The sequence below is a fragment of the Trichococcus ilyis genome (assembly GCF_900109135.1).
Taxonomy (GTDB): domain Bacteria; phylum Bacillota; class Bacilli; order Lactobacillales; family Aerococcaceae; genus Trichococcus; species Trichococcus ilyis.
This window is the reverse complement of record NZ_FNYT01000001.1, coordinates 115343-307325: the sequence shown is the minus strand read 5'-3', so window position 1 is coordinate 307325 and position 191983 is coordinate 115343. Positions and strand designations below refer to the sequence as shown.

163 protein-coding genes (1 of these 163 only partly in view) are annotated in these 191983 nt (G+C 49.2%); 78 read left to right on the top strand and 85 right to left on the bottom strand.

From position 1 onward, the window contains the following. The 14 genes from BMX58_RS01330 to BMX58_RS01265 all read left to right on the top strand — a co-directional run. Positions 1 to 309 (top strand): transposase (locus BMX58_RS01330; protein WP_165605746.1); only part of this gene is annotated, 309 nt, incomplete at its 5' end. Positions 310 to 465: 156 nt separating this feature from the next. Further along, positions 466 to 1413, top strand: coding sequence for a PhoH family protein (locus BMX58_RS01325; protein WP_068620762.1), 948 nt, complete (start codon positions 466 to 468; stop codon positions 1411 to 1413). Positions 1414 to 1421: 8 nt separating this feature from the next. Next, positions 1422 to 1904, top strand: a complete 483-nt coding sequence (gene ybeY / locus BMX58_RS01320; RefSeq protein ID WP_068620296.1) for an rRNA maturation RNase YbeY — start codon at positions 1422 to 1424, stop codon at positions 1902 to 1904. Next, a complete protein-coding gene (locus BMX58_RS01315; RefSeq protein ID WP_068620298.1) occupies positions 1876 to 2301 on the top strand; it encodes a diacylglycerol kinase family protein in 426 nt (141 codons plus the stop codon). The genes ybeY and BMX58_RS01315 overlap by 29 nt, the downstream gene beginning before the upstream one ends. Positions 2302 to 2311: 10 nt before the next feature. Next, positions 2312 to 3223, top strand: a complete 912-nt coding sequence (era, locus tag BMX58_RS01310; protein ID WP_068620299.1) for a GTPase Era — start codon at positions 2312 to 2314, stop codon at positions 3221 to 3223. Positions 3224 to 3313: 90 nt separating this feature from the next. Beyond that, a complete protein-coding gene (gene recO, locus BMX58_RS01305) occupies positions 3314 to 4144 on the top strand; it encodes a DNA repair protein RecO (protein ID WP_068620300.1) in 831 nt (276 codons plus the stop codon). Between the two features lie 284 nt (positions 4145 to 4428). Continuing rightward, positions 4429 to 5340 (top strand): glycine--tRNA ligase subunit alpha, encoded by a 912-nt coding sequence (glyQ, locus tag BMX58_RS01300; protein ID WP_068620764.1) that lies wholly within the window; start codon positions 4429 to 4431, stop codon positions 5338 to 5340. Between the two features lie 4 nt (positions 5341 to 5344). After that, the gene (glyS, locus tag BMX58_RS01295) at positions 5345 to 7408 is read left to right on the top strand and encodes a glycine--tRNA ligase subunit beta (protein ID WP_068620301.1); all 2064 of its coding nucleotides are present in this window, start codon (positions 5345 to 5347) and stop codon (positions 7406 to 7408) included. Positions 7409 to 7696: 288 nt separating this feature from the next. Continuing rightward, positions 7697 to 9004, top strand: a complete 1308-nt coding sequence (gene obgE, locus BMX58_RS01290) for a GTPase ObgE (protein ID WP_068620303.1) — start codon at positions 7697 to 7699, stop codon at positions 9002 to 9004. Positions 9005 to 9042: 38 nt separating this feature from the next. Continuing rightward, positions 9043 to 10902: an acyltransferase family protein gene (locus BMX58_RS01285; protein ID WP_068620306.1), complete on the top strand. Its 1860-nt coding sequence runs from the start codon at positions 9043 to 9045 to the stop codon at positions 10900 to 10902. A gap of 2 nt (positions 10903 to 10904) precedes the next feature. Beyond that, the gene (gene rnz, locus BMX58_RS01280) at positions 10905 to 11840 is read left to right on the top strand and encodes a ribonuclease Z (RefSeq protein ID WP_068620308.1); all 936 of its coding nucleotides are present in this window, start codon (positions 10905 to 10907) and stop codon (positions 11838 to 11840) included. 112 nt (positions 11841 to 11952) lie between these two features. Beyond that, on the top strand, positions 11953 to 12363 hold the full coding sequence (locus BMX58_RS01275) for a LapA family protein (RefSeq protein ID WP_068620310.1): 411 nt from the start codon (positions 11953 to 11955) through the stop codon (positions 12361 to 12363). A gap of 142 nt (positions 12364 to 12505) precedes the next feature. Then, positions 12506 to 14836 carry a single-stranded-DNA-specific exonuclease RecJ gene (gene recJ / locus BMX58_RS01270; protein WP_068620312.1) on the top strand — a complete coding sequence of 777 codons (2331 nt, stop codon included), beginning with the start codon at positions 12506 to 12508 and terminating at the stop codon, positions 14834 to 14836. Positions 14837 to 14852: 16 nt separating this feature from the next. Continuing rightward, a complete protein-coding gene (locus BMX58_RS01265; protein WP_068620314.1) occupies positions 14853 to 15365 on the top strand; it encodes an adenine phosphoribosyltransferase in 513 nt (170 codons plus the stop codon). Positions 15366 to 15451: 86 nt separating this feature from the next. On the opposite strand, the gene lexA is transcribed toward BMX58_RS01265, so the two are convergent. After that, entirely contained in the window at positions 15452 to 16075 is a 624-nt protein-coding gene (lexA, locus tag BMX58_RS01260; RefSeq protein ID WP_068620315.1) for a transcriptional repressor LexA, read from the bottom strand. Positions 16076 to 16317: 242 nt separating this feature from the next. Between lexA and BMX58_RS01255 the strand changes: the two genes are divergently transcribed. The 3 genes from BMX58_RS01255 to BMX58_RS01245 all read left to right on the top strand — a co-directional run bounded on the left by BMX58_RS01255 (position 16318) and on the right by BMX58_RS01245 (position 20161). After that, the gene (locus BMX58_RS01255) at positions 16318 to 16548 is read left to right on the top strand and encodes a YneF family protein (RefSeq protein WP_204243731.1); all 231 of its coding nucleotides are present in this window, start codon (positions 16318 to 16320) and stop codon (positions 16546 to 16548) included. Between the two features lie 86 nt (positions 16549 to 16634). Beyond that, complete coding sequence (locus BMX58_RS01250; RefSeq protein WP_068620319.1) at positions 16635 to 18389, top strand: ABC transporter ATP-binding protein; 1755 nt, start codon at positions 16635 to 16637, stop codon at positions 18387 to 18389. After that, positions 18386 to 20161, top strand: coding sequence for an ABC transporter ATP-binding protein (locus BMX58_RS01245; protein WP_068620321.1), 1776 nt, complete (start codon positions 18386 to 18388; stop codon positions 20159 to 20161). Before BMX58_RS01250 ends, BMX58_RS01245 begins: the two co-directional genes overlap by 4 nt. Before the next feature lie 95 nt (positions 20162 to 20256). On the opposite strand, the gene BMX58_RS01240 is transcribed toward BMX58_RS01245, so the two are convergent. Beyond that, the gene (locus BMX58_RS01240) at positions 20257 to 20874 is read right to left on the bottom strand and encodes a lysophospholipid acyltransferase family protein (RefSeq protein ID WP_068620322.1); all 618 of its coding nucleotides are present in this window, start codon (positions 20872 to 20874) and stop codon (positions 20257 to 20259) included. Between the two features lie 171 nt (positions 20875 to 21045). Between BMX58_RS01240 and BMX58_RS01235 the strand changes: the two genes are divergently transcribed. The 16 genes from BMX58_RS01235 to BMX58_RS01160 all read left to right on the top strand — a co-directional run bounded on the left by BMX58_RS01235 (position 21046) and on the right by BMX58_RS01160 (position 41356). Beyond that, entirely contained in the window at positions 21046 to 24270 is a 3225-nt protein-coding gene (locus BMX58_RS01235; protein ID WP_068620323.1) for a DEAD/DEAH box helicase, read from the top strand. A gap of 200 nt (positions 24271 to 24470) precedes the next feature. After that, positions 24471 to 25256, top strand: a complete 786-nt coding sequence (rpsB, locus tag BMX58_RS01230; protein WP_068620324.1) for a 30S ribosomal protein S2 — start codon at positions 24471 to 24473, stop codon at positions 25254 to 25256. 135 nt (positions 25257 to 25391) lie between these two features. Beyond that, on the top strand, positions 25392 to 26273 hold the full coding sequence (tsf, locus tag BMX58_RS01225; protein ID WP_068620325.1) for a translation elongation factor Ts: 882 nt from the start codon (positions 25392 to 25394) through the stop codon (positions 26271 to 26273). Between the two features lie 86 nt (positions 26274 to 26359). Further along, a complete protein-coding gene (gene pyrH / locus BMX58_RS01220) occupies positions 26360 to 27082 on the top strand; it encodes a UMP kinase (protein ID WP_068620327.1) in 723 nt (240 codons plus the stop codon). 2 nt (positions 27083 to 27084) lie between these two features. Further along, complete coding sequence (gene frr, locus BMX58_RS01215; protein ID WP_068620329.1) at positions 27085 to 27642, top strand: ribosome recycling factor; 558 nt, start codon at positions 27085 to 27087, stop codon at positions 27640 to 27642. A gap of 173 nt (positions 27643 to 27815) precedes the next feature. Continuing rightward, positions 27816 to 28577 carry an isoprenyl transferase gene (locus tag BMX58_RS01210; protein ID WP_068620330.1) on the top strand — a complete coding sequence of 254 codons (762 nt, stop codon included), beginning with the start codon at positions 27816 to 27818 and terminating at the stop codon, positions 28575 to 28577. 10 nt (positions 28578 to 28587) lie between these two features. Further along, positions 28588 to 29382 (top strand): phosphatidate cytidylyltransferase, encoded by a 795-nt coding sequence (locus BMX58_RS01205; RefSeq protein WP_068620332.1) that lies wholly within the window; start codon positions 28588 to 28590, stop codon positions 29380 to 29382. Between the two features lie 35 nt (positions 29383 to 29417). Further along, positions 29418 to 30692 carry an RIP metalloprotease RseP gene (rseP, locus tag BMX58_RS01200; protein ID WP_068620334.1) on the top strand — a complete coding sequence of 425 codons (1275 nt, stop codon included), beginning with the start codon at positions 29418 to 29420 and terminating at the stop codon, positions 30690 to 30692. Between the two features lie 82 nt (positions 30693 to 30774). After that, positions 30775 to 35112 carry a PolC-type DNA polymerase III gene (locus tag BMX58_RS01195; RefSeq protein ID WP_068620335.1) on the top strand — a complete coding sequence of 1446 codons (4338 nt, stop codon included), beginning with the start codon at positions 30775 to 30777 and terminating at the stop codon, positions 35110 to 35112. Between the two features lie 167 nt (positions 35113 to 35279). Next, positions 35280 to 35753, top strand: a complete 474-nt coding sequence (gene rimP / locus BMX58_RS01190; protein ID WP_068620336.1) for a ribosome maturation factor RimP — start codon at positions 35280 to 35282, stop codon at positions 35751 to 35753. A 30-nt stretch (positions 35754 to 35783) separates the two neighbouring features. Next, on the top strand, positions 35784 to 37085 hold the full coding sequence (nusA, locus tag BMX58_RS01185; protein ID WP_084253718.1) for a transcription termination factor NusA: 1302 nt from the start codon (positions 35784 to 35786) through the stop codon (positions 37083 to 37085). An 18-nt stretch (positions 37086 to 37103) separates the two neighbouring features. Further along, complete coding sequence (gene rnpM, locus BMX58_RS01180) at positions 37104 to 37388, top strand: RNase P modulator RnpM (protein WP_068620340.1); 285 nt, start codon at positions 37104 to 37106, stop codon at positions 37386 to 37388. Beyond that, positions 37385 to 37693, top strand: coding sequence for a L7Ae/L30e/S12e/Gadd45 family ribosomal protein (locus BMX58_RS01175; RefSeq protein WP_068620342.1), 309 nt, complete (start codon positions 37385 to 37387; stop codon positions 37691 to 37693). The genes rnpM and BMX58_RS01175 overlap by 4 nt, the downstream gene beginning before the upstream one ends. A gap of 22 nt (positions 37694 to 37715) precedes the next feature. After that, positions 37716 to 40157, top strand: a complete 2442-nt coding sequence (infB, locus tag BMX58_RS01170) for a translation initiation factor IF-2 (protein ID WP_068620344.1) — start codon at positions 37716 to 37718, stop codon at positions 40155 to 40157. Between the two features lie 38 nt (positions 40158 to 40195). Then, a complete protein-coding gene (gene rbfA / locus BMX58_RS01165) occupies positions 40196 to 40552 on the top strand; it encodes a 30S ribosome-binding factor RbfA (protein WP_068620346.1) in 357 nt (118 codons plus the stop codon). Between the two features lie 426 nt (positions 40553 to 40978). Further along, positions 40979 to 41356: an ABC transporter permease subunit gene (locus BMX58_RS01160; protein ID WP_275425205.1), complete on the top strand. Its 378-nt coding sequence runs from the start codon at positions 40979 to 40981 to the stop codon at positions 41354 to 41356. 53 nt (positions 41357 to 41409) lie between these two features. Here BMX58_RS01160 and BMX58_RS01155 read toward each other — a convergent pair whose 3' ends face one another. Beyond that, positions 41410 to 42177: a C39 family peptidase gene (locus tag BMX58_RS01155; protein WP_068620352.1), complete on the bottom strand. Its 768-nt coding sequence runs from the start codon at positions 42175 to 42177 to the stop codon at positions 41410 to 41412. Between the two features lie 233 nt (positions 42178 to 42410). Here BMX58_RS01155 and BMX58_RS01150 point away from each other — a divergent pair, with 233 nt between their 5' ends. Further along, on the top strand, positions 42411 to 42980 hold the full coding sequence (locus BMX58_RS01150) for an SF0329 family protein (RefSeq protein ID WP_068620357.1): 570 nt from the start codon (positions 42411 to 42413) through the stop codon (positions 42978 to 42980). 94 nt (positions 42981 to 43074) lie between these two features. On the opposite strand, the gene BMX58_RS01145 is transcribed toward BMX58_RS01150, so the two are convergent. Continuing rightward, entirely contained in the window at positions 43075 to 44583 is a 1509-nt protein-coding gene (locus tag BMX58_RS01145; RefSeq protein ID WP_068620358.1) for an amino acid permease, read from the bottom strand. A gap of 120 nt (positions 44584 to 44703) precedes the next feature. Between BMX58_RS01145 and BMX58_RS01140 the strand changes: the two genes are divergently transcribed. From BMX58_RS01140 to BMX58_RS01070, 15 genes are all read left to right on the top strand, one after another. Continuing rightward, positions 44704 to 45150 carry a GAF domain-containing protein gene (locus BMX58_RS01140; RefSeq protein WP_068620359.1) on the top strand — a complete coding sequence of 149 codons (447 nt, stop codon included), beginning with the start codon at positions 44704 to 44706 and terminating at the stop codon, positions 45148 to 45150. Then, positions 45143 to 46135, top strand: coding sequence for a sensor histidine kinase (locus BMX58_RS01135; protein ID WP_068620360.1), 993 nt, complete (start codon positions 45143 to 45145; stop codon positions 46133 to 46135). The genes BMX58_RS01140 and BMX58_RS01135 overlap by 8 nt, the downstream gene beginning before the upstream one ends. Then, positions 46132 to 46764 (top strand): response regulator, encoded by a 633-nt coding sequence (locus tag BMX58_RS01130; RefSeq protein ID WP_068620365.1) that lies wholly within the window; start codon positions 46132 to 46134, stop codon positions 46762 to 46764. The genes BMX58_RS01135 and BMX58_RS01130 overlap by 4 nt, the downstream gene beginning before the upstream one ends. Positions 46765 to 46774: 10 nt before the next feature. Further along, complete coding sequence (locus tag BMX58_RS01125; protein ID WP_068620366.1) at positions 46775 to 47464, top strand: sirohydrochlorin chelatase; 690 nt, start codon at positions 46775 to 46777, stop codon at positions 47462 to 47464. Continuing rightward, a complete protein-coding gene (locus BMX58_RS01120) occupies positions 47452 to 47895 on the top strand; it encodes a precorrin-2 dehydrogenase/sirohydrochlorin ferrochelatase family protein (protein ID WP_068620368.1) in 444 nt (147 codons plus the stop codon). The genes BMX58_RS01125 and BMX58_RS01120 overlap by 13 nt, the downstream gene beginning before the upstream one ends. A 136-nt stretch (positions 47896 to 48031) precedes the next feature. Then, positions 48032 to 50455: a nitrite reductase large subunit NirB gene (gene nirB, locus BMX58_RS01115; RefSeq protein WP_068620369.1), complete on the top strand. Its 2424-nt coding sequence runs from the start codon at positions 48032 to 48034 to the stop codon at positions 50453 to 50455. A 1-nt stretch (position 50456) separates the two neighbouring features. After that, on the top strand, positions 50457 to 50774 hold the full coding sequence (locus BMX58_RS01110; RefSeq protein ID WP_068620370.1) for a nitrite reductase (NAD(P)H) small subunit: 318 nt from the start codon (positions 50457 to 50459) through the stop codon (positions 50772 to 50774). Beyond that, complete coding sequence (gene cobA, locus BMX58_RS01105; RefSeq protein ID WP_068620371.1) at positions 50771 to 51742, top strand: uroporphyrinogen-III C-methyltransferase; 972 nt, start codon at positions 50771 to 50773, stop codon at positions 51740 to 51742. Before BMX58_RS01110 ends, cobA begins: the two co-directional genes overlap by 4 nt. Continuing rightward, positions 51730 to 52503 carry a formate/nitrite transporter family protein gene (locus tag BMX58_RS01100; RefSeq protein WP_068620372.1) on the top strand — a complete coding sequence of 258 codons (774 nt, stop codon included), beginning with the start codon at positions 51730 to 51732 and terminating at the stop codon, positions 52501 to 52503. Before cobA ends, BMX58_RS01100 begins: the two co-directional genes overlap by 13 nt. 61 nt (positions 52504 to 52564) lie before the next feature. Next, complete coding sequence (gene hemC, locus BMX58_RS01095; RefSeq protein ID WP_068620373.1) at positions 52565 to 53449, top strand: hydroxymethylbilane synthase; 885 nt, start codon at positions 52565 to 52567, stop codon at positions 53447 to 53449. A 32-nt stretch (positions 53450 to 53481) separates the two neighbouring features. Then, entirely contained in the window at positions 53482 to 54117 is a 636-nt protein-coding gene (locus BMX58_RS01090; RefSeq protein WP_162268590.1) for a uroporphyrinogen-III synthase, read from the top strand. A 185-nt stretch (positions 54118 to 54302) separates the two neighbouring features. Then, a complete protein-coding gene (locus BMX58_RS01085) occupies positions 54303 to 55436 on the top strand; it encodes an AAA family ATPase (protein ID WP_068620376.1) in 1134 nt (377 codons plus the stop codon). 182 nt (positions 55437 to 55618) lie between these two features. After that, positions 55619 to 56542 (top strand): cysteine synthase A, encoded by a 924-nt coding sequence (cysK, locus tag BMX58_RS01080; protein ID WP_068620378.1) that lies wholly within the window; start codon positions 55619 to 55621, stop codon positions 56540 to 56542. A gap of 251 nt (positions 56543 to 56793) precedes the next feature. After that, positions 56794 to 57717 carry a metallophosphoesterase gene (locus BMX58_RS01075; RefSeq protein ID WP_068620380.1) on the top strand — a complete coding sequence of 308 codons (924 nt, stop codon included), beginning with the start codon at positions 56794 to 56796 and terminating at the stop codon, positions 57715 to 57717. A 141-nt stretch (positions 57718 to 57858) separates the two neighbouring features. Beyond that, positions 57859 to 58557, top strand: coding sequence for a DNA/RNA non-specific endonuclease (locus tag BMX58_RS01070; protein ID WP_068620382.1), 699 nt, complete (start codon positions 57859 to 57861; stop codon positions 58555 to 58557). Positions 58558 to 58618: 61 nt separating this feature from the next. On the opposite strand, the gene BMX58_RS01065 is transcribed toward BMX58_RS01070, so the two are convergent. Beyond that, the gene (locus BMX58_RS01065; protein WP_068620384.1) at positions 58619 to 59077 is read right to left on the bottom strand and encodes a VanZ family protein; all 459 of its coding nucleotides are present in this window, start codon (positions 59075 to 59077) and stop codon (positions 58619 to 58621) included. A gap of 251 nt (positions 59078 to 59328) precedes the next feature. Here BMX58_RS01065 and BMX58_RS01060 point away from each other — a divergent pair, with 251 nt between their 5' ends. The 6 genes from BMX58_RS01060 to BMX58_RS01035 all read left to right on the top strand — a co-directional run bounded on the left by BMX58_RS01060 (position 59329) and on the right by BMX58_RS01035 (position 70869). After that, positions 59329 to 61776 (top strand): ATP-binding protein, encoded by a 2448-nt coding sequence (locus tag BMX58_RS01060; RefSeq protein ID WP_068620386.1) that lies wholly within the window; start codon positions 59329 to 59331, stop codon positions 61774 to 61776. 273 nt (positions 61777 to 62049) lie between these two features. Further along, the gene (locus BMX58_RS01055) at positions 62050 to 64452 is read left to right on the top strand and encodes a L,D-transpeptidase family protein (protein WP_068620388.1); all 2403 of its coding nucleotides are present in this window, start codon (positions 62050 to 62052) and stop codon (positions 64450 to 64452) included. Between the two features lie 100 nt (positions 64453 to 64552). Continuing rightward, entirely contained in the window at positions 64553 to 65347 is a 795-nt protein-coding gene (locus tag BMX58_RS01050) for a carbon-nitrogen hydrolase family protein (RefSeq protein ID WP_204243732.1), read from the top strand. A gap of 251 nt (positions 65348 to 65598) precedes the next feature. Continuing rightward, complete coding sequence (gene nifJ, locus BMX58_RS01045) at positions 65599 to 69123, top strand: pyruvate:ferredoxin (flavodoxin) oxidoreductase (RefSeq protein ID WP_204243736.1); 3525 nt, start codon at positions 65599 to 65601, stop codon at positions 69121 to 69123. Positions 69124 to 69303: 180 nt separating this feature from the next. Beyond that, entirely contained in the window at positions 69304 to 70560 is a 1257-nt protein-coding gene (locus BMX58_RS01040; RefSeq protein ID WP_131814017.1) for a hypothetical protein, read from the top strand. A 78-nt stretch (positions 70561 to 70638) separates the two neighbouring features. Further along, complete coding sequence (locus BMX58_RS01035) at positions 70639 to 70869, top strand: excisionase family DNA-binding protein (protein ID WP_068620393.1); 231 nt, start codon at positions 70639 to 70641, stop codon at positions 70867 to 70869. Between the two features lie 55 nt (positions 70870 to 70924). Here BMX58_RS01035 and BMX58_RS01030 read toward each other — a convergent pair whose 3' ends face one another. Beyond that, positions 70925 to 71893 carry a hypothetical protein gene (locus BMX58_RS01030; RefSeq protein WP_068620395.1) on the bottom strand — a complete coding sequence of 323 codons (969 nt, stop codon included), beginning with the start codon at positions 71891 to 71893 and terminating at the stop codon, positions 70925 to 70927. 234 nt (positions 71894 to 72127) lie between these two features. Next, the gene (locus BMX58_RS01025) at positions 72128 to 72847 is read right to left on the bottom strand and encodes an IS1096 element passenger TnpR family protein (protein ID WP_068620397.1); all 720 of its coding nucleotides are present in this window, start codon (positions 72845 to 72847) and stop codon (positions 72128 to 72130) included. Between the two features lie 168 nt (positions 72848 to 73015). Here BMX58_RS01025 and BMX58_RS01020 point away from each other — a divergent pair, with 168 nt between their 5' ends. The 5 genes from BMX58_RS01020 to BMX58_RS01000 all read left to right on the top strand — a co-directional run bounded on the left by BMX58_RS01020 (position 73016) and on the right by BMX58_RS01000 (position 77358). Beyond that, the gene (locus BMX58_RS01020; RefSeq protein ID WP_068620399.1) at positions 73016 to 73954 is read left to right on the top strand and encodes an AEC family transporter; all 939 of its coding nucleotides are present in this window, start codon (positions 73016 to 73018) and stop codon (positions 73952 to 73954) included. Positions 73955 to 74100: 146 nt separating this feature from the next. Further along, the gene (udk, locus tag BMX58_RS01015; protein WP_068620400.1) at positions 74101 to 74718 is read left to right on the top strand and encodes a uridine kinase; all 618 of its coding nucleotides are present in this window, start codon (positions 74101 to 74103) and stop codon (positions 74716 to 74718) included. Positions 74719 to 74875: 157 nt separating this feature from the next. Next, positions 74876 to 75580 (top strand): TrmB family transcriptional regulator, encoded by a 705-nt coding sequence (locus BMX58_RS01010; protein ID WP_068620402.1) that lies wholly within the window; start codon positions 74876 to 74878, stop codon positions 75578 to 75580. Beyond that, entirely contained in the window at positions 75577 to 76842 is a 1266-nt protein-coding gene (locus BMX58_RS01005) for a diaminopimelate decarboxylase family protein (RefSeq protein WP_068620406.1), read from the top strand. The genes BMX58_RS01010 and BMX58_RS01005 overlap by 4 nt, the downstream gene beginning before the upstream one ends. Before the next feature lie 135 nt (positions 76843 to 76977). Further along, a complete protein-coding gene (locus BMX58_RS01000; protein WP_068620408.1) occupies positions 76978 to 77358 on the top strand; it encodes a hypothetical protein in 381 nt (126 codons plus the stop codon). A gap of 68 nt (positions 77359 to 77426) precedes the next feature. Here BMX58_RS01000 and BMX58_RS00995 read toward each other — a convergent pair whose 3' ends face one another. Continuing rightward, the gene (locus BMX58_RS00995) at positions 77427 to 78143 is read right to left on the bottom strand and encodes a M50 family metallopeptidase (RefSeq protein ID WP_068620410.1); all 717 of its coding nucleotides are present in this window, start codon (positions 78141 to 78143) and stop codon (positions 77427 to 77429) included. Between the two features lie 184 nt (positions 78144 to 78327). Continuing rightward, entirely contained in the window at positions 78328 to 79296 is a 969-nt protein-coding gene (locus BMX58_RS00990) for a DUF1002 domain-containing protein (protein ID WP_068620415.1), read from the bottom strand. Positions 79297 to 79663: 367 nt separating this feature from the next. Between BMX58_RS00990 and BMX58_RS00985 the strand changes: the two genes are divergently transcribed. Next, positions 79664 to 80215 (top strand): tyrosine-type recombinase/integrase, encoded by a 552-nt coding sequence (locus tag BMX58_RS00985; protein ID WP_084253722.1) that lies wholly within the window; start codon positions 79664 to 79666, stop codon positions 80213 to 80215. Positions 80216 to 80368: 153 nt separating this feature from the next. Here the strand turns inward: BMX58_RS00985 and BMX58_RS00980 are convergent, their stop codons facing one another. Together BMX58_RS00980 and BMX58_RS00975 are read right to left on the bottom strand one after the other, a co-directional pair. Beyond that, positions 80369 to 81046, bottom strand: a complete 678-nt coding sequence (locus BMX58_RS00980) for a PspA/IM30 family protein (RefSeq protein ID WP_068620417.1) — start codon at positions 81044 to 81046, stop codon at positions 80369 to 80371. A gap of 13 nt (positions 81047 to 81059) precedes the next feature. Then, a complete protein-coding gene (locus BMX58_RS00975) occupies positions 81060 to 82214 on the bottom strand; it encodes a hypothetical protein (RefSeq protein WP_204243733.1) in 1155 nt (384 codons plus the stop codon). Between the two features lie 271 nt (positions 82215 to 82485). Between BMX58_RS00975 and BMX58_RS00970 the strand changes: the two genes are divergently transcribed. The 4 genes from BMX58_RS00970 to BMX58_RS00955 all read left to right on the top strand — a co-directional run bounded on the left by BMX58_RS00970 (position 82486) and on the right by BMX58_RS00955 (position 84323). Beyond that, positions 82486 to 83040 (top strand): redoxin domain-containing protein, encoded by a 555-nt coding sequence (locus tag BMX58_RS00970; protein WP_068620428.1) that lies wholly within the window; start codon positions 82486 to 82488, stop codon positions 83038 to 83040. A 170-nt stretch (positions 83041 to 83210) separates the two neighbouring features. Further along, positions 83211 to 83594: a hypothetical protein gene (locus BMX58_RS00965; protein ID WP_068620430.1), complete on the top strand. Its 384-nt coding sequence runs from the start codon at positions 83211 to 83213 to the stop codon at positions 83592 to 83594. Between the two features lie 79 nt (positions 83595 to 83673). After that, a complete protein-coding gene (locus BMX58_RS00960; protein ID WP_068620432.1) occupies positions 83674 to 83928 on the top strand; it encodes an AbrB/MazE/SpoVT family DNA-binding domain-containing protein in 255 nt (84 codons plus the stop codon). Continuing rightward, the gene (locus tag BMX58_RS00955) at positions 83925 to 84323 is read left to right on the top strand and encodes a type II toxin-antitoxin system death-on-curing family toxin (RefSeq protein ID WP_084253723.1); all 399 of its coding nucleotides are present in this window, start codon (positions 83925 to 83927) and stop codon (positions 84321 to 84323) included. The genes BMX58_RS00960 and BMX58_RS00955 overlap by 4 nt, the downstream gene beginning before the upstream one ends. A 452-nt stretch (positions 84324 to 84775) precedes the next feature. On the opposite strand, the gene coaBC is transcribed toward BMX58_RS00955, so the two are convergent. From coaBC to trpX, 11 genes are all read right to left on the bottom strand, one after another. Next, the gene (gene coaBC / locus BMX58_RS00950) at positions 84776 to 85996 is read right to left on the bottom strand and encodes a bifunctional phosphopantothenoylcysteine decarboxylase/phosphopantothenate--cysteine ligase CoaBC (RefSeq protein WP_068620434.1); all 1221 of its coding nucleotides are present in this window, start codon (positions 85994 to 85996) and stop codon (positions 84776 to 84778) included. A 24-nt stretch (positions 85997 to 86020) separates the two neighbouring features. After that, on the bottom strand, positions 86021 to 87499 hold the full coding sequence (locus BMX58_RS00945) for a phosphate:AMP phosphotransferase (RefSeq protein ID WP_068620436.1): 1479 nt from the start codon (positions 87497 to 87499) through the stop codon (positions 86021 to 86023). Positions 87500 to 87599: 100 nt separating this feature from the next. Continuing rightward, on the bottom strand, positions 87600 to 88016 hold the full coding sequence (locus BMX58_RS00940; protein ID WP_068620438.1) for an OsmC family protein: 417 nt from the start codon (positions 88014 to 88016) through the stop codon (positions 87600 to 87602). 136 nt (positions 88017 to 88152) lie between these two features. Next, a complete protein-coding gene (gene nrdH, locus BMX58_RS00935) occupies positions 88153 to 88392 on the bottom strand; it encodes a glutaredoxin-like protein NrdH (protein ID WP_068620439.1) in 240 nt (79 codons plus the stop codon). A 120-nt stretch (positions 88393 to 88512) separates the two neighbouring features. Next, positions 88513 to 89166, bottom strand: coding sequence for a YczE/YyaS/YitT family protein (locus tag BMX58_RS00930; RefSeq protein WP_068620441.1), 654 nt, complete (start codon positions 89164 to 89166; stop codon positions 88513 to 88515). Positions 89167 to 89255: 89 nt separating this feature from the next. Next, positions 89256 to 90533 carry a dihydroorotase gene (locus tag BMX58_RS00925; RefSeq protein ID WP_068620443.1) on the bottom strand — a complete coding sequence of 426 codons (1278 nt, stop codon included), beginning with the start codon at positions 90531 to 90533 and terminating at the stop codon, positions 89256 to 89258. A 29-nt stretch (positions 90534 to 90562) separates the two neighbouring features. Further along, positions 90563 to 91507, bottom strand: a complete 945-nt coding sequence (locus BMX58_RS00920) for an aspartate carbamoyltransferase catalytic subunit (RefSeq protein WP_068620444.1) — start codon at positions 91505 to 91507, stop codon at positions 90563 to 90565. Positions 91508 to 91912: 405 nt separating this feature from the next. Next, entirely contained in the window at positions 91913 to 92767 is an 855-nt protein-coding gene (locus BMX58_RS00915; RefSeq protein ID WP_068620445.1) for an LD-carboxypeptidase, read from the bottom strand. A 17-nt stretch (positions 92768 to 92784) separates the two neighbouring features. Continuing rightward, positions 92785 to 93579, bottom strand: a complete 795-nt coding sequence (locus BMX58_RS00910; RefSeq protein ID WP_068620447.1) for an ABC transporter ATP-binding protein — start codon at positions 93577 to 93579, stop codon at positions 92785 to 92787. After that, positions 93572 to 94468: an ABC transporter permease gene (locus BMX58_RS00905; RefSeq protein WP_068620449.1), complete on the bottom strand. Its 897-nt coding sequence runs from the start codon at positions 94466 to 94468 to the stop codon at positions 93572 to 93574. The genes BMX58_RS00910 and BMX58_RS00905 overlap by 8 nt, the downstream gene beginning before the upstream one ends. Before the next feature lie 6 nt (positions 94469 to 94474). Then, positions 94475 to 95518: a tryptophan ABC transporter substrate-binding protein gene (trpX, locus tag BMX58_RS00900; RefSeq protein WP_068620451.1), complete on the bottom strand. Its 1044-nt coding sequence runs from the start codon at positions 95516 to 95518 to the stop codon at positions 94475 to 94477. 1388 nt (positions 95519 to 96906) lie between these two features. Between trpX and BMX58_RS00895 the strand changes: the two genes are divergently transcribed. After that, positions 96907 to 98610 (top strand): NFACT RNA binding domain-containing protein, encoded by a 1704-nt coding sequence (locus tag BMX58_RS00895; protein ID WP_068620453.1) that lies wholly within the window; start codon positions 96907 to 96909, stop codon positions 98608 to 98610. 107 nt (positions 98611 to 98717) lie between these two features. Here BMX58_RS00895 and pyrE read toward each other — a convergent pair whose 3' ends face one another. The 7 genes from pyrE to lspA all read right to left on the bottom strand — a co-directional run bounded on the left by pyrE (position 98718) and on the right by lspA (position 103995). After that, on the bottom strand, positions 98718 to 99350 hold the full coding sequence (pyrE, locus tag BMX58_RS00890; protein WP_068620455.1) for an orotate phosphoribosyltransferase: 633 nt from the start codon (positions 99348 to 99350) through the stop codon (positions 98718 to 98720). Between the two features lies 1 nt (position 99351). Continuing rightward, positions 99352 to 100065 (bottom strand): orotidine-5'-phosphate decarboxylase, encoded by a 714-nt coding sequence (gene pyrF, locus BMX58_RS00885; RefSeq protein WP_068620457.1) that lies wholly within the window; start codon positions 100063 to 100065, stop codon positions 99352 to 99354. Further along, a complete protein-coding gene (locus BMX58_RS00880; protein ID WP_068620460.1) occupies positions 100055 to 100984 on the bottom strand; it encodes a dihydroorotate dehydrogenase in 930 nt (309 codons plus the stop codon). Before BMX58_RS00880 ends, pyrF begins: the two co-directional genes overlap by 11 nt. Beyond that, positions 100981 to 101757 carry a dihydroorotate dehydrogenase electron transfer subunit gene (locus BMX58_RS00875; protein WP_068620462.1) on the bottom strand — a complete coding sequence of 259 codons (777 nt, stop codon included), beginning with the start codon at positions 101755 to 101757 and terminating at the stop codon, positions 100981 to 100983. The genes BMX58_RS00880 and BMX58_RS00875 overlap by 4 nt, the downstream gene beginning before the upstream one ends. 119 nt (positions 101758 to 101876) lie before the next feature. Further along, entirely contained in the window at positions 101877 to 102416 is a 540-nt protein-coding gene (gene pyrR / locus BMX58_RS00870; protein WP_068620464.1) for a bifunctional pyr operon transcriptional regulator/uracil phosphoribosyltransferase PyrR, read from the bottom strand. A 171-nt stretch (positions 102417 to 102587) separates the two neighbouring features. Further along, positions 102588 to 103493, bottom strand: a complete 906-nt coding sequence (locus BMX58_RS00865) for an RluA family pseudouridine synthase (protein WP_084253725.1) — start codon at positions 103491 to 103493, stop codon at positions 102588 to 102590. A 22-nt stretch (positions 103494 to 103515) separates the two neighbouring features. Continuing rightward, positions 103516 to 103995, bottom strand: a complete 480-nt coding sequence (gene lspA, locus BMX58_RS00860; protein WP_068620470.1) for a signal peptidase II — start codon at positions 103993 to 103995, stop codon at positions 103516 to 103518. A 252-nt stretch (positions 103996 to 104247) separates the two neighbouring features. Here lspA and BMX58_RS00855 point away from each other — a divergent pair, with 252 nt between their 5' ends. Together BMX58_RS00855 and BMX58_RS00850 are read left to right on the top strand one after the other, a co-directional pair. Further along, entirely contained in the window at positions 104248 to 105627 is a 1380-nt protein-coding gene (locus BMX58_RS00855; RefSeq protein WP_068620471.1) for a polysaccharide deacetylase family protein, read from the top strand. Then, positions 105627 to 106856 carry a putative glycoside hydrolase gene (locus BMX58_RS00850; RefSeq protein ID WP_068620474.1) on the top strand — a complete coding sequence of 410 codons (1230 nt, stop codon included), beginning with the start codon at positions 105627 to 105629 and terminating at the stop codon, positions 106854 to 106856. The genes BMX58_RS00855 and BMX58_RS00850 overlap by 1 nt, the downstream gene beginning before the upstream one ends. Before the next feature lie 230 nt (positions 106857 to 107086). On the opposite strand, the gene BMX58_RS00845 is transcribed toward BMX58_RS00850, so the two are convergent. The 12 genes from BMX58_RS00845 to BMX58_RS00790 form a co-directional block, all read right to left on the bottom strand. After that, positions 107087 to 107719, bottom strand: coding sequence for a copper homeostasis protein CutC (locus tag BMX58_RS00845; RefSeq protein ID WP_068620476.1), 633 nt, complete (start codon positions 107717 to 107719; stop codon positions 107087 to 107089). 53 nt (positions 107720 to 107772) lie between these two features. Next, a complete protein-coding gene (locus BMX58_RS00840) occupies positions 107773 to 108270 on the bottom strand; it encodes a mannose/fructose/sorbose PTS transporter subunit IIB (RefSeq protein WP_068620478.1) in 498 nt (165 codons plus the stop codon). Between the two features lie 68 nt (positions 108271 to 108338). Next, positions 108339 to 108719, bottom strand: a complete 381-nt coding sequence (locus tag BMX58_RS00835) for a DUF956 family protein (protein WP_068620480.1) — start codon at positions 108717 to 108719, stop codon at positions 108339 to 108341. Positions 108720 to 108850: 131 nt separating this feature from the next. After that, positions 108851 to 109777, bottom strand: coding sequence for a PTS system mannose/fructose/sorbose family transporter subunit IID (locus BMX58_RS00830; RefSeq protein WP_068620483.1), 927 nt, complete (start codon positions 109775 to 109777; stop codon positions 108851 to 108853). A gap of 17 nt (positions 109778 to 109794) precedes the next feature. Continuing rightward, the gene (locus tag BMX58_RS00825) at positions 109795 to 110595 is read right to left on the bottom strand and encodes a PTS mannose/fructose/sorbose transporter subunit IIC (protein ID WP_068620485.1); all 801 of its coding nucleotides are present in this window, start codon (positions 110593 to 110595) and stop codon (positions 109795 to 109797) included. 21 nt (positions 110596 to 110616) lie between these two features. After that, positions 110617 to 111603 carry a mannose/fructose/sorbose PTS transporter subunit IIA gene (locus BMX58_RS00820; RefSeq protein WP_068620487.1) on the bottom strand — a complete coding sequence of 329 codons (987 nt, stop codon included), beginning with the start codon at positions 111601 to 111603 and terminating at the stop codon, positions 110617 to 110619. A gap of 209 nt (positions 111604 to 111812) precedes the next feature. Next, positions 111813 to 114689, bottom strand: a complete 2877-nt coding sequence (locus BMX58_RS00815; RefSeq protein WP_068620489.1) for a sigma-54-dependent transcriptional regulator — start codon at positions 114687 to 114689, stop codon at positions 111813 to 111815. A gap of 222 nt (positions 114690 to 114911) precedes the next feature. After that, positions 114912 to 118721: a helicase-exonuclease AddAB subunit AddA gene (gene addA / locus BMX58_RS00810; protein ID WP_068620491.1), complete on the bottom strand. Its 3810-nt coding sequence runs from the start codon at positions 118719 to 118721 to the stop codon at positions 114912 to 114914. Beyond that, complete coding sequence (locus BMX58_RS00805; protein WP_068620492.1) at positions 118721 to 122350, bottom strand: PD-(D/E)XK nuclease family protein; 3630 nt, start codon at positions 122348 to 122350, stop codon at positions 118721 to 118723. The genes addA and BMX58_RS00805 overlap by 1 nt, the downstream gene beginning before the upstream one ends. A 143-nt stretch (positions 122351 to 122493) precedes the next feature. Continuing rightward, positions 122494 to 122988: a DNA cytosine methyltransferase gene (locus tag BMX58_RS00800; protein ID WP_068620495.1), complete on the bottom strand. Its 495-nt coding sequence runs from the start codon at positions 122986 to 122988 to the stop codon at positions 122494 to 122496. 215 nt (positions 122989 to 123203) lie between these two features. After that, entirely contained in the window at positions 123204 to 124523 is a 1320-nt protein-coding gene (locus BMX58_RS00795; RefSeq protein ID WP_068620497.1) for an IS1380 family transposase, read from the bottom strand. A 646-nt stretch (positions 124524 to 125169) separates the two neighbouring features. After that, a complete protein-coding gene (locus BMX58_RS00790; protein ID WP_068620498.1) occupies positions 125170 to 127038 on the bottom strand; it encodes a S8 family serine peptidase in 1869 nt (622 codons plus the stop codon). 397 nt (positions 127039 to 127435) lie between these two features. Between BMX58_RS00790 and BMX58_RS00785 the strand changes: the two genes are divergently transcribed. After that, positions 127436 to 127711, top strand: a complete 276-nt coding sequence (locus tag BMX58_RS00785; RefSeq protein ID WP_068620502.1) for a GNAT family N-acetyltransferase — start codon at positions 127436 to 127438, stop codon at positions 127709 to 127711. 440 nt (positions 127712 to 128151) lie between these two features. Here BMX58_RS00785 and BMX58_RS00780 read toward each other — a convergent pair whose 3' ends face one another. The 5 genes from BMX58_RS00780 to BMX58_RS00760 all read right to left on the bottom strand — a co-directional run bounded on the left by BMX58_RS00780 (position 128152) and on the right by BMX58_RS00760 (position 133119). Continuing rightward, positions 128152 to 128937, bottom strand: a complete 786-nt coding sequence (locus BMX58_RS00780; RefSeq protein ID WP_068620504.1) for a SagB/ThcOx family dehydrogenase — start codon at positions 128935 to 128937, stop codon at positions 128152 to 128154. A gap of 122 nt (positions 128938 to 129059) precedes the next feature. Continuing rightward, positions 129060 to 129272 carry a helix-turn-helix domain-containing protein gene (locus BMX58_RS00775; RefSeq protein WP_068620506.1) on the bottom strand — a complete coding sequence of 71 codons (213 nt, stop codon included), beginning with the start codon at positions 129270 to 129272 and terminating at the stop codon, positions 129060 to 129062. A 10-nt stretch (positions 129273 to 129282) separates the two neighbouring features. Continuing rightward, positions 129283 to 129762, bottom strand: a complete 480-nt coding sequence (locus tag BMX58_RS00770; protein ID WP_068620507.1) for a DUF2975 domain-containing protein — start codon at positions 129760 to 129762, stop codon at positions 129283 to 129285. A 383-nt stretch (positions 129763 to 130145) separates the two neighbouring features. Next, the gene (locus BMX58_RS00765; protein WP_068620508.1) at positions 130146 to 130529 is read right to left on the bottom strand and encodes a VOC family protein; all 384 of its coding nucleotides are present in this window, start codon (positions 130527 to 130529) and stop codon (positions 130146 to 130148) included. Between the two features lie 634 nt (positions 130530 to 131163). After that, positions 131164 to 133119 carry an NAD(+) synthase gene (locus BMX58_RS00760; RefSeq protein WP_093088756.1) on the bottom strand — a complete coding sequence of 652 codons (1956 nt, stop codon included), beginning with the start codon at positions 133117 to 133119 and terminating at the stop codon, positions 131164 to 131166. A gap of 392 nt (positions 133120 to 133511) precedes the next feature. On the opposite strand from BMX58_RS00760, the gene BMX58_RS00755 reads away from it, so the two are divergent. Further along, positions 133512 to 135230, top strand: coding sequence for an ABC transporter ATP-binding protein (locus tag BMX58_RS00755; protein ID WP_068620510.1), 1719 nt, complete (start codon positions 133512 to 133514; stop codon positions 135228 to 135230). 360 nt (positions 135231 to 135590) lie between these two features. On the opposite strand, the gene BMX58_RS00750 is transcribed toward BMX58_RS00755, so the two are convergent. After that, positions 135591 to 137129, bottom strand: coding sequence for a flavocytochrome c (locus BMX58_RS00750; RefSeq protein WP_068620512.1), 1539 nt, complete (start codon positions 137127 to 137129; stop codon positions 135591 to 135593). A 191-nt stretch (positions 137130 to 137320) separates the two neighbouring features. After that, positions 137321 to 138094: an ABC transporter ATP-binding protein gene (locus BMX58_RS00745; RefSeq protein ID WP_068620772.1), complete on the bottom strand. Its 774-nt coding sequence runs from the start codon at positions 138092 to 138094 to the stop codon at positions 137321 to 137323. A gap of 172 nt (positions 138095 to 138266) precedes the next feature. On the opposite strand from BMX58_RS00745, the gene BMX58_RS00740 reads away from it, so the two are divergent. The 5 genes from BMX58_RS00740 (at position 138267) to ilvA (ending at position 143889) form a co-directional block, all read left to right on the top strand. After that, a complete protein-coding gene (locus BMX58_RS00740; protein ID WP_068620514.1) occupies positions 138267 to 139136 on the top strand; it encodes a patatin-like phospholipase family protein in 870 nt (289 codons plus the stop codon). Between the two features lie 370 nt (positions 139137 to 139506). Next, entirely contained in the window at positions 139507 to 141195 is a 1689-nt protein-coding gene (gene ilvB, locus BMX58_RS00735) for a biosynthetic-type acetolactate synthase large subunit (RefSeq protein WP_239420491.1), read from the top strand. 4 nt (positions 141196 to 141199) lie between these two features. Then, positions 141200 to 141460, top strand: coding sequence for an acetolactate synthase small subunit (gene ilvN, locus BMX58_RS00730; protein ID WP_068620518.1), 261 nt, complete (start codon positions 141200 to 141202; stop codon positions 141458 to 141460). 87 nt (positions 141461 to 141547) lie between these two features. Further along, complete coding sequence (ilvC, locus tag BMX58_RS00725; protein ID WP_068620520.1) at positions 141548 to 142543, top strand: ketol-acid reductoisomerase; 996 nt, start codon at positions 141548 to 141550, stop codon at positions 142541 to 142543. Positions 142544 to 142626: 83 nt separating this feature from the next. Continuing rightward, on the top strand, positions 142627 to 143889 hold the full coding sequence (ilvA, locus tag BMX58_RS00720) for a threonine ammonia-lyase IlvA (RefSeq protein ID WP_068620522.1): 1263 nt from the start codon (positions 142627 to 142629) through the stop codon (positions 143887 to 143889). Positions 143890 to 144109: 220 nt separating this feature from the next. Here ilvA and BMX58_RS00715 read toward each other — a convergent pair whose 3' ends face one another. From BMX58_RS00715 to opp3b, 5 genes are all read right to left on the bottom strand, one after another. Then, positions 144110 to 145759, bottom strand: coding sequence for a peptide ABC transporter substrate-binding protein (locus BMX58_RS00715; protein WP_068620525.1), 1650 nt, complete (start codon positions 145757 to 145759; stop codon positions 144110 to 144112). A gap of 161 nt (positions 145760 to 145920) precedes the next feature. After that, complete coding sequence (locus tag BMX58_RS00710; protein WP_068620527.1) at positions 145921 to 146865, bottom strand: ABC transporter ATP-binding protein; 945 nt, start codon at positions 146863 to 146865, stop codon at positions 145921 to 145923. Further along, the gene (locus BMX58_RS00705) at positions 146865 to 148010 is read right to left on the bottom strand and encodes an ABC transporter ATP-binding protein (protein ID WP_084253727.1); all 1146 of its coding nucleotides are present in this window, start codon (positions 148008 to 148010) and stop codon (positions 146865 to 146867) included. The genes BMX58_RS00710 and BMX58_RS00705 overlap by 1 nt, the downstream gene beginning before the upstream one ends. Before the next feature lie 11 nt (positions 148011 to 148021). Then, complete coding sequence (gene opp3C, locus BMX58_RS00700; RefSeq protein WP_068620530.1) at positions 148022 to 149068, bottom strand: oligopeptide ABC transporter permease; 1047 nt, start codon at positions 149066 to 149068, stop codon at positions 148022 to 148024. A 2-nt stretch (positions 149069 to 149070) separates the two neighbouring features. Further along, positions 149071 to 150015, bottom strand: a complete 945-nt coding sequence (gene opp3b, locus BMX58_RS00695; protein ID WP_068620532.1) for an oligopeptide ABC transporter permease — start codon at positions 150013 to 150015, stop codon at positions 149071 to 149073. Positions 150016 to 150184: 169 nt separating this feature from the next. Here opp3b and BMX58_RS00690 point away from each other — a divergent pair, with 169 nt between their 5' ends. After that, positions 150185 to 150547, top strand: coding sequence for a DUF3899 domain-containing protein (locus BMX58_RS00690; RefSeq protein WP_068620534.1), 363 nt, complete (start codon positions 150185 to 150187; stop codon positions 150545 to 150547). A gap of 58 nt (positions 150548 to 150605) precedes the next feature. Here the strand turns inward: BMX58_RS00690 and BMX58_RS00685 are convergent, their stop codons facing one another. From BMX58_RS00685 to parE, 9 genes are all read right to left on the bottom strand, one after another. Continuing rightward, complete coding sequence (locus tag BMX58_RS00685) at positions 150606 to 152282, bottom strand: peptide ABC transporter substrate-binding protein (RefSeq protein WP_068620536.1); 1677 nt, start codon at positions 152280 to 152282, stop codon at positions 150606 to 150608. A 323-nt stretch (positions 152283 to 152605) separates the two neighbouring features. Continuing rightward, positions 152606 to 154597 (bottom strand): type I pullulanase, encoded by a 1992-nt coding sequence (gene pulA / locus BMX58_RS00680; protein WP_068620538.1) that lies wholly within the window; start codon positions 154595 to 154597, stop codon positions 152606 to 152608. A 181-nt stretch (positions 154598 to 154778) separates the two neighbouring features. Continuing rightward, on the bottom strand, positions 154779 to 155729 hold the full coding sequence (locus BMX58_RS00675) for a magnesium transporter CorA family protein (protein ID WP_068620541.1): 951 nt from the start codon (positions 155727 to 155729) through the stop codon (positions 154779 to 154781). Positions 155730 to 155813: 84 nt separating this feature from the next. Beyond that, positions 155814 to 156638, bottom strand: a complete 825-nt coding sequence (locus BMX58_RS00670) for a metallophosphoesterase (RefSeq protein WP_068620543.1) — start codon at positions 156636 to 156638, stop codon at positions 155814 to 155816. Positions 156639 to 156741: 103 nt separating this feature from the next. Further along, positions 156742 to 157671 (bottom strand): manganese-dependent inorganic pyrophosphatase, encoded by a 930-nt coding sequence (locus BMX58_RS00665; protein ID WP_068620545.1) that lies wholly within the window; start codon positions 157669 to 157671, stop codon positions 156742 to 156744. 96 nt (positions 157672 to 157767) lie between these two features. Then, positions 157768 to 158529 (bottom strand): pyruvate formate-lyase-activating protein, encoded by a 762-nt coding sequence (gene pflA / locus BMX58_RS00660; RefSeq protein WP_068620546.1) that lies wholly within the window; start codon positions 158527 to 158529, stop codon positions 157768 to 157770. A gap of 162 nt (positions 158530 to 158691) precedes the next feature. After that, positions 158692 to 160920, bottom strand: coding sequence for a formate C-acetyltransferase (gene pflB, locus BMX58_RS00655; RefSeq protein ID WP_068620548.1), 2229 nt, complete (start codon positions 160918 to 160920; stop codon positions 158692 to 158694). Between the two features lie 299 nt (positions 160921 to 161219). Then, a complete protein-coding gene (gene parC / locus BMX58_RS00650; protein WP_068620774.1) occupies positions 161220 to 163655 on the bottom strand; it encodes a DNA topoisomerase IV subunit A in 2436 nt (811 codons plus the stop codon). 26 nt (positions 163656 to 163681) lie between these two features. Then, entirely contained in the window at positions 163682 to 165751 is a 2070-nt protein-coding gene (gene parE / locus BMX58_RS00645) for a DNA topoisomerase IV subunit B (protein WP_068620550.1), read from the bottom strand. A gap of 183 nt (positions 165752 to 165934) precedes the next feature. Here parE and plsY point away from each other — a divergent pair, with 183 nt between their 5' ends. Then, positions 165935 to 166537 (top strand): glycerol-3-phosphate 1-O-acyltransferase PlsY, encoded by a 603-nt coding sequence (gene plsY, locus BMX58_RS00640; protein ID WP_068620553.1) that lies wholly within the window; start codon positions 165935 to 165937, stop codon positions 166535 to 166537. A 97-nt stretch (positions 166538 to 166634) separates the two neighbouring features. On the opposite strand, the gene BMX58_RS00635 is transcribed toward plsY, so the two are convergent. The 16 genes from BMX58_RS00635 to BMX58_RS00560 all read right to left on the bottom strand — a co-directional run bounded on the left by BMX58_RS00635 (position 166635) and on the right by BMX58_RS00560 (position 182192). After that, a complete protein-coding gene (locus BMX58_RS00635) occupies positions 166635 to 167507 on the bottom strand; it encodes an aldose 1-epimerase family protein (protein WP_068620556.1) in 873 nt (290 codons plus the stop codon). 36 nt (positions 167508 to 167543) lie between these two features. Next, complete coding sequence (codY, locus tag BMX58_RS00630) at positions 167544 to 168362, bottom strand: GTP-sensing pleiotropic transcriptional regulator CodY (RefSeq protein ID WP_068620776.1); 819 nt, start codon at positions 168360 to 168362, stop codon at positions 167544 to 167546. Between the two features lie 92 nt (positions 168363 to 168454). Then, the gene (gene hslU / locus BMX58_RS00625) at positions 168455 to 169864 is read right to left on the bottom strand and encodes an ATP-dependent protease ATPase subunit HslU (protein ID WP_068620557.1); all 1410 of its coding nucleotides are present in this window, start codon (positions 169862 to 169864) and stop codon (positions 168455 to 168457) included. Positions 169865 to 169880: 16 nt separating this feature from the next. After that, positions 169881 to 170405: an HslVU peptidase proteolytic subunit gene (gene hslV / locus BMX58_RS00620; protein ID WP_068620558.1), complete on the bottom strand. Its 525-nt coding sequence runs from the start codon at positions 170403 to 170405 to the stop codon at positions 169881 to 169883. Further along, positions 170402 to 171334: a tyrosine recombinase XerC gene (gene xerC / locus BMX58_RS00615; RefSeq protein WP_068620559.1), complete on the bottom strand. Its 933-nt coding sequence runs from the start codon at positions 171332 to 171334 to the stop codon at positions 170402 to 170404. The genes hslV and xerC overlap by 4 nt, the downstream gene beginning before the upstream one ends. 71 nt (positions 171335 to 171405) lie before the next feature. Next, positions 171406 to 172716 (bottom strand): methylenetetrahydrofolate--tRNA-(uracil(54)-C(5))-methyltransferase (FADH(2)-oxidizing) TrmFO, encoded by a 1311-nt coding sequence (gene trmFO / locus BMX58_RS00610; RefSeq protein ID WP_068620560.1) that lies wholly within the window; start codon positions 172714 to 172716, stop codon positions 171406 to 171408. A gap of 17 nt (positions 172717 to 172733) precedes the next feature. After that, positions 172734 to 174803: a type I DNA topoisomerase gene (gene topA, locus BMX58_RS00605; RefSeq protein WP_068620561.1), complete on the bottom strand. Its 2070-nt coding sequence runs from the start codon at positions 174801 to 174803 to the stop codon at positions 172734 to 172736. Between the two features lie 115 nt (positions 174804 to 174918). Continuing rightward, positions 174919 to 175827 carry a DNA-processing protein DprA gene (dprA, locus tag BMX58_RS00600; RefSeq protein WP_068620563.1) on the bottom strand — a complete coding sequence of 303 codons (909 nt, stop codon included), beginning with the start codon at positions 175825 to 175827 and terminating at the stop codon, positions 174919 to 174921. Positions 175828 to 175960: 133 nt separating this feature from the next. Then, positions 175961 to 176737 (bottom strand): ribonuclease HII, encoded by a 777-nt coding sequence (locus BMX58_RS00595; RefSeq protein ID WP_068620565.1) that lies wholly within the window; start codon positions 176735 to 176737, stop codon positions 175961 to 175963. Next, a complete protein-coding gene (gene ylqF, locus BMX58_RS00590) occupies positions 176734 to 177612 on the bottom strand; it encodes a ribosome biogenesis GTPase YlqF (RefSeq protein ID WP_068620567.1) in 879 nt (292 codons plus the stop codon). Before ylqF ends, BMX58_RS00595 begins: the two co-directional genes overlap by 4 nt. 87 nt (positions 177613 to 177699) lie before the next feature. After that, positions 177700 to 178362 (bottom strand): signal peptidase I, encoded by a 663-nt coding sequence (gene lepB, locus BMX58_RS00585; protein ID WP_068620569.1) that lies wholly within the window; start codon positions 178360 to 178362, stop codon positions 177700 to 177702. A gap of 33 nt (positions 178363 to 178395) precedes the next feature. Then, positions 178396 to 178944 carry a signal peptidase I gene (lepB, locus tag BMX58_RS00580; protein ID WP_068620571.1) on the bottom strand — a complete coding sequence of 183 codons (549 nt, stop codon included), beginning with the start codon at positions 178942 to 178944 and terminating at the stop codon, positions 178396 to 178398. A gap of 156 nt (positions 178945 to 179100) precedes the next feature. Next, entirely contained in the window at positions 179101 to 180582 is a 1482-nt protein-coding gene (locus BMX58_RS00575; protein WP_068620573.1) for a S41 family peptidase, read from the bottom strand. A 22-nt stretch (positions 180583 to 180604) separates the two neighbouring features. Further along, positions 180605 to 181306 (bottom strand): purine-nucleoside phosphorylase, encoded by a 702-nt coding sequence (deoD, locus tag BMX58_RS00570; RefSeq protein ID WP_068620575.1) that lies wholly within the window; start codon positions 181304 to 181306, stop codon positions 180605 to 180607. Positions 181307 to 181327: 21 nt separating this feature from the next. Then, positions 181328 to 181552 (bottom strand): YozE family protein, encoded by a 225-nt coding sequence (locus tag BMX58_RS00565; protein ID WP_068620576.1) that lies wholly within the window; start codon positions 181550 to 181552, stop codon positions 181328 to 181330. 16 nt (positions 181553 to 181568) lie between these two features. Then, positions 181569 to 182192, bottom strand: a complete 624-nt coding sequence (locus BMX58_RS00560; RefSeq protein ID WP_068620578.1) for a YpmS family protein — start codon at positions 182190 to 182192, stop codon at positions 181569 to 181571. A gap of 139 nt (positions 182193 to 182331) precedes the next feature. Here BMX58_RS00560 and trhA point away from each other — a divergent pair, with 139 nt between their 5' ends. Next, on the top strand, positions 182332 to 182982 hold the full coding sequence (gene trhA / locus BMX58_RS00555; protein WP_068620580.1) for a PAQR family membrane homeostasis protein TrhA: 651 nt from the start codon (positions 182332 to 182334) through the stop codon (positions 182980 to 182982). Between the two features lie 207 nt (positions 182983 to 183189). Here the strand turns inward: trhA and BMX58_RS00550 are convergent, their stop codons facing one another. From BMX58_RS00550 to lepA, 7 genes are all read right to left on the bottom strand, one after another. Next, a complete protein-coding gene (locus tag BMX58_RS00550; protein ID WP_068620582.1) occupies positions 183190 to 183678 on the bottom strand; it encodes a dihydrofolate reductase in 489 nt (162 codons plus the stop codon). A gap of 100 nt (positions 183679 to 183778) precedes the next feature. Further along, a complete protein-coding gene (locus tag BMX58_RS00545; RefSeq protein WP_068620584.1) occupies positions 183779 to 184726 on the bottom strand; it encodes a thymidylate synthase in 948 nt (315 codons plus the stop codon). A 22-nt stretch (positions 184727 to 184748) separates the two neighbouring features. Beyond that, on the bottom strand, positions 184749 to 186644 hold the full coding sequence (locus BMX58_RS00540) for an ABC-F family ATP-binding cassette domain-containing protein (protein ID WP_068620586.1): 1896 nt from the start codon (positions 186642 to 186644) through the stop codon (positions 184749 to 184751). A 144-nt stretch (positions 186645 to 186788) separates the two neighbouring features. Beyond that, entirely contained in the window at positions 186789 to 188465 is a 1677-nt protein-coding gene (locus BMX58_RS00535) for a formate--tetrahydrofolate ligase (RefSeq protein ID WP_068620588.1), read from the bottom strand. 162 nt (positions 188466 to 188627) lie between these two features. Beyond that, on the bottom strand, positions 188628 to 190160 hold the full coding sequence (gene ahpF, locus BMX58_RS00530) for an alkyl hydroperoxide reductase subunit F (RefSeq protein ID WP_068620590.1): 1533 nt from the start codon (positions 190158 to 190160) through the stop codon (positions 188628 to 188630). Positions 190161 to 190171: 11 nt separating this feature from the next. Next, positions 190172 to 190732, bottom strand: a complete 561-nt coding sequence (gene ahpC, locus BMX58_RS00525; protein WP_068620592.1) for an alkyl hydroperoxide reductase subunit C — start codon at positions 190730 to 190732, stop codon at positions 190172 to 190174. Positions 190733 to 191265: 533 nt separating this feature from the next. Beyond that, positions 191266 to 191983, bottom strand: the 3' end of a protein-coding gene (gene lepA, locus BMX58_RS00520; RefSeq protein WP_068620594.1) for a translation elongation factor 4. It continues 1106 nt past the right edge of the window; 718 of the gene's 1824 nt are visible here — the last part of the coding sequence; the start codon falls outside the window, past its right edge; the stop codon is at positions 191266 to 191268.

The window sequence follows — 191983 nt, the reverse complement described above, 5'->3', positions numbered from 1 at the left end:
AGCTACTGCAAACAATTAGGCATTCGCTTATCTGGACCGTCGCTCGGCAGGCCCAAGAAGGATCAAAAAGTAGACAAAAAACAAGAATACATCGATAACTGCAATCGAGTGGAGGTCGAAAGAGGCTTCAGCCTGGCGAAAAGAAAGTACGGGCTCAGGCTTATTCGAACACGCCTTGAAGAGACCAGTCTATGTGTGATTGCTTTATCCATCCTTACAATGAACCTGTCCAAGGTTTCATTGCGCATTTTTTTGACTATCATCCGATGGATGAGATTACCAAGAATGGAACCCTTGGTAATCCCGTAAGCTAACAATTAGGGATTTATTCAGCAGACATTAAATATTTTCAAATGCCTTCCGGCTTTGTGTTATACTATAAGCAATCGATAATGAAAAAATCCCTAATAGAGGAGTGTAGCTTGTTTGACCGATAAAGTGAATAAAACAGAGAAGATTGAAGTGATGGATGCATCCGTTTTGCCTCAATTATTTGGATCGCAAGATAAACATTTGAAGATGCTCGAAGAGGCTTTGCATGTGACCATTACGAGCCGCGGCATGAAAATCGAAATCAGCGGGGAAGAGCCGGCTGTCGATAAGGCCCGGTCCCTGGTGAAGCAGCTATTGGAATTGTTATCGCGCGGCATCCCTATTTCACAAACAGATATCGTCACAGCTATAAAAATGTCGGAACGCGGCAGTCTCGACTTCTTCATCAACCTCTATGAAGAGGAAATCGGCAGGACATACGCGGGCAAGCCGATCCGGGCGAAAAATTTCGGTCAAAGGCAGTATGTGCAAGCCGTCAAGAAAAAGGATGTCGTATTCGGGATTGGCCCGGCCGGAACCGGGAAAACCTTTTTGGCCGTAGTGATGGCGGTAGAAGCACTTAAAAACGGCAAGGTAAAAAAGATCATCCTGACCCGTCCGGCGGTTGAAGCCGGTGAAAATCTCGGATTCCTGCCCGGGGATTTGAAGGAAAAAGTGGATCCGTATCTGCGACCCGTGTATGATGCGCTTTATGCCATCTACGGAGTCGAGCACACGACCCGTTTGATGGACAGAGGGGTCATCGAAATCGCGCCGCTCGCTTATATGCGCGGACGGACCCTGGAAGACGCGTTCATCATCCTGGATGAAGCGCAGAATACAACGGTCGCGCAGATGAAGATGTTTCTGACCAGACTCGGTTTCGGTTCGAAAATGATCGTCAACGGCGACAAGACTCAAATCGATTTGCCGAAAGGAGTCGTTTCCGGCTTGAACGATGCTGAAAAAAAACTAAGAGGCATCCAAGATATCACCTTTGTCACTTTTGATACGTATGATGTCGTCCGCCATCCGGTCGTTGCGAGCATCATCAAAGCATACGACGTCAAAGAAGAAAACAAACACAACATAGAAAAGTGAGCGATTATATGGAAATAGATATTTTTGACGAAACCGAATCCGTACAGAAAGAGCACAGCGAATTGGTGCATTCCTTGATTTCTTTTGCGGGGGATTATCTGGGCTTGGCTCCGGACACAGAACTGTCCATCACTTTTGTGGGCAATGACCGCATCAGGGAAATCAATCGTGAATACCGCAATAAAGATCAGGCCACGGATGTCATCAGCTTCGCCCTGAATGATGACATGGAGGATGACTTTCCGATCAATCTGGAAACCATAAGCGGCGCATTTCCGGCCAATATCGGCGACATCATCATCTCGACAGACAAAACGGCTGAACAAGCCCAGTCCTATGGCCACAGTTTTGAAAGGGAATTGGGTTTCTTGGCCTTGCACGGTTTCCTGCATTTGAATGGTTACGATCACATGACGGAAGAAGACGAGAAGGAAATGTTCAGTCTTCAGAAAGAGATACTGGATGCTTATGGACTTAAAAGAGACGAGTAAAGAGAAAATAGAAAAAATCGGCAAGAATCCGAATTTCGTGGCGTCGGTGAGGCATGCCTTGGATGGCATCCGGATCATCCTGAAAGAGGAAAAAAACATGCGGAGTCATGCCTTGCTGGGCTTGATTCCGCTTATGTTCGCGTGGTTTTTTGAATCGAGCGCGCTGGAATGGATCGTCATCATCTTCTGTATTTTTTTGGTCATCATCATGGAATTCTTGAATACGATATTCGAGAATGTCGTCGACCTGGTCACCGATTATGAATACCATCCTTTGGCGAAGAAGGCAAAGGATATTGCTGCCGGAGCGGTCCTCGTGACGGTATTCTTTACGATCCTGATTGCTGCCATCCTTTTCTTGCCCAAGTTAGTGGAGCTACACTATAAGTTAAATTGAGGAGTTTTGTATGAATAAAAAAGAAAGTTTCAAATCAGGCTTTGTCTCGATCATCGGCAGGCCGAACGTAGGCAAATCAACGCTGTTGAACCGCATCGTCGGTCAAAAGGTTGCCATCATGAGTGATGTTCCGCAGACGACCCGCAACAAAATCCAAGGAGTGGTCACATCCGATGATTCCCAGATCGTCTTCATCGACACGCCCGGCATCCATAAGCCGCAGACGCGGCTGAATGATTTCATGCTGAAGAGCGCCTACAGTACCTTCAATGAAGTGGATTTGGTTTTGTTTATGGTGAATGCGACTGAAAAAAGGGGCGCCGGCGACAATTTTATCCTTGAAAAACTCAAGAATTTGCGCACGCCGAAGTTTCTGATCATCAACAAAATCGATCAGATCAGCCCGGAAGAAGTGCTTAAAATCATCATGGATTATACTTCCGATAACGAATTCAACGAAGTGATCCCGATTTCAGCCATCCAAGGGAACAATGTGGACGAAATGATGCTCACGATCAAAAAATATATGCCTGAGGGACCGCAGTACTATCCGGCCGATCAAGTGACGGATCACCCGGAATATTTTGTCGTTTCCGAATTCATCCGCGAAAAAATCCTTCAGCTTACCAAAGAAGAGGTGCCGCATTCCGTGGCGGTCGTGGTGGAGTCGATGCAGCGCAACGAGGACAATAAAGTCCATGTCCACGCTACCATCATCGTCGATCGTGCCAGCCAAAAAGGCATCATCATCGGCAAAGGCGGGAAAATGCTGAAGGAAATCGGTGTCCGGTCACGCCGGGATATCGAAGCGATGCTCGGTGATAAAATTTATCTGGAGCTGTGGGTCAAGGTCCAAAAAGATTGGCGCGACAAGCAGAGTTACCTGCAGGACTACGGCTACCGCCAAAAAGACTACGATTGATCCAGTCTCCGCAACAGCCAAATCAGAAGTAAGCTTTGAGAGTTTGGGAGTTTGCGTCCCGGACTCTTATCTTTTCGAAAAGGAGCGGACATGGAGAACTATCAGGAGTTTGAGGGTATCGTTTTATCCATCAGAAAGCACAGAGAAAAGGACGCTCTGGTCAAAATATTCACGCGTAATCACGGGAAAAGGATGTTTTTCGTGAAAAACATTAAAAACCCCAACCATTCCCTGAAGGCCGCTCTGCTGCCATTCACAAAAGCGACCTATCTTGGCCGCATCAAGGATGATGGACTCAGCTTCCTGCAGGACAGCCGTGAAATCACGCACTTTTCCAAAATGCAGACGGACATCCATCTGAATGCCTACGCAACCTATCTGAACAATCTTGCTGATGCGGCCATCAATGACGCCATCCAGGCAGTGGACCTTTACGACCTATTGGAAGAATCGTTGGTCGCTATGCAGAACGGCCTGGATCCGGAAGTGATCGTGAACATATTCGAGATGAGGGCATTGCAATATTTTGGGGCCGCTCCGCAATTGCAGTCGTGCGTCATCTGCCGCAGTCAGCAAGAACCTTTTGATTTTTCAGTCAAATATTCCGGCGTCCTTTGCCAAAGGCATTTTGGGGAAGACCCAAGAAGGTCGCATGCCAACCCCGCGGCTGTGCATTTTGCGCGGATCTTTCAGTTGGTGACGCCAAAACAAGTGGGGAATATCCGGATCAAACCCGAGACAAAAAAAGCGATCAGGACCTTCATCGACGAATTGTACGAAGAATACGTCGGGATCCGCCTGAAAAGCAAAAGTTTCATCGATCAGATGTACGCGTGGGAGACGAAGGTTGAGATTCCGCGCCGTTCCGCTGCCGCACCGTATCCGAAAGAAAGCGGACCATCCGATCCAAGTAGGTCTTGACATTAAGCGGCAACAACGATACTATTGTATAGAATTGAATACTGGACAGTGACGATAAAAGTACCTCTAGTCGGTACCGAGAAGCGAATTTGGGATAGTGCGAGCCAAAGCGGGAGACTATTGCGGAAAGGCATATCCGAGTCCTGTAACGAAGTGCCGGTACATGCCGGAATTAGGGTGGAACCGCGAAAATATTCGTCCCTATGTTTCAAGGAGACTTGATGCATAGGGACTTTTTTTGATGCATTCGCATGGTTGAACATTTCAAGTGGAGGAGATTTATGATGGAAAACAAATTAACAGTGCAAAGAATGATACAATCGCTGCAAAATTTCTGGGCAGACCAAGGCTGCCTTCTGATGCAGGCTTATGATACTGAAAAGGGCGCAGGAACAATGAACCCTTACACGTTTCTGCGTGCGATCGGGCCGGAACCGTGGAACGCTGCCTATGTGGAGCCTTCCCGCCGCCCGGCTGACGGCCGTTACGGCGAAAATCCGAACCGCCTGTACCAACATCACCAATTCCAGGTGGTCATGAAACCATCGCCGGACAATATTCAGGAACTTTATTTGGAAAGTCTGAAGGTTTTGGGCATCAATCCGATTGAACATGATATCCGTTTTGTCGAAGATAACTGGGAGAACCCTTCTCTGGGTTGTGCCGGTCTGGGCTGGGAAGTCTGGTTGGACGGGATGGAAGTTACCCAGTTCACTTATTTCCAGCAAGTAGGCGGCTTGGAATGCAGCCCTGTGACAAGTGAAATCACTTATGGGTTGGAGCGATTAGCTTCTTATATCCAAGATGTGAACAGTGTCTATGACCTGGAATGGACCGAGGGCGTGAAATACGGCGAAATTTTCGGACAACCCGAATATGAACATTCCAAATACTCCTTTGAAGAAAGCAATGTGGACCTGCTGTTCCAACTCTTTGATTCATTTGAGGCGGAAGCCACCAAGCAAATCGAGAACGGTCTTGTCCACCCCGCCTATGATTATGTCCTGAAGAGCTCGCATGCATTCAACTTGCTGGATGCAAGAGGGGTCATTTCGGCCACCGACCGTGCGGGATATCTGGCGCGTATCCGCAATATGGCGCGCCAATTGGCGAAAGCTTTTGTCCAAAAGAGAAAAGAGCTGGGATTCCCGCTGCTTTCGGATGATCAAAAAGAACTTGCCCTGAAGGAGGATTAATGAGATGACTCATACTGTATTATTAGAAATCGGGCTTGAAGAAATGCCCGCCAAATACGTGCGCACCAGCAGCATCCAATTGAAAGAGAAAATGACCGCATTTTTGGAGGAAAACCGCATCGGTTTCGAAGAAATCGAAATGTATGCGACGCCGAGACGTCTGGCGGTCATCGCCAACGGAGTGAGCGACAGACAAGCGGATTTGGCCGAAGTCGTCAAGGGGCCGGCAAAAAAAATCGCTTTGCAGGAGGACGGCAGCTGGTCAAAAGCGGCACTGGGCTTTGTCCGCGGCCAAGGATTGACCCCCGAAGACATCTTCTTTGAGGAACTGAAGGGTGTCGAGTATGTTTTCGTCAAGAAAGAAACCAGCGGAAAAGCTACGTCGGAAGTCCTGAAGGAACTGAACACGGTCGTGGAGTCGCTGACTTTCCCTGTTTCGATGCACTGGGGCAACCATCACTTCAAATACATCCGCCCGATCCATTGGATTGCGGCTTTGTCCGATGATGAGATCATCCCGTTCCAGGTGTTGGATGTCGCTTCCGGCCGGACTACGCGCGGACACCGTTTCTTGGGCAAAGAAGTCTCGCTCGCAAACGCGGGCGAATATGCAGAAAAGTTGGCCCAACAGCATGTCATCGCTGATCAGGACAAAAGAAAAAACATGATCCGGGCACAGTTCCAAAAAATCGAAGCTGAAAACGGCTGGATCATCCCCAATGATGAGACCCTGTTGGAAGAAGTCACCTCATTGGTCGAATATCCGACCGCCTTCTTTGGCGAGTACGACAACAAATATCTGGCATTGCCTGCCGATGTGTTGATCACTTCGATGAAGGACCACCAGCGTTATTTTGAAGTGAAGGACAAATCCGGCAAGCTGTTGCCGTACTTCGTATCCGTACGCAACGGGAACGGTTCATTCATCGAGAATGTGAAAAGAGGCAATGAGAAAGTCCTGACGGCAAGGCTTGAGGATGGTCTGTTCTTCTTCAATGAAGATCAACGCATCACTATCGCGCAATCAGTCGAAAAATTGAAAAAAGTGACCTTCCATTCGAAAATCGGTTCCATTCATGATAAGATGGAGAATACAGCGAAAATTGCTGCCCGCCTTTGCGACTTGTTCGACTTAGGGGAAGATGAAACCACGCAAGTGCTGCGGGCGGCATCGATCTATAAATTCGATTTGGTTACCAATATGGTTTCCGAATTCACCGAACTGCAGGGAATCATGGGTGAAGTCTATGCCCTGCAGCAAGGAGAGACTGCGGCGGTAGCCACAGCGATCCGCGAACATTACCTGCCTGTTTCCAGCGAAGGCGAGTTGCCGGAAACCCAGGTCGGAGCAGTCCTGGCGATGGCGGACAAATTGGACAGCATCATCAGTTTCTTCCTGCAGGACATGGTTCCGACAGGTTCGAACGACCCTTATGCCTTGCGCCGTCAGATGATCGGGGTCATCCAGATCATCGAGAAGTACCAATGGGCTTTCTCTTTGGAGGCATTGCTCTCGGACTTGCTTGCTGAGGTTTACGAGGTAGAAGATGCGGATTTGTCCGATAAAACGATGAAAGAACTTGCCGTCTTCGCAGGCGGCCGGATCCAACAGAAACTTCAAACTTATGGCATCCGTTATGACATTGTGGAGGCTGTACTGCAATCAAGCGAACAAGACGTCAACACCTTATTCGCAAACGCGCAAGTACTGCAAGCGCACTGCGAAGAGGAATCATTCAAGACGGTCATGGAAGCTCTTGCCCGGGTCGTGAACATCTCCGGAAATCCGGATGAATCGATCCCAGTCCAGAAAGAACTGCTTGAAACTGCCAGCGAAAAAAATCTCTATGTGCAGATCAATCATCTCGATTTGGCTCTGTCACACGGCGATCCGGAAGCGGACTACGCTGCATTGGCTGCGATTGCGCCATACATCGAAGCATATTTCGATGAAAATATGGTCATGGTCGAGGATATCGCCATCCGCAGCAATCGCCTGAACACACTCGGCAACTTGACGCTTAGCATCCTGCAGTTTGCTGACGTAAGAAAATTGATCCTTAAATAGTGAAGTGATGGAGGCGGGGCTAACATTGTTTACTCCCGGCTCCATCATTTTGTCTATCTCTGGACAGGGCGGGGGTCAGAGCCTGCGCTGTATTTTCTTTCCGTTTTTTGGTTAATATGGTAAATTAAGAGGGAAGAATGGGCGGTTCAGCAGAACGAAACGCAAATTATTTGTTAAAGATAACTGTCCGAATTGTTGATTGTGGAAGCATAATGGAAATAATTGGACCAATCGAATCATTTTGTTTGGCACATAGAGTGCCGGACATTTTTCCAAGGGGGAAAAAAGATGTCAATGTTTTTGGATCATGCAACAGTGCATGTAAAAGCCGGTAAAGGCGGCGATGGGATGGTAGCATTCCGTCGCGAAAAGTATGTACCTGACGGAGGCCCTGCCGGTGGCGACGGCGGTCGCGGGGGAAGCATCATTTTTGAAGTGGACCCAGGTCTGCGCACGTTGCTGGATTTCCGCTATAACCGGAACTTCAGAGGAAAACCTGGCGAAAACGGAATGAGCAAGAGCATGTTCGGCCGCGGAGCAAAGGATACAATTGTGAAAGTTCCGCCCGGTACGATTGTGCGCAATGCGGAAACGAAAGAAGTGATCGCTGATCTGACGGAATCCGGCCAACAGGCTGTTGTCGCAAAAGGCGGACGTGGGGGCCGCGGGAATAACCGTTTTGCAACCGCAAGGAATCCGGCGCCTGAAATCGCCGAAAACGGGGAACCAGGTCAGGAGCTGGAATTGGAACTGGAATTGAAAGTCATCGCCGACGTTGGTTTGGTGGGCTTCCCTTCAGTAGGTAAATCGACTCTGCTGTCGATCGTGTCCAAAGCTAAGCCAAAAATTGCCGCTTATCACTTCACTACCCTGGTTCCAAATCTGGGTATGGTGCAGACGCGCAGCGGTGAAGAGTTTGTCATGGCCGATTTGCCGGGATTGATCGAAGGCGCATCACAAGGCATCGGACTGGGCATCCAGTTCTTGCGTCATATCGAGCGCACACGAGTCATTCTGCATGTCATCGATATGGGCGGCACGGAAGGCAGAGATCCTTTCGATGATTACGAAAAAATCAACAAGGAACTGGAAAGCTACCAATTGCGTTTGCTCGAGAGACCGACTATCATTGTTGCGAACAAAATGGACGTGGCGGAAGCGGAAGAAAATCTAGAAACCTTCAAGCAGAAACTGTCCGAAAAATTCGGCGCTGAAGAAGCGCCGCGTGTCTTCCCGATTTCTGCCTGGTCAACAACCGGTGTCGCCGAATTATTGGACTACACTGCTGAAGTCCTGAAGGAAACGCCGGAATTCCCGTTGTTCGAAGAAGAAGAGGTCGAATCCTCCGTCCTTTATAAATTTGAGGAAAATCAACAGCAATTCAACATCGGTCGCGATCCTGATTCCACATGGGTACTGGGCGGCGAAAAATTGGAAAAATTATTCAACATGACCAATTTTGCGCATGACGAAAGCATCATGCGTTTCGCCCGTCAGCTGCGCTCCATGGGCGTGGATGAGCAATTGCGGGCTCGGGGAGCGAAAGATGGCGATATGGTCCGCATCATGAGCTACCACTTTGAGTTCGTCGATTAAATGGCAATAACAGTAACGATAAACGGGGGAGAAACATCGTGACATTACAAAAACGCTCGGTTCCATTGGACGGGATGCGGGCGCTTGCGATTGTTGCCACCATTTTCTATCATTTGATGCCTCACATTTTGCCGGGCGGCTACTTGGCAGTAAATATCTTTTTCGTCCTGACGGGCTATTTCATCACCGCATCGGTGATCGAAGAGTACGGGCAAAAACACAAATTGGCTTATAAACAATACTTATCCCGTCGATTCCAGAAGATATACCTCCCGCTAGTCTGGATGTTGGTGACTGTGACCGCCTATCTGACTGTATTCCAGAGGGATTTGTTGCTGAATTTACGTCCATGGATCCTCTCGTCACTAGGAATGTACAACAACTGGTGGCAGATCTGGGTGGGCGGGTCATATTTTGAACAATTCTATGTGCAATCACCATTCACGCATCTTTGGTTCCTGTCGGTAATGAGCCAGTTCTATATTGTCTGGCCGCTGTTTGCGCTGTTGTTGCTGGCCCTTTTCAAGGACAAACGCATCATCCTTTTTACTGCAGTCGGACTTTCCTTATTTTCTGCCGTGCTGATGGCAGGCTTGTACGAACCCGGGCAAGATGCTTCACGCGTCTATTACGGAACGGATACGCGCCTGTTTTCGTTCATGGTAGGCAGCAGCTTTGCTGTTGTCTGGCCTATTGGGGAGCTGGATCAAAGCCTGCCGAAGGGCAAAAGACGTCTGTTGGCCGCGGCCGGACTGCTCAGCTATGCTGTTCTGGGGATCATGTTCAGGTGCCTGTCGGATAGCCAGACACTCACCTATCGGGGCGGGATGTACTTGAACAGTCTTATCATAGGCATTGCGGTTGCCGCTACAGCGCATCCGGCGATGGGGCCAGCCAAAATTTTGCGGTTCAAACCGATTCAGTGGATCGGCAGGCGAAGTTTTCTGCTTTATCTCTGGTATTACCCTGTCATTTCCCTTTATCAGGCCAAAGTGGTGGACACGAGCACTATGCCTGGCCGCCATCTTTTGGTCCAGGCTTTGTTCATCCTGCTGCTCGCCGAGTTGGGGTATCAATTATTCGAAAAGGAACGTTGGAAGGTGCCGTTTCTGCAAAATTGGCGTCTTGGCGACAATCTTTCCGCCATGAAGGCAACCTGGTCCCGGAGCGCAACCCGGCATTGGCCGGAAAAAATCGCTTCGCTCATCAGTCTGAGCGTCCTTGCGGCAGCTCTGACGGGAATTCTGCAAGCGAGTTCCGGCGAGAACGTTGCTGTGCAGGAATTGCGCGATCAGATTGCGCTAAGCCAGAAAAAGATGGAAGTAATAAACCAGGACGAGTCCATCCGCAGCAGGGCCATCAACAATATCGAAGGGCTCGAACGGGAAGCGGTCCTGTTTGCGCATGATATGGATATCACTTTCATCGGCGATTCCGTGTTGCTGTCAGCGGCAGATCAATTGCTGTCTGTGTTCGGGCAAGCTGTTGTGGAGGGAGCTGTCAGCCGGCAACTCTACCAGACCGCCGGAGTGATCGACTCGCTGAAAGAGCGGGGGCAGCTGCACGAGACGGTCGTAGTCATCCTGGGGTCCAATGGCACTTTCACGCAGTCGCAAATGGAAGCTTTCATCAAGAGGATCGGTCCGTCCAGGGAGCTGTTTTTCCTCACGACGAATGTTCCGAGAATCTGGAAAGACAGCGTGAATGCGCAGTTGGCGCTTGCCGAAAGCAACCATTCCAATGTCCATATTCTGGACTGGGACGGCCACAGCGATGGGCACGATGATTGGCTTCTGGCGGACAAAGTGCACCCGAATCCAACCGGTGCGCATCAACTGGCCATCTTTATGGCAGAGCAAATCTATCGAGAATCAAATGAAGAAAATGGGAGCAACTGATTATGAAAATACAATTTTTAGGCACCGGGGCAGGTGTTCCTTCCACCAGCAGAAATCTTTCCAGTATTGCATTGAAGCTGTTGGACGAACGCAATGCCATTTGGCTTTTTGACTGCGGGGAAGGGACCCAGCAACGTGTGCTGAAGACAACTATCCGACCAAGGAAAGTTGAAAAAATCTTCATCACCCACCTGCACGGAGATCACATTTTCGGATTGCCCGGTTTTTTGAGCAGCAGGGCTTTTCAGGGCGGGAATACCCCCTTGAACATATATGGACCAGTCGGAATCAAGGAATTTGTGCTGACCAGCCTGCGCATTTCCCAGTCCCACCTGCGCTATCCGATTTTCTTCCACGAAATAACCGAAGACGGCGTTGTCTTTGAAGACGAACAGTTCCGGGTGGTTTGCGCAAAGCTGAACCACGGCATCGTTTCTTACGGCTATCGTGTCGAAGAAGCGGATTATCCAGGCGAGCTGCAGGCCGAAAAACTGAAGGAAATGGCTGTTCCCGCTGGGCCGCTTTACGGAAAGCTGAAGAATGGGGAAACTGTTGTTTTGCCTGACGGCAGAACAATCAACGGCTTGGATTTTATCGGCAAAACGACTAAAGGCCGTGTCATCACGATTCTGGGCGACACAAGGAGAACGAAAAATACGGTTGTTTTAGCCAAAAATGCCGATGTATTGGTTCATGAAAGTACTTTCGGCAAGGAAGACCAGGCGATCGCTTCAGATTATTTCCACTCAACCTGTATAGATGCAGCCAACGTGGCAAAGGAAGCGGACGTCAAGCAACTTTATTTGACCCACATCAGCGCACGTTATCTGAACGGAAACGCAAACCAGCTGCAGAGGGATGCCCGCAAAGTCTTTCCCGACACGAAACTTGTCAACGACTACGATGAGTTTGAAATCGCCCTGACGAAGCTCCCCTGAAAGCTGGATAACCGGAAAATCACAAAGCAGCCAAGTGCTGCAGGTTGACTAGGGATCCCCAAAAAGCTGATAATAAGAGTAGGCAAATATCAAAAAGAGTGGGGCGCTGAGCATGAAAAACCAATGGAGATTAGTTGCGGGCATCATTTTGATCATCATTATTGTGTTGTTTGCCGTTTTCAATGTCGATCCTGTACCGGTCAATTTCGGTTTTGTTGTTTTTGATGGGCCGCTTATCATCGTCATACTTGTCTCCCTCCTGATGGGATCGTTGATCACCTTATTGGTCGCAACAGGCAGTGCAACGAAAAAGAACAAAGAATTCAAACGATTGCGCGCCGAGGTCGACACAAAAGGCAAAGAGATCCAGAAGGCGATTGATGCGACAAAGGCTGGTTACGAACAGCAACTCGTCGATTTGCGCGCACAATTGGCGCACAAAGACAGCAAAATCAATTCGCTGGAAGAGGAATTGATCAAAAAATTTACCTTGGACAACCCGAATCAACCAACCCAATTGTGATGGATGGGGGACCGGGAATTCCAGTATGTTCGGCCGCTTCGGGCGGCGGGAAAAAGACTAGGACTGTTTAGCCGCTAGTCTTTTTTCAATTACCGGGCGCAGCGATGCCCCTTAACAGTCCATAAAGTTAGGAGTCGTTATATTGTTATCGTCAAAAATGAATTGGAAAATCCGCAAATCGGAAACGGATGCAGCTGTCCGCAAGGGAATAAGTCAGGCTACTGGCTTATCGGAGGTGTTTGTTGGACTTTGCTTGCAGCGCGGGCTGGACACAAAAGAGCTAATCACATCTTTCATCGATGGCGCCAAAATGGAGTTCCATGACCCTTATTTGCTGCATGATATGGAAAAGGCAATCCGTCGCTTGACCGATGCTATCGAAAGCGGTGAGGAAATCGTCGTTTATGGGGATTATGACGCGGATGGCATCACCAGTACCAGCATCCTCGTCGAGACGATCGAAGTTTTGGGAGGCAATGTGGGATATTATTTGCCGAACCGCTTCTCGGACGGGTATGGGCCAAATGCGGCCGCCTTCAAAAAACTGATCGAAAACGGAGCGCAACTCATTTTGACCTGCGATAACGGGGTTTCCGGCCATGAACCGATCGCGATGGCGAAAAAAATGGGTGTGGACGTTATTGTTTCCGATCATCACGAACTGCCCGACGTTTTGCCGGATGCCTATGCAATCATCCATCCGAAGCATCCGGCCGGTGCCTATCCTTTTCCGGACCTTTCCGGAGCGGGTGTCGCCCTGAAAATAGCGGCAGCCCTGCTAGGCGAATTGCCTTATGAATCGCTCGATTTGGCCGCCATCGGCACTGTGGCCGACTTGGTGAGTCTGACTGGCGAAAACCGTTGGATCGTGAAGCAGGGATTGCAGATCATGAAACAGGCACACCGTCTTGGGTTGGCCGCTTTGATGGAAGCGGCGGGGCTGGATACCGCGAATTTGGACGAAGAGAGCATCGGGTTCATCATCGGGCCGCGTCTGAATGCCGTCGGCCGATTGGAGGATGCTGGTCCAGGCGCTGAGCTGATGTTGTCGTTCGACGAAGAAAAAATAGCCGCACTGGTTGACCATGTCCAGGAAAAAAACGTTGAGCGGCAAGGCATTGTCCAAGCTATCCATGCAGAAGCCGCCGCTGAGTTGGCCAAGCAAGAAAGTTTGCCGGATGTTGTCGTGCTTGGAAACAAAGGCTGGCACGAGGGCGTCCTTGGGATTGTCGCAAGCAAGTTGGTCGAGGAATTCGGGCGTCCGACTATCCTGTTCCGCATCGATGAAAAAACCGGCATCGCGAAAGGGTCGGCCCGCAGCACGGAAGCCTTGGACATCTATGCTGCCCTGACAGATGCAAAAGATTTGCTGACGAAATTCGGGGGCCACAAAATGGCTGCGGGCATGAGCCTGCCCGCCGTCGATCTGTCCGCATTTGCAGAAAAAATCAACAGTTATGCCGAGCACTACCATGAGGCCATCATACTCGGCGAATCCATTTACATTGACGCGATTCTGCCTCTCGCCGAAGTCACCTTGCCGTTCCTGAAGGAATTGGAATTGCTGAAGCCCTATGGTACCGACAATCCGAAACCGATATTCGGCTTTCAAAACGTACCGCTGACGGACATCAGGCAGATCGGTGCGGACAATAAGCATCTGAAATTCAAGCTCAAAGACAAGGACCTTTATCTGGACGTGATCGGCTTCAACAAAGGCAGCATCAGCAATCATCTGAATGAAGAGGATGTCGTCTCACTGATCGGTGAGCTGTCGATTAATGTCTGGCGGGACAGTGCCAAACCGCAGCTGCAAATGAAGGATATCAAAAACAAGCATATCCAGTATTTCGACAGAAGAAGTTCCGTCATCCAGGAATCGGTATTGGGCATAGAGGATGCTTTGTATCTGTTTTCGACTGCCGCCGTCATGAAAAGGTTCTATGAGCGCATCCCGAACAGCTCAAATGCTGCCTTGCTTACAGCGAACACAGCGGACGCCCTCAGAGACATCAGCGCCAGCAATCTGGTGCTTTTCGAATGTCCTTTGAATATGGAGCTGCTGGCGAAGCTGCTCAGAAGCAATCAGTTCGAGAATGTCCACATCCTGTCATATGAAGCCAACGGCATCTATCCGGAGGGGATTCCGCCCAAAGAGCAGTTTGCGAAGGTTTATCAATATATCCGCTCGCACAAGGACATCGATGTTAGAAATCGGTTAGAGGCGTTGGCAGATTACTTAAAAATCAAAAAAAATCTTGTCATTTTTATGATTCAAGTGTTTTTGGAAGCGGGATTTGTTACAATAAACAATGGTTTCGTCAACGAGGTCAAGAATCCCGTCAAAAGGGCATTGGCCGATACGCGAGTGTACAAGGACCGCGTGGAGAAAATGGAAGCTGAAAAATTATTCATCTACAGCCCGTTTTCGCAGTTGTCGAATTGGTTGAGTGAACAGATGATGGTACATTAATTAGGAGGAACATAAAATGGATTTGAAACAATATATTGCTGATGTCAAGGATTTCCCTGAGAAAGGCATCATTTTCCGCGATATTTCACCTTTGATGGCAGATGGTGCAGCTTACCGCTATGCGATCAAAGAAATCGTGAAATATGCCGAAAACTTGAACGTCGATAAAGTAGTCGGACCGGAAGCTCGCGGGTTTATGGTCGGTTGTCCGGTTGCTGTTGAGCTAGGTTGCGGATTCGCAATGGCCCGCAAAAAGGGCAAGCTGCCGCGCGAGACGGTTGAGGTTTCCTACGGTTTGGAGTACGGGAAAGCAACGCTGCAATTGCACCAGGATGCCATCCAGCCAGGGGATAAAGTACTGGTGTGCGATGATTTGTTGGCCACGGGGGGCACAACCGCCGCAACCATAGAATTGATTGAAAAGTTGGGCGGAGAAGTTGTCGGGTTGGCGTTCCTGATCGAACTGTTGGACTTGAAGGGCCGGGAATTGATCGAGGGCTACGATATCTTCACCCTGATGGAATACTGATTTGGAATAACTTTTCCGAACATCACGCTGGACGCAAAAAGGCTGCCAATTATGGCAGCCTTTTTGCGTCAGGAGAGGACTGTGCCTCAAATGATGTGGTTCCGATAAAGACCAACTACCTTGCCCAGTATGAGGACAGAATCCAGGATGATGGGATCCATGGTCGGGTTTTCAGGTTGCAGGCGGTAAAAGTTGTCTTCCTTGTAGAATCGCTTGCAGGTAGCTTCATCGTCGTCCGTCATGGCGATGACGATATCCCCGTTCTCGGCAGTGCTTTGTTTTCTGACGATGACAGAATCGCCATCGAAAATGCCGGCGTCAATCATGCTGTCACCGCGGATTTTCAGCATAAACAAGCTTCCGGAACCCGACTTCAGATCCGGCGGAACCGGAAAATAATCCGTTGCTTCTTCAACAGCCAGAATAGGGGCTCCTGCAGTGACGGTACCCAACAAAGGCATTTTGTCCGCCATGATCCCTAATTTGTCCAAACCTGCCGGCGTCAATTCGATCGCACGCGGCTTGGTCGGATCCCGCTGAATGAAGCCGTTTTTCTCAAGGCGCGACAAATGGCCGTGGACAGTGGATGTAGAGGACAGCTTGACTGCATTGCCGATTTCCCTGACGGTAGGCGGGTAGCCTTTTTCTTGTACTTCTTCGTAAATGTACTGGAGCACTTCCAGTTGGCGTGAATCTTTATTTTTAACCATGAGATCATCATCTCCGTAATCCTTTATTTATAAGTTCAGGATACCATTAATCACCCAACAAATCAAACGGATGTTCGCATTTTCTTTCGTTTGAAGCCAGAACAGCCCCGCAAATGCTCCGTTCCGGCTCAAGCCGGGCCGATTTATGAAAAATTGCTAAATTAATCCGTGATTGCTATTTCTTTTTTTTATTGTTTTTAGTACAATTAATGAATGAATGCTTTGGAAAGGGGGATGAATACGTGTCAACAACAGCATGGGTAATGATAGTGATTTTAGGTGTAGCGGCAGGCGCGGTTGGCGGATTTTTCCTTGCAAGACGTTATATGGTAAAATATTTTGAAGAAAATCCACCGATCAACGAAGAGATGTTGCGCTCTATGATGATGCAGATGGGTCAAAAACCGTCCGAAAGAAAAGTAAAACAAATCATGGCTTCTATGAAAGCACAATCAACAAAGAAAAAGAAATAAACTAATGAAATAATATACAAAATGTGGATCTCTACGGTTCCACATTTTTATTTTGTCTGAATACACGCAAGAAAGGAGAACAATATATGAGCATCTTCAAAAAATTGAGTTGGTTTTTCCGTCAGGAATGGAGATCTTACTTTGTCGGTGTCTTTTTCCTGATTATTGTCGCAATTCTTCAGGTCGTTTCGCCGCGGGTCGTCGGAATCATCATCGATGAAATTGCTCTCGGAACCTTGACCATGGCTTCCTTATGGATGTGGTCGGCGACCATCTTGCTGGCGGGCATCCTGCAGTATCTCTTCCGCTATATCTGGCGGATGAAAATTTGGGGGACTTCAGCGGAACTGGAAAAGATCCTTCGTTCACGACTGTTCAAGCATTTCACCGAAATGGATGCGGTTTTTTTCCAGAAGTACCGGACCGGCGATCTGATGGCCCATGCGACGAACGACTTGAATGCAATCAGGATGGTGGCAGGGGCAGGGATCCTGACGCTGGCTGATTCGATTTCTTCTGGCGGGATCACGCTGTTCACTATGTTTTTTCTGATCGATTGGCGTCTCACGCTCATCGCGATGATCCCGTTGCCTGCCCTGACGCTTGTGTCAAGGATCCTCGGGCAAAAGATGCATAAACGGTTCCGCAAAGCCCAGGCAGCTTTCTCCAGCCTGAACGACAAAACTCAGGAAAGCGTATCGGGCGTCAAGGTCATCAAGACATTTGGTGAGGAAGAAGAGGATATCCATGATTTCGAAGGGATGACAAAAGAGGTTGTTGTGAAAAACCAAGCCGTCTACAGGGTTGATGCCTTGTTTGATCCGGCGATTCAGTTGATTCTGGGGCTTTCGTACGCCCTGACGATCATTTTTGGGGGACGTTTGGTGGCGGAAGGCAGCATCAGCATCGGCCAGCTGGTTTCGTTCTTCAGCTATATCGGCATGATGGCCTGGCCGATGTTGGCGGTAGGCAGATTGTTCAATGTACTGGAGAGAGGGAGCGCCAGTTACAGCCGGATCGACGAGCTTCTGAAAGAAAAATCAATGATCCAGGAGCAGAAGGATGCGATCCGCACCCCTATCAGCGGCGATCTGGATTTCCAAGTGGATGCATTCAGTTATCCGAACAGCGAAGAAGCCAGCCTGAAGGACGTCAGCTTCCATTTGGAGCGTGGCCAAACCTTGGGGATCGTGGGCAGGACCGGATCCGGCAAAAGCACGATCTTCAGGTTGCTGCTGCGCGAATACGATCACTATGACGGCAGCATAAATTACAACGGGATCGACATCCGCAATTATTCGTTGGATGCATTGCTGAGCGGAATCGGATACGTGCCTCAGGATAATTTTTTGTTTTCCACAGACGTCAGGGAAAACATCCGCTTCGCAGACCCCGCCATCAGCCAACAAAAGGTTGAAGAGGCTGCGCGCTTGACCGCAATCCATCATGATATCCTGGGTTTCCCCGATGGTTACGGAACGATGGTCGGCGAAAGGGGCGTTTCCTTATCCGGCGGACAGAAACAGCGCATTGCGATTGCTCGGGCTTTGGTGACGGAGCCGGAGCTGCTCATTCTGGATGATTCCTTATCGGCAGTGGATGCGAAGACAGAAGAGGCGATCCTGACGGCACTGAAAGAAAAAAGAGCCGGCCAGACAACGATCATCGCAGCCCATCGGATCAGCAGCGTCATGCACGCGAATGAGATCGTCGTTCTTGATGGCGGGCGCATCGTCGAGCGGGGTACCCATCATGAGTTGATGGAACTGAACGGCTGGTACCGCAGGATGTATGAAAAGCAACAACTCGAAACAAAACTGGAAGGGAAGGATGACGTATGAGCGGATCAGCATGGTCCAAGACAATTCCGTTGAAGGAACAACTGCGGATTACCAAGAGAATTTTCCGATTTTCCCATCCTTTCCGCCATCAATTTTTGGTCGCTTTACTTTTCAGCATCTTGCTGTCGCTCGTGAATGTTGTGGCGCCGCGCATCATCCAGATTTTTATGGATAAGTATCTGGCGGTCGGCAATGTCACGACCAGCATCAGCCTCCTGTTCGCGCTGGCTTATCTGGGGTCAGTGGTTTTGAAAATGGTGGTCACTTATCTGCAGCGCTACATATTCAGCATGGCTTCAGAGAGGACAGTCGAAAATATCCGCAACACCATCTTCCGCAAGATCAATCAACTGGGGATGCGATACTATGATACGACCCCGGCCGGATCGATCGTTTCCCGCGTCACCAACGACACTGAAACGATCAAGGAATTCTGGAATGTGTTTTTGGCTTTGGCGGAAGGCATCTTCAGCATCGTGACCGTATTCATCGCGATGTGGACATTGGACAAACAGATTTCCTTGCTGTTCCTCCTTTTTGTTCCGATCATGGGCGGACTGATTTGGTACTATCAAAAATACAGCACACGCGTTTACCGTACGATGCGCGAAAGGCTGAGCCAGCTGAACACGAAACTGAACGAATCGATTTCCGGAATGGCGATCATACAGCAGTTCCGTCAGGAAAAGAGGCTGCGCGCGGAGTTCGACGAAATCAATGCCGACTACAGCAAAGGCCGTGTGGCGATGGTCCGGATGAACGCTTTGATGCTGATGCCGATCGTCAATCTGCTTCAGGCCATTGCATTAGCGATCGTGCTTTGGCTGTTCGGCTACCATACATTGAACGGTGTTGTGGAGTTGGGCGTCATCTATGCGTTCACAACCTACATCCAAAATTTCTTCCGTCCGATGGGAATGATGATGGATAACCTGAGCGCTCTTCAGGACGGCATCGTCTCCAGTTCCCGGGTCCTGAACGTCCTGGACAATACCGAGCTGGCGCCGGCACAACCCGAGGATTCGAACCTGGAGATTTCGCAGGGAAGGATCGAATTCAAAGATGTTTCCTTCTCTTATGACGGGAAGCAGGATGTGCTGAAAAACATCAGTTTCACTGCCAATCCAGGTGAGACTGTCGCTCTCGTAGGTCATACCGGCAGCGGCAAAAGCTCCATCATCAACGTTTTGTTGCGTTTTTATGAGTTCGGGAAAGGTGATGTTCTGATAGACGGGAAATCAATCAAGTCCTATCCGATCGGCGAGTTGCGTTCCAAGATAGGATTGGTCCTGCAGGATTCATTCCTGTTCTACGGTGATATTGCCCGTAATATCCGACTGATGAACAAGGATTACACCGACCCTGACATAGAAAGGGCGGCTGCGTTTGTGCATGCCGATTCGTTCATCGAATCATTGCCGGGAGGCTACCATGCAAAAGTGATCGAACGCGGGGCAAGCTACTCGAGCGGGGAGCGCCAACTGATTTCTTTTGCCCGTACGATCTTAAGGGATCCGAAAGTGCTGATTCTGGATGAGGCAACGGCCAATATCGACACGGAAACGGAACTCCTGATCCAGGAAAGCATGCGGAAAATGCGGGAAGGCCGAACAACGATCGCGATCGCACATAGATTGTCCACCATCCGTGATGCGCACTTGATCCTCGTGTTGGACAAAGGACGCGTCATCGAAAGAGGCACCCACGAAGAACTGATCGCCGAACGCGGGACGTATTACGACATGTACATGCTCCAGTCGATGAATGACTGATGGGCGGAAATGCACAAAAAACAGCGTCAGGATTCCCTGAACGCTGTTTTTTGTGTTTTATGATCGCCCCGGCGCTGCCGAGTGGGTCCTTGCCATCATTGTGCAATGTAGACAAAATCAGGATCGATTTCTTGATCCAACTGGCGGAATGTTGTTCCAAGCAATTCATCATAGGCAGCCAACTCTTCCCGTGAAATCCGTTTATCCTTCGGCAGATAGATCGGTTTGCCGAAACGCACAGTCGCCTTTTTGCGTTTGATCAGATCTTTGAAGGTGAGCGGTCCCTGATAGACTACCGGAAGAATCGGAACGCCGGCCAGCTTGGCGATGGAGGAGGTTCCGCCTTTGATTTCTGCTGAGTGTCTGGATCCGGTCGGGAAAATCAGCAAACTGGTTTTGCCTTCCTTCAGGATCGAAACAGGCTGCTTGAGAGCGCTCGGGCCAGGATTTTCACGATTGACGGGGAAAGCCTTCATGTGGAAAAGCAGCCATTTCATGAATCTGCCTTTGAACAGTTCCTGCTTCGCCATGGATGAGAAGACATGCGGATACACGCCAAATGAAATAAATACGGGATCCAGCAAGCTTCGGTGGGGTGCCGCAATGATGTAGACCGTGTCTTGAGGAATATACTCTCTGTTTTGGATTTCCGTTTTGCCGTTCAGAATACGGACCAGAAATCTGACGATGACAACGACTGTTTTGAAAAACATTTCATTACTCCTTTTGCTTTGGGGTTATGCTAATCAGTATGGGATAGTTTGCCGAATATTTCAAGCTAAATATTCGGTTCCGCCAATCGCGAATGGGGAAGAAGCTATATTTTTACGCGAAATTACAGTACAATGAAAGAATGGACAGCAAGAAGCAGAGGAAGTGATAGCGTGAAATGGAGTATGCCGGACAAGTTGATACAAGAGGGACGCGAATATGTGAATGAGGATCGCGTACTGTCCGTTCAACCGGATTTCCACAGCCAAGTTTGGCATTGTGAGGTGCTGGGCAGCAAGATGTACCACGTCACCTTGGATGGGACCGCAAGAGAACAGGATGTCTGTCAATGTAAATACTGGAAAACGCATCAGTATTGTAAGCACACAATTGCTGTTGAATTGTTCCTGAAGGAAAAAAGCGGCACCCGGATTCTGTCGGAAAGCAGCGCTGAACAATTTCAGGTCGATGCGGAAACCGCCGGGCAAGAATTCGTGAATGACTTGACGCAGATTTTCTTTCAGGAAAACTGCGGCAACCAGAACCTGAACCCCCAATCGGATTTTTTTGTGCAGTATAGCCTGCAGATTTTGCGCATGAAACAGAACAACCTGATGCAGAACACCGGTGAGTATGTATTGGCCCTATCCTTGCGCGCAGGGATCGATAAGGCATACATGGTCACCAATATCGAACAGTTCGCGGAACAATTCATCAAAAAGGAAAAGTGGGAATACCGCATCGGCGATGCCATCGATTTTCGGACAGTCCATATCGAGGATTCGGACTATCCGATCATCTATCGGCTGCACAAATTGCTGGAGGAACAGCCGGCTGCTTTGAACAAACAGTTATTGAACGTCACTGCCAGAAAATTGGATTCCTACCTGGTGTTGCCGCCGAGTGCAGCCCGGTCCATTTTGACGGAATTGGCCCAAACCGAGCGGGTCGAATGGGTTTTTGGCGATCAAACGTATTCGGAAGTGCGGCTCAGTCAGGAAAAACCTGGCTACCGCTTCCTGTTGGGCAAAAAGGGCAAGGGCATTGAACTCCGTATTGAGCAGGAGAACATCATCCATTTGCTGGACTACGATTGGCTGATAGACGGCAACACAATCCATTCGTTGACAGTGCGGCAACAGAAGTTATTGGGATATCTCGCCTTTTTTGAAAAACGTTTTGCCGAAGCGAATGTGATTGCGATAGAAGAAACGGAAGTATCGGATTTACTGACTTACGTTATCCCGCTGCTGAAACAAATCGGATCGGTGCAATTCAGTGAAGAGTTGGAGCGCACGATCATTGATGAGCCACTGGCAGTCTCGATCCGTTTCCAGGGTCCGCCCCAACGCATTAAAGGGGAAGTTCTCTTCAAATATGGCGATACAGTCCTGCGCCAGAACCGCGGATCGGATGAGGAAGGGCAATTCCTGATCAGGGACACGGTCGCTGAAGAGCGGGTCCTGCAGGTGCTGGAAAATCTGGAATTCAACATAATCGAAAACCAGTTAGCCTTCCCCGCCTCGAAGGATGTCGATCTCTTCAGCTTTCTGTACCGAAAAGTTCCTGTATTGAGACGGTATGCGGAGGTTGAATTGAGTCCGGATCTGCAAAATCTGATTGTCGAAAACCCAGCGGTGGCGACATCGGTCAAACGCAGAAGCAGGGATTCCTTTTTGGATATCCGTTTTGACGTGGGCGGCATTTCCGAAAACGAAATCGACCGGCTATTGAGCAGCCTCAGAAAGAACGATCCTTTCTACAAAACCGAGGATGGACGCATGTTGTCTCTTGAGACCGAAACAATGAAAGAGATGAACCGCTTTCTCGCATTGATCAAAGAGGAGTCCCAGATCCATGACGGAACCCTTTCCATGCCGGTGATAAAGAGCATGACGCTTGAAAAAGAGATCAATCATCTGAATCCTGAAATCGAAAGCCAAGAATTCCTCAACCGGCTCTATCATTACATCAAGAATCCGAACGACTTTCCGGCAGAACTGCCGAAATCGCTGCGGGCAGAATTGCGGCCTTACCAAGTGACAGGCTTCAAATGGTTGAAATTTCTGGCCAGTTACGGATTGGGCGGTATTTTGGCGGATGAAATGGGACTGGGGAAGACACTCCAGCTCATCACGTTTCTGCTCAGCGAAATGGAGGAAGGGAACAATGCAACCAAGCCCGCATTGGTCATCGCTCCCGCCTCATTGATCTACAATTGGAAATATGAATTCCAGAAATTTGCGCCGTCACTTGCCATCCGCGTCATCAGCGGCGTGAAGAAAGAACGGGACGAACAATTGGCGCAACTGCCGGAGAACGGCATTGCGATCACATCCTATCAAAGCTTCCGCCAGGACGTCGAAGCCTACCAGAAATGCGAATTTTACGCGATGATTTTGGACGAATCCCAATACGTCAATAATTACAACACAAAAACGTTCCGGGCCATAGCCAAAATGAATGCCAGCGTCAATATCGCACTGAGCGGCACGCCGATCGAGAACAGCGTGACCGAATTTTGGGCGATTTTCCAGTTGATTTTGCCGGGCCTGTTCCCCAAATTGCAGGAATTCAAAAAAATGCCGCTCAGCAGCATCTCAAAAACGGCCAAACCGTTCATGTTGCGCAGGCTGAAGGCGGATGTCCTGGGCGATCTCCCCGAAAAATCGGAGGCGGACATCTACAGCAGCCTGAACCGGGACCAGAAAATCATGTATTTAGCTTATCTGCAGCAACTCCAGGAAAAGGTATCCGACTATGACAGTGAAGATTTCCAACGCAACCGCATGGAAATACTGGCCGGATTGACTCGCTTGCGCCAAATCTGCTGCGATCCCCGTTTGGTGGACGCAGCCTACGAAGGTGGTTCGGGCAAATTGGAGCAGCTGGTCGAGATACTGAAGAATGCCCAGGAAAATAACCAGCATGTTTTGGTTTTCTCGCAGTTCACTTCCATGCTGAAGCTGATCGAAGCGGAGTTGGCCAAGGAGAACCTCAGTCATCTGTACCTGAGCGGGAAAACCCCTCCCGCCGAAAGGATCGGGTTGGTCAACGAATTCAACAAGGGGCAAACCGACGTCTTCTTGATTTCCCTGAAAGCGGGCGGAACTGGCTTGAACCTGACCGGTGCGGATACGGTGATCCTTTTCGACCTTTGGTGGAATCCGGCTGTCGAAGAACAGGCAGCGGGCCGGGCGCACCGCATCGGCCAAAAGAAAAATGTGCAGGTCTATCGTTTCATTGCGGAAGGGACGATCGAAGAGAAAATCAATCAACTGCAGCAAGACAAAAAGATGCTCTTTGATCAATTGGTCGTATCGGAGGGCGAAGAAGCGCTCAGTAGGCAGCGGCTGACGAATGATGACATCAAGCAGATATTGGGAATCCAGTCCTGAGCTAGCGGCTGGATGCAGGCAGAAAACCATTTTGGGAAAAAATGCTTGCTTCTTCCGGTGTAATTCAGTATAATTATCAACGGTGCAAAACCACATTTCACACCTTGATCGATGCGGCGGACGTTGCTTGTCGCCAGACGAGTTTCTGCTGCAGAAGAAATCAGGGGAGGAAAATAAAAACAAACTTGGAGGAAATAAACATGGCAGTAATTTCAATGAAACAATTATTGGAAGCAGGCGTACACTTCGGTCACCAGACTCGTCGTTGGAACCCAAAAATGAAGAGATACATCTTCACAGAAAGAAACGGTATCTACATCATCGACTTGCAAAAAACGGTGAAATTAGTAGACGAAGCATACAAATACATGCTTAACGTTGCTGAAGAAGGCGGCGTCGCTTTATTCGTAGGTACTAAAAAACAAGCGCAAGATTCAATCAAAGACGAAGCGATCCGTTCAGGGCAATTCTTCGTAAATCACCGTTGGTTGGGTGGTACTTTGACAAACTGGGATACTATCCAAAAACGTATCAAACGTTTGAAAGCAATCGAAGCTATGGCTGAAGATGGTACTTTTGAAGTACTTCCTAAAAAAGAAGTTTCTATCTTGAAAAAAGAACAAGAACGTTTGGAAAAATTCTTGGGCGGTATCAAAGATATGCCTAGAATCCCGGATGTAATGTTCATCGTTGACCCAAGAAAAGAAAGAATCGCTGTTCAAGAAGCTCAAAAATTGAACATTCCTATCGTCGCTATGGTTGACACAAACTGTGATCCAGATGAAATCGACGTAGTAATCCCTTCAAATGACGATGCTATCCGCGCTGTCAAATTGATCACTGCTAAAATGGCTGATGCTTTCATCGAAGGAAACCAAGGAAATGACCAAGCTGAAATTTCTGTTGAAGAAACTTTCGCAGCTGAAGCTGATGAAGCAACTTCATTAGAAGAAATCGTTGAAGTCGTTGAAGGCGACAACGAATAATATTTCCTATTTAGTTTGAAGCAACGAGCTGTCTCAGAAAAGAAGAAAGATATAGCCAATTAGGTAGCCGACATCTTTTCTATCTCTTTGGGACAGTTTTTTTTATGAAAAAGAATATTCAGGAGGAATCATAGAATGGCACAAGTAACAGCAAAAATGGTTAAAGAATTGCGCGACATGACAGGCGTAGGCATGATGGATGCTAAAAGAGCTCTAGTGGAAGTCGATGGCGACATGGACAAAGCGGTTGACTACCTGAGAGAAAAAGGCATGGCGAAAGCAGCCAAAAAAGCTGACCGCATCGCTGCCGAAGGTCTTGCAAACGTGTATGTCGAAGGAAATACGGCTGTTATCGCTGAAATCAACGCTGAAACAGACTTTGTTGCGAAAAACGACAAATTCCAGGACTTAGTGGCTGATATCACAGCAACGATCGCTAAACACAAACCAGAATCTTTGGAAGCTGCTTTGGCAATCGAAACTGCTGAAGGCACTCTGAATGACGTCATCCTGAACGCAACTACAGTAATCGGCGAAAAAATCACTTTGCGTCGTTTCGCAATCGTTGAGAAAACGGATGCCGATGCTTTTGGTGCGTACCTGCACCAAGGCGGACGTATTGCTGTGTTGACAGTACTGGAAGGATCAACTGATGCTGAAGCTGCTAAAGATATCTCTATGCACGTAGCGGCAATCAATCCTAAATACGTTTCACGCGACGAAGTTTCTGCAGAAGAAATCGAGCACGAAAAGAAAGTCCTTACTGAACAAGCATTGAACGAAGGCAAACCAGCCAACATCGTCGAAAAAATGATCGTCGGCCGTCTGAACAAGTTCTTGAGCGAAATTTCATTGAACGATCAGCCTTTCGTAAAAGATCCTGATCAAACTGTTTCACAATTTGCAGCTTCCAAAGGTGGCGTTGTGAAGGCATTCATCCGCTACGCTGTCGGCGAAGGTATCGAAAAACGCTCTGTTGATTTTGCAGAAGAAGTTATGAGCCAAGTCAAAAAATAATGAAAATTGCCCCTTAATCGGGGCTTTTTTATCATAGTCAAATGCCTGATTGTTCAGGGTTCAGCTAATTACGGAGGGAATATAGAATGAGTGATCCAAAATACAAACGCGTGGTTTTAAAATTAAGTGGTGAAGCTTTAGCGGGCGACACCGGTTTCGGAATCAATCCACCGACGATTGAAGAAATCGTAAAAGAAATCAAAGAAGTGCATGACTTGGGCGTTGAAATCGCAATCGTAGTGGGTGGAGGCAACATTTGGCGCGGCACGACCGGCGCTGAAATGGGCATGGAAAGGGCACAAGCCGATTACATGGGCATGCTGGCGACAGTAATGAACTCTCTGGCTTTGCAGGATGCACTGGAAAACGAAGGCGTTCCGACGCGTGTGCAGACTTCCATCGAAATGAGACAGATTGCCGAACCGTATATCCGCAGAAGAGCTGTCCGTCACCTTGAAAAAGGGCGCGTTGTCATCTTTGCTGCCGGAACAGGCAATCCTTACTTCTCGACTGATACGACAGCAGCCCTTCGTGCCGCTGAAATTGATGCTGACGTTATTTTGATGGCTAAGAACAATGTCGACGGAGTCTATTCATCCGATCCGATGAAAGATTTGAACGCAACCAAATTCTCTGAATTGACTCATTTGGATGTCATTTCAAAAGGGCTGCAAGTAATGGACACAACAGCAAGCTCATTGAGCATGGACAATGATATCCCGCTGGTTGTATTCAACCTGAATAAGCAAGGGAATATCCGCCGTGTCATCATGGGCGAAGATATCGGAACGACTGTTAGGGGGAAATAATCATGGTTAAAGCAATCCTGGACAACGCTACAGAGAGAATGAAAAAAACGGAAGCGGCACTGATCCGTGAACTGGGTTCGATTCGGGCAGGACGCGCAAACGCAAGTCTGCTGGATCGTATCGAAGTGGAGTATTACGGAACAAGCACGCCGGTGAATCAGTTGGCTTCCATCACGATTCCCGAAGCGCGCATGCTGATGGTCACGCCTTACGACAAATCCAGCATCGGCGATATCGAACGCGCGATTTACCAAAGCGATTTGGGCATCAGTCCGGCAAATGACGGTAGCGTGATCCGATTGGTGATCCCGCCACTGACAGCTGAACGACGCAAAGAATTGGCGAAGATTGTCGGCAAAGAAAACGAAGCCGCAAAAGTCTCAATCCGGAATATCCGCCGTGATGCCATCGAGGCCTTGAAAAAAGCCGAAAAGAACAAAGAAATCACTGAAGATGAGTTGCGCACATACGAAAAGAAAGTGCAAGAGTTGACCGACAAGTCTTCCAAAGAAATCGACAAGATAACTGCGGCCAAAGAAAAAGAAATTTTGGACGTATAAAAGCGACCATCGCAAGGAGCCAGGGCACAAATCATCCGATATGATTTGCGCCCTGGCTTTTCCTTTCGGACCGCCCGTCATCCTTAAAAATATGATAATTTCCGGTTAATCATAGGAATTCCGGCGGGTTTTTGTTAAAATAAGAAGAGTTATGGAAAAGTGAGGGATAAAGCATGGCTCTATTCAAGAGTGAGAATCCAAAATCAGAAGTGCCGTTTGATGAGGCAGGCATTGTTCCGGCCCATGTCGCCATCATCATGGACGGGAACGGCCGTTGGGCCAAGAAAAAAATGATGCCGCGGGTCTATGGGCATAAGGAAGGCATGAACACCGTCAAAAGGATTGCCGTGGAGGCAAGCCGTTTGAACATAAAGGTTCTGACACTGTACGCCTTTTCGACAGAAAATTGGAAGCGTCCTTCCGATGAAGTCAATTTTCTGATGGGATTGCCCATCGATTTTTTTGACGTGTTCATGCCGGAATTGATGGAAAACAACATCAAAGTGACGACTATCGGGTGGATCGATCAGCTGCCGGAAAAGACGTTGAAGGTCGTCCGAAATGCAATCGAAAAAACGAAAGACAATACCGGCCTCGTTTTGAATTTCGCTTTGAATTATGGGTCACGGGCGGAAATCATCGCAGCGACGAAAAAAATAGCAGTAGATGTGGCATCAGGGCAACTATCAGCCGATGCGATCACTGATGAAGTGTTCGAATCCTACCTTTTTACAAAGACGCTTGGCGAGTGGCAAGATCCTGACTTGTTGATCCGCACCAGCGGGGAAATCCGTTTGAGCAATTTTCTGCTGTGGCAGGCTGCCTACAGCGAAATGTACTTCACGGAAGAATTTTGGCCTGATTTTTCAACAGCCAGCTTACAGGCTGCGTTGGCAGAATATCAGCATCGTAATCGCCGCTTCGGCGGCATCTAGGGAGGATACCATGAAGGAAAGAGTAATCACAGGTTTGGTGGCTGGCGCCGTTTTTATCCCATTCTTATGGATTGGCGGACTGCCCTTGCAACTGTTGATGACAGCAATCGGATTGATTGCTGTCCAAGAATTATTGAAGATGAAAAAACTATCCATTTTCAGTCTGGAAGGGGGCATCACCGCTTTGGCGACAGTGCTTCTGATGCTGCCGGAATCCTATTTGCATTTTATTCCGGCCGGCATCGATGCGATGTTGTTGATCTACTTGGAGGCGTTGATCCTGTTCGTGTTCACAGTGTTCTCAAAAAATGATTTCACGTTCGACGATGCAGCGGCTTCAGTTCTGACTTCCCTGTATGTCGGAAGAGGATTTTTTTATTTCATGCAGACAAGGGAAATCGGTTTTTGGATGGTGCTTCTGGTGATGTTCATCATCTGGGGAACGGATATCGGCGCTTACATGATCGGAAGGAAAATCGGCAAGAATAAATTGGCTCCGGCAATCAGCCCGAACAAAACGATCGAAGGGTCCGTCGGTGGATCGATCGCTGCTGTCTTGATCGCCATCGTGTTCTTCCATTACTATAATCCGTTGGGGTTATCGATGGGACTCCAAGTCATGCTGACTGTGTTGCTTTCCGTCTGCGGACAGATGGGCGACTTGGTCGAATCGGCATTCAAACGCTATTTCGGCGTGAAGGATGCCGGGAAAATTTTACCCGGGCATGGCGGAATGCTCGATCGTTTCGACAGCACACTTTTTGTGATGCCGGTATTCCATATTTTCCTGCAGTTCATTTTATAACCGGATAAGCTTAGAAACAAAACGGGAGGGATCAGATGTTTCAGACAATCATAACATTCATTATCGTGTTCAGCATATTGGTGATCATTCATGAATTCGGCCATTTCTATTTCGCAAAAAAAGCCGGTATTTTGGTTCGTGAGTTCGCAATCGGTATGGGACCAAAAATCTTCTCTCATCGTAAAAACGGAACGACCTATACAATCCGGATGCTGCCCATCGGCGGTTATGTACGGATGGCTGGCATCGGGGATGAAGACCCTGAGCTGAAACCGGGAATGCCGCTTAACATAACCTTGGATGAGGCGCAACAGGTCGCTCAAATAGATTTAAGCAACAAGCAGCATTTGCGTGCGGTTCCGATCGAATTGCTGGAAGCGGATCTGGAACAGGCGCTCTTCATCAAGGGCATCATTCCGGGAAGTTCGGAAGCTGTAACCTATGAAGTCAAGCGCGATGCGACGATCATCGAAGCGGACGGCACGGAGGTTCAGATCGCTCCCATCGATGTGCAGTACCAATCGGCACCTTTGCTGAAACGGATGATGACCAATTTTGCGGGTCCGATGAATAATTTCATTTTGGGAATCGCTGTTTTCATCACGATTGCGTTTGTGCAGGGCGGCGTTACGGTCAATGACAACAGGCTGGGGGATATCCAGCCCGACAGCCCTGCGGAGGCAGCCGGTTTACGGGCGGATGATGAGGTCTTGGCTATCGAAGGCCAAGAAATTACTGATTGGACGCAGCTGGTTGCCTCCATCCAAGCAAACCCGGGCAAAGAAATCACGCTTTCCGTAGTGACTAAGGGCCAGGAAGCGCGCGATGTTCTCGTCACGCCCGACACGAAAACCGATGAACAAGGCAATGACTATGGGCTGATCGGTGTCGCTCCCCCGATGGATCGCACTTTGATGGCCAAAATCAGATACGGGTTCGACGAATTTTGGTTGATCGCCACTTCCATCTTCGGGTTGGTCTTCTCCATGTTCAGGACCGGGTTCCAACCGGATTCATTCGGTGGCCCTGTCGCCATCTACGCCGCCACCGAACAGGTAGTCGATTATGGTTTTCTGAGCGTCCTCAGTTTCTTGGCTTATTTGAGCATCAATCTTGGCGTCGTGAACCTTTTGCCGGTGCCTGCATTGGATGGCGGGAAGCTTCTGCTTAATATCGTTGAAGGGGTCAGAGGAAAACCGCTGGATCCGGAAAAAGAGGGCATCATCACAGCCGTCGGAATGGGGCTGCTGCTCCTGCTGATGGTCATCGTCACTTGGAATGACATCCAAAGATTTTTCTTTGGTCAATGATTAGGAAAATACAAGAAGATTCAAAGAAAGGAAAGCTCATTCTTTGGGTCTTTTTGTTTGTTAGTTGAGAAGGAGCGATCAAATGGCATTATCGAAACATGAATTGTTCCAGCAGCTGCTGGAACAGATAAATCTGCATCACCAACCGGAGTATCTGCCGTATTTTGAAAACGGGGAAATCGAGCGGGTCATCGTGCACAAGAAATCAAAGTTATGGTCGTTTCAGCTTGCTTTTGATAACGTGCTACCTTTCGAAGTGTTCCACGCTTTAATGAACCATATGAAAATAAAATTCCACTCCATCGCCGCGATTGACCTGCGGATCAAGACAAGGAACCCGGTCTTGACGAACGAAAGCATTCTGGATTATTGGGAGACGGTCGTACAGCGCAGCAACATCTCTTCCCCTTTGGTTCAGAGCCTTTTTGCCAAGCACACGCCGGTCGTATCGGAGAATAAAGTGGTGATCAGCGTCGAAAACGAGATCACGAAAAACCATTTGGCCGATAATTATCTGGCCGTGATCCAACAAAACTATCAAGTATTGGGCTTTCCGGCTTTCCAGATTACGATAGAAGTGGACGAGGAAGCATCGGAAGCGAGAATGGCACAGTATCTTGCCAGAAAACAAGAACAGGATGAAATGCTGGTCAAACAAGCAGAAGAGGCCATCAAACAAAACCAACAGGAACGGCAGCGCAGCGACGGGGGCCAATCGAAAGCGAGTTCAAATGGTCCCTTGTTGATCGGCAGACAAATTTCCGCCAAAGAAGAGATCAAACAAATGGCGTCGATCACTGAAGAAGAGCGTTCCGTCGTCATCGAAGGCTACATCTTCGACAGCGAAATCCGGGAATTGCGTTCCGGCAGAAAACTGCTGGTGTTCAAGCTGACGGATTACACGTCCTCCTTTTCGGTGAAATTGTTCTCTTCGAATGAAACGGACGAACAGAACTTCGAACTGGTGAAAAAAGGCATCTGGGTGCGTGTGCGCGGCAGCGTCCAGGAAGATACATTCATGCGCGACTTGGTGGTGAATGCCCGCGACGTCAACGAAGTAGCGCATGCGGAGCGGAAAGACCGTGCGCCCGAAGACGAAAAAAGGGTGGAATTGCATCTGCATTCGAACATGAGCCAGATGGATGCCACGAACAGCATTGCTGATTTTGTCAAACAAGCCGCGAAGTGGGGACACAAAGCGATAGCGCTGACCGATCACGCGGCTGCACAAGGTTATCCCGACGCCCATGCAGCCGGAAAAGCGAACAATGTGAAAATACTGTACGGAATCGAAGCATACGTGGTTGACGATGGTGTGCCGATAGCCTACAATCCTGTCCACGAGGATCTCAGCGAAGCAACCTATGTCGTTTTCGACGTGGAAACAACGGGCCTGTCCGCGGTGTATGACACGATCATCGAATTGGCCGCAGTAAAAATGTACAAAGGCAATGTCATCGCGACCTTCGAAGAATTCATCAATCCCGGTCACCCTCTATCGCAGACGACCATCCAACTGACAGGCATCACTGATGAGATGGTGCGCGATTCCAAGCCGGAAAAGACAGTGTTGGAGGAGTTTGCAGCCTTCACCGAAGGCACCATTCTGGTGGCCCACAACGCCAGTTTCGATATGGGGTTCCTGAACAACAGCTATGAACGCAACGGTATGCCTGAGGCAGTGAATCCGGTGATCGATACGCTGGAGATGTCCCGATTCCTGCATCCGCAATTGAAATCCCATCGTCTGAATACGTTGGCGAAGCGTTACGGGGTCAGCTTGGAACAGCATCACCGTGCCGTCTACGATTCGGAGACGACCGGCTCGCTCTGCTGGATATTCCTGAAAGAAGCACGTGAGGAACACAATATCCTGTTCCATGACGAACTGAACAAATATATAGGCGGCGGAGATTCCTACAAACGGGCGCGCCCTTTCCACGCCACGATATTGGCGAAAAATCAGGACGGGCTCAAAGACCTGTTCAAAATCATTTCGGCTTCCAACATCGATTATTATTACCGTACGCCGCGCCTTCCCCGGAGTGTGTTGCAGTCGGCCCGGGAAAATCTGTTGATCGGATCTGCCTGCAGCGAGGGGGAGATATTCGAGGCGATGATGCAAAAGGGGGCGGAAGCGGCGAAAGCAAAAGCCAAGTTCTATGACTATATCGAAGTCATGCCCAAGGAGGTTTATGCTCCACTCATCACGAAGGAACTGGTCAAGAATGAAAGCGACCTGGAAGAAATCATCACCCAAATCGTTGCCATCGGCGATGAATTGGGGAAAACGGTCGTCGCAACCGGGAATGTGCATTACCTGAACAAAGAGGACGCCATCTATCGCGAGATACTGGTCGGTTCACTGAAGGCAAACCAAGGAAAAGAGTTGCATATGCCGGAAGCCCATTTCCGGACGACCGACGAGATGCTGGACTGTTTTTCCTTCCTCGGCAAAGAAAAAGCGAAAGAAATCGTCGTCGCGAATTCCCAAAAAATAGCCGACAGCATCGATGCGATCATTCCGATCAAGGACCAACTGTACACGCCGAACATGGAAGGCGCAAACGAGGAAATCACCAAGCTTTCCTATGATGAGGCAAAGCGACTGTATGGCGAAGATCTTCCGGAGTTGGTCGAAAAAAGACTGGAGAAAGAACTCAACTCGATCATTGGCAATGGCTTCTCGGTCATCTATCTGATTTCGCAAAAATTGGTGCTGAAAAGCAATCAGGACGGCTATCTGGTCGGTTCCCGGGGATCGGTCGGTTCAAGCTTCGTGGCAACGATGACCGGGATAACGGAAGTCAACCCCTTGCCGCCCCATTACCGCTGTCCGGAATGCAAGTACTCCCATTTCTATGAAGACGGATCGATCGGTTCCGGATACGATCTGGAAGAAAAAGACTGTCCGAAGTGCGCAGCGAAGATGGACCGCGACGGGCATGATATCCCGTTCGAAACATTTTTGGGTTTCTACGGCGATAAAGTTCCCGATATCGATTTGAACTTTTCCGGTGAATACCAAGCCCATGCGCACGCCTATACGAAAGATCTCTTCGGAGAGGATTATGTCTACCGTGCCGGAACAATCGGAACCGTCGCGGACAAGACAGCCTATGGGTATGTGAAAGCCTATGAGCGGGACCACAATTTCAGATTCTCTTCAGCGGAAATCGACCGGTTGGCGAAGGGCTGTACGGGCGTAAAACGCACAACCGGCCAACATCCCGGCGGCATCATCGTCATTCCCGACTACATGGATGTCTATGATTTCACGCCGATCCAGTACCCGGCTGACGCCCAGGATTCCGAATGGAAAACGACCCACTTCGACTTTCACTCGATCCATGACAATGTCCTCAAGCTGGATATCCTTGGGCACGATGATCCGACCGTTATCCGGATGCTGCAGGATCTGTCCGGCATCGATCCGCAGACGATTCCGCCGAACGATCCGGATGTCATGAAAATTTTCGGCGGCACCGAGGTTTTGGGCGTCACACCGGAACAGATATTCAGTAAAACCGGAACGCTGGGAATACCTGAATTCGGGACGCGTTTTGTGCGGGGGATGCTGGAGCAGACCAGCCCGAACACGTTTGCAGAATTGCTGCAGATTTCAGGACTTTCCCACGGGACGGACGTCTATCTGGGCAATGCCGAAACGCTTATCCGCGAGAACAACATCCCGCTGGCGGACGTCATCGGCTGTCGTGACGACATCATGGTTTATCTGATCCATCATGGCATGGATGACGGACTTGCCTTCAAAATCATGGAAAGCGTCCGGAAAGGTAAAGGGATTCCTGATGATTGGCAGGCGGAGATGCGGGCCAAAGAGATTCCCGAATGGTATATCCAATCCTGCCTGAAGATCAAGTATATGTTCCCGAAAGCCCATGCCGCGGCCTATGTATTGATGGCCTTGCGGGTCGCTTACTTCAAAGTGCATCAGCCGATCCGATATTATTGTGCGTTCTTTTCGGTCCGGGCGCAGGATTTTGACTTGGTAGCGATGACGCAAGGCAAGGAAATGATCAAATCCCGCATGAAGGAAATCATGGATAAAGGCTTGGAGGCATCGGTCAAGGAGAAAAGTTTGCTGACCGTTCTCGAGCTGGCCAACGAAATGGTGGAGCGCGGCTTCAGTTTCAAGATGGTCGATCTCGATAAATCGCATGCCAATAATTTCGTGATCGAAGGAGACACACTGATTGCGCCATTCCGGGCCATTCCGGGATTGGGCGGCAACGTGGCGAATCAGATCGTCCAGGCGAGGGAAAGCCAACCGTTCCTTTCAAAGGAGGACTTGGCGACACGCGGAAAGGTTTCGAAGACGATCATCGATTACATGAATGAAAATGGAGTGTTGAAAAACTTACCTGATGAAAATCAACTTTCTTTATTTGATTTTTAGGATAAGGCTATTCCATAGCCTTTGGATTGGGAAGTCCTTGCATTTGCTGACACAATGGTGTATGATTATTGAAGAATAAGTCGTCGGATGGAGTGAGCGGAAACGCTCACTCTTTTTACGCAGTCAGCCAGAGTATGACGGTATGGGATTGAAAAAGGGGGATATCTGTGAGTCGTGTAGTAGATGAAGTTCGAGTAGTGGTTCAGCCAATAGTTGATGAACAGAATTTGGAATTAGTGGATATGGAGTTCTTGAAGGAAGGCAAAAATTGGTTCCTCAGGATCTACATAGACAAGCCAGGCGGCATCGATATCGAAGAATGCGCTCTGGTCAGCGAGAAAGTCAGTGAAGCTTTAGATAACATTGATCCGGATCCGATTCCTCAGGCGTATTTTCTTGAAGTGTCCTCGCCAGGCGCGGAACGGCTATTGAAGACGGAAGCGGATATGCAGAAGGCAATCGGAAAATATGTGCATCTGTCATTTTATCAGGCAATCGATGGCGAAAAATTCTACGAGGGCACGCTGAAGGAAGTCAACGACGAGACTATCATCTTGACGGTAAGGATCAAAACCAGAACAAAAGATATCGAAATCCAAAGAAAACAAATCGCAAACGCAAGATTGGCTATCCAATTTTAATCATTTTTGAGATAGGAGTGAATGAGTAATATGAGCAAGGAAATGTTGAATGCTCTCGAGGTATTGGAAAAAGACAAAGGGATCTCAAAAGAGATTGTCATCAGTGCATTGGAAGCTGCGCTAGTGTCTGCCTACAAGCGCAATTATGGACAGGCACAGAACGTAGAAGTGGAATTTGATACAAAAAAAGGGGACATTCATGTCTATGCTGTCAAAGAAGTCGTCGACATGGTCTTCGATTCGACGCTGGAAGTGAGCCTAGAGGATGCTTTGCAGATCAATAAAGCGTACGAACTAGGCGACAAGATCCGTTTTGAGGTTACCCCGAAAGATTTTGGACGGATCGCCGCCCAGACCGCTAAGCAAGTGATCATGCAACGGATCCGTGAAGCGGAACGCAGCATCGTCTACAACCAATTCATCGCGTACGAGAACGACATTTTGACCGGCGTTGTCGAAAGAATGGACAGCCGTTACATCTATGTGAGTCTCGGCAAAATTGAAGCGGTCTTGTCCAAACAGGAACAGATACCGAATGAGACGTTCCAGCCGCACGACCGCATCAAAGTGTACGTCACCAAAGTCGAAAACACATCCAAAGGACCGCAAGTTTTTGTCAGCCGAAGCCATCCTGATTTGCTGAAGCGTTTGTTCGAACAAGAAGTTCCGGAAATCTTCGATGGTGTAGTCGAAATCGTTTCGATCGCCCGCGAAGCCGGCGACCGTTCCAAGGTAGCTGTTCGTTCGCGCGACAAAAATGTCGATCCTGTCGGAACCTGCGTAGGACCGAGAGGCCAGCGCGTGCAAGCGATCGTCAACGAATTGCGCGGAGAAAATATGGATATCGTCGAATGGAATGAAGATCCGTCGATCTACATCGGCAACGCACTGAACCCGGCGCAAGTCGTGAATGTCGATTTCCATCCGGCAGACGGCAGTTGCACGGTCATCGTGCCCGACTACCAATTGTCCTTGGCAATCGGGAAAAAAGGGCAAAACGCCCGCTTAGCGGCCAAATTGACAGGCTATAAAATCGATATCAAGTCCGAAACGGAGTATAATAAGTTATTGATGGAAGCTGGCGCCCATAAAGTCGGTTCCGAGGAAGAGGATCCGGATACGCTGCGTTCCTTCGCAGGCTTGGACAAAATCTTTACGGCTGAGGAAGTTGCCGATGATATCGCAGTTCCAGCTGAGGATACGGACTATACGGAAGAATATGAAAATGATGAAAAAATCCTTGATCCTGAAGATGTGGAGCAGCTGATCTCGGAAGTCGAGACGGATCCGGAACAGAGCTATGACGAACTGGCAGAGGACTATCAAGACTAATCAGTGAGGTGAAGCTTTATGAAGACAAGAAAAGTTCCGATGCGGAAATGTGTCGTCTCCAACGAGATGAAACCCAAAAAAGAATTGGTCCGCATCGTGAAAAATCAGGCAGGCGAAATCGCCATCGACCCTACCGGCCGCAAGAATGGCCGCGGAGCCTATATTTCGCTGGAGCCCACCTTGGTGCAGAAGGCCTGGAAGCAGCACATTTTGGACAAGCACCTTGAGACCGCAATCAGCGACGCGTTCTATCAGGAACTATACGACTATGTGGAACATCAAAAAGCCAGGAGTTTGCTATGACACCCGAGAACAAGATGCTGAATCTGTTGGGCTTGGCATTGCGCGCCGGCAAATTGATCACTGGTGAAGAAATGACCATCAAGTCCATCCAGAAAAACGAAGCGGTTTTTGTGGTGTGCGCAATCGACTGCAGCGATAACACCAAAGAAAAATTAGAAAACAAATGCCGCTACTATGAAGTCCCGTTCCTGGTGCATTTCACTTCGGAACAAATCAGTCAGGCAATAGGCAAGTCACGTTCCATTTGCGCCCTGACCGACAGAGGATTCGCCAAAAGTTTCTTGCGGCTGAAAGGAACAAAGTAATGAGATAAGGGAAGGTGATGACATGGAAAAAAAACGTGTCTACGAATATGCAAAAGAACACAAAGTATCAAGCAAAACGGTGTTGGATAAAGCAAAACAATTGGGGATCGATTATCATAGCCATATGTCAACCATGGAGGATGGAGACATCAAAAAGTTGAACCAAGCCATCGCCTCCGGAAATCAGGATGCCGCACCAAGTGCACCGCAAGCCAATGCGCCACAGAAAAAGCGACCAGCAGAATCAAAAAAGGCCCCTGCAGCCGGGACGCACAAACCTACTGATAAAAGTGAACCGAGGAAAAACAAAGACATGAAAGAAAAACCATCGCAGCCTTCTCAGAATCAGAAAACTGGTTCCGGAAATAGAGGACAAGCCAGAAGCACTTCAGAAAGAAACACAAAACGGCCGGCACAAACCGCTAGCCAAGCTGGACAAGAGCGTCCAAATACTAAAATGAATCGAGTTGACTCTGTTTCGCCAAACAAATCAAATGACAAACCAGTGCAGAAAACTGCAAACACGAATACAAATGCGCCAGCAAAATCCAACCGTCCATCGTACGGTCAAAATTCAGGCGGATCCAATCAACGCGGCCAAGGCAATCAAGGGAGAGGCAACAATCCTTACAACAAAAACAAACGTTCAAAATTTAAAAAAGGCACGACCAAACAAGGGCCTGCAGTGCCTCCGCGCAAATTCCGCGAGTTGCCGGAAACATTCATCTACACTGATGGCATGACGGTTATGGAAGTTGCCAAAAAACTGCACCGCGAACCTGCGGAAATCATCAAAAAACTATTCCTGATGGGCATCATGGTCACACAAAACCAAGCATTAGGCAAAGACGCTTTGGAATTGTTGGCTGCCGATTATGGCATCGAGGCCGAAGAAAAATTCGTTCAGGATATTTCCGATCTGGACAGCTATTTCGAAATGGAAGAAAACCCGGATGAGTTGGTTTCAAGACCGCCAGTTGTCACAATCATGGGTCACGTCGACCACGGTAAAACGACTCTGTTGGATTCACTGCGCAACACGAACGTGATCCAAACCGAAGCCGGCGGAATCACCCAGCATATCGGCGCTTACCAAGTGAAGATCGACGGCAAGCCGATTACGTTCCTGGATACTCCAGGACATGCGGCCTTCACGACCATGCGGGCCCGGGGAGCCGACGTAACGGACATCACCATCATCGTCGTTGCAGCTGATGACGGCGTGATGCCGCAGACAATCGAAGCCATCAACCATGCCAAAGCAGCCGATGTTCCGATCATTGTTGCGGTGAATAAAATCGACAAACCGACGGCCAATCCTGACCGCGTCATGCAGGAACTTTCCGACCAAGGTCTGATTCCTGAAGCTTGGGGCGGAGACACGATCTTCGTCAATATTTCGGCGAAATTCGGACAAGGTATCGATGAGTTGCTTGAAATGATCTTGTTGGTTGCTGAGGTGCAGGAATTGAAAGCCAATCCGAACCGTCTGGCAATCGGGTCCGTCATCGAAGCCCGTTTGGACAAATCCAAAGGCCCGATCGCTACCGTATTGGTGCAGGCAGGGACTTTGAAAGTCGGCGATCCGTTGGTTGCCGGTAATACACACGGTCGTGTCCGCGTGATGGTCAATGATCAAGGCAGACGCGTCAAAACAGCCGGACCTGCAATGCCGGTCGAAATCACCGGATTGAATGCAGCGCCGCAGGCCGGCGATCACTTCGTCGTCTTCGAAGATGAAAAGACAGCACGCCAAGCTGGTGAAGAACGGGCGAAACGTGCATTGGTAGAACAACGTTCGAGCCAAAACCGCGTCACCCTGGACAACTTGTTCTCAAGCCTGAAAGACGGAGAACTGAAGGAAGTCAATGTCATCATCAAAGCGGATGTACAAGGATCCGTCGAGGCGTTGGCAGCGAGCCTGCAAAAAATCGAGGTTGAGGGCGTGCGCGTCAAAATCGTCCACTCGGCAGCAGGGGCCATCAATGAAAGTGATGTCACGCTTGCGGCAGCCAGCAACGCGATCATCATCGGTTTCAACGTTCGTCCGACTCCTCAAGCGAAGATCCAGGCGGAGGGAGAATCTGTCGACATCCGTCTGCACCGCATCATCTACAACGCAATCGATGAAATCGAAACAGCCATGAAAGGTATGCTGGATCCTGAATTCGAGGAACAAGTGACTGGCCAAGCGCTTATCCGTGAAACGTATAAAGTTTCCAAAGTCGGCACAATCGGCGGGGCCTTTGTTACCGACGGATACATCGGAAGAAACAGCAGTGTCCGCATTATCCGCGACAACATCGTCATTTTTGACGGTAAACTTGCCAGCTTGAAACGATTCAAGGATGATGCCAAGGAAGTCAAAAAAGGCTTTGAATGTGGTTTGATGATCGAAGACTACAATGACATCCGCATCGATGACGTCATTGAAGCTTACCACATGGTGGAAATCAAAAAATAAATTGCCGCAGCAATCGATCTATTAAGAGGTGAACCGAAATGGCTAATTTCAGAGCCGGAAGAGTAAAACAAGAAATACAGCGTGAAGTGAATGACATCTTGGCCAAGCGCGTAAAAGATCCGCGGGTTGCGCACGTGAACATCACCGATGTTGAAGTCACCGGCGATCTCCAGCAAGCTACCATCTATTACAGCACTTTGTCGGAACTTGCCAGCGACCGCGAAAAAACGCAACAAGGTCTGGACAAGGCAACCGGCCTTGTCCGCAAAGAACTTGGAATGCGTCTGTCACTTTACAAGACACCGGAATTGATCTTCAAACGAGATGAATCGGTGGCTTACGGCAGCAAGATCGACGAATTGATCCGCAAGATGCACGAGGATGAAAAAAAATAGATTCCATATTTGCGCACTAAAAGGCAGGCACAATGATCACAGCGATCATTGTGCCTGCCTTTTTGCATCTCTGGCCGCAAAAAAAGCACTTAAAGGCAAATAAAATTGCCCATATTTAATTTTTGTTCTCGAGTTGACCTGGAGTGTACTTGTTGACTAGTAGTGCTTACGGATCAAATTTAGTGGCTTTCAGGCTCTGGGTCGACATCAACATAATCCAACCTATTCCTATTCCAAATCTAACCGTTATATCATAATCACGGGGAGTAAAAAGAATTATATGAAAACATTAAAATAAATGTATTCTCGCCAGCTCCGGGTTGCGGGAAGCTAAATGATTGGTTGGGATTTTCTAATCATTCAGTAGCGGAACTGCCATAAAACCAACTGTCCGCCAATCATCCACTTTCTCGATCCATTTGGGGCTTGGTATCCTCCGTTACAGTGTTCGAGTCATGCATGATCGCAGAAATCGTGCGCGCCGGACTGAAATCTGTCGCAGTTGGGCAAATGGAGGCGGGGCTTTCAACGGGGTTCGCTTTTGCCGAGACGATGCGGCATATCATCATACCTCAAGGCGTCCGTTCGATGGTTCCGTCGTTGGTGTCGCAATTCATATCCTTGATCAAGGACACCTCCCTGACGACGATCATCTCGTTTTCGGAGCTGACCTACCGCTCAAAAATCATCTATTCGATGGATTCGGCTTATGTTTTGCCGATGTACGTCATCATGGCTTGCCTCTACTGGGTCATTTGCCATACGCTTTCGAAGGCTTCCAAACGCTTCGAAGTCGATTATTGATCCTGCGAATTGAAAAAATGAAAAGAATAGGATTCCGGAATTAAGCCGGGATCCTATTCTTTTGTCTGCATCTCCTGCAGATCAGGCAACCCTGCTTTGATGTAGACCGCTTGCCTGCCCATCTGTTCCCATGCCAGGATGAAGTTTTGCCGATCGACTTTCTGGTCCTTGTGGCCATAGGGATTGTTTATGAAAGGATTATCGGCATCATACCCGACGACCACAACACTGTGCATGATGTAGCTGATGTTGACCGGTCCTGTCGGCGTTTGCCACACCTCCAAAGCATCATCGTACAGGAAAGTGGTCGTCGTGACGACCCAAACGGGATAACCTTCGTCCAAAGCTGCAATGACAAAATAAAAATCCAGTCCGCTGATATCCTCCACACGAGCGGATGGGATGTATTCGGATGCCAAGGCGGCGATGGGGGCATGGTAGACGCAAAAACCGTAGTCGATCCCGGTCACATCGCCGACAACCCCCTCATTCGGGTTGCCGTGCAGCCCGTTTTCATAATAGATCGGAACGACCGGAAGTTTTTCTGCGAGCTCATTTTTCGTGACCGATATCCTGTTGTACTGAAGGATCATGGCAAGCGAGGTGACTTCGCAACCGAGCAGCAGGGCCGGAGGATCCAACTGGTTCAGGAGCGGCACATCCAATCGCACCGCATCGGCAGTTCCGGGTTGCAAAATCATGCCGGATTCTTTGGTCGCTACTGCAGCATCATCAGGATCTCTGCGCATAAGGCCAAGCGGGAGCAGACTGAGCAAAATGCCAGAAAAAAGCGAAATGTGGCTGACTCTGCCTTTTTTCATTTTGATACTCCTTTCGGCATGCCTGGTTGCGTTTGTACAAGGTGATTTATGCTTATATTTTAGCATATTCCGTAATGCCGGACGATTGAAACGTCCCGGTATTGAAGGGGCAATGGAATATGAAAAAGACGGTTCGGAAGTCTGAAAAGGATTGACCTACCCTGATGTTTTTCGACATAATGTAAAGATAAGAATAAATGGACAGCAAAAACGCTGCTCGATGGAGGAAAAATATGATTTGGAGCAAAATGAAGCTGCAGCTGGAAAACTTCCTTGCGCCTGCATTGACGGGCAGAGTGGAGTACCTATCCACCAGCTACCGCTATTCACCTGATAAAAACGGAAAGTGCTGCATAGCCGTGGACAAGAAAAAAATATTCAACATGAAAGACGGGACGACTGGGATGAAATGGTACCAGTCGGAACAGGATATCAAGAATGATCCCGCGGTCGTGATTCCGCTCAGCGATGCCGAAATTGAGCACATCAGCAGAGAAACCGGCGGAAAAGTACCGGAAAAGCGCTTGGCAGTGATTGCGAGGGACCGCAAACTGTTGGCCTATGCCAAGGGAACGATGGCTGCCCAGACAGCCTTGAGCAAATCCGATTTCTACAAAACTGCAGAAGTTTATTTGAATCAGCCCATCGAAACCAGCCTCGCAAGCACGGATATCCTGCTGAATTGCTTGGCCTTGATGGATAAGCGCGTCGGCAAAAAACGGATCCTGGATATGGAGCAAGCCATCAAAATGAAGCACTCGATTGTTCAGTATTTCTATGGATTGAGGCGCAATCTGCTTTAAAGGCACCAACGGGAATACACACCGCTGGATGCAAAAAAGGAACCGCTCAGGTCATTGGCCAGAACGGTTCCTTCTTTGTGTTTTAAAGTAAATTCTATAAATTATTTTCGAGCGAAATTTGTGTCTGATTCTTTTCGAACCTTTGGTAGATGCTGCTGCCGAGAAGTCCGAACAGGATCGGCCCGATGATGAGCAACAGGGCTTGGACATATTCGCCGGTATGGAACGGCTGATAGACCTGGAAAGTGATGGCGATCAAAGTAGCCGTGCAGACGCTCAGCGAGCAAAGGTACCCTTGCCAATGCGAACCGATCAGTGAATGCTTCAGCAACACAGGATTCTTGATGCGATAGAACGGATAACTTGCGGCTACAACGAAATAAGGAATGGCGCGGGCTACGTTGGTCATATAGGTCAATTGGTTGAATAATGCGCCTAAAATGGTACTATTCAAAGATAAACCTATAATACACACAGAAACGACTGCGGCTTGGATCCAAAGTGCCGTTTGCGGCATTTCTTTTCGATTGCTTTTTGTCAGGAAATGCGGCCAGATCTCTTTTGGAGTTCCCTGGATCAAACTTTTCAAAGGTGTATAGGTGATGGACGACAAAAGCCCGATGTAAGCCACGAACAAGGTGAACGCAGTATAGCGGATGAACGCTTGATACAGGAAAGTCTGAGCAACTGCGGACAGTCCGAAGGAAACGCTGATGTTGTTTGCGAGACTGCCCATCAAACCGTACATCAGATTGCCGAGGTGGAACTGATCGGTTTCCCGCAAAACATTCAGGTTATTCGCGCCGCTCCACAACATGATGCCGCCGAAATAGAGGACGACGATGATCACGGCGCTGATGATCAACGCTTTCGGGAATTTCTTTCTTTGTTCGCCGGATTTGTCAACCAAGCTGGCGATCGTGTCCAGTCCGCCGAATGCGGTGATGGCAAAAATAAAGAAAGGCAGTTGCGAAAGGAATGAATCACCGGTTTCCTTGAAGAAACTCGGAGCGGTCAGGCTGTGCTGCATATTTTGCATGATGAGTTGCGGATTGTTCATCATCAGCAACAGATTGCCGATCCCGGAGATGAGCAGCAGACCGACCATCGCGTAGCTGCTCGTCTTCAGAAATGAAAAGACGGCTTGGTGCCCACGGTTGATCACCCAAGTCATGCAGAACACAGCCAAGAGCGAGAGCACCATGATCCAGTAGGATGTATCGATGCCGAACCATTGCCCGGCGGAAGTCAAGTCCTGCCCGAAAATCATGATCGTGAAAGGTATCAGCAGCTTCATGAACAGACTGATGATCCAGGTGAAGTAGCTGCAGTACCAAAGGAACGCGGTAACGAAAGCGATACGCGGAGAGAAAGCATCCTTCAGCCAAGCATAGATGCCGCCGGTGCGATCCGAATAGCTGCGCGTATATTCTGATACAATAAGGGCATAAGGGACAAAATAAAAAAACGCGCTGATCAGAAACCAAGGGAAGGCTTTGAGGCCCATCATGAAAAATGAGGAGGACATGCTCGAAAAAGAGTAGACCGTCATGACGATGATCAGAATCAGATTGAAAAATGTTAGACTTTTGATTTGTTTCATAATAAACTCCTTAATAAATAATTTGCTTCCGACAATTGGTATCATCATAGTCATTTTTCGGATAAAGGGCAACCAAAAGACAGGGTTTTTGAATAATATAGGGAATTGGAGTAGTGAACAATGTCACAAATAGATTTGTGGTTGGAGGAAAAAAGAGGGGAATGGCAGGCGGATTTTTTGGGCTTGGCCCAGGATGTTGCGCCGCCTTGCCAACAAACCGAATTGCGTTGGACAAATGTAGCCGGAAACACAAGCAATCGCTACAAGACAATCCGCTTGCGTATCGGCAAAGGCATCGCCGGCGAAGTTTGGCGCACAGGCAGGGAGCAACGCGCCACCGAAATTCAATCAGACAGTCAAAATCTTTTGAAGTATCCGATCGCAAGGCTTGAGCAACTCGATATGATAATCGGAATTCCGATTATGAGGGACGGCATCATCCGCGCAGTACTGTTGCTGGGATTCCGCAATCCGAATGATTCGGCAGCGCCCGACGTAACCGCGGTTTACGCAGCTTTGCCGGATTTGTCGCTGCTTTTGGAGGAGGAGGGGCACAAGGATGACTGATCCAAAGGAAGGCATTCGCCAAGGTCCGGTCCAGCCGACTTGGTTGATGGATGCCGACTACACCGTAATCGGCAAGAATGCCCAGGCGGAAAAGTTCGAGACAGATTATGTCATTTCGATGGAGTATGCGGTGCAGGTAGCCAAGGGCACTTGCTGTGCTTTCCATACCGATAAAAGGGCCTGCAAAAACTGCCCGCTCGAGAATAAATGGGCAGCTTCGGATGGATTCCCGATCACTTTTATGGGCCGGGATGGGGTGCCCTATGAATTTTTCGGTAAATTACTGAAAAAGAGACAAAACTGGCTGCTGGAAATCCGCTACATCGATAAGCCTTTTGAATCAGAGGGGAAAAGCATGTTGACCTACTTGAACGAGGTACGCGAAAGTGAGCAGAAAAGGATCGCACGGGAACTCCATGACGGGATTGCCCAGAGCATCTACAGCTTGATGCTGGAAACCAGAGGATTGAAGTGGACTCCGGTTGAGGAGCATCAGCAGAAGCTTCAGGCAATCGATCGTCATTTTGCGGACGTGCTTTTGGAAATCAAAAGTATGGCTACCGAACTGCGTCCGAGCATTTTGGACGATGTCGGGCTTATCCCGGCGATCAACCAGTTCGTTGATCAGACCCTGGAAATGACAGGATTCATCATCCGTGTTATCGTTGATGGGGAGCGGCATGATCTCAGCGGACGCGGGAACGTCGTCATCTACAGAAGCATCCAGGAAGCTGTCTCGAATGCTTTGAAATACTCCGGAGAAAACGAGGCTACCATAAGACTGGCTTTTGCTCAAACCGAACTGCGCGTCACGATTGCGGACGAAGGGAAAGGCTTCATCTACGATCCGTATCATCTCGGATTCGGCCTGCTGAATCTGCGTGAACGTGCCCATTCAGTGGGTGGGGATTTGGAAATCGATACGGGAATGGATAAAGGGACACGCATCACAATAATCTTGCCATATGAGGAGGAATCGGCATGAAAATCATTATTGCAGACGATCATGCACTGGTGCGCAACGCACTGACCTTCATGCTGAATGCACAACCGGACATGGAGGTCGTCGGGGATGCTGCTGACGGCAATGAAGTTTTTATGAAGCTGGAAAATACGCAGGCGGATCTGGTGTTGATGGACATCAGTATGCCTCCGGGGGAAAACGGCCTGCAAACGACGCGCCGGATCAAGGAGACGCATCCTGAAATCAAAGTGATCGTCTTGACGATGCATGATGAGGAAAGTTACGTGAAGGAAGCGTTGGCTGCCGGAGCCGATGGATTCATCCTCAAGAGCACGACCGACGACATCCTGTTGGACGGCATCCGTCAAGTCCACGCCAACCAGCGCTACTACAGCGGCTATCCGAGCGACAGGCTGGATGAGTTGGATACGTTCGAGGGCGACAGCCTCTACGACAGCCTTTCGAAACGGGAAAAAGAAGTCCTGCCGCTTGTCGCATTGGGTTACAACAACCGGGACATAGCCGAAAAACTGTACATTTCCGTCAAAACGGTAGAGGTGCACAAGGCAAACATCAGAAAAAAACTGAAGGTCGACAGCTACGCCGATCTTTTGCGTTACAGCGTGAAAAATCATCTGGTCGATTTCTAGGAGGAATACGATGAAAATCGGAATCATCTACGTGCTGCACGGCAGAAAAACAAGCATCCCGCAAAAACTAGCCAATATCGTCAAAGATTTCAGCGACAGTTTGGATCTGCCGCAGGCGATCGGCATGCTGGAAGGACAGCGGCAGACATTGGAGGAAGCAGTCATTGCGCTCGAGGAACAGATGGTGGACAAAATCATCGTCGTCCCCGTTTTGCTTTTCCCGGCAACGCACGCTCGGGAGGATATCCCGCAGCGCATGGCGGCAAGCGCTGCGGTTCCGTTTGAAATCTGCGGGACGCTTGGGACGACGAGGGCCGTGTACGACTGGCTGAAAAAGGGATTGGCTGAAGCTGCCGAGCGGCACCCGACCTATCCGATCATGTTGGTCGCGCATGGCACGACCCACTACCCGGAACCGGCCGAACAGCTGGAACGGATCGCCGCTGCACTCAGAGCAGACTTGCATCGCGAGGTTTTTGCATCAAATCATCTTGGCGAACCGCATTATCAGGCGATTTCCGGAGATCAGCCGTACATCGTGCAACGGCTGTTTTTTACAGATGGATACTTGGCCAAGAAAATAGGTTTCTGGTTCGAAAATAACCGGCCTCAGGATGTGCTGCTGGAACATTTGATCGATGCGGAAGCTGTCCATCAGGCATTAAAGGAGCGATTGGAGGATGCCGGATGTATCCGATGATGGTCGACATCAGCAAAAGGAAAATTGTGGTGGTCGGCGGCGGCAAGATCGCTACGCGGAAATTGCAGGAATTGATCCGTTGCGGCGGCCAACCGACTGTCATCGCTCCAACCGTCAGTCCGGAAATCCGGGAGTGGGCTGAAAACAGCCAGGCAGTGCTGATCAGAAGGGGCTACCGATCGGGTGATCTTGAGGGGGCAACTTTCATATTCGTCTGCACGGATGATCCCCTCATCAACAATGCGATAAGGTCGGAGATCGGACCGCATCAGTTCCTGAACGACACGACCGACCGCAGCAACAGCGACTTCATCAATCTGGCGACCTTGCGCCAGGATGATTTTCTGGTGGCTGTCTCCACTTTCGGCAATGACCCGCGCAGAGCCAAACGTTTGCTGCACGAGATTGCCGAAAAATTGCCGAAAAAATAACTCAAGCCTGGCGCTTGAGTTATTTTTTTTGTCTGAAATATGGCGATCCGGAAAACATAGGTGTTTCCCTAATGTTAAATGAATCGCGAATCCTTTATTGTGAATTTCATAACAACGAATAGAAGAGGGTGCGCAGATGAAAGAACAGTTGGTCTTGATCGGAAACGGTATGGCGGGAGTCCGCTTGGTTGAGGAAATTCTGGAAAGGGATCCGGAACGCTACGCTATCACTATCATCGGGAAGGAATGCTACCCGAACTACAACCGCATCATGCTTTCCAATGTGCTGCAGAACAAAATGACGGTTGATGAAATCATCACCAATCCATACACGTGGTACGAAGAAAATAATATCACGCTGATCAATGAAGATCCGGCGGTCGGAGTCGATGCAGCAAAAAAACTCATTACAACCGAAAAAGGGCTGAAGGTCCCTTACGATAAATTGGTTTTTGCGACAGGTTCGCATCCTTTCATTCTGCCGATACCCGGTTCGCAGAAAGACGGCGTAGTCGCTTTCCGCACCATCGACGATACGGCTGAAATGATGGAAGCTGCCGGCAAGCACAAGAGAGCTGTCGTCATCGGCGGCGGTTTGCTCGGTCTGGAAGCCGCGAAAGGTCTCCAGCTGCAGGGAATGGACGTCACCGTGGTCCATTTGGCCAAATGGCTGATGGAAACCCAGCTGGATGAAAGGGCCGGTAAAATGCTGCAGAAAGACCTGGAGGCGCAGGGGCTGAAGTTCCTGCTCGAGCACGCAACAACCGAAATCTTGGGCGAAGCGCGCGTTACCGGCCTGCGCTTCAAGGACGGCAGCACGATCGAAACGGACCTTGTCGTCATGTCGATCGGCATCCGGCCTGCTGCCGAATTGGCGCGCGAAGCCGGCCTGGAAGTGAACCGCGGGATCGTCGTCAATGACTTCATGGAAACCAACCTACCGGAAATCTACGCAATCGGTGAATGCGTAGAGCATGACGGGAAAACCTATGGCCTGGTTGCCCCATTGTTTGAACAAGGCAAAGTGCTGGCCGATGCGCTGACCGGCATCGAAGCCAAACCCTACCAGGGATCGAAGACGTTCACTTCCCTGAAAGTTTCCGGCTGCGATCTGTATTCGGCGGGGAACATCATGGATACGGATGGCCTACAGAGCATCGAGGCCTATGACGGCGTCAACGGCAACTACAAAAAAGTGTTCATCAAGGACAACCGCATCGAGGGTATCGTCCTCTATGGAGAAACCTCCGACGGGAACCGTTACTACAACATGATGAAAAAAGGTCAGGAAATCGCTGATCTGCAATCCATAGCGATTTTGCAGGCTGCCGGCGAAGAGGCGGGAAGTGATGATGTCGTGGCTTGGGATGATGAAGAGACCGTCTGCGGCTGCAACGGCGTCACGAAAGGCGACATCATCCGAGGCATCCGCGAAAAAGGCTTGACGAATGTAGCTGAAGTCGGCAAAGTCACCAAAGCCGGAACCAGTTGCGGAAAATGCAAGCCACAAGTCCAGACTTTGCTGGAGCACGAATTGGGCGAGGGCGTCACGGCCTCTACCGGCATCTGTTCCTGCACGGATCTGAACAGAGATCAGGTCATGACGCAGATTTATGCGAAGCATCTGACGACAAGCGCGGACGTATTCAAGGAACTGCATTTTGCAAATCCTGAGGGCTGCGCGAAATGCAGACCGGCTGTCAATTTCTATCTGAACGTCGCCTTCCCGACTGAACACAAAGATGAGCGCCAATCACGCTATGTGAACGAGCGCATGCATGCCAATATCCAAAAGGACGGCACGTTCTCGGTCATCCCGAGAATGCGGGGCGGCCAGACGAATCCGCAACAGTTGCTTCAGATCGCCAAGGTAGCCGAAAAGTACAATGTGCCTTTGGTGAAGGTCACCGGCAGCCAACGGATCGGCTTGTACGGCGTCAAGAAGCAGGACCTGCCAGCCATCTGGAAAGAATTGGATATGGTTTCGTCACAAGCCTACGCGAAAGCCTTCCGTTCGGTCAAAACCTGTGTCGGCAAAAACTTCTGCAGATTCGGCACACAGGATTCGATGGGCCTTGGCATCAAATTGGAAGAGCGCTTTGAGTTCATCGATACGCCGCATAAATTCAAAGTCGGCGTATCGGCTTGCCCGCGCAGCTGCGTGGAATCCGGCGTGAAAGATTTCGGCATCATCTGTGTCGAAAACGGCTATCAAATCTACATCGGCGGCAACGGCGGGACTGAAGTCAAGGAAGCACAGCTGCTGACGACAGTGGAAACCGAAGCGGAAGTCATCGAATATTGCGGCGCCCTGCTGCAATACTACCGCGAAACAGGCATTTACGCCGAAAGGACAGCGCCATGGATGGAACGGTTAGGGTTTGAGGCTGTTAAGCACATCCTGAGCGATGCAAGCAAACGCAAAGACCTGATCGAGGCATTGGATGTGGCGACAGCAGCAAAACGCAAAGATCCATGGCACGAAGTCGTCGGCGACCGCGACATCCAGGAAAAATTGTATTCGATCGACAGAAGAGAACTTGTAACGGTGGGTGATTAAGATGACAGAAAAAATATTTTTGACCAAAACTGAAACCTTGCTGCCGCAGATCGGACGCTCCGTATCGATCGGAAGCAAAAAACTGGCCCTTTTCCAACTGTCCGATGGCCGCATCACGGCCATCGAAGATTTTTGCCCGCTGACAGGCGGCCCCGTTCTGGAAGGGACCGTATCCGGAGAATACCTCTACGAACCGCTGCGGGATTACAAGATTTCCTTGATCGACGGCCGCATCCAGGACCCGGACGAAGGGCAACTCAAGGTGTATGAGCTATTGCAGGAAGACGGGAACATCTACCTGAAAGGCACTGCCTTATGATCCATTTCGTCGGCGCCGGACCGGGCGATCCGGAATTGATCACCGCGAAGGGTGTGCGGCTCCTGCAGCATGCCGATGCGGTCATCTACGATCGGCTGGTCAACCCGTTGCTGCTTTTTCATTGCAAAGAGGATTGCCTTTTCATTTATGTAGGGAAAACGCCCGATCAACCTTCGATCAACCAGGCTGAAATCAACGCGAAGCTGATCGAAACAGCCGGCTCGCATGAATCGGTCGTCCGACTCAAAGGCGGCGATCCAGCCATCTTCGGCCGTCTGACGGAAGAACTGGAGGCCTGCCAGGAGGCGGGTATCCGTTTCGAAATCATTCCCGGAATCACCGCAGCCAGCGGGACAGCCAGCTACAGCGGCATTTCGCTGACCCAAAGAGGCGTAGCCACGGCGGTGACTTTCACGACCGGACGGCTGATCGCCAACGAAAAAAACACTTTCCAGCAATTGCTGAATGGCCAAACCGTCTGCCTTTACATGGGGGTGGAGGCGCTCGACCGCTTTGTGGCGGCGGCTCTGGCGCAAGGTCTGAAAGCGGACACCCCTATGCTGATCACCCAGTGGGGGACATACGGTAGGCAGTCGAAAACACAAGGAACGCTTGCGGACATCAGGCAAAAAATCAGTGCTGCCAAAATCGAGAATCCGGCCATGATCATCCTGGGCGAAGTCGTCCATGCCGGGGAACGTTTCGACTGGTTTTCGGACTTGCCGCAAAAAGGTGCATCCAAGCTGTACGTATCAAGCCGGAAACCGGATCTGGATGCGCTGCTGGAAGAGACGCAAAAAGGCGCTGACGTCTGGTGGGTGCAAGTAGGCGAAAGCCGGGACCGCCGCTTTGATCAGGTGAACAGCCACTACTTGGCGGAACAGCATTTCGAAACCATCATCTTTGATGATGCAACAGCAAAAAAAATATATGAAGCGGAAATGGGGAAAACACCATGGGAGCATTGACCCCGAAAGAATTATTGGAAGATGCCATTATCAGAGGGAAACACAAAGCCGATTACAGCATCATGACGATGGCGACACTGGGCATCATGGCTGGCGTCTTCATCGGACTGGCGGGGGTCGCCATGATCCGCACTATGGGCTCGATGCCAACCGAATGGGGCACGCTCGTCAACCTGTTGGGAGCGATGGTTTTCCCGGTCGGACTCATTTGCCTGCTGTTGGTGGGCGGTGAATTGGTGACAGGGAACATGCTTTCCGTGTCGCTCGCTTTGTTTGCAAAAGAAATTTCCGGAAAAGCATGGCTGAAGAACATGGCGGTCGTCACACTCTTCAACCTGATCGGGGCCTTGCTTGTGGCATATTTCTTCGGCTATTTGTCCGGCACACTGCAAGGAGCTTTCATCGATCGGACGATCGCTGTCTCCAGAGGCCGAATCGATGTGGCACCCGTTCAGCTTTTCTTTTCAGCGGTTGCCTGCAACATCCTGGTCTGCACAGGCGTTTACATGAACTATGCAGCCAAAGATTTCATCGGCAAAATCTTCGGTACCTTTCTGCCGATCATGGCTTTCGTGGTCGCCGGTTATCAGCATGTCGTCGCAAATATGTTCTTGATTCCGGCAGGGATTTTTGCCGGAGGAGCGACTTGGACGGAATTCATGCTGAACATCAGCATCGTCTGGATAGGCAATCTGGTCGGCGGCGGCTTCTTCATGGGTGGACTGTATTTCCTTGCTTACAGAATCGGTATGCAGAAATGATGATTTGCGTTTGAATCGTGGCGAAAGTCCTCTATAATTGGGTAAGAAGGGAGGTCGCTGCATGAGGAAACTGAAAGTAGGAACACGGAGCAGTGCGTTGGCACTGAAACAAACGGAATTGGTCATCGAGGCTCTGAAAAGCGTGGATCCATCCGTTGCTGTCGAGGTTGTCGGCATCACCACCAAAGGCGACAGGTTGGTGCATGTGCCGTTGACGCAAATCGGCGGCAAGGGCGTATTTGTGAAGGAGGTCGAGGCCCAGCTGATGGATGGGACGATCGATTTTGCCGTACACAGCCTCAAGGATATGCCTGCCCGCTTGCCGGAAGGCTTGACGATCGTTGCCACGCCAAAACGGGCGAATCCTTTCGATTGCCTGATCTGGAACGACGACAAGCCTTTCCCCGACACAAGTGCGCCTTTGGTGATCGGCACCAGCAGTGTTCGCCGGATCAACCAATTGAAGACGGCATTTCCGAACATGTCGTTTGTGCCGATCCGCGGCAATATCGAGACACGATTGCGGAAGATGAAGGAAGAAAAGCTGGACGGCATCGTACTGGCAGCAGCCGGGCTTGAAAGGATGGATTATCTGAAGGGGCTGCATACGCTTATGCTTGAGCCGGAAGTGTGCGTTCCAGCAATCGGACAAGGGATCATGGCCGTCCAATGCCGCGAAGAGGACAAGGAACTGATCGGGCTGCTCAGCGGCATCAATGACGAAGCGGCTTCGTTGGCTTGCCTTACGGAACGTTCTTTCCTGCACCGCGCCAACGGCAACTGCGACTTGCCGATAGGCGGCTATGCCCATCGCATGGGTGATGGGCAATGGGAATTTTTGGCATTCCTGGCCGATTCGATCGATGAACCGGGAATCACGAAGCGTTATGTCGGGGAAAATCCGCTGAAACTGGCGGAAAGCGCCGCAGACGAATTGTTGCCATGACGAAAGCGCTGTTGTTGACGAGGCCATTATCCATGAATGCCGAGGATCAACTGAGGTTCCGTGCAGAGGGGTTCGATCGGTTTTATGAAATACCCTTATGTGAAATCAAACCGTTGCCGATAACGGAGTCCATCAAAACAAAAATAAATGCGGCCGAATGGCTTTTCTTCACGAGCCAAGCGCCTGTAGCAAGCGTCCTGGCCGTCATCGACAAGGGTCGGCATCCGCTGATAGCTGTCATCGGCAAGAAAACCGCCGAAGCGGTCCGAGCGTGCGGCTTTGAAGTGGCTTTCGTGAGCCCGCAGGAAACAAAAAAGCAGTTTGTTTCCGCGTGGCAGGAAAGTTTCCCGGCCGGAACGACGATCTTCTATCCGAAGAGCCAACTCGCCGATGATGCCATCGAGGAACTCCTGGGGATCGAAAACGAAGTGACCGGTTCGGTCCTGTACCATAATGTCTTCCTGGAGGAACGCAAAGCGGAATTGACGGAGCTGCTCAACTTGGGTAAGCTGTCCGCTGTTTACTTCGCCAGCCCATCTGCATGGACTAGGTTCCTTTCGGTGTATGACAAATCCGATAAAAAACCGCTGATTTTCTACGCCATCGGAGCGACCACCAAGAATGCGATCAGCAAAAGCGGCCATGAAGCTGTACTGTTTCAAAGATAAGCCAGCGGGCGCAAAGATCATAGCGATCTGAGCGCCTGCTTTTTTTGTCCTCTCCCAGGTTTTCTGCGCATCCGGCCTTGGGGGTGGACCTTCTTGCTATACGCTTCGGTGAGGAAGTTGTAGAATGTTAGTGACAGGCACGACAGGCACCGAATAGAATACGTTCTGCAGAAGGGAGAATCGAGATGGGAAATCTGTACAAGGATAAATTAAACGGCAGCCGGATCGGCATCGTTTTCGGGGCGTTCGCCCCTTGCCATATCGGCCATTTGGAAGTCATCCTGCAGGCCAAGAAAGAGAACGACGGGTGTGTTGTGATCGTCTGCGGAGAAGATGGTGATTGCGGCGAGCCGTTCGGTCTGGATGTCTACAGGCGATTCCGCTATATGCGCGAATTATTTGCCGATGATAACCAGATCTATGTCGTGATGGCGGCCGGACAAGGCATCCCGCAGAAAGAAACCGAGTGGGAGTCCTGGCTGAAAATCATCAACCTCAAGATAGCCGATTCGCTTCAGCGTAGCGATGCTCAAAAGATTTGGTATACCGGGAAAACGTTGCAGGCTGAGGCATTGGAAAAAGAATCGAGCGACGAAGTCCATCTGGTGGATACAAGTCTGTACCCGGTTACCGGCCTGAATATCCGCAACGACGCCTTGCGATATTTCAATGCCATCGCTTTGCCTTTCCGACGGGCATTCACGAAAAAGGTGCTGGTTCTGGGCGCTCCGAGCGGAGGGAAAACGACACTGGTCAAGGATTTGGCAAAATTGTACTCCTGCCCCTTCAGTTTCGAATATTCACGCCAGTATCAGGAAGAATCGAATGTGAATGATTTCGAGCTGGATGGCATGGACTATCAGCGGTTAGTCACGGGCCAATTCCAATTGAACCGGGACACGATTGCGGATCCTGCCAGTCAGGGGATGGCAATCTTGGACACGGACGTGATGGTCACAAAAGTCTACGCACGCCTTGGCGCAGAGGATGAGGATTATGCGATCACTTCGGCAGAATATGCGATAGTGGAGCAGTCGGCCAACGCCTTTATTGCGCGCCAATTGTGGGACCTGATCCTGGTTGTGCCGCCGACTCTGAAATATGTCGACGATGGCTACCGCAATATGGAATTTTCAGAGGATGCCTTTTTGACGACCATCCATGAGATGATGCTGGAGGAAATCGCAAGCAGCGGAAACATGGATAAAGTGGTCTTGCTGGATGCGAAAGGGATCGGCGATAAGGACGAATTCAGCTACTATGCCCGTTACAAACAAGCAAAAGAAGCGATCGATCAACTGATGGGGCACAAACAATAAGACAATCGGATATGCAAGCAAGGGTGTTCGGAATAACCGATCACCCTTGTTCGTTTATGTCTGATTTTCACTAAAGGTTTCGCGTGTTATGCTACCCTTATCACCCAAGGTTAGGGAAATGGCAACACGCTCAAATTTTGGCACAGAAAATCGTAAATTACACACTCAATGGGGGAATCATAATGGTTAAGATAGTATCATCTGTAGCAGAGCTGATCGGCGATACGCCAATCATTAAATTAAGCAGTGTCGTACCGGAAGGCTTCGCCGATGTCTATTTGAAATTGGAGGCGTTCAATGTCGGCGGCAGCGTAAAGGATCGCATCGCCTTGAACATGATCGAAACTGCAGAGGAAGATGGCATCTTGAAGCCGGGCGACACGATTGTGGAGCCGACAAGCGGCAACACCGGCGTAGGCTTGGCGATGTTGGCGGCGGCAAAAGGCTATAAATCCGTATTTGTGATGCCGGATACGATGAGCATCGAGCGACGGTTGTTGCTTTCGGCCTATGGCGCCGAACTCGTTCTGACGCCGGGTGCCGAGGGAATGCCTGCAGCTATCGCAAAAGCCAGAGAAATAGCAGCCCAACCAGGCCATTTTCTGCCGCTGCAATTCGAAAACCCAGCCAATCCGGCAATCCATGAAACGACGACCGGTCCGGAAATCATCGCAGCTTTCGGCGGCGTCGGCCCAGATGCCTTCTTATCGGCTGTCGGCACAGGCGGCACGATCACAGGGGTAGGGAGAGCGTTGCGGAAAGCGAATCCGGCTGTAGGCATATATGCTTTGGAACCTTCCGAATCAGCCGTTTTGAGCGGCGGCCAAAAAGGACCGCACAAAATCCAGGGAATCGGTACCGGCTTCATTCCGCAAGTCTTGGACACAGCTGTATTCGACGGCGTCTTCCAGGTTTCCAGTGAGGAAGCTTTCGCAATGACCCGCAGATTGGCCAAAGAGGAAGGCATTCTGGTGGGCATCTCCAGCGGCGCGGCAGTGGCAGGAGCCATCGCTTTGGCCGGGCAACTTGGTGCCGGCAAGTCGGTAGTGACGATCGCGCCGGATAACGGCGAGAGATACCTTTCCACACCAGTGTTTCAGAATTAAGCGATATACCGAACCGTGCTAGTGCCCCAACCACAGGAATTGCTCCTGATGTGGTTGGGGCACTTTTTTTGTGTATCCTGACTTAGTGATGGCGTATGTAGATGGGCAGCACGCGGTCGGCAACATCGGGGGGAAATCGGCGGCGTGATGGTCCTTTCCAGTATGCTGCTGTTGAGGCGCTAAATAGTGGCGCTTCCCACCTTGGAGAACTATAATATAGATATGGGATTCTGTGAGATGGGGTGGAGTGCATGTTTACGGATAAACGACTGACGGAGGCCTACGAAAAAGCTAGGGTCGAATACATCGACGATACTTCCAATTATGTTTTTTTGAGCGACTGCCACAGAGGCGATGGGAGTCTTTCGGATGAATTCGCACGAAACAAAAACATTTTTTTGCATGCGATGGAGTACTATTACAAAAACGAATTCATCTACGTTGAGAACGGGGACGGTGATGAACTTTGGGAGCATCACGAGTTCAAGCACATCAAAAATGCCCATCCGGAGGTATTCGCTGTCCTGAAGCGATTTTATGACGAAAAACGCTTGATCATGATCTACGGGAACCACAATATCTACCTGAAAAGCCAATGGTATGTGGAGCAAAATTATTTCCGAAACTACGATGAGTATACCGAATTCTTCTATGATTTCCTCCCTGGGATCCGACCGATCGAAGCGTTGGTTTTGAAGGAACGCAAAACGAAACAGGAAATATTCGTCGTCCATGGCATGCAGGGGGATATGCCCAACGATCAACTGTGGTATCCGACGATGCTCTCTTTGAAATATTTTTGGCGGTTCCTGCATGCTTTCGGCGTCAAAAGTCCGACGAGCCCCGTGAAAAATATGAACAAACGGCATAAAATCGAAAAAAATTACGTGAAGTGGATCCAGAAGCATGAAAAAATGCTGATCTGCGGACATACGCACCGCTTCAAATATCCGAAGACAAAAGATCTGCCTTATTTCAATTCGGGGTGCTGCATCTATCCGACCAGCATCACCGCCATCGAAATCACCGGCGGCCAGATCCAATTGGTAAGATGGAAAACGCGGGTGAATGAGGACGGCCTGCTCCAGATCAAAAGGGAAGTCATGCGCGGACCGGATCCGATCGCAAAATTCGATATCCGGTCGAGTGTCCGGACTGACCCTGCAGCTGAATAATAGTTAAGAAACGATCTTTCCACCCAAAAGGAAAGGTCGTTTTTTTTCGAACATAACTGCGGCCGGAAATCGGTTTGCACTCCCAATGGTTGACTGTTAGAATGGATGAATGCTTTCATTCTTGTTAAGTGGGGGGAACAAATGGCAAAAAGAAAAAATTCGGGCAAAAACAAATTTTTGCGGCTTCTGTTGCTGCTTGCATGGTTTTTCGTCCTTACTTGGATCGAAATACACGAAGGGGTCGATCCGAATTCAGAACAGACCGGTAAGCCCGGCACTTCGATCATTCTCTCCGCCGATGATGCGCCCCGATACACGGGTGCGGACTTTCTCGAACTGAATGGAGGAAGAAGTACGTTTGATGCATCGGAATTGCATTTTGAGGGAGAAGGCTGGGTCAACTACGGTGATTTGGATGAGCTGAACCGGGTCACAACTATGGATGCCATGATCACGCCGGAAATGTACCAGACCGGTACCGATGCAGACAGCAGCATTCTGCCGACTGGCTGGTCGAAGAGCAATCAGAATGATTCCAATCCCAAGCAGCTGAACCGCGGGCATCTGCTGGCGGATGTGCTCGGCGGCAGCGGCGAGGACTGGCGCAATCTGGTGACGTTGTACCGCAACGCCAACTACCCGGCCATGTATTTTGCCTCGGAATACATCATCAGCGAGGCGATCCAGTCGGGAACCACGGTCCGTTATCGCGTAACGCCCGTTTTCCAGGGTGATGAATTGCTCTGCAAAGGACTGCACATCATGGCAAAAAGTGTCAACGATGATTCTGTCGACCTGAACGTCTATGTCTTCAACGAGCCCAAAGATGACATCAATTAGCGTGCTATCAACCACTGCAACAAAATAAACAGGCATCCGTTTAGTTTTGGCGGATGCCTGTTTATTTTCTGCAGATAAGCTTATTTTGCCGCACCGTCAGTCTCTGTTTCCACTCATACAGCATGATCCCGGTAAGTCCCCCAGCGGTATCGATCATCACATCGAAAAAGGCCGGACCTCTTCCCGGAATGAAGGATTGATGGAATTCGTCCGAGCAGGCATACAGAAATACGAACAACAAAGCGTGAAAATCTGATTTCCAGGACGGTTCCTGCTCTTTGCGGTACCGTAAAAAAAGGATTGCCAGAATCAAATATTCGCTGAAATGGCCGGCCTTGCGGACTATGTAACTGAGCGCCCCCTGAACGGAACTTCCCGGACCGATCCCAATCAGGCTCAGCAATTCCAGAAGGATGCCGCTCGTTTGCGAGGAATCCTGACCATTTTGGTGGGAAAGGAAAAAAATCACGCCCATCCAGAGACATAAGGCTGTTAATTTGGGGTTAAAAGTAAAACGCATATTCGTGTGTCCCTCCGTCCTATTGCATCAGTATAGCGCAGCAAGTCCGAGCTGAAAAGTGGATAACGATAATTTTCAAGCAATAATAATCAGCGTCATAGTGTAACAATCAAATCAAAATCGATAAAATTCCACTTCTCATCAAAATTGTTATACAATAGAGTTGAAATATGATAACGCTTTCCGTTGTTGCCTGGTGATTACTTTTGCCCGGGTAACCGGCGCAATCCAACAGTAAAGGAGTCCTTTTCATGTCTCTAGAAGAAAAATACCGTATCCCGGTCGAGAAGCTGCGCTGGAGTTATCTGTACACCGGTGAACTGGATTTTTGCGAATCATCCAAGGATGTTCCGCCATTGCAGGGCATCATCGGCCAGGACCGGGCCGTGAAATCGATGGATTTTGGTTTGGGGATGGCGGTTCCCGGCTACAATATTTTCGTTTCCGGACCGCCAGGAACCGGGAAGAGCACCTACGTCCAGACCGTTGTATCCAGATTGGCAGAGAAAGGCAATACGCCTGATGATTGGTGCTATATCTATAATTTTGCCGATCGGGACAAACCGATTGCGGTGGCTCTGCCTGCAGGCCAAGGTAAGATATTCCGCAATGACATGAGCGAGTTCGTGGAGGATATGCGCAGCCTCATCCCGAAAACGTTCGAAAGCAGCGATTATGACCAACAGAAAGGCACCATCATCCAAGTGGTCCAGGAAAAGGTGGATGCTGTTTTCCGGAGCATCGAACAGGAAGCCCTCAAAGCGGGATTCATCGTCAGGCAAGCACCTGGACGCGTGGCCTTGATTCCTATCAGGGACGGCAAGCAGCTCTCGCCGGAAGAATACAAAGCACTTTCGGCGGATGAACGCAAAGTCATTGATGAAAATACCTACAAGCTTGAAAAAAGGCTGGATGAAATCATCCGCGGTTCCCGTGCGCTCGAGAAAGAGGCCGATAAACAGCTCAAGGAATTGGACATGCAGATCACCCGATTTGCGACAGAGCCCCCCATCGCCCGATTAAAAGAAAAATACGCATATTCGGAAAAAATCCAGGATTATCTGGATAAAGTTCTGACCGACATCACCGAGAACAATATCATTTTCCGGTTGGCCGATGCTCCGCAAGCGCAAAATCCTTTTCAGTTGCAGGAGAATGATGGCGATCCCTTCATAAAATACAAAGTCAATCTCTTCGTGAACAACGAAAACAGCAAAGGCGCCCCGGCGATCATCGAGCCTTTTACGAACTATTACAATATTTTCGGGAAAATCGAATACAAAAACCAATTCATGTTCACTACGACCGACTTCACTATGGTGAAAGCCGGTGCCATCCACCAAGCCAATGGCGGCTATTTGGTGCTGCAGGCGAAGGATGTCCTGTTCGATCCGTTCATGTGGGATGCCCTGAAAAAGGTGTTGAAGCACCAACAAGCCCTGATCGAGAATATCGGCGAGCAATACCGCTACGTGCCGACCTTGACGCTTAAACCGGAAACGATCCCCTTGAACGCCAAAATCATTCTGATCGGCAGTCCGATATTCTACAACATTCTGACCTATGATGAAGATTTCCGGAAACTGTTCAAAGTAAAGGTCGATTTCGATATCAGCATGGATCGCAATGAAGAAAACATCCGGAAATACGTCTCCTTCATCAGTTCGATCTGCGAGGATTCGGGAATCCTTCATTTTGACCGCAGCGGCTTAGGGAAAATCATTGAGTACGGGTCCCGCCTTGCGGGTAATCAGACCAAACTGTCCACGCAATTCAACGAAATCACGGAAATCGTCCATGAATCCAGCGCCATTGCAAAATACGAGAGCGCGACAATCGTTTCTGATGTCCACGTCAAAAAAGCGCTGGCGGACAGGAAATACCGGGCCAATATGATCGAGGAAAAATTCCAGGAAATGGTGATGAGAGGCAAAATCATGATTGACACAGAGGATGCCGTAGTCGGCCAAGTGAACGGCCTTTCGGTCATCCAAACCGAAGAATACGCCTTCGGGCACCCGACCCGGATCACAGCCCGCACCTACATCGGTTCGAATGGCGTGACGAACATCGAGCGCGAAACCAAAATGAGCGGAAGCAGCCACTCAAAAGGGGTACTGACGTTGGCAGGTTTTCTGGGCGGGCAGTTTGCGCAAGAAAAACCGCTGGCAGTGAACGCCCAATTGACTTTTGAACAGAATTACGGTGGCGTCGACGGGGACAGCGCTTCGAGCGCCGAACTTTACGCGCTCCTTTCCAGTCTGGCGGATGTGCCGCTGAAACAGAACTTGGCTGTGACAGGTTCCATCAATCAGAAGGGTGAAATCCAACCGATCGGCGGTGCCACCGAAAAAATCGAAAGCTTTTTTGATCTTTGTGAATCAAAGGGCTTGAGCGGAGAGCAGGGAGTCATCATTCCGGAACAGAATGTGGACGATCTGATGCTCAAGGAAGAAATCATCGCGGCTGTGAAGGATTCCAAATTCCATATCTATTCCGTCAAAACGGTTGCGGATGGGATCGAAATATTGACCGGGCTGAACTGCGGAAAACGCGAAACAAATGGGACATACACGGAGGGCAGCGTCTTCCATAAAGTCCAACAGAAGTTGGAAAAATACAACAAGAGCATCGAAGCAGCGCAAAATGCAAATGATTTGCTCAACAACTATAACAGTGACGCGTACGATCCGGAATGATGCGGTCCTGCAAAATTGTATGCAGATATTTCAGCTGAAAGGAAGAGTCAGGCAGAAACCAATCGGGTCCTGCCTGACTCTTTTATAAATTCCGTCAGAAAATTTTCACTGTCAGGCGGGAAATAGATTATATATATTGAAGATAAAATATATATTGATATAATGAATGTAAGAAGTCTGAATATATGGAGTCTATTTCCGAATCGCCGGCAACTTAAATTTTTTTTAAAAACGTAAGCCTTTACAATATCGAACAGATTGGTGGGGTTAGTCATGAAAAAATTGCGTAAAGTCAAAGCTCAATGGTGTGCCGTTATGGTTTGCGGTCTGTCCGCAGCCGTGCTGCTGGCGGCACCAGCACCCGCAGCTTTTGCAGATACTACCGGAACGGATGCAAGCAGCGCCAATGGGGGCGAGTCCACCCAAACAGAATCACCAGACATAATCGAGCAATCAACCATTATTGATGAGGAAACGAACCCTGCTGCCGATGTTCCGCCGGACGATACTATTGCAGAATCCGCAGCATCTTCATCAACTGCAGCAGAGGCGGCTCCTTCTGACGAAGCTGAACAAATTATTCCTGTAAGCGATGAAGCTAGTTCCACAGAGAGTGGATCCATACCGGGTTCCAACGATCCTGTCCCTCAGTTAAGTGAAACCGATAGCGCAGAGTCCGCTCCGACATTGGAAATGACTGCCACTGCAGCAATTCTACCCGAAGTACAAGAAAGCTCTTCGGACGTAGTCGTTTTATACACAGCTATAATTGCCAAAGGGGACTTTACGCTCGACAGCCTGCCTTGGGGTTACCCCGGTTATGCCTTCCGTTACATGACGAATGATTTTTTGGGTCAAAAAGTTGAAGTGATCAAAGAATCACAGAACGGACTTTATGCACTGGCGACATTGAACGGCGAAAAATTGGGCTGGGTCGACAAACGGGCGTTGACGGAAATTGTCCTCATCCCTAAAGTACAAGATCTCCCCTCAGCGGTTGCTGTTGATTATACTGCACGCATCACCGGAAAGAGCTTTTCGATTGATAGCCTGCCCTGGGGATACGCTGGATACCAGTATATGGGAATGAGCACAGATTATCTGGATCAAAATATACAAGCTGAAAAAGAAACCGCAAACGGGCAGTATGTGCTGGTTTCCCTGAATGACGTGAAGTTGGGGTGGATCGACAAACGGGCGCTGTCGGACATCTACAGTCCGCCGAAAGTGCAGGATGTTACAGCAGCACTGACGGTCGACTATGCCGCCCGGATCGGTGCAGCCGGGTTTTCCATCGACAGCTTGCCATGGGGTTATGCCGGATACGCTCAGATGGCCACAAGCGGCGATTATCTGGATCAAAGTGTGCAGGCAGTCAGAGAGACGGCGAACGGACTTTATGCGCTGATCGCACTGAACGGAAACAGACTGGGGTGGATCGACAAACGGGCGTTGACGGATATATACATCCAACCTAAAGTACAGGAGTTGGGTTCGGGAATACCCGTCGATTATACTGCAACCATAGCCGCTGTTGGCTATTCCATCGACAGCTTGCCATGGGGGTACGCCGGGTACGGACAAATCGACACAACCAGCAACCACATCGGCGAACGCATCCAGGCCGTCCAGGAATCACCTGATGGATTATACGTTTTGATATCTTCCAGCGGGAAGCGCTTGGGTTGGGTCGACAAGCGCGCCTTGGCAGATATTGCGGTGCCGCCAAAACTCCAGGATGTCGCGTCAGCAGTCATTGTCGCCTATACCGCAACGGTCACTGCACCGGGCTATTCGATCGACAGCCTGCCTTGGGGCTATGCCGGCTATCAACAGATAGCCACTTCAACGGACTATCTGGGACAACGATTTGAGGCCGTCAAAGAAACCGCCAACGGCTTGTATGTGCTGCTTTCGCTGAACGGCAAAAAACTTGGCTGGATCGACAAGAAAGCTTTAGGGGATTTCAGCTACAGATCACAGGCGCAAAACATTTCCGGCGGGACCGTGGTAAACTATTCGCCGACAATCGCGAAGGCAGGTTTTTCGGTCGATACATTGCCTTGGGGCTATCCGGGATACCAATGGCGGACAAGCACGGACAGCTATCTCGGACAAAAAGTCGATGCGGTCAAGGAATCCGCGGACGGGCATTACGTCCTCCTTTCGCTGAACGGCAGCTATATCGGTTGGGTGGACAAAGCGGCGCTGACGGGACTGCCCACCTATGCCAAAGGGCCGGATTGGACAGTGATCAACGGCTATTTCCGCAGCAATTCCGGAGTCAATTACTACATTGGAAACAGCTATATCATCGTCAGCCTGAGCCAACAGAGCGTATGGGCATATAAGGGAGAGACGCAGATTGTATCCTCTCCGGTCATCACAGGCAAACCATCGGCCAATAATGCCACACCGCGAGGGTTGTTCTACATCCAACCCTACAAACAGTCGCCGTCCGTTCTGATCGGTGAGGATTATGCCTCGCCCGTCAGCTTCTGGATCCCGTTTGTGGGCAATATGGTCGGCCTCCACGATTCACCTTGGCAGACGCACGGCTATGGCGGCGATATCTACCTTTACTATGGCTCGCATGGGTGCGTGAACACACCATACGATGCGGTCCGGACGCTTTATTACAGTTATCCGGTCGGTACGCCAGTTGTTGTCTATTAGAGTCGAAAAGCAGGGACGGCAACACAGCCGTGTCTGCTTTTTTGTGACACTGCATCGATTACACGTTATACTGATGGAAACGAACAGGAGGTTGAACAGCATGAGAATAGCCTTGCTTCAGATGATGGTCACAGCTGATAAGGAAACGAACCTAAAACGGGCAGAAGAATTGGTCAAAAAAGCAGCACAAGGCGGGGCAGATATGGCGGTTCTCCCGGAAATGTTCAATTGTCCGTACGATAACGCCTATTTCCGAGAATACGCAGAACCAAAAGGCGGGGAAACCTACAGAAGGCTGGCGAAAATGGCGGAAGAAAACACCGTCTATGTGGTCGGCGGATCGGTTCCGCAAATCAAAGACAACAAGATCTACAACACAAGTTATACTTTCGATCGCCAGGGCAACGAAATCCACGACTACAGCAAAACCCATCTGTTCGATATCCAGGTTGATGGCGGGCAAACGTTCAAGGAATCCGACACATTGACGCCCGGGGACGGACTGCGCGTGTTCCAGACCGAGTTCGGACTGTTCGGCTTGGGGATCTGCTTTGATATCCGTTTCCAAAGCGACTGGGAGCTGCTCCAGAAACAAGGAGCGATCGTCTGCATCGTGCCCGCCGCGTTCAATATGACGACCGGCCCGGCGCATTGGGAATTGCTGTTCCGGGCGCGCGCTGTCGACAACCAGCTGTTCATGGTGGGGGTCAGCCCTGCCCGCGACCTCGATTTCAGCTACCATGCTTATGGCCATTCGATTGTGGCTGATCCTTGGGGAAGCGTTCTGGCCCAACTGGGATTTGAGGAGGAAATCGTGATCGTGTCGGTGGATCTCGATCGGGTCGCATCCGTCAGAAGACAAATCCCGATTCTTCCCCCAAAAAGGATGGAATAGTCAGAATATCCTTTAACGTACAAAATGAGAAAGGCTGAAATACGCAGTTTGATCTCTTAAATTTTCAGAAAATCGCGATAAAACGCCTTTCTTTGTGTACCGGAGCACTTACTTTTTTGCTATAATGAACGTATGCAAAAGCATCGGTTGGTGCCGTTCTGCGGGTTAAGCACAAGATAAATCAGAAAACAAACCAACCATATGTGAACTATACGATTTGAGAGAAGGAATCCTTTATGTCCAACAAAAAAATGTATATGACTGTCGACGGCAATACTGCCGCAGCCTATACATCATACGCTTTTACCGAAATTTCAGGGATCTATCCCATCACACCATCCTCACCGATGGCCGATGCCGTCGATCATTGGGCGCAGGAGGGCCGCAAGAATATCTTTGGCCAAACCGTGAAAGTAACCCAGATGCAATCCGAAGCAGGCGCGGCGGGCACAGTACACGGCGCGCTGCAAGCGGGCGCCTTGGCGTGTTCCTATACCTCATCGCAAGGGCTATTGCTGATGATTCCCGATCTCTATAAAATGGCCGGACAACTTTTGCCTTCCGTCATCCATGTTGCCGCTCGTGCCGTCGGAGGGCATGCGCTTTCCATCTTCGGCGACCATTCGGACGTGATGGCCTGCAGACAGACAGGATATGCTTTGCTGGCATCCTCGAGCGTACAGGAAACGACGGATTTGGCCGCGGTCGCCCATTTGGCGGCGATCAAGGGGCGCGTCCCGTTCCTGCATTTCTTTGACGGTTTCCGCACTTCGCATGAAATCCAAAAAATCGAGGTCCAATCGTATGATGATCTGGCGGAAATGCTGGACCAGGATGCTTTGAAGGCATTCCGCGACCGCAGCCTCAGTCCGAACCACCCTACACTGCGGGGAACGGCCCAGAATCCCGACGTCTTTTTCCAGACCAAGGAAGCGGCAAACAGATATTACGATGCCGTTCCGGAAATCGTTGCAGGTTATCTGGAAAAGATGAACAAGTTGACCGGCCGAGACTACCGCCTTTTCAATTACTATGGTGCCGTGGATGCCGACCGGGTCATTGTCTGCATGGGTTCCGTCTCTGAGACCGCCTGCGAAACGGCCGATTTCCTGAATCGCATGGGGGAAAAAGTCGGAGTCCTCAACGTGCATCTTTACCGGCCATTCAGCGTAGGTCATTTTCTGAAAGAATTGCCTGACACTGTAAAACGGATTGCGGTACTCGACCGCACAAAAGAAGCCGGCTCCATTGGCGAACCGCTCTTTCTTGACGTCGTCGCTGCCTTCAACAATCGTGGCGATCGGCCGATGATCATCGGTGGCCGCTACGGGTTGGGTTCGAAGGACACGACACCTGAGCAAATTTTCGCGGTCTATAAAAACCTGAAGAAAGAGGAACCGAAGCATCCGTTCACGATCGGCATCAATGATGACGTCACCCACTTGTCCCTTGCGATTGATGAACAAATCGACGTCCGTCCGGAAGGCACGTTCGAGGCGAAATTCTGGGGATTCGGTTCCGATGGGACAGTAGGGGCCAACAAAAATTCGATCAAAATCATCGGGGATCATACCGATATGCATGTCCAGGCCTATTTCTCCTACGATTCGAAAAAATCGGGCGGGGTAACGATTTCCGACCTGCGCTTCGGCAAGGAGCCGATCCATGAGCCGTATCTGATCGAAAAGGCTGATTTTGTGGCTTGCCACAACCATGCCTACGTAAAAAAATACGATATGCTGAAGAACCTGAAACCAGGCGGCGCTTTCCTGCTGAACACCAATTGGCGCGCCGAGGATCTCGAAATGCGTTTGCCCGCCAAAATGAAGCGGTACATCGCCCAAAAAGGGATCGATTTCTATACGATCGACGCCATCAACCTTGCCAAGGAAATCGGCCTCGGCGGACGGATCAACACGATCTGTCAAGCAGCCTTCTTCAAAATCCTGCCTGTCATACCTGCCGAAGAAGCGATGCAGCACATGAAGGAAGCGGCCCGCAAGTCATACGGGCATAAAGGCGAAGCGATCATTTCCATGAATGAAAAAGCGATCGATGCCGGCATGGAAGCAGTCCAAAAAATCAGCATCCCGGACAGCTGGAGGGATGCTCAGGATGAGCCGGAAGCTTTGGGGGATGAACCGGATTTTGTCCGCAACATCGGCAACATGATGGAGCGGATGGAAGGCAACCAATTGCCTGTCAGCGCCTTCTTGGACAGGGCTGACGGAACTTTCCCGCAGGGGACGACGCAATACGAGAAGCGCGAAATCGCCGTCCAGATCCCGATCTGGAACCCCGAGGAATGCATCCAGTGCAACCAGTGCTCCTTCGTTTGTCCGCATGCCGCCATCCGACCGTTCCTGGCCACCGAGGATGAGGCAGCCAATGCCCCTGAAGGTGTGGAGTTCCTTGATGGGATGCGCCCATATAAGGACTACAAATACCGGATCCAAGTGTCCGCTGCCGACTGCACGGGCTGCGGCATCTGCGTCCTGACCTGTCCAGCCCGCAAAAAAGCGATCGAGATGAAAAACCGTGAGGACCACCTGGAGGAAAACAATAACTGGGATTACATGATCCGCCTGCCGCACAAGGAAAATCCGGTCGGCATCAATACGGTGAAAGGCAGCCAATTCGAAAAACCATTGTTCGAATTTTCGGGAGCCTGCGCCGGCTGCGGCGAAACGCCCTACATCAAATTGGTCACCCAAGTGGTGGGCGATCGCATGCAGATCGCGAATGCGACGGGCTGCTCATCCATCTACGGGGGCTCTGCTCCTTCCACACCGTATACGACAAACGAAGCAGGCTGCGGCCCATCTTGGGCAAATTCCCTGTTGGAGGACAATGCGGAATTCGGCCTGGGGATGCACCATGCTACGAAACAGCTGCGCCAGCGGACACTGGAATTGACCGGAGCGCTCCTGGACCTGCCGATCGACGATTCGCTGAGAACATCCGCCAGAGCTTGGGTTGAAGGCTTCAGCGACAAAAACGGCGCCCGCAAATTAGCCGAAGCGTACATCAAGGCTTTGGAAACTGTTGGGACAACGGATCAGCAGATCCAACAATCGGTAACCGAACTTTTGGAATATAAGGACTACCTGATGAAACGTTCGACATGGATGATCGGCGGCGATGGCTGGGCTTACGATATCGGCTTCGGCGGGATCGACCATGTTCTCGCAAGCGGGGAAGATGTGAACATCCTCGTGTTGGATACCGAAGTCTATTCCAACACAGGCGGTCAGGTTTCGAAATCATCCAACCTGGGCGCCATCGCCGAGTTCGCTTCCGGCGGCAAAGCGGTCCGCAAAAAAGACTTGGGCATGATGATGATGAACTACGGCTACGTCTATGTCGCCCAGATTGCGATGGGCGCCAACCCGCGGCATACCCTGAAAGTCATCTCCGAGGCTGAAGCCTACGATGGCCCTTCCATCGTAATCGCTTATTCCCCCTGCATCAGCCACGGCATCAAGTGCGGCCTGACCGTATCGCAGGAACACGAAAAAGATGCGGTGGATGTCGGCTATTGGCACCTTTACCGCTTCCACCCGGAAAACAAACTGAAAGGGAAAAACCCGTTCAAGTTGGATTCCAAGGAACCACAGTTCGAACGTTTCCAGGATTTCCTGATGGAAGAGGTCCGCTACTCTTCGTTGTATAACCAGTATGACGCCGAGCATGTGCAAGCGATTTTCGATGAAAGCCTGGCGGCGGCAAAGGACCGTTACCAGTCCTATGTCCGCTTGGAATCTTATACTGACTAGCTTCGATCCGGAACAGTCGCCCCCTGATAGTGGCGACTGTTCCTTTTTTGATTGCGTAAAGGGAGCAATCAAAGTTGTGACGGCATCGCTAATGTTTTGAGAAAAAGTGCAGGGAAGTCTATAATGGAGGAAAGAGAGCGCTTTACAAAAATCAGTTTGCAGAGGAAGCGAGGAAACGTCATGACGGCAGAAGTAGGGATATTGAACGCGAACGGATTGGTGCTGGCGGCTGATTCGGCTTTGACGATGGGGAACAGCGAACAAATGAAAATATTCAATTCCGGCAACAAGATTTTTTCGCTCGGCCCGACCCATTCGATCGCCATCATGATGTTCGGTAATGTGCTATTCATGGGGATTCCATGGGAAATCATCGTTACGGGTTTTCATCAGAAAATAGGTTCCCGCCCTTTGGATAAGGTCTCGGATTACTGCACCGAATTCTTCAATTATCTTGAGAGCGTGGATGAAATCTACTCCTCGATCTACACTGAAGTGCTCATCATCGGGTACGCGGAGAATGTCAGCAATATTTTGGAAAATACGACTTACATACCTTCACCTGGGGCATTTACGCTGGCGGATTACCAAAAGGCCGTCGAGGAAAAGATTCCGGCGTTGCTGAAAGAAAGCGAAAAAATGAAAAGCATCACCAAAAAGGCGCCGATCAAAGTTTTCTCTGACCGCTACGGGGAGAAGCTGGACGAGGTTTTTAAGGAGCTTTTCGATACCGTATTCCTGGGCCTGAATCTCTATGATAAATTCAAGCCGGATCTGTACAAGCTCGTCAGGAATTATGTATACAGCGACAGCTATTATCCCGACACCTACTCCGGTCTGGTGATCGCTGGCTTCGGTTTCGATGAGCTGTTCCCCAGCATCTATCAGTACGACATAGCCGGTGTCGTCGACAGAGTGATCAAAAAGCGGTTGACTGTGCGCCAAATCGTCATGAATGATTTCGCCGAAGACCGATGTTCCTCGGCCATCGTCCCGTTCGCACAGCAGGACATGGTCCATACGGTCATAAACGGCATAGCGCCGGATCTGGAGGCCGATCTCGGGGAATTGCTCCGCGCCACGCTCAGGAAATTTGTTTCGGAACTGACCGAGAAAAAGTTGTTGAAGGAAAGTGATGCCCAGGAAATCAACAAATTGGAGGCTATGCTGGTCGAATCGGGTCTGGATGCCTTCGACAACATGAAACAGGAACGTCACTTGACCCCTGTATTGATGACGATCGATTCAATGCCGAAGGAGGAACTCGCTCTGATAGCCGAAACGTTGGTCAACATAACCTCCTTTAAAGGCAAAATCTCTTTTTCTATGGAAACGGTCGGGGGGCCGATCGATGTGCTCTTGATCACGAAAGGGGACGGTCCGGTCTGGGTCAAGCGTAAAAACTACTTCACTCCCGACAGCAATCGGCTGCGCTGACAGAAACACAGAAAAATTCCCCCCAAATTCCCGGACTTGGTGTAGAATGAATGAAATGAGCTTTTGGAAGGGGCTACTATGTATCTGAATATTCAAGAAACAGCCGAGTATCTGGAAGTGCCGGTCAGCGAAATCCAGCGCTTGATCCGCGAGCGTCAGATCCGCACAATCCGCGTGGATGATGAAATACTCCTGAACCGCAATCAATTCAACCTTTTCATCGAGCAAAGGGAAAAGTACAAACAAGAACTGGAGGCGTACCTGAATACGCCACTGCCGGAGGATCCCGACATCAAGGATGAAGATTGAAAAAAGCAGCAGGCTCTCAACCTAGGAGAGTCCGCTGCTTTTTCATTTGGGATGTTCACTTGCTTTGTTTGCGTCTGTACTCAGTCCGCGAGAGTCCGGTAACTTCCGCATTTTCGACAACCGGCTGTTCTGCAGTGAAGACAGGAATCGTTTGTTCGGCAGTCCGCTTGGCGGACTTATTCTTGTTTTTCAATTTGCCCGTTTTGAAGAGGTCAAGCGCGAGGAAGACCGCGGCTGCGATAAACAGACCAAACGAAAGGGTGCCCATCCAATCGGAAACACCCAACAGATCATCCAACGGTGTGCGCAGATGGATGTATCTGAATATGCCGCCCAACCCTGCGCACAGGATCGCCCGGTTGCTGTTTGCTCCAGCCAGTTTCAAGCGCTTGTTGCCTTCCATAAGCAGGCTGAAAACGGCAACCGCATAGCAGACGAGTGCGGCATACAGAAGCAGGCCGTTCTGACCTGTGAGGTTCGCCAGCAAAGCGCCGGCCAGCGTTTGCGTATCCAGGAACAGGAATATTGTGCCGAAGAGGACTCCGAGTACGCCGTTCCTGAAATGCGTGCCTTGCTTCTTCAGCAGTTTATTCAGGTTGGCAGAAAAGGACAGGAACGCCAGTGCGTAACAGCCCATGGCCAAATAGAGCGTCAGACCGGAAATGCCCGTTCTGGCGGCAATGAATTGGTCGCTGCCGGTTTGGGTGTGCAGATAGAGGAAGCCTGTCCCAAGGATCAACCCGGAAACGCCGCTGCGGAAACGCGCATTCGCTTCACGTTTCTGCTTGCTTCGCCCGAACACGACCTTCAAAGTGGCTAACCCCAGAAAGGCAAGCGCGAGATAGAGTCCGAGGTCCGGTATGCCGATAAGGCTGCCGATAGAGGTGGTTTGCTGCAGGTATCCGAAAAGCGTGCCGAGAATGACTGACGTGAACGGAAATCTGGATTCCTTGCCGTTGCGTTTTTTCATAAGATGGATAAGTGTCAGGATAATCAGAAAAACGATGATGATTTGGTAAGTCATACCTAATCCCCCTTGTGTGTAAATTTGCTCTGAAAAATGGAAACATCAAAACTGATATCCGATGTTCTGGAGCATCCAAAGGACATCATAACACAGATTGATGATGCATTTGTTGCGGAATGACGATTCTTTTGTTAAGAAAGTATGACCTGTTTCACCGCTCAACAGGAAAAGTGAGCAAAAAACCCCTACCGCTGGTAAAGAAGCGGCAGGGTTCCTAATTTAATGGATGAATCAGAAGTTGGGAGGCGAATCTTCCGCATCATCTGACTCCACATCGTCCCAGTATGTATCAACCGCATATTCCGACCCAAAATCCTCGTAGCCCGAGTCGAAAATATCCGAGTCGCCCAATTGGGATAATGCGAAATTGATCAAGCGGATCAAATCCTCTGTGTCCGCCAGTATCAAATTATTCCGATTTTGCAGAATCGTGCTGCGGTCTTCCATTTCGTCCGGGCCGGCATTCTCGGCGGCCACGCAAGTCGGATAGCGCCTATCTTCTTGGGGCGCGACCATCTCAGTGAGCTGGATATCCACTTCTATGACGGCATCAGTGAAATAGATATAGGTCGCTGCATCATCGATAGCGGTGAAATATTTCTGCAGAGTCTGATCCTCATTTTCCGCGCTGTCGTTCTCATCGTAAAAGTCGTAGTCATCTGCTTCGATTTCATCCACATCTTCACGCTCTTCATCGGAATATTCCCGGAAATCGCTCTCGTCGGTATAATCTTCCAAAGTGTCCAAAGGAGTCTCCTCGATGATGACGGGAAGAAGGTCTGTGCCGCCGGAGCGCGTAATTTCAAAACGATGCTCGAAAAATCCGCTCCAACTGAATGCCGCTTGGATGATGCCGTTGAAATCGTAGAAAGTCTCTTCGCTGTCCACTTGGATATCCCGCCATATCGGCAAACCGATGTCGCGGACAGCCACCCTGAATTCATAAATCATTCCGATCACCCCTGTTCTCTGCTTTACTCAAGTATAGCGCTTTTTAAAGGATGAGGGCAAAGAATAACACAAATTTATGGTACACTGATACTGTTGCATCAATAAGCTTTTCATTACTTAAAAAGCTGCGCATTAATTATCATACTTCCAGAAAAAGGAGATGTTTTGTTGGAGAACTTTTCCATTGCCTTGAATGCAGTCATGCCTTTGTTATTGTACATGTTGATCGGCCAAGGATTGTTGCGGGCCAAGCTGTTGGACGGCACGACTTATCAAAAATTGAACAATGCCATTTTCCGGTTCTTTTTGCCGATCAATCTCCTGATGAACGTCTACGAAGCTGACGTAAGAAGCACCTTCAGGGTGGATGTGCTCCTGTTCGCCGTCGGACTCACCTTAAGTGTCTTCTTGCTCTTTGCCGTGCTCATTCCGCGGATCGAAGAGGACAATGCCAAACGCGGGGTGATGCTGCAAGGGACATTCCGTTCCAATTTCGTCTTGTTCGGCTTGCCGATCGCTACTTCGTTGTTGTCGGAAAGCCAATTGGGGATGACATCGATACTGATTGCGGTCATCGTTCCCTTGAATAATGTGCTTTCCGTCGTGGCGCTTTCCATCTATTCGGATCATAAAATCCAACCCGGCCGGATCTTGCTTGATATCCTCAAGAATCCGATGTTCATCGGTACGATCATCGGGATACTGATCAGTCTTTCCGGATTGAAATTCCCGCTGTTCCTCGACGATACGCTCAGCGGAATCAAAGGCCTGGTCACACCTTTGGCATTGATCGTCATGGGCGGCACTTTCCGCTTTGATGCTTTGAATAATGCGCGCATGCAGTTGGCAGTGACGGTGTTCTTCAAGTTGGTTCTGATCCCGATTATCGGCTTGACATTGGCTGTCCTCTACGGCTTGAGCAGCGAAAATCTGGTGCCGATGATGACGATGCTGGGTGGGCCGACTGCGGTATCCAGCTACACGATGGCGCAACAGATGGGCGGAGATCCGGATTTGGCGAGCCAAATCGTCGTTTTCACGACCATTTTTTCGATGTTCAGTCTGGTCGTGTTCATAACAGTGCTTAAATCATTGTTTTTGATTTGAATCTTTCATTTCAGCCAAGGAAACGGGAGTCTGCCCAGATGCAGATTCTTGTTTCCTTTTTGGCCTGCTCGCGTTCGCCTAAGATCCGGCAAAAGCTTATAATGGATGTAGAAGACGCAACCAACATATGACAGGGGACGATAAAGATGATCATCATCGGGATAACCGGAGGGTCGGGAGCCGGCAAAACAACTGTAGCAAAAACGATCGCGAAAAGACTGGGAAAAGAAAATGTCGTCTATGTGTCGCAGGATTGGTATTACAAGGATCAGACGCATCTGAGCATAGAAGAACGCGTAAACCTGAATCTCGATCATCCGAACGCTTTCGATAATGAATTGCTGATAGCGGATTTGTCCAAGCTCCGATCAGGCCAGGACATCGAAGCGCCGATCTATGATTTTGGTGTCCAATCGCGTTCGGAAAAGACCACCCCCATCGAGTCGAAGCCTGTCGTCATCCTGGAAGGGATTCTGATTTTGGCCATTCCCAAGTTGGTTTCCATGATCGACATCAAAATATTTGTAGATGCTGAACCGGACATCCGCCTGATCAGACGGATCGAACGGGATATCCGTGAGCGGAACAGCACGTATGAAAGTACGATCGCCCGCTATCTGACTACCGTCAAACCGATGCACGATGCCTTCATCGAGCCTTCCAAAGTCCAGGCCGATATCATCGTGCCGCGTGGGGGCCAGAACGATATCGCCACCGATATGCTGGGGGACCTGGTTGAGCATTACAGCCATCACCATGTTTGATGCCTGCAAGATTGCATCGCGCAAATCCGGAACGATAAATTTTCCATGAAGAAAGGATTAGAAATAGACAAGAAAACAGAAATGGTATATAGTGTTCCTATGCAGTAATACTACTGATGAAAAAACAGAAAACACATGGAATGAGAGGGTTCATTCAGTGGATAACACAGAATTGTTGACGCGATTTAATCTGACCAGGCATGAAGCGACCATCTACCTGACTTTGCTTGCAGATGGGGACCTGAACGGCTATGAAGTATCGAAAGTAACCGGCATTTCACGCTCGAACGCCTATGCATCCTTGGCTTCGCTGGTCGAAAAAGGAGCAGCCTTCATCATCGAAGGCGAGACGACCCGATACACCCCGGTTCCAGTGGAAGAGTTTTGCGGAAACAAAATCCGCTCCCTTCAGGAAACGAAGCAGGAATTGATAAAGAACATCCCCCAAAGGAGAGAAGACGCCGAAGGTTACATAACCATCACAGGCGAACACCGCATCATGGACAAAATGCGCAATATGATTTCCGAATCGAAATCCCGCGTATACTTGTCCATTTCCGGAAATATCCTGCCGGCCCTTTTGCCGGAAATGCAGGCAGCACATCTGCGCGGCATCAAAATGGTCGTCATAACCGATACGCCGTTCCCGGAGGACGGGATGACTGTCCATCTGCTGAACAAACCGAAGAAGCAAGTCAGGATCATCGTGGATTCCACGATCGTTCTGACCGGAGACATCGATGAGGGGGAGTTTTCCACCTGTCTGTACTCCGGCAAGAAAAATGTAGTTGATTTGTTGAAAGAATCGTTGCAGAACGAAATCAAAGTAGTCGAAATGATGAGAGGAATTGAAGCGAAATGACAAAAAAAGTATTTGTTGAAAAAGAGCAATTGGAAGAAATCGTCCAACAGTATCCGACACCCTTCCATTTATATGATGAAAAAGGCATCCGCGAGAATGCCCGCAAATTGAATGCGGCTTTCGCCTGGAACAAAGGCTTCAAGGAATACTTCGCCGTGAAGGCAACACCGACACCGGCCATCCTTCAGATCCTGAAGGAAGAGGGCTGCGGCGTCGACTGTTCGACATACACAGAGTTGTTGATGTCCGATGCGCTCGGCTTCACAGGCGATGAAATCATGTTCTCCTCGAACGTAACGCCTAAGGAAGACTTCCAGCTCGCCCGCAAGCTGAATGCGACAATAAATCTGGACGACATCACCCACATCGATTTCCTGGAGGATGCTGCCGGACTGCCGGAAACGATCAGCTGCCGCTTCAATCCTGGCGGCGAGTTCACGATCAATAACGAAATCATGGACAAACCCGAAGACGCAAAATACGGCTTCACCCGTCCACAATTGACGGAAGGCTTCAAAAAATTGATGGCAAAAGGCGTGAAACACTTCGGTCTGCATTCTTTCCTGGCCAGCAACAACGTAGCGGATGAGTACTATCCGATCCTGGCAGGCATCCTCTTCCAGACCGCCGTCGAACTGAAGGAAGAAACGGGCGCGGATATCACTTTCATCAACCTATCAGGCGGAATCGGCATCCCGTACCTTCCTGACCAGAAAGCTGCGGATGTAGCGAAAATCGGCGAAGGTGTCCGCAAGGCATTCGAAGAGATCTTGGTGCCTGCCGGCATGGGCGATGTGGCGATCTATACGGAGCTTGGCAGATACATGTTGGGACCATACGGTTGCTTGGTGGCAACAGCCATCCATGAAAAGCATATCTATAAAGATTATATCGGTCTGGATGCCAGCGCGGTCAATCTGATGCGTCCGACGATGTATGGTGCTTATCACCACATCACTGTGATGGGTAAAGAAGAGCAACCAGCGGACCACATGTATGATGTGACGGGCGGTTTATGCGAGAACAACGACAAATTCGCCATCAACCGGATGCTGCCGAAAATCGACATCGGCGACCTGGTCGTGATCCATGACACCGGTGCGCATGGCTTCTCGATGGGCTACAACTACAACGGGAAATTGCGTTCGGCTGAAATCCTTTTGAAGGAAGACGGAGGCACGGAAATGATCCGTCGCGCGGAAACGCCTGCGGATTACTTCGCAACCTTTGACTTTACGGGCCTTTTTAAGGACGTTAAATAAACGGAAACAAAGAAAAGCCGGGCCAACGAGCACAGAAAATGTTCGTTGGCTCGGCTTTTTTTGACTTCGCTACGAAAATATGAATGCAGTGCGTGCTATAATGATTGCTGGATGAACAAGCAAGGAGTGAAGGACATGTTCCGAAAAGAAACGATCAAGGAAAGCGTCTCGGCGCTACCGTTGCAGCCGGGAGACTATTGCGTCATCACCGGGACGGCGCTGGTTATGCATGGCATTAAAGAGGAGACAAAAGATATCGACATCAGCTGCACGAAGGAAGCGTTCCAAGCTTTAGCGGCTCAAGGATTCCCGATCAAACAAGGCGCTTTTGCCCGCAAAGTGGTCTTCAGCGATGACGTGGAAATTTTCGAGGACTGGCACACCGGTGTAATCACGATGGTCGAAGGAGTTCCGGTCGCGAGCCTGGAATCTATCATTGTGATGAAGCAGCAATTGGGCAGAGAAAAAGATTTGGCGGACATCACTAAGATCGAAGCGCGGCTGTCCCAGCAATAAAACCAACGAAAAAGCTGACGCAACGCCATCGAGCAGGCACTGCGTCAGTTTTTTTTGATTGTCTGAAATCAAATCACTAATAACTGCAGCCATATGGGAGTGAAATAGGCTCCACCCATGGCAAGCAGAAAGACACCTTTCCAGATGACGGTAGGGATAAACGTCCTAGTCGCCAAGGCGGTTCCGTCCCATTGGCTGTCTGTTTTCAAAAGCAATACGATGAAAAATTGGTGCGCCAATCCGAGCAAGTACCAGATGACAAAACCGACTGTGATGACATCTACCGATTGGTAAATGCGCAACAGAACGCTGTAGTTATTCCGGTAAAGCAGTACGGTAGTTCCGATCATAATCAGGATGATCAGGTTCTGCCAAAGGCTTTTCTCTTGCGCCAACAAATTTGTTAGCAGGTAAATGCCCAAAAAGAGCGGGATGATCCACAGCAGTTGTCCCAGCAGATACAGATAAGCCATCACAACAAAGAACAGCGCTTGCGATACGTAACCGCCCAATAGGCTGAAAAACATTCCCAACCGGCTGCGGTAGCCGATTTCTGCTACGCCGAGAACGCCGCCGCTTTTGACAATCGAGGGCAGGACGTTGAATTTAATCGACTGGATGCTGCCGCCCCACAAACGCGCCGTAAGTGCATGGCCGCATTCGTGGATGATGACGTTGGGAAGGTCCAGGTAGATGCCGAACGTATACGCAAGCACGCCTCGGCTGGAAAAGGTGAAATAGGCCACCGCAAAAAAGAGGACAAGCAAAAAGGGAAGTTCCATCATATAGTATCCTCCTTTCGATTCATGCATCAGTATCCATTCAAGATGAGAACATGCAAATTGTTTTTTTAGAATGATAGGGAACTGCTTTGTTGAATTTCAAACGAGCCCCTACAGAGCAAGAAGCCTTCCTGGCCGCGAATGCAGCAAGGGAGGCTTCTTTTTAACGTTGTTAGCGATGCGTCAGTTATTCGGTTTCAGTCGTTGTGCTGTCATTCCCGCCGAAAAGGTTGGTGAAGAATTGGACGATGGATTCCCAGATGCCCATGCTGTCTTCTTTCAACTGTTCCTGATCGACATTGCTCCAGGCTGTTTTTGCCTGCTCGAACAATTTCCCGCCAGTTGCCTGCAGTTCTTCGCCGAAGGCAGCAATCTGTTCCTTTTGCTCGATTGTCAGGTTGATGTCGCCGAAATTGATCATCAGGTTCTGGATGTTCGCAATGTTGTCTGCGGACAGGATGCTGTCAAGGTTGTAGTTCTTCAGCACATCCTCGACGATTTGGCGGATTTCATCCGCGCTGAGGGTGCCGTTGTTCGCATCCTTGGCTTCCTGGATGTCCTGTTTCATTTCCACGATCGCCGCGTTCATCAATTCATCCGAATAGCCGCTGTTGGCTTGATTCTCTTCGGTCACAGCAGAAGTCACAGCCAGTTCTTCCTGGGCGACTTCCACAGCTGCTGCATCCAACGTGCTGCCTGCATCGGCGAAAGCTTTGTAAACACCGGCCAATGCCCCGGATCCGTCCACTTTGACTGCAGATGCTACTTTGATGTCCACGTCGACTGCGCCGGCTGTGATTGCGGCATTTTTGTATTGCGCTTCCGTGATTGCCGTAATCGTTTCAGGCGTCAGGATTTCCACCGAAACAGCACCATCGCTGTCCGCTGGGGTGATGTACGTGCTGGAATAGACTTGGTTGTAAGGGTAAGAGTCCTGCAGCAAGCCGTTCAATTCACTGACAGCCACGACCAACTCATTCGTACCCTCGGCTACTCCGAGTGTTTCCCGTGTTTCCTCAAGCTGAGCGGCAGTAAGACTTTCTCCGTAAGTGAAGATTGGTTCGATTGCGATTTTATCGGCGAATACTGCCGGAGCGGTAACGCCTAACAGGGTCAACGAAGCCAGACCTACTGTCATCATTTTTTTCAGTTTCATGCTTTAACCTTCTTTCTTTCGTAGCTTGCTAGCATTGTATCAAAGATAGACTACGAAAAGTATTATGATTTCTTTAATTTATTATGAAGTTTAGTCAACACAAAGTCAAAGCATTCCTCAAAAAGAGCTTGTCACATCATTTCGCGCACAGTTGGCCGCAGTCGCGCCCGAAACCGTCTGAAAAGACGTTTCTGCAGCCTGCAGAATGATGGAAATGGACACCAAAAGAGGGAACACATGTATAATTGTGTTCCTCAGGAAACGTTGATTTATCAATGCCGAAATGGTATGCTTTTTTTATCGGAATCTGCAAAAAATACCGCGATTTCAGCGGGAATAAATATAGAGGAAACAAGAGGACATTTCTGTGAATACCACCCATGCAATCAAAGACATCAGCCAAATCCAAACATTGATGGATGTTTATCCACCTTATTCGAAAAATCGCCTGCTGCTGGAGTATGCCATTCGGACCGGTTTGCGCATCAGCGATATCCTGAACGTGAAGGTAGGGCAAGTTTTGGGGAAAGAGTCGTACCAGATCGTCGAGATGAAAACGGGCAAGAAGAAAGAACTGGCCATCCATGACCGTTTGAAGCAATCCATTTCGGACTATGTAAAAAGGGAAGGCCTGACTGCAACGGATTATTTGTTCTATTCCAATGCCGACAAGCACAGCCACATCAAGCGCACGCAGGCGCATCGCATCATCGCGCGTGCGGGGGATATGATCGGCATCACCTTGAGTGCCCACTCGCTGCGCAAGAGCTTCGGCTATCATTCCTATAAGCAGGGCGTCGACATTTCCCTGCTCCAGACCATCTTTCAGCATTCATCGCAGGCGGTCACGCTCCGCTATATCGACATCACCCAGGAGAACATCAACAATGTTTACAAACGCGTCGATTTCGGATTTTAACACCTGCAACAAAATAACGCATTTTGAGACGATTTCAAACGCGAAGGTGTACTCACCATCACGAAACATCCTCTAAATGCGTTTGCGCGAAATCAGCAAAAAGTGCACCTTGCCATCTGGGCAGGGTGCACTTTTTTTGAATTATATGGGTTGTTATAAGCCCATATCTTTTTTCATTTTTTCAAGTTCATCTTCAACGGATGCCGATCCTTGGCTGGCATATTTTTCTTCCAGCGCTTTGGCTTCATCGATTGGCGTCATGTTCAGCTCTGACATCGCATTGGCTTCATCCAACATTTTGTCGGCTTTTTCTTCCATACGCTCGAAGGAACTCATAGCACCTTTCGTGCTGGCGATGGAATCCGTCGCTTTGTTCAGCGTTTCCTGGGTTTTGGCGACAGCCAGCTTGGATTTGATCATTTCACGGCGGGATTTGAGCGTTTCGATGTCGGTCGCCAATTTGTCGTGCATCTGGCGCATTTTGACGGCATTTTCATGTGCCGAAGCGTATGAGGTCGCCAACCCGGCTCCGACATTTTCCAATTCCTGCTTTTTGGTCAGGAAAATTCGGGCATCGTTCTCATTGGCCGCTGCCAAGGCTTTTTTGGCGTAGTCCGTATATTTGATGACTTCGGCCTGGTTCTCGTCGACCAAGCGTTTAGTCCGGGTTTCCTCAGCCATGACGCCGGCCGTGCTCCTTTTTACCTCAGCCAAATCTTCCATCATGTCGCGCAGGTATTGGTCGATCATCTTTTCCGGATTTTCCATTTTGTCGATCAAAGCATTGATGTTCGCACTGATGATATCCGAAAATCTCTCCAGTATTGCCATTTCCGTTTCCTCCTTAGGGTTTCATGTCTTCCTTGGTTTCGTCTTCTGGCTGCGGGGTAGGGGTGGTATCGGTCGTATCGGCTTGTTGCGGGACATCGGCATCATATTTTTTTGTCAGTTCTTCCGCCTCGGTGTTGCCGAACGTATCCAACGGCGTCTTGAGGATGTCTTCGGTTTGCTGAGCCTCCAGATTCTTTTGCTTTTTGGCATGCCGCCACCACAAGAACAGAAGGGCGAGCAGAACAACAACGCCGAATACGATCAGGACCGTAATCCACGGGGAACGCGTCACTTCCATGATGCGATCCGCAGAATCCCGGAAAGCATGGCTGAAAAATTCTTCGTCCGTCTTATTGTCGTCGTAGTAATAGGAATCGATATAATCGAGCAAGACATCGCCGGCCTCCGTATCGATGACGGTGGCAGCCTGCGTACCGACAACATAATAATCCATGTACATGCTGGACTGATATTCGAAGAAGACCAACAGCAAGTGGGCTTCGTCCGCAAAAAGTTCGTCATACTTTTCGTTCGCAAAGCTTTCCAAATCCTCCATCGAAGGATTGGTCGATCCGTTGATGTCATCCGTCAAGTAAAGATAGGGTTGCACGCCAGTTTTCTCGTAAAAATGCTTCATACCGGAAGTCAATTCCGACCGGTTGCCGATCCAGCCAATCGCGTCCGTATAATAATCAGTTTCGGTTACTGAACCATCCGGAAGGGGCTCCCGTTCCACTGTGGAAAGGGTGATTTCATTGCCTCCACCCGAACTGGAGGTAGAGGAACCTGAATTGAAAGAAAAAATCAAACCAAAAACGACAGCCAGAATGATCACTATCAACGCAATCGTGCCGCATCCTAAGCCGCATCCCGGAGCGCCTCTGGGACCTCCACCAGAGAAGATAGGACCGCCGGATGAGGGGCCTCTGATGATAGGGCCGCTCCGGAAAATCGGGCCACTCGAACCGGAACGGGGGATATTAAACCCGCCGCCACCAAATGATCCACCACTTCCTCCGCGACTTCCACCACGACCGCCTTTGCTGCTGCCGAATGAACCGCCGCCAAAAGAGCTGCCGCGACCGCCGCTGCTTCGGCCACCGCCACCACGGCTGCCGCCGAATGAACCGCCTCCTCCACGTGAACCGCCACTGCCTCCTCTTGCCATATTCTGCACCTCCTTATATGATAGATTGCCTCATCAAAGTCAATCTATCACAATTTGTAAGCGCTGTCAATTTGTAGCTATTGGACAAATATGACAACAGCTACAGCCTTTGGAAAATCTCGTGGAATATATTCTGACAAGAAAATGTAACAATAACATCGACAAAATCAGAAAGAAACGGTAAGATGTTCTTACATGGAATCAACGTACCGGCATTAAAAATGGCACTCGAAGGAATAATCTTAAGGGAAAAGCGGAAGGAGTGGGCTACATGAAGTTGACCGAAGGAACAGAAATAGACGACTTTTTATTTTTGACGAAGAATGGAAATTGTGAAAGTTTCCGATCTCAGCTGAAACGCAATTTCACTGCAGTGATTTTCCTGAGACATCTGGGGTGCGGCATGAGCCAACTGGACATGCTGAAATACCGCGATGCCTACAAATTCCTCAAAGAACAGGGCATCGAAATCCTGATGGTGATACAGGGGACGGAAGCTGCCGTTGCCGAAAGAACTGCCAAACTGGGCATCCCATTCACCGTCATAGCGGACCCAGAGCAGGAATTGTATGGGCACTTCAATATTCCTTCTTCAGAGTCAATGCGACAACTTGTATACGGCGTTTCTGAAGATAAATTGCTGGAATTCGACTATTATGGGATCGAATGCCAACGTTTTGAGGGGAATGAATTGCAACTGCAGGCGACAATCGTCGTCGACAGAAAAGGGCAAGTTGTCCTGAGCCATTACTCTGAAAACATCAGCGATGTGCCGTCTCCATCTGAATTGTACCAAATGCTGCAAGCTGTACCTGTAAGAAGCTGAAAATAGAAAAAACATAGCGAACGCGCCCATATTCCGGCAATAGGAAGGGCGCGTTCGCTTTTTCTTTGCCTGTGTCGCATATGCGCTGACACTCGTCCAAATGACTCAATTGGTGGTAATATATAGGTGTAAACAACACTGCAAGCTTGTCTGGAACGAGGAGGGGGACCATGAAAAACATAACGGTCAACAGAGTGGAATTGGAGCAGTTTTTGCTGGGTCTGAAGGAAAGGGTGACTCCGGATTTAAGGAACCAAACGGAACAGGATATCCTCACATTCATGGAAGAAATTGTGACAGAGCAAAGAAAAAACGTGAATTATGATGATCTGATCAGAAAGATCCAGTCCTATTCAGGTTGCAACCGCGCTTATCTCAAATCTGAGCTGGACGTCCGCATGAACAAATTTCCCCATGGCTCTTTAGCCGAACTGGTGGTAAACAGCCTGGATTCGGATGATTATCTCACATTGCTGGAAATCGAAAATCCAACCGCTTCCGATTTGGAATTTCTCGAAGAAGTCAAAGGAAAACTGTTTCAGTATTTCGACTGATGGGTATCAGAGCATTTGTTCTTCACTATATATCTTATATAATGTATAATGTGTATACAAGGGATAGGAGGGATAGAAAATGACTCTGACAAAAGAAAATAAAGTTATTGAAAGAAAATTAAGAAAAGTCGGAAACAGTCTTGCGGTAACTATTCCAATGGAAGTGTTGCAGCAAATTGGCCTTAAAGAAGGGGACACATTAGAATTTGATACACAAGGTGAAAAAGTAACAATGAAAAAGAAACAAGAAGTAATCACAAAGTCGTTTATGGAATTGGTGAAGGGCATTTGTGACAAAAATGATGAAGCATTGAAAGAATTGGTCGACAAATGATTGTTTCTTTGTCTGAAAGCCAACTCATTGCGATCAATGTATATCTCATTCAGCGATACTCTCCAGATGAATTGATTGGTGTAAAAGATTCGGGCTCGTTGCATATGTGTGTAAATTCTGTTAATGCTACTGCATTTGGAGAAGAGGTTTATCCTTCAATCATTGAAAAAGCAGCAATCTTGTTTATCAACCTAGTCAAAAAGCATTGTTTTCACAACGCAAATAAACGTACAGCCTTCGTCGCTTTAGAAGCCTTTCTGGCATTGAACAGCAAAGAATTGTCACTCACGACAGATGAAGCAATTTCGCTATGCGTCAATGTTGCAACTTGGGATGATAATTTTGACGCCCTAAAGGATATGGTTATCAAAGAAATTTCTGAAAAGTTGACATAGCGCCCTCACATGCGTCCTGGGAAACCTAGGGCGCTTCTTAGATTGCGAATCTATATTGCCGACAGATTACCTGATTGATCATCTTGACATAAAAAAATTCAGGGATATGTGTGGATACTCCAGAATGTTTTTGCATATTTGTGAAGTTGAAAAAGATTCAACGAGGAATAATTTCTCAAATATAACCAAAAAATAAGATTACAATCTGTTGTGATCCAGAATAATAGAAAAATACTGATAAATCTCTCCAAAAGCATAGGGTGAATACCGTCTATTAAAATTTGGATATTCTAGTTTACATAATATATATTATACAAAGTTTAATGTAAAATTGCCAAGTAACCGCGATAATCACATATAGGCTTAGCGCAGCCCAAATAAATAGCAAAATTGCGAAATATTAATAATAATCGCAATTTTGCTGCATTATGTTATTTTTTTATTATTTAAGCTTAGTCCATGCCAACTTCATCCTGCATCGATTCGATTGCTGCATACAGGATCTCTTCAGCAATCAAATCTTTTGACCGCACCGAAATTTGGATTGGTTCTTTGTCCAATTGATAAATGATCACTTCATTTGTATCCTTATTGAAACCGGCATATTCTTTCGAAACATCATTCGCTACGATCATATCGGCATTTTTGCGTTTCAGCTTGTCAAGCGCATAACGTTCGACTTCATGCGTTTCGGCCGCAAAACCGATCAAAAATTGGCCCGTTTTTCTTTTTCCGAGTTCAGCCAGGATGTCTGTCGTTTTCTCCAGAACCAATGTCAGATCCTCGTTTGTTTTCTTGATTTTGACTGTTGCTTGCGTTTTCGGTCTGTAATCAGATACGGCCGCTGCCATAATGACCATATCGACTTTGTGAAATATATCTAAAACTGCTGATCCCATCTCTTCAGACGATTGCACATATATCGGTTCAACCCCGAAAGGAACCGGTAAAAGGTTTGTTGCCGTGACCAACGTCACTTCAGCTCCCAAATCACGGGCCGCCTTCGCCAAACTGTAGCCCATTTTACCGGAAGAATCGTTGGTGATGAATCGGACCGGGTCGATGCGCTCTTTTGTCCCGCCTGCTGTGATGAGCACCTTTTTGCCTTTCAACGGCAGTTCTTTCGCATTGTTCACAACGACCAGCTGGGCCGCTTCGACAATCTTTTCCGGTTCAGGCATGCGCCCTTTGCCTTCGTAGCCTTCCGCCAAAAAGCCTGTGTCAGGTTCCATGATTTCATAACCGTAACTTCTTAAAGACTCCATGTTTCGGACCGTAGCCGGATTCTCCAGCATATGCTGGTTCATGGCAGGCACGATCAGTCGCGGAGCCGTCGTCGCCAACAGCGCTGTCGATACGAAATCATCGGCGATGCCGTTCGCCATTTTTGCGAGGATGTTCGCTGTTGCAGGGGCCACTACGGCAAGCTCCGTCCAGTCGGCCAAATTGATATGGCTGACAAATTGCGCATCTTTTTCATCAAAGGTGTCCGTATAGACATCGTGCTTGCTCAAGACCTGAAAAGTCAAAGGCGTGACGAATTCCTGAGCGGACGCGGTCATCGCAACCCGCACTTCTGCACCTGCTTTGATGAATTTTCTGACGAGATCGGCCGCCTTGTAGACTGCGATGCCGCCTGTTACATAGATGGTTACTTTCTTGTTTGTTAACACATTATACGCCCCGCTTACATTCGACTATTTTTCTTGCTTCTTGCCCTCACGCTTATCGATGAAGGTCCTTGCCCGGCTGATGAATTCCTTCAGCACTTTGATCCGAGCATATTCTTTCTGGTTGCCTTCGACAATGATCCAAGGCGCGTCTTTCGTATTTGTTCTCGCGACCATTTCGTTCATCGCTTCTTCGTATTGCTCAAATTTTTCATGATTCCGCCAATCTTCATCGGTCAGTTTGTAGTTTTTCTCCGGGTCGTTTTCCCGATCCTTAAAGCGCTGTTTTTGCTCTTCCTTGTCGATCACGATCAGAAATTTGATGATCAATAGACCATCATGGACCAGATTGTGTTCCATTTCGTTGATTTCTTCGTAGGCTGCGGCCCAACGGTACTCCGGCGTGAAGCCTTCCACCCGTTCCACCAACACACGGCCGTACCAGCTTCTGTCATAGATGGTCATTTTCCCTTTGATCGGAAAAGTCTGATAGAAGCGCCACAAATAGTTATAACGGCTTTCGTTTTCGGTTGGTGCTGCTGTCGTGGCTACATCATAACTGCGGGGATCGACCAGTCTTGTCAAGCGGCTGATTGCGCCGCCCTTGCCGGCTGCATCCGTACCCTCGAACACAAGGACACACGGAATCTTTTTCAGCCACATTTCATAGACCAATTCCCCTGCTTCTTCCTGCAGCTTCTCCAACTGCGCTTCATACTCTTCTTCTGTGATGGCGGCTTTCAAATCGATTTTGGAAAGTGGTTTTTCTTTCAGTCCGGGGCGGATCGGCGCCGCTGGTTGTTGCGCTGTCTGTTCAAGGTGGCTCTTCAAAATGCTGTTGGCAATGCTTAGTGCTTCGCGGGAAGCCTCTTTTAGATCTTCTGTAGAAATCACATGCCAAGGTGAAGCCTCAAAATTTGTCATCCCTAAAATTTTGTCGAAGTGTTTCAGATATTTACTGTATTTCTTGAGTTGTTTTTCGTCGTCTTTAGTGATCAGGAATTCCCGGTATGGATCGTCTTTCAATTTCTCGATCCGTTTTTCCATTGTTTTTTCCGAGTGGTGCAAAAACAGTTTCAGGACGATGGTATTGTCGGCAATCAGCATACGCTCAAGGAAACTGATATAGTCCAGATGGTGCTCCAACCGGTCATCGTTCACTTTCAGGTCATTCATAAGTTCAGAATAGAAGCTGCGGTCAAAGAAGGCTATGCGACCTTTTCCGGGCAGATCCCTGGCAAAGCGCCACAAGAAAGGATGCTTGTCATTATCGTCCAATGCGTCATCAAAGACATTCACTTCGAAATAACGCGGGTCCAATTCCCTCGTCAAATCTTTCAAGATATGTCCCTTGCCTGAGGATTCCCAGCCATCGACTATGATCAGCATGGATGAATCGCTGTCCAGCAGCCTTCTTTGCAAAGCCGCCAGCTCAGAGCCCAGTTCGGATCGTTTTTTGCCGGATAATGCCGGATCCTTTTTGTCAAAATCGTAATCTTTTAACATATGCTGCGCCACCTTTTCTGCTTTTCACCATTTTATCATAAAAAAGACTGAGGCAAAGTGATACGGATTAGCTGTCAATTGAAACAACCGACCCAACCCTTCAGTTTACGAAGGGGACAACTTCCAGGGTGACGTGATTGTAGTCACCGATGATCTTTGATACAGGGCAGCGTCTGTGGGCGGATTGCGCCAGTTTTTCGACATCAGCCAGCTCCATGCCCTCGACCGAAATGAAAGCCTTCAGATCGAAATAAAACCCTTTGCCGTTTTCTTCCCTGCAGAAATCGACATGCACTTCCGCTTTGCTTCGAGCCTCGGCGCCCCTTGCCTTCAGCAGCGCTTCGATTGTGGCGTTCAGGCAAGTCGCCCATGACAAGCCGAATAATTGTTCCGGATTGTAGCCTGCTAATTCCTTCAGTGGATCAGATGTAAGCAAGGATTCTCCATCCGAAACGGATACGGTCCCGTTCAATCCTTCATCATTGAGGATTTCTGTATGGTATAACGATTTTGTCATATTAAATGATCTCCTTCCCAATCGTGGAAATTATTTGTTCTTCCCTCTATCTTAACATGATTCAGCGTATTTAGCTGAAAAAAACAGCACCGGATGCCCCTTGAGGGACAATCTGGTGCTGTTTCGGATAGTGCGATCAGGCCGTGATCAGCTGTTCAAGCAAATCTGGTCTGAAGCCGAAAAACGGTTCGATGCCGTCAAATACGACCACAGGCAAAGTTTGGAAGCCCAACTCTTTGACTTCCGCCAAGGCCGCTTCGGATTCTTGGATGTCTTTGATTTCATAGCGGATGCTGTTGTCATCCAAAAACTTCTTCGTGAAATTGCACTGCATGCAATTCGGTTTCGTATATACGGTAACATTCCTGTTCGACATGATGGTTTCCTCCATTGGTTATCTGCGGATAACTCCTATTTCAACTAAAGACTATGGATACATCATACAGTATCGTACCAGAAAAAACAAACTATATATAGCGGTACGTGGCCGAACAAATCAATCCAGATCGATCGAAAGCTCTTGCGCGGCGGATGATGCCTTGATTTTTTCATAGACGAAATTCATGCTCGGCGGGAAGAACAGCATGCTGATGAAGGTGCCTTCCCGGACGGTGATCGCCGTTCCGGTAGAAAAGGCGATCAGCAGTGCGGCAGCGATCAGCAGCACATCCACCATTTGACGGACTTTCCCGAAGTTGAAGCCGAAACGGTTGCTGAAGGCCATGCAAGCGCCCTCCAATGGCATATTGATGTAATTCAAAGCCATGATTGATCCGACGCCGATTGCGGCTATAATGCCCCCTAAAATGACCATGGCGATCTTCGCCCAGTACTGATCGATCGTCACTCCTGAAAATACCGTATACAGCATCAGGTTCATCACTTGACCGAGTATCAATGTGATCGGAATTTGGAACAATTGTCTGAGCGAAAAATCATTTCTCATCAAAAGCCATTGGATCCCTACGCATGAGATATTCAATATGATCGCCAGCGTTCCGATCTTGATGCCGGAAAGTTGGTTGATGCTCATGTTAAGGGCCTCATAGGCACCTACCCCAACGTTGGCTTTCACCGTGAAGCTGGCCCCGATAGCGGTAATGATGACCGCAACGATGACCAATAACATGTTCTTTAAGTGTTTCGTCATTTTTTCACCTATCCATTCATTATTCTGCCCTGTCATTATAAAGAAATAAGCAACGGATTGCAATCCGTTGCTTACACTCAGGCTGTAATCTATTTCGCGTAAACGACTTTGCCGTCCACAAGTGTATACAGTGTTTCGCCTTTGACTTTCCAGCCGGTGAATGGCGTATTTGTCGCTTTGGAAAGGAAATCTTCGCTGCGGATTTCGTACTCGTTCTCCAGGTCGAAGATGGCGATGTCCGCCTGGGATCCGATATCCAGCGTTCCTGCCTCCATGCCGAACAACGCTGCCGGCTTGACGGTCATCCAATCAACCAGTTGTTTCAGGGTGAAGACGCCGCCCAAGACAAAGTTGGAGTACATCAATTGGAAAGCTGTCTCGATGCCGACGATGCCGAACGGAGCGCCGATCATGCTGCCTTGTTTCTCTTCCTCGCCGTGCGGAGCGTGGTCAGTTGCGATGCAGTCGATTGTGCCGTCCAGCAAGCCTTCGATCAAGGCGGCACGGTCTTCAGCGCCGCGCAATGGCGGATTCATTTTGTAGATTGCCGTATCCGACGGGATGGAACCATCCACCAGAATCAGGTGATGCGGGGCGACTTCGGCTGTGACATGGATGCCTGCGCGTTTGGCATCGCGGATGACGCGCACGCTTTCCTTTGTCGAAACATGGCAGACATGGTAGTGACAGCCTGTCGCTTCCGCCAATAGCACATCGCGGGCGATTTGCGTGGATTCCGTCACGCTCAAGATGCCAGGCAGTTCCAATTCGTCGGAACGGGTGCCTTTATGCATAACGCCTCCGAACAACAGGGAGTCGTCTTCCGTATGCGCTACAAGAGCAACATTGTTCTTGGCTGCTTCCTTCATCGCCAAATACATCGTTCCGGCTGTCTGGACTCCGACACCGTCGTTGGTGAAGGCAAAAGCACCGGCTTCCAACAGTTGCTTCTGATCGGTCAGGACGTCACTGCGCAAGTTTTCTGTGATGGGCGCGTACTGTTTGACTTTGATGATGGCTGTATCTTTGATCAGCTGTTGGATAGCAGCGAATTTATCGGCTGTGTCCGGAACTGGATTCACGTTCGGCATCGCACAGACTGTTGTGAAGCCTCCGCGAGCGGCAGCCTGCGTTCCGGTTTCGATGGTTTCTTTGTAGGTGAAGCCTGGTTCACGCAGATGCACGTGCACGTCGACCAATCCCGGAGTGACCAGACCGCCCTTGGCATCGACAATTGTCGCATCTTCAGCCGTTACCTGCAGATCCTGGCCGATTGCGGCTATTTTATCGTCTTTCACATATATTTCTACGGGAATAAGTTCCTCTTTTTGACCCAACATTTTCGCATTTTTTATCCAAACTGACATGTGATCCCTCCACTGGTGAATTGTTATTATTATACGTTTGCTTCTTTTCTTCCGTGCACGATGGCTTCCAGGATAGCCATTCTGGCAAAGACGCCATTTTTCATTTGCGTCACGATCCGCGAGCGTCGGCATTCCACTAGGCTGTCCGCCAATTCCACGTCGCGGTTGACAGGAGCGGGATGCATAATGATGGCCGTTTCCTTCATGCGGCCTTCCCGGGCGACCGTCAGACCGAATTGATCGAGATACTCGGCTTTTGTATAGCGCATCGCTTTGCCGCCGTGGCGTTCCGTCTGGACGCGGAGCAGCATCATGACATCGACTTCGCCGATGATGTCATCGATTTCCATGTGTGTGCCGTATTGATCGAAAGAATAATCATACCATTCTTTCGGACCCGTGAAATAGACGGTCGCTCCCAGTCGCTGCAGCATCTGCATGTTAGTCTTGGCAACGCGCGAGTGCGACAAGTCGCCGCAGATGGCCACCTTCACACCGCTGAAAGTATGGAACTCTTCGTAGATCGTCAATAGGTCAAGCAAGCATTGGCTCGGATGCTGACCGGCACCGTCCCCGCCATTCACGATCGATGCGGTAATCCCCGGACTTTCGATCAACTCTTTGTAATAGGCTTCGGCGCTGTGGCGGATAACGACCACATCCACACCGATCGCCGACAAAGTCAGCACCGTGTCGTACAGTGTTTCGCCTTTGCTTACGCTGCTGGTCGAAGTGTCAAAATTGATGACTTGCATCCCCAACTTGTGTTCCGCCATTTCGAAACTTTTGTGTGTGCGGGTGCTGTTCTCGAAAAATAAGTTCGAAGCGTAGACTCCCGCAGTCAGAGCTTTGTCCGGCAGAGCGCCGCTTTTGAATTCGGACGCGCGCAGGATCAGGGACATGATTTCCAGATTGGTGAGTTCCTCGACACTTACAAAGTTTTTTAATGCGATCTGATTTGTTGTCTGAATCATTTTAAAGCCCTCCAATTAGTTTTTTTGTGAATGGAGGCAAAAAGAACCCGAAGATTTTGTAAGCTCTTCAGGTTCTAGGCCAGCCGCTCCCGGATTTGGATACAGAGCGGCCTTCTAGTGACCTTGCGGGCCTCACAGGACCCCCTTAAAGTCTCACATTCGCTATGAAATTGTGCGTTAGGATAAATCTCCAGAAAAAAAGCCCATGGTCAAAGAGACAATGGGCATAAAGTCATGATGAAGGCGCAATACGCCTGATATGCTCCTTAGTAGTCTCTCTGGACTCTCGTTAAAGGAAATTCATTCTGTTGCTAAAATAATAACGCGCATAAGCGCTTTTGTCAATGCTGGCCAAGCGGATGCCCTGTTTTTTCTCCAGAACACACAGGGCAAGGCGCAGCTCCTTCAGCCGATGCGGATCGGTTTGGAACGGTCATCGTGTCCGATGAAGGCCGTTTCCCATACCGGGAACCCGTGCCGAGAGGCGTAATCTCGGCACACAGCCAGGAAAGCCGCTCTTTTACCATCTTTCTCAATCTGCGTGAATTGCCCGATCAGCAGGCCGCTGATTTCGTCGAACGCACCCAGCTGTTCCAGCTGCGCCAAGCCGCTGGACATCGCTTCGTATCTGCCGCCTGCCGATTCGAGGATCAGCACTTTGTTTTCCAATTCCGGCCAATAGGGGGTCCCTGCCAGCTTCAGGAAGCAGCGCAGGTTTCCGCCTGCAAAAACAGCTGATGATTGCGTAGCGGCACGATTTCCGCCTAATTCGAACACCCCGGCCCAGTCCGCTTCATTGCTGTTGAATAAGTCACGGAGGGCCAGTGTCTGGAAAGCTTCCTCCCGGCTCACGAGCACTTTCGGGTTATAGAGGACATTCTGGATGCCGGTTTTGGCTTGGATCGCATTCACGATCACGCTGTTGTCGCTGTAGCCGAAGTAGGGTTTGGGATTTTTTTGAATGAGTCCGAAATCGAGGTAAGGCAATATTTCGTTGGCCAAATCCCCGCCGGATAAGTCGAATATCGCTTTTACGCTCGCATTGGAGTAAAGCGACAATAAAGCCCCCGCACGGGATGCAGGGGCCTCGGTTTGCTGTGTCACTTCATTCAGGAAAAGGACGTCGCTCATGACCGTCTCAAGGCCAAAACAAGCCTTGAGTTTCCGGCTGAGCGCCGCAACGATTTCCCGCGAGCGATCATTATTCGTCAATCCGTTCGAACAGCTGATGAAGCCGATCGCATCTCCCGATTGCCACATAAAGATCACTACCTTTCTCAGACCAACATGTCTTGGATGGATAATTCCTGAAGTTCGGCAAATATTTTTTCTGGCGTCAATGATTTTTTCATTTCCTCGTCATAGTCCTTCATGATCTGACCGTGATGCAGCACCAGCATGCGGTTTCCGTACTGGATCGCATCCTGCAGGTTATGGGTGATCATGATGCTGGTCAGGTTGTTGTCGATCACTTGCTGGTTCGTCAATTCCAGCACCAATTTGGCCGTTTTCGGATCCAAAGCTGCCGTATGCTCATCCAGCAGGAGGATGTCCGGCCGTTTCATCGTTGCCATCAGCAAAGCGATGGCTTGTCTCTGACCGCCCGACAAAAGCCCGATTTCAGCCCCCATCCGGTTTTCCAGGCCTAAGCCCAATTTTTTCAGTTCCTCTTTGAAGAATACTTTTTCTTCATGCGAAGTCCCGAAGCGCAGCGTCCGTTTTTGGCCCCTGCGGTATGCCAATGACAAATTTTCCTGCACCGTCATCCGCGGAGCAGTGCCCATTTTTGGATCCTGGAAGACCCGGCTGATGTAAGGCGCGCGTTTGTCTTCTTTAAGGAATGTGACATCTTGTCCGTTCACGATGATGTCGCCCGTGTCAGGCAGGAAGTTCCCGGAAATGGCATTCAACAAAGTTGATTTGCCGGCTCCGTTACCGCCTACCAAAGTGATGAAATCGCCTTTCCTGACCGTCAGATTGACGTCCTGCAGTGCGTTGACCTGATTGGGTGAACCAGGGTAGAACGTCTTGGAGACATGTGACATCGTCAACATCGCTTCCTGATTAGTCATTTCGCTTCACCTTCTTTCGCAATGAGTACATGTAGTAGGTTTCCTTGATTTTCGGCAACGCCAGGAAGAATGTCAGCAATACAGCCGAAATCAACTTGAAGTCATTCGGGTTCATGCCTGCTTCCAATACCATCACCATGATCAGGCGGTACAGCACCGAACCCAGCATCAGGCAAACCAAGCGAATTTTGAAAGAAACATTCGTGAACAAAACTTCACCGATGATGATCGAAGCCAGACCGATGACGATCGTTCCGATACCCATGCTGATGTCGGCATAGCCGTTGTCCTGGGCGATGATGGATCCGGCCAAAGCGACGATACCGTTCGAAATCATCAAGCCGACGATTTTCATCGTGTTTGTGGAAATACCCAATGAGCGGGCCATCGCTTCGTTGTCACCGGTCGCGATGACTGCTTGACCGAATTCCGTTTTGAAAAAGATGACGTACAGTCCGATGATCAGGACGACTACCAGCGACCCCAGCGCTATCGTGTCGAAATGTCGGGGAAGGTTCATGTTTTTGAAAACAGTAAAAATCGTATCTTTCCCCAACAGACTGATGTTTGCCCTCCCCATCACGCGCAGGTTGATGGAATAGAGACCGGTCATCGTCAAAATCCCTGCCAGAAGGCTGGGGATCTGCAATTTTGTGATCAAGAAACCAGTAATCAGGCCAGCCGAGCTGCCGGCAATGATGGCAAAAATGATGGCAAGATAAGGATTGGCCCCTAAAGTGATAGCTTGAACGGCCACAGCCGCACCGAGGGGGAATGAGCCCTCGGTTGTCATGTCGGCCAGATCCAAAATGCGGAAACTTACAAATAAACCAAGTGCCAGAATACTCCAAAGCAAACCTTGGGAGACGGCGGAAATGATCATATTCAATAAAATCTACTCTCCTTCTCCTACAATGATGGCATTCTCTGCGACGTCATCGGGAATCTTGATGCCCAACTGGTCGGCTTTCGCTTGATTGACGACCAACTGGATCCCGGTCGCGTATTGCACAGGGTATGCAGCGGGGTCTGCTCCTGCCAGGATATCGGCAGCCACAGCACCGGTTTGTGTGCCCAACGCATATTGATTCAACCCGATCGTCGCCAACCCGCCTTCTTCCACCATTGTGTCCACGGCAGGGAACACAGGGATATTGTAGGCATCCGCAACCGGGATGAGTGTCGCCAAACCACTTGCGATGGTGTTGTCTGTCGGTACATAGATGGCATCCACTTCCGATGCCAGGCTTTCAGCGACTTGTGCGATGTCATTCGTGGATGTGACTGTTTTTGTGACTGTCTTCAAACCTAATGAAGCGGCAATTTCTTCGGCCTCTTTGGCGGAGCTGATCGAGTTGTCCTCTGCCGATGAGTAAAGGATACCGATTGTATCGGCTTCAGGAAGCAATTGCTGGATCAAAACAAACTGATCGCGGGCCGGAGTCTTGTCACTGACGCCGGTGATGTTGCCGCCCGGTTTTTCCATTGAATCCACCAGATTGGCGGCTACGGGATCCGTGATGGCTCCCAAGATGATCGGAATGTCGCTGGATGCATTCGCCAATGCTTGTGCGGCAGGGGTAGCGATGCCGATCATGATATCCGCATCATTCGAAACGAACCGCTCCGCTATCGACTGCATATTGGACTGGTCGCCCTGCGCATTCTGGAAATCGATTGTTGCCGTTTCACCGTCCACGTATCCAGCTTCCTCCAATTGATCGATGATGCCTTCCCCGATCTGATCGAGCGCCGGGTGGGTCGTCAATTGCATGATGCCGATGTAAGGCAAATCGGGATTGATGCTTTCGGACGAACTGGCAGCGGAACCGTCCGAAGAGGTGCCCGAGTTGTTGGCATCCGAATTGCCGCATGCCATCAGTACAGTCGCTGCCATAAGGGTCAAAATGCTTGTGCGTGCTCTGAATAATTTTTTCATTGCTGATTCCTCCAATTTTTCTGCTTCTTATTTTGTAAAAAGTGATAAAAAAAGCCGCCATCTGAACCAAGTATGGCGGCTGAATACAGAAAACGCCACACAGACCGATATTGTCTATGTGGCGGCTTAAATATCTTTAGTAATCCACATAGATACTGTTCAGATGTTACATCTGAGGCTGTATCTACGGACAATCAATACGTCACAAAGAACAACCTACTCCACGTGGCTTTGCCAATCGAAAAAATTCACTTTGGAAACGCGCGTAAATGCTGCCATGAATGATTGCCCCTTTATGATTGATAATTCAATAGTAACCAATGCGAAAAATAAAGTCAAGAGTAGGATTAGAAAAAGATGAGGCAATCTCATATTCCCGTCCCTCCGCTACAGAATCAACAAAAAAAGCAAAACAACAGGAGGTTCCCGTGCCTTGCTTTTTCGTCATGCCATTGATTCCCGATAACGGGTCCGAAGATCCATTTTATCGGGACTACAAAATGGCTGCCCCATAGCGTTAGGTGTAATCGGTGTGCAGAAAACAAGACGGATATCCATTGGATAATGGCAGTATAAGTTGCGGATACAGTTTAGGACAAACTGAGCAAATCACCCTGCATAGCTGTGTGTTGATTCATCCATTACGTACTCCATCCCCCCAAGGCTAATTCTCTTCACTAAAGTGAGGAGATTGACGACAACAACATGCCCCCGAGATTTGCTGTCGCGATGGATTCTGATTCGTTATCGCTATCTTTCTTTCTGCACGACAGCATGTCGCCGAACCGCATAGTCCCTTCATGAAGTCCGAACACACAATGTACACTGCTCTTGACTAGGGAGAGCCCGTCAGGCAACGCTGTTTTTCGGAAAACCTCAATGCAACGAACTGTGAAATCGGTTACACGTTTCGATTACTTCCCTAGTATAAGTCACCGCCGCTCCAAATGCAACATTAAATATTAATTTATTTACTTTTTGTTTCCGGATCCGTAAGCCGGTCTGCTCGCTGTCCCGGATCGATTCCTTGTGACGGTACTTGACCGAGCGGATTTCTTTTGGATTTGTTTCTCGAACAGCCGGGATGAACACATCACCAATACTTATATATAAGCATTTCATCGGACTATTTTTACACTTTATCCATAAGTTCGATACGATTTACAAGAGAGTTATCGGACACAGTGTTCATAGGTGTTTATTAAAATCCGAGAAAATAAACAAACGGACCGAAATGTCATTATATTTATTGTTTCTTTGGAAAACTAACAGTATTTTGTTTCAAGCGCGATTTTGCTTCCCGAACATCTGAACGTAAGTTTTTTCGGGTTGGGTATTTGTGTTATAATGTTAAGGCATATTCAGACATGCCCATAGGAGGTGCATCCATGTCTTTTGATGGTGTTTTTACACGTGCGATGGTGAGTGAACTGAACCGGGAGTTGGAAAACGGAAGGATCGGTAAAGTTCATCAGCCTTTTCAGCACGAAATCATTTTAACAGTGCGCGCCAACAGAAAAAATAAACGCGTGCTTCTTTCTGCGCATCCTTCGTATGCGCGGCTGCAAGTCATCGAGGATTCTTTGTCCAATCCGGACTCGGCTCCGAACTTCTGCATGGTGCTCCGAAAGAAACTGGAAGGCGCGATCATCGAGGAGATCCGCCAACTGGGCAATGATCGGATCGTCATTTTCTCTTTCCGGAATTTCGATGAATTGGGCGACCAGCAACAGTTGGAGCTGATCGTCGAACTGATGGGTCGCCACAGCAACATCTTTTTGATCGATAAGGCATCAAGGATCATCATCGATTGCTTGAAGCACGTGCCTTTTTACCAGAACAGCTTCAGGCCCTTGCATCCGGGCGTAGCCTATCAGCTGCCGCCGCATCAGGATCGCTCGGATCTGTTTGCGCTTGAACCGGCAGAAATCGAAAAACTCGTTGCCCAATTCGATCCCGAAGTCCCGTTGCGGAACGCTCTGCAGCAAACATTCCAGGGGCTCGGGAGCGATTCGGCCCAGGAAATCGCGCATTACGCAGCCGATGATGGACTTGCTCCGGCTGCGGCAATCCAGCTGTTCAAAGAGCGTGTGGCATCGGTGTCGCCGACCTTGACGAACGAAAGCGAAAGGAAACAGCATTTTACGCCCTTCCCTTACACAAGCCTGCCTGGCGATAAGCAAGCATTCGCGACACTCAGCCAACTGTTGGACGCCTATTATGCGGAAAAGGCAACACGCGACCGCATCCATCAAGTCGCTTCCGACCTGCTGCAGATCGTCAGCACTGAACTTAAGAAAAACCAGTTGAAGCTGCAAAAACTCGATCAAACCTTGTTGGAAACCGAAAAAGCGGATGTGTTCCGGATCAAAGGCGAGCTTTTGACCGCCTATCTGCATCAATTCGAAAAAGGCCAGCAGGAGGTCGTGCTGAACAATTTCTACGACGATGAAAAACCGGTCGCCATCAGCTTGAACCCTTCCCTGACGCCTTCTCAGAATGCGCAGAAGTACTTTTCGAAGTACCAGAAGCTGACGACCGCCGTGAACCATGTCAATGAGCAGATCAGACAGACGCATGCGGAAAACGAATACCTTGAAACGATCGAAACGCAGATCCAATTGTCCGACCCGCAGGACTTGGAGGAAATCAAGGATGAGTTGAGCGAATCGGGTTACCTGAAGCGCAAGCAATCGCTGAAGAACAAGAAGAAAAAAACCAGCAAGCCGCATCGGTTCAGATCCGCGGATGGCACGAGCATCCTGGTCGGCAAAAACAATCTCCAAAACGACCAGTTGACCTTGAAAACCGCCAAAAAAACGGATATCTGGCTTCATGCCAAAAATATCCCCGGTTCTCATGTCATCATCGAAAGCAACAACCCAAGCGAGGAAACGGTATTTGAAGCCGCCAACATCGCGGCTTATTATTCCAAGTTCCAGAACTCCGCCAATGTGCCGGTCGATTATGTGGCCGTAAAACAGATCCGCAAGCCGAACGGAGCGAAACCCGGCTTCGTCATCTACGAAGGCCAGAAGACGGTCTATGTTACCCCCGACAAAGATCTGATCAAAGCGCTAAAAGCGGACTGAACCGCAAAAAAGAAGGTACCGACTCTCTACAACCGAGTCGGTACCTTCTTTTTTCGTTAATCATTATTTGATGATTCGGAGTTTGTCCGAAAACCGCAAGAAAGGACTTAGCCTTTGAACCAGTTCTCCGGGTCTTTGCTCCAGTCTTTCAAAAGCTCCAATTCTTCTTCGGAGATGTAGTTCGTTTCGTGGGCAACTTCCAGCAAGGTGCTGTAGTTGGACAACGTATCGATTGCCAATCCCGCGTCGGCGAAGTTTTTCGTTCCTTTAGACAATTCGTAAGTGAAGATCGCGACGCAGCCCAATACGTCAGCGCCTTCCAGTTCTGCTGCTTTGGAAGCTTCGATGACGCTGCCGCCTGTGGAGATCAAGTCTTCGACGACGACCATTTTTTGGCCCTCGCTGATTTTGCCTTCGATCTTGCGGCCAGTTCCGTGGTCTTTGGCTTTGCTGCGGATGTAGACCATCGGCAAGTCCAAAATGTCGGCGATCCAAGCTGCATGCGGGATGCCTGCAGTCGCGGTTCCGGCGATCACTTCTACGTCGGGATATTTTGCTTTGATCAGATCAGCCAAGCCTTGGGCGATCTGTTTGCGCACGGCCGGGAAGCTCATGGTGACGCGGTTGTCGCAGTAGATCGGGCTTCTGATGCCGGATGCCCAGGTGAAAGGGTCCTGCGGGTTCAGGCTCACTGCTTTGATGTCCAATAATGATTTTGCTACTTCTTTTGCTATCGTCATGTTATTCCGCTCCATTCCATTGGTTCTTGATTTCGTGATAAGCCGCAACTGGATCCGCTGCTTGGGTGATCGGACGACCGACTACGATGAAGGTTGAGCCGATTTCTCTTGCGCGACCTGGTGTCGCGACCCGCTTCTGGTCCCCAACCGCACTGCCGGCCGGGCGGATGCCCGGCGTCAGGCAGATGAAGTCTTCATTCGTGTGGTCCTTGATCATGCGCGCTTCCCATGCGGAGCAGACGACGCCGTCCAATCCGGATTTGCAGGTCAAGTCGGCGTAATGCAGAACGCTCTCCTGCAGGCTGACTTTGATCAACTGTTCCGTCTGCATCGCTTCTTCGGAAGTCGATGTCAATTGCGTGACCGCAATCAGTTTCGGAACGGCGCTTCCTGCCGGGGTGCCGGCGATCAGGCCTTCTTTGGCTGCTCTCATCATTTCCGAACCGCCTGCCGCATGGACATTAACCATATCGATGTCCAAGGCAGCCAAGCCTTTCATGGCGCGGTGAACGGTGTTCGGGATGTCGTGCAATTTCAGGTCCAGAAAGATTTCGTGGCCCATTTCCTTGATCCGTTTCACGATTTCCGCTCCGTGCTGGTAATACAGTTCCATGCCCACTTTTACATAAAGCGACTCGTCTTTGAACAGCAAAAGGAAATTTTTGATTTCTTCGCTCGTTGAAAAGTCCAACGCTATTATCGGTTTATCGTTCATTCAAGATGCCTTCTCTCACTTCTTTGATTAATTCCTGCAGGCTGTTGATGCCCAGTTCATCCATGCGTTGCGGAAGCTGTTCGATCAGTTTCGGGCAAACGAGCGGATCGGTGAAGTTGGCCATGCCGACGCCGACCGCGCTGGCTCCGGCCATGAACATTTCCAAAACGTCATCGACCGTATAGACGCCGCCCATCCCGATGATCGGGATATCGACTGCGCGCGCCACTTGGTAGATCATGCGGATCGCTACCGGTTTGATGGCAGGACCGGAAAGGCCGCCCGTTTTGTTGGCGATGATCGGTTTGCGCGTATGCAAGTCGATGCGCATGCCCACCAGCGTGTTGATCATCGAAATGCCATCCGCGCCTGCCGCTTCGACCGCTTTGGCGATCTCCACGATATCGGTGACGTTCGGGGACAGTTTGACGTAGACCGGAACCGTTGCGCCCTCTTTGGCCGCACGCGTGACGGCAGCCGCCATCTCCGGATCGGTTCCGAACTGAAGGCCGCCTTTATGGACGTTCGGGCAGGAAATGTTCAATTCGATGGCTTTGACGTTCGGCGATTGGGAAACGGCTTTGCAGACTTGGTAATAATCATCGACCGTATTGCCGGCAACGTTCGAAATCAAAGGCACATCATACTTTTCAAGCGCCGTGTGCTTCTGCGCGACTACGATCTCGACGCCAGGGTTCTGTAAACCGATGGCATTCAGCATGCCGGAAGGCGTTTCCGCCAAGCGCGGCGTAGCGTTGCCTTTGCGCGGCTCCAATGTCGTCGCTTTCGTCATGATGGCGCCCAACAGGCTCAAGTCATAAAACTTGCCGTAGTCCTCACCGAAGCCGAAACATCCGCTCGCTGGGATGATCGGGTTTTTTAATTCCAATCCGGGTAAACTGACTGCTAATCGATTCATAGTACTATCTCCTCTGCTCTGAAGACCGGTCCTTCGACACAGACTCTGTAATTGTCGTATGCTGATGTGCTGTTTTTCTTGTCGCAGACGCAGCCGTAGCAGGCTCCGATTCCGCAGGCCATCCGCTCCTCCAGCGAAAGGTAGGTAAGGCTCGGATCGAACGTTTTCGATACCGCCACCAGCAAGCCCTTCGGACCGCAAGCGAAGACTGCGTCCGGCACAAAGCCGTCCAGTTCCTCGAAGTATTGCGTCACGAAACCTTGCTTGCCGTAGCTGCCGTCATCAGTGGCGATGTTCACTTTGCCGAATGCCGCGAATTCTTCCTCATAGAAGACTTCCGCTTTGTTTTTGAAACCGAAGCAGCTGACGACATTGACGCCCTTGGCATGCAATTGTTTCGCCAGTTCATAAAGCGGCGGAACGCCGATGCCGCCCCCGATCAAGAGCGCATTCTGGCTCTCTTCAAGCATATCGATCGGATAGCCGTTGCCCAACGGTCCGAGGATATCCAATTCATCGCCTGCGGTCAATTGGCTGATGATGGTGGTGCCTTTCCCTTCGGTGCGGTAGATGATGACGCACTCTTCCTTCTCGGCATCGATTGAGGCGATGCTGATCGGACGTCTCAAAAGCAATTCATCCCCAGGGACGCGGATATGCAAGAATTGATCCGGGGCACCCATTTCTTTCACTAACGCCCCTTTCAGGCGCAATTCGAAAATATCTTGTGCGATTTCTGTCTGACTGACGACTGTCATCATAGCTTGACTCATAATTAGTTTCCTCCTTAATTTTGGCAAAATAAGGTGATCTCAAAAAATGCGATGGAGCAAGCTTCAAAGCAAATTCTTCTGTGTCTCTCGGGACGCAGTTAAAGAATCACCAATCTTTATTACGCTCTGATCAATGTAACTTTTTCGATGCCGTCGACTTCATCCAAACGGACGGAAATCTGTTCCGCCTGGGATGTCGGAATGTTCTTGCCGACATAATCCGCCTTGATCGGCAGTTCCCGGTGTCCTCTGTCGATCAGGACCGCGACTGTGATCCGTTTCGCCCTTCCGAGATCCATCACCGCATCCATGCCTGCGCGGATTGTGCGGGCCGTGAACAGCACATCATCCACCAACACGACATGCTTGCCGGCGACCGAGAACGGAATGTTTGTTTCGTGCAGGACAGGATTGGCATTCGTGTCGCGGTGCACATCATCTCGGTAAAGCGTGATATCCAATTCCCCGACCGGCACCTCGATGCCTTCAAAATCCTTGATCCGTTCCGCGATGCGCTTGGCCAAATAGATGCCGCGCGTCTTGATGCCCACCAAAATCAGGTTCTTGGTGCCATCGTTCTTTTCCAATATCTCATGGGTGATGCGGGTCAGCGCGCGTTTCATCGTCTGGGCATCCATGATTTCGATTTCTTCTGCCATCTCCACTACTCCTTTATCGTCAAAACGAAAAAATACCCTTATGCATTTGGGCATAAGGGTACAGTCACGTGACGCTATACAAAATGTGATGCACCTTTTAGCCTCTCTGGACTATTTTAAAGGTTCCTTCAATATTACAGTAATGATAACGAATAGCGGCGTTGCTGTCAATCAGTTTTTGCGCAGTTCGGCCAGTTTCTCGCTGTAAAAGTCCGGCAACGGTGCTTCAAAATGCATTTTTTCACCTGTCGTCGGGTGGATGAAGCCCAAAGTGGCTGCGTGCAGATATTGGCCGTGGCCACTAAGTGTATCAGCCGGCCCGTACATCGGGTCGCCAGCCAGTGGGTGGCCGATGTATTTCATGTGGACGCGGATCTGGTGCGTCCTCCCGGTCTCAAGCCGCAGCTTCAGCAAGGTGAAGTCGCGGAAGCGCTCAATCACCTCGAAGTGCGTCACTGCCCGTTTACCGCCATCAGCGACTGTCCTTTTTTTGCGGTCGACCATCATCCGGGCGATTGGCGCATCGATGGTGCCGTCTTCATGCGGGATGACGCCATGGACTAAAGCCAGATATTCCCGTTCCATTGTGTGGTTTTCCAGCTGCTCGGCCAATTTCTGATGCGCTTCATTCGTCTTCGCGACAACCAGCAAGCCGGATGTATCCATGTCGATGCGGTGCACGATGCCCGGACGGATAGTCGCCGTCCCATCGGACAACGTGTTTACGTGGAACAACAAACCGTTGACCAGGGTACCGGAAAGGTGCCCTTTCGACGGATGGACCACCATTCCTGATGGCTTGTTGACGACGAGCAGTGCATCATCTTCATATATGATATCCAAGTCGATGTCCTCTGGGACGACGTTGATCTGTTCCACTTCCGGGATTGTCAGTTCCAGCAGATCCCCTTCCTGGACTTTGTAATTCGATTTGACAGCTTTGTCGTTCACCGTCAGATTGCCTTCTTTTATCCATGCCTGAATCTGCGAACGACTCGTACCGCCCATGAAATCCGCCAAGACCTTATCGATCCGGCCGGATTGACCATCAATTTTAAACACAAATTTTTCTTTCATTTGGATCCCACTTTACTATAACTTATTTTTTTAGCTTACTTTTCGAAGCCGTCTGTTCTTCTTCTTCGAAGAAAAGGATATAGACCGCCATCAGGATGACACCGATCGTCAAACAGACATCCGCAACATTAAAAATCGGAAAATCGATAAAATCCAACCGGAACATGTCCACCACATATCCCAGACGCATCCGATCGATGAAATTCCCGAGAGCGCCGCTCAACAGAAAAGCGTAACTGATGCCCACGATTTTTTTGTCGAATCCCTGTTTATGAGCGTTATATACCATCGCGCCCACGACAACCACGGTAATAACGAAGAAAAAGAACATTCTTCCTTCGAAGATTCCCCAGGCGGCACCCTCATTCCGGATATAGAACAAGGACAGGATGCCCGGAAGCACTTCCTTGACTTCATGCAATGCAAAATTATTTACGATGGCAAGTTTGCTCCACTGGTCCAAGGCCAAAAGCAAGATGGCCAATATATAATAGATAATCATCCGATAGCCTCACTTATTCTGAAATAAACGTCATTAGTACCTTTTGCCTCTATCTATTGTAAACTAATTTTTCAAATTGTATAGTCATTCCGCTCAGTTATTATCTGCCACAATAAGGAACATGCAGCTATCCAATTCGTGAAGAAGTGACAATTTTCTGCTGATAGGCTGAACAACCTTGATAAAGAAGCGCTATTTTCGGTATAATGAAGCTTGTATTGTTATATATTACGCAAAAAAAGGAGCTTGTTTATGTTGAGAGGTAAGAAGATTGCATTGGCTTTTGCCGGTGCGCTTGTATTGTCGGCTTGCGCAGATCAAGTGAAAGAAGCGTCAGAGACAATCACCCGGATCAAAACCGAGGAAACTGAGATTGTCACCCAATTGAATGAGCTGCAACAGTTGGAGACTGCTTTACAGAAGACGTTCGATGAATCGTTGGCCAGCGATGAAGAATTAAAAACGTTCCAGGACGGCTCGGCTGCCGTGTTCAGCAACCTTGAAGACCGCCGTACTTTAGCCGACTCGATTGAAAGCGCTTTGGAAGGCCTGAACGAGACCAAAGCCGACTTCGTTGCCCTGGACGAAGAAACCTTGCCGCTGGATCAGATGAAAACGGTCGGGGAAACGTTGGACCTGTTCAATGAAAACACACTGGCTTACCTAGCTGCTTATCGCGAAAGTTTGGATAAGGAAGAGGAACTATTGACCGGTTTCGGGGCGGATGATGCCACCTTCGATACGTTTTTTGCCGGCATCGAAGCGATCAACCTGAATGCCGAAACAAACCAAACCAATCTTACTCCTGTCGCTGAGAATCTGGCGACATTGGATGCGCAATTGACTGAACTGGAAGCGGCTATCGCCGCAATCGGCGAGGGAGCATCCGCCGCCGAAGAGGCTTCAACGGCTGTCAGCGCCTCTTCCGACAGTGCCGCTGCTGCGGATACGAAAAAGAAAGCTGAACCCGTCAACTATGAATATCGCATCAATCCGGAAATTTCCACCGTCCAACCGATCGCGGAGGATGGCGATACGCAAGTTGCGTTGCTGACCTTCGATGATGCACCTCAGCAACCGAACAGCTACACCGTGGAAATAGCCGAAACCGTTAAATCTAAGGATGCCAACGCCATTTTCTTCGTGATGGGACAATTCCTTACAAATGAACAGGCGTGCGCAGACATCAAGGCCGTCTATGATATGGGCTTCGAAATCGGGAACCATTCGTATTCGCATCCCGACTTCCAGACTTTGACCTATGACGAGCAACTGGAGGAGATCAAATCAACAAACGACCTGATCGAGGAGATCACTGGCGAGCGTCCGCGCTTCCTGCGTGCCCCGTATGGACAGTACAATGAGGACACCATCGCGATTGCCCAAGCGGAAGGCATGACGATCATGAACTGGACCTACGGCTACGACTGGGTGGAGGAATTCATGGAAGGCACTGCCTTGGCCGATGTCATGGTCAATTCAAAATACTTGGGTGACGGCGCAAACTTGCTGATGCACGATCGGCCATGGACAAACGATGCGATTGCCGCCATTATCGATGGTCTGCGTGCGAAAGATATCACCATTGTCGATCCGAACCTGATCGAATCGCCGGAACGGGAGGAAATGTAATGACGAACTATTTTAAACAGACACTTGCAGCCGCCAGTTTATTGCTGTTCCTGTCGAGCACGACAGTCGCATCAGCCAGCGAAACCGCCAACTCTGCTGCCAGCGACAGCTCAGAAGCGACTGCCACCGCGCTGAAGCTCCGCCAAGGTGCCCTTTTGAAGACACCTACTGCCAAAGAACTTCCGAAAAAATTCTTCTACGACAGCGGCGTGGAAATCGCTTATCCAGCTGACGGCGTCAAAGGGATCTACGTGACGGCCTACTCGGTCGGCTATGAAGAAAAATTCAACAAGCTGGTGGATTACGTCGATTCGACTGATCTGAACGCGATGGTCATCGACATCAAGGATGACATGGGCGTCGTGACGGCAGATTTCAAATCCAAAGATACCCATATCCAGGAAAATACGGAAGAGTATATCCCTGACATCAAAGAACTTATGGACGTGATGGAAGAAAAACAGATCTACCCGATCGCCCGCATCGTAACCTTCAAGGACACGCTGCTGGCCAACGAACAGCCGGAAATGTCATTCACCGAAAGCGACGGCTCCGTCTGGGTTGCATCGAACGGCGAATCGTTCATCAACCCTTTCCTGAAGCAGACTTGGGATTACGCGGTCAACGTCGGCATCGAAGCCGCCAAAGTCGGCTTCAAGGAAATCCAGTTCGACTATGTCCGCTTTCCTGAAGGCTTTGAAGTCTGGGGTGATACGCTGAACTACGGCATGGGCGACTATGCCGGCTTGGACATGACCGACGACGAGAAACGCGTGCAGGCCATCACTGATTTCACCGCCTATGCGAAGGAAAAACTGATGCCTTACGGTGTGGATGTATCCGTCGACATCTTCGGTTACACAGCCTCTGTCGTCGAAGCATCCGGCATCGGCCAGAACTTCCCGCAGATTTCCGAGAATGTCGATGTCATCTCCTCGATGATCTATCCGAGCCACTGGGGAACCGACTACTTCGGCATCTACAAACCGGATCTGTATCCGTATGAACTGGTAACGGAATACATGAAAGTCGAAAACGAGTTGTTGGCATCGCTGGAAACGCCGCCTGTGACCCGCCCATGGCTGCAGGATTTCACCGCCTCCTACCTAGGTTCCGGATTCTACCAAACCTACGGAAAAGAACAAGTGGATGCGCAAGTACAGGCGTTAGCCGATGCCGGCGTCCACGAGTTCCTGCTGTGGAACGCGCTGAACAACTACACTTATTAAGGAAGTTGGGGCAAGCCCGCCTTACCTCGATTTAGAAAACCCGGCGAGCCACACAGTCTGGTTTCCGTGAGGCAGACTTGGACCGTTGGACAGCGTGAAATCTTGTGAGACTTTTTTGAATAGCCTAACGAAAAGTTCGGCCGGGAGAATCTCCCGGCCGAGCTTTTCGTTGCCATCATCGGCTATTCTGTTGAAATAATCAAAGAAGTCTATTCAGCAATAGGAATTCCCTACACAATTCGTGTTCCGTGAACTTCAGTGAATTCCAGAACTTTTTCAAGATCGGCGAGATTGTCTTTCGTGATGCCGCCACCAGGCATGATTGTCATGTCTGGACTGATTTTCGCGAGTTCGGCAATGTGCGCTGCATTTTCGAAAATCGTATTTTCAGTCGGTCCACCATGCGTCAAAATTCGTGTAAAGCCGATTTCTGCCAACCACAATAATGCGTCTCTTTGTTTGTCTTCCGGTATTTGATCAAATGCCATATGGAAAGCAAGTTCTGTTCCATTAGCGGTGGCTAACTTGGCGATTTCCTCCAAAAAAGGTTTATCCAATCCGTTCGCTGCGGTTAAAGCTCCTACCGCTATACCATTAGAATGCAGTGCACCAATTTCGGCTAAATCTTGCATCATGATGGCCTTTTCCGGAATGGAATAAACAAAATTTCCGCCTCGTGGTCGCAGCATCACAATAATGGATGTATCTTTGTCGAAACAGTACTCCGTTGCAATTTTGATGACGCCAATGCTTGGTGTTGTTCCCCCTACTGCCAAGTTGTCACACAGTTCAATCCGTTTGGCCCCGCGCTCGATGGCTCCTGGGACATCCGTGAAATTTTCTAAACAGACTTCTTTTAGCATGCTGTCACCTCATGGAATTACCTTTGCTGGAATTCTTCCTGTTCATTCGGCGCTCACGCCAGTCCTTCTTTTTTCAGCACTTGCATGAGGTCCAATTTATTGTCGGCGACGACCTTCCGGATATCCAAGTGGATGCCCTTGAAGTTCAAATATTCAAAAGCCTGAATATCGCGTTTATCAACCGCAACTGCGTTGGTGATCATCTTTTTTCCATCCGAATAGCTCATACTGCCGATATTGACGGAATCAATTTGAACGCCCCTTTGCACGATTCGTGCGACATCGATAGGATTCGTAAACAAGAGCATCGCCCGAAATTGATTATGCGCATCATCGAAGTAAATTTCGACAAACTTATCCACTGGAATCACATTGACCTTTACACCTGGCGGGGCAACTTGACGCAAGAGCGTCTTGCGCAGATGATCCTGCGCCACCTCATCACTGATGACAATAATCCGCTCCGCTTTGCTAAGCTTTGTCCACACGGTTGCCACCTGACCATGAATCAAACGATCGTCGATTCGTACTAATCGAATATCCATTACCACTCTTGCATCCTCCTTGAAATACTCATCCTACAACCGCCGACCGTATGCACCTTGATTTCTGCCGCAATTCAGGATGCTTTCTTTTTGAACATGTGCTTGAAGGCATTCTTCAGAACATCGAAGAAACCCAATGATTGAACCATATGATCTGGGCTTACATAGACGCGGATCGCACGCAGCACGTCCTTGGGATTTTTTGCCGAAAAAGTATACGTACCGTCTTTTTTTGTCTGAAGCGCAAAACGTGGAATCCATTTGCCTTTTAACATCACGGATGCCAGGACATAATCGACCTCTTCCCAAGGAATTTGAATGAACTTGCGCGGATCGCGATGATGATAAAATTCAAACGCATGGTCTCCGATCATAACTTTCCCGTAGTCCGTCAGCCCCATATAAGATGTACCATCCACTACCATATCAACCTTTGTATTCAGGGATTCAACCATTGTATATGCCCCTCTCTCTTTCTGTCTGAATTGAGTATAATATACTCCCTTTACCCTTTACAAGAAAAAACAAGGCTCAGGCAGGTTTGCCTGAGCCTCACACTCATCTTTTTTCCGGATATATCCGAAGACTACAGCAATCCGATCAGGCGTCCGCCGATACCGACAACGAACAGGCCAAGAATGATCACGATTGGAGAAACTTTCTTCTTCAACAACCACATGCAAAGCAATGTCAACAGCAATGCTGCCAAGCCAGGGATCAGTTGATCCAAGTTGTTTTGCAAGGTTGTAACTTTTGTATCAGTCAGTGACAAGCCTGAAGTATACTGCGTCAGGGCTTGCTGGATGCCGGCAGTGCCGCTTGGCAGGTTTTCCCAATCGATAAATGCACCTTCCGAAAGTTTCACTGAAGAAACGGTTGGAGCAAACGAGATGGACACCCAACGTTGAACCAAGGCAGCCAATACGAACATCCCCAGAATGGAAGCTCCTTTTGTCAGGTCTTGCAGTATGCCGCCGGACAAATCTTCGGTGATTTTTGATCCAGCCTTATAGCCGAATTCTTGGGTATACCACATGAATGCCCAACGGATAGCGTTCCATGCAACAAAGAACAGGATAGGTCCTAAGATATTTCCTGACAAGGCCAGTGATGCGCCTAAAGCCCCCAGAATTGGACGGACTGTAAACCAGAATACCGGATCACCGACACCGGCAAGAGGTCCCATCATTCCGACCTTAACCCCTTGGATCGTAACGTCGTCAACTGGAGCTCCATTTGCGCGCTCTTCTTCCAGAGCCAGCGTTACTCCTAATACGGGAGATGCCACATAGGGATGTGTATTGAAGAATTCCAAGTGGCGTTTCAATGCTAGGACGCGATCTTCCTTAGCTGGATAAAGTTTTTTGATTGCTGGAATCATTGCGAAAGCCCAGCCACCGTTTTGCATCCGTTCATAGTTCCATGATCCTTGAATGAAGGTAGAACGCCAAGCAACCGCTAGCCGATCTTTTTTAGATAATACAACTTTTTTATCGAGCGTATTTTGTGCCATGTTTGCAGTCTCCTTTCCTAATAGTCATTGAGTATCGAATCAAGTGGATCGCCAGTATTGCTTGAACCGCCATTACCGGAACCGCCCATTTTGGAAAGGTTCAAGTAAATCAAGGCCATTGCAACACCTAGGGCTCCTAATGCGATCAACGTCAATTGAGATACAGCAGCAACAACGAAACCAATGATGAAGAATGGCCATACCTCTTTGGTGGCCATCATATTGATTACCATTGCATAACCAACGGCTACGACCATGCCACCACCGATTGCCATACCATCAGTCAACCAAGCAGGCATTGATTCCAAACCAGACTGTACAGCTTCTGCTGGGATGAACATAAGCAAGCCAGCAGGAATTGCAATCCGCAAACCTTGCATGACAATAGCTCCAATTTGAAGCAGTTCAATCTTGCGGTAATCGCCTTCTTCTGCAGCTGCATCCATCATATGAACGATTGGAACAGCCAGGGTACGAACGACCATCGTCAAGAATAATCCAGCTACAGCCAGAGGGATCGCAATGGCAATAGCGGAAGATACGCCTTTTACGCCTTGACCACCTAAAACCAAAATAATTGCAGATGCGACAGATGCGAGTGCTGCGTCAGGTGCTACAGCGGCTCCGATGTTTGCCCAACCTAAGGCGATCATTTGTAATGATCCACCAAGAATAATACCAGCTTCAAGATTGCCTGTGACCAGACCGATCAGTGTACATGCAACGAGCGGTTGATGGAATTGGAATTCATCCAAAATACCTTCCATACCGGCAAAGAATGCCACGATGAGAACCAGAATAATTGAAACGACTGACATAATATACCTCCTCTTTTCTTGTTATGCCTTTGCTAATTCTTCTTTAGCTTTTTTCAACAACGCGTCCATTTTTTCCGGTGAATCATTCGGAACTTTCCGGACATCAAATTTAACGCCTTTTGTTTTCAATGTTTCAAATGCCTTCACATCTTCAGGTCCCATTGACAAGACCTTATTCACGACAACCTTGCCGACTGAGTGAGCCATTGACCCAACATTCAATTCCTCAATCTTCACGCCGCCATCAATTACGCGAACGACATCTTGCACATTTTCAAAAAGCAAGAGTGCATGCGTGTTCCCAAAACGAGGATCCTTGGCAATTTCAATCATTTTTTTGATCGGAATGACATTGGCTTTGACTCCTGGAGGAGCTGCTTGCACAATCAGGTTTTTACGCAATTCATCTCTTGAAACATCGTCGGAAACCACAATGATCCGATTTGTTCCGGCTGATTTCGCCCACGTTGTTGCCACTTGACCATGAAGCAAGCGGGAATCCAAACGAACTAAAGATAACTTGATTTTGCCATCGCCAACGACTGTCCCTACAGGAAGGCTGCCTTTTGGTTGCTGCACTACAGAAGCCGCTTCCATTTTCTTCGGTTCAAGGCTTTCTGGCTTAGCTTTTACGCCATCCTTCGCTGCTGGAAGAATTTGTGCAGCAATCTTTTGAGCTGAGTCCATGCTCAGACGTGCAGCGTACGCTTCGATAACCATCGGAAGGTTCATTCCGGCGATAATCGCCCATTTGTCTTTATGTGCTTCAAAAAGACTGTTGGCTTGGTTGAACGGTGTACCGCCCCATAAATCGACTAAGAACAGCACTTCATCTTGGTTGTCAAAGGATGCGATCGCCTCTTGCATCTTTGCTTTGACATCGTCCGGTCCTTCGCTAGGCGCCAAAGTCACTGCTTTGACATTCTCTTGTTCGCCGAAAATCATTGAAGCAGATTGCAGAATGCCTTCAGCGAAATTCCCGTGACTTGCTAGGATAATTCCTACCATCTGTATACCTCCTATTGAATATATTTTTTTGACTGTTTGGATAAATAGCTCGGCAGGCCATTCCCCACACACTAAACTATAAGCAAAAAGCGTGCCAACTTAGTGTATGGCTCAGTCCCTTGGAGAAAAACGCAAAAACAATACACTAAAACCCGCAGTGTTTTAGTGTATTGTTTTTGTTTGTCGTTAGTGTATGCAACACTGTATCGCTATTCTTGATAGGCCAACGCTTGCTGCAAATAGTAAACTTCATCTTTCGGCATTTCAATTTGAAAGGTGTGGCTCAGGAGGTTTAAGGACTGTTCCAATTGCTTAAATGTTTCCGTCTGTTCGGTCGTTTCCAGTTCTTCTTGCGGCGCGATCAATGTGTCTTGCCGCAATGCCCGCTCAAACATTCCCGCGATATGCATCAAAAGATTGATTGCTTGGGAATAATTTTCCTCATTTTTCAATAAGGAACGGCTGAATTTCCATAAAGGTTCGATCAGCTTTTGCGGATTCAGGAAAGTGAAGCTTTCTGTCATGTACTCCACGCAGATCTGCTTCGCCTTTTCCAATGTCAACTCACTATCATCATAGGATTCGGCCTCATCTACCACATAGTCCAATACTTTTTCGGCATCTCCGGTGAAAAACTGTTCCATTGGAATGTAAACGGCATCGATTTTAGGTCTGACGATTCCCGTTGTCGCCAGAATTTCATACTCCTGTTGCAAGATTGCCAGCTGCTCGTCCATATCGATCACCGAAATCGGCAGTACCTCGATTTCCGCATCAAAATATTTCTCTAAATGCTTGTCGATGATCTCTTTCATCTTTTGTGCTGTTCCTTCACCCGAAGCGCAGATCGCAATGATTGCCTTTTTGCGCTTCAAAGAGTGCCCGTTTTCTTCTCTCGTGGTCACGTTACTGCCTGCATAGCCACGAAAAGATTGGAGCGATCGATAAATTTCATCAAGTGTCGCATCCACAAGATCTGTCTTGCGCACCGTCTCCAAAACAATCGGGGTCGTGACCATGTCGATCGTTTTGACCTCGATTCCTGTTTTTTCGGTGATTTTTTCCGAAAAGGTCATCAGTGATCCCATATCGACCAACAAAATGACGCCGCTCCCTCGATCGATTTCTTTGACACAATGAATGATTTTTTCGAGGGCCACTTGGGGTTTCATCTCAAGTGGCATATCGACAGCGCGGATATTGTCGACCCCCAACAATGTCGTCACAACCTCCGCCATGCTCGTGGCTGTACTTCTGCCGTGGGCTGCAATCACAACACCCACTCGCCCTGTGTCCTTGTCTTGCCTTAATGATACCAGCAGCAAAGTCAGATAATAGGTCTCCACCTCAGGGATTTTAATGCTGTATTCTTTTTGCAGCTCTTGCTTCATCCATTTAGCGACCGCAAACTCTTGGGGATAATCTTCCACCATATTTTTGATGCTTGCATGGAGCGTGCGGCTGCTTTCCCCTAATTGAATCCGCTTTAAAAACGAACTGATATGCAGACTCATCGCATAGACGAAATTCCGTTGGAAGTGATAATCCAAATGATCTTGCGCATACTCAAACATATTTTTTGCAAAACGAATAATTCGTTGATCAATGATTTCGGAAAGCTTTTTCTCCGTATCAAAGGTCAAACCCGTATCACGATAAAAGGACTTCAGATGGACATTGATGTCGGTCGTAATAAAGCGATTGATCGATTCCTGATCAAGCCCATCTTCCCGCAGCAATGCGGCCTTATTCCCGATAATTTCATACAGATTATAAGGAAGATCATAGGAATCGCTTATCAGAGGGCTTTCCAGGCTTTCATTCGGCACCACTGTCAGCACGGGTTCCAGTATCCGAGTGAGTTCATTCAAGCGCTCGCGATGGTTATTGGCCAGATTGAGCAGCCCGTTTTGGATTTCTGGTGTGAGCTCATCCAACGTAATCGATATTTCACTGGAGTTCATATAGTTCAAAAAGGCCCGCGCACATACAAGCTGGACATTCGATTTCAGCTGCCCGACATTTCCGTAGGTTACGCTGCCGATCAGAGCCTTCACCGCATCCTGCTTCACATGGATACTTCTTTGGATTCGATTGGCTTCGATCGCAACCATCCGCTTCAACAAATCCACCTGTTCCGCTATCGGACGCTCCGAAAATTGCGGTAATTTAATGACGATCGGGATGCGCCGCACAAAGGTCTGGAGCAAACTGGAAGCGGGATCCTCCGTCGTTGCACATACAAGACGGACATTGACTTTATTGGCTTTATCGGTTTCGCCCAAGCGATTATAGGTACCATGATCCATGAGATAAAAAATCATTTCTTGCCCTTCAGGCGGTAGGCGGTGCACTTCGTCCATAAAGAGCATGCCTCCGTCTGCCCGTTGGATCAATCCGTCCGTCGTTTCCGTGGCTCCTGTAAAAGCACCCTTGCGATATCCGAACAAATGAGCCATCAATAATTCGGGATTGTGCGCATAGTCGGCACAATTGAACACAACCAGCTCCTTATCGGCTGCAAAAACTTGATTGGCTTGCGCGAAACGAAACATTGCATGAACAAAAAAAGTTTTCCCGCTTCCGGTCGGTCCAGTGATTAAGCAGCTTAATCCCTTAGGTGGATAGAGGATCGCCGCCTTAGCCTGATCAACTTGAGTCCGCATACTGTCATTCGATCCGACTACATTCGCAAATCCCTCGTTGTTTTTTTCACGGCTGCCCGCATTATTTCCTTCCCGTTTTGCGGGAACACGAGAAATTTCAGCCGCAGGAAGGCGGGTTTTGCTGGTTGGTCTTGCTGTGGGTTTGGGTTGGTTTTCGTTAGGCGCGTACATCTTTGTTTGCGGCTGCTGAGACCCTTTTAAAGAGTGGTCCGCATATCTGACCGGCCGTCCAGAGGATTTGACCAGCTTACCCTGACGCACGAGCTCATTTAAGTCGCTGCTTGCATTGGGACGTTTGATCTGGAGCTGCATCACGACTTCCTGAGTCGTCACACCTTCGTTCTCTTGCTCAAAAGCCGCTTCTGTCCACTCCTGCGAGCGGATTTTGACATACTCGTAGATACGGTCAATTCGTTTCATCCAGATTTCTCCTTTTCTTTCATCACCTTAAAAGTACCATAGTCCCGAAAGAAACGAAAGTGAAAGCTTACGGAAAGTGCCGTTCCACAGCCTCAGTTTTTCAGTAGCTGAAAGGTATAATTGCGGCACACCCAAACAGATTGATGAACAAAAATAAGGAGCAGAAAGATTATCTCTCTGCTCCTAAATAGTTGCCGAAGGAATCCTTGGATTGCTTCGCGCTTATATGGAAATATTCATATGGTTCGAAAGCAGCGCAATGTATGCCGCACTGACAGGTTTCTTCCGGATAGTCTCAAGGCCCCTCTTGTACAAGTTCATCTGGCCGCGGTATTTGTCGACGATATTCTCGGGCAACACCGGCACGCGGTCGCCCACGAAATCGGTCTTGAAGTCATAGAGGACAATATGGTCGTCATACTCAATGAATCCGTCGATGATACCATGGATCAGCAGGTTGTCGCCGTCCTCTTCCCGGATTTCCTCGAAGATCCGGCCGGCGGGAATCAGCAGTGAAAACGGCATTTCCCGTTTCACCTTGTCGGCGTTCGCCTGGATTTCCTGCCCCAGTTCGGTTCCGAAGAACTGGGCGATCTGCTCCGCATCAATTTTCTTGGCTACGGCTTCCTCCAGCAGTCCTTCCTCCGTCAATTCGGCTAACAGTTGTGCGATATAGGCTTCCGTGATTTCCACCGTCAGATCCACCGCCTGCATGACGAAATGCGTCGCGGTCCCGATTTCGGCGCTTGTCGGCATCACCGTTTCCTGCATGAATCTCGGGCGCGGGAAATCGGGTTCGACATAGCGCGAGACGCGCTTGGTGTCCGCCAAGTCCAATTTCATCATGTGCGTCTCATCCGGGTCCTCGAACAAACGCTTGATTTCCGAAACGGACTGGTAGCTGGTCGTCGTCGTGGCCGCCTGGTGGGGATATTCCGCCTCCATCAGCGCAACGGCCAAGCGCATGTCTTCCGCAAGCGAATGCTCATGCGCTTCGACTTTGCCGTTGGCGAGCTTCTCGATTTCGTCCTTCCATTCCGATTCGTTGATTTCCTCCAACGCTACCGGAATGTACGACAGCAGATCCTCCTCGCGGAAAGTGTTGACGCTGAAACGGACCGGGTATTGCGTCAATTCGCCGCGGTATTCGCGGGCGAAATAGTCGTTTTCGGCATCCTGATGGCGGTAGAGCGACATGCCAAGCCACTTCATCAGCGTCGAAGACTGCAGGCGCAGGTAATCAGGCAGCAGCTTGCCGCGCGTTCCGTCCGCCACTTGCCAATCGGCCCACATTTTTTCTTCGGATTTGTAGGAGCCGACCAGGAAGAGTTTCTGCTCCGCCCGGGTCAAGGCTACGTAGAGCTTGCGCATCTCTTCGGCCAGCAGTTTCTTTTTCTTCTCGATCGCCAATGCCTGGCGCGCCAAGGACGGGTACTGCACCCGCTGCTGGACGTCGAAATAATCGGTCCCGAGTCCATGCGTTTCGGAGAAGATGTATTTGCTCTGGGTGTCGCTCAAGTTGAAGCGTTTCGACAAGTCCATCAGGAAGACGACCGGGAACTCGAGTCCTTTGCTGGCGTGGATGGTCATCACCCGCACCGCATCCTCATCGTCGCTGAAGGAAGTCGGCTCGGCCAAATCCTTGTCGCGCTGCTGGATCTTCTCGATGAAGCGGATGAACTGGAACAGGCCTTTGTAGTTCGTTTCCTCGTACTTCTTGGCCCGCTCGTACAGGGCATGCAGATTGGCCGTTCGCTGTTTGCCGGCGACCAACCCTCCGACATAGTCCAGGAAATGGGTGTCGTTGTAGATCGTCCAGATCAGCGTGACCAGGCTGCTGCGTCTGGCGAGGCTGCGCCATTCGTTCAGCTGGCCGAGGAAGTGCGCAAGCTTGCCGGAGATTTCCTTGTGCTCGCCGGTCTGTTCCAGTGCCCCGCTAGCGTAGCTTTTCAGGAAATGCTGCACGGCGTCATAGAAATCGCCGTTTTTGTGCTGGATGCGGATCAGCGCCAACTGCTTTTCGTCCAAACCGACGATCGGCGAACGCAGCACGGCGGCAAGCGGGATATCCTGTCTGGGGTTGTCGATCACCTTCAGCAAGGAGAGGATGATCGAGACTTCGGTCCGCTGGAAATAGCTTTCCGTGTCGTTCAGGATGACCGGAATCTGGAAATCCTTGAAAATTTCCAGGATGACGAGGTTGTTCTTCTTCGTCGGCGTCAGCAGCACGATGTCCCGGTAGGAAAGCGGCCGTTCTTCCTTGGTCTTCTTGTCATAGATCGGGAACTTCTCGTCGATCAGCGCCTTGATCTTCTGCGCCACCATCGTGACTTCCCCGGCCGTCTTGTCGTCGATCGTCAAGTCGGCTTCAAGATCGTTCTCCGGCGTCAGGGCTTCCTCGCCGTTGTCGGCGTCCTCCGAAAGATAGATCAGCAGTTCCGTCTGGTTGCGCTCGCTCTCCGGGAAGGACTTGTTGCCAGCCTGGAGCTTCGCGGCTTCGTCGTAATCCATCTGGCCGACTTTTTCGTCCATCAGCTGCTCGAAGATGAAATTCGTGAAATGGATGACCTCTGCGCGCGATCGGAAGTTTTCGGCCAGAATGATCCGTTCCCCGCCGTTTTTGTCGGCAAAAGCCGCGTATTTGCGCAGAAACAGGCTCGGGTCAGCCAAGCGGAAGGCATAGATGGACTGTTTGACATCCCCAACCATGAACAAGTTCTCGGTTTCCGGCTGGTGCCGCGTCACCCAATAGAGGATGCTCTCCTGCAGTTGGTTGACGTCCTGGTATTCGTCGATCAGCACTTCCGCGAATTTGCTGCGGTAGTAGGCGCTGGCGTCGCTCATCCTGCGTTCCCCGTCCTCGGCAATCGGGGCCAGGATCTGCAGCGTCAGATGCTCCAGGTCGTTGAAATCGAGCACGTTGTCTTCCAATTTCCGTTCCCAGTAGGCTTCGGAGAAGCGTTTCGTCACCCGGGCCATCTCTTCGGCATAGGGGTGGATGCCCTTCAGCACTTCCTCCTGTTCAGCAAGCGGCCGGCTGAGGTACTGCGCGCTCAATGCGGCGAAATCCTTCTTGTATTTGTCGCGCAGGTTTTTCAGAAGCGCCTTTTGATCCTTCACTTCATCCGGATCGGCTTTCTTGGCGCTGGGCCAACGCGCAAACTGCAGCTGTTCGTTTGCGATCGTGTAGGCCAATTCGTAGTCATCCTGTTGGACAGCTTCCAAAAGGCGTTCGGCATAGCCCTGCTCGGTTTCGAAAATTTCCCGTTGGGCTGCCGTTTCCACGTCTTCCCCGGCCAGATGCCTAGCTTGTTCGATGTCGTAGCGGATGCCCTCGATCAGGCTCAACAGCTGCGGCTTCAGCAATTCCTGGTAGAGCAAGCTGTTCGTCAGGCCGGCCTCGGTGTTGTAAAGGGATGGCAAGGAATCGAGCCAGCGGTAAGGATTCGGATTCGCGCGCGAAAAGTCGTAGAGCGAGAAAATCAGCTTCATCAGATCGTCGTCGCTGCGGTCCTTCGAATAGGCCTTGGCCAGATTCTTGAAATACGTATCCGGCTCCCCGTAGAGCTCCTCCTTGACCACTTCCCAGACGTCCTCCTTCAGCAGCTCGACTTCGATCGTGTCCGCCAGCAAGCGGAAGACCGGATCCAGATCGATCAGATAGAAATAACGCTGGATGACCTTCAGGCAGTAGGCGTGGATCGTCGAGATGTTCGCCTGCGGCATCAGCGAGAGCTGCTTGATCAGGTGCAGGTATTGTTCCTGCGACTGCGCTTCGTTGATGGCGGTCTGGATAGCGCCCGTCATCCGCTCCTTCATTTCCTTGGCTGCCGATTCGGTGAAGGTCACGACCAGCAGCTCATCGACGTTCGTTCCGCTCTTCACTTTTTCGATGATCCGCTGAATCAGGACCGTCGTTTTGCCGGAGCCTGCCGAGGCGGAGACGAGGATGTTGTCCCCGGTCTGGTAGATCGATTGCCATTGCGTTTCCGTGAATTTTTCATTGGGTGTGCGTGCCGGTATGCCCGTCATCATTGCTCCTCCCCTTCCTCGTTGGATTCTTGCTTATTTCCGTCCAATTCTTCCTTGATCTTCGCAAACACGTCTTCCCTGCTCAACTTGATGTATTTGCGGTAACGGTTCTCCGGCAGCGTGTTGTCGAACTGCGAGATGGCGCGGTACGGTCCGCTGACGGTCGGCGTATACGGCCGTTCCTTGATCGGGTCGAGCTTCAGGTCGCCTGACAGGATCTTCTCGCCGGCTTCCACCATGTTTGCCCGGTTCTTGGCGATCAGGTGGTTGAAATCGTCTAGCGTGATCAGTTCGTCATTTTTGCCCAGATTGCCGGCCTTCAGTTTTTTGAAAGGGAAGATTTCCGAAGACTGGCCGCTTTCGACAGCCGGATCGATCAGGTCCAAAACGGCCGTGTCGTTCAGCAACAGCCCTTTCAGCTTGTAATCGCTGATGATCGTCTTCTGGTAATCCTCGAGCGTCATGAAGCTGTTCTGCTTGATGAACGGGTTCTTGACGTGCAGATAGAAGGCGCCGGCCGGCAAGGTCTTCCCGGCCAGCAGCTTGTCGGCGTTCAGCAAAGCCACATCCAGATAGGTGATCATCTGCATCGCCAACCCGTAGTAGGCATCGGCGAAGTTGAAGCTGTGCGCGCTCGATTTGTAGTCGAGGATGGTCAGGTAATTCGCTTCCCCGGCATTGACCAGATCGATCCGGTCGATCTTCCCGCGGATATGCAAGGTGCCGCCGTTGTTCAGCGGCATGTCCAGGCCTTCCAGCATCTGTTCGCCACCCAATTGCCCGAAGACCGCTTCGGTGCGGATGTTCTTCAGCGCCGTCCGCCGGCTGTGCTGGTTGAGCACCCAAGCCATCTTCTGGATCGTTTCGCCCAACTGGTCGCGGATGAAGGCCATCCGGTTCGAGGTCGACAGGATTTTGTATTTGTCATTCCCGTAGATATTCTGCAGCACGGCATCGGCAATCTGCTTGACCGTCTCCTCGCTGAGATCAGCGGTATCGATGAGCCTGCTCTTCAGCTGGTTGACGATCTGCTCCAAAGCTTCATGGAAAAATTCGCCCGTTCCGGCAGCGGACAGCTCGTATTTCGCCCGTTCCTTGAGCTTCAAGCCGTATTGGAGGAAATGGCTGTACGGATCTTCGAAATAGCGCTCGAGCTGCGAGACCGACAAATACAGGTCTTTCCCGTAGAGCTGCTCGGCGACAGGTGCCGTCAGCTTGCTCGGCACATTCTTGTGCCAGAGGCTGGAGAATACCTGCTGCATCGTCCGTTTGGCCTGCGGATCTTTGGAGATGTACGCCAAAATGTATTTCCACAGCTTCGGCACCGGCTCATTCGTCGCGCGCTGGTGGCGCAGCAAATGGACCAGCTGGCTGATGTTCTGCTGTTTGCTGCCTAGGAAAGCTGTCGTATCTGCCGCATCGGCGATGTCCTGGTGCTTGATTTCGACAGGGATCTGCAGCGCATTGGCCACGCGCGACACATACGGCGAAATCTTCGGCGATTTCTTGCTGTCGTCGGCGCTCATCGGATAGCTGAAGATGACCTTCTCCGTCCCGGAAAGGAAAGCCTGGTAGGCCACGTACGGTTCGGCGGCCATCGATTCGGCGGTCGTCGGGTGCAGGTATTTCTCTTCGTTATTGTTCAATGAACCGCTGAGCCGCTCGCGGTCCTCTTCCGTCAGAATCGATTTGTTCTCTTTCTGCGCAGGCAGATGGTCCTGGGTCATCCCCATCAGGAAGACGACCTTTGCCGGCTCGAAGCGCGCCCCCTCGATGCTCGAGAAGACGACCTGGTCGATGCTCGGCGGCACGAGGCTGAAGGTCGCGTTCTGGAAACCGGTCAATAGGATCTCGTGGAAAGCTGCCGCCTGGAAAGGGCTATCCCCCAGAATTTCGACGTATTCGTCCAGCAGATTCAGGAAAACTTTCCAGATCTGTTCCTGCTGCCGCGCCTGGATCAGGTCCCCCTGCGCCAAGGCTTCATCGCGCCAGAAGAGCATCTGTTTGTCGACTTTGGCGGCGATCAGGAAATTGTACAGGTTCTTCGCGGCTTCTCGGCCGGTCTTGGCCTTCGCCATCTTCTGGAAGAACGGCAGCAGCAGCTCCCTCAGATAATTGCGGACCTCGTTGGAGGTGTCCTGCATTCGTCTGTCTTCAGGGCTCTGGTTGCTGTTGCCGTTCTCGTCCCTGAATGTCGCGAAATACCAGTCGTCCTTCGAAAGCCAGCTGTTGCCTTCATAGCCGTATGCCAGCAAAACATTCTCGATCACATCGACCTGTTCGCGGAAATGCAGCACGGCTGCCGACGTTTCCTCAAGTCCAGCCGGATTGTCATGGTTGGCCGGCGTCAACAGTTCCGTGCGCAGCAAGCGCATGATGTCCGGATAGCGCCAATGATGGCGGCGGATGCGGAACAATGCGTCGATGAAATCCATGAACGGATGGTGCTTCATGGCGTCCGCTTTGTCGTAGAAGACATCCATCCCGTCCTTATCGAAAATCGGCTTCACGATCGTTTCGTATTCTTCGACCGTCCGCGCCAAAATCAGGATATCTTTGTAGCGGTAACCGTCCTCGGCGACCAATTTTTTGATTTCGTTGGCCACATGAAAGACTTCCGCCTGTTTCGTTTCGCAGCCCCAGACGCGGATAGCTTTCTTTTGGTCGGCCGTCAGCTCAAACGTACCTTGGACTTTGTTGGCGGTCGCATCGGTGGACGCGATCCAATAATTCTCCAGGGTCAACAACGCATCCTTGTAGCCGTCCGTGTCCTTGGCAACCCAGTGGTCCTTCATGACCGGAACGCGCATGCCCCTAGCCAAATGATAGAGCGTGTGGTAAGTCGATCCGGCCGTATAGAACAGCTGATGCATCGCCGGCGGTTCACTGACGTAGGCTTTATCCAGCGCCAACGTGATCGTGACTTGTTTGGCGGAACGCAGCAGCGTCGTGACGATCTGCAGCTCGCGGGCCGTAAAACGGTAAAAGCCGTCGATGAAGACATAGGTATTCTGCATATCCAGTGTTTCGATGACACCGGCCAGCGCCTCAAGGATGACCTCTTTTTCGAGGTACTTGTCCAGCAGCGCTTCATTGAAGGCGCGGTAAAGTTTCTTCAGTTCCGTCAACTTCAGCTGGAAATCGGCCTCATTGCCGGATTCGGCTTGGTTCGCCAAAATCCCCTGCAGGTCTTCCTCTTCGATGCGCCCGCTGCGCAGCTCCAGAAACAGATCGGTCAGCTGTTTGATGAAGCCCTCCTTGTTGGCTTCCCGGCGGAAAAGGATCAGCTCCTGTTCCTTCTCCATCAGAATCTTCCGCACCAGCATGCTTAGGCCGGCTTCCGACAATTGCTGCTGCTGGAAAATCGGCGACTTCTTCAGCAAATACCAGGCCAACCGGCTGAAACTGAACGTCTGCAGATTCATCGAGCCCATCATGTCCTGACCGCGGAAAGCCTCGAATTGCCAAAGCTTTTCCAGGATCGACATCTCCGCCTCGAACTTCGCATGCTCCGGAACCAGCACAAATACCTTCGCATCCGGCTCCTCCGTCATGATCCCCGAAATCCGCTCATATATCGCTTGTTTCTTGTCCGCCGATTCCTTGCCTAAAATAAACTGCAACCCCATCGGATCGCCTCCTGTTCGTGTAAGTCAATATGGTTATTTTACCATAAGGGGGTGAGGAAACATTGGGTTTAAGGGCAAATAAAAAGCGGAACTCCTCAAATTAATCGGGATTTCCGCTTTTTATATAGGTGGTACAAATTTTTCTAAACGCCTATTTTTTCACAGTTCAAAAATTTTTTGTCAATGGTATCAATTTGTTTGAAAATCTCTTCCAAAATAGGTACAACTATACTATTTCCGGCTAGTTTATACAATTTAGAAGGACTTAAAATACTTCTGCTCTTTGTAATTAAGGAATTATTCTCCAATAATAAATCATATGATTGTTCATTAAAGCCCATTAGCAAGAAACACTCTCTTGGAGTAAGATTTCTATACTTCGCTCCATTAACTAAATTAATATCTCTGTATTCGATAAGACCTGAGTTAGGATTCCGATCCTGTTTTGTAGTCACAGTATTCGCAATCATCGTGTCGTTTGAAACATTATCTACAGCCAATATTTTATTGGTTTCAAAAATCTTTACTCTTGATGGTGTATAATTCGGAGTACTTTCAATCGCTTCTCGTTTATATGTAGCATTAGAATAGTCCAATCTTAAAAATTTTCCAATAGGATGAATTTCGCTATCATCCAAATAAATATTTTCAACCTGAATTATTCATACTACCCGAAACTTTGACATGAACAACCCTAATTCAGCTGCAATATTGGATTTTTGGCAGAGTTGTTATTTTTACACTTTCAAAACGTCTCTTAGAGACGCAAAGAAGCACGGAGTGCGATTGATATTGTGTTTTTGGGCATACTACCCCCTTTGTTCGAACGGAAATTTTAAAAAATGGGACGGCATCACCAAGATAAGGACTGAATCTGCCGCAGGATATGAAAAAATTCGTCTTGGTAGACATGATGGGTGCTGAGTTTTAGCATCATGCGTCTTCCGCTGTGAATCAGTTTCCCAGCAATCTTGAAAAACCGAAGACGGATACTCTGTATCTGTAGGCCTTTGGCCTTTTCCGGGAAAGCTAGTGTACGCATGAAATTGTTGATGTTGTAGGAAAGCAAGCTGACCATCATGCGAATGGCATTCTCCAAGAAATGAGAGCTGTCTGTCTTATCAAAGAAGAAGCCACTCTTAGCTTCCTTGATGAAATTCTCCATCGTACCTCTCTTCCAATATGTTTGGTAGATTTGTTCAGCCGAGACCGCATCGGATAGATTGGTGATAATGAACTCATGGTGGAAAATCAGTTCATTAGCTGCCCTGACGGAACGGATGCAAATCCTACGGTCATGCTTCCAAGTGCCGGCTTGATAGCGAGTCGAGTAGAAATGTTCTTCTCGCTGACCCCACTCGGTCTCATCCCCAATTTGAACAAACGCTTCCGCTATCTTGAATAAGCGGCGATTTCGCTTGAGTCGAATGACGTACTGATGCTCTTTTTCTTCACAGAGATCATACAGTTCCGGCGCTGCAAAGCCACTATCTGCGCGAACAAGAATGGTGCTGACTGGAGCAGTCTGATTATAGTGTTCAAGAAGCGGATTCAAAAAATCGGCTGCTCCGGTTGAGCAGTATGTGTTTCCGGAACGTAGTTCCGCCTTCAGAAAGTCCTTGGTCAAACCATCGAATGCAACGAGCGGATGATATCCGGTTGTTTGATAATGTGTGTTGAAGGCCGTTTCTTCTTGATCGCCGTAAGTGTCACTATATGTGGAATCCAAATCCAATACCATTTCTGTTGCATTACGTTGTATACGTACCTTATCCAGCATCGCTTGATTGAGCGCTTGTAGCTGCAAAAGTGCATCGGGACTCTCACTAATGCGATCCCAAAAACGCGAAAGCGAAGGTTGTGAAGCCAATGTGCTCTTTTCAAGCATCTGCTGGAAGAAAGGATCATGACGTAAGATGTTGGCAGATGCATCGGTATTATAGCCTGCAATTAATTGGAAAATCAGTTGTTCAAGAATGGATTCATTCGAATGGGTAGGTGAAAGGCGAGAGTCTTCAAAATGAAGCTCTTTCTTCATCAACTGTTCGAATCCGATTGAATGAAGGAATTCTTTGACCAGAATTAGGCCAGACTCTGTAGTCAAATTACCTCCGGTATTTGTAACCGTCATTTTTGCATTGAAATTTAGAGTGTTTTCGTGTAAAGTTGCCATTGAGAGAACCCCTTTCTTTGGTTGTTGGTCGTACATTAACCATAACAGATAGGGGTTCTTTTTTAACACCTTTTGGGTGTGAACTGGAAAGATAAAATATGTTGGAAGACTAACGTTTCAAGATGTTTTCTGAAAATATATGAATAATTCAGGATTTTTTGTATCTTTCAAAATCAAGCGACCCTCTGTAACTGGACATATGCTAATACAGGGAACAATCCAGTTTTTAATGTAATTATATTTATCCGAACCAGTAAATATCGCTTTCATTTATGCGACATAATTCACATATGTTTTCATGTGAATGCTACATTTCGGGTAGCCGACAAATCGCATCAGACTGATTAACTTTGTTGCATGGATTCATTATCAGAATGCATCCAAACCAACATGATTCATTATAGAGAGTTCACTTGGCATGTCAAACAGGAAAAATTGGACGGAAACCGTCTTCAACCTTGTTATTACGGAAATTTTCTGAAAAGTTGTCCAAAATTCAACTTTTTATTGATAACGAATTAACTTTCATTACCATTCACTTTATTATCTGTTTTTAATCATAGTTTCACGAGATTATTTTCACAGTATCCGAAAAGACACAAAAAGGCCGGAACCGAAGTCCCGACCTTTTTCTGTAAGCGAATATCTATTTAGTTATCGAATATGAGGTTTGACCGTTCAGTGTAAAGTTAGCGTCTCCAATAGTTACACTTTCGACTACAAACGTGAAGGTTCGTTCTTCAGTCGACTGGATTAATTTTTCGGAGGCGAATGATGCCGTCCCGTTGGCTCCGGTGGTCCCGGAATTCAGGCCTGTTGTCGCCTCTTTCCAATGACCGGTGACAGTTGCATCAGCCACTTGGGCACCCGCTTCCATGACCTTCACTTTAGCTGTAGCCCATACATAATTTATTTTGTCTATTTTCCTGGTGGTGGCGCTCATCTGGACAACCAAATCAACCGTCCTTGCAGCCGCATCTGTCGGGGCAACATTTATGGTCACTGTTGCGGTGGCGGTCGATCCTGCGCTGTCTTTCACTTCATACGCAAATGTATCCGTACCCGTGAAGTTGGTGTTCGGTGTATAAGTGATTTCCGGTCCTGTCCCGCTGACTATTCCGTTTGCCGGACCTGATGCAATCGCATAGGTCAGCGGATCGCTGTCTGGATCTGTGGCGACGAGCGTGATGGCGACAGAGGTGTTTTGCGTTGTTTCAACTGTTTGATCGTACGCGACAGGTTGATTATTTGTGCCAGGCAAAAGCCCCAGTGCTGAGGAAGCATCCACCAATCCGTAGCCGTATAATTTATCCCTACCCGCATCCCCCAAATCTAGAGCCGTCGCATTCATTTTGCTGCGGACTGCCTCCGCGGTATAGCTCGGGTTGGCTGCCATCAGCAAAGCTGCGACGCCTGCAACATGTGGGGAAGCCACTGATGTTCCGCTTGCTTCAATGAAGTATTCGTCTGCGTAGCCTGCGAACGAAAACGGCTGTGGGCCCGCTGCATTGATACCGTCTTTCCACGTCGAAAGCACGGCTACCCCAGGCGCAGCTATTTCAACATCTGATCCCGTGCTGGAAAAACTGGCCCGTTGATTGTTTCTATCGAGCGCTGCGACTGCCACTACCGATGCATATCGAGCGGGATAACCGACATTATTGCCATTTCCAGCCGCACTCCCCTCGTTTCCTGCTGAGCCTATATGCAGAACCCCGGAGTTGGCCAACACATCAAACGCCGCCTCAAGCTGAGACGAATTGGACCCGGTGCCATAACTGTTATTTGTGATGCGGATTGGCGAATCCGGATGCGCAGCGTTATAATTTTGAATCCACTGCAGCGCTTCAATGATCCTGCTTGCGGTGCCTTCCCCGTTTTCATCCAGAACTCTTAGTGCCACGATCTGCGCTTTCGGGGCAACGCCGACAATCCCAAATCCGTTACTCGCTGCAGCAAGTGTTCCTGCCACATGGGTACCGTGCCCATAGACATCCTCAGGAATGAAATCATCCATCACGAAATCGTAACCTAATTCATTTGCGGATAAGTCAAAGTTATCCCGAAGGTCAATGTGATTGAAATTCACGCCGGAATCCAATACGGCAACCTTGACCCCCTCACCAGCATAGCCCGCTGCAAGAGCAGCATCGGCGTTGACATGATCCACACCCCAACTATTGCCGAGCTCGTTTGCTGACGAATATTCAAGCGCATGCACAACGGAATCCGATTCGACTACTTCCACTTGAGGATTATTCTTGAGGGCTTCGATGGCTTTCGCCGGTAGCTTTCCGGAAATCGCAGGGATTATGGTGAAAACATTGGTGACATCACCGCCCTGGCCATTGAATGCATGCAGTTCCGCTTGCCCCGGTTTGTCTTTGAACCTGACGATCACATCCTCAAAATCGGCTGCGTTATTTTGGGATATACTTGCTGCAGTACCTATTGATGCATGGCTAAAAATGAACAAACATGTGAATAAGGCTGTATACAATCTTTTTGAAAACATATTATTCCACCTTTCTGGATATCAAAAATCGACCAGGGCTGATCGGTTACGCCACGAATTAAGAAAATGAAAAATGAGCCTTGTCTGACTTGCTTTTCAGCGCTACTGACAATAAATTTTTAAGTGCGCTATTGTTTGATTGTATACCGTTACATTGATGCTTTACAAGAAGAAGTTACTTTTTATCCAGAATAGTTTATTTCAATATTTTCAATAATTTCTGAGCATTCCAGTCAACAAGTCGTGGCTAAAGCTGTATGCTTGTCGCGACACCAACATATGGGATAGTACTTTCGATGCTATTCTCTTGACTGGCCTCAACCGCAGGAATAATATGAAATGGACAGAGGATATTTAGCGTTAGATTTTTATAGGAAAATAAAAAGGAGATCAGACTATGGACTTCGATTGCGGCGACTCACGTTTCTACAAAAACGACGAAAACGAAAATTTGATATGCGAAATACTATACTCGATTGAAGACAGCGGCATAATCAGCATCGACAGCACCTTCGTGAATGACGATTACCGTGGCCAAGGAATCGCGGCGCAACTGGTTGATCGCGTGGTGGAAATGGCCAGGGCGGAAAACAAAAAAATCATCCCGATCTGCCCTTTCGCCAAGGGCATCTTCGAAAGGAACAGCGCGCTTTACGCTGATGTCATCAAATAAGATTTTCCTCTCATTCAAATTAAAAATAGCAAGAAAAAGCGGAACGACTGTTTCTACACACAGTCGTTCCGCTTTTTTACTCATTCCCGAAGACCTCGGCAATTTCATAAGCCATTCCCAAATCTTATTTCAAGCTCATTTTCCGTTCTGACGCGACAGATTTCACCTCCGGTTAAGCGGTGCTCCCCGGAGGACAGCGGTAACTTTCAGCCTCTACTCCGCTGAAGCCGAGCCTACAGGAGAACGCAACTATGAATGTGGGATGAACTCCGGCGAAGCCTCCGTTCACCGGAGGAGAACCAAATACTAAAAGTCTGTCCATTCATCTTGTTCGGTATTCTTCCTTCTTCTCTATGGCTTTTCGAATTTTTCAACCCGAAAAGGGCCATCTCTTGTGAAACGGCCCTTTCGATGCAGCAACAAGTTGCGGGTGTTTTAGTTTACTTGCGTTCGCGTTTCTCCCGTTTCTCCACTTTCTTCCCGACAGCTGCCAGGAAGATCGTGAATTCGTCTTCGCCGTCCAGATGCAGCAGTTCGTCGACCATGTCCTGATCGTAAATGCCCAACGCGCAGGTGCCGGCATCGAGCGATTCGCTCGCCAGGTACAGGTTCTCCATGACCGCGCCGATGTCGATCAGGATCTTTTTGTGCGCGGTGATGTCGTACTTCCACTCCGAACGGTACGGGATGCAGCTCCAAGAGAAGATGACCGATGCGCGTTTGGCGAAGTTCGGCACGAACGGCTGATCGAGCGTCATTTTGTCGACCTGCGCATCGATGTCGTTGACTTCGCTCAGGTAAAGCAGTTTGTGGCAGTCCGCCAAATAGCGATAGACGCCCTTTTTCAAGCCCTCCACATTGAGGATGAAAAGATAGGTCTCGAAGGAATGCGTGCCGCCGCTGCACGGAACGGTGCGGAAAGTGATGCCGGAGCGATTGGTGCCGGTGATGGCCTGCGTGCTCCACAACAGGTAGGACAATTCGTCCAAGCTGAGTGCGTCTTTCGCATAGTGGCGGACGCTCCTTCTATCCTTGATGATTTCGTAGATGTTTTCCTTTTTCACGACCCCGCCATCGACGGCAGGCAAATCGATGATTTCCGCATCCCCATCATAGGCTTTGACGTTGGGCGGCTGCGGGATCCCTTTTTGTTTGTCCGTTTCGATCGCGCTGAATGTTTTGAAATCCGATTTCAGGAAATTGCGTTGTTCTTCATATCTGGACATGGTAAAACCTCCGTTGTTTTTTACCATTTTACCACGTCATGTGAATGATCGCACTATTCCGGACTAAGGGATTCCCCTGTATTTTGGATCATTTTATTTGGTCCACACTGGCGCAGATCCGGTCATTCCTCATCGGCCCGGTATTCGAGGATGTCGCCGGGTTGGCAGTCGAGGGCCTTGCAGATTGCCTCCAACGTCGAGAAGCGGATCGCCTTGGCTTTTCCGGTTTTCAGGATCGACAGATTGGCCATCGTGATGCCGACGCGCTGCGACAGTTCAGTGACGCTCATTTTTCGTTTTGCCAACATGACGTCTATATTGATGATTATTGCCATTTTGCGCACCTCATATCGTATAGTCGTTTTCTTGCTTGATTGCGATCGCATTTTGCAGGAGTTTCTCTAGGACCGCCGCAAAGACCGCGATCACCATGCAGGCGAAAATGATGATCAGGCCGATCAGTACGAGGCCTGGTGCATCATCAAGATCACCCATCATGAAAATGAGCGGCATGAACAAAATGAACAAGCTGCCGATCGCAGCTGCGCAGAATTTGATGTTCTTCAGCACGTGCACCGTCAAATCGGAAAATGCCAGGTCCTGATCGATGAAGCCCAGCAGCCTGAAGACTTGGTACAGAGCAAAAAAATAGATGCCCGCAGATGCATACAAGCCGATCATGAAGGGATACTGCAGATAGGCAAGGCTTGGGACCAGTTCGACCAGGAAGGCCGCAATTTCCGGGATGATAAAAATGCAGAGCGCCAATACCGGCAGTCCCAACAGGAAGACGATCGTTTTCAAAAAGAGTGTTTCTCGTTTCATTTGCACAACACCTCGTTTGGATTTGTTACTGTTATTTTAGCTTTTTATTTATCGTTTATCAATAATTAATTATTCTTTTAAACAATTCTTAACGAAATCGCCCACCACTATGGACGCGAATTACCGGTGAGGAAGGCCTCACCGGTAATTTTAACGCAAGCGTATTGATATTTCCCGGTGAACGTACTCTCACCGGGAAATCCGATAGCATTCGCTTGCTCAAATCCGGCGAGGAGCGCCTCACCGGATTTCCGCCCCTTTTCCGCCAAAAAAGCCAGATCCGCAAAAAGGCGGATCCGGCTTTTAGTAGGTTTTTCTACAGATATTTCTCCAGATTCAAAATATTTGCTTCCATTTACGGTCCCTTAACCCATCATTTAATCTCAGATCGTAATTTCGATTCTGTTGCCTTCCGGATCGCCGATGACGGACTCATAATAGCCGTCGCCGGTCACTCGGCACGGGCTCAACAAGGGATAGCCTGCATCCACAAGTTTTTGCGTCAATGCGTCCACTGTTTCTTTGCTGCCCACCGAGATGGCAAGATGCGCGAAGCCCAATATTTCATTGGTTTGGGACCCTTCGATGACATCTTGGCGATGCATGATTTCCAACCTGGCGCCATCCGCGAAAGACAAGAAGTAGGATTGGAATCCCGATTTCTGATTATGGTACAATTCCCCAGCTGTCGCTTTAAAATATTCACAGTAGAAGGCTTTCATTTTTTCCAGATCCGCAGTCCAAAGACCGATGTGCTCTATTCTCATATTGCAATTCCCCCTTTTATCATACTGTCAGTATACCGTCTTGACCATGAAATGACAGGCGATAGGCTTCGATTGAAATAAATTTGTCTAGACTATTCGTCCCGGAGGCAATTATCTGAAAAAATCCTTTCAAAATCTCCGATTGCCTCCTGCCGGCAGGGTATGGTACTTTACAGATAATAGGATTTTTGATTGGAGGCGAACCGCATCAACATCGAAAAAATCAAATACACGCCGATGACTTCCAGGTCGGCGAACGGCATTCGGAAGATAAATAATACGAGAAAAGAACGTGGTCGCCTCGATGGCAATGTCATTAACTTAAGCGACTTGACAACTGTAAAAAAACGAGGATGCATAATTCAGCCTCGCTTTTTTTGACTGCGGGGCCGAGATTGTCGGATGTCGCTCGCGTATTCGACAATTCCAGTGCGATGCGGAAGCAATTAATCGAATGTTCCTCACCTATTCGACAATTTCAATCCACTGTGCTGAGCGGTTTGCTTTCCTGGTATTATTCGATTGTCAGAAAAGAAAGAGACAGTGGAAATGGGAAAGAAATTCTCTCATTTCCACTGTCTCTTATTTGTCAATACCTTCCGGATCCAGAGCTGGCCAGCATAGTCCTATTATGTTACGCCATGCGCTCCAGTTCACTCAGCCAAAGTTCATAGCTTGCATCACTCGGCATGCGCCAATCACCTCGGGGGGAAAGGCTGACCGAACCTACCTTCACGCCGTCCGGCATGCAAGAGCGTTTGAATTGTTGGGTGAAGAAACGTTTGTAGAACACCCGGAGTTGATTGATGATCGTTTGCCTATCGCTGTCCTCAAAGGCGTGCTCAGCCAGGAAAACGATCTTGGCGGGCCTGAAGCCGAACCGCAGCACATAATAAAGGAAAAAGTCGTGCAGATCATAGGAGCCGATAGCCTTTTCCGTCATCTGCTGGATGTTCCCGGCCTGATCCAGCGGAAGCAGTTCGGGACTGATCGGCGTATTGAGGATATCTTCCAGTACCGTTTTGATATCGGGCTCAGCCGATTCCGCAACCCATGCCACTAAATATTTAACCAAGGTCTTCGGCACGCTGGCGTTGACGCCATACATGCTCATATGATCGCCATTATACGTGCACCAACCCAATGCCAACTCCGACAAATCGCCCGTACCGACCACCAGTCCTGCCTCCTGGTTGGCGATATCCATTAAAATTTGGGTCCGCTCCCTCGCTTGGAGATTCTCGTAGGTGATATCCTTTTCATTTGGATCATGGCCGATATCCTCCATGTGCTGGATGCAGGCGTCCCGGATGGATATGTCTTTAGTCGTGATCCCCAACGCCTGCATCAGTGATGAGGCATTCGCGTAGGTGCGATTGGATGTCCCGAATCCCGGCATGGTAACCCCGATGATATCTTTGGCTGGGCGCTGAAGCTGTTTATACGCATGATAGGTCACCAGAAGGGCTAAGGTGGAATCGAGGCCACCGGAAATCCCCAACACCGCCTTCTTGATTCCTGTCTTGTTCAGACGTTGGGCCAATCCGGTTGCTTGAATGCTGAATATGTCGGAACACGACTGCTCACGAGTCTGTTTTTCTGCCGGGACAAAAGGTTTAGGGTCAGCCTTGCGGCGGAAGTCGGTCGTTTCATTTTCCGCTTCTCGAGCTGCTGCCGCGTGATCCAGCTGGAAAATGACGGTTTGATAGTCATGGCGTTCCACATTGCCCATGAAGGAATTGATTTTTCTGCGGTCATTCATGAGACGCTCGATATCGATATCCTGGATGAGCAGGGTTTCCTGCAGGTTCATCCTGTCTTCTTGCAGCAAGATTCCGTTTTCTGCGATGATGGCATGCCCGCCAAAAACCAGATCGGTGGTGGACTCGCCGGAGCCGGACGATGCGTATAGATAGGCTGCGATACATTTCGCGGACTGCCCCACCACGAGACTTTTCCGGTAGGCTGCTTTGCCCACCACTTCATTGCTGGCCGATAGGTTGAGGAGCAGGTTGGCCCCGTACAGCGCATGGTTGGAACTGGGCGGAATCGGAACCCATAGATCTTCGCAAATTTCCACACCGATCACCAACTCCGAACCGGCATCTTTGAACAACAGATTCTCGCAAAACGGGACCTCCTGCCCGCAGAGGCTGATTTTGTCGGAAATGCGGTGAACGGATGAAGAAAACCAGCGTTTCTCATAAAATTCATTGTAGTTAGGGATCAAGGTCTTTGGGACGACGCCTAATATTCTGCCTTTGAAGAAGACGACAGCGCAATTGAACAGTTGATTGTCCGCCCGCACAGGCAGCCCTGCCGCAATCACCATTTCAAGAGCTTTTGTCCCCTGGAGCAATTCCGCCAACTCTTTCTCGGCCGCTTCCAGCAACAGACGCTGATGGAACAGGTCTCCGCTGGTGTAGCCCGTAATGCTGAGTTCAGGGAATAAAAGCACGTTGACCTTTTGAGAAGCGGCTTTGAGGCTTATATCCAATATTTGTCGACAATTGAAAGTTGGATCCGCAACCTGAAGTTTTGGAACGGCTACTCCCGCCCGGATAAAACCGAGCTCGTTTATAGAAACCACAAATAATCCACTCCTTTTCCGAACGCAACCGCAAACCAAACAACGCTTTTACTTATGAGAAGTAGCCACACAGATGCATCTTGGTGCTGTTGTAGCCGATCTGACAAATTCCAACAACTTTCCGTTGTTCCTCTATGCTCAAATTGTATCACACCGAAAGAGTCAACCGTTACTTCAGCGCCTGACCTTCTCCGCTTTACGAATCCTTAACTCAAAAGCCGCTTTAAAGCTTCGGAAGGCGCATCCTTTTATTTTTCAGAGCATCGTTTGTAACGGAAATGTTGTCATCTTAAAGTAATTATTGTTCCCGTTCTGTCTCAAGCCGAATAAATACCTCTGACGGGCAATCTGTGTTATAAATATATTTGAATGATTTTTCCAAGGAGGTACTCATGCTAAAACGTTTTTTCAGCTATTATAAACCGTACAAGCGGCTGTTCCTGATTGATTTTTGCTGCGCCATCCTGGCGGCCGTATTGGAGCTGTCTTTTCCGATTGTCGTCAACAGCGTCATCGATTCGATTTTACCGTCGGGGAACTGGAATCTGATCCTGTTGGTGTCTGTCGGTTTGTTGTTCCTTTACATCATCAATACGGCGATGCAATACATCGTTGTGTTCTTCGGCCACGAACTGGGCGTCAACATCGAGACGGACATGCGCCGCCAGCTCTACGGCCATCTGCAGAAACAGCCGTTCAGCTATTACGACAACCAAAAGACCGGAAAATTGATGACGCGCCTCACTTCGGATCTTTTCGAAATTTCCGAAGTGGCCCACCACGGTCCGGAAGATGTCTTCATCACGATCATCACCTTGTTGGGCTCTTTCCTGCTGATGCTGAACATCCACGTCCAGTTGGCTGTCGCCACTTTCATCATGATCCCGTTCATCACCGTCGCTCTGGTGTTCTTCAACAAGCGCATGACGAAGGTGAACACACGCATCTTCGAGGATCTGGGTGAATTCAGTGCCGGCATCGAAGCATCCGTCGGCGGCATCCGCGTGGTGCAGGCATTTGCGAACGAAGCATATGAAGCCAAGCGCTTCGAGGGCTGGAACCAAGCCTATCGCCGTTCGAAACTGTTGTTTTATAAAATGATGGGCATCAGTTCAGCTTACAATTACTTTCTGATTCGGCTCATCAACCTGTTCGCGCTCTTCTTCGGCGCCTACTACACAATCCAGGGCCAACTTTCCTACGGCGAGTTCATCGGTTTCATCCTCTTGTCCAATATTTTTGTCCGCCCGATCGAAAAAGTGAACACGATGATCGAAAGCTATCCGAAAGGGATCGCCGGGTTCAAGCGTTTCATCGAAGAGCTCGACCGCGTACCGGCGATTCAGGACAACCCTGGCGCACTGGTCGTTTCAGGCCTGAAGGGTGACATTGTCTATGACGATGTTTCCTTCTGGTACGATGAATCGAAGAAGATATTGGACCGCGTCAATTTGACGATCCGTGCTGGCGAGACCGTCGCTTTTGTCGGTCCGAGCGGGGCCGGCAAAACGACGCTGTGCAACCTCCTGCCCCGTTTTTACGAGATCCAGGAAGGCTCCATCACGGTCGACGGCATCGCCATTCAGGACATGACCATGCATTCCCTGCGCAACCAGATCGGCGTTGTCCAACAGGATGTCTTCCTCTTTCCAGGCACCATCCGCGAAAATATCGCCTACGGCAAACTGGATGCGACGGATGCCGAAATCGAGCAAGCAGCCCAGATGGCCAATCTGGATAAAGTCATCGCCGAGATGCCGAAAGGCTTCGATACGGTCATCGGGGAACGCGGCGTCAAACTTTCCGGCGGCCAAAAACAGCGGCTCTCGATCGCCCGCATGTTCCTGAAGAACCCGCCGATCCTGATTTTGGATGAAGCGACTTCCGCCCTCGATACCGAGACGGAACAAGTAATCCAGGAATCGCTGGACTCCCTTTCGAAGGGCCGGACGACCATGATTATCGCCCACCGCTTGGCGACCATCAAACATGCCGACCGCATCATCGTTGTGGATGAACAGGGAATCTCCGAACAGGGCAGCCACAGCGAGCTGATGGCGCACAACGGCACTTACCGCCGCCTTTATGAAGCCCAATTTTTGACCAACTGAAAAGAATGGCTGCCTTCAAATATCAGAGGCAGCCATTCTTTTTTTGTGTGTGCCCGCTGACCGGAGGAAAGCGGCGGAAACGCTCATCAACTCTGGTGAACGCTTCACCCGCCGGAGGACACCGGTAACAATCAGCCGCAGCTCCGACGAAGCCATTCTCATCGGAGGAGGCAAGCAAATGTAGGGCGAACTCCGGCGAAGCCTCCGTTCACCGGAGGAGAGCGGGATTATTCGTCGTTCGCTTTTTGAATGATCACGGCTGGAGAGTCTCCCTCGGCAGCCCCACCTTTATTGACGCAAAAACAAGCGAAAGAGCCATCTCATTTACGAGACAGCTCCTTCAGTAAATTGATTCAGTTATTATTTTGCTTGGACGTAGCTAGCGGATTGTACCCCTGCTTGGCGTCCGAAGACGATGATGTCGGCAACGGCATTGCCGCCGATACGGTTGCTGCCGTGCACGCCTCCGGTCACTTCGCCGGCAGCGTACAGGCCTTCGATGACGGTGCCTTCGGTATTGATGACTTGCGCGTTGGCGTTGATCTTCAATCCGCCCATTGTGTGGTGGATGCCAGGCGCAATCTGGATTGCGAAGTAAGGCGCCGTCGCCAATGGGTTGTTCAAGGCTGTAGTACGGTTGAATGCGCCATCCGCTTGGGATGCGACCGTTTCGTTCCATGCAGTCAATGTTTGCGCCAAAGTCGCGCCGTCCATTCCCAATTGACCAGCCAACGCTTCGATCGTTTCATCCGATTGGACAAAACCTTTTTCGATGTAGGTGTTGACTGCTTTGACGCGGTCCTTCACCCCAGCATCAAAAATCAGGTAGGCATAGCCTTCTTCAAGAGCGTTGATGGCCGCTGAGACATTGTCGCGGGTTTCCATTTCATTGACGAAACGTTCGCCTTGCTGGTTCACAAGGATGGCGCCCTCTCCGCGGATCGCTTCCGTGATCAGGTATGAAGATTCCTGATGTACGGTCGGATGGATCTGAATTTGATCCATGTCGACGACAGCGGCTCCGATGGCTTGCGCCATTTTGATGCCGTCGCCTGTCGATCCCGGTTGGTTGGTGGTGACATAGCCTTCCAGTTGCGGCGCCAGTTCTGTGACCATTTCCAAATCAGCTCCGAATCCGCCGGTTGCGATGATGACTGCATCCGATGAAACCGTGATTTCACCTTCGTTGTTGAAGTCGACTTTGACGCCGCTGGCTTTATCGTCAGTCATGACGACTTCAGTCACTTCCGAATTCACGAACAATGGAATCTCGCGTTCCATAACATTCGCATATAACCCTTTGACCAAGTATTGACCGACCGCGGAACCATCAGATGGCCGATGCGTACGATTTACACTCATTCCGCCGGTAACGGTGATATTGTTCAGTGTGATTCCCATCGTGTCCAACCAATCGATAGCGGATGCCGAATTGTCGACAAGATAATGCAATAATTCTGGATCGTTGGTATTTTTCCCGCCAGCCAATGTTTCTTCATAGAAGAGTTCATTTGAATCTTGGATGCCTTGTTCCGCTTGGAATTTCGTCGCGGATGCGTTCATGCCTGCGGAAGATTTCATTGTATTCCCGCCGTGAACCGGCATTTTTTCGAAGATGACCGGATTCAGACCGGCATCCTTCGCTGAGATCGCTGCTGTCATGCCAGCGCCGCCGGAACCGATAATGATGACATCATAGCTTTCTTTCAGTTCTTCCGGGTCCGTGTAGGTAACCTCCGATGCGCCTGTCACAGCTTCCACTGATTCAGAACTTGCAGCGACCGATTCCTTGCTCTCGCTAACAGCGTTTGAGTCTGCTGTGCTGTCCGTGTTCGCTCCGCAACCGGCTAATAACATAACGATGCTCAATGCGGATAATAGGCCAAATCTCTTCTTCATTTTTACTCCCCCATTCCATTGCTTACTTTTATATTGTAATTATTTTAACAAATTTTGTATAGTGATAAATACACAAATACAGCTTTATGATAACATTCTAATCTACAACCTGTTCATATTTTCAGATACTTTTATATTTTATGCACAATCTTTTTGTAGTGAAGCTGGGTTTTGTTCCAGCCTCTCCTGTTTCATTTCGGAAATACCGCAAGCCGGTTCTTTGACATGCGGATCGTCTGCACCGGTTTTTCGTAGAAAGCATTCAGCACCTCTTCCTGCAGCAAATCGGCAGTCTTGCCTGTTTTGTGGATGGAGCCGTCCTTCAGCAGCATCAGTTTCTTGAAACAAGGCAGAATTTCCTCGGTATGGTGGCTGACATAGATCATCGTCGGGCCTTCGGGATCGTCCGCGATGCGTTGGATATCCTCCAACAATCTTTCCTTCGCGAAGAGGTCCAGGCCGTTGCACGGCTCATCCAGGATCAAGATTTCCGGTTGCGCCATCAAAGCGCGCGCGATCAGGATGATCTGCTGCTGCCCTTGCGACAGGATGCCGTAGCGGAGACCGATCAGCTCCCTTCCGCCGCATTTGACCAGCAGTTCCAGGGCCAAGGCTTTTTCGGCTTCAGTCGGGATTGTCCAGACGCCAATCGAGGCAAATTTGCCGCTCAGGACGATATGTTCCGCAACATCATGCGCATGCAGCTGCTGCTGCAGCGCCGAGCTGACCCAACCGATGCGTTTGCGCAGCTCCGGGATGGCTGTTTGCCCGAATGTTTCGCCCAACACGATCAGTTTGCCGCTGCTGGGCCAGAGATAGCCGTTCAGGAGTTGCAGCATGGTCGTCTTGCCGGAGCCGTTCAAGCCGAGTATGGCCCAATGCTCGCCTTTTTTGGCATGCCAATTGATGTCCTTCAAAATTTTGCGGTTTTCGCGCGTGACGCTTACGTGGTCGAATCTGATCATTACATCACCCCATCTTGAGTTTTGTGGTTCGGTATCATTTAAAGCGAATATATCATATTTGCCCCGTCCGGAAAAGGCTTTCGCCATCGAGTGCCTCAAAGGGCCAAATAATCAGAAAAGCATCGCATCACACGGCAATGTCATCTATACTATAGAGTGAGGTGGAAATTGTATGGAACAAAATAAAGAAAAAGTATCCCTGATCATTGAAGGCGGAGCCATGCGCGGCGTCTTTTGCGCAGGGGTCATCAGCACGCTGTTGCGGGAGCAGATCTATTTGGATTATGTCATCGGCGTTTCATCCGGATCAGCCAACGGCATCAATTATGTCAGTCAAGACCCTGCCCGCGCCAGAGACTCCTTTGTGGACATCGCCGCCAACCCGGCTTTCTCGGGCATGAAATACTTCCTCAACGGACAAGGGTATTTCAACACCAAATATATTTATGAAGATGCGATCACGAACGACATCCCGTTCCGGTTCGATTCCTTCACACAAAATCCTGCCACGATGAAAATCGTAGCGACAGAAATGGAAACCGGCAAAGCCGTGTATTTCGATAAAAATGAAATCGCCACAAGCGCGGAACTGGCGCGCAAAGTCAGGGCTTCATCGACTGTTCCGTTGGTGATGCCCCCTACAGAGATAGACGGGAAATACTATCTGGACGGCGGCATCGTCGACTCGTTGCCGATCGAAAAAGCGATTGCGGACGGCAACCGAAAACATGTCATCATCCTGACGCGTCCGCGCGGATACATCAAGGAAAAGCAGCGCTTCAATGCCATCATCAGACGGCAGCTGCGGGCTTATCCCGAAATCGTAGCGGCTATCGAACAGCGGCATATCAACTATAACCGCTCCATGGCATTGATTGAGCAAATGGAAAAGGAGGACAAAGCCTTCGTTTTTGCACCCGATCAGCTTTCCATAGGCAGGATGGAACGAAATGTGCAGCGTCTGGAAGCCTATTACCAATACGGCGAACGCGCTGCCGAAAGACAGCTTCCCGCCTTGCAAGCCTTTTTGTCAAGCCGCTGATTCGAACAAAAAATTCATCCGGCATGTCCATTGCGGATAAACATTAGAAAAAAATGAAAATAATGTGAAAATTCCCGTTGACACTCTCATGTAAATCTTATATGATTATATCAATCACTTGAGCAATAACAAATCCATATAGAAATCAGGTATCCCATATGAAAACAATGAATCCACTAAACATTATTATCGTCTTAATGATCTAGGAGTTAAACACTGTAGAAATTTTTTACAGATTGTTTAAGTCCTATTTGTGGTAATCAAATGGGATGAAGCATCCCATCATTGATTGATGAGGATGCTTTTTTTTATCCATATTGCGAACAGTCATAGGAAAACGAGAAATGGGGAGATTAACATGGAATCGGAAATGAAAACTAAAACAAAAAAAGGCGTAACCCTTCTTGTTGAAGCTTTGAAAAATGAAGGTGTCGAGGTTCTGTTTGGTTACCCAGGCGGCGCTGTCCTGCACATCTACGATGAGTTCTACAAGTCTGAAGCGAATCATATTTTGACTAGACACGAACAAGGTGCCGTCCATGCGGCTGACGGGTATGCCCGCGCAACCGGCAAACCGGGTGTCTGTATCGTTACCAGCGGACCGGGGGCAACGAATGTTTTGACCGGGATCGCTACCGCACAGATGGATTCGATCCCATTGATCGTGATCACTGGTCAAGTGCACGAAGCCGGCATCGGCAAAGATGCTTTCCAGGAAACGGACATGATCGGGATGACGACCCCTGTGACGAAATACAACTATCAGATTCGCGATGCCAAAGATATTCCGCGCATCATTCATGAAGCCTTCTATCTTGCTAATACCGGCAGGAAAGGACCTATCGTCATCGATATTCCGAAAAACATCGGTGTCCAGGAAGTCGCCTTCGAAGACTACAACCAACCTGACAAAAATCTGCCTGGCTACAATCCGGAATGCTTGCCTGTGCCGGAGCAGATCGCGAAAGTTAACGAAGCGCTTGCCGCAAGCAAAAAACCGGTCATCTTGGCTGGGCAAGGTGTCATCCATGCGCAAGCCGAAAAAGAACTGCTGGCCTTTGCGGAATATTACCAGATTCCAGTCGTGAATACGCTGTTGGGCTTGGGCGGATTCCCTGTCAAGCATGACCTGGCATTGGGCATGGGCGGCATGCACGGCTCCTATGCTTCGAATATGGCTTTGATGGAATGCGATTTGCTGCTGAACTTCGGTTCCCGCTTCGATGACCGTGTTGCCAGCGACCCAACCAATTTTGCACCGGAAGCAGTCATTGTCCATGTCGACATCGATAATGCCGAAATCGGCAAAATCATGCACACGCACATCCCGGTATTGTCAGATGCCCGCTTGGCATTGATCATGCTGAACGATTCCAAACTGGCTGAAGTACCCGACTATTCCGTTTGGTTCAGTCACGTGATGGACAACAAAGCCAAACACCCTTTCCGTTACGAAAAATCCGACACCTTCATCAAACCGCAACACGTGGTCGAATACATAGGCGAATTGACGCACGGGGATGCCATTGTCGTCACGGACGTTGGCCAACATCAAATGTGGGCGGCCCAATATTATCCGTTCACTTACGGCAAACAATTGCTGACAAGCGGCGGGCTGGGAACGATGGGCTTCGGTGTGCCGGCGGCGCTTGGTGCGCAAATGGCCTATCCTGACAAAACGGTAGTCTGCTTCGTCGGCGACGGCGGTTTCCAGATGACCAACCAAGAATTGGCGATCCTGAACGCGAACAGACTGAATGTGAAGTACTTCATTCTGAATAATGAAGTATTGGGCATGGTCCATCAATGGCAGAACAAATTTTATAAAGGCCGTTACGCTCATTCCGAAATTCCGGATTCCCCTGATTTCGTCAAACTGGCCGATGCTTACGGCATCACAGCTGCAAGAGTATCCGATCCGGATAAAGTCGATGAAGCGATCCGGACAGCCTTGAATTATCCTGGCCCTTATGTTCTGGATATCCTGATTTCCAAAGATGAATTGGTATTTCCTATGGTCGCCACCGGCAGGCCAAATAATGAAATGGAAGGTGTGTAAGCCGATGCTAAGATTGATCCAAGCCAAAGTCGTGAATAAACCCGGCGTATTGAACCGCATCACCCAGGTTATCCTGAAACCGCAATACAACATCGATACTTTGACGCTGACCGGCACCGAAGATTACGATGTGTCGCTGATCACTGTCGGCATCAACTTCGATACATTGGAAGCAGCCGAATTGTTGACGAAACAGTTGGACAAACAAGTCGACGTCATCAGCGCAACCGACATCACCGAAAAACGTCTGGGCTTAAGAGCCTGATTCCAAACAACCGCATTACCCTATTGACCGAATCAAATTGCTTAAAAAGCATTGAGAATATAAAAAAACTAAGGAGGTCATTTCAATATGACTAAGGTATACTACGATCAAGACGTAACAGTAAAAGCACTAGAGGGCAAAAAAATCGCCGTTATCGGATATGGTTCGCAAGGACATGCACATTCACAAAACCTACGCGACAACGGAAATGACGTCATCATCGGAATCCGTGCAGGAAAATCTGCAGACAAAGCTAAAGAAGACGGATTCGAAGTATTCTCTGTTGCTGAAGCAACTAAACAAGCTGACGTAGTAATGATCCTTATCCCTGATGAGCAACAAGCTGACGTCTATGCAGCTGAAATCGCTCCTAACCTGGAAGCAGGAAATGCGATTGCATTCGGTCACGGATTCAATATCCACTTCGGTACAATCACACCTGCAGCAGACATCGACGTATTCATGGTCGCTCCAAAAGGCCCAGGCCACATGGTTCGCCGTCAATTCGCTAAAGGCTCTGCAGTTCCTGCATTGTTCGCGGTCTACCAAGATGCAACAGGCAACGCAAGAGATATCGCGATGGCTTGGGCACAAGGAGTCGGCGCAACACGCGTAGGCGTTCTGGAAACAACCTTCAAAGAAGAAACTGAAACGGACTTGTTCGGCGAGCAAGCTGTATTGTGCGGCGGAACGACTCACTTGGTTCAAGCTGGTTTCGAAACTTTGGTCGAAGCTGGATACCAACCAGAAATCGCTTATTTCGAAGTATTGCACGAATTGAAATTGATCGTTGACTTGATGTATGAAGGCGGCATGGAAAAAATGCGCTACTCCATCTCAAACACAGCTGAATTCGGCGACTATGTTTCCGGACCACGCGTCATCACTCCGGATGTTAAAGACCGCATGAAGGACGTCTTGACGGACATCCAAACAGGCGCATTCGCTAAACGCTTCACTGATGATTACAAAGCTGGCTTCCCTGACTTCCACGCAATGCGCGCTAAGCAACAAGGCCACCAAATCGAAGCAGTCGGTGCTGAATTGCGCAAAATGATGCCTTTCGTGAATGAACAACAATAATGAATCAGATGTAGGTTGAGAGCATCCTTATTTTTAAGCCTTCTCTCTTCATCATTGTATTCAATAGATTAGGAGCAGACAGAATGACGGATGAGTTAGTGAACAAAGAAGACGTGCTGAAAGCATATAAAGTACTGCGCAACGTGGTCAAGCAGACCCCTTTGCAGCATGATGCGTATCTATCGCAGAAGTATCATGCCAACATCTTTTTGAAGCGGGAGGACCTCCAGATCGTCCGCTCCTTCAAATTGAGGGGCGCTTATTATGCCATTTCGCAGCTGAGCGAAGCCGAGACTGAATACGGGGTAACCTGTGCTTCAGCCGGCAACCATGCCCAAGGGGTAGCTTATACCTGCAACCATTTGGGGATCAAAGCGACCATCTTCATGCCATCGACAACCCCTTCCCAAAAAATAGACCAAGTCCGTTATTTCGGAAAGGACTTTGTCGAAATCAAGCTGATCGGCGATACCTTCGACGAGTCAAATGAAGCTGCCCACGCTTATGCGGACGAACACAATCTGACTTTCATTGAACCTTTCAATAATCGCAATGTGATCGCCGGCCAAGGCACTTTAGCGGTGGAAATCCACCAGGATCTCGTTGCCGAGGGCGAAACGGCTGACATGGTCTTCGCCGCTATCGGCGGCGGCGGCTTGATTTCCGGCGTCAGCAGCTACATCAAGGAAGCCATGCCCGAAACAAAAATCATCGGCGTTGAGTCCTTGGGCGCCCCTGGCATGAAAGTTTCGCTTGAAGCGAATAAAGTCACGACTTTGACTGATATCGATAAATTCTGTGATGGGACAGCCGTAGCGACTGTCGGCGATTTGACTTTCCGGCACTGCCAGAAAAATGTCGATGACATCCTGGTCGTGCCAGAAGGACAAGTCTGCGGCACCATCATCGATTTATACACTAAACAAGCTATCGTAGCGGAACCATCCGGCGCCCTTTCGGTTTCTGCCTTGGAACAGTACAAAGATGAAATCAAAGGCAAAACGGTCGTCTGCATCGTCAGCGGCGGAAACAATGATATCAACCGAATGGCTGAAATCGATGAACGTGCCCTCCTCTATCAAGGTCTGAAGCACTATTTCATCGTGAACTTCCCGCAAAGGGCAGGCGCGCTGAAAGAGTTCGTGAACGACATTCTGGGCGCAAACGACGATATCACCAAATTCGAGTATACGAAAAAGGTCCACCGCAGCGAAGGACCCGTATTGATCGGTATTTTGTTGAAGGATAAGGATAATCTCGAAGGCCTGCTTGCAAGGCTCGAGAAATTCGACCCACATTACATATCGGTGAATGAGAATTCCAAACTTTACTCTTTCCTGATCTGACGCATCCTGATGCAAAAAAACTGGCGCAAGCTCCTTGTGGGGGCTCGCGTCAGTTTTTTTGTAGCGCGGAATTTGTTGGAGGGATATCCCCGGAGGCAATTGTTTCACGAAAGCATGGATAACCGCAAAGCACCCATATTCCCCGCACCCTCTCGAAACACGCAAGAAGGGCCGACTCTCAACTAATTGAGTCGGCCCTTCTTGCGTGTTCTACAGATTATTATTCTTCGATATAAGCTCTGCTCAGATCAAATTCATTACCCACCGAATTGAAGATGATGCCCTTCACTTTCGGGTTTCGTAACTGCGTTTCTGCTTCTTGGTAAAGCGGGATGATCGCTGCGTCTTCCATGATCAGTTTGTGGGCAGCCATCAGGTCGGCCCAGCGCGCTTCAGGATTGTTTGCGTCTGTGGTTTTTGACAAGTCGATCAAAGCATCGAAGGCTGCATTCGCATATTGCCCTTCATTGTAGGCGGATGTGCTGTACAGCAGGTCCATGTAGTTGATGGCATCGGCAAAGTCCGCTCCCCAGCCAGTCTGCAGCAAGTCGAATTCATCCTGGTTCGCCAATTCCAAACGATTTTTCTTTGGTACATTGCGTAATTCTACAGTGATGCCTTCCAAATTGTTCTGGATTTGGCCTTGGATGTATTGGCTGATTTTTTTGTTCTTCTCATCATCATCCCCAACTAAAGAGAAAGTGATTTTGTCTACGCCTAATTCGGCTTTTGCTTCAGCCCAAAGTGTTTTGGCTTGTTCCAGATCATAATCCAGGTAAGAGCCGGCTTCGGCTGCAAAGTCTTCGCCGGTTGTCGGATTGCTGACAAAATCGGCCGGCAGGAATCCTCCGATAGCTGTCGAGCCGTCGCCGATGACGCTGTCCACCAATTCATCACGGTTGATGACAAGTCCGATGGCTTTTCTCAGCTTCGCGTTCTGCAGATAGACATTGTCGTGGTTGAATTCGATATAGGCCGTGCGGGCTTTTTTCTGAACGACAACGTTAGGGTCGCTTGCCAATTGTTTAACCAATTCGCCAGTGACTTGGGCATTGTCGACTGATCCTTGTTGGAACAGATTCACGACCGTGCTTGTTTCTTTGATTACTTGGACATCGACTTCGTCCAATTGGACTTCTTCTGCTGCATAGTAGTCTTCATTCTTCACAAGATCCCATGTCAAGCCAGTGCCGTCCCAGTTCTCGATTGTGAATGGTCCGTTGGCCAAAATGTTTTCGCTGCTCGTTCCGTATTTGTCGCCTTTCTCTGTCACGAAGGCTTCATTTTGCGGGAAGAATGCGCTGAATGCCAACAAGGACTCGAAGTATGGGGTCGGCTGCGTCAATTCGATTGTGATTTCGTTATCGCTGACTGCTGTCACGCCCAACTCTTCAGGCTCCATTTCGCCGGCCATGATTTCATTCGCATTTTTGATGGTCTCAGCCAAGTAGGCGTAAGATGCGCCCGCTTCCGGATCCACCAATCTTCTCCAAGCAAAGACGAAATCGTTCGCCGTCACAGGCTCGCCGTTCGACCAGACAGCATCCTCGCGGAGCTTGTATGTGTACATCAGGCCGTCCTCAGAAACCGTTCCCGCTTCAGCGGCGATTGCCGGAACAGGCTTCCCGTCTTCGTTGATTTTCAGCAAGCCTTCGATTGTGTGGCTGATGTAGTTAGAGCTGTTGATGTCGGTCATCAGTGTCGTATCCAAGGTCGCCAGTTCAGTCGGTGCTGTGTAATGCAGCACTTGACCGCCTGCCCCCGAACTCGCAGTATTTGTTGCGCTGTCGTCCGTTGCTCCGTCTCCTCCGCAAGCTGCCAAGATGACGGCCGTTGTGGCCAAAATGAAAGAACTCTTCAATCTCCTCATGCAATTATCCCCTTTTTCTTTTCGTATTTTAATATTATACTACAAAAAATGAAAATATTCTATAAAAATCCGGAATATAAATCATATAAAATTCATCATTTCTTCATTTGATTAATTTTTAATGGCAAAAAAAGCCCAGAACAAGTTCTGGACTTTCAGTATCAATATTTTTCGTACTTTTCTTTCAGTGCCGGAACATCAGATTCACGGCAGTACACAAAGTGGCCGGGCACGATTTCTCTCAGCGCTTCTGGTTCGCCGTTCTCTTCACGGGGAACGTAAGTGAAGCGTGTGCGATTGCGTTCATAAACCGGATCCGGCAACGGAATGGCGGATAACAAGCTTTCCGTGTAAGGATGCAAAGGTTTGTTGTAAACGTCGTCCGCAGGCGCCAATTCTACCAGTTTACCGAAGTACATAACGCCGATGCGGTTGCTGATGTACTTGACCATCGACAAGTCATGGGCAATGAACAAGAATGTCAATTTTTGTTTCTTTTGCAATTCCATCAGCAGATTGACCACTTGCGCCTGGATGGAAACGTCCAAAGCGGAAATCGGTTCATCGGCGATGATGAGTTTCGGATTCACGGCTAAGGCTCTGGCGATTCCGATACGCTGTCTTTGGCCGCCGGAGAACTCATGCGGATAACGCGAAGAATGGTCTTTGTTCAGTCCGACCAGATCCAGCAATTCCGCAACCCGTTCGTCGATTTCCTTCTCGCTAGTCGCAAGACCATGGATCTTCAATCCTTCCGCAATGATATCGCGGACCTTCATGCGGGGATTCAAGGATGCATACGGATCCTGGAAAATCATCTGCATATCCTTGCGGAACGCCAATTGCTCTTTTCGGTCATGCAGCGAGTGAATTTCGGTGCCGTCAAAGTAAATTTCGCCGGAAGTCGGATTGTACAACCGGATGATCGCACGACCAGTTGTCGTTTTGCCGCAACCGGATTCCCCTACCAAACCAAGTGTTTCGCCTTCGTATATGTCAAAGGAAACATCATCAATAGCGCGGACTTCATTTTTTGTCCCGACATTGAAATACTGCTTCAGGTTTTTTACTTCAAGAATCTTTTTCTTCCCTGTTGTGTCATGCATTACATCAGTCCTCCTTTCTCAGTTACTTTCGAATCGATGTCCGGACCGCTGCCGTGTGGCAATACAGCCGGTTCCTTGTCTGCTGTATCCATCACTTTCAGTTCATCGGAAGGGGCCAGATTCATCCTTGAGAATGTCGCCCGGCGAGTGATGATGCCTTCTGGAGGGTGCACGGATGGCGCATCCGGATGCAACAACCAGGTGGCAGCCTGATGCGTCTCGGAGACTTTGAAGAATGGCGGATCGTACAAGGTGTCGATTTTCATCGCATATTCGCTACGCGGAGCAAAAGCATCCCCTACTGGAGGATCCAACAAATCCGGAGGTGTTCCCGGAATCGCATAAAGCGTTCCTTGCGTATCCAATGTAGGCATAGAGCTCAACAGACCCCATGTATACGGATGTTGCGGATTGTAGAAAATTTCATCGACAGTCCCGACTTCGACGATCTTTCCGGCATACATGACGGCTACGCGATCGGCTACGTTCGCCACGACGCCAAGGTCGTGGGTGATGAAAATGATCGATGTCTTGATCTTCTGCTGCAGATCTTTCATCAATTCCAAAATTTGGGCTTGGATGGTAACATCCAAGGCTGTCGTCGGTTCATCCGCGATCAGGATATCCGGGTTGCAGCCCAAGGCGATCGCGATGACGATACGTTGGCGCTGGCCGCCCGAAAATTGATGCGGGTATTGTTTCATTCTTTTGGCAGGGTTCGGGATGCCTACAAGCTGCAACAGTTCTTCAGCTTTTTTGTAGGCTTCCTCCTTGCTGATATTTTGGTGCTTGATGATCGGTTCAGCAATTTGCTTGCCGATTTTTTGGGTCGGGTTCAAAGATGTCATCGGATCCTGGAAAATCATTGCGATTTCCGAACCACGGATTTTCTGCATTTCTTTTTCGGTTTTGTGGACCAAATCTTCGCCTTTGAACAGGATCTCGCCATGTTCAATGTTGGCATTGTTAGCCAATAGACGCATGATGCTGCGGCTTGTCACTGATTTACCAGAGCCGGATTCACCAACGATGGCTAATGTTTCGCCTGGCTTCAGGTCAAAACTGACGCCACGGATAGCTTTTACTTTACCTGCATAGGTATCAAAAGTAATTTGTAGGTCTTTTACTTCCAATATATTTTCCATCTGGTTACCTCCTAATCTCTCATTTTTGGATCGAACGCGTCACGGAGTCCATCAGCCAATAAGTTGAAGCAGATCATGATGACGCTCATGATGCCGGCTGGATACCACATCAAGTGCGGCAAGAAACGGAATGTCTTGTAGCCATCGTTGATCAACGTACCAAGCGATGCATTCGGAGCAGGAATCCCGATTCCGATGAAGCTCAAGAAGGCTTCGAAGAAGATAGCCGATGGGATCGAGAACATGACTTGGATGATGATCACCCCTGCCAAGTTAGGCAGTATGTGTCTGAACGCGATTTTCATCGGTGATTGACCCAATGTGCGGGCCGCCAGGATGTATTCCTGATTTTTTAGTTTTAGTGTTTGCGCACGGACGACACGCGCCATCGAAAGCCATTCCGTCAAAGCCAAAGCGATGATGATGGAACTGATGCCGGGCTTCAATACAAGCAGCATCAAGATAACGACCACCAAGTTAGGCACACCGGAAAGGATTTCCAGGATCCGCTGCATGATGTTGTCGACTCTTCCGCCCAACCAGCCGGATGTCAGACCATAAACGACGCCGAGCGTCAGATTGAACAAAGCTGCCATAAAAGCAATGAACAGCGATACGCGCGTGCCGTACAGGATCCGCGACAACAGATCGCGTCCGAGGCTGTCGGTACCAAGATAGTAGTAAACGTCCTCAGGAACTTTGGATGTTTCGTACTTGTCGATGACGACTCCGTTTTGCTTCACAGTACCGTTCAAACCATTGATGTCGACTCCAGGGATCTTCGGAGGCAAATTCGCATACTGGACGGTCTGTGCATTCGGATCATGCGGTGCGATGACAGGAGCCAACAGACTGGACAGGCTGATGATGATCAGGATGATCAAACTGATCATCGCCACTTTATTTTTCTTCAGGCGACGCCAAGAATCCGCCATGAAGCTCAAGGAAGGCGCTGAGATTTTTTCTTTGTCCTGCATACTTGATTTGGCTGCTGATTCAAAAAGATCTTTTGTGATTGTCGGCATAGCGGTTGTGTTGCGCAATTCATTTTCGCTCATTCTTATTCCCCTCCTTCTGTAGCGACTCGGATGCGAGGGTCAATGATGCCGTACAAGATATCCACCAACAAAATGACGACTACCAACATTGTGGAATACATCATTGTGACACCCATGATTGTCGGATAGTCATTAGTCAGGATCGATTTTACGAATTGTTCGCCGATACCAGGGATGGCAAAAATATTTTCGACAACCATCGAACCGGTCATCAAACCGACTGTCATCGGGCCGATGATGGTCACCAAAGGAATCAATGCGTTACGGATACCGTGTTTGAATGCCACTTCCCAACGGCTGAGGCCTTTCGCTCTCGCAAGTTCTACATAATCACTTCCCAAAACGTCAACCATTTCGGTCCGCATGAATCGGGCCGAATCGGCCAACGGCGATATGCTCAAAGCGATTGTTGGCAGGATCGAAGAACGGAATCCTTCGTTCCATAAGGCGATAGGCAATACTTTCAGCCAAACCCCGAATACCAACTGCAGAATCACCGCAAACACAAAGTTAGGGATTGAACGGCCGATGATGGCCGTCAAGGTGGCGGTTGTATCGACCCAGGTTCCCTGTCTCATCGCGGCGATCACACCCAGCACAATGCCGAGGATAGTCCCGACAATGACGGCTTGAAGCCCCAATTGCATGGAGGGTCCGATTCTGCTGCTCAACAGGTCCGTAACAGGCGTGTTGTTGAACTGGAAGGATACTCCCATGTCTCCGCGCAATAATCCGAAAATGTAAACTCCGTACTGGACCAAAATCGGTTTGTTCAGTCCATACTTCTCATTCATGATAAAAATTTGTTCCTCAGATAACTTGTCTTGGTTACTATATGGTGTACCCGGCAAAGCTTTCATCAGAAAAAAAGTTATCGATGCAATCAAAAACAAGGTAATTGCCATATATAAAATACGCTTGCCGATGTATTTTGCATAACTTTTCATCGTTTGTCATCCTCCATTATTTAGTTATTTTGTAAATAGCACCTGATAGTATATCATATTTAAATATACAAAAAAGAAAATGAACACAAAATCAAATCATATTCTAATTGAGTTTTCTTTCTTTTTTTTGTACATTTAAAATTGAGAAACCAAAAGGGAGCCAAAATAAATGAACTTCACAAAAAAAAACACAATCATTTCTTTTTCCATTTTATTGAGTGCAGCAGCATTCCAAATGATCAAATATGAAACCCTAAGCTGGATTGAAACTTCAAACATCCTCTTTATGATCGCCGGCGTATTCCTGATTATCGGACTGTCCGGCCTCATACTGGCTTCCGGATCGTTCGATTTTTTTCACTTCAGCCTCCGCAAAACGTTGCGAAGGGAAAAAAAAACTTTGGACGAGGAAGAGCCATTGAATCCGCATGCCCTTTCGGCATCGATCGGAAAAAGTTATCGGAATGTCCTCACAATCGGATTGATTTTGTTGCTGATAAGCATCTTCTGCCTCTGGGATTACATCCTATAAAAAAATAAAACATCCATCTGGCATTCATGTATGCCAGATGGATTTTTTATTGCCTTAATTAATCCACGTTCTGTGCACCAGAATTTGAGGCCCATTTGTATGAGTAGTCAGCACCGACTAAGTGCTCGCCCAAATCTGTGACATACGGTTTTTGCAGAACTGCATAAGAACGTTGGTAAAGAGGCGCGATACCCGCATCTTCCATCAAGATCTTTTCAGCAGCGAGCAAGCTAGCCCATCTTGCATCAAGGTCAGTTACGTTTGTGCGCGCTTCATCGATCAAAGCATCGTATTCAGCGTTCGAGTAACCGGATTTGTTGTTGCCGTTTTCGGTCTGGAACAATTCCAGGAAGTTGATCGGGTCAGCATAGTCAGCTCCCCATCCAGCCAATTCGATGTCGTATTCGCCGGCAGTGTCAGCTTCAAGACGGACTTTGAAAGGTACATTGCGCAATGTTACAGTCAAACCAGGCAAGTTGGTCTGCAATTGGCTTTGCAGGAACTCAGATGAACGTTTTGCGTTTTCTGTGTCATCACTCAACAATTCCAATGTGATGGACTCAACACCCAATTCAGCCAAGCCTTTTTCCCAGTAGGTTTTAGCTTCTTCAGCATTGAAGGTCAAAAGATCGCCGTTTTGCTTGCGGTAATCTTCACCTGTTGAAGGATCCAAAGCAAGTTTTTCAGGAACCAATCCGTTTGCTGGAACGGAACCGTTTTGCAACACAACATCAGCGTACGCTTGTTTATCGAAAGCCATCGCTAAAGCTTTACGGATATTAGCATTTTGCAAAGGCGTGCCTTCTCTTTGTTGGTTGAACTTCAAGTAGAACACGGAAGAAGTCGGCATTGTGTGCATTTCAGCATCGCCGGTTCTTTGCGCTACATATTCACCTGTCAAGATCATACGGTCGATTGCGCCAGTATCATAAAGATTCAATGCAGTGGAAGTCTCTTTGATGACTTCTACATTGATCGCATCCAATTTGACTGCGTCTTTATCCCAATATTCCGGATTCGGTTCATACGTCCAAGACAAGCTTGCTGCGTCCCAGTTAGCTAGTACAAATGGTCCATTGTACAATAAAGCATCACTGCTTAATGCGTATTTGTCGCCTTGTTCTTCAACAAATGCTTGATTTTGAGGGAAGAACATAGCCAATGTCAAAAGATCTTTGAAGTATGGCACTGGAGAAGCCAGTGTGATTTCCAACGTTTTATCGTCGATCGCTTTGATGCCCAGTTCTTCAGGTGCAACTTCGCCAGCAATGATTTCAGTTGCGTTAGCGACAACACCGTCCATCATGTAAGAATAAGAAGCAGCTGATGCAGGGTCCACCAATTTGCGCCATGAATAGACAAAGTCTTCTGCTGTCACAGGCTCACCGTTCGACCAGTTCGCTTCATCGCGGATCGTGAAAGTGTAGACCAGACCATCTTCGCTGACTGTCGGATCTTCTGCTGCGATACCCAATTCAACCGTTCCATCCAAGCCTTGGCGATACAGACCTTCGTTTACGTTGCTTAGAGCTGTAAACGCCACTGTATCTGTAGCTTGCACAGAATCCATTGTAGGGATTTCAGCGCTTTCAATCAGATTAAGCACCTGATCGCTGCCGGCCGCACCTGCAGACTCTGATGAATCGGCTGTGCTTCCTTCTCCACCACAAGCAGCTAATACAAGTGCGGAGCTTAAAGATAATAACACTAAAGATGAAAGTTTCTTGTTGCCCATATTTCTTTTCCCCCATTCCCTCTGTTTCTATAGTTTCTATAGTAAGCTTTATTATAGTTCTGACTGAAATTAAAATCAAGTTTGCGATTTTAATAAATTGGTTAAAATTAGATGAATAAATTCATATATTGGCGTTTATTGCCACAACATACCGACTCTTTAGGTATATTGAGTATCTGACACGCCATGTCAGAAGCATAAAAAATCGGCGAAAGCGACGTCAAACGTTGTCAAACAGGCATTTAACAAAGATGAACATTTGTTTATTAAGAAACTTTGATTAATTGTATAAATGTTGATGCATTTCTGTCAATGTGCGTTTTTTATCGCATCCTTTCGCTGTACAGTACTGTAGCCGTATGGGCTTTGACAAGAATTTCTTCCATGAGCGTCGGCTCCGACTTTCTTTCGAGAAAGACCTGGTTATCCGCAACAATTACGGCGTATTCCCCTTTCTCCATGCGGAAGGTCGTATCGTTCCGGTTGCCATTGAAAATGACGATGTATTGCTTGTCTTCATTCCGCAAGGAAAAGGCCACAATGTTGAAATTTTCGCTGAGCGTTGTGAAAAAGGCATCAATCTCTTCGTGCGTATGCAAACGGAACAGGTACTCGCTCTTGCGTAAAGCGATCAGACCTTTTATGTAGGCTATTGATTTTTGGAAGGTTGTCACCCGCTCCCATTCGAATTGGTTGATTTCATCAGGGGACTTGTAACTGTTGGCCACGCCTTCTTTCGTCCTTAAAAACTCTTGTCCGCCATGGATGAACGGGACACCTTGCGACAAAAGCAGAACACTTGTCGCAAGCGTATGACGTTTTATGCGCACTTCCTCGCTGTCTCTCGGATTGGATCGCAGCAACTTGTCATAGAGTGTCAAGTTGTCATGGGCTTCCACGTACTGGATGACTTGTTCCGGGTCGATATAAGTGCTGTGGCTGGAGAGATGCATGGCTCCTTTGATATTGCGGAGCAGCAGATCTTCCTGATAATTTTTCCCACTGATGAATCCCTTGTCGGTCTCATCGCCAAAATCACTGCCTTTCAATGCGACCCTGATTGAGTCATTGAAATGGGCTATTCTTGGCATTGCTTGCGCATTTTTCTGGGAAGCTTTCAAGTCCTCCGAAAGCGGTGTGCTCATTTCCCATCCTTCTCCAATGATGATGATGGATGGATCGATTTTGTCCAACGCTTCACGGACTGCGTTCATCGTAACGGAATCATGAATCCCCATCAGGTCGAACCGGAATCCGTCAAGGTGATATTCCTTGGCCCAATACTTCACGCTGTCGATGATGTATTTGCGCATCATATGCCTTTCGGATGCCGTATCATTCCCTACCCCGGTGCCGTTCGACAGCGAACCATCCGCATTGTAGCGGTAAAAATAACCAGGAACCGTCCTTTCCAAGGCTTGATCTTTCGGGTCATACACATGGTTGTAGACCACGTCCATGATGACCCGCAAGCCGTTATCATGCAACGTTTGGATCATTTGTTTCATTTCGGTGATCCTGTTGAATGGATCAAAAGGATCGCTTGAATAGGAACCTTCCGGCACATTATAGTTCAACGGATCGTATCCCCAATTGTATTGCGGTTTCGCCAAGTTCGCCTCATCAACCGTAGCGTAATCGAACATCGGCAAAATCTGGACATGCGTAATGCCTAAGTCGATCAAGTGATCCAAGCCTGTGCTGCTGCCGCTGGCGTTTTTTGTGTCCCTCTCAGTCAGGCCAAGGAATTTTCCTTTGTTGACGATTCCGCTCGTTGCGGAGATGGAAAAATCCCGGATATGCAGCTCATAGATGACCGCTTCTTCAGGTAAGCCAAATGCCGGCAAGCGCTCGGCCCACCCTTCCGGATTCGTTCTCGCCAAGTCTGTGATGACCGATTTGATGCCGTTCACGGTTGTTGCGCGGGCATAGGGATCAACCGTCACGGATTCGCGGTTGTTCAGGAAGAGAATCTTGTAAACATAGACGGTCCCGTGCTGATCACCGGACAGGAAGGCTTCGAAAACCCCCTTCGGTTTCTGCACCATCGTCATTTTTCGGGACGGAAAAGCGGCGGCGCTGTCCGCATATAGCCAAACCTCCACTGACTTTGCAGTAGGCGTCCAAACCCGCAACAGTGTTCCTTCTGGTTTGTACAAGGCCCCCAATTCACCGTCAAAAGAAAAATAGGTGTCAAAATCATCCGATCTGACAAACAAAAACATTTCCTTATCGATCGTTTCCTTATCCCTTTTATCGCTGAAAAGTTTTTCCAGCTCATAAATCTCAAGCCAACTCTGGAAATCCTCGACCATGTCCTGCCACCTCCCAAATACAGTATACCAATCCGCAATAGCTTCCTGCACCACTAAGCCATCAAAAAAAGCGCAACCGGCATTTCTTGCAGCCGATTACGCTCCAGTTTGACCTACGCAACCAACTGCCGGCCAACCTCACCGCCCAGGATGATGTCGGAATTGTTCCTCAACACGATGGTCAGAAGTAGTCTTTTTTCTTCAACCAATAGACCGTCAGGAAGCAAATCAAAATGGTGATCAGACTTGTGATCCAGAAGGCGAATGGATGATCTTCAAAAGGCAAATCGACGTTCATGCCCCAAAAACCGGCCATGATGGTGGGTATCGTCAGCACGATGGTGATTGACGTCAAAACCTTCATGATGTTGTTCAAATTGTTGGCGATTACGCTGGAAAAAACTTCACTCAGCTGGTCGATCATTTTGCTCGATTCCGTCACCATTACCTCGGCCTGATTCGAAATGTCGATGATATCCCGCAACAATTCCTGGCTTTGGGCATCGCCGCCAGCAGCCTCATGGATGGACTGGGTGATCAGGGGGTGGTTTTTGGTGATGGATGTCTCAAAATACACCAGGCTCTTGTGCAACGCAATCAACTTATAAAAATATTCATTGTGGGTGGCGCTAGTGATTTGGATCTGCAGGTCTTCGATCGTTCCGTCGATTTCCCGCAGATGGTGTATGAAGCTCTTGGTCAATTCCCACAATATGTATAGTATGATGTGGCGTTGGGTTGTCGCAGGCTCATTTTTGAAAGCTTCGTTCTTCATGATCCGATTCAGAAAAGCCGGTGTTTCTTTGCAAACGGTGATCAAAGTTCCGTTGATTGTGATGATCGATAAGGGGAACGTGTGATATTCGGTATATTTTTCCTGCACCGACCGCAGTTTGGGGAACAGGACGATCAACAGTCTGATTTCATCCCCCTGCTCATTATGAACCTGCTCTTGTCTAGGCACTTCATATTCATCCAAAGAATCCAGGATATAATCCTTCGGGATGCCGAAAGTAAGCACCAATTCCGCCACGTCATCGTGGTTAGGGTTTTCCACATGGATCCAATCGGCTGCTCTCCAGTTCTTGGTTTGCGTATATACGCCTTTGTCCGACAATTCGAACGCTTTCATCCATCACCGCTCCTTCCTGACTGAATGCTGTTGCCTACAAGACTAGCATAACTTATTTTTGTCAAAAGGGAAGTGATAAGCCCTTCAGATGTCCAGCTTAAATTCTTCCATAGTATAAGCCAATTCTGTGTAAGGATCTTCCGTGTACCAATGGCGCGCGTTGCCGAGGCAAGCGCAGTAGTAGGTCGTTTCCTGCTCGTGCAGCAATTTCCGGAAGTGGACATGTCCCATGATGCTGTGCGCGATCGGATAGCGCTCGTAAAGTTCCGTGTAGCTTTCGCTCCCGAGGAAAGCATTGTAATAGTCATAAACGGGATGCGGGAGCGGGATGACAAATTGCGGATGCGTCACCACGTGCGTCATCATGATTATTTTCCGGCCGCTGACGGCATTCAGGTCGTTTTCCAGCTCTTCCAGCATCGCTTGCGCAACCGCACGGTCATCCTTTTCCCAATGGACGTACAGGCGATCATTCCAGCCCCCCACCTTCAGTTTTTTCCTGGAAAATTCTTCCGCTGTGTAGCGCGGGCTGGCGAACCCATAATCGTACCACCCCGGATTCCCCGCCACCGCCCACTCATCCCCTATCAGATACGGATTTCCGACCGGATTATCTTCCCTTTCCTTGAACAGCTTGTAGATGCGGTCCGTATCCTCCTCGTGATTGCGGATGGACCAAAAATCATGGTTCCCGGGCACAAATTGAATTTTAGAAACGGAGTGGGCGCGCATGCGGTCCAAAAAGGAGAAAGTATCGTGATAGTCGGAAGAGACATCACCTGCCAACAACAGCAAATCGATTTCTTGATTATAGAGCAGTTCCGCCAAAAGATAGTCATACGTTTGGCCGGGAGCCAATTTTTTGGCATTTGAATCGATATGGAGGTCCGACAATACCCCAATTTTCACATTCTCACCCCCTTCAGGTGTTTTCTCGATCGGAGCGAAGACAAAAACAGGCGGAGACGCATTTCAGTTTAACTGAGTCGCATCGCCCGCCCGTAATGAATGATTATTTAGAGAATGCTTCCGTCAATGGCGGAACCACTTGCTTTTTGCGTGAAACAACGCCCGGAAGCAGGGCAACATTTTCTTCCAAGGTGACACCGAAAGCCGACGCCACGACATCCAAGTGCGAACCGACAGCCAACAAGGCAGAATCGCTGTCGATGATGTTCGTAACCACCAACAAGAAGACATCATAGACCTGCGTGCGGTTCTCTGCTTCCATAGCCGAAACCAATTCGGCTTTTCTTTTCAGTACATCCTGCACGTCAACGGTGTTTACTTGTGCGATGCGCACATTTTTATCGCCCATAGGGAATGATTTGGCATCCAAAGTCAAAAGCTCCGCAATCGATTTGTCGTCCAGATTCGTTCCTGCTTTCAGCATCGCAAGTCCATATTCCTGCATGGAGATGCCGGCGATTTCGGCTAAAGCTGCGGCGGCAAGTTCGTCTTCCTTTGTGCAAGTCGGGGACTTGAACAGCAAAGTGTCAGAAATGATTGCAGACAGCATGAGACCAGCAATATCGGCAGGGATCTCGATGTTTTTTTCATTATACATCTTATAAAGGATCGTATTCGTGCATCCCACAGGCTCGGCACGGTAAAACAACGGGTTGGCTGTTTCGAAGTTCGCGATGCGGTGATGATCCACTACGGCGTAAACTTCCACATCCTTGATGTCGCTGACGCTTTGTTGCGCTTCATTATGGTCCACCAAAGCTACCGTATCCGTTTCGTTGGCTGCAGTCGCGATGACGCGCGGTGCTGCTGTATTGAATTGATTCAATGCATAGGCTGTTTCTTCACTCGGTTGGCCAAGCGCTACAGCCTCAGCTTCGATTCCGTTTTGATTCAGGTAGTGGGCGTATGCGATAGCTGACGTGATCGCATCCGTATCCGGATTTTGGTGCCCAAAAACTAACATTTTGCTCATTACATTCCCTCTCTCTTACAATGTCTAAAAATATCATATTAAAAAAAGAAGAAAAGAGCAATGGCAATTCTCTTTTCTTCCATGAAAATTATGCTTCTACAGGTCCAGATAACCTTTGTAGTCTTCTGTATGCAACAATTTTTTCGCGTTTTCGACCCGTTCGGCGGTAGGCGGATCGATTCCCTCCAACTGATAAGGGATGCCCAAGGTTTTCCACTTGTATACACCCATTTTATGGTAGGGTAGGATTTCAACTTTGACGATGTTCTTCAGCGTTTTCAGGAATGCGTCCAAACGGATCAGGAAGTCATCGTAATCGGTACGTTCCGGTATCAGCACATGGCGGATCCAAACCGGTTTGTTGATGTCCGACAGATATTTCGCCAGCTCGATGATGCTTTCGTTCGGCCACATAGTCAATTCTTTGTGTTTTTGGCTGTCGATGTGCTTGATGTCCAACAAAATCAAGTCGGTCACCGCCAGCAACTTGTTGAACTGGCTGAAGAAAGGCTCATCATACGTGAACGGCAGGCCGCAGGTGTCCAAAGTCGTATGCACGCCCTGTGCTTTGGCTTTCGTGAACAGTTCGATCAGGAAATCGATCTGCAATAACGGTTCGCCGCCGCTGACGGTGATGCCGCCTTTTTGGCCCCAGAACGGCTTGTATTGCAGGGCCAAGTTGAGCAGTTCATCGGTTGTCATCTCATTGCCGCCTCCGATGTTCCAGGTGTCCGGGTTATGGCAGAATTGGCAGCGCATGCGGCAACCTTGCATAAATATAATAAAACGGATTCCCGGTCCATCAACGGAACCGAAACTCTCTGTTGAATGCACAAATCCTTTTAAGGGTTCAGTCATTTCAAAAACTCCTCTGTCGTTTATTTCTTACTCTTATTGTATCTCGCATAAGGAATATTTCCTATCAAAAAGAGCGAGCTTTCGCTCCCTTTGATAGAAAACGGATGAATCAAATGATCCATCCGTTTAATTTTATACAATTGTCATGCAGGTTGAAGCGAATTACATCATTTCGTGCATTGTACGGTTGATTACGTCCAATTGTTGTTCGCGAGTCAACTTGATGAAGTTAACAGCGTATCCGGAAACGCGGATCGTCAATTGTGGGTAGTTTTCTGGGTGATCCATAGCGTCAAGCAATGTTTCACGGTTGAAGACGTTGACGTTCAAATGGTGGCCGCCTTTAGCGATGTATCCGTCCAGCATTGCAGTCAAGTTTTCTTTTTGGACTTCTTCTTCACGTCCCAAAGCTTTAGGGATGATTGAGAATGTGTTGGAGATACCATCCAATGAATATTTGTAAGGAATCTTAGCTACTGAAGACAAGCTTGCCAAAGCGCCGTGTGTATCTCTTCCGTGCATTGGGTTAGCGCCTGGTGCGAATGGTTCGCCGGCTTTACGTCCGTCAGGAGTGCTACCAGTTTTCTTACCGTAAACCACGTTTGAAGTGATTGTAAGGATAGAAGTTGTCGGAATTGAGTTGCGGTATGTTTGGTGTTTCTTAACTTTGCCCATGTATTGTTTCAACAAGTCGATACCGATTTGGTCAGCGCGATCATCGTTGTTACCATATTTAGGGAAGTCGCCTTCGATTTCGAAGTCGATAGCAATGCCGTTTTCGTCACGGATCGGTTTAACTTTCGCGTATTTGATAGCTGAAAGTGAATCGACTGTAACTGAGAAACCAGCCACACCAGTTGCCAATGTGCGGACAACATGCGTATCATGCAAAGCCATTTCCAATGATTCGTATGAATATTTGTCGTGCATGTAGTGGATAACGTTCAATGTATTCACATACAAAGCTACGATCCAGTCCATCATTACATCGAATTTTTCCATAACTTCATTGTAATCCAGGTATTCTGAAGTGATTGGTTGCAATTTAGGTCCAACTTGTTTTTTCTTCGTTTCGTCAATCCCGCCGTTGATTGCGTAAAGCAATGTTTTCGCCAAGTTAGCACGTGCTCCGAAGAATTGCATTTGTTTCCCGATTCTCATCGCGGATACACAGCAAGCGATACCGTAGTCGTCGCCCCATTCAAGGCTCATGATGTCATCATTTTCGTATTGGATAGCGCTTGTTTCGATGGACATTTTAGCACAGTATTTTTTGAAGCCTTCAGGCAATTTAGTTGACCAAAGAACTGTCAAGTTAGGCTCTGGAGCAGCGCCCAAGTTAGTCAATGTGTTCAAGAAACGGAAGCTTGATTTCGTAACCATTGAACGTCCGTCATGTGCCATACCAGCGATTGATTCAGTAACCCATTGTGGATCTCCTGAGTACAATTCTTGGTATTCCGGCGTACGCGCAAATTTGATCATACGCAATTTCATTACGAAGTGGTCAACGATTTCTTGAGCTTCTTCTTCAGTCAAGACGCCGTTATCCAAATCGCGTTGGATGTAGATATCCAAGAAAGTTGAAGTACGTCCCAATGACATAGCAGCACCGTTTTGTTGTTTAACAGCAGCCAGGTAACCGAAGTATAACCATTGGAAAGCTTCTTTAGCGTTTGTTGCTGGTTTGGAAATATCGAAACCGTAGATGTTTCCTAATTCTTTCAATTCGTTCAAAGCGCGGTATTGTTCGCTGAATTCTTCTCTCAGGCGGATGACTTCTTCAGTCATCGTGCCGTCGCCGATTTTAGCGAATTCTTTCAATTTGTCTTTCATCAGGTAGTCCACACCGTATAAAGCTACACGACGGTAGTCTCCGATGATGCGTCCGCGGCCGTATGCATCAGGTAAGCCAGTGATGACGCCGGTTGTTCTTGCTGCACGCATTTCTGGTGTGTAAGCATCGAATACGCCTTGGTTATGTGTTTTTCTGTAATCGCGGAAGATCATGGAAATTTCTGGATCAACTTTGTAGCCTGCTTCTTCACAAGCCTGTTCACTCATGCGGATACCGCCGAAAGGCATCAAGCTGCGTTTAAGTGGTTTTTCAGTTTGGAAACCGACGATTTGCTCTTTATCTTTGTTCAAGTAGCCCGCTGCATGGGAAGTGATTGTAGATACAACCTTTGTATCCATGTCCAATACGCCGCCAGCTTCTCTTTCTTGTTTTGTAAGATCCATAACTTGATCCCATAGTTGAGTTGTCGTTTCTGTAGGACCGGCCAAGAAGCTTTCGTCGCCAGTGTATTCAGCGTAGTTGTTCATGATGAAGTCTCTTACGTCAACTTCTTCTTTCCAAGTTTTACCTTTAAAACCTTGCCATTGTTCCATTATATGTTCCTCCTATAAAGTGCTTTCACATTGTGATATGTGTAACAGGTTTCTACATGAACATTATAACACGTACACAGAAAAGTGCAACAACTATCAAACTTTTTTTGAACTTTTTGTTAATTATTCATAAACGCCAAATAAACATTGATATATCAACGTTTGAATTCCTCCAAAACGAAGTTGAGCTTCCGTTTTGTTAGTGAAGGCTTTATTTTGACTGAAAATCTGTTTCATAAAAAAACGGAAACTGTTTTATTACACAGTTTCCGTTTTGATATTTTGTTTATAACAGTTCATTAGAAAATTCTAATTTGTGAAAAATCAAACTCTTTTTCGACGTCCATCACTTCACCGTCTGTCTTTTCGTTGATGGCGAAGCTGCCGTTGGAATAACGCGGACTGAACGGTATTTCCTTGCTCTCAGTCACGATGCTCTTGTTGCCTGTTGTGCGGATCGTGTACCGGCTCGGGTGCACTAACTCGCAGTCCATAAAGACGATGCGGTGCGGTTTTGCCTTCAGTTCCTTCAAGAGCATCAATCCCCGCTTCGCTCGTCCCAAAATCGGGACTTCCCCGGATTTGAATTTTTTGATGTTCCCTCTCTGCGTGATCACAACAATCGGGAATTCTTCATCGCCTTCTTTGAAGGCCGCGCCTCCGACCACTGCGTCGTCGTCTTTCAGGTTGATGGATTTGACCCCGCTGGCCCGGGTTCCGATGATGCCGACTTCGCTCACTTCATAGCGCAAACTGAACCCGAAATGGGTCACGAGCAGCACATCATAATTTTGTTTGTCTTCCAGCCGTTGGATGGAAACAATCACATCCGTCTCGCTCTTCATCTTGATGGCGACTGCTTTTTTGTTACGGTAGCCCCGGAAAGTCCTGAAATCGCTCATCAGCGTCTGTTTGATGTATCCTTCTTTGGTGATGAAAAGGATCGTTCCGGTCGGTTCACTGTTGCTCGGCACAATTTCCGCATGGATGATCCTTTCTTCGGGAGCGAAGGGAATGTGTTGCGAAATGTGATGACCGGTATCCTTCCATTTCAATTCCGGCAATTCGTGCACCGGGAAGTGAAGATAGTCCCCCTTATTGGTGAACATTACGACGGCATCCAGCGTGGAGGCTTTTCCGACATAAAGTGGCTGATCGCCTTCGCGCAATCCGATTTCTTCAATTGTGGAAGCCCCGTAGGAACGCAGGCTGGTGCGTTTGTAATACCCCTCTTTGGTGATCACGACGACGACTTCCTCTACCGGAACCAGGATTTCCGTATCGATCTTGATTTCCTCGATTTCATGTTGGATCGTAGTCCGGCGCGGATTCGCGTATTGTTTTTTGACTGCGGCAAGTTCCGACTTCATCACAGCATACAGCGTTTTTTCCTGCTTCAGGATTTCATGGTAGGTTGCGATTTGTTCGTTCAGATCCAACTTCTCATTTTGCAGCGCCGTGATGTCCGTATTCGACAAGCGATACAATTGCAGGGAAACGATTGCTTCCGCCTGCGGTTCCGAAAAGCCGAACTGCTTCATCAGGTTCTGTTTTGAATCTTTTTTGTCTTTGCTGTCGCGGATCAATTGGATCACTTCATCCAGAATCGAAATGACGCGGATCAGCGCATCCACGATATGCAGGCGGGTCTCCGCTTTCTTCAGGCTGAATTTGGTCCGGCGCGTGATGACTTCCGCCTGATGACGGATGTACGCTTTCAGTATTTGGTGCAGACCGACCTGCATCGGGCGACGCTCATCGATTGCGACCATATTGAAGTTGTAATTCACTTGCAGATCGGTATTCTTCAACAAGTAGTTGAGGATCCCTTCCGCATTTGCTTCTTTTTTCAGCTCGACGACGATCTGCAGTCCGGTGCGGTCCGATTCATCCCGCACTTCCGCGATCCCTTCAATCTTGCGGTTAATGCGGATTTCGTCCATTCTTTTCACCAGATTCGCTTTGTTGACGTCATACGGGATTTCCGAAATGACGATCTGCTGTTTGCCGCCGCGGATGTTCTCGATGGACGAGCGGGAACGGACAACAACTTTCCCTTTTCCGGTCCTGTAGGCATCCTTCAGGCCATCCAAGCCCTGGATGATCGCCCCGGTCGGAAAGTCGGGGCCCTTTACGTATTTCATGAGCGCCTTCAGCTCCGCTTCCGGATGATCGATCAGATGCAGCGTCGCATCGATGACTTCCCCCAGATTATGCGGCGGGATGTCGGTCGCGTAACCGGCGGAAATGCCGGTCGCGCCGTTCACCAATAGATTCGGATAGCGGGCAGGCAACACAGTTGGTTCCTCATCGGTATCATCGAAGTTCAAAACAAAGTCAACCGTTTCTTTGTCGATGTCGCGCAACAGTTCCGCCGATATTTTTGAAAGCCTGGCTTCGGTATACCGCATCGCCGCGGCAGAGTCTCCGTCCATGCTCCCGTTGTTGCCGTGCATTTCGACCAATACTTCGCGCATCTTCCAGTCCTGGCTCAGGCGGACCATCGCTTCATAGACACTGGAATCCCCGTGCGGATGGTAATTGCCGATTACATTCCCGACCGTTTTTGCCGATTTGCGGAATCCTTTATCGGAAGTATTCCCGGCAACATCCATTGCATAGAGGATTCGTCGCTGAACCGGCTTCAGTCCATCGCGGATATCAGGCAATGCACGATCCTGGATGATGTATTTCGAGTATCTCCCGAAACGGTCCCCCATTACGTTTTCAAGCATCAGCTCTTTAATTTCCAGATTATCCACTATAGTTCACCACTTTCAAAATCTAACGAAATTTGTTCCATTTCCTGCGCGTTCTGCTGATCCACAGATTCCTTCTTCACTTGCTCCTGCAGATGTGCCTCCCCATTATCAGGCATCGGGGCAAGGTCTTGCTCCAGGATGCTCTTATCGTCGGCCATCGAAAATTCGACGTGCTTCTCGATCCATTTCCTTCGCGGCTCGACTTTGTTCCCCATCAGCGTCGTGACCCTGCGTTCCGCTTGGGCCTTGTCATCGATGAGCACCCGGATCAATGTCCTGGTTTCAGGATCCATTGTCGTATCCCAGAGTTGATCCGCGTTCATTTCCCCGAGACCTTTGTAGCGTTGCAGGATATAGCCTTTGCCGATAATGTCGATTTTTTCCTGCAGTTCCTTTTCCGTCCAGGCGTACTCGATTTTTTCGTTTTTGCCGAAGCCCTTGGATATTTTGTACAGCGGCGGCTGGGCCAGATAAATTTTCCCGGCTTCCAACAACGGCTTCATGTACCGGTAAAAGAAAGTCAGCAGGAGGATCTGGATGTGCGCGCCATCCGTATCCGCATCCGTCATGATGATGATTTTGTCGTAGTTGCAATCCTCGATTTCGAAATCCGCCCCGACCCCTGCACCGACCGTGTAGATGATCGTGTTGATTTCCTCGTTTTTCAAGATATCCTGCATGCTCGCGCGTTCCGTATTGATGACTTTCCCGCGCAGCGGCAGGATAGCCTGGAACTTGCGGTCGCGCCCTTGTTTGGCGGATCCGCCGGCGGAGTCGCCCTCGACCAGATACAGTTCGTTCTTTTTCGGATTTTTGCTCTGCGCAGGCGTCAGTTTGCCGGACAACAACGATTCGTTCTTTTGGCGCTTTTTGCCGTTGCGCGTCTCCTCACGGGCTTTGCGCGCCGCATTGCGGGCTTCCCTGGCTTTCAATGATTTTCTGGCAAGCATTTGGGCTATTTCGCCATTTTCGATCAGGTAAATGCTCAATTTTTCGCTGATGAGCCCATCAACGGCTGCCCGCGCTTGCGGAGTGCCCAGCTTTTCTTTCGTCTGGCCTTCAAATTGGAGCAGGTTCTCCGGTACGCGCAACGATAAGACTGCCGAGAGCCCTTCGCGCACATCGCTGCCCTCGAGATTCTTTTCTTTCTCTTTAATCAGGTTCATCTTCCTGGCATATTCGTTGAAGGCTTTGGTGATGGCCGTCTTTGCGCCCGTTTCATGTGTGCCGCCATCCTTCGTGCGGACGTTGTTGACGAATGACAGGATCGTCTCCGAATACCCATCGTTGTATTGGAAGGAAAATTCGATTTCGATCCCATCGGATTCTCCGCTGAAATAAACGACATCGTGCAGCGTATCCTTTTCCTCGTTCAAGTAAGTAACGAATTCCTTGATCCCTTCTTCGAAGAAAAAAGTGTCGCACTGTTCGGTCCGTTCATCTTTCAGCGTGATCGTCAGCCCTTTCAACAAGAAGGCTGATTCCCGGAAGCGTTCCGCCAGAACATCATACGATAGTTGCGCGGTTCCGAAAATTTCTTTGTCCGGCAAAAAATGGATCAGTGAACCTGAGCCTTTGCCGGTGCTTTTTGACTTGATCATTTTGCTGGCGGGTTTTCCGCCATCCTTGAATTTCATTGTATGGACTGTGTTTTCACGGGTGACGGATACTTCCAACCACTTGGATAAGGCATTCACGACGCTTGCGCCCACCCCATGCAGACCGCCTGACGTTTTGTATCCGCCCTGGCCAAACTTCCCGCCAGCGTGAAGCACGGTGAAAATGACTTGGATGGTAGGCACACCCGATGCATGTAATCCGGTCGGCATCCCTCGCCCGTTGTCTTTGACGCTGATGCTTTGGTCTTCATGGATCGTGATATCGATCCGATCGGCATAGCCTGATAAAGCCTCATCGACCGCGTTGTCGACTATTTCATATACTAAATGATGCAACCCGCGTGCATCGGTGGAACCGATGTACATGCCGGGCCGTTTCCTGACTGCCTCGAGGCCTTCCAACACCTGAATGGAGTCATCATTGTAATTGATCTCTTTGTTTTGTGCCATAAAAAAACTCCTTCGTATCTGTTCTGACCGAACATCTATTCTATCATACTGTATAACTTTGACTTTGAAAAGAATAAAAAATGCGGCAAGCGTTCGGCCTCCTATAGGAAAAATGCCGATAAAATGTTAAAATGGACTGGAATTATTTTTTTATTGGAGTATCAACATAGGAGTGAAGTGAGAATGACAGCAATCGTCATCATCCTGGCCTATCTTTTGGGTTCAATCCCTTCAGGCATCTGGATCGGAAAATATTTTTATCATACAGACATCCGCAAATACGGCAGCGGGAACAGCGGAACAACCAACACCTTCCGCGTTTTAGGCAAAAAAGCCGGAATCATCGTACTGATCATGGATATGTTGAAAGGATCCGCAGCCACCCTGTTGCCGCTCTGGCTGGGTGTCGCAATCCATCCTTTATTGGCGGGCATGGTTGCGGCACTCGGACATACTTACCCCGTATTTGCCGGGTTCAAGGGAGGCAAGGCTGTCGCCACCAGCGCAGGTATCCTGTTGGCCTACAATCCGCTTTTTTTCGCGGAAGCAATCGTCGCCTTCCTCATCTACTTGTACTTTTCCAGAATGGTCAGCTTGTCCAGCATACTGGCCTGTTTCACGGCGGTCTTCCTGTCGTTCTTTTTCAAGGACTGGCCACTGACGGTGGTCACGATTCTTTTGACGGTCTTCATCATCTACCGCCATCGATCCAACATCTATCGGATCAAAAACGGAACGGAAAGCAAAGTGCCTTTCGGCTACAAATCAAAAAGTGGGAATAAATAACGACAGAAGAAGGCGTGTCCGTAAATCACCGGTGATTTACGGACACGCCTTTTCTTGCGCAGAAGACCAAAAAAGCCGGACTTGCTGCTTGAGTTTCTTAAAAGAATGTGATCCGGTGGACGAAATACCGTTTGTTCCCGGATTCAAGCGATTGGATGGCCATTTTGCGCTGTAGTTCCCCATCCGCATCGGAGCGGTCCGCCAGTCCGCACCATGGTTCCAAGCAAACGTAAGCAGCATCCTGTTGCGGTTTCGTCCAGATGCCCAAGTAGTCGAAATCCTCATAGGACAGCGTAACCCCATGCGGCCCTTTTTCAGACGCAATCGTAACGGTTGTCGCTTCGGGCGTTTTGAAAATGATGGCATCATTCAGGAAAAGATTCCTTTCCAATGAGAAACGATTTTGTTCCACTTCGACCGTTTTGCCCGCCGCGAGAAAGGGTCCATCGAGGAATAAGCGCTCGCGGGGAATCTCAGGAGTCATTTTGATATAATAATCCTCGAACATTTCGCCTTCCGCCAGAGGAACATTGAAACCCGGATGTCCGCCGATCGAGAAGTACATCGTATTTTCATCGAGGTTCTTCACCTTGTAGATGACCGACAATTGGTTCTCGAACAACTGATAGGTCAATTGCAGTTCAAACGAAAAGGGATAGACATGCTTGAAGTCGCCATTCGGCGCCAAGATGAAAGTGATGCTGTCGGACAAACGTTCATGCACTGAAAATTTCGCATCACGCGCGAAACCGTGTTGTCCCATTAAGTAGGTGTTGTCGTTGTGACGAAAGCGATCTTCCTTCAATCGTCCGACGAACGGAAAGAGGATAGGTGCATGTCTGTTCCATACTTTTTCATCAGCTTGCCACATATATTCGATTCCATTCTCTTTGGCAATCACGCTGATGACTTCTGCACCCTTTTCTTTTACGGTTACCGTAAGGTGCTGGTTTTCGATTACAAATTCCATGACTATTCCCCCTAGATTGGCTTAACAACATTTCGCTTACTGATCATTTTTTGAATACAACGCCCTTTTTAAAGCGTCAAGCAGTTCGGCAGAAAAAACTCTGATGAATGTCCCTTTCATGCCGAGCGAGCGCGTCTCAAGGATGCCGGCTGATTCCAATTTCCTTAAAGCATTCACGATGACGGAACGCGTTATGTGCTTTTCTTCCGCGATTTTTGAGGCGGTAATGCGTTCCTCCAAAGTCGGAAATGTCCCGAAAATGGCTTTGACAGCTTCCATTTCACTGAAGGACAGCGATTTTACGGCAATCTGGATCAGTGTAGTCACCCGGGTAGCTTCTTCCATGCGCAAATTGATGGCGTGCAGCAATTCGATGCCGATAACAGTGGCCCCATGTTCCGCAAGGATCAGATCGCTGCTGTCAAAGGCAGGCTCCATGCGCGCCAAAATCAAACTGCCTAAGCGCTTGCCTGAAGCAAAAATCGGAACAATCGTTGTGACCCCTGTAATGAACAAGTCTCTGCTCTCGATCGGAAAAGCAGTGAAATCGGATTCGATACCGATGTTGGCGGTCGTCTGAAACAATGCAGACAGATTATGGGCATACTGCTCGGGAAATTTCTTGTCTTCCAGCATTTGCTTGATACGGGCGTTGTTGATATCGGTCGCCTCGCTGTAGCCCAATAAATTGCCGGACAGATCGATCAGATACGTGTTGGCCCTTAAGATGTCGCCAAGCACTCTCGCCATTTCCGTGAAGGGCAAGGCCGTCCCCTCGCCGGTGACAGCAACAAAGCCCCCTTCTTTTTGCAGCATATAGTTGATCCTTCTCAACTTTTCTAATAATTCGTCCATATTTCCCCCCATACGATTATTCATCAGAAAATATCCGCAAGGTTCATCCAGCCCAAAAGGAGACCCTTCCTGCCGCTGCAAATTTGTCATGCTTATAGGATATATCTTCTTAAGTCTTTATTCTCTACGATCCTTTCCAGTTTCTCATCCACATAATGTTCCGTGATCGTAATGTCGGTACCTGGTATTTCGGAAGCCTCGAACAGCAGATCCTCCAACAGTTTTTCCATGATTGTGTGCAGCCTTCTCGCACCGATATTATCGGTTTCCTGGTTGACTTCAGTCGCGATGACCGCCATTTTCCGGATGGCTTCCTGCGTGAAGGTGATGTTGACGTCCTCTGTTGCCAACAGCGCGGTGTATTGTTTCAGCATCGCATTTTTCGGTTCCGTCAGAATCCGGACAAAGTCATCCTCCGTGAGGTCGTTCAGCTCCACGCGGATAGGGAAACGCCCCTGCAATTCCGGTATCAGATCGCTTGGCTTTGAAATATGGAATGCACCGGAAGCAATGAACAGGATGTGATCCGTTTGGATGGCCCCGTACTTGGTGGAGACTTGGCTGCCTTCGACAATCGGAAGGATATCCCGTTGGACGCCTTCCCGCGAAACTTCCCCGGAATGCTGCGATTTGGAGGTTATCTTGTCGATCTCATCGATGAAAATGATCCCGTTGGTTTCGGCCAACTTCAAGGCTTCCTGCGAAACATCGTCTTTGTTGACAAGTTTGTCGGTCTCTTCCTGCACAAGCACCTCGATGGCATCTTCGACCAAAAGCGTCCGCAGGATTTTCTTTTTCGGCGTCATCGATTCGAAGGCCGACTGCAGCATCATCATCTGTTCGTTGTTTCCGCCGGCTCCCAGCGGACTCGCTTGTTTTTCCTCCACTTTGATGGAGACTTCGCGTTTGTTCAGGAGGCCTTTGCGCAATTGCTCAACGACTTCCTCCCTGCTTTTGGCGATTTCGGCAGTCATTTCTTCAGCGTCCTCTTCCTGGTTTTCCGGCAAAGGCATCCCCAGATTTTTGAACATGTTTTGCCAGTCATTCATGCCGTCCTGTTTCGGTTTGGCTTTTTTGATTCCCGGTTTCATGACTTTGGCCAAACGCTGCAGTGCGGCTTCATGCGCTTTGGAGTAGACGTCGCCCCGTTTTTGCTTTTCGACGATCTGGATGGCATTCTCCACCAGATCGCGGACCATCGACTCGACATCGCGGCCGACGTAGCCGACCTCCGTGAATTTGGTAGCCTCAACTTTGACGAAGGGCGCTTCGACCAACAGTGCCAAGCGTCTTGCCAACTCCGTCTTCCCGACGCCTGTCGGTCCGATCATCAGAATGTTTTTCGGAGTCACCTCTTTTTGCATCTCGGCATCCAAGTGCTGTCTCCTGTAACGATTCCGCAAAGCGACAGCAATCGCTTTTTTTGCCGCATCCTGGCCGATGATGTAACGGTCGAGCTGCTTCACGATTTCTCTGGGTGTTCTGTTCTGCTGTTCCTTCATTATCTTGGCCACCTATCTAAAATTCTTCAAGAATGATGTTGTCGTTCGTAAATACGCAGATTTCTGAAGCAATCTTTAGGCTTTCGTATGCAATTTCTTTTGCCGAAAGATCGGAACCCCGTCTCTTCAGGGCTCTGGCCGCAGCCAAGGCATAGTTGCCGCCCGAGCCGATCGTGAGGATGCCGTCATCCGGTTCGATGACTTCCCCGCTTCCGGAAACCAGCAGCATCTGCTCCTTGTTCATGACGATCAGCAGCGCTTCCAGCTTCTGGAGGGCGCGATCCCCGCGCCATTCTTTGGCCACCTCGATCGAGGCGCGCAGCAGGTTCCCTTTGTATTGATTGAGTTTTTCTTCGAATTTGTCTTCCAAGGTAAAGGCGTCCGCCACACCGCCGGCAAAGCCTACGATGACTTCATCATGATAGATGCGGCGGATCTTTTTCGCGGTCCCTTTCATGATGACCGATTGCCCCATCGTCACTTGACCGTCTCCAGCCATGGCCGACCGACCGTTGTGCTGAACTGCACAGATTGTCGTCATTTGTTATTCCCCCTATTGTTGCTTTCCCGTTTCGCCCGCGGATGGAATTGATTGTAGTTCCTTTGCAGGGCATCTTTCGTCACATGCGTGTAGATTTGAGTGGAGGACAGGCTGGCATGCCCAAGCAGTTCCTGGACGGTCCGCATGTCCGCTCCGTTGTTGAGCATATCGGTCGCGAATGTATGCCGCAGCATGTGCGGATGCAACGATCCGGTCAAGCCAGTCTTCTTCATTACCTGCTTCAGGATGTATTCAATTCCTCCCGCCGTGAGCGGATCGCCCAGCCGATTCACAAAAAGATAGTCATGGTGGCGTTGATATTTGGACATCAGTTCCGGCCGGGTCATTTCCAGATATTCCTGGATGGCCGCAGCCGCATAATGCCCAAACGGCACGTAGCGTTCTTTGTTGCTTTTTCCGAAAACCAAAATGACACCCAAATCAAAAGATACATCCTGCAGTTTGATGTTCTTGCATTCGCTGACGCGGATTCCGGTCGCATACAATAATTCGACCAGTGCCCGGTTCCGGTAATCCAAAATTTGGGTCCCTTCGGCCGCACCCAGCAGTTTTTCCAGTTCTTCTTCATATAGATACTGCGGCAGCCGCAACTGTTTTTTCTTGAATGAGATATAGGATAAAGGGTTTTCATCGACGTAGTCATTGCGGATCAGGAAATGATAGAACCCTCTTAAGCTGGACAGCGTGCGCGAAATGGTGTTCCGGCTCAGCTTTTGTTCATCCAGAAAGCTCAAATAGAGGCGGACATCGTACAATTGCACAGCCAAAAAATCGCTGTTTCCGCTTTCCTGAAGAAATGACTCGAATTTTTGCAGATCGAACACATACGCCTTTACCGTTTCATCGGAATAACGCCTTTCGACAGCCAGATAGTTTATGAATCGATCAACCAATTCTTGATTAGACAAAAAAATCCCTCCAACATCTTATGACTAAATTTATCACAATGTTGGAGAGATTTCAATGTAAGGCGGTGAACTTAAATCGTTTGCACGAATTCATCCAAAGCAGCCAACGCTTTGTCGGCGATCATTTGGTTTTTAAGCTGTTTGTCACGGATTTTCTTGCCTCCCAACGGTTCGATGATACCAAAGTTGGCATTCATCGGCTGGAAGTGTTTGCTGTCCGTGTTCGTGATATAGTGCGACATGGCACCGATCATCGTCGTTTTCGGGAAAACGACACATTCAAGCCCGCTCGCCATTCTGGCCGCATTCAAGCCCGCCAACAGACCGCTGGCGGCACTTTCGACATATCCCTCGACGCCGGTCATTTGACCTGCAAAGAACAGATCGTCGCGCTTTTTACTCTGATAGGTCGAGCGGAGTATTTTCGGAGAGTTAAGGAATGTATTGCGGTGCATCACGCCGTAGCGCACGATTTCAACATTTTCCAATCCCGGAATCATGCGCAAAATCCGCTTTTGCTCGCCCCATTTCAAATGCGTCTGGAAACCGACGATGTTGTACAAGGATCCGGCAGCGTTGTCCTGGCGCAGCTGCACCACAGCGTAAGGGATTTTCCCGGTCTTCGGATCTTCCAATCCGACCGGTTTCATCGGCCCGAAGAGAAGCGTTTTTTCGCCCCTTGCAGCCATCACTTCGAAAGGCATGCAGCCGTCAAAATATTTTTCCTCTTCGAACTCCTTCAGGGGTGCCACTTCGGCTGCGATCAGTTCGCGGTAAAAGGCTTCGAATTCCTCTTTTGTCATCGGGCAGTTCAGATAGGCGGCTTCCCCTTTGTCGTAGCGCGACTTCAGGTAGACCTTATCCATATTGATGCTGTCTTTTTCAAGCACCGGCGCAGCGGCGTCATAGAAATACAGTCCTTCCGTTTCGATGAAATCTTGGATCGATCGGCTCAGAGGTTCCGAAGTCAAAGGGCCTGTCGCAACCACCGTGATCCCTTCAGGCAATTCCGTCAGCTCATCGTGATGGATTGTTATATTGGGATGGTTTTCCAGGCTTTTCGTCACGTATTCTGAAAAGGTATCGCGGTCTACGGCCAAAGCGCCGCCTGCAGGAAGCGCGGTTGCATCCGCCGCTTTGATGATCAGGGAATTCAGATGGCGCATTTCTTCCTTGATCAAACCAGCGGCATTTGTGACTTGGTTGGCCCGCAATGAATTCGTGCAGACCAGCTCCGCGAAACCTGAAGTGTGATGGGCAGGCGTCATCTTTTTCGGTCTCATCTCGTAGAGATCGACGTGGATGCCCTGCTCCGCTATTTGATAAGCTGCCTCGCTGCCGGCCAGGCCGGCGCCGATTACGGTAACTGTATGTTTAGTCATAGTATGCCTCCATAACGTTATTTCTGTACATCTTCCTCGTATTCACAATGGCTGCATTTCACCTGGATGCCGCCTTTGACTTTCTTTTCGACCAGATAATGCTGGCATTTCGGGCAATCACGCCCGATCGGTTTGTCCCAAGAGATGAATTCACACTCGGGATAACGATCGCAGCCATAGAAGATCCGGTTTTTCTTGGATTTCCGTTCGATGACCTCGCCTTTGTGGCAGACTGGGCAGGTGACATTGATTTTCTTCACGATCGGTTTCGTATTGCGGCATTCCGGGAAATTGCTGCACGCATAAAATTTCCCGAATCTGCCGATTTTGATGACCATCGGATGTCCGCACAATTCGCAGTCGAAGCCGGCAGGTTCATCCTTGATCTCGATTTTTTCGATTTCGACTTCGGCTTTTGCAAGTTCTTCGGCAAAAGGTTTATAGAAATGATCGACTACCTTGACCCATTCCATTTTCCCTTCCTCTACGCTGTCCAGATCCTGTTCCATCCCTGCTGTAAAGGAGATGTTGACGATATCAGGGAAATAGGCTGATATCAGGCCATTGACGATCGTACCCAATTCGGTTGGCTCGAAACGCTTCGCGGTCACTTTCACGTAGTAACGCTTCTGGATCGTTTCGATTGTAGGCGCATAGGTTGAAGGTCTGCCGACGCCGTTTTCTTCGAGCGCCTTGATGAGTGTCGCCTCCGAATAACGGGCTGGCGGCTGCGAGAAATGTTGATTCGGTTCAATATCTTTCGAGAAGACCGTGTCCCCGACTTCCATTTCCGGAAGCAGATTATCTTTTTCTTTGGAGTTTCCTTCTACATATACTTTCCGGTAGCCGGCAAAATTTTCTTTGGATCCTGTCGCACGGAACAGGACGTCCTCATGCTTAAGATCGACCTTCATCGTATCGAAAACCGCCGGAGTCATTTGACTCGCTAAAAAGCGTGCCCAAATCAACTGGTACAATTTGAATTGATCCTTTGTCAAAAAGGCTTCGATTTCGCTTGGAACCCTCAAAACACTGGATGGGCGGATGGCTTCATGCGCATCTTGCGCCGATTGGGAATTCTTGTTCTCGCGCTGTTTCTCAGTGGCGTATTCCGGACCATAGGTATCCGTAATGTATCCATGAGCTTCTTCGATCGAACCGGCGGATACACGCGTCGAATCCGTTCGCATGTAGGTGATCAATCCTACCGAGCCTTCTTTTCCAAGGGGAATCCCTTCATAGAGTTCTTGCGCGATCATCATCGTTTTGCGTGTGCGGAAATTCAGTTTGTTGGCGGCTTCCTGCTGTAGGCTGGAGGTCGTGAACGGCTGAGCCGGATTGCGTTTTTGCTGTTTCTTCGTCACATCAGCGATTTCAAAAGCATTGGATGTGATTTTCGCGAAGATCGCGTCTGCTTCTTCCTTGTTCTTCAACTTCAGTTTTTTTCCGTTCAATCCGTAAAATGATGCCTGAAAAACATGCTTGTCCTTAAGGAAAGTGCCATCGATCGTCCAGGATTCTACAGGTTCGAAATTGGCGATTTCCTCTTCCCGGTTGATGATCAGATTGAGGGCAACGGATTGGACCCGACCCGCACTTAACCCTTTTTTGACTTTCTTCCATAATATCGGTGAAATCGAGTAGCCCACTAGCCGGTCCAATACTCTGCGCGCTTGTTGCGCCGAGACGAGATCCATGTTGATCGGTCTTGGATTCTTGAGCGCTTCTTTGACTGCATCTTTCGTTACTTCATTATAAACGACGCGGATATTATCTGAAGGATTCAAGCCCAACAAATGTGCGAGGTGCCACGAAATGGCTTCCCCTTCCCTATCCGGGTCGGAAGCCAAGTAAATTTTTTCTGCCTTATGGGCATATTTCTTCAATTCTTTAATCAGGTCGCCTTTGCCGCGAATCGAAATGTAATCCGGCTGGTAGTCATTTTCGAAATTGATCCCCATCCGACTCTTTGGTAAATCGCGCAAGTGGCCTTTGCTGGCTACCACTTTATAGTTTCTGCCAAGATACTTTTCTATCGTCTTGGCTTTGGTAGGTGATTCCACGATGACTAAATATTTATAAGCCAAAGAAACGACTCCTCTCAACGAAATATTTTGTATGAATATTTCTGTCATTTAAATCGTTTCCCATCTTATGCCATAAACTGGGTGTTTGTCAAATGGAAGTTGCTCCGCGCACGCTTCACTCCCGCAACATTCTCATTTCCGCCAACACGTCTGCCGCATTCAAAACGCACGCCGCTCCGGCCTTTATCAATTGATTGGTGCCGACGCTGAGCGGGCTGTCGATATTCCCAGGCACCGCAAAAACGTCCCGGTTTTCCTGCAGCGCCAAATTGGCGGTTATGAGGCTGCCGCTTTTTTCTCTCGCCTCAATCACCAATGTCGCCAGCGCGAGGTTAGCGATCAGGCGGTTGCGCATCGGAAAATGGTGCCGCTCCGGTTTGGTGCCCAAGGGATATTCGCTGATGACCAATTGCTCTGCCATCATTTTCCGCTGCAGCAACGCATTTTCCCTTGGATAAACAACATCCAGCCCGGTTCCGATGATGCCGACCGTAGCACCGCCGGATCCGATCGCACAGGCATGCACCATCTGATCGATTCCTTTGGCAAGGCCGCTGACCAAGGTGATTCCTTCCGCGGCCAATGGCGGAATCATTTCATTCAAGACCGTCTTTCCGTAGGCAGTCGGGCTACGGCTGCCAACGACACTCAGGCAAGGACGCTCAAGCAGACGGAGATCACCTGCACAGAATGCCACGATCGGCGGCAAATAACTGTTAAGCCATCCTGCCGGGTAGTCTCTATCCGCAATGGTCAACATTTGGATATTTTCGGTTTGATACTGTTGCTGCATTTCATCGTACGGAAATTTTAAGTACGCTTTCTCCAACACTGCCCTCGCATTGTTAAACGCCGCCCCAGTCCCCCTCGGATTATAGCTGCGGATTATTTCTTCCATTGTACTGGTTGGGTCGCGCGTCAAGGATTCATATAGATGTTTCATAAATTGCGGTGTGCAGACTCCCAACATGGCGTGATAAATCAATTTGTCCCGGATTGCCAGATCCTCGAGGTTTCTTCGCATAATAAAAACTCCTTTCGCACCATCTGTTAAGAGAGTACGCAAGGAGTCTGTTTTTGATTTATTTGCTTCTGGCTCTGCCGAACCCTTCAGGGCGAACGTCAACTGGCGGTTTTTACGTTCACAAATAAGGGCCTCACTGTCCGCGCAGCATGCTTTTGATCGGATCGAACGTCTTCCTGTGGATAGGGGTGATGCCGTGCATTTCCAGCCCGGACAAATGAACCGGGGTGCCATACCCGGCATTCTTCTCGAAGCCGTAGTGCGGATACTGCAGGGCATATTCGGACATCAGCCGATCGCGATAGACTTTGGCGACGATGCTGGCTGCAGCGATCGAGACTGATTTGGCATCCCCTTTGATGATGGACTGCTGTTCCACAGGCAACGGCAACTTCATGGCGTCGATGAGCAGGCTGTCCGGTTCCTGTTTCAGATTGGCGATTGCTTGCATCATCGCTAATTTCGTGGCTTCATAGATGTTCACCGCATCGATCGTTTCCGGTGGAACCAGACCGATTCCGACATCGGCAATGGCCATGATCTGATCGAAGAGCTCTTCCCTTTTCTTGGCTGAAAGCTGTTTCGAATCATTGACCGGCAAAAAAGGGAGTTCCGTCGGCAGAATGACTGCCGCTGCGACAACCGGTCCAGCCAAGGGGCCTCTGCCGACTTCATCGATCCCTGCGATGGCAATCCGGCCCTTTGCCTTCAGTTCGTTTTCGAAGGCCATCATCTGGAACTGCCTTTCTTTTAAAGCAAGTTCTTTCTCGTAGTTCCGTTCCCAGGACTTCACCGCTGTCTGGACGCCTTTTCGGGGGTCTGCTTTGATCGCCGGCCAACGCGGATCATCCAAAGACACGATCGCCTGCAACTGCATTTTGATGTCAGCAATGCTCAGCGGTTTGTTCATTTTGAGAAGCCCTCACTTGCATCCGTTGCCTTCACGGGCACTTGATCCAGGGTATAAGGGCCCAGTTTGCCGCCGCGGATATCAAAGATGATTCTTTCGCTGGCCCGGCTGTAGTCCTCGCCAAAGCGCAGTTTCTTTGTCAATTCCATCAGCATTTCCGGAACAGCACCTTCAAATTCGTTTTCGTCTATCTTGTAGAATGCCTGTAATCTGCCCGGATAATGCTGCAGGAAATAGCGCAACGCAAACAGAGCCACGTCATCCTTATGGAAAACAGTGTCCTTGATTGCCCCTGTCAAAGCAAGTTTTTGCCCGATCAGCTGATCCTCGAACTTGGGCCAGAGAATCCCCGGTGTATCCAGCAATTCGAAATCACTGCCGATTTTCAGCCATTGCTGCCCTTTTGTGACACCGGGACGATTGCCTGTCTGAGCGCGGTTCTTCTGCATCAGTTTGTTGATCAAAGTGGATTTACCGACGTTCGGGATGCCAAGGATCATCAGCCGGATGGCGCGGGGTTTGACGCCTTTATCGATCATTGCCTGTGTTTTGTGGGCCATCATCGCTTTCAGTTCTTTTTTGATATTTTCAACATCCTTGGTATTGAGGGTGGAGATCGAGACAGCCCGTTGCGCTTTGCTGTCCTGTTTGAAATATTCAACCCATTCTTTCGTTGCTGTCTTATCAGCCAAATCGGCCTTGTTGAGGACGATCAATCTCGGTTTGTTTCCGATGATGTCGTCGATCAAAGGGTTCCGGCTTGATTCCGGAAGGCGCGCATCCAGCAACTCGATCACCAGATCGACCATTTTTAATTTTTCCAAAGCTTCACGTTTCGCTTTTGCCATGTGGCCTGGGAACCATTGTATTAACATATTGACACTTCCTTTTCTGAATGAATCCATTCGCTTCCATTTCAAGACAAAACACAAGTGCGCGAACACTTGTGTATGCTAGTTTTTTTATTCGCCTGCTCCGTTGTCATCTATGACTCCAATTTTGTTCAGCGGCCAGATTCTCAAGTCGGCCGTTCCTTCGATCTGGGCCGCCGGGATGAAGCCGAAGACGCGGCTATCCTTGGAAACACTGCGGTTATCGCCCAAAACGAAATACATGTCTTCAGGTACGGTCGCTTCTCCTGTCAGGCTGAAGAGCGTAAAATCTCCGGTCAACGCTTGGTTTGAGGCTTCCTTCAGCGGTTCCAGATAGTGCTCTTCGACTTTTTCGTTGTTGATGTACAATTCATCCTGGAAATAAGTGATTTCATCGCCCGGAAGCCCGATGATGCGTTTCACGTATTCCTCATCGGTTCCATCTGGAGCGGGGAACACCACGATATCAAAGCGATCGACTTCCGTCAACTTGTTCAGGATCAGCCGGTCCCCCGACTCCAACGTAGGCACCATGGAATCCCCGACAACTTGGAACGGATAGAACAGATACGTCCGGATGACGATGAAGAGCACAAAGGCGATCGCCACCGAAAAGACCAGGTTCAGGACTTCCCGCAAAAAACCGCCTTGTTTTTCCGGCTGATCCTCTTTCTTTTTATCGACTCCGAATCTTTCGTTCCTCGAAACAAACCCGGAGTCTTGGTCGTAATGATCATTATTTCTTATGGACATCGAATCACCCTTTCTCATGAATACAGCTGTTGCTTAATTTCCGATCAAACCGAAATCCTCGAACGGATAATACACCATCGCCGCTTTCCCGGCAACATCCGCCTGTGCGACAAAGCCGAAAATCCTGCTGTCCCTGCTGCGGACGCGGTTGTCACCCAGCACAAAATAGCTGCCCTCCGGCACCGTGCCTGTTCCTGTCAACGAAAGCAGATCGAAATCCGAAGTGAAAACTTCCATCCCCTGCTGCTTTTCGGATCCAAGAAAAGGTTCGTCGATGGGCGCGCCGTTCAGGTAGAGCTGATCTTCTTTATAGGACACCGAGTCGCCCGGCAATCCGATGACGCGCTTGATGAGTGTTTCGCCTTCCGCGTTACTGAAGATGATGACGTCGAAGCGATCGATGTCCGAAAACGTTTCGTACAGGATGTAGTTGCCCTGTCCCAATGTTGGACTCATGGAATCGCCGTCCACCCTCAACGGGAGAAATACATAAAAACGGACAATGACCACCAGCAGCAAGGCGATGAACGCCGCTTTCGCCCAATCCCAGATACCATCTTGTATTTTTTTGTCTACTTTCATAGGTATCAACCTTTTTGGTTATAGTGTGTGCCAAAAACAACACTCTAAGTTTAGCACATTTTGGGGATAAAAAGAATCGCAACCGTTGCGAATCCGAATCTTCCTTGCAATGCCAAAAAGGTTTGGCATTGCTCCAAAGCTGCCAAACCTCCTGGGTTATTCGTTCCCTGTCAGTAACTCTACCGCTTTCGCGTACTGCGTGTCATTCTCGGAAAGGACTTCACGCAATTTTTCGACCAGCGCCAATGAAGTGTCTCCCGTAACGATGCCGGTTGTTTCGAGTCCGTTGTCTGCTTGGAATGCAGTGACTTGCTCGACCGTGTCTTTGGCGTAATAACCGTCCGCTTCAACTTCGTAGCCGATGGCGTTCAGCATCGCTTCGACATTCTTGACTTCTTCCGAAACTGCCCCTTCCTGATAACTCGCTGTGGAGTCGATGATCGTCAGTGTGGCGTAATCCGGGAGAGCGACTTCATAGTCCACCGCAATCCCTTTTTCATGGATCCAGTTGCCGTTAGGGGTCAACCACTTCGCGACAGTCAATTTCAATTCGCTGTTCTCCGTTAACGGGTAAACTGTCTGGACAGTCCCTTTCCCGAAAGTCGTCGTTCCGACCAATGGTATCTGGGAAGACTCCTGCAAAGCGGCTGCGACGATTTCAGATGCGCTGGCGCTGCCTTCATCGACAAGCAGCACAGTGGGCTCGGTGATCTTGAAGTCTCCGAATTCGCTGTCGCTGGCGGTGATCTTGTTCGGTTGTGCGTCTTTTTCTTGCGTCTGCATGATGACGCTCCCATCACTGAGGAACATATTGCTGATTTTCAGAGCTTGGTCCAACAGACCGCCCGGATTCTGCCGGAAATCGAACACAAAAGACGTGGCGCCTTGCGTGCGCAATTCCGTCACGGCGCTGACGATATCGTCATAGGTCGGCGTGGAAAAGCTGGAAACATGGACAACGCCGATTTCCGGATGCTTCTCATCCAGTTCATAAGCCACCGTTTCGATCGGAATGGTATCCCTGATGATGTTCACCGTGAAGTTTTGATCGCCCCGGGTGATTTCCAGCACCACTTCGCTGCCCTTTTCGCCCCGGATCAGCTCGACCGCTTCACTCGCGGTCAGTCCATGCAGATCCTGTCCATCGGCACTGATGATGATATCATTAGGCAATAAGCCGGCTTTTTCGGCAGGCGAACCTTTGATCGGCGAAACGACGACGATCTGCTGATTCAGGGACATGATTTCAGCCCCGATCCCTTCGAAGGATGCCGAAATCGTCTCATCCAGATTGTCGCTTGCTTCTGTATTCAAATATTGGCTGTAGGGATCACCGATGGCCCCCACCATGCCGCTCAAGGCCCCCTCGATCAATGCTTCCTTATCCACACCTTCAACATAATTGTTGAGCAATGTCTGATAGACCGCTCCGATCCGATCGGCTGCTGCCGCATCCAAAGTCGAACTGTTTGTGCCCTGGATGATTTCGCCGGTTGACGGCAAGGTGACGCTTCTTCCGATCCATGCATACGTTCCGGCGATGGCCGAAGTTGCAACTACGATCAAGGAAAAGATATAAACGGATAATTTGACTCCGCGTTTTTTGCCGTTTTTTTGTTTATGCCCATTGTTGCCCATTCATGACTTCACCTCTGTAAGATTATAGGATAGATTCCAATGCGACGAGCATCATATCGTCGAATGTTGTTTCACGTTCCTCTGCAGTCGTTTCTTCCCCGGTCAGGATGTGGTCGCTGATCGTCAATAAAGCCAGCGCTTTCCGGTTATATTTGGCAGCAAGCAAGTAGAGCCCGGCCGCTTCCATTTCGACGGCCAAAACACCATAGTCAGCCAATTTTTGCTTATCGAGCTCTTCGTTGTAGAAGCGATCCGATGAAAGGACGTTGCCGACATGGACGGAAAGCTTCCGTTCTTTAGCGACAGTATAGGCACTATGCATCAGTTCAAAATTGCAGATTGGCGCAAAGTTTACTTGACCGTGGAAGGTGTTCGCTATTACGCTGGAATCTGTGGTCGCGCCTTGGGCAATGACGATGTCGCGCACGTGGATGTCTTTTTGGATCGCTCCTGCCGATCCGACGCGGATCAGCTTCTGCACGTTGTATTCCGTGATCAGTTCATTCGCATAGATCATGATGGACGGCAAACCCATACCCGTGCCTTGGACAGAAACACGTTTGCCTTTATAGGTGCCCGTGTAACCGAACATGTTGCGGACCGAATTGTACTGTTCGACATCCTCGAGGTACGTTTCTGCGATGTACTTCGCTCTCAACGGATCCCCTGGCAATAATACCGTTTCCGCGATTTGACCGGGCTTTGCTGCGATGTGTGTACTCATTTCATTTCCTTCTTTCTCGATTTAATTTTTGTTTCTCTCGACGTAGGTTTCGAACAAATCATCAAAAACGGACATGAATTCCGTGTACTCGCCGCTCAACTCCAGATAGTCAGCCAGTTCATGGTAGTCAGTCGATTGCTTCGGGAAGGCGATGTCATCAGCAACCCGATTCGCGAACGCTGTTTTTGAGTCCTTTTTGTATGGATCTTTGTACGTGAGGATGAAAAGATAAAATGATTGTCTCATAAAATTAGGCCTCTTTCTATTTTAACAAATTTTCTGTTGGTATGGTTACTTCAAATGCATATTCTTTAGACTGTTTGTCGATGGAAATTAAACGGATGCCACTTTCTTTCGGGAGGTCGATTGCGGAAATGGCGATCGTTGCCGTTTCCGATTCCGCATCCAAGCTGACGAATGCAGGCAACGTCAAAAATTGGGCCAACAGACTCAGGGCTTCTCTTTCGGGCAAAGACAATCCGCCCAGGGAAATGTCCGTCACCTTCAGCTGCAGATTGCCATCTGCTGTCGCATGCGGCTCCCCCGACAAAGCAAACGGGATCACAAGGCCCAGCAGAATTGTTTCACCTTTTAAAGTAACCGCATCCGCGATTCCCAGGGAATAGCCGGCGAGGCTCTTTTCGGACTTCAAATATTCATTGGCGATGAGCGCCAACTCGCTGTTGCTCAAGGATACTCCAATCGAAAGCCGATCCTCTGATTGCGTTGTGATTTGCGCATCAGTTTCAGCTGGACTGGGTCGTTCCGTCGTAATTTTCGAGAATAGCCAAACCACCGCTAAGACCAGTATCAGCGACAAGGTGAGAAAGGCGATCTTCCATGGATTCCGGTTTTTTTTTGCACTTCTTTGTTGATTGGTATCCATTCTGTACGCTCCTTTCAAAATATTATTTTCTAAATCTTACCATTTAATATGCTATAATGCATTCAGAAGGACGTTGTTGGAAACTGTTTTTTCGCTTGGCCAAAAAACATTTGCTGACAGGCAACAAGGAGGAATATAATTGACAACTTTTCCGCAGACAGACGGCAGACGCAAAACCATCGTCAATGAAGTATTGAATGCCGTAACACATGGGATCGGCACCTTGCTGAGCATCGTCGGATGCGTCATGCTGATCCTGAAAGGTTCCCAGTCAGGGAACGTCACAGAAATCGTCGCTTATGCCATCTACGGAGCATCGATGATTTTGCTTTTTCTTTCGTCCACTCTCTACCATAGCTTCAGCATGACGCGATTCCGGAAGATTTTCCGCTACATCGATCATGCAGCCATTTACTTATTGATCGCAGGGACCTATACGCCGTTTTGTTTGATTGCAGTCCGCAATGGCCAAAGCAAATTGCTGTTCATTGCCGTTTGGGCCATCGCGATCATCGGCATCATCCTGAAGATCTTTTTTGTCGGAAAATTCAACGGCATTTCCACCCTCCTGTATCTGGGGATGGGTTGGATGGCGCTGTTCATCATCCGCCCGATGTACCAGACACTCGGCCTGAACGGGATTGTCCTGATCGCCTTAGGGGGATTGAGCTACAGCTTGGGCACCATTTTCTATTCGAACAAAAAATACGGCTTTATGCACGTCATTTGGCACCTGTTTGTTTTGGCAGGAGCCGCGTTCATGTACTTCGGCATTCTGCTTTACGTCTGAGAACGATCAAAGATCCAAAAAAAAATTGAGAGCGGGACAGAACGCATTTAGCCCCGGACCACCGGAGCGGACAAGCGCAAGATGGCTGTAAGACATCCGAGCATTGTTCGTTAATTGGTGGCAGGGACTGCGTTCTGTCCCGCTTTTTCGCAAACTATGTTCGGATGCAGACAAAGAGGCCGGGGTTTTGCCCCGGCCTCTTTTCGCTTATTTCAACCGCTTGAAGACCTTGAATTCATGTTCGTACAAGTTTTTATCGTCGACAGCGCCCATGGTTGATGATGACAGTTCCCATGCCTCCCAATCGATTGTCGGGAAGTAAGTATCGCCATCAAAGTCGGCATGAATGAGCGTTTGGTAAAGTATGTCCGCGTGCGGCAGGAACAACTCGAAAATTTCGCTGCCACCGATGATGAACAGCGTATCCTCTTCGTTATCGAGCGCCAACACTTCATCCACTTCATGCAGGACCGTAACGCCAGCATGGCTGTAGTCGGTTTGCCTCGTCAAGATGATATTTTCTCTTTTCGGCAATGGGCGGGAACCCATCCCCTCAAATGTTTTTCTGCCCATCACGATTTTGTGGTTCAAAGTCATTTCTTTAAAATATTTCAGGTCATTCGGCAGGTGCCAAGGCAAGGTGCCGCCTTTGCCGATGATCCCGTTGTCGTCTTCAGCCCATAATAGTGCAATCATCTCGTATTTTGCCGCACGGACGGCCCGCAGCCGTACCGGTCTGGCTCCTGCGCGGAACCCGATTGCGGCATCCTCCTTTTCTTCGGTATGATGGTTACTGCTATACAGCGATCGGAGCCTTGATGCCCGGGTGGCTGTCGTAGCCTTCCAGGACGATATCCTCTTTCTCCATGTCAAAAATGGATTTTTCCGGGTGCTTCAACACCAACTTCGGCAAAGCGAACGGTTCTCTGGAAAGCTGCAGTTCGATTTGTTCGATATGGTTCAGATACAGATGGGCATCCCCGAAGGTATGAATGAACTCCCCGACTTCCAGCCCCGTTTCGTTCGCGATCAGATGCGTCAATAAGGCATAGCTGGCAATGTTGAACGGCACACCCAGAAAAATGTCTGCGCTTCGTTGGTACAGTTGGCAACTGAGCTTGCCCTCACTCACATAAAACTGGAACAGCGTATGGCAAGGCGGCAAGGCCATCGAAGGGACGTCTTCCGGATTCCAGGCCGAAACCATCAGCCTTCTTGAATCAGGGTTCGTCTTGATCATTCCGATGACATCGCTGATCTGATCTATGAATCCCCCTTGGGTCGTTTTCCAGTGGCGCCACTGCGATCCGTAAATGTTCCCCAATTCCCCGTGTTTGGCCGCGAAGGTCTCATCAGTCAATACGGCTTCCCGGAATTTAGCCATTTCGGTATCATAAGTCGCTTTGAAACCTTCTTCTTTAAGGACGCGGTGTCCGAAATCGTCCATATTCGGTCCCGTGTAATCCGCAGATTTCACATAGCGTTCAAATGCCCATTCATCCCAGATATGATTGTTGTTCTCCAGCAGATATTTGATGTTCGTGTCGCCCTTCAGGAACCATAAAAGTTCGCTTTTGATGAGGCCGAAAGCGACTTTCTTGGTCGTCAGGATCGGAAATCCTTCGGCAAGATCGAAACGCATTTGGTGGCCGAAAATGCTCTTCGTGCCGGTTCCGGTGCGGTCGTGCTTCGTCACGCCTGTTTCCAGGACAGTTCTTGCTAAATCCAAATATTGTTTAGTCATGTGGTCTATTGCTCCTATTAGCTTAATCTTTGGCGAACTGGCTGAGGTATTCCCAACGTTCCCATTTTTCGGCAAGCGCCGCCTCTGCATCATCCAGTTGCTGTTGCAATTGGGTCAGTTTTTCGAAATCCGAGGCGTTTTCGGCCATCGCGGTCTGCAGATTCTGGCTTTCTTCCTCGAGTTCGGAAATGTCATCTTCGATCCTGGCCCATTCCTTTTGTTCCATGTAGGTCCATTTGGTTTTTTCTTTTACGGAATCCTGAACAGGGCCGGCAGCTGCCGCTTTTTTATTCTCCTGTTTTGCGGCTTCGTTCTCCTTTTGGCTGGAGACAAGCAAGTATTCGCTCATATCCCCGAAGAATACGGCCGGTTTGCCTTCTTCGTTCAGGATCAACAATTTATCGGCCACTTTATCCAGGAAATAGCGGTCATGCGAGACTGTGATGACGGCTCCGCCAAAGCTGTTCAGGTAATCCTCCAGCACCGTCAGCGTATCGATATCCAGGTCGTTCGTCGGTTCATCCATCAGCAGCACGTTCGGTTTCGTCATCAGCAGCTTCAACAAATACAAGCGACGCTTTTCGCCGCCTGATAATGAACTGATCAGGCTGCCGTGCGTTTCGCGCGGGAAGAGGAATGTCTCCAGCATCTCCGTGACGCTGACGACGATGCCGTCGCTGCGTTTCACCTCTTCCGCGATTTCCTGCAGGTAATTGATGACGCGCTTGTCGTCAGGCAGCACTTCCGACAGTTGCTTGTAATAGGCTATTTTGACGGTCTCGCCGATGATCAGATTCCCGCCAGCGATCTCTTTTTCGCCTGCCAGCATGTTCAGGAAAGTCGTTTTGCCTGCTCCATTCTTGCCGACGATGCCGATGCGGTCGGTCGTCTGGAAAATATAGGAAAAATCGTCAAGGATCTGTTTTTCCCCCGCAAACAGCGAGATGTGCTCCAGATTGAACACGCGCTTGCCCAAACGGGAACCGTCCAATTGGATCTCCAGTTTGGCATCGTTTGTGCTTTGTTGCGTTGCCTTTTCCAGATCCTCAAAACGGTGGATCCGTGCCTGTTGCTTCGTCGTTCTGGCTTTTGCGCCTTTGCGCATCCACTGCAGTTCGCTCTTGTAGAGTTTCAGCTGCTTCTCGTCCATTTTTTGCTGGATGGCCTCGCGTTCGCTCTTTTGGGTCAGATACTCTTCGTAGTTGCCTGTATAGACTTCCAAGCCGCCGTTCTTCAGTTCCATGATTTTCGTGACGGCATTCTCCAGGAAGTACCGGTCATGGGTCACCAAGAGTACGGAACCTTTGTATTGGGCCAGGTAATTCTCCAGCCAAGTGATCGAATCCATATCGAGATGGTTGGTCGGCTCATCCAACAGCAACAGGTCCGGCGCTTGGATCAGCACTTGCGCCAAGCCCACGCGCTTGCGTTGGCCGCCGGAAAGCTCGCCCACTTTTTTCGTGATGTCATCCAACCCCAACCTGTTCAGGATGGATTTGATCTGGATTTCCGTCTGCCACGCATCCTGCGCATTCATGTCCGCTTCCGCTTTACTGTAGCATTGCTGATGGTCCGGATTCAGGCTGTCCTGCGCCAGCAATTCCAGCGCTTCCTCGTAAGCACGGACCGTTTTGATGATGGGCGCATCGCCTTCATATACTGCTTCAAACACGGTCGATTCCTTGTTCAGTTGGGGCTCCTGCGCCAAATAGCCGATCCGATAGTCGCTTGGAAATTCCAGGTTGCCCGCGTCCGGCGCATCGATTCCAGCGATGATTTCCAGCAGGGAACTTTTGCCGGTTCCGTTCTGGCCGATCAAGCCGATATGTTCACCTTCACGGATTGTGAAGGATATTTTATTGAAGAGCGTCTTCATCCCGTAGGATTTTTCTAGCGCGATGGCATTAAAGTCTTTCATGTGTGGCAATCATCCTTTGTTTTCAATCCATGTCGTTTTAGGTTCAGGGATCTTGATAGTCTCCTGATATTGTAACATATCGGGACATTGTGCGCCCAAAAAAAAGAGAGGGTTCCCCCTCTCTTTTCTAAAGTTTCTATGGAATTAGAACAATCCTGTAACGACTCCATCTTCGGTGACGTCCATCCGCAAAGCGGCTGGCTCTTTCGGCAGACCCGGCATCGTCAGGATATCCCCCGTCAAAGCGACAACAAAGCCGGCACCGATCTTCGGCACGAAGGAGCGGATGGTGATATCGAAGTTTTCCGGACGGCCGATTGCTTTTTGATCATCGGACAAGGAGTACTGGGTTTTCGCCATGCAGACCGGCAAACGATCCCAGCCGTGCTTCTTGAACTGGCGCAATTGGTTCTTGGCTTCCTTGGAATAGACCACATTTGCGCCCCCGTAGATTTTGGTGACGATCGTTTCGATTTTTTCTTCGATGCTGCTCTCCTCCGCCACGTAAAGCGGAACAAAAGCGTTGGTGTTGTTGTCGATCGCCTTCACGACAGCCTTCGCCAAAGCTTCTCCGCCTTCAGCGCCTTTGGCCCATACAGCGGTCTGGACACATTCGACTTCCTTAGCAGCACACAAATCGACGACTGCTTGGATCTCCGCCGCGGTGTCATTCGTGAATTCATTCAGCGCCACCACGACAGGCACGCCGTATTGCTGCATGTTCTCGATATGCTTCTCCAGATTGGCGAATCCGGCTTTTACAGCCTCAACATTCTCGCCGCTGTTCAAGTCTTTCACCAGAACGCCCCCGTGCATCTTCAAAGAACGCACAGTTGCAACGATCACGACTGCATCCGGGCTTTTGCCCAACTGCGGCACTTTGATGTCCAGGAACTTCTCGGCCCCCAGGTCGGCCCCAAATCCGGCTTCCGTGATGACGTAATCAGCCAATTTCAAGGCCGTTTTTGTCGCCAACACGCTGTTGCAGCCGTGGGCAATATTGGCGAACGGACCGCCGTGCACAAATGCCGGCGTATGATACAACGTCTGTACCAGATTCGGCTCCAACGCATCCTTCATCAATAAAGTCAGTGCGCCTTCCACTTTCAAATCCCTGACCGTCACAGGTTCGCGCTCGAACGTATAACCGATCACGATGTTCCCGATCCGGTTCTTCAGATCCGTTAACGAAGTTGCAAGGCAGAGGATCGCCATGATTTCGCTCGCAACCGTGATATCGAATCCGTCCTGGCGGGGAACGCCTTGGATCGGTCCTCCCAAGCCGATGACGATGTTGCGCAACGCCCGGTCATTGATGTCCAACACGCGTTTCCAGGTGATCCGGCGTTGATCGATGTTCAGGGCATTGCCTTGTTGGATATGGTTGTCGATCAAAGCTGACAAAGTATTGTTCGTCGCCGTGATGGCATGCATGTCGCCAGTGAAATGAAGGTTAATGTCCTGCATCGGCTGCACTTGCGCGTAGCCGCCGCCAGCCGCTCCGCCTTTGACGCCCATTGTTGGTCCCAATGAAGGTTCGCGCATCGCGATCATCGCTTTCTTGCCGATGCGGGTCAGAGCATCTCCCAAACCGACTGTGACGGTAGATTTGCCTTCTCCCGCAGGGGTAGGGTTGATGGCGGTGACAAGAATCAACTTGCCGTCTTCCGCTTCGTTCAAGGAATTGATTTTTTTGATGTCCACTTTTGCCTTGTATTTGCCGTACAATTTCAGATCATCTTCTGTCAGGGAAAGTGTTGCTGCTACTTCTTTGATCGGAAGCATCTCATTTGCTTGAGCTATCTCGATATCCGTCTTCAAAACTATCACTCCAAATTCTTCATGTTTACATACATTTTAGCACACAGACCTGAAGAAAGAACGTGTTTTATGGGCATTCGCGTGATAAAACCGCTTGCATTTCCGATAATTCAAAAAATCCGGAAAAGGAATCCAAATTGAAATCCCTTTCCGGATCGGAACTTATTGTCGGATCAAATGATCGAATGCGCCCAAAGCGGCGGTCGCTCCGGCACCCATCGAGATGATGATCTGTTTGTAGGCACTGGTCGTGCAATCGCCAGCTGCGAATACGCCCTCCAAGCTGGTTGCGCCATGGCTGTCGATGATGATCTCGCCGCGTTCGTTCAAGGCGACGCCGGAATCCTTCAACCATGCCGTGTTCGGAACCAATCCAATCTGAACAAAGACACCTTCCAATGCGATGGTATGCTCTTCATTCGTGGCGCGGTCCATATAGGTGATAGCTTCCACTTGCTCTCTGCCGGTGATCGCTTTCGTTGCCGCATTTTTGATGACCGTTACGTTCGCAAGGGCCTGGATGCGGTCCTGCAATACCTGGTCTGCCTTCAATTCCGGCAAGAACTCCAACACGTAGACCTGTTTCGCCAAGCCAGCCAGATCGATCGCCGCCTCGATGCCGGAATTGCCGCCACCGATGACAGCGACGTCTTTGCCGGCAAACAACGGTCCGTCGCAATGCGGACAGTTCGTCACGCCTTTCGTGCGGAACTCTTCCTCGCCCGGGACGTTGACGTTGCGCCAGTGCGCTCCGACCGCCAGGATCGCCGTCTTCGCTCTGAGCACAGCCCCGTTTTCCAGTTCGACCTCGATCAGGTCATTCTTGCGGATATTTTTGGCGCGTTGGCCTTTCATGATGTCGACCTTGTACTGATTCACATGCGCTTCCACTTGGGCCATCAATTTCGGTCCTTCCGTGTATGGGGTTCCGATCATGTTTTCGATGCCGACTGTATCCATGACTTGACCGCCGTACGTTTCGACAACCATGCCGGTGTGGATACCTTTACGGGCAGCGTAGATAGCTGCGCTGTTGCCTGCGGGCCCGCCGCCGACAACAAGCACGTCGAATACAGCTTTGCCGGAAAACTCATCCGCACTTGTCGGACCGGCGGCTTTCTCGACCAACTGCTCGATCGTCATGCGTCCGCTGGCAAATTCTTCACCGTTCAGGAAAACCGTGGGGACGGCCATGATTTTCTTCGCCTCGATCTCATCCCTGAACATCCCGCCCTCGATCATGACATGCGAGATTTTCGGGTTCAGCACGGCCATGATGTTCAATGCTTGGACGACATCCGGGCAATTGTGGCAGGTCAAACTGACATAGGTTTCGAAACGGAGCTCTTTATCGATCGCTTCGATGCGCTTGATGATGGCGTCATCCACTTTCGGCGCCCGCCCGCCTACTTGCAGCAAAGCCAAGATGAAGGATGTAAACTCATGCCCCAAAGGCAGACCGGCGAAGGTGATTCCGCTCTCGGTGCCGGGGCGTGTAATCGTGAAACTGGGTGTACGGGGCAAGGATCCGTTTTCCAAAGTGATCTTCGTTGACATTCCGGCGATTTCCTGCAAGAATTCTTTGACTTTTCCGGAATTTTCGTCATCGCTGAGGCTGGCTTTGAAAACAATATCCGATTCCAGCAACTCAAGATATTGGCCGAGCTGCCCTTTGATTTCTGCGTCTAATGCCATGGGAACCCTCCTTAAATTTTGCCTACCAAATCCAAGCTAGGTTTCAAGGTTTCGGCGCCCTCTTTCCATTTCGCAGGACAAACTTCACCTGGATGCGTGCGGACATATTGGGCAGCGCGGATTTTGTCGATCAGGCTGCTGGCATCGCGGCCGATGCCGTCCGCATTGATTTCCACTGCTTGGACGATGCCGTCAGGATCGATGATGAATGTCCCGCGTTGTGCCAAACCTTGGTCATCCAGGACATCAAATCCGATCGAGATCGCATGCGACGGATCCGCGATCATGATGTATTCGATCTTGCCGATTGCTGCTGAATGATCGTGCCATGCCTTGTGGGTGAAATGTGTATCCGTCGATACGGAATACACTTCCACGCCTAAGCTTTTCAATGTCGCATATTGGTCCTGCAGGTCCTCCAGTTCAGTCGGGCAAACGAAAGTGAAATCAGCTGGATAGAAACAGATGACGTTCCACTTCCCTTTCAGGTCTTCTGATGAAACTTCGATGAACGCTCCCTTGTGATAGGCATTTGCTTTGAATTCGACGATTTCTTTTCCGATTAATGACATATTAGCTTCCTCCAATTAGAATAATTATTTTAGAATAATCCCTATCAACAACTATATAGAATCACGCAATACCGGTCAAGTTTAAACACTCGGGCTACAGGATAATCTTCTATCGCTGGACCAGCAGCGTTTCCGCTGCCGCCGAAAAAGCAGCCGGTTCCGTATCTGGACGGGCCGTTTGGGACGGCCCGGGAAGCATTCCCTTCCGCATCTCCGGACGGATAGCCCAACCGCGCCGACAGGCCCGGCTGAGGAGCGCCGTCCGCCCTTCGTTCTCAATTAGGATATCCCATTCTCATTTGCGGAGTCATCCCGTAAACTCACGACTGCACTCTTTTTTGCCGATGGTTTCGCCTGCGGCGGCCGACGGTCACTCAATCAGGCAATCGTAGCGCTGATGATGCATCGATATCAGGCTGTTTCACTAAAAAACTTCCCACTATTTGCAACGCTTTTCCGCGGTGGGCAAATGGTGGGAAGTTTTATTATTTGTTGCTGTTTCTGATTATGATAAACGCAAATATGACAGCCTTCTAGTCTTCTTCCATCTTCAGAACGGCCATGAAGGCTTCTTGTGGGACCTCGACGGATCCGACCTGCTTCATGCGCTTCTTGCCCTCTTTTTGTTTGTCGAGCAATTTGCGTTTACGGGAAATATCCCCGCCGTAGCATTTCGCCAGTACGTTTTTGCGCAAGGCTTTGATGGTGGTCCTTGCCAAAATCTTGTTGCCGATCGTAGCTTGGATCGGAACTTCGAATTGTTGGCGCGGAATCAGTTCGCGCAGTTTTTCCGCGATCACTTTCCCGCGGGCATAAGCGAAGTCGCGGTGGACGATTGAACTCAGGGCATCGACTGCTTCGCCGTTCAAAAGGATGTCCATCTTGACCAACTTGCTCGGACGGTAGCCGATCAGTTCGTAATCCAACGATGCGTATCCTTTCGTGCTGGATTTCAATCTGTCGAAGAAATCAAAAATGATTTCCGCCAAAGGCATTTCATAGACGACATTCACGCGGAAATCATCGAGATAATCCATCGTGACAAAAGTGCCGCGTTTCTTCTGGGCGATATCCATCACTGCGCCGACATAGTCATTCGGAACCATGATGCTGGCCTTGACGTATGGTTCTTCGATGCTGTCGATCGTCGTGGCATCCGGCATTTCCGATGGATTATCGATCTCCAGGACTTCGCCGTCGGTTTTGTGGACGTGATAGATGACCGATGGGGCTGTCGTGATGATATCCAAA

What these genes read in the sequence shown, in the direction of transcription:
- codY (WP_068620776.1), bottom strand. Translation starts at nt 168,362, where the DNA reads ATGGACGAATTATTAGAAAAGTTGAGAAGGATCAACTATATGCTGCAA.
- BMX58_RS00635 (WP_068620556.1), bottom strand. Translation starts at nt 167,507, where the DNA reads ATGGAATTTGTAATCGAAAACCAGCACCTTACGGTAACCGTAAAAGAA.
- udk (WP_068620400.1), top strand. Translation starts at nt 74,101, where the DNA reads ATGATCATCATCGGGATAACCGGAGGGTCGGGAGCCGGCAAAACAACT.
- obgE (WP_068620303.1), top strand. Translation starts at nt 7,697, where the DNA reads ATGTCAATGTTTTTGGATCATGCAACAGTGCATGTAAAAGCCGGTAAA.
- BMX58_RS00740 (WP_068620514.1), top strand. Translation starts at nt 138,267, where the DNA reads ATGGAACAAAATAAAGAAAAAGTATCCCTGATCATTGAAGGCGGAGCC.
- BMX58_RS00960 (WP_068620432.1), top strand. Translation starts at nt 83,674, where the DNA reads ATGACTCTGACAAAAGAAAATAAAGTTATTGAAAGAAAATTAAGAAAA.
- BMX58_RS01150 (WP_068620357.1), top strand. Translation starts at nt 42,411, where the DNA reads ATGATTTGGAGCAAAATGAAGCTGCAGCTGGAAAACTTCCTTGCGCCT.
- recO (WP_068620300.1), top strand. Translation starts at nt 3,314, where the DNA reads ATGGAGAACTATCAGGAGTTTGAGGGTATCGTTTTATCCATCAGAAAG.
- ilvC (WP_068620520.1), top strand. Translation starts at nt 141,548, where the DNA reads ATGACTAAGGTATACTACGATCAAGACGTAACAGTAAAAGCACTAGAG.
- rnpM (WP_068620340.1), top strand. Translation starts at nt 37,104, where the DNA reads ATGAAGACAAGAAAAGTTCCGATGCGGAAATGTGTCGTCTCCAACGAG.
- ilvN (WP_068620518.1), top strand. Translation starts at nt 141,200, where the DNA reads ATGCTAAGATTGATCCAAGCCAAAGTCGTGAATAAACCCGGCGTATTG.
- trpX (WP_068620451.1), bottom strand. Translation starts at nt 95,518, where the DNA reads ATGAAAAAATTATTCAGAGCACGCACAAGCATTTTGACCCTTATGGCA.
- BMX58_RS00880 (WP_068620460.1), bottom strand. Translation starts at nt 100,984, where the DNA reads ATGAATCGATTAGCAGTCAGTTTACCCGGATTGGAATTAAAAAACCCG.
- ahpF (WP_068620590.1), bottom strand. Translation starts at nt 190,160, where the DNA reads ATGGCATTAGACGCAGAAATCAAAGGGCAGCTCGGCCAATATCTTGAG.
- lspA (WP_068620470.1), bottom strand. Translation starts at nt 103,995, where the DNA reads ATGATTATCTATTATATATTGGCCATCTTGCTTTTGGCCTTGGACCAG.
- BMX58_RS00705 (WP_084253727.1), bottom strand. Translation starts at nt 148,010, where the DNA reads ATGGAAAATATATTGGAAGTAAAAGACCTACAAATTACTTTTGATACC.
- cobA (WP_068620371.1), top strand. Translation starts at nt 50,771, where the DNA reads ATGATCCATTTCGTCGGCGCCGGACCGGGCGATCCGGAATTGATCACC.
- nirB (WP_068620369.1), top strand. Translation starts at nt 48,032, where the DNA reads ATGAAAGAACAGTTGGTCTTGATCGGAAACGGTATGGCGGGAGTCCGC.
- pflA (WP_068620546.1), bottom strand. Translation starts at nt 158,529, where the DNA reads ATGACTGAACCCTTAAAAGGATTTGTGCATTCAACAGAGAGTTTCGGT.
- BMX58_RS00970 (WP_068620428.1), top strand. Translation starts at nt 82,486, where the DNA reads ATGAAGTTGACCGAAGGAACAGAAATAGACGACTTTTTATTTTTGACG.
- BMX58_RS01195 (WP_068620335.1), top strand. Translation starts at nt 30,775, where the DNA reads ATGGCATTATCGAAACATGAATTGTTCCAGCAGCTGCTGGAACAGATA.
- BMX58_RS00990 (WP_068620415.1), bottom strand. Translation starts at nt 79,296, where the DNA reads ATGAAACTGAAAAAAATGATGACAGTAGGTCTGGCTTCGTTGACCCTG.
- frr (WP_068620329.1), top strand. Translation starts at nt 27,085, where the DNA reads ATGGTTAAAGCAATCCTGGACAACGCTACAGAGAGAATGAAAAAAACG.
- BMX58_RS00820 (WP_068620487.1), bottom strand. Translation starts at nt 111,603, where the DNA reads ATGGTAGGAATTATCCTAGCAAGTCACGGGAATTTCGCTGAAGGCATT.
- BMX58_RS00995 (WP_068620410.1), bottom strand. Translation starts at nt 78,143, where the DNA reads ATGATGGAACTTCCCTTTTTGCTTGTCCTCTTTTTTGCGGTGGCCTAT.
- pyrH (WP_068620327.1), top strand. Translation starts at nt 26,360, where the DNA reads ATGAGTGATCCAAAATACAAACGCGTGGTTTTAAAATTAAGTGGTGAA.
- BMX58_RS00565 (WP_068620576.1), bottom strand. Translation starts at nt 181,552, where the DNA reads ATGAGACAATCATTTTATCTTTTCATCCTCACGTACAAAGATCCATAC.
- rnz (WP_068620308.1), top strand. Translation starts at nt 10,905, where the DNA reads ATGAAAATACAATTTTTAGGCACCGGGGCAGGTGTTCCTTCCACCAGC.
- hemC (WP_068620373.1), top strand. Translation starts at nt 52,565, where the DNA reads ATGAGGAAACTGAAAGTAGGAACACGGAGCAGTGCGTTGGCACTGAAA.
- BMX58_RS01155 (WP_068620352.1), bottom strand. Translation starts at nt 42,177, where the DNA reads ATGAAAAAAGGCAGAGTCAGCCACATTTCGCTTTTTTCTGGCATTTTG.
- BMX58_RS00925 (WP_068620443.1), bottom strand. Translation starts at nt 90,533, where the DNA reads ATGTCAGTTTGGATAAAAAATGCGAAAATGTTGGGTCAAAAAGAGGAA.
- pyrF (WP_068620457.1), bottom strand. Translation starts at nt 100,065, where the DNA reads ATGAACGATAAACCGATAATAGCGTTGGACTTTTCAACGAGCGAAGAA.
- BMX58_RS00745 (WP_068620772.1), bottom strand. Translation starts at nt 138,094, where the DNA reads ATGATCAGATTCGACCACGTAAGCGTCACGCGCGAAAACCGCAAAATT.
- BMX58_RS01110 (WP_068620370.1), top strand. Translation starts at nt 50,457, where the DNA reads ATGACAGAAAAAATATTTTTGACCAAAACTGAAACCTTGCTGCCGCAG.
- BMX58_RS00915 (WP_068620445.1), bottom strand. Translation starts at nt 92,767, where the DNA reads ATGTGGCAATCGGGAGATGCGATCGGCTTCATCAGCTGTTCGAACGGA.
- pyrE (WP_068620455.1), bottom strand. Translation starts at nt 99,350, where the DNA reads ATGACGATAGCAAAAGAAGTAGCAAAATCATTATTGGACATCAAAGCA.
- infB (WP_068620344.1), top strand. Translation starts at nt 37,716, where the DNA reads ATGGAAAAAAAACGTGTCTACGAATATGCAAAAGAACACAAAGTATCA.
- lepB (WP_068620569.1), bottom strand. Translation starts at nt 178,362, where the DNA reads ATGTCCATAAGAAATAATGATCATTACGACCAAGACTCCGGGTTTGTT.
- BMX58_RS01035 (WP_068620393.1), top strand. Translation starts at nt 70,639, where the DNA reads ATGTATCTGAATATTCAAGAAACAGCCGAGTATCTGGAAGTGCCGGTC.
- BMX58_RS01245 (WP_068620321.1), top strand. Translation starts at nt 18,386, where the DNA reads ATGAGCGGATCAGCATGGTCCAAGACAATTCCGTTGAAGGAACAACTG.
- BMX58_RS00765 (WP_068620508.1), bottom strand. Translation starts at nt 130,529, where the DNA reads ATGAGAATAGAGCACATCGGTCTTTGGACTGCGGATCTGGAAAAAATG.
- addA (WP_068620491.1), bottom strand. Translation starts at nt 118,721, where the DNA reads ATGACGGGCATACCGGCACGCACACCCAATGAAAAATTCACGGAAACG.
- BMX58_RS01050 (WP_204243732.1), top strand. Translation starts at nt 64,553, where the DNA reads ATGAGAATAGCCTTGCTTCAGATGATGGTCACAGCTGATAAGGAAACG.
- BMX58_RS00865 (WP_084253725.1), bottom strand. Translation starts at nt 103,493, where the DNA reads ATGAAAGAAAAATTTGTGTTTAAAATTGATGGTCAATCCGGCCGGATC.
- BMX58_RS00675 (WP_068620541.1), bottom strand. Translation starts at nt 155,729, where the DNA reads ATGAAAGCGTTCGAATTGTCGGACAAAGGCGTATATACGCAAACCAAG.
- parC (WP_068620774.1), bottom strand. Translation starts at nt 163,655, where the DNA reads ATGCTTGAAAACGTAATGGGGGACCGTTTCGGGAGATACTCGAAATAC.
- BMX58_RS00930 (WP_068620441.1), bottom strand. Translation starts at nt 89,166, where the DNA reads ATGACGAAACACTTAAAGAACATGTTATTGGTCATCGTTGCGGTCATC.
- opp3b (WP_068620532.1), bottom strand. Translation starts at nt 150,015, where the DNA reads ATGAAAAGTTATGCAAAATACATCGGCAAGCGTATTTTATATATGGCA.
- parE (WP_068620550.1), bottom strand. Translation starts at nt 165,751, where the DNA reads ATGGCACAAAACAAAGAGATCAATTACAATGATGACTCCATTCAGGTG.
- BMX58_RS00790 (WP_068620498.1), bottom strand. Translation starts at nt 127,038, where the DNA reads ATGTTTTCAAAAAGATTGTATACAGCCTTATTCACATGTTTGTTCATT.
- BMX58_RS00560 (WP_068620578.1), bottom strand. Translation starts at nt 182,192, where the DNA reads ATGGATACCAATCAACAAAGAAGTGCAAAAAAAAACCGGAATCCATGG.
- BMX58_RS00825 (WP_068620485.1), bottom strand. Translation starts at nt 110,595, where the DNA reads ATGTCAGTCGTTTCAATTATTCTGGTTCTCATCGTGGCATTCTTTGCC.
- cysK (WP_068620378.1), top strand. Translation starts at nt 55,619, where the DNA reads ATGGTTAAGATAGTATCATCTGTAGCAGAGCTGATCGGCGATACGCCA.
- BMX58_RS00595 (WP_068620565.1), bottom strand. Translation starts at nt 176,737, where the DNA reads ATGAACAAACCGCTGAGCATTGCTGACATCAAAATGCAGTTGCAGGCG.
- BMX58_RS01275 (WP_068620310.1), top strand. Translation starts at nt 11,953, where the DNA reads ATGAAAAACCAATGGAGATTAGTTGCGGGCATCATTTTGATCATCATT.
- plsY (WP_068620553.1), top strand. Translation starts at nt 165,935, where the DNA reads ATGACAGCAATCGTCATCATCCTGGCCTATCTTTTGGGTTCAATCCCT.
- BMX58_RS00980 (WP_068620417.1), bottom strand. Translation starts at nt 81,046, where the DNA reads ATGGCAATACTGGAGAGATTTTCGGATATCATCAGTGCGAACATCAAT.
- BMX58_RS01090 (WP_162268590.1), top strand. Translation starts at nt 53,482, where the DNA reads ATGAATGCCGAGGATCAACTGAGGTTCCGTGCAGAGGGGTTCGATCGG.
- BMX58_RS00940 (WP_068620438.1), bottom strand. Translation starts at nt 88,016, where the DNA reads ATGACAAAATCGTTATACCATACAGAAATCCTCAATGATGAAGGATTG.
- BMX58_RS01210 (WP_068620330.1), top strand. Translation starts at nt 27,816, where the DNA reads ATGGCTCTATTCAAGAGTGAGAATCCAAAATCAGAAGTGCCGTTTGAT.
- glyQ (WP_068620764.1), top strand. Translation starts at nt 4,429, where the DNA reads ATGGAAAACAAATTAACAGTGCAAAGAATGATACAATCGCTGCAAAAT.
- BMX58_RS01000 (WP_068620408.1), top strand. Translation starts at nt 76,978, where the DNA reads ATGTTCCGAAAAGAAACGATCAAGGAAAGCGTCTCGGCGCTACCGTTG.
- BMX58_RS00685 (WP_068620536.1), bottom strand. Translation starts at nt 152,282, where the DNA reads ATGGGCAACAAGAAACTTTCATCTTTAGTGTTATTATCTTTAAGCTCC.
- BMX58_RS00875 (WP_068620462.1), bottom strand. Translation starts at nt 101,757, where the DNA reads ATGAGTCAAGCTATGATGACAGTCGTCAGTCAGACAGAAATCGCACAA.
- BMX58_RS01175 (WP_068620342.1), top strand. Translation starts at nt 37,385, where the DNA reads ATGACACCCGAGAACAAGATGCTGAATCTGTTGGGCTTGGCATTGCGC.
- BMX58_RS00770 (WP_068620507.1), bottom strand. Translation starts at nt 129,762, where the DNA reads ATGAAACGAGAAACACTCTTTTTGAAAACGATCGTCTTCCTGTTGGGA.
- deoD (WP_068620575.1), bottom strand. Translation starts at nt 181,306, where the DNA reads ATGAGTACACACATCGCAGCAAAGCCCGGTCAAATCGCGGAAACGGTA.
- BMX58_RS00715 (WP_068620525.1), bottom strand. Translation starts at nt 145,759, where the DNA reads ATGAGGAGATTGAAGAGTTCTTTCATTTTGGCCACAACGGCCGTCATC.
- BMX58_RS00850 (WP_068620474.1), top strand. Translation starts at nt 105,627, where the DNA reads ATGACGAACTATTTTAAACAGACACTTGCAGCCGCCAGTTTATTGCTG.
- BMX58_RS01040 (WP_131814017.1), top strand. Translation starts at nt 69,304, where the DNA reads ATGACGGCAGAAGTAGGGATATTGAACGCGAACGGATTGGTGCTGGCG.
- nrdH (WP_068620439.1), bottom strand. Translation starts at nt 88,392, where the DNA reads ATGTCGAACAGGAATGTTACCGTATATACGAAACCGAATTGCATGCAG.
- BMX58_RS01070 (WP_068620382.1), top strand. Translation starts at nt 57,859, where the DNA reads ATGGCAAAAAGAAAAAATTCGGGCAAAAACAAATTTTTGCGGCTTCTG.
- era (WP_068620299.1), top strand. Translation starts at nt 2,312, where the DNA reads ATGAATAAAAAAGAAAGTTTCAAATCAGGCTTTGTCTCGATCATCGGC.
- BMX58_RS00920 (WP_068620444.1), bottom strand. Translation starts at nt 91,507, where the DNA reads ATGATTCAGACAACAAATCAGATCGCATTAAAAAACTTTGTAAGTGTC.
- glyS (WP_068620301.1), top strand. Translation starts at nt 5,345, where the DNA reads ATGACTCATACTGTATTATTAGAAATCGGGCTTGAAGAAATGCCCGCC.
- BMX58_RS00785 (WP_068620502.1), top strand. Translation starts at nt 127,436, where the DNA reads ATGGACTTCGATTGCGGCGACTCACGTTTCTACAAAAACGACGAAAAC.
- BMX58_RS01085 (WP_068620376.1), top strand. Translation starts at nt 54,303, where the DNA reads ATGGGAAATCTGTACAAGGATAAATTAAACGGCAGCCGGATCGGCATC.
- BMX58_RS01140 (WP_068620359.1), top strand. Translation starts at nt 44,704, where the DNA reads ATGTCACAAATAGATTTGTGGTTGGAGGAAAAAAGAGGGGAATGGCAG.
- BMX58_RS01265 (WP_068620314.1), top strand. Translation starts at nt 14,853, where the DNA reads ATGGATTTGAAACAATATATTGCTGATGTCAAGGATTTCCCTGAGAAA.
- hslU (WP_068620557.1), bottom strand. Translation starts at nt 169,864, where the DNA reads ATGAAGGAACAGCAGAACAGAACACCCAGAGAAATCGTGAAGCAGCTC.
- lepB (WP_068620571.1), bottom strand. Translation starts at nt 178,944, where the DNA reads ATGAAAGTAGACAAAAAAATACAAGATGGTATCTGGGATTGGGCGAAA.
- BMX58_RS01005 (WP_068620406.1), top strand. Translation starts at nt 75,577, where the DNA reads ATGACAAAAAAAGTATTTGTTGAAAAAGAGCAATTGGAAGAAATCGTC.
- BMX58_RS01145 (WP_068620358.1), bottom strand. Translation starts at nt 44,583, where the DNA reads ATGAAACAAATCAAAAGTCTAACATTTTTCAATCTGATTCTGATCATC.
- BMX58_RS00780 (WP_068620504.1), bottom strand. Translation starts at nt 128,937, where the DNA reads ATGTCCAGATATGAAGAACAACGCAATTTCCTGAAATCGGATTTCAAA.
- BMX58_RS00835 (WP_068620480.1), bottom strand. Translation starts at nt 108,719, where the DNA reads ATGGTTGAATCCCTGAATACAAAGGTTGATATGGTAGTGGATGGTACA.
- BMX58_RS00575 (WP_068620573.1), bottom strand. Translation starts at nt 180,582, where the DNA reads ATGGGCAACAATGGGCATAAACAAAAAAACGGCAAAAAACGCGGAGTC.
- trmFO (WP_068620560.1), bottom strand. Translation starts at nt 172,716, where the DNA reads ATGACTAAACATACAGTTACCGTAATCGGCGCCGGCCTGGCCGGCAGC.
- BMX58_RS00955 (WP_084253723.1), top strand. Translation starts at nt 83,925, where the DNA reads ATGATTGTTTCTTTGTCTGAAAGCCAACTCATTGCGATCAATGTATAT.
- BMX58_RS00775 (WP_068620506.1), bottom strand. Translation starts at nt 129,272, where the DNA reads ATGGCAATAATCATCAATATAGACGTCATGTTGGCAAAACGAAAAATG.
- BMX58_RS00710 (WP_068620527.1), bottom strand. Translation starts at nt 146,865, where the DNA reads ATGCATGACACAACAGGGAAGAAAAAGATTCTTGAAGTAAAAAACCTG.
- BMX58_RS01120 (WP_068620368.1), top strand. Translation starts at nt 47,452, where the DNA reads ATGTATCCGATGATGGTCGACATCAGCAAAAGGAAAATTGTGGTGGTC.
- BMX58_RS01250 (WP_068620319.1), top strand. Translation starts at nt 16,635, where the DNA reads ATGAGCATCTTCAAAAAATTGAGTTGGTTTTTCCGTCAGGAATGGAGA.
- BMX58_RS00755 (WP_068620510.1), top strand. Translation starts at nt 133,512, where the DNA reads ATGCTAAAACGTTTTTTCAGCTATTATAAACCGTACAAGCGGCTGTTC.
- hslV (WP_068620558.1), bottom strand. Translation starts at nt 170,405, where the DNA reads ATGACGACAATCTGTGCAGTTCAGCACAACGGTCGGTCGGCCATGGCT.
- nusA (WP_084253718.1), top strand. Translation starts at nt 35,784, where the DNA reads ATGAGCAAGGAAATGTTGAATGCTCTCGAGGTATTGGAAAAAGACAAA.
- BMX58_RS01055 (WP_068620388.1), top strand. Translation starts at nt 62,050, where the DNA reads ATGAAAAAATTGCGTAAAGTCAAAGCTCAATGGTGTGCCGTTATGGTT.
- BMX58_RS00855 (WP_068620471.1), top strand. Translation starts at nt 104,248, where the DNA reads ATGTTGAGAGGTAAGAAGATTGCATTGGCTTTTGCCGGTGCGCTTGTA.
- BMX58_RS00795 (WP_068620497.1), bottom strand. Translation starts at nt 124,523, where the DNA reads ATGGCAACTTTACACGAAAACACTCTAAATTTCAATGCAAAAATGACG.
- BMX58_RS00690 (WP_068620534.1), top strand. Translation starts at nt 150,185, where the DNA reads ATGAACTTCACAAAAAAAAACACAATCATTTCTTTTTCCATTTTATTG.
- tsf (WP_068620325.1), top strand. Translation starts at nt 25,392, where the DNA reads ATGGCACAAGTAACAGCAAAAATGGTTAAAGAATTGCGCGACATGACA.
- BMX58_RS01075 (WP_068620380.1), top strand. Translation starts at nt 56,794, where the DNA reads ATGTTTACGGATAAACGACTGACGGAGGCCTACGAAAAAGCTAGGGTC.
- rbfA (WP_068620346.1), top strand. Translation starts at nt 40,196, where the DNA reads ATGGCTAATTTCAGAGCCGGAAGAGTAAAACAAGAAATACAGCGTGAA.
- pflB (WP_068620548.1), bottom strand. Translation starts at nt 160,920, where the DNA reads ATGGAACAATGGCAAGGTTTTAAAGGTAAAACTTGGAAAGAAGAAGTT.
- ylqF (WP_068620567.1), bottom strand. Translation starts at nt 177,612, where the DNA reads ATGTTAATACAATGGTTCCCAGGCCACATGGCAAAAGCGAAACGTGAA.
- BMX58_RS00665 (WP_068620545.1), bottom strand. Translation starts at nt 157,671, where the DNA reads ATGAGCAAAATGTTAGTTTTTGGGCACCAAAATCCGGATACGGATGCG.
- BMX58_RS00550 (WP_068620582.1), bottom strand. Translation starts at nt 183,678, where the DNA reads ATGATTGCACTATTATGGGCTGAAGACGACAACGGGATCATCGGCAAA.
- rpsB (WP_068620324.1), top strand. Translation starts at nt 24,471, where the DNA reads ATGGCAGTAATTTCAATGAAACAATTATTGGAAGCAGGCGTACACTTC.
- nifJ (WP_204243736.1), top strand. Translation starts at nt 65,599, where the DNA reads ATGTATATGACTGTCGACGGCAATACTGCCGCAGCCTATACATCATAC.
- ahpC (WP_068620592.1), bottom strand. Translation starts at nt 190,732, where the DNA reads ATGTCATTAATCGGAAAAGAAATCGTCGAATTCAAAGCAAATGCCTAT.
- BMX58_RS01125 (WP_068620366.1), top strand. Translation starts at nt 46,775, where the DNA reads ATGAAAATCGGAATCATCTACGTGCTGCACGGCAGAAAAACAAGCATC.
- ilvB (WP_239420491.1), top strand. Translation starts at nt 139,507, where the DNA reads ATGAAAACTAAAACAAAAAAAGGCGTAACCCTTCTTGTTGAAGCTTTG.
- pyrR (WP_068620464.1), bottom strand. Translation starts at nt 102,416, where the DNA reads ATGGCAGAAGAAATCGAAATCATGGATGCCCAGACGATGAAACGCGCG.
- BMX58_RS01240 (WP_068620322.1), bottom strand. Translation starts at nt 20,874, where the DNA reads ATGTTTTTCAAAACAGTCGTTGTCATCGTCAGATTTCTGGTCCGTATT.
- BMX58_RS00895 (WP_068620453.1), top strand. Translation starts at nt 96,907, where the DNA reads ATGTCTTTTGATGGTGTTTTTACACGTGCGATGGTGAGTGAACTGAAC.
- BMX58_RS01100 (WP_068620372.1), top strand. Translation starts at nt 51,730, where the DNA reads ATGGGAGCATTGACCCCGAAAGAATTATTGGAAGATGCCATTATCAGA.
- BMX58_RS00845 (WP_068620476.1), bottom strand. Translation starts at nt 107,719, where the DNA reads ATGCTAAAAGAAGTCTGTTTAGAAAATTTCACGGATGTCCCAGGAGCC.
- BMX58_RS01130 (WP_068620365.1), top strand. Translation starts at nt 46,132, where the DNA reads ATGAAAATCATTATTGCAGACGATCATGCACTGGTGCGCAACGCACTG.
- BMX58_RS01315 (WP_068620298.1), top strand. Translation starts at nt 1,876, where the DNA reads ATGCTTATGGACTTAAAAGAGACGAGTAAAGAGAAAATAGAAAAAATC.
- ilvA (WP_068620522.1), top strand. Translation starts at nt 142,627, where the DNA reads ATGACGGATGAGTTAGTGAACAAAGAAGACGTGCTGAAAGCATATAAA.
- BMX58_RS00945 (WP_068620436.1), bottom strand. Translation starts at nt 87,499, where the DNA reads ATGTTAAAAGATTACGATTTTGACAAAAAGGATCCGGCATTATCCGGC.
- BMX58_RS00540 (WP_068620586.1), bottom strand. Translation starts at nt 186,644, where the DNA reads ATGAAAGACTTTAATGCCATCGCGCTAGAAAAATCCTACGGGATGAAG.
- lexA (WP_068620315.1), bottom strand. Translation starts at nt 16,075, where the DNA reads ATGGTTAAAAATAAAGATTCACGCCAACTGGAAGTGCTCCAGTACATT.
- BMX58_RS00910 (WP_068620447.1), bottom strand. Translation starts at nt 93,579, where the DNA reads ATGACTAATCAGGAAGCGATGTTGACGATGTCACATGTCTCCAAGACG.
- BMX58_RS00545 (WP_068620584.1), bottom strand. Translation starts at nt 184,726, where the DNA reads ATGACTAAACAATATTTGGATTTAGCAAGAACTGTCCTGGAAACAGGC.
- BMX58_RS00975 (WP_204243733.1), bottom strand. Translation starts at nt 82,214, where the DNA reads ATGGCAAGAGGAGGCAGTGGCGGTTCACGTGGAGGAGGCGGTTCATTC.
- opp3C (WP_068620530.1), bottom strand. Translation starts at nt 149,068, where the DNA reads ATGAGCGAAAATGAATTGCGCAACACAACCGCTATGCCGACAATCACA.
- BMX58_RS00815 (WP_068620489.1), bottom strand. Translation starts at nt 114,689, where the DNA reads ATGAAACGAATTGACCGTATCTACGAGTATGTCAAAATCCGCTCGCAG.
- BMX58_RS01030 (WP_068620395.1), bottom strand. Translation starts at nt 71,893, where the DNA reads ATGACTTACCAAATCATCATCGTTTTTCTGATTATCCTGACACTTATC.
- BMX58_RS00805 (WP_068620492.1), bottom strand. Translation starts at nt 122,350, where the DNA reads ATGGGGTTGCAGTTTATTTTAGGCAAGGAATCGGCGGACAAGAAACAA.
- BMX58_RS01135 (WP_068620360.1), top strand. Translation starts at nt 45,143, where the DNA reads ATGACTGATCCAAAGGAAGGCATTCGCCAAGGTCCGGTCCAGCCGACT.
- rseP (WP_068620334.1), top strand. Translation starts at nt 29,418, where the DNA reads ATGTTTCAGACAATCATAACATTCATTATCGTGTTCAGCATATTGGTG.
- BMX58_RS00965 (WP_068620430.1), top strand. Translation starts at nt 83,211, where the DNA reads ATGAAAAACATAACGGTCAACAGAGTGGAATTGGAGCAGTTTTTGCTG.
- dprA (WP_068620563.1), bottom strand. Translation starts at nt 175,827, where the DNA reads ATGCGAAGAAACCTCGAGGATCTGGCAATCCGGGACAAATTGATTTAT.
- pulA (WP_068620538.1), bottom strand. Translation starts at nt 154,597, where the DNA reads ATGGTCGAGGATTTCCAGAGTTGGCTTGAGATTTATGAGCTGGAAAAA.
- BMX58_RS01060 (WP_068620386.1), top strand. Translation starts at nt 59,329, where the DNA reads ATGTCTCTAGAAGAAAAATACCGTATCCCGGTCGAGAAGCTGCGCTGG.
- BMX58_RS01205 (WP_068620332.1), top strand. Translation starts at nt 28,588, where the DNA reads ATGAAGGAAAGAGTAATCACAGGTTTGGTGGCTGGCGCCGTTTTTATC.
- BMX58_RS01025 (WP_068620397.1), bottom strand. Translation starts at nt 72,847, where the DNA reads ATGATTTATGAATTCAGGGTGGCTGTCCGCGACATCGGTTTGCCGATA.
- ybeY (WP_068620296.1), top strand. Translation starts at nt 1,422, where the DNA reads ATGGAAATAGATATTTTTGACGAAACCGAATCCGTACAGAAAGAGCAC.
- BMX58_RS01325 (WP_068620762.1), top strand. Translation starts at nt 466, where the DNA reads ATGGATGCATCCGTTTTGCCTCAATTATTTGGATCGCAAGATAAACAT.
- BMX58_RS00830 (WP_068620483.1), bottom strand. Translation starts at nt 109,777, where the DNA reads ATGGCACAAAATACGCTCGATAAAAAAGTTGTATTATCTAAAAAAGAT.
- BMX58_RS00750 (WP_068620512.1), bottom strand. Translation starts at nt 137,129, where the DNA reads ATGAAGAAGAGATTTGGCCTATTATCCGCATTGAGCATCGTTATGTTA.
- BMX58_RS01065 (WP_068620384.1), bottom strand. Translation starts at nt 59,077, where the DNA reads ATGCGTTTTACTTTTAACCCCAAATTAACAGCCTTATGTCTCTGGATG.